Below are 230686 nucleotides of genomic sequence, written 5' to 3'. Positions count from 1 at the left end.
GAATTCTTGTTTGAAGACATTTTTTACTTCCAATATATCTATATCCCTGCCTGCTTCCAGAGAAAGCGAAGTAGGGTGCGCTCCTTTCAGACCGCAGAGGTTGATTGCGTTGAAAAGTGACATATCTCTTGAGATGTTGAATGACAAGCCGTGATAGGTCACCCATTTCCGCACACCTATTCCTATGGAACACAGCTTGCCTTTTTCTGTCCAGACTCCCGGACGTCCCTCGGATCTCCCGGCTTCAACCCCGAAAGTTTTTGCAGTTCTAATGGCTGTTTCTTCCATATCGGAAAAGAATTTTTTAATTCCGCCGCGTCTTTTTTCAATGTGCATGACCGGGTAGACAACAAGCTGCCCCGGATAATGGCAGGTAATGTTCCCGCCACGTCTGGTCTTAACAACTTTGATTCCCTGCTTTTCAAGCTGATCTTCAGAAAGAATCAGATTTTCCAGTCCGCCTTGCCTGCCAAGAGTTATTACCGGAGGATGCTCAAGAAGATACAAAGCCTCACTTCCTTTCCCTTCGAGAATGGCATTAAGGCGTTGCAGCTGGATTTCTTCAGCTTCGTGGTGGTCTATCAGACCGAGATCAATAATTTCCATTGCGGATTAACCTTTTTTCTTTCCGCCTCTGTTGCGGGAGTCGCGCCTACCGCCGCGTAAAGCTTCATTGCGTGAGGTTGACCAACCGCTGTTATCATTGTCGTTGTCTGTATTCTTTCTGCGGTTTTTATTGTCAGCTCTTCTGTTGTCTTTTTCCGGAGCACTGTCTTTTACGCGTCTTTCAGGTTTTGCAGATCTTTCAGCATGAGTTTTAGTGCTGGAAGGTTTCTTGTGATATGGCTTTTTATGTTCATTGAAGGATGACTTCACCGGAATATCAATAATTAAAGCCCCGGACTTTTCATCCCTTTCATTTGTTTCAGGCTCAGGCATTGAAAGAAGTCCTCCGGGGAAGAGGTTTCTGGCTTCACCTTTGGCCACCAGAAGTGTGAGTCCTTTTTCTGAACATGCGTATTGTCCGTAACCGCCGGTTTCAACTTTGAATGATTCCGAAACAGCACGGACAGCAAAAGCGTTTTCATCTTTGGCCGGAATTTCTTCATGCGGCTGGGCTGCATAAAGAAAAGTCAGGCTCACGTTGTCTTTTTCAAGTCCGCAACGGGCGGAAAGTTCTTGAAGCCACTGTGGTGCATGGGTGGTGTTGAAGTTGAAATGGCACCATGGAGTTCCGTGTTCTCCGGGCATGGGACACTCTCCGCTGTGGGGACAGGGTGCAAGAATAGACCATCCGTTCTGCAGAAATTCGTTACGCATAACAGAGATAGCTCTCCCGCAATGTCTTACTCCAGGTTCGATGAGAAGCAGACGTCCGTTCTTGGCCAGCATTTTTCCCAGCTGGTGACAGAATTTTTCTGCCCAGAGACCAAGAGGGGTGCGAAGTCCCATGATGATTTCATTCACCATGTTCGCACTGACCAGAAGGTCAGCTTTTTCCCTTAATTTCGTGGTGATTCCGCCTTTGACATTAACTATTTTCCAAGGTGATTTGCCAGCCAGCTCATTAAATATGGCCTGCCCCTGCTTCATAACTTTCGGGGTGCGGTCCACATTGATTATAGTCAGCTTTTTACCGCGCAGATCCGGGCGGGATATCCATAGGGCCTGTGCAAAAGTGAGTGGTCCTGCTCCAAGATCAACAATAATACTGTCATCATGCAGTTTTATTTCAAGTGAAGCCAGCAGGCGTGTCAGGCGGTAAAGATTCCACGGCAGAAAATAGCGCAGATACGCATTGAGGCTGCGGGGATCACCCATGTAGTCGTTGGTCAGGTCCGCTCTGTCTCCGGTAAGCATACGGGATAGATCACGGATGCTGTAATGGAGTTCGTCCAGATGTCTGGTGCGCATGGGAGCGGCTTTACCGAGAATTTTTTTATACGATTCAAGCATGTCGACAGTCTGCTGTGAAGCAAGCGGGAACAGTGCTGATACTTTAATAGACATATTTAAAAATCATCCTTTCAAGAAATTTTAGTCCGAATGTTTCTCCGCCGGCAAGATTGATGACGGAGGTCATAGTCGGTAGTGATTCCACGTAATCGCGGGCTTTTGGGCTCACGGCAAGAATTTTAGACCCTTCCAGCGATGTATTGCCTACAGCTTTGGTTAATCCTGCTGTTTCACTTGGAAGAAAGCCTGTGGTTATCAGATCGTTTACATTTACATATTGCCCCATAGCCCCAGCCAGAAAAATTGATTTCAGGGATGACGGAGCAAGTTCCGCACTATTTAAAAGGGTACTAGCTGCAAGATTGAAGGCTGCTTTAACTTTCAATATTTCTTCAATATCCGCGGCTGTCAGCATCATGTCTTTTCCCAGAACCAGAGTGGGAGAACCATTTAAGGACATGATATTTCTGGAAAGCTTAGAAGCCAGCGGTGTTTTTCCTTCTGCAAAACTTCCTTTAAAATCAAGTACCCCGGATTTCATCAGCACCGCACAAAGCGAGAGGTATCCTGTCCCTGTTATGCCGGCTTCTTTCTCTTCCTGCGGAGGTTCGGCAAAATGCGGCATCAGTCCGGAAGGGCTGATACTGAAAGAGGATATTGCACCGGGACCAGCGGTCATTCCGCAACTAAGGCCTAATCCTTCAAGAGCCGGTCCCATGGGGACCGAAGTTGCCAGAAATTTATTTTCATCCATACATAGAACGAATTCACCATTAGTTCCCAGATCAGCAAGAAGGTATGGAGGTTCAGGCTTTTCAGATCGGAATTCAAGGTAGGCCATTCCAGCGGTTATATCAGCCCCCACAAAAGGAGCAAGATGCGTGGGCATATAAGCCGGAGGGAGTTGCTCGTCAAGGACAACAGTGTTTCCACCTTTATCGGGCAGGGCATAAGGAGCTTTACTCAAACCTTCCAGATTTTCTTCAGTCAGTATGCAGGCCATGGTCGGGTTACCTGAAATGACCATTTCATCAACTGTTGAACCGGTGTCGGATATGATTTCCCTGATCCTGTCTTTTACCAGCTTTGCCAGAATAGCTTTGTTCTCAGCTTTGGCTGCAAAAGCAAGACGCGACATAACTTCACTGCCGAGTCCTGTCTGCGGGTTCAGTTCTTTGCCGCTGGAAAGGACTTCTCCATTTTCAAGAATTGCCCAGCAGAGGCTTGTTGTTCCAAGGTCTATTGCCAGTTTTACAGCTGAATCAGATTTTTTCCGAATGGTTATTTGCTGCGGTGGAACAGTTTTTTTGGGCTTCGGAATAAAAATTTCTGCTGCCGAGGCTTCATGCAGGCAGGAGAATCTCCAGCCCTGTTCCTGCTCTTCAGGTGAAAGCTTCAGTCGTTCTTCTTTTTGGGTGTGCGGTGCGTTTGTGTCAAACCTGACTTTGCATAATCCGCATCTGCCCATTCCAGAACACAAAGGAACATTTTTGAATGCTCCATTTAAAAAGAGCAGTCTGGCAAGGTTGGTTGAACTATCCGGCTTAAGTTCCAACCGGGTGCCGTCATGGGCTTTGACTATGATTTTATCTGTCATATTCGTTTGAGAACGGTTTAAAGCGGTTGGTTATAAAATTAGTATTGCAGCCGGTTTACTCTATCAGATTTCTTCAAGCTCTTTGAATGCCCGTCTCAGGTTGCTCATCCAACGGTCAGCAAATATATTGAATTCGCCTATGCCTTTAACAACAGGCATGACTTTAATACCATAGGAGCTGACAATATTCTTCCATGATTCTTCATCTTCACCAGCCATATCACTTTGAACATGGTTTCCTGCTCCGAAAAGGAACGGCAGCAGAAAAGCTTCTTTAACTCCGGAATTTTGAATTTTCAGACAGATATCATGTATATCCTGCGGAGTATTGATTTTTCCCATGTAGGTATTGTGCCCTCTGCTTTCCAGGATTTCCTGAAACTGTCCGTAAATTTCTCCGGAATGCTTGGAACCATGTGCAACAAGTATGAGAGCCTCTTTGCGTTCGTCACGTTCAGGAGGCATACCGGTAATCATGTCCGCAACTTCCCGCATGGCCTGTTCATCATAAAGGAGTGGTTTGCCATATACAGCCTTAATGGGTGAATCCTGGTCTTTCTCCATTTTTTTGAGCATACGGGTAATGGTATTGAATTCGACTCCGGGAATGACATGCAGAGACTGAATTACCACATGGGTGACACCCTGTTCCATAAATGCGTCAAGTTTCTGCTGGATGGAAAGGTCGCAGTCGCCGTCTATTTCACACAATTTTTTGCGTACATAGTGTGACGTATAGGCAGTATCAATAATAACATCCGGGAATTCCCGCTCTGCCTTTTTTAAAATATTATCTATTGCGTTTTTGGAAGCACTGCGTCTGGAACCGTGGGCTGCAAATAAAATGGCTTTTTTCATGTATAATTTCCGTTATCGTTAATTTGAACTGCGCACCTTAACAGAGTCGGTTAATCTAGCAAAGCCTTTTAACTCTGCGTTATCCGGTAGATTCTTATCAGCATGGTTACTCCTGCGACTCTTCCATTGAATTGATGAGTGTTTCAATATCAATTACAAGTGCGTCTTTTTCTCCCATCATGCCGTAGCCTAAAATAGGCAGATGATAGATACTGTTTACAGGCAGGGTAAATCCTGTAACTACAGCTTTCTGCTGACGTAAAACATCATCCACCAGAATTGCGGCTCCTGAATTTCCTGTTTTTACCAGAATTGCCTTGGTGATGCTCCCTGCCGGCGGAGCAGGAAAGTCGAAGACTTTATGCATTCTTATGAGCGGATAAATTTTCCCGCGTATGGACACTGTTTCGCGCCCGTCCGGAAGATCTGTAAATTCTTTTAAGCAGGGTTCATAAACTTCCATAACGTCACGGCTGGGAATTATGAATGTTTCAGTGCCTACCGTGGTTATGAGGGAGTCAACAATTCCTTCATTTACTGACTTGCTGAGTGGAATGCAGATTGTGAAAGATGATCCCTGTCCGAGTTTGCTGTCAATTTTGATTTCACCGTCAAGGGTATTGTGAACGGCTGTCAGCACTGCGTCCATGCCGACCCCGCGACCGGAAATATCGGTTACTGACGAAGCGGTTGAAAATCCTGATTTGAGGATAAAACCGTATATTTCATTTTGGGTATATTCTTTTTCAGGGTCGGCTATGCCCCGTTCCAGAGCCTTCTGCATAAGCTTGTCAGCATCAAGCCCTTTACCGTCATCCTTAACTTCTATGTAAGCGTAGTCGCCTTTGCGCCATGCTGAGAGGGTTACGTTTCCTGTTTCATCCTTACCGCTCATAGCACGGTCTTCCGGGGATTCAACTCCGTGGTCCAGCGCATTTCTCAAAAGATGGACCAACGGTTCGTTAAGACATTCAACTATGGTTTTATCCAGAGCAAGGTCGTCACCAATTACTGTGAATTTTATTTTTTTCTTAACTTTCTGGGAAGTGCTCTGCACCAGACGGTGCATGGGCATGAAAATTTGTTTTAGGGGCACAAGCCTTATCTGATCAACTTCCGATTGTAATTTACGGATTATTTTGTCCAGTTCACTAAGCGTCGTTGTTGTTTTGCTTGTTGTTTCTGTTTCTGCCTGAGCTATTACCGCATAGGTGACCATCAGTTTTCCCACAAGCTCAATAAGGGAATCAAGCTGCTGGGTGGAAACCCGGATTGAGGATATAGCCTGAGAATTTTTCTTTTGCGGTTCAGGTGCTTTCACCTGTGTTTCAGGAGTGGAAATAGTTTTTTCAGCCTGTTCGGGCCGGCTTTCTTCAGCATCTTCAATTTTATCTTCAACTTCAATTTCGGAGGGTATTTCTTCTTCCGGTACAATTTCACGTTCTGCCGCTGTGTCCACTGTTGCGCTGCCTTTATCAAGGATGCCCGCAAGGCTGAACAGAAATTTTTTATGGGCCTCAGAAATGGCTATAAGTGATGAGACCAGTTCCTCGGTGATAGGGGTTATCCCGTCACTGAGCATGTCCATCAGTGCCACTATCTGTGCAGAATTAACTCTTACTTTATGAAGTCCCAGAGATTGCAATACTGAATCAACATTGCCGCCTCCGCTTTCAAGGGAGAGTATTTCTTCCTGAATCTGATCAATTCCTGCTGAAATACTTTCTTTCATTCCTGGTTGTCCTTTTTGCTGCATACCGAAAGAAATTCAGAATCATCCCTGAGTGGTAAAATAAATTTATTGAACCCCCACGAATATAGAACTTCTTTGCAGATGTTACCCATTGAAGACGCGTAAATATTTCTACCGGCGGAAAAACCGGCAATATCTTCAAACGCGGCTGAACCGATGCTGGCTGTTTTTGAAAAATCCAGTAAAATCGGTTGCCCCTCGGTTGTTTCATTTAAGGCCGCGCAAAGAGCATCCCTTTGCGTCTGAAGATGAAGCCTGTGCATACCTACTCTTATTATGGAAGCATTTCCAAGATTTTCCACACTGATATCTGTTTCACCTGAAAAGCCTGTGGAATCTTTGGAAGCAAGGGAGTTTTCCAGCCTGCCGACAATATCTTCAGCCTGAGCTTTATCATAAGAGCCACTGTTACGCAGGCTCTCGATTATATAAAATATTCCGTTAACCGCTTCGATGGCCAGAGCAATATTCTCGATTTCAGGACCGACTTCACCTGACTGCATTTTCTTTAGAAAACTTTCCACATGGTGGGTGAAATCAGATGCCGGCTCAAAGCCGCTCATAAATCCGGTAACACCTTTTATGGTATGCAGAGGGCGTGAAAGAATTTCGAATCCTTCGGAAATTTTCTGTTCGTCAAGAAGGTCAAGCCCTTCAAGCACCTGAGGGTAGTATTTATCATTAACTTCGGAAAAAAATTCTTCCACAAGGGAATCATCATCACTCATAATTGTTGCTCCGCTATTTCACAGTATTACTTTGAAAGCAGACCTACTTTTTCAAGCTCTTCATATAATTTACTCTTTTCAACAGGCTTGACTATATAAGCAGAGGCCTCCGCATCATGAAAAGATCTGATAACTGTTTTAGGATCACTTAAAGCTGTAGTCATGATGACGACTGACTTTTTTTCTATTTTTTTGTCTGCTTCGAGTTCACGGATTTTTTCAAGCGCTGTTAATCCGTCCATTTCAGGCATCATGATGTCCATCAGGACAAGGTCGTAAGGTCTTTGTTCTTCAATGGAAAGCTCATAAGCTTCAAGAGCTTCCCTACCGTTAACGACTATATCCGTATCAAATAGCGGGTCCAGAAAATTGGATAACAGCTTTCTACCCAGAAATTCGTCTTCTGCTATTAAAGCGCGCATCCACCCCTCCGAAAAAAAGATATTAGTTCTAACATAGCTGCATTGTCATAATTATTGAAGTTATTGTCAACATAAGATGACCTTTTGTCTAACTTGCATTACTGCGTTTAGTCATATACCAGATTCGCATGAAAAGAGAGAGAACCACCAGAAGAGAAGAGAGAATAAGGCATGTTCTGGCGCGGCGTCAAAATGATCTGTCGCTTATTATAGATAATGTGTGGGACCCACACAATGTCGCAGCTATTTTAAGGAGCTGCGATGCCTTCGGTGTATCTGATATCCACCTGTATTACACCGAGAACGTATGGCCGGAACTTACTTCGAGAAGTGCCGCATCGGCCCAGAAATGGGTTGACCGTACCGTGCACGAAGACCCTGCTGAAATGATCAGTTCACTTAAATCCAAGGGTTATCAGATTGTGCGGACTGGTTTTTCCGAAAAAGCACTTCCGCTCATGGATTACGATTTCAGCAAACCTTCGGCAATAGTTTTGAGTAATGAGCACAACGGAACTTCACCGGAGCTTCTTCCACTTGTTGAAAATGAATTATACATCCCGATGCAGGGCATGATTCAGAGTTTCAACGTCTCCGTTGCCGCCGCAATTATTTTATATCATGCTTTTACGCAACGGTATTCAGCCGGTAAATATGACCGCCCATCATGGCCGCCGGATGAAATGGAAGCCAAGGTTGAAGACTGGCTTTGCCGCTAGACTTTGCTGATGGATTGTTGTTGCAGCAGGCTTTTACTTACTCAATTTCTTCAAGCTTGCGATGCATATCCTGCCAGAGTTCGCTGACATCACGGTTTGCCATAAAATTTAATTCATCACGGCCGAAGAGTCCTTCCAGTTTGATTTTATTGCCGAAAATTTGAGCCATACTTTTTGTGGTTGCTGCTTTAGCGAGACTGGAATGCTGGATGTGCCTCACGGCCAGCTGGCCTGCGTAGATATGTTTTTTACCTGCCAGATAAGCTCTCATGTCACGTTCAAGATCATCAAACTGTGTCGGATTGAAACGTACGTCAAAATTACCGCAGCTATTGATGGCATCAAGGGCAAGCATGTGGCAGCATCCTGAGATATGCATGGCCGGTCTGCAATAAGTGAACTGGCCGTAATCAAAAGCCGAGCGGCAGTTGTCGTGTACCATTATATACTCTGAAAGACCGTTTATCTGCGAAGCCCCGTCTCCCGGAGCAAACAGGTGATAGTCTGCTGACTGCATGGTTATCGGATCGGTTGCGGATGTAATTCTGCTTCCCACAGCTCCGGCCTGCGGATATTTCTGTGCTGTTGCAAGCAGCTGCTCAAGCCAGTTTTCAGGAAGAATTACATCATCATCAAGAAAAACAGCCCATTTATTCCGGCGGACCTCCGGGATGGAAAGCAGCCAGTTTCTAGCCGCCGGTGCGCCGACGTTAACCGGAAGATGGGTAACATTAAAGCTGTTGTCCGGGAATAACGCGGAAGCTTTTTCCATTATTTTTCCGGTACCGTCACTGGAGCCGTTATTAAGCGTGAATATTTTGGCTGCTCCGATTCTTGTGCCGCTTAGATTTTTAAGGGTCTGCTCAATTAGTTTTTCATTATTCCAGGAGTAGAGCAGTATGCTGACCTCAGCTGAATTTTCAAGCGCATTCACGGTGCTGACCGGATGCATAAGCGTATGCAGCTTTAAAGCCCAGTTTATCTGGTAAGGCATGATTTTCCACAGTTCGGTCAGAATTTCTGAAGCTCTTCCGGTTTCTCCTATCCGTGAGAGCAGTTCAGCTTTTATATAATTTTTCCATAGCGGCCATATTTCGTCTGAAAGTTTATTTGTTTCAGCCATGGCCAAGTCCGGTTCATCGTATAAAAAGGAATATTCGGCTCCAAGTCTCTGCCTAAGCTCAGATGTTCCTTCAGGCCAGTTAGTCATATCAAGAGCCGAATTTATCAAATCTCTGTTGCCGATTCTTAAAAGGCCGTCCCACACTTCTCCCAGCCAGAATAATGACTGCGGACCTCTGAGCAGCGGCATAAGATGCTTTATGACCAGAGCAGCGTCACCACTTTCAAGAAGGCTTTTAATCTCCTCAACGGGTAGTTCCGCTGTTTGCTGATTGCTGAACTGTTTTAGAATGCTCAGGAGGTTTTTTATTCCGGCAGATAGTTGCCATGCGTTGTTTTCGAAAAAGTTTACAGTGGAAATATTTAGAGGAAACTGCTGCCAGTCCCAGAAAGCAAGGCCCGCCGCGGCATTATTTAATGAAGGTATTTCTTTTGACAGAGAGTATGCGACATTCCAGAAACCTTTGCGAAGATTCTGTTCTTCTGTCCCGAAAATCCACAATGGGATTTTATCCTGCAAAATTTTATAAATGGAAGAATCTGTCTTATATGGAAAGTCTTTATTTATCCGTTCGGAATATATCATTTAATCTCCATGAAAATCTAAATGGAATATGCAGGGTAACTTACGTCATTTTCAAAGAATGTAAAAGGTTCTGGACAATATGTTGAAAACTGGTATTTGTTGTCACTCATATGTTCTGAGCAGATTTTAGAGGTGGTCAAATGAATTTTGAAGAGGCTTTGCCTATTATCAGTACGGGAGGGGTAATAATTTATCCCACAGAGACACTTTATGCCCTTGGCGCAGAAGCTATGGACGAAGGTGCCGCAAAAAGAATCATGATCATTAAAGGTCGCCCCATATCCAAACCTCTTCCATTAATTATTGGTAAAATGGATCAACTTGATCAGGTTACTGATAACGTTACCCCGGAAATTTTAAGACTTGCCAGACAGTTCTGGCCCGGACCGCTTTCAATAATCGTTAAAGCCAAATCAGAGCTTCCGCTTCAAGTTAAAGATGCTGAGGGATTTACCTCAGTGCGCTGGACAAGCCATCCGAGTGCTGAAGAACTCTGCCTTAAAAGCCGTTCCCCGTTGATAGCCACAAGCGCGAATAAAAGTGGAGAATCTCCTGCTGCGGTTCCAGCTGAAGTTACTGCTGAGCTGGCTGCGCTGGTTGACGGAGTAGTAGATTGCGAACCTTATCCTCATGGCGGTGATCCTTCTACCGTTGTTAAGGCTTTACCCGGTGGAAAGGTTGTAATTCTGCGCTATGGCGTTGTCACCAAGGCTGATCTGGTACAGGCCGGATTCACTGTTGTGAATTAAGATTTCAGTTAAAAAATTTTAACTGAGAATAAAGCAATTAAGGCGTTAAGCTGATCCGGGTATAAATTTTTTTACTATTTATTTTTCATTTCTATCTGAGAATATCAAGGTATTAACTAGTTTTATCAAGTGGTTATCTCTATATACCGTCCGTGCTGAAATGTTGGCACAGCAGTTGCTATATTAAAATTACCTTCATTCTTTTGCTAGAACCAAAAATTTTACAGCCCCTTTCCGAAGTTCGGAAAGGGGTTTTGGTTTTTTGTAGAGCTTAAAATGGTAAGTACGCTTTGTCAGGCCATGATTTGCTGACTTTAATTGTGATTGACGGAGCTGGGGATTAAAGGGGTCTATGTTTAATTAGTTGTCATTCTAAGCAGGTTCACAGACTGGTACAATAAATTAAACCTGATATGGCCGTATGTGGGGAAGCATAATTGTTTCGTACAAAAAATTATACGGTTCAAAAATTTGTATGGAATTGAATTTAAATAAATAATATAAATAAAACAAATGTTTATAAGTTAATAGAGGCCACCCCTAAACTTGGCACAGCAGTTGCTATATCAGAATTACCTTCATTCTTTTGCTAGAACCAAAAATTTTACAGCCCCTTTCCGAAGTTCGGAAAGGGGTTTTGGTTTTTTAAAGGGCTTAAAATGGTAAATACGCTTTGTCAGGCCATGATTTGCTGACCTTAATTGTGATTGACGGAGCTGGGGATTAAAGGGGGCTATGTTTAATTAGTTGTCATTCTAAGCAGGTTCACAGACTGGTACAATAAATTAAACCTGATATGGCCTTATCTGGGGGAGCATGATTGTTTCGTACAAAAAATTATACGGTTCAAAAATTTGTTTGGAATTGGATTTTAGATAATAATATAAATAAAACAAATAGTTATAAGTTAATAGAAGCCCTTTCTAAACTTGGCACAGCAGTTGCTATATTAAAATTACCTTCATTCTTTTGCTAAAGCTCAAATTTCTTAAAGCCCTCGTCACCTGACGGGGGCTTTTCCTTTACTCAGGCTTTTGGCCAAAAAAATCATGGCCTGATCTTATAGTCTCAGCTCTGAATAAATCCGGATTAAGATGGTATAAAAATTTATACTCTCAGAATTTGTCTACTGCTTCATTTTAAAATTAAGAATGCCGTTTATGTCAAAAGTAGCCTCTGTGATCATTTTATCAAATTTAAGTTTTATTTTTAAATTTAATTTTTTTTAGATAACTGTTTGAATAATTGGATGGTTCTCTGGTACAAAATATTTGAATAGAAAATATTCAAACAATTTATAAAAATTTTGTTGTAATTAATTAAAGCTGTTATTTGTTAATACAGTTCAGGTGTTTAAATTTCATAATTTCTTGTCAGTAATTTTGTTATAGGCTAATAATATATACATGTTACCTGTAATTACTATTCATGTTAAATATGCATTAATATTCAGAAGGTGTTTATACTATGGTTAAAACAAAACCATGCCCTAATTGCGGGGCAGACGTGACTGTTTACCGTAATCCTGTTCCCACTGTTGATATAATAATTTTTGATCCTGTGCTTGGCGTTGTTCTTATTGCACGTAAAAATCCTCCATTCGGATGGGCTTTGCCGGGAGGGTTTGTTGATTATGGTGAAACTGTTGAACATGCTGCCGTGCGCGAAGCTGAAGAAGAAACAGGGCTCGAAGTTGTTCTGACTGGGTTGCTTGGTGTTTATTCAAACCCAGAAAGGGATCCGCGTCAGCACACAATGAGTGTTGTTTTTTCCGCGATGGCAAAGGATCTGACAATCATTGCCGCCGGTGACGATGCCGGAGAAGCAAAGTTTTTCACTTTGGATTCATTGCCGGAGCTGGCCTTTGATCATGGTGAAATATTAGCAGACTTTGCATCCGGGATGAACAGGATGAATACCTTATCTAAAATCTCCGCATATTGAATGAACCATCCACGGAGGAGACTCTAGCTGTGCATGAAGTACTGTTTGTTACATCAGAGATATATCCTTTCTCCAAAACGGGCGGTCTTGGCGATGTTATGGGAGCACTGCCGCTAAGCCTGTTTAATAAAGGTATTAAAACCGCTGTAATAACTCCTTTTTACGGTAGAATGAATCTTGACGGCAATAAGGTCAGACTTGTGTACTCAGACCTGCATGTCGGATATCCGTGGCAGCCGATAACAGCTGAAATTTATCAGGTGGATTATCATGGTATGCCGGTTTATTTCGTTGGAAGAGGGGAGTATTTTGACAGGCGGTACTATTACAATACCCACAATGGCGACTATTTTGATAATTGCGAAAGATTTATATTTTTCTGCCGTGCCGTAATGAAATGGGCAAGGCTCCTCCCGGGGGCTCCGCAGGTTATTCATGCTCACGACTGGCAATCCTCACTTGTTCCGGCATACCTACATTTTGAGCGACAGCAGGATTCTTTCTGGAAAAACACTAAATCCGTTTCAACAATTCATAATTTAGCTTTTCAGGGACGTTTTTCAGGACGTTTTTTTAAAGATTCAGGCCTGCCCGCTGCTGCGTGGAATATGGATGGAGCAGAATATTATGGTGATTTCAATATGTTGAAAACGGGGATCGCTTATAGTGATGCTGTTACAACCGTCAGTCCCACGTATGCTGAAGAAATACTTGGGCCTGAGTTCGGATGCGGTCTTGAAGGTATTTTATCCAAGCACAGTGAAAAGCTGGTGGGTATACTTAACGGAGCGGATTATAAAGTATGGGACCCGGGTGATGATAAATTTCTTCCATGCTGCTATTCCAGTGAAAAATTAAACGGTAAAAAGGAATGCAAAGAGACTGTATTAAGCGAGTTCCACCTTTCTCCTGAACTTCAGGATAAGCCCCTGCTGGGCTTTATAGGACGTATCCGTGATCAGAAGGGCGTGGATATGCTGATTGATATCATCCCGGAGCTTATGAAAAAAGATGTAGGACTCATAGTACTCGGGGAGGGCAATTTAAGTTATGAGGCCAGACTTCTGGAAATGATGGAATCCTACCCCGGCAGGCTGAGTGTCCAGATAGGGTATACTGAGGAAATGGCGCATATTATTCAGGCCGGATGTGATATTTTTCTAATGCCCTCACGCTATGAACCCTGCGGACTTACACAGATTTATGCTTTGCGCTATGGAACTCCTCCAGTTGCTACCGCAGTCGGCGGACTTTGTGATACTATAACGCCTTATCCTTCCCCTGAAGCTACCGGGTTTACTTTCCAGAAAGCTGACAGCAGATTGTTTTTTAAAGCTATAGAAAGAGCTTTGAGTGTATGGCAGGATAAGGATAGCTGGCGTAAACTGGTTCAGAGGGCCATGCGGAAAGAATTCTCATGGGATCGTTCTGCTGACGAGTACATCACAATGTATCGAAATATAGGTGCGAGATTATGAAAAAAAAGTATGAAGTCTGCCTTGAGCTTGTTGGAGACCTTGCGGACAAGCTGAATATTGATATAAGCGGACTCAGTCTTGCCGAGGCTGTAAAAGTCATACAAAATCATGAATCTGAAAGTTCCTCGAACATGGGTAGTGTTTTCTGTGATCATAATGAATGTTTGTTCTACGAAGACTGTCTGAAAATTTCCATCAATGAACAGGATAAATAAAATGCCGGAAACAATACCTGTATATATAGCACCTTTTGATCTTTATCTTTTTGGAAGCGGTAAGCATTGGGATTTATATAAAATACTGGGAGCACATCCTGATGTAGAGGATGGAGTTGAAGGATACCGTTTTGCCGTGTGGGCTCCTAATGCAAAAGATATCAGCGTGGTAGGAGATTTTAACGGGTGGGATAGTTCAGCTAATCCCCTCTATTGCGTGGGCAGTTCAGGCATAAGAGCCGGATTTATACCCGGTGTTACTCAGGGTCAGCACTATAAATATGATGTTACCCAGTATGACGGCACCAGAGTTGTAAAAACAGATCCTTATGCGATTAAAACTGAAATGAGGCCCGGCACGGCTTCTGTCACATGGTCGCTGGATAATTATGAATGGAACGATACGGACTGGATGGAGGAGCGCAAAGCAAAAGGTCTTCCTATGAAAGAAGCCCTTTCCTGCTATGAGGTTCATCTTGGCTCATGGAGCAGGTCCGGCTGGGATTATCTTAATTATCGTGATCTTGCGGAAAAGCTTGTTCCGTATGTGAAAGATCTTGGTTTCACCCATATTGAAATGTTGCCGATAGCCGAGCATCCGCTTGATGAATCATGGGGATACCAGACAACACACTATTTTGCTCCAACATCAAGACATGGAACTCCTGACGATTTCAGATATTTTATAGACTACTGCCATAAAGAGGGCATCGGGGTGATTCTTGACTGGGTTCCCGGACATTTTCCGAAAGATTCATGGGGATTAGGTCGTTTTGATGGTACAGCTCTGTATGAACATGCAGACCCCCGCAAAGGTGAGCATCCTGACTGGGGAACATATATTTTTAATTTCGGCAGGCATGAAGTTCGAAATTTTCTGCTTTCAAATGCTTTATACTGGCTCAAAGAGTTTCACATTGATGGAATTCGTATCGATGCTGTGGCCTCCATGCTTTACCTTGATTATTCACGCCGCGAAGGACAGTGGATTCCAAATGAGCACGGCGGCAATGAAAACCTTGAAGCAATTGAACTGATCAAAGAACTCAATACTGTTGTCCATGAACATTTTCCCGGAGCTATAATGGTTGCTGAAGAATCAACCTCATGGCCCGGAGTTTCACGCCCTGTTTACACAGGAGGCCTTGGTTTTACTTTCAAATGGAATATGGGCTGGATGAATGATACCCTTGATTATATGGAGAAAGAACCTGTTCATAGAAAGTATCACCAGAATAGCCTTACTTTTTCTATGATTTACGCCTTCAGTGAAAATTTTTTCCTGCCGCTGTCCCATGATGAAGTTGTGCATGGAAAAGGAGCTCTGCTGTCAAAAATGCCCGGTGATATGTGGCAGCAGATGGCTAACCTCAGATTGCTTTATTCTTATCAGTGGGCTCATCCGGGGAAAAAACTTCTTTTCATGGGGGGCGAGTTCGGTCAGTGGAATGAGTGGGACTGCCGCCGTGAACTGGACTGGATGTTGAAAAGGTTTCCTTCTCATAACGGCATCAGCAACACAGTTAGAGATTTAAATAAGATATTAAAAGAAAACCCGGCAATGCATGAAGAGGATGTTGACTGGTCCGGTTTTGAATGGGTCAACTTTAATGACTATTCTTCTTCTGTGATAAGCTTTTTGCGCAAGGCGGAAGGAAGCAGTCCTGTTTTATGGGTTTTCAATTTTACTCCTGTTGTGCGCGAAGGATATTGTCTGGGCTGTCCATTGCCCGGAGAATGGGAGGAAATATTTAATTCTGACGCCAGTGTATACGGCGGCTCTAATGTTGGTAACAATGGTGGAGTTGTAGCTGAAAAAGCAGGTGATATCGGTGCTTTTCCCTATTATCTGACCATGACCCTCCCACCGCTCGGGGCAATAGCTTTTAGACCTGCGGAGTAGCTTTCAGACCTGCGGAGTAGATCCGCAGGTCGTTATTTCTGCCCGCAGCTTTGCCTGTTGCCACCAATAAGGTCGGCCAGAATTTTTGATTTCTCAATTTCGTCTTCGACTTCCAATAGATATATGCTGTTCCAGCAGTTCTCCTTGAGGCATTCAATGTCTTGCGGGACTGCTACAGCCGTACGCAGATTTTTACTGCTGCCGATGGATAGAACCGTTACAGAAAATCCGGCGGCATGTCCGCGCGGCTGTGTGTATGACAGTATATAAATTCCGCCTGATTCAGGCAGTTCACTGTTTTTAGAAAAAATTTGGAATGTGTATTGTTCCCCTGACTCGCCTTCAAATATCCAGTCTTTTTTATTAAACATGCTAAGTTAAAAAATTTTATAGTTTCAGGCTAAATAAAATCTGCCAGATTATGGTGTATCATTATTATCTCGGAGTCTTCAAGCACGGTCATTTTGTGGTCCTGCAAGGCCTTGAAGCGCAGAGCCTCACCTGAAGTCAGTTCATATTCCTCACTGCCTACAGTAATTTTCAGTTTTCCCCTGATTAAATAAAATATTTCACGGGTGTGTTCATGGAATTTTGGATCGGACTTAATTTCTAGATTACTGCCTGCGTTAAAATGAAATATTTCCAGATCGCTAAACGAAAGGTGCCGTCCGGTAACCGGACCTCTCTCCATTTGTTGGGGGCTTATTTTCTGGCACTGTGATTTTTCGGCCATTTTTATCAATTCACTTGCTGACAGATTAAAGTATTGGGCAAGGGCTTCAATCGTGCTCATTGTCGGATTTCCGCTTATGCTCTCCACCTTCAGAACTGTTGCTCTGGTAAGTCCGGTGGCTTTTGCCACATCTTCAGAAGATACTCCCTTTTTGACCCGCATGGTTTTTAGAATGGAAAAATCAAGGTTGCTCATACGTTCTCTTTTTGATTATTTTAGTTTACAGTTGTAAAATAAAAAATACAATAATTCCTAAAAAGGTAATTCAAATTTTCTTAAAAACAATCTGTGAGGATTGAGTTCATGCAAAGATCAGATTTCACGGCACTCATAATTATATGTTTATTGACCATGTCGGCTGTAGCCACTGTTTTCATGAATCAGGCCATATTCCTTGAACTGGCTTCTTTTTTTCATACAAGTACAGCTTCTGCCAGATTTTCGTTCAGTATGGTCTCCCTGAGCTATTCTGTAACATTTCTGTTTGCAGGGCCGTGTATGGACAATTGCAATTTGCCTAAAGTCTCTGTCTGGAGTTCTTTTTGTCTAGCTGCTGTCCTGCTGGCAGCTTCATTTACCGGAAGCTATCAGGGCTTTGTCTCATGCATGATACCCATCGGCGTTTTTGCAGCTCTGGTTCCTGCTTCGATGTTTCCTTATATCGCAACTATAGCTCCAGATCGTAAGAAAGGTCTATATGTTGGAGCCATAGTAGCCTCAAGCACTATGGGCGTTATTTTCGGAAGAGTGCTTTCAGGCATAGTTACCGCTATTGCCGGCTGGAGTATGGCATACATTACAACTTCACTGCTTGTGCTGACTCTGTCTTTATGTATGGCATTTCTCGTTCCGTCGTTTAGGGGGTCGATAATTAAAAATAAGATACCTGTATTAAAAATGTATAAGAATTTATTTCTATTGCTGTCAGGAAAAAGGACTATTGCCCTGTTACTGCTTGGAGCTTCATTGTTTTTTGGCTTTATAGGGATTGTAACTTTTTTGAGCTACAGATTGAACAATGCTCCATTTAACTTCAGCTCCGGCCAGATAGGATGGATCAGTTTTACAGGGATCACCTCCCTTATTGCTCCGGTTTCAGGTCAATTAGCCGCAAAATTTAATATTGATAAAATTATTTTTTATGGATTGGCAGCAGCTTTGGCCGCTTGCTTTATTGTCTGGAAGGCCATTAGCATTCCTTTAATTTCAATCGGATTATTACTGCTGTTTCTTTCAGTTTATACCTGCCAGCCACTGATTTTTATGAAAGTCGGTGACAATGTACCTGCAGAATCTTTAGGGAGTGCTTCATCACTTTATATTTTTTTCTGCATAGGTGGAGGAAGCCTCGCCTCTATATTCCTTGGTCCTGTCTGGATCGCATTCGGATGGACCGGCATAATAATAGCCTGCTCATCGTCTATAGCCGTAGGGCTCGCTTTATTGATCGGCAGCAGAATTGATTTTAGATAAAAAAATAAATGTGTTCTTACTTATATGAGTATGTTCAACCAGTCAGGATTAAAAATAAAAAGAAGATCTTTCGGTCTATGTCGAAATTATAGCTATAAACGGGGTAGACTCCGTAATGATCGGGTATTAATCTTTTCTTACAGATCAATCTATACAGTTTGCACAAATGGAATTTTATATGAAAAAAATATGTATTACTCTAGGCGACCCTAATGGTCTGGGCCCTGAACTTTGCAATAGAATTTTTTCCGAAAGGAAGGCTGAGAGACCTTTCCTTTTTTTAGGCCCTGAACAGGCTTTGGAATATCACCTTGATAAATTTGCCAATGGTAAAAAATATTGGACCAGAATTAATGAGCTGGAAGATTTTCGTGATGCGGCTCCGGGGTATTATTTATATTGCCCGCCTGTAATTGATAATCCTGTTTTAAAGATAGGTGAACCTGATATTGAAGGCGGCCGCTGTGCCGGGGAATCTCTTAAAACCGCTGTGGAGGTTTTAAAGTCGGGACTTGCTGATGCTCTGGTAACCTGCCCGCTTAACAAAGCCATGCTGCAACTGGCAGGGTTTGATTTTCCGGGTCACACTGAATTTCTGGCCCAAAATCTTGGTGTGGGACGTGAAAATGTCTGCATGCATCTTGGTGGGCCAAAGCTCAAAGTAAGCCTTGTAACAACCCATCCTTCTATTGCAGAGCTTCCCTCCCTGATAACAGAAGAAAGAATTCTGCTCTGCCTGAAACTGACAGCTGAACTTGTTAAAAGTTTCGGACTAAGCAAACCGATAGCCGTGTGCGGTCTTAATCCGCATGCCGGTGAATCAGGCCGAATTGGGCAAGAGGAAATAGAGATTATAGAACCCGCGCTTGAAAAAGCCAGATCAATGGGTCTTGATGTAGAAGGGCCGTTTCCGGCAGATACTCTTTTCTATTTTGCTGCTCAGGGCAAATATTCCGCTGTTCTGGCCATGTACCATGATCAGGGACTCGGGCCGTTGAAACTTTTCCATTTCAATGAGGCGATAAACATTACCCTTGGTCTGCCTTATCCACGAACTTCTCCCGACCATGGGACAGGTTATGATATCACCGGTCAGGGATCGGCTTCGCTTGAGAGTATGGTCAATGCTCTGGAGAGCGCCATCATTATGGCTGAAAACAAAAAATAGTTTTCCTTATTTATTACGGCTCCATTTTTAATTCAAATGGGGCCGTAATTTGTTCTGGAAGAATATCCGGTTAGCATGTACTAGCCTCTATTTTGTGTTGACGGTAATTTTTGTTATTTTTATATGGTTGGCTGCATTTTTTTGAGCATTTTTTAGCAAGAGGTTGTTCTCCATTGAAAATCATTGAAGCTGATGTCCTGATTATAGGGTCCGGAATTTCAGGGCTTCGGGCCGCATGCGCAGCTCTTGAGACTGATGCGAATCTTAAAGTTGCTGTTGCCGCTATCGGTTCAGGGCCTGGAGGTGCGTCATTTACGAATGTAAATGATTCATTAGGGATTCAGGTTCCTTTGTCTGATGAGGACAAAGCCGGGTATCTGGCTGATGCCTTCGCACTGGCTCAAAATTCTGATTTCAATCTTGATCTGGCCAGAATCATGGCTGATGAAGCTGTTGACAGTTACGAGTTCTTGAAGAATCTCGGAGTGAAATTTAGAGAAGACAGCAATGGTCCTTTGAGGTTCAAAGGATGTTTCAGCAAAGAGAAACGAGCTTTTGTTTTTGATGACCTGAAATTTTTTTATAAATTATTTGCAGATAAATTTATTTCGCTAGGCGGCAAATTTTTAGAAGGTCTAACAGCTCTTTCGTTTGTTGTTGATGAGGGCCGGACTCATGGAGCTGTCTTTGAAAACGATTTCGGCGATAGAGTAGCGGTTAAATCCGCTTCCGTTATTGCTGCCATGGGAGGTCCTGCGGGACTGTGGAAATATAATCTCAGCGGGTCTAATCAAAGTGCGTTTTCGTATGGCATGCTGCATAGGGCCGGGGTGGAAATTAAAAATGCCGCATTTGTCCAGTTTCTATGGTGTGATTTTGAAAGCGGTAAATTTGTTCCACCGGCTGATTTTTTTCAGCCTGATACGGATTTGGTTTATCTTGCTGAAAAATATTATTTCAAGGATCTTGTCGGCCGCTTTAAAGGTTCTGAAAATTTCTACATGCAGCGCAATACCCATTGTCCGGCTTCATGGCTTCAGGACGACCGGGTGCTTGATCAGGCTCTGGCTGCTTCTGCTGAGGAAAACGGTTCAACTCTGATCAGGCCGGCAGGAAAGGACTGGATGAATATCATCCCTATGGCCCAGTCTGGAAATGGCGGGGCCATGATAGATGAACACGGCAGGACAGATATTCAGGGACTCTATTGCTGTGGAGAATGTGCTACAGGCATGCACGGAGCCAACCGGATAGGCGGAGGTATGATTCTGTCTTCGCTTGTCTTTGGGAGAAGAGCCGGGGAACATGCTGCGGAAAATGTTGGCAATAAAATTTCAAAAGATGATTTCAGAGAATTATGTGCAGATGAACTATTCAGCAGCGGACACAGTTCTTTAGATATTTCTGCTGAAATTCAGAGCAAGGCAACCATATTGCTCGGTGAATCCGGTTACACTCTTCTTGAAAGTCTGAAAAAAAGGCTGGATGAAGGTTTTGCCGGGAATCTGGATATAACAGCTTACCTGATAATTCGTCACATGGCTGATTTGGAAGAGCAGATGAAAAAATCCGCTGCTTCCGATATTGTGTCCGCTATGTAATCGGCCTTACCGGTGCATTTGCTTTCTTCTTTTGCACCTTTCCCGGTGCGCACAAGTATGGAAGCTGCACCTGATTTAATGCCGCATTCAATGTCACAGATTTTATCGCCTATAATCAGGCTGTCTTTGATGTTAAATCCGAAATCTCTGATTGCGGCCTCCACCATACCTGTTTCAGGTTTGCGACAGTTGCAGTTCTGTTCAGGAGCATGGGGGCAGAAATAAATTTTAGCAATAGATATACCGTGTTCTGCAAGGAGTTCTGTCATCCTGTTGTTAACAGCATGCATATCCTTTTCCTGATAGTAGCCTCTGCCTATTCCTGACTGATTTGTCAGAATAATCAAACCGTATCCTGATTTTTGAAATTTTTTCAGTCCATCAACAACGCCGGGCAGCAGTTCAACTCCTGCGGGGTCACACAGGTAATGCTTGTCGATAATTATGGTTCCGTCGCGGTCTAGCAGAACATATTTTTTCATGTGGAATCCGTGCATAAAAAAAGGCCGGGCTTTGAGTTTATTCAAAGCTCGGCCTTATTTGAAAGCAATTTTATAATCCGGCTTTTTTGTTGGCGAAGTTGAGCATTTTTTCAGCTTCGGCAAAATTAGGATTGATTTGCAAAGCTTTGGTCGCTGCGTCAGCCATTTTATCCCATTTTTTCCAGTCATAATAAAGACGACCGCAGTTAAAATACAGGTATTCGTCTTTATTACTCAGTTCAAGAGCTTTGAGATAATATTTTTCAGCAGTTTCAAAGTCTTTCATTTTGCGCAGAACGATTCCAATACGATTATAAAGGTAAATTGCATTGGGATCATTTGCCAGAGCTTCCTCAAGGTAGGACAAAGCCTCCTGATGAAGATTCGCTTTAATAAACTTATCAGCTATTTCAGCCCGAAGTTCAGTATCGTTTTTGAACTCTCTGATCAGTTTATTAAAAAGCTTTTTGGCATCATCAATCTTATTAGCGTCAATGAGCTGCTGACCTTTTTCAAGACCGTCAATTTTTCTTTGAGCCATCTGCTCAGCCATTAAGTGGGCTTCTTCGGATACATTCTTCTGTAATTCCTGAAGCAGTTCTCTTAGCGTTCCAACAAGATCCTTCTCACTTCCATGAGAATAATTAATAATAAGGGGATATACCTGCCTTAATTCTTTATCACTATTTAGGCAGTGTACAGCGCTGTCTATAAGATCCTGAAACTCTTCACGTTCAGCTTTCATCAGTGAAGAACGAAGCATTGCCATTACAGCATCATAAACCGCCTGAACTGCTGGCATTGGTTTTTTCTGCTTCAGAAGTGTGTTGACTGTTGCCAGCTTTTTGCGGGCATTCATCAGTTCGCTGGACATTTATATCTCCTGTTCAGTGTAGAATGAACGGTGATTATTTTCCTATTTGATCTTTTACCATATCGCGGAATCTGGAGAAGAAGTAGCAACTGTCGTGCGGACCGGGAGCTGCTTCCGGATGAAACTGTATTGCTATGATAGGCTTGCTTTTGTGTGCAAACCCTTCAAGGGTTTCATCGTTAAGATTCTTATGAGTCATAACGAGGTCAGAGCAACCTGATATATCTACACAAAAACCGTGGTTTTGAGAAGATATTTCGATCTTTTCGGTTTCCATGTCCATAACCGGATGGTTGCAGCCGTGATGTCCGAATTTTAATTTAAATGCTTTTCCGCCGAGAGCCTGACCGAGTATCTGATGGCCGAGGCATATTCCGGCAGTGGGATAATCCTGACACAGTGCTTTTGCTGTTTCAACAGCATGGGTAAGCACGGCTGGGTCTCCCGGACCGTTGGACAGGAAAAGGGCATCCGGTTCAAGATCACGAATCTGTTTTTCTGAAAAAGATGAGGGCACGCCGACTATTTCAAATCCCTGCTCATCGAGAAGACGCAGAATATTCCATTTGGTGCCGTAATCAATGACAACAAGATGGGGACGGTCGCTAGTCCATTTGAAGCCGCCTGTGACATCAATAGGACATGGCTTGGAGTCTTTCCATGTATAAGCTGTATCCGGGCTGACCTGATCAGCAAGGTTGCAGCCTTCCATTGTCGGCAGGGCAGCAGCTTTTGCAGCAAGTTTAACCGGATCAAGTTCCTCTGTAGAAATAATACCGCGCATGGCTCCGTTAACACGGAGATGTCGGGTCAGGGCACGGGTATCGATACCTTCGATTCCCATGACGCCTGCTTTCTGCAGGTATTCGTGCAGAGGCATTACAGAACGCCAGTTTGATGGTTTTTTGCAGCATTCCTTAACAATAAAACCTGATACATGGATTTTATCGGACTCAATGTCTTCTTCGGTAATGCCGTAGTTTCCGATAAGCGGATAGGTCATACAGACCATCTGTCCGGTGTAGGAAGGGTCTGTCAGAATTTCCTGATAGCCGGTCATGCCGGTATTGAAGATGGCTTCGCCTCCGGTTTCTCCGGGGCCGGTGAAGGATTCACCTTCGAACCAGGTTCCGTCTTCAAGTGCCAGAATGGCTTTCATTATTGCTGCCTCTCAAGAATCTTTATAACTGTGTGAAGGTCTTCGGGGCGGTCTACTCCATGACAAGAATGCCGAGTTACCGCTACATGAATGGGAATTCCGTTTTCCAGAAGTCTTAACTGCTCAAGCTTTTCACGCTGCTCAAGATATCCCTGTTCAAGGGATGCAAACAGTTCAAGGGCTTCCATCCGGAATCCGTATAAACCAATATGCAACAGGAATTGTTCGTTTCCTGTATGCGAAAACGGTATGGGTGCGCGGGAAAAGTATAGTGCTCTGCCGTCTTTTGCAAGAGCAACTTTTACCCTGTCACGACTTTGCGCTTCGTCAAAGTTTATCGGCGAGGCCAGTGTCGTTACGCGTGTTTCTGCTTTATTAAATGGTCTGATCAACTCTGTGAGCATTTCAGGTTCAAGGCAGGGTTCATCTCCTTGAATATTTACCACGATAGAATTACCAAGTATACCAGTTTTTCTTGCCGCTTCCAGAATCCTGTCGGTCCCGCTTGTGTGGGAAGAATCGGTCATCACTACCGGTACATCAAGTTTTTCCGCTGCTTCAAAAATTATTTCGCTGTCTGTGGCGAGGATAACTTTTTTAAGTTCCGGACATTTCATGGCACGGTTCCATACATGCCAGAACATTGGTTTTCCGCAGATTTCGGCTAATGGTTTTCCGGGAAACCGGCTGGAATCATATCTTGCGGGAATAAACCCGAAACAATCTGTCATTTGATCTCCATAAAACAAAAGTCTGTCTGGATCAGCTCAGGTTTCTAACTATAGCTTCACAGGCTTTTTCAATTCCGCCGCTTCTTGTTTCAATATATTTACTGAAAGCATTTTTTATTCTGGCGGGTTTGGATGCTTTTCTGGTTATGTCCAGAATCTCATTCAAAACTCCTTCCCAGTTGTCAGCCTGTCTGACTAGTTTGCTGTCGATAATTTCCTGACCGACCCATGCGAAATTGGACCAGTAAGGTCCGATTACCGGAGTAACTCCGTAGCTGAGCGGTTCAAGAAAATTCTGTCCGCCGACCGGAGCAAGTGAACCGCCGATAAAAGCTGCTCTGGCCATGGAGAAGGCTGGAACCATTTCTCCGAAAACATCCCAGAGAACAATGTGTCCGAACGGAGCGTGCCCTTCTATTTCAGACCGCATTACAAATGGCAGTCCGTCTTCGGTAAGCATTTTTTTCCATGCTTCAATTCTGTGCATGTGTCTTGGAAAAAGGCCGATAACCGTTTTGGGTCTTTCTTTGTTCAGGGAGGAAATAAGCATTCTAACCTGTGGTTCTTCCTCTTTGCGGATAGAACCCAGAATGATGAACGGTGTCTTGGGCTTGAGAGCACTTGAAATCGGATTTGAGGTATAAGGCAGGTTTTCTTCAGTGCCTGTGCGATCGAATTTAATATTCGGCATGACGCTGATGTTGTCGCTCTCAAACAAAGTTTTGAAACGGCTGGCATCATCTTCTGATATCGCCAGAATTTCTTTCGGTGCCATGCTTCTGAAAAGATCAGGCCAGCTCATATATCCGGCAAGACTTTTGGTGGTCATGCGTCCGTTTATGATGAGCACAGGTATCTCAAGATCCCGGCAGGCACTTAAAAATCCGGGCCAGATTTCGGTTTCCAGAAGTACTGCAAGCTTTGGTTTAACCGCTTTTAAGGCCTTCAGCATGATTGAAGGCTTGTCAAAAGGAAAATAAGTTGCGGTTGCGGTCACTTTTCTCAGATTGTGGGAGATGTGGTAAGCTGTTTTTTCAAGCTCCTGCAAGCCCTGATCTGTATTGGTTGTAACCAGTATTTTTGTGGGGTTTCCGGGGTCGATTGTTTTCAGGATCTCGCTTGCAAGACAGGCCTCACCCGCCGATGCCGCCTGAATCCAGATATCTGCTTCTGGGGGAAGACTTTGTTTTAATGTTCTGCGATCGAAGCCTTTTTTGAGGCGTTCGTTTCTACGCAAGATCGGCAAGGCGGCTTTCCAGCCGAGGTCGTAAAGAAAAGACGCGGTCTTCAGTTTTAGGGATTTTGACATGCTGCGGTCCTGACGTTTTCATTCCTTGAGACCGCCCGTCAGGACGGTCGGTTGATAAAAAAAATTATTTCCTTTTTTCCTTAAGTCCCAGTTCCATGAGTGTGGCAATAAGCTCGTTGAACGAATACCCGGCAGCTTTTGCTGCTCTGGGGACAAGACTTGTAGGAGTCATTCCGGGAAGAGTGTTTACTTCCAGAATGTACGGATCTCCTTCCGATACTATAAAATCAGCCCTGCTGTAGCCGCTTAAGCCAAGCAGACGGTGAACTTTCAGAGTTATTTCCTGAATGCGAAGAGTCAGATCCTTGTCTATTGGTGCAGGACAGATTTCCTCGGCTCCGTCAAGGGCGTATTTACTGTTGTAATCAAAGAATTCCGCATTTTCAGGCGGAGTGATAAGTATTAACGGCAGCGGGGTTTCTCCCAGTATGCCGCAGGTAACCTCATATCCCTTAGTGAATGATTCAACCAGAGCACTGTCACCGGCAGTAAAAATAGTCTCAAGGCCTTCAGCTATCTGGTCATCATTTTTTGCATAGGTCATTCCTATGCTGGAACCGCCTGAATTTGGTTTGATAAACACAGGGGCTTTTAAAATTTTAAGTCCGGCACAGTCCTTGTCAGGACAGACCAGTTCCCATTCGGGAGTAAGGATATTGTTTTTATCGAAGACTGTTTTGGTCGCCCCTTTATTAAGGGCAAGAAAGGAAGCTTCCGGTCCGGCTCCCTGATATGGGCATCCGGCCTGATTCAGCATTGCCTGAATGAGACCGTCTTCACCCGGAGAACCGTGGAGATTGATAAATGCGAAATCGGCTTTTTGCGCTCTGTCCTGAAGAAATTTGAATTCTTTGGCAGGATCAAAAAAATCAACTGTATGTCCAAGCTCTAAAAGAGCCTTTTTTAAACCTTTTGCCCCTACAAGAGAGACTTCGCGCTCGTTAGACCAGCCGCCCGCAATCAAAAGAACATTCATTAAGTTCTTCTCCCACTATATTATTAAGTTCAGCTTCAATTAATTCAGCCTGTTTTAACGTCTGCCGTATTCTCTGGCGTATTAATTCCGTTTTGCCGTATCTGTCTTCGAGGTCGCTGAAACGGCCCTGAAGAGTCGTCAACTGGTCATGCTTGACCCGTTTATCACTGTAGCTGACTACAATTGGAAGAAAATATTTTTTAGCATCAAGCTCAAACGGCCAGTAGACATGGTGCAGAACTCCCATGGCTACAACAGGATTTTCAGTAAGCCTGAAGGCCCATGAAGCTCCTACCTGACTGTGGTTTCCACCGTTGGTGATGCAGTAGGCTTTTGCTATGTCATGCATAAGAGCTGAAGCTCTGACAGTGGGGATGTCTGTTTCAAGACCGTTTTTGACAGCCATTTCAGCAATACAGGTCGCGATGTGGGCCACCAGACGGCTGTGGGCTTTGATATTGTCGAACATGCCGAACATATCCCACCATGCTTCGCACTCGGAATCAGCAGGGACTTTAAGTCCGGGATCAAAGGAGACAGGAATAGGCGATGGAAGGTCAGGCTCCAATGGAGGAAGCCTTAGTTTGCCGGATTTTGATTCTGTAGTATTCGTATTTGTATTCATTTGCTTTTAAATATCCGTTAAACGCCTGTAAACAAGAATCAGTTAGCATTTTATATATGAAAAGGCAAAGCCCGCCTTTGCACATAAGCATAAGCGGGCGATAGTTTTTTTATTTCGCCGGACCCGTGACTCCGCATGGAGACGGGGACAGCGATTAAAATATTTCAGCGAAAATTTTTATTAGTCCTCTCCGGGGATATCTTCCTGCAGAAGGGGGTCTGAAAGAAGCTCCAGCACTCTTGCAAGATTGAAATCATGAGCCGAATCAATGGTGTCCGGATTTTCAGTTCCGGCAGCTACTACTGTCTGCATTATTTCATCAGGATTTTCATTTTTTACAACTGCTGAACGTCCCATTTCTTCGGAGGCGTTGTGGATGACTTTATCGCGAAGGAGTACAGGTGAGTCTGCACTTCTAACTTCAGTTTTTGAAATACCGGTTATATTTTCAGGGCTTTTAATTCTATTAACTGCTGGGATCATTTTTTTCCTCCTGAATTTGCTTGTCTCAAAACAAGCAATGAACATTCCATCTTTAATAAAGCATTATAAAACAGCGTGTTATCTATATAGCAGGGGTAAAAAGTGCCGCTTTTGGCTATTTATGGGACTTTTTTTCACCTGTCTTTGACCATACTCCATATTTTCCTTGAAATTTTTTCTTGTAGGTTTTAATTCCCCAAGGAGGTAAACGAGAGAATTTTATCCGGTTGAGTTTTCAGACGGCTAAAGATTTTCGAATCCTGACATAAAGCGTTTGTACGCTTTTTTGTATTAACTTTTTTAGGAGGTTTTACATGGCACAGGTAGAATACGAAGGCAAAACCTTTGAAGTTGATGAAGACGGCTTCCTTCTCAAGTTCGAAGACTGGGCCCCTGAGTGGGTTGACTACGTAAAGGAAAGCGAAGGAATTAAAGAAATCAGTGAAGAACATCAGAAGGTTCTGGATTTCCTTCAGGATTACTACAAAAAGAACGGTATCGCTCCTATGGTTCGTATCCTTTCCAAGATCACCGGATACAAACTGAAGCACATCTATGAGCTGTTCCCCTCCGGACCCGGTAAGGGAGCCTGTAAGATGGCTGGTCTGCCTAAACCTACAGGCTGCGTATAGTCAGCTGGTAATATAGTTTGTGATAACGGAATCGCCGTTGTGGCGATTCCCGTTTCAGTCCAAAGTCAGAAAGCCTCCTGAGCATCGGGTTCAGGAGGCTTTTATTTTTTGATAGTTGTGAGAAAAATCTATTCTGATATTTTAAGGTCCTGCATGATAATTTTTGCAGCTCTTGATGCTGCACCGGGGGAACCTACTTTTTCGCGCATTATTTTGAGATCCGTACGTGTCTTTTTAGTTTTTTCCGGTTGTGCAACCCATTCTTCCGCCTGAGCATGTATTTTTTTCACGGTGCAGTTGTCCTGCAGAAGTTCCGGCAGAACCTCTCTGTTTAAAATGAGATTGCAGAGGCTTACATATTTTACCTTGAGAAATTTTTTGGCAAGGCTGCCGGTAATTGCGGACATTTTATAGGCAATTACGGTCGGAGTGCCTATCAATGCGCTTTCAAGCGTGGCCGTGCCTGATGCGGCCAGCAGAAAAGAAGAGCTGCGCATCATCTCATACCTGTTTTCAGGTTCTACTATTTCAAGATCAAGATTATCCGGCCAGCTGGAAGTAATTTTTTTTACATCCACCCCCGGAGCACGGGCTATAACAAACTTAAGTTCCGGGTGATCATCTTTCAATTTTCGCGCAACTTCTGAAAAAATGGGCATCAGGCTGGAAATTTCTTTACTGCGGCTTCCCGGAAGTATTCCTAGCTGATTTTTATGTGGTGATATTTTATCAAGTTCTTCTACCGGGATAAGGTCAAGCAGGGGGTGGCCCACATAGTCGGCATCAACACCACGCTCATTATAAAACTGTTTTTCAAAGGGCAGGATGCACAGTATTTTACGAACTGTTTTGTGCAGAAATTTAGTCCGTCCCTGCCGCCATGCCCAGACTTGAGGGCTTATATAGTAATATACCGGTATCCCGAGGCGTTTAGCTTTTTTAGCCAGCCGAAAATTAAAGTCCGGGCAGTCGATAAGGACCACAGCTGCTGGTTTTTCTTTTTTCCAAATTTTTTCAATTTCACCGAAAAGGCGCAACAGGCGCGGCAGCTTGGGCAGAACTTCTGTAACCCCCATAAGTGAAATCATACTCATGGGATAACGAATGTCGCACCCGGCTTTTTCCATAGCCGGTCCGCCCATTCCCATAACTTCTATATCCGGGTCATTTTTTACCAGATTTTCAGCAAGGAGTGCTCCGTGCATATCGCCTGAAGCTTCTCCGGCATTTATCCATATCTTTTTCTTAATTTTATTGTTCATTTAGTATCTTAGTAGTTTGTCTGGTTTAGTATTTTTCAAAACAGCCTGCAAACGGCAGTCAATATCCCATTGAATGCAGTAAGGCACAAGTGTTTCATTCAGAATCAAGTTTGTGTTGAAATCGTAATAGCTTGCATTTGTTGATACAATAGTGCTAATAAAATATACGCGGATAAGGTTTGTTAAAAATTACATAAGGAGTGCTATATGCCTAAAGAGAACGTAAAAAAAATGATAGGAGTTCTTGCCGGTGTTTTTGCTGAGACCGGAAACCTCAGCAAAGAAGAGGCCATGGAACTTTCTGGAATGACACCGGAAGAATTTGACAGTGTTTACGGTAAAGCTGCAAATATTGTTAAAAAGCTTGAGAGTTATGATACCCCGGCTGAAAAATATGAACAATTTTCTAAGCATCTGTACGAAGAATTGTCCGAATTTGTTGAAAAATTTGGTCCATTCGGAGTTTAAACATCCCGGTATAGATATTCTAACATAAAGAAAAAGTTGACAGATTTTTAAGGAAGGGCGATTGAATCATTTCACGGATTCAGGCTCAGCCTCGAAAAAGGCGGAATCATAATGGTTCCGTCTTTTTCATTTTTATGCTGCAAACCAAACTTAGCTATCTTAAATAAAATAACCAGAAAGCTTCGGAGTAGAGCGTAGCAAGCATTGACCCGAGTACAAGGAAAGGTCCGAAGGGAACCATGTTGCGGCTGTTTTCATCATCCGGGAAAAATTTTAGCTGGATAAGTCCGCCGATAATTCCTGATCCCGCTGCTACGGTAATAACCAGCGGAAGATTCTGAGGTCCGCTCATTGCTCCGATCATAAACATTAATTTTACATCACCCAATCCCAGCCCGTCTTCGCCTTTAAGTCCACGGTATAGCAGTCTCAGGGTCATGAAGAGTCCACTGCCAATGGCTGCTCCCCATAGAACTTCCCGCCAGTTTCCACCCGGCATGAAAATCATTGTTGCAACGGCAATTACCGCGCCCGGAATTGTCAGCATATCTGGCAGGATAAAGGTTTTCATATCAATTGCCGCAGCAGTAATCATTATTCCACCTAAAACCATGTAAACAATGAATTGGTAACCCGGACCGAATTTGTGCATGAGCGCCAGCGCCCACAAAATGGAAATAAGTTCCACCGCCGGATAGAACATGCTTATTTTTTCATGGCAGTTGCGGCATTTTCCTTTCAGAAGGATATAGCTGACAACAGGGATATTATCATACCATTTCAGCTGGTAGCCGCACTCCGGGCAGAAGGATCGTTTCGGATTAAGAAGTGATAGTCCGTTGATATACCTGTATGCAGCACAAGCGTAAAAGCTTCCTGTGATAGCTCCGATAAGTGTGGCAATGATCATGACTTGGATATTTGCTGATAATATATTCATTAAGTGATTCTACGGGCTTGAAGATTGTTGAATTTCCTGCGAATATGCACTGTTTTCAGGTCGTGGACCGGCCTTCCCGAATTAGTAAAGGAGAACGTCATGGGCGGCAACTATAGATTTATTCCTGATTTGACATCTGATGATATCGCGGAGATTCAGCTTGAGGGGCTTAAATGGACTGTTGATCACACTGCAAATAACAGTCTTTTTTATTCTGAAAGATTCAAAGAAGCAGGTGTATCTCCCGGAGATATAAAATCACTTGATGACATTCGCAGACTTCCTTTTACAACCGCAGGCGACCTGAAGGACGGGTATCCTTTTCCGCTGCTTTCGGTGAAGGAAGAGGATGTTGTGCGCATACACGGTTCAAGCGGGACAACCGGAAAACGAAAAATACTCTGTTATACAAGAAAAGATATTGAAGTCTGGAAAGATATGTTTGCCCGCTGCTATGAGCTTGCCGGACTGACTACAAAAGACCGCGTTCAGGTGTGTGTGGGCTATGGCCTGTGGACTGCCGGATCAGGATTTCAGCTGGGATCTGAACATTTTGGAGCCATGACTGTTCCTGTCGGACCGGGAATGCTTGAAATCCAGTTGCAGCTTTTGAAGGATATGAAAGTTACCTGCCTGTGTTCAACCGCCTCAATGGCCTTGCTGCTTGGTGAAGAAGCCCACAAAGCCGGAATACTGAAAGACCTCAACCTTAAACGCTGTATCTTCGGCGGTGAGGCTTATACTCCTAAAATGCGCCGTCAGTTTGAGGAGAGCCTTGGACTTGAATCAAGTTATGACATCAGCGGTATGACAGAATTTTATGGTCCCGGTGCCGGAATAGAATGTAAAGCTCAAAATGGCATACATTACTGGGCTGACAGATATATAGTTGAAATTATTGATCCTGATACTCTTGAGCCGGTAAAACCCGGTGAGATTGGTGAGCTTGTGGTTACCACTTTGTGTAAAGAAGCTACACCACTTATAAGATACAGAACCAGAGATTTGACTCGTATTATTCCTGAACCATGCAGCTGTGGCTGCAATATGCCGCGGCATGATAGAATCAGTGGCCGAAGCGATGATATGTTCATTTTCAGGGGAGTAAATATTTATCCCGGACAGATTGCTGATGTCCTTGAACATATTCCGGAAGTCAGCTCAGAATATCAGATTTATCTTGAGCGCAGAGAAGGATTGGATTTTATGACTGTTAAGGTCGAGCGCAAGCTTGGTGTTTCGGCTGACAATGATGCCAATCTGGCTAAAGCGGTAGCTGACCTCATCCGTAAGCTTATTCTGGTCAGATCAACTGTTGAAATAATGAAATCCGGCTCCCTGCCGCGTAGCTTCGGCAAAACAAAGCGTGTAATTGACGAAAGAGATTAGTCTTTTAAATTTTTACAGCTTTTTTGTAAGCATACATTAAAATAATCCCGCCTGAATATTGATTTTCTCAGGCGGGATTATTTTATGTTGTTTCAGATTGCAGGGTCAGGATTTTTTTCTGTCTAAAACACATATATTAGTATCTCTGCCCCAACACTTATTGCAGGATATGCAGCGTGGTTTGCCGCGAAATCCCTGCTTCCATTTGTTTGGAAGGTCCGGTTCAGCGTGCAGAGTTCTCGACAGTGAAAAATATTTTATGGGCGTATTTTCAAGAATATCTTCCATAACCTCCACACTGCGGTTACCACCCACAAGAATTATAGGAACATCAACTGCTGAGGCTATCATGGCTGCGGGCTTGCGATAGTATGACTCTTTTTCTTTTTTAAGCAGTTTTGGCTTTATGGGAGCGGTATCGGGATCACTGGAAAGATGTCCGCCTGAAAGTTCTATGCCGCTAATTCCCCTTTCCTGAAGACCTTTAACGACAATCAGGCTCTCTTCAGGTGTCAGTCCGTTTTCACCCCATTCGTCAGTACTGTGCATTTTAATAAATACGGGGTAATCCGGGCCGACTTTTTCTCTTACAGCTTCCAGTACCTCATATATTATTCTGGCTCGATTTTCGATTGATCCACCGTATTCATCTTTTCTGCGGTTGAAGAATGGTGTCAAAAACTGGCTGAGCAGGTAGCCGTGCGCTCCATGCAGTTCCACTCCGTCAAATCCTGCTTCTTTAACCCGTCCTGCGGCTTCGGCAAAACTTTTGATAATGTAATCTATGTCATTTTTGGTCATCTCAACCGGAGTCACTTTGAAGATGGGATTTTCAACAGCTGACGGGCCGAAAATTTTTCTGGACCCGGAATTGAAATCAGTCTGAGAACCGCCATACACAATCTGCATGACAATATTGGCGCCTAGTTCATGAATATTTTTAGTGAAATTCTTGTACTCTTCGATAAAAGTATCATCATAAATTCCCATCATTCTGGCATTGGGCTGCTCTTCTTCACAGATGAAAGCGTAACCGGTGATGATGGTTCCAACGCCGCCTTTAGCCAGATTTTCATACACTTTGACAAGTTCAGGGGTCAGGTGTCCTTTGGAATCGGCCTTATTCTCCCATGTTGAGGAACGCCAGAGTCTGTTTTTTAGAGTCATAGGACCTAAAGAGGTCTGATCAAATAGAGTAGACATAATTTTACTCCTGTTTTTTATTTAATATGCATTCATTGGTCTCTTTACCGCGACACTTTCCGCAGGCAATACATCTTGGTTTGCCCCGGTAGCCGCTCTGCCACTTTTCAGGAAGGTCGGGTTCTGAAAAAAGAGTCCGTGAAAGTGAAAAATATTTAATATCGGTAGTGTTTAGGATTTCTTCCATTACTTCCATTTCCCGGTTTCCACCGACTAAAATTACCGGGACATTCAGTTCACTGGCTATCCATGAAACAGGTTCTCTAAAATAAGATTGTTTTTCTTTTTTGATGAGTCCTTTTTTATCTGGAAGAGTCGCATCGTTTTCAGAAAAAAATCCTCCTGAAAATTCTATGCCGGAGATTCCTCTTTCTTCCAGCATTTTTGCAACTGCAAGGCTGTCTTCTTTATTAAGTCCCTGTTCACCCATTTCATCAGTGCAGTGCATTTTGATAAACACTGGATAGTCCGGGCCTACTTTGGTGCGTACAGCATCAAGGGTTTCACATATTATTCTGGCCCGGTTTTCAATTGATCCGCCGTATTCGTCTTTACGTCTGTTGTAGTAGGGTGTCAGGAACTGGCTCAGCAGATAGCCGTGAGCAGCATGCAGCTGAACTCCATCAAATCCTGATTCTTTAACTCTGCGGGCGGAGTCGGCAAAAGATTTTATAATATAGCTGATCTGTTCCTTGTTCATGGCGACAGGCGTTACTTTAAATCTGGTGTGCTCAACCGCCGATGGACCAAGAATCAACCTGTCTTCTGTTTTATAGTTACTCTGAGAACCGCCGTAGGCAATCTGCATTATGATGTTTGCACCGAGAGAATGAATTTTATCGGTAAAAATTTTATATTCCGGAATGAAACTGTCGTCATAAATGCCCATCATTTTCGGGTTGGCTTTTTCTTCTTCACAGATACCGGCATAGCCGGTGATAATTGTTCCCACGCCTCCTTTTGCCAGATCTTCATATACCGCGACTAGTTCAGGAGTAGGATGGCCCTGCTCATCAGCTTTTTTCTCGAATGTAGCTGATCTCCATAATCTGTTCTTGAGCGAAAGTGTTCCGATAGATGTGGGTTCGAAAATATCAGCCATTTAATGTCTCCTGAAGATTTTATTTTCTGATTTGAAACAGGTTATCCATATTAACTAATGTTCACCTGAAATTAGGCAAGTACTTACCATTTAGAGACTTAGGTACTGTTTAGATACCGGTTGTAAAATTAAAACATATAAAAGCGGACCTGACTCGGCTGATTCAGGTCCGCTTTTGTCGATATCAGGGCATTGTTTCAGGAGCTTAACAGCCTAGTAATTTAAACAATGGAGAAATTTATGCCTACAGTGCCTGTAGTTGATGAGAGGGAACAGTTCGCCAAAAAAATTGTCAGCGGACTGGATAGTACCGGGAATGGAATTGATGAAAAAATAAAAACTCGAGCCGCCGAGCGTGATGATGAAATTCGTGATTTGCATGTTTTGGAAGCTTTTGCTGTGCTTGAGCAAGGGCTTCGAGAATTGCTGCACAGTCCTGATACAGGAGTTTTAAGTACAAGGGATAGAGATGCTCAGGGATGCACTCGGAGGGTTTCTGAATTTTTTGATACCGAAGGTGGAAAAATTTTAAATGATCTTCCTGATGAAGAAAGCATGGCACGATTTACTGATGTTATGTCCTCCAGACGCAGAATTGCGATGATTACTGCTGCAAAGCATGAAAGCCGCGAATTTGCGAGCTGGAAGGATAAGACTGTGATGAAAACAGTGGAGGAGGTGATTGCCTCTGCTGCGGCTGATCCTGATCCGGAACTTCTGGAGTATGGCACAGGGGTGATTGAAGGAACCATCAGACGTCTTTACAGAGGGGAAAGTGAGGATGTTTTGCAGAGTCGTTATATTGCTGCTGTTAAAGAAATGTATCGCGGGGCTTTGGAATCTGTATCGGGCTCAGAACCTTTGAGAGCAGTTGAGCTGCTGGATAAATGGAAAAACATATTTGGTGAAGAGCTTTACGAAGAATTGAAGAATAGCATAACCCCGGCAGCATTGCGTGAAAAAGTACGTGACGAGTATGCTGATCTTCGCTTTATGCAGCCGGACAAGGCTCAGAAAATTATCGATACTCTTAAAGATAGCGATTTACATGCTGAGCTGTCAGCAATGGTCGGGACAGCTATCACTTTTGAGCATGCGAAAGCAAAACAGGATGAAAATTCCAAGCTTGAACTGATTTATGCAGAATTGTTTCAGAAGTTGAGCCAATCTCAATTAACACCGGATCAGATTTTATATTCCGAGCTTTCAAAAAGTGAGCGGCTGCTGTGGCTTAAGATTTTAAAAAGATCTTTAGGTGAAGCTGATGATTCTGTTTTCGTGAAACAGGTCGAACTGCTATCGACGGATAACATTAATAGCCCTGTAGAAATATATTCTGCCTGCTCCGAAGGGTTGTCGCCCCGGAATGCACAAATATGCTGCTGGTTATTCAGTATAAGGGACAGAGCTGACTGGATGCCTGCTGCTTTGAGTCTTCAGACTCTGCAAAGAGAATGCTTAAGCCATAATTGTGATACCAAGGCCACAGGTGAAATATACAGAGATTTTCTTTTCAGACTCAAGCAGCTCATTAAAGCTGGAAAGACACCGGATTTTATCGTGCTTGTGCATAAAGTTTTAGAGGAGCATCTGGTGCTTTCTGCGGAAGAGACTTCGGGGAAATAGCTTTTTTAGCTGTACCGATTTTTAAAATATCAGCAGTTGAGATTTAATTTACTCAAGGCAGACTAATTAGCGTTGGAACCTTATTGAGAATTGTGCTGACGCCAAATGAAAAGGGCCGCCGGAAATCCGGCGGCCCTGATAGTTCTATATCTAGCTGGACTAGTTACGTCCGCGGTTATCGCGACCACGGTTGTCACGACCGCGATTATCTCTACCACGGTTGTCACGACCACGGTTACCGCCGCCCATCTTGAATTTTTCAAGATCAATTTCCTGTCCTGCCTGCTCCATGAGCCAAGCTTTACGGGAAAGTCTGATACGTCCATTGGGCTGAATTTCAATTACTTTTACGGTAACTTCCTGACCGAGTTGAATAACATCAGTTACATTTTCGATGCGTTCAAAATCAATCTGGGAAATGTGCAGCAGTCCTTCAAGACCGGGAAGAATTTCAATGATGGCACCGATTTCAAGAATCTTTTTAACAGTACCGATGTAGTTCTTGCCGAGTTCAGCAGACTGGTCATAGTACTGTACCATTTCTTTGGTTTTTTCGAGAGATTCAAGGGTCGGAGCAAAAATGGAAACTTTACCGGAATCTTCAATATCAATATCTGCCTGAGTCTCAGCTGTAATAGCTTTGATGTTTTTACCACCGGGGCCGATGAGGTCACGGATTTTTTCAGGATTGATGTTGAGTACTGCCATCTGCGGAGCAAATTTGGAAAGCTCGGCTCTTGGTTCAGGAAGAACTTCAACCATGTGGTTGAGGATATGCATACGGGCATCATTAGCCTGTTTAAGAGCTTTGCGCAGAACTTCAGCAGGAATACCGCTGATTTTAATATCCATCTGGATGGCGGTTACACCGTCTTTTGTTCCGGCGACCTTAAAGTCCATATCACCGAGAGCATCTTCGTCACCGAGAATGTCGGTAAGAACAAAGTAGTCATCGCCTTCTTTGCACAGACCCATTGCGATACCTGCTACGGGGTCTTTGATGGGTACACCGGCATCCATCAGTGCGAGAGTTGTTCCGCAGACGGTAGCCATGGAAGATGAACCGTTGGAGTCCATGATCTCAGAAACTACACGCATGGTGAAGGGGAAGTCCTCAGGTGAAGGGAGTACAGGTGTTAAAGCACGTTCTGCAAGTGTTCCATGACCGATTTCACGGCGTGAAGGTGCGCGCAGGAATTTAGCTTCACCAACGCAGTACGGAGGGAAGTTGTAATGCAGCATAAAGCGTTTTGATTCTTCACCGGTGAGAGTTTCATAACGCTGTTCGTCACGGCTGCTGCCAAGTGTTGCAACTGCAAGAGCGCAGGTCTCACCTCTGCGGAAGATGGCAGAACCATGAGTCATGGGCAGAACGCCTGCTTTAATGGAAAGATTACGGACAGTGGTAAGGTCACGGCCGTCAATACGAACGCCCTTATCAACGATACGTTTACGGACAATCTGTTTTTCCAGCTTGCCGAGAATATCGCCGACAGCAGCTTTCTTGGCACTGTCTTCAGGGAATTTCTCTTCGATTGCAGCTACTGCTTTTTCTTTAACTTCGCTTTTAGCTGCCTTGCGGTCCATTTTACCGGGGATAGTCAGAGCCTTATCCAGTTCGTTACTGAAAAGTTCGGTAACGATTTCAGATACGGTTTCGTCCTTCTCCGGTTCAAGGATTTCTCTTTTGGGATGTCCGACTTTTTCACGGAGTTCATCCTGAAGGTCAAACATCGGGGTGAGCTGTTCGTGTCCCCATTCGAGAGCTTCGGCAATAACATTTTCAGGTACGAACTGGGCACTACCTTCAACCATGATAACAGCGTCACGAGTTGCGGCAAAAACAATGTTCAGATCGCTGTCATTGTCTGCAACAGAATATGAAGGATAAAGAACAAACTGATTGTTCACATATCCCACACGGGCTGCGGCAACAGGGCCGTTGAAAGGCATGTCTGAAATATGCAGTGCGGCAGATGCGCCGGTCATGGCAAGAACATCAGGATTTGTCTGGTCATCGGCTGAAAGAACAGTTGCGATGATCTGAACTTCGTCACTGTAGTACTTGGGGAACATGGGGCGGATAGGGCGGTCTATCAGGCGTGAAACGAGAGTTTCGCGGTCTGAAGGGCGGCCTACTTCACGGCGGAAGTAACCACCGGGGATGCGTCCTGCTGCGTATGTTTTTTCGAGATAGTTGCAGGTAAGGGGGAAAAAGTCGCGCGGTTCGTTGCTTGGTGCGCATACGGCGGTTACGAGTACAACGGTTCCACCGGATTTGATAAGAACTGTTCCGTCTGTCTGGTTTGCCATCAGTCCTGTTTCAAGGCTGATATCCAGATCTCCGATTTTGGTTGAAACTGTTGTAGATTCAAAAGGTACAATCATCAAAACTCCTGACTCTTGGTCGGGTTTGACGGCCTTTTCGATTCAGCCCGTTTTTTTTAGCCGGCTTAGGCAGGATTACAACGCGGGTTTGAACCCCTGCCTCAGCCAACTAAAAACCTCTTGTCGGGAAGTCGAAAAGCCGTATTTACCGGTCAGCCTGACTAAAATTTACAATACTAAAGGTAAGGATAAATAAAGTGCGGCCTGTCCGGTAGGTTTATTTAAAATTCGATTTTGAAAAATCGAAAGGCATGCTGACTATATATACTATAAAGTATCTAATCAAATTTTAATTTAAAATTACTTAAAAAAACAAAACAGGGGGAGAAAAATCTCCCCCTTGTCTCTGAACAATTTATTTACGAAGACCAAGCTTGGCGATAAGATCGCGGTAACGCTGTACGTCTGTCTTGTGCAGATATTTGAGGATGTTCCTGCGCTTACCAACGAGCTTGAGCAGGCCGGTGCGGGAGTGGAAATCCTTTTTGTGAACTTTAAAATGTTCGGTCAGGTAAGTGATTCTTTCAGTAAGAAGAGCTACCTGTACTTCAGGAGAACCAGTGTCTCCTTCCTTGGTCTGATACTCAGCAATAACTTTTGCCTTGGTTTCTGCGTCCATTACCACAGCGCTATCCTCCTTGGTGCCTTTTCAGGCACGTCATGGTTTATGCTGTCCGTGAATTCCCCGCGATAGGAATCAGTTCCAAAGACCACGAAGTATTGCCCACATAAGCTCACTGTTAAAGCGTTTAGCTTCAACCAGTGCGATGGCTTCACCCTTCTGGTCTACAAACATGGCCCGGTCGCCTTCCGTGCCGTAGAGTGCTCCGCCTGAGGCGGGATCTACCGGAATGCGCGCTCCGTTCATAACATCGGCCGCCATGTCTTCACTTAATGTGAATTTAGGCCAGTGGGGCAGAGTATCCGCAATCGGGATAACTTTTTCCCCGAATTTTTCGGGGTCGCCCAGCACATCTTCAAGCTCATAGGCATCACAAAGCCTGTATGGCTCGCTTTCTTCGCGTGTCAAAGAGTCCATTACCGCGCCGCATCCGAGCCGCATCCCCAAGCTGTGGACCAGGGAGCGTATATAGGTGCCGGCAGAGCACCTAACCCGGAAACAGGCCCTTGGCAGGCTCACTTCCAGCGGTTCAGAAAAATTTATTTCAATGTCCTTAATTTTGACCGGGACATCTTCGCCTTTTCTGGCGAGTTCGTAAAGGGGTTTTCCTTTATGTTTTGCTGCCGAATATGCGGGAACTTCCTGTTTAGTCAAGTCTTTCCATGCAAAAATTTCATTTTTTACCATTTCTTCGGTAATGTCGGAAATATCTGCACTGGAAGTCTCTGCTCCCTGTATATCGTAAGTATCTGTTGTTCTGCCTAAAATAAGTGATCCGGAGTAAACTTTATCTCTTCCTGTCAGATATGGGCCAAGTTTTGTAGCTTTGCCAAGCATGACCAGAAGAACACCCTGTGCAAGAGGATCAAGTGTTCCGGCATGGCCTATTTTAAACTGCTTCAACTGATGTTTGATATCATTAAGACAATCGGTGGAAGTCGGTCCGGACGGTTTGTTAAGGACAAGAACTCCATGCTTCTGAAAGGGGCTTGTTTTAGGTTTCCTTCCCACTATTAATCCTTTTTACTAATCTTTTTCGAAGGTCTCGCCGATGGCATCAACCAGTTTACGGCGCACGGTGTCCGGATTATCTTCAATAAGTCCGCCGCTGGCATTTTTATGGCCTCCGCCTCCGAATAAAGAAGCAATGGCCTGAACATTGTCATCCCCCTGCGAACGGAGGCTGAACTTATATCTCAGGGGACCGTCTTCACGGATTATGGCAGAAATTCTGACTGTTTTGATTCTGCGGATAAAGTTGACCAGCTCTTCACAATCACTCTTGTTTGTACCTGTTTTTTCGAGCATTTCCTGAGTGATAAAAATCAGAATTGTCTGTTCGTCATGGAATAACTCAACTTTATCAAGAGCAAGGTTCCATAGTCTGACTCTTTTCAGAGTCCAGTTATTGCGAATTTTAGGAACAAATTCATCCAGCTTCAGACCATGACGTAAAATTTCAGCTATGATCTCCAGCGTTTCAGGACGGGTGTTACCGTATGTAAAAAATCCTGTGTCCGTGGCAATTGCCAGATAAAGGCATTCACCTATTTTGCCTGAAAGTGGAATTCCAAGGTTGTTGGCGATTATGGAGATCATTTCGCCTACAGCCGGGCTCTTAGGATCTACCCAGTTTATTCCGGCAAAATTCGAATTTCCAATGTGATGGTCTATGTTTATTGAGCGGTCGCGGTCTATAAAGTTCATCAGCGGTTCGCCCATGCGTGCGGCATCACCGCAGTCGAGGGCTACAACCCAGCCGTCGTATCCTTTAGGAATTTCCGTCAACATGGGCACCGGCAGTTCAAACCAGTCCATATTAGCCGGCACGCCTGTATGATTATACAGTCTGACTCTTTTACCGAGTGATTTTAAAATAAAAGCAAGTGCGGCACTGGAGCCCAGAGCATCGCCGTCCGGATTATAGTGCGCTGCAATAAGGAAATTGTCTTCCTCTTTAAAAATCTGGCAGATTCGTTTCAGACTGCTGTCCATAGACCATCTCCTCAAGAAATTCATCGTAAATAAAACGCAACTCCGGAACAAATTTCAGCTTAAGTCTTTTTCCAAGACCGGAGCGTAAAAAGCCTGTTGCTTTTTCAAAAGCCTTCTGAGCATTAGCCACGCGTTCTTTGTCACCGGAAAGAGTATAAAATACTTTGGCTATTTTGAGATCTTTGTTTAATTTGACCCCGCTTATACTTACCAGTTCGAGTCTGGGGTCCATACTTTCTTCGAGGAGCATCGTTGCCAGCTCTCTCATTATCTGATCGCCCATTCTTATGGAGCGGCGTGATGTTGTACTTTTCATTTTTTTAATATCCGTAAATGTGGCGGACTTGCGGTCCGGTTTAGGAACTGAATACTTCGGTTTCGCAGTTTACCAGTTCCGCAGGCGAAATGGCTTCAATCATTGAAAGGCATTTAGACATCCTGCTTTCCACTTCTGATGTCTGGTTTGCTACAGTGACAACTGCCATAACCAGACGATCATGAGAATCCTGTGCCTCGGTTTCTGCAACGGAGACATTAAACTTGTTGCGCAGCTTTTGCTTCAGGCTCAGAGCAATTTTTCTTTTGCCTTTGAGTGAATCGTTTCCGTGCAGCCTGAATTCAAGAGATAATACACCTATGATCATAACTACAGTGCTGTGTCCAAAGTTTTTTGCAAGCTAATAATAAAAAAAGAGCAGCTTTTACCGCTCTTGTTGTAACTGCTTTACAATATGCAGTTATAACTGGAAATTTTTAAAACGGGACCGGAATATTTCCGGTCCCGTATAATTTTATTCTAAGGTTCTTGCTATTTCTACTTCTTCAAAGGCTTCGATTATATCACCGACTTTAAGGTCGTTGTATTTTTCGAGACCGCAACCGCATTCGTAACCCTTGGCAACTTCTTTGACATCATCTTTGAAGCGTTTGAGGGAACTGAGCAGTCCTGTGTAGATAACAACACCTTCGCGAAGCAGGCGAACCTGTGAGTTTCTGGTGAGCTTTCCATCCACAACCATACAACCTGCGACAGTTCCGACCTTGGGTACGGAGAATGTCTGGCGTACTTCAGCCTGACCAAGATAGTTCTCCTTGATGTCAGGAGAGAGCATACCGGACATAGCGTCCTTAATCTCTTTGGTCAGTTTGTAGATGATGTCGTAGAAACGGATTTCAACCTCTTCACGTTCTGCAACTTCTTTAACCTTCATTGTCGGTCTTACGTTGAAGCCGATGATGATGGCGTCACTTGCTGATGCAAGCAGTACATCTGATTCAGTGATTGCTCCGGCTCCGCCGTGAACGATATCAACCTTGATCTCTTCAGTTGCCATTTTACCGAGAGCTTCGCTGATGGCTTCAAGAGATCCCTGAACGTCTGCTTTAACAATGACGTTGAGGTTAAGGGTTTCCTGATCAGGTTTGGATGCAAGGAAGGACTCAAGGGTAACCTTGGATTTTCCTGCAAGTTCTTTTTCACGGTGTCTGAGCTGACGTTCCTGAGCAATACGTCTTGCCACTTTGTCATCAGCTACGCAGATAAATTCATCACCTGCATCAGGGATACCGTCAAAGCCCTGAATCTCAACCGGAATTGCAGGACCGGCTGATTTAATTTTTTTGCCTCTGTCATTGAACATGGCTCTGACTCTTCCGTGGAAGAGACCACATACAAAAGGATCACCCTGATGGATTGTTCCTTCCTGAATGAGGACAGTACCTACAGGTCCGCGACCCTTATCAAGTTTTGCCTCGACAATGTTACCGCGTGCAGGTTTGTCAGGGTTGGCTTCAAGTTCAAGAACTTCAGCCTGAAGCAGAACCATTTCCAGAAGTTCGGTCAGGCCGGTTTTCTGTTTAGCTGAAACAGGCACGAATATGGTGTCACCGCCCCAGTCTTCTGGAACGAGGTCAAATTCAGCAAGTTCACGTTTAACTCTATCCGGATTAGCGTCTTCTTTATCAATTTTGTTGACGGCAACAACTATCGGTACACCGGCAGCTTTGGAGTGACTGATGGCTTCACGGGTCTGATCCATAACGCCGTCATCCGCAGCAACAACCAGAATAACAATATCTGTTACCTGAGCACCCCTCATACGCATGGTGGTAAACGCTTCGTGACCGGGGGTATCAAGAAATACAACTTCGCCCCTTTCAGTTGAAACGTGGTAAGCACCGATATGCTGAGTGATACCGCCGGCTTCTCCGTCTGTTATGTCACTATGGCGGATAGCATCGAGCAGGGATGTTTTACCGTGGTCAACGTGTCCCATAATTGTGACGATCGGAGGTCTGGGCTTCTTATCTTCAGGTTTGTCCACGCTGGCCTGAGGAACAAGAAGATCTTCTTCAGAGTAGGATACGTTTTCGATTTCATATTCGAATTCCGCAGCCAGAAGCAGGGCGGTATCATAGTCGAGAGACTGGTTGATAGTCGCCATTACTCCGAGTCCGAAGAGAACCTTGATAAGCTCCTGTGCCTTTAGTCCCATCTGATGGGCCATGTCGGACAGTCTGATAGCTTCGTCAAATTTAATTTTACGCTTTGCGGCTTTAATAGGCTTGGAAGCAGGCTGAACAACAGGTTTATTCTGGTTCTTGCCTTTTTTGCCTCTTTTACCCTTGCGATTGTCGGGGAAATCCATTTCCCTTTCTTTATTGCGCTTGCCGTAATCGTTGTTGAAATCAACAACTCTGCGATCTTTTTTACCCTTTTTCTTCTTGGACATACCGTCTTTAGGCGGTTCTCCGGGGGTATTGGTCGCAGTTTTAGGTGCAGCAGATTTATCCGGGAAAGGACGTCCGCCACCACGTGGCTTGTTATCCTGACGCGGAGGTCTGCCACCAGGAGCACGTCTGGTTCCCTGTGGCCTGCCGCCACCCTTGCCGCCTGCTGTTTCCTTTGCAGCTTCTTTCGCAGCTACAGCTTCCGGGTCCGGGCGAGATATAATTTTTACTTTTGGAGCTTCAACTTCTTTCTTTTTCTTACGTTTTTTCTTTTTAGTATCAGCTTCATTTTTATTGGAAGATTTTTCAGCTGTCTTCTGGGGAGCAGACTGTTTCTTGTCTTCCTTTGCTGTTTTGCTTTCTTTTTCTGCTTCTTTATCTATCGCTTTTTCTGCAGGGGGGGTGTTTTCTTTTTCACTCTTCTCGGGGGCTGCTTTTTCTTTATTTGTTTCGGGGTCTTTTTTAGATTCCTCAGGTGCGGACGGGGCTGCTTCCGCTTCTTTTTTAGCCTGCTCAGCTTTCAAGGCTGCTTCTTCTGCAGCTTTTTTTGCGGCTTTTTCAGCTGCAAGTTCAGCAGGATCAATAACTTTGACCAGAGGTTTTTCAACCTTTTTAGCTGATTTTGTTTTTTTGGCAGGTTTATCTTTAGCAGCCTGTTCCTTTTTAGCTGGAGCCGGCTTTTCCTTTTTATCCTGAGCAGGTTTTTTATCCTGCACGGTTTCGGAAGGAGTTTCTTCTTTTATCTCTTCCTTAGGTTCAGCAGCTTCCTCATCTGAAGGTTTGGAGCCTTTGCGCCCTTTACGGCGGCGAACAATAACGCCGGGCTGAACTTCTCTGCGAACAACTTCGCGTGAAGCACCGGCAAGTGCAGCCCTGATCTTGTCAGCGTCTGCACTATCAACACCGTTACCGCGAGTCTCTATTTCGAGATCGCTTACGGCCTGTTGAATTTCTTTTTTACTAACCCCGAGTTCCGAGGCCAGATCATTTACCCTGATTTTTGCAGCCATGTATTACCCCCTGGATTTCTTCCTCCGGGGCCGGAAATTCTTAAATCTTTCCGTGCACCGGGTGTTGCCGCAGACGTAGTAGCCTCGGCCCTGCATTGTAAAATTGTCATCCGGAACAAGTTCGTTCCCGCAAGCCCCCTCGGCAAGAACAAACCTGGACAGGTCGTGTTTTTTGAATTTTTCCCGGCAGATGACGCACATCCTTTCCGGTTCGTGCTTAATTCGACTGTCCAATCCGGTCAAAAGTCATTCCTTTAATTTATTCTTTATCTTCTGTTTCAGGTTCTTCAGTTTCAGAAGCTTCGGGACTTTCTTCTACGAGCTGAGTTTCCTCTTCAGTCTCTACTGTGGCTTCTTCTACTTCACCCTGTCCGCTTTCAGATTCTTCAGTCTTTTCCTCAAAGGATTCTACGCCGAGCAGATTGGCTGCGGCCTTGATATCCATGATTTTGGATGAAGTCATTCCTGAAACAGCCAGCAGTTCTTCTTCGCTAGCTCCGGCAAGTTGAGATGCGGACTCAAATCCTGCGGATATGAAATTTTCAAGCGGAATTTCGGCAACACTTGCCAGCTGGTCCATACCTTTGCCGATGGAGTTTATTTCTCCGTAGCGGCTCTGGGTAAAGACATCTATTTTCCAGCCAAGCAGACGTGATGCCAGTTTGACGTTCTGTCCTTTACGTCCGATAGCCACTGTCAGCTGGTCGTCAGGTACAATTACTTCCAGAATTTTTTCTTCTTCATCAACCATAATACGGGATATTACAGCAGGTGAGAGAGCGTTCTGGGCATAAACAGCTATATCCTGACTCCAGACAACTATATCAATCCTTTCTCCGCGCATTTCCTGAACAATGTTCTGGATGCGTGAGCCTCTGATTCCGACACAGGCTCCAACCGGATCGACATCACGGTCGATGGAGTTGACAGCAACTTTGGCGCGCAGACCCGGATCACGGGAAACACCCATAATTTTGACTGTTCCATCATCAACTTCAGGAACTTCTCTTTTAAAGAGACTGGCCATATAATCAGGATGTGAGCGGGAAACGGTGATCTGCGGTCCTCTTGCTTCCTTCTGGACATCAATTACCAGAGCCTGAACCCTGTCACCGCGTTTGTAGCGTTCACGGGGAATCTGTTCACCCTTGGGCAGCACTGCTTCAGTACGGCCGAGGTTGATAATCCATCCGGAACGGTCTCTTCTTTGAATAATACCGCTGACGATTTCGCCTTTACGGTCTTTATATTCATTAAATATAATCTGCTGTTCAGCGTCACGCATGCGCTGGATGATGACCTGTTTTGCAGACTGTGCTGCTATGCGTCCAAGATCTTCAACCTTGAGCTTGAATCCCATTTCGTCATCGATGCGGATATTGGGATCATGTGCCTGAGCTTCTTCCAGCGTAATTTCGCTTATTTCATCTTCAACTTCATCAACTACAACTTTGAACTGGTATACTTCGATTTCTCCGGCATCTTCATTGAAGGTGACTTCGATATCCATGGCATCGCTGTATTTACGGGCTACTGAAGAGCGTACAGCTTCCTCAAGGGTGTCGATGAGAACTCCTCTGTCGATACCTCTGTCCTTGCTGATTTGGTCGATAGCTTTTTTTAATTCAGAACCCATTTGATCCTCCATTCCGGCACCTGCTACAGTTTGCAGAGTGGCGAAAAAGCAAAATAAGTGCTTGTGTTATTATTTTTTAAACTCGTGAACGAGTTTGGCTTTTTTGATGTCTTCATATTCAAGCTCGACAGTTTCATCCTGATCGGCAAGCCTGAGTGTGAGTGTGCTGTCTCCGGTTTTTTCGAGTGTACCTTTGAAACGTTTCCGGCCATCGCGGGAAATGCCCATTGTAATCTCTACTTTTCTGCCGGTGTACGGCTCCATCTGCTGTGGAGTGAAAAAGCGGCGTTCAAGTCCTGGTGAAGACACTTCAAGGATATAGGCAAAATCCATAATATCCTCGACTTCGAACATCAGACTCAGGTGGCGGCTGACTTCAGCACATTTGTCAATGTCTACGCCCTGATCGGAGTCAAGAAAGATACGGACTACCGGGCGGTTGGCAGATGTGATTTCCACACCCCATAAATTGAGACCCATAGCCTCGATTTCCGGTTTGATCATATCAGTAATTGTTTTTTCAAGTCCGCCTTGATCCAAAATCGTCTCCGCCAAATAAAAAGTTGAATAAAATAAAAAAAAGTGGACCGAAAAGGCCCACCTCAGCATCAGACAACCCCACATAAGGTCACAATTTGAGGCCTGATGCGGATGACGGGGCAGGCCCGTAATAAAAGGGTTTCTGAACTTCACTGAAGCTGAGTTGCACCCGCACCGAGGACAGCAACGTAGGCACATCACCGCCCAATGTCAAGCCAATTAACAAAAACTGGTTTGACTCTCTCTAACACCATAGCGCCTTAAAATTGATGTTAATCTTATATTTAAGAGGCTTGCTGCATAAAATACAGGTGGAGTGAGTCCTTAGTTTCAAGTTCTCTTGACTTGCACTGAACCTGTGTTAACTTATTATTAATGAAAATGGTTATAGCATCACATTTTTAAAAAGGAAACAGTTATGCCCATAATGACTGATAACATCGTTGCCGGACCGGCCGGACATATAACAGCTCATGATCCCGGTTATTTCAGTGCCGGAGATTCGGGGCATACTGAGACCGGTGCTCCCGGTGAAGTTTACATTCTTCCTGCTACGCAGGGCTTTTTCAGTGATCCCGCTACCGGACCGTTTGAAGTGCTGGATGCGACAAAGGCTACTTTTGATACTGATGCCACTCAGGGAATTATCCCGGAGTCAGTAACAGGTGTTATTGTTCATCTTGTGGGATAACATTAATATATAGGGATTCTGTAAAAAAACTTAGACTCATTTGAGGTTGGCTTATTAATTTAAGCACCTCGTTTTTATAAAATAATTAAGCACTATTTAAGGTCTCCGAATTTTTCGGAGGCCTTTTTTTGTGCCTAAAAGAGATCCCCAAGGCAACCGGGATATCTTGAATATTTGGGGAAATGTTCAAGACGGAGGGGGCGGTAAACCTCGGGGAAATGTTGGGTACGAATACGCAATACCCTAATTAAGGGCTAAGTCAAGAATTAATGATTTTAAAAATAGCTTCACCTGTGAATGTTATCCCTCAAAATTTTTTTGGCCCGCAGCTTGCAAAGAACTGTACGAGATTAAAGCTGGCAAATAGCCATTTCAGGAGGAAAGCCATGCGTGACAGTATGTTCAGCGCACTTTTCGGTGCAATGTCAAATGAACACAGAGTAGATATCACCGCCAATAATTTGGCGAACATTAATACAACCGGTTACAAACGCGACTCATGTGCGTTTCAGGATACTTTTTTACGTTTTGCCCATGATTATGTTGTCGATTCCAAGCCTTTCATCAGGGATAAAGACCTTTTTCCAGAACCTAAAATTATGGCTCGTCCGAGGCTGTCTGAAGAAGTCGTGGATCTCAGTCAGGGAGCCTTGCAGAGTACAGGAAATCCACTGGATCTGGCCATAAACGGTGATGGATTCTTTAAAATTCAGAAGGGAGCAGATGTTTTTTACACCCGTGACGGCAGTTTTGAAATGAGTCCCGATGGCCAACTGGTAACATCTGAAGGCTATCCGGTTCTTGCTGGCGGAGGAGCTGTAAACATTCCTCCGGGCGGAGAGGTCAGCATTGATGAATCCGGTGTTATCCGGGTTGACGGGCAGAATGTGGCCCAGCTCGATATTGTTGAGATTGATGATCCCAAGGGACTCAAAAAAGAAGGAGAAAATCTTTTTTCCTTTGATGGCAATGAAGTCCCTTCGGACTCAACTGTAAAGCAGGGATTTATCGAAAAATCCAATGTTGAAATTGTGACTGAGATGGTTTCGATGATTGAAAGTCAGCGCACTTTTGAAATGTATCAGAAGATGCTCACCGGAACCGATACTCTGGATAAAACCGTAATTGATAAAGTCGGCTCTGTAAGGGCTTAGAATAAATATTAATTAATAAGACAGGGGGATAGAGTTATGATGCGTTCACTTTGGACTGCCGCTACCGGAATGGTCGCCCAGCAGACGCACATTGATGTTCTTTCCAACAACCTCGCCAACGTTAATACTCAGGGGTTTAAAAAGAGCAGGGCTGAATTTGAAGACCTTATGTACCAGACCATGCAGATTGCCGGTGCAACCAATCAGGCTGGAAACAGACTGCCTACAGGTATGCAGGTCGGCCTTGGAGTCAAACCGGTGACTGTGCATAAGTTCTTTTCTCAGGGAACTTTTCAGAATACCGGCAACACCCTTGATGTCGCCATTGAGGGCAGGGGCTTTTTCCGGGTGGATTACAACGGGGAAGATGCCTACACCCGCGCCGGAGCTTTTGAGCTGGACAGTGACGGTCGTCTTGTTACCGCCCAAGGGTACCCGCTTCAGCCTGAATTTGTTGTTCCGCCGGAAACTTCAAGCGTTGTTATTACTGAGCAGGGACGTTTTTCGGCCCTTGATAAAAATGGTGTTGAGCTGGCTGGTGTTGATGTACCTATCTACGATTTCATCAACCCCCCGGGACTCAATGCAATCGGTAAAAACCTTTATCTCGAAACCGAAGGTTCAGGTGCAGCAGTAGAAGGCGTTCCCGGTGATGATCAGTTCGGAACACTTTCACAGGGCTACCTTGAAGGTTCAAACGTTGAGCTTGTTGACGAAATGGTTGGACTCATTGTCGGCCAGCGCGCTTATGAAACAAACTCCAAGGCCATGACAACTTCCGATTCGATGCTTCAGACGGCTATTAATGTAAAGAGGTAGCCTGAGTATTGAGAAGGCGGCATGACGACATTGTCAGGTCTGAACAATACGGGATTTTAATGATGAATATGCAGGAAATAATTACAAGGACGGTAAAGCCATTATTACTTACTGTTGCGGCAGTTGTAACTCTGGCTCTGGTTTTCGGCTCGGCCCATGCTGATAATAAAAAAGATGACTGGAGAATAAAAATCAAATCCGCTGCCGTTACATCCGGTCCCAGAGTCACTCTTGGGGAAATTGCGGAATTCTACGGAAACCTTCCTCCTAAAACAGTGCGGGACCTTTCAGCAGTGGAGCTTTGGAACGCAGCTCCTAAAGGACGCCGTGCCCTTACCGTCAGCCGGGATAAGCTCAAAAAAGTTCTTTATCATTATCTTGGCGAGCTTGTTTCGAAATGCATTATTCCAAGTCAGATACGTATTCAGACCGGTGGCCGCATTTTGTCGGAGGTGGAAATCAGAAGTAAAGTGGTCAACTTTTTGACTCCGAATCTGGCTGCTTTCGACGGTCAGACTGAACTCGATAAGTTTATGCTGCCTGATTATATCTTTTTCTCTGATCCCACAGACAGGCTCTCCGTTGAACTTAACGGAAAGCTGGAACCCGGTCGTAATAATATAAGGCTTAATGTTGTCAGCATAGACGGCAGGGTTGTCAGGCGAATTTCATCAAGTTTCTTTCTTAATCTATGGCGGGCCGTGCCATGCCCCGTCCGTCCCATAAACCGGCTGGAGGAGATTACCCCCGATCTCCTTACCTGGAAGCGTAAAAATATCGCTTATCTCGGGTCAGAGGTCTGGGATGGAAAGGGTGGACCATGGCGTGTCAAGAGTCCGATAGGCACAGGCCAGCCCATCAAGAAAAGCTCTATTGAACTTTCCCCGGTTGTCGCCAGAGGGGATAATGTTTCTCTTGAATATCGAGGTGTTAACATCCGTTTAAGTGTTCCTGCCGAAGTTCTGGAAGATGGCGGGATCGGTGAAACGGTTACGGTACGCAATTTGCAAAGTAAGGTTAAAATTCTTGCTAAGGTTATCAACGCTTCAACGGTAAGAGTCAGGTAATCAACCGGAGGATCGAAATGAAAAAAATATTTTTAATAATTATTGCGGCAGTTTCTTTGACCGCAGGGTGTACTCCGCCTAGGCAGAATCCTACTCCCATGCCGGTGCTGACTACTCCAGAACCTTATGAAGCAGAACCTGTCAATAATCCGGGTTCCCTTTTTGCGGCCTCTAATTCTGATTTTCTGTTTGATGACAACCGTGCCCGGCGCATAGGCGATATTGTGGTTGTAACCGTAACCGAGACATCCAAGGGCAAGCATACTTCAAATTCAAAGGCTGAAAAACAGAATGATACCAGTATGACTGTAAGCAGTTTTGCCACCAGCCCTCTTTCAGCTCTTGATGTTTTCGGAACCAAGGACAATTCCGGTGACGATCCCCAGATCGGTTCTTCCATGAGCAATAAATTTAAAAGTACCGGTGAGACCAAGAACGAATCTTCACTCACTGCTTCGGTCGCCTGTAGAATTGTCAGGATTCTTCCCGGAGGCGTAATGCAGGTTGAGGGAGCAAGGCAGGTCCGCATCAACGATGAAACACAGGTTCTGGTTGTTAAAGGTCTGCTGCGTCAGAGAGATATCGGGGCCGGCAATACTGTAGAGTCAAGTTATCTTGCCGATGCCCAGATTGAAGTTTACGGACGCGGAATTCTTGCCGACAAGCAGCGTCCTGGATGGCTGTCCAGAATTCTGGATAACGTATGGCCGTTTTAAGAGTCAGATTACGGCCTATTCAAGATTAAGTGTTTAAATGGAATTAATTCGGAGGAAATGATGACAACCGGCACAAAAACGAAAAAAGGAACCGCAGGGCTTACGGCAGCAATGCTGTTTCTATTCGTTATGGTTCTGTGCTCGACTTCGGCCGAGGCTGTAAGACTGAAGGATATAGCCGCATTCAGCGGTGTTCGTACTAACGAACTGGTAGGATACGGTCTGGTCGTAGGTCTTTCCGGAACCGGTGACGGAAGCAATTCAGCTTTTACCACCACTTCAATGGTCAATATGCTTGAGAAGATGGGGGTTCGGGTCGACAGGTCGGCTATAAAACCGTCTAACGTCGCAGCTGTAATGGTTACCGCAAAAATGCCTGTTTCATCAAAGCCGGGGTCAACACTTGATGTCACTGTTTCTTCCATAGGTGATGCTGACAGCCTTGTCGGTGGAGTGCTGCTTATGACTCCTCTTAAAGGTATAGATGGTCAGATTTATGCTCTTGCACAGGGTTCGCTTACCTTAGGCGGTTATTCCGCCGGTGGCGATGCCGCTACAGCCAGTAAAAACTTTGTAACTGTAGGCCGTATTCCTAACGGAGCATCTGTTGAACGGGCTGTGAAATTTAAATTTAATGATCAGAATAAGATTACAATTAATCTGGAGATGTCTGATTTCGGCACCGCTATGCAGGTTGTTAACAGAGTAAACGGTGCCATCGGCGGCGGCTATGCACATGCTGTGGATGCTTCAACTGTTGAACTCAAGGTTCCACGCCAGTTCAGGGGAAATATTGTTCCGCTCATGGCTTCACTGGAAAATCTTGAAGTTTCACCTGATGACAAGGCCAAAGTTGTTGTTGATGAAAAAACCGGAACTATTGTTCTTGGTCGAAGTGTAAGACTCAGCAAAGTGGCTGTTGCTCATGGCAACCTTCAGGTTGTTGTCTCTGAAAGTACTGATGTCAGCCAGCCCGGACCATTTGCACCTCAAGGAGCCGAAACAGTTGAAACTCCCCAGACTGATGTGGATATTCAGGAAGATAACAACAGGCTGATGCTGGTTGAAGGTGCAACTCTTCAGGAACTTGTTGACGGTCTCAATGCCATTGGTGCCACCCCGAGAGACCTTATCTCCATATTAAGAACCATGAAAGCTGCCGGCGCACTTCATGCCGAGCTGGAGGTTATCTAAATGACTATCAGCGGATTTGACCCGAAAGCTGCAACGTCCACAGCAGAAGCAAAGGATCTGGTTCAGTTTAAAAGAGAGATGGATTCTCTCAAGGGACGTCTTTCTGACGATTCGACCAAAGAAGAAAAACTTAAAGGGGCCTGCAAGAAGTTTGAAGCTATCTTCATGGGCAAAATCTGGAAGGAAATGCGTAAGACCGTTTCCAAATCAGGATACCTGAAAAGTAATTACGAAGATCAGTATCTTTCAATGTTCGATAAGGATTTTTCTGAAAAGCTGGCTTCAGGCGGCGGAATAGGTCTTGGGGATATGCTTTATCAGCAGCTGCGTACAAAGCTGGAAGATGCCAGTAGAGAAACTCTTCCGGGAACCGGCAATGCCACCGCGCCAAAAACACTTGATGATATCCACGCTAAAGAGACTGCCAAAGGAATGCCTTTGCACAAGGAAGCAGCGGAAGCCGGTCCGGGAATACCTTTGCCCAAACCGGGCATAGAACTTGATTCCTCTGAATTCGGTGTCGGCGGTCCTGTTCTTAGGAATATGGTTAAAGCCAGAGCACAGGCTGCTGCCGAAGATTCCGGTTCGGAAGTAACAGCTAAAGAAAGCAGTGAAAGCTCCGGTCACAAATTCCTTTCACGGCATGAAGCCATGGCAAAAGTGGATGAGCTGGCAAGGAAGATAGAAAAGGAACATGACCAGACTGTATATGGTATAGGCATCACTGCCGACCAGATTGGCAAAAAACTTGCAAGCTCTATTTAAAAGCGGAAAAAAATACGTTTTTTTGTATCGGAACAATATTTAAAAAGCTGTTCTAAAACAAAGTTATATTAAGCGGGAGAAGGGTATGCTGAAGCTCATAAAAGAAAATCTTAATCGCCAGTCAAAGGCTGTAGCCTTGCTTGGTACCCTTCTTGAGGAAGAATTTTCCCGCCTGATGAACAGAAAACCTCAGAGCGTGACCCAGATAGAATTCATCATACAGGAGCTTATGAGGCAGATTGCTTCCGAACGCATGTCCTTAAGAGGGATTATCAAAAGGGTGGACAGTTCTGCTGCCCGCCTTGGTCAGATTCTTCCTCAGCTTGATGATGCGGACCGTGAATACATGGAAGGTAAGGTCGCTGAGATTGATAAGCTTGAACAGCTCTGTGCGGTGCAGGCTACAAAAAACCAGCAGCTTGCCGAAGCTCTTCTCAAGCAGAGCCAGTCTTTGCTGAGTTTTCTCCATAAGGAGATTCAGCCTAAAAATCAGAATGTTTATTCCGCTCGCGGAAGATATGAAGTTTCAACTCCTAATCCTTCATTAATTAACGGAAGGCTCTGATATGGGTGTTAACTCTCTCCTCAATATGGGCACGGGAGCTCTTTTTGCCTCCCAGTCTGCCATTCAGGTCACCGGTGACAATATATCCAATGTCAATACCGAGGGCTACTCCCGCCGTAAGGTTAGGCTTGAGGAAAATATCTCACTTGACTGGAGGCCGGGACAGCTCGGCACCGGAGTCAGGGCCGCTGAAGTATACAGAAATTTCGATCAGTTTGTGGAAAACAGCTATAATGACAAGTCTTCCATGACCAGTAGATGGGATGCACTTTATCAGAATTTAAGCAGTGTTGAGAGCATCTTTAACGAATCAAGCGGTTATGGGTTAAACTCCACCCTGAGTGCTTTTTTTAATTCATGGCAGGACTTGAGCCAGCGTGCTGATGATTCATCTACACGTGAACAGCTTCTTGATAACACCAGAAATCTGATCAACAGTCTGCATTCAATGGAAGATGACGTTGAACGTTATCAGCAGCAGGTTGAAGATTATATCAAGCAGGATATTTCCAGTGCTAATGATATAATGAAACGTATTGCTGATATTAACAAACGTATCAACGTGGATCAGGTTGACGGTCAGAACAATCCTAATTCACTTTATGATGAACGTGCCAGACTGGTTCGTGACCTTTCCAAAATCATGGATACAACCATGGTTGATAATGGAAAGGGCAATATCACTCTGCTTACCAAAGCCGGACAGACTCTGGTAGACGGTGACAAGGCTTTTTCTCTTTCCTACGACGGTCCTCAGTCCCAGAACAACCTCACTCCGGGATCAAATTTTGACGGTGAGGTCTATTTCGATGGCTCAAGTGACTTTGAATACACTCTTGAAGTTACGGATTCAGGAAAGGGTGTCAGTTCCGGTTCCGGTGCAGCCCAGTTCAGGGTCTCTCTTGATGGAGGCAAGACCTGGCTGAAGGATGAGGATGGTAATGAGAGACTTTTCTACGCCCGTGGTGAAGATCAGGCAATAGATGTTGACGGCGTCAAAGTCTGGTTTGGAACCGCTGACGATTCTGCCGGAAACCCGACTCAGAATTTTACCAAGGGTGACAAATTTAACATTGTGCCTAAAAGCGGAGTTTACTGGGTTAGAAATACTTCCACCAAGGAAAACATCACCCCGCAGATAAGTTTCAGCGGTCAGGATGATTCCAAAAGGCTGGTTGGCGGATCTCTTGCCGGTTATCTCACTTTTAGAGACTACAATGTCGGACGTTATAAAGAACGCATGGATGCCATGACAAAGGAAATTGTCTGGCAGATAAACCGCATTCATTCTCAGGGAGCCGGGCTTGAAGCCTATAACTCTATGGAAGGAACCTACTCGGTCACAACTGATGACCGTGCTCTGGGAAGCGGTGCTTCAGGACTGCCTTATGCCGATAAACTGACTTCAGGCAGTTCGGAAATGTATTTTTATAACAAGACTACCGGTGAACTTGCTTCTGCAGCATCATTCGGACCCATTGATTTTTCAAGCATAGTTCCTCCGGGCAGTGAGACTTTTGATCCTTCGCAGCATTCTATTAATGATGTTGCCACGGCTATTAATAATACCTTCGGTACGTATGTCGATGCGTCTGTTGTTAACCATAAATTACAGTTGAAAGCTAAAGACGGTTACGAGTTTCAGATGGGTACGGATACTTCCGGATTATATGCCGCATTGGGACTTAACACCTATCTGAGCGGCAGCACGACCAGAGATGTCGGTCTGAACCCGGAAGCCAACAATAACTTGAATCATATCAACGCAGGGCATGTTAACGGAGCTGGTGAAGCAAACGCCGGTGACAACTCTTCCGCATTGGCAATAATGGAAATGAGTAAAAGTGATATCGCCATCACCACCGCCTTTGACGGAACCTCAAGACAGACTCTGATTGAATATTACGATTCCACAGTAGCCGCAGTTGGTTCTGATACTGCAAATGCTAAATTTAATTACAATTATCAGAACACGCTTGCAACAGACCTTGATGACAAACAGCAGGAGGTTGCCGGAGTCAATCTTGATGAGGAAATGAGCAATCTTATAAAATTTCAGCATTCATACACTGCCGCGGCAAAGCTTATTACAACCGCGGATCAGATGCTTCAGACTGTGCTGGGGCTTAAAAATTAGGTTCTCTTTTTGAGAATACGGTAACGGAGAAGGCTTATGAGAGTTTCACAACGCATGCTTTTCAATACATACGTGTCCAACATGAACAGGTCACTTACTGATCTTGTTGAGACTAATATCAAGAGCCAGACCCAGAAGGACGTGAACAAACCCTCTGATAATCCAGTGGGTATGGCCCGTATTCTGGATCACCGTGAAGCCCTCGCATCTGTAAGTCAGTATCGTGACAATATCGATACCGCTAAAGGATGGCTCAACCTCTCAGATACCACTTTAAGTCAGGTTTCAACCATAATCACAAGAGCCAAGGAAATCGCTGAGCAGGCCTCTACAGGCAGTATGACTGCTGATAACCGTGAACAGGTCAGCTATGAAGTAAGACAGCTTTTTCAGCAGCTTGTGAGTCTTGGAAATACTGAGTTCGATGGTAAAAGCATTTATGCCGGTCATAAAGTTGACCAGAATGCTTTTGAAGAAACTTTATGGATGACTACAAATGATGCCAATGTCAGCTCAAAGCAGTTTTCCATTCAGGGTGCTTCAAGCAAAAGTATTGTCATTCAGTTTACGAATTCCGGAAACGTGGGACATGATCCTCTGAATTACCGTTTTTCTAAAGATGGTGGAGATACCTTTGTCGAGAAGCAGCTCACACCCCCTGATACAACCCTTGATCTTGATGGGGTCACCCTTGATCTGGAAGATAATACTCCGGTAAGGGCCAATGATCCTGACAATACCAATGATACGGAAGGTACGTGGCTCTGGGTCCGTCCCACCGCAAGGTATATGGGTGATGATGAAGACGGTGCCACTGTAAACGGTATCAAGACAACTCTTGCCGGTGGTAATACTGAAGCTGAAGGAGCGTTTTCAAAGAATGTCGTGGTGCGTATTGATGAAGCGACAGATCTTGCCAGCGAGATAAAGTATTCTTTCAGTATGGACGGCGGAACCACATGGACAGAGGGTAACTCCAAAAGTGCTGACGGAACAGCTTCCAACGCTGTTCTCATAGTACCCGGTGGAACTTTGACTATTGCATCCAACGCTGGAGTCAACTCCCTTGCGTCAGGTGCGCAGTTCATAATCAAGCCGGACATGGCCGCAATAGATTTTCAGATTCAGGAAAATGAGACAGTAAGAGTCAATGATGTTGGCAAGGATATTTTTGGCGGTATATATAAAGCCAACGGAGCCAGCTCCGAGTCCACTGTTTTTTCTGATAACAGTATGCTTTTGAGTAATGCTTCACCAAGCGAGAATCTTTTTGAAACAATGGGGAATCTGGTTGCTTTTCTTGAAACAAACAATCAGAGCGGGGTGCAGAAGTGCCTTGCGGACCTGAATGCGTCGCAGCAGCATGTTTTAACCAGAACCGCTGATGTCGGTGGTAGAGAAAAAAGATTACAGGTTGCTGATAACGTTCTTTCAAATCTTGAAATAAACGAGAAGGAAAGAATTTCAAACATAGAGGATGCTGATATCGGAGAGCTGATGACCCAGTTGTCTCAGCAGCAGATAGCTTATCAGGCTGTTTTGAAATCTTCTTCTGTTATCATGAAGATGAACCTTATGGATTATGTTTAGCAGCTGATAAAAATGTCCGGTATATCAGTATAATCTGTTTAACCACAGCAAGGCTTGCGGGAGCTGTTTTCTTTTTTTGCAAAAGTAAAAAAGTATGAAAAGGCTTGCGGTTAGAGTCTTTAGTGGGCTAAGAGATAGAAATGCGGGTGAAAAGTGGTTTCAGATCGCATTACTGAAAACAAACCATCTATTGGGATTACTACAGATACAGAAATATGCTGATTCTGACCCGTAGACCGGGGGAAGCTTTATACCTCGATGACAATATCAAAATAACGGTTCTCAGTGTGCAGGGCAGACAGATTAAGCTCGGCCTTGAGATACCGGAAGAAACTACTGTCTATAGAGAAGAAGTTTACCTCAAGATCAAAGAACAAAACCGTCTTGCTCTTGAAACCAGCCAGCAGGACCTTTTTGCTGCGACCGAGTTATGGCAAAAGAAAGAAAAAAAGTAATCCGTACACGTCTTGGTGAAAGAGAGATTATGGATGATTCCATTATCTATTTTTCCCGCGGGCTGATCGGCTTTGATGACAAAAGGGATTTCACACTCATTCGTGTGCGTGAAGATTCTCCTTTTATGCTGTTGCAAAGTCTTGAAGATCCTAACCTCGGACTTCTTGTCGCCGATCCGTATTCTTTTCTTGAAGAGTATGAGATTCGTCTGAGTGAAGCTGAAAAAAGGATTCTCAGGGTGGATAACATCCGCCAGATTGCTGTGCTTGTCACTGTTACCATTCCAAAAGGCAAGCCGGAACAGACCACTTTAAATCTCAGTGGTCCGATTGTTATCAACTATGTCGCTAAAAAAGGGTTGCAGATTCCTCAGGTTGATTCAAAATATCCAACACATTACTGCCCGGCTGCTGAAGATTTAAAATAGATTAAACTGCTTTTAGCCGGGAGTTTGTCCCTGATTTTAAATTATAAAATCAGGATAGAAAATCTATCTCGTCCCTGACAAGATTCATGGCAGTCTTTTTGATATCAGGGCGATAGGTTCCGTTGCGGACCTTTTCTCTAAGTTCGTTCACCTTAGATTCCCTTGTGTCGGGGGCTTCCGCTGCTGAAAGACGTGCTTCACCAAGAAGTCTGGCCTGCGATGAAACATTTATGGTGTCTGTTGTTGCGGCTGTAGACTTTTGTGCATTGCTCTGCTTTCCGGATTCAGTCTTGGCTTCACGAATCTTCTGGTCGTAAGCCCTGATCTGCTGACCGGTGTACTTGTTTATCTTCATAATCCCCTCCAATGCTCATTCTTTTCTGCCGGATGACTTTAGCTGCATTAACATCGGGCTTTATCAGAGCATGGTTGCGTCAACCTTGTCCAGTGTGATCTCCCAGAGGCGGTTCATTACCTGTGCCTTTTCGGCTGAAGGAAGATCAATTACTCCATCCGGAGTTTCCTTTAAAATCTGGACGTCTCCGCCGTCCAGCGGATACTCGAAATAGTATCTTTCTCCGAAATCCAGTTCCAACTGGTCTACTATATCGGTCACTACCGGATTTTCTGAACCCGCAACGATGAGATTTTCGATAATTTCCCGAGAAATTTTTTCGACCATCTCTCTGCGCTTGGCTTGACGCGAGATGGAAACAGCATCCTGAGAGTCCGAGATCTTCAGGGCACGCCTGAATCTCGCGAGTCTCTTCGCGCTGCTTAGCTGCTTACCGTAAGTGCGCAGCATGTTTCGAATTTCTGCGGGACTGTTAGCCATAAATTGTAATTCTCCTTATTCATGTTATCGGCCACATCCTGTAATGACTTTATAGTCTGATCCCAAAAAATTAATAAATTTTTTAAAAGCTGTGGACGGACAAAGTGTTGTTGAATATTGACCGTCTTTAAACTACTGTTTGGGCGCGTAATCCGGTCTTAATGGATTTCGCAGATATTATGTAAAAATTAAATGATTTTTGAGCGGTCGCTTTTTCCGGCACCGTTTGAGATTACTTTTATAGTATAAAGAATGGTGCACCAGTGTATTTCGGGAGAAGACCCCATGTCGTCAGAAAATAAATCAGTACTTATCGTAACCAAAGCCGGAGGGGGCGAAGCCAATGCTCTTGCTGAAACCATAGCATGTTGGCTTGAAGAAAGAAATGTGCCGTCGGTTATCGTTCAGCATCCCGAGCCTCCTGCACGGGTTGATGTGGTCCGTTACCGCAAAGGGTGCGACCTTGTTGTCGTCCTTGGTGGAGACGGTACATATATAAGTACTGCCGGACAGGTTTTGGATTGGGGAGTGCCTGTGCTCGGGGTAAATCACGGTAGAGTCGGCTTTCTGGCCGAAGCTCCTAGAGAAGATTGGGAAACTGCTATGGAGCAGTATCTTGCCGGACAGCTTGATATCTCCAGAAGAATTGCTTTTTCTTATGAGATTCAGCACGGCAATAATATTGTCGCCAAAGGAATCGCCGTTAATGATCTGGTTATTTCCAGAGGAGCTGTAGCAAGAATTATTTCTTTTGATGTCGGCTGGCAGGGCCAGTGGATCAGGAATCTTCGCGCTGATGGTCTGATTGTCTCAACTCCGAACGGTTCAACTGCTTACAATGTCTCGGCCGGTGGTCCTCTGGTCCATCCCGAGGTAGGTGTTTTCTGCCTTACTCCCGTCTGTCCTTTCCTTAATGGTATGCGTCCCATGGTTCTCCCGGTGACCGACCCGCTGACTATTGATATTTCAGAAACCAGTGGAGATGTTTATCTGACTGAGGACGGAAGAGTGCCGTATCCCTTAAGCAGCGGATACAGAATTATAGTTAATCGCAGCAAAAAAGACCTGCTGCTGGCAAGGATAAAGAAAGATACTTTTTTCGCAAAACTCAGAAGTAAAGGTTTTATCTCGGAGTAGACAAAGTGGCCAAACTGCCTGAATTTTCTTCTATTAAAGATATCAAATATGGAACCGACCCGCATGTTGATGCATGGCTTTTATATTTTATGACCTCAAATAATCTGGAGCATTTTCTGGACCCGCTTAAAAATGCTTCCCCGGAGCAGCTGCGTTTTATGGTTGCTCTTGAAGATGGTCAGGTTTTCGCTCCATGTTCAGACTGGCAGTTCAGACGGCTTATTACTCCCGGAAAAATAGAAGAACTTAATGTGGAGTATGCGCAGATATGGAAACTGTTCACCCGTCTTGTGTGTACCCATGTGACTGAGAGATACCGGCGTAGACTTATCTTAGGGCTTTGCCGTCTTAAATTCCGTCAGGCTCTTGATTCGACAATTCTCATCCCGTGGCGGCTGCTGAAAGGGATGATAACAATTTTTCTTGCACACAGCGGACTCGATGATCCGTACACCGAACGCAAAAGCCACCTTTTCAATCATGGCGTAAAGTACGTGGAAAGCGATTTCTTCACTAGTGTGATGAAAGCCTGTCCGTATCCTCCCCTGAAGTGTGAATGCCTTGCTGACATGCGCTTTGAACTGGATATGATTGAACTTGGCCGCCTTTTAAGGCTTTCCACTTTGCCGGATGCCTGGAGGGATGATCTTTTTCATGATGACTGGCATCGCTATTCATCGGCTTATTCAGCAGATAAACCTGATTATTCGGCCATGCGTGAGATTTTTAAAAATAAGCGTTCGGGAATGAAGATTCTTTACCTGCCCGGTGACTGCGGAAGTCTCATGGTCGATCTGTTAATTATCCGGTCACTTATCCGGCAGGGCCATAACGTTGTTCTGTCATTGAAAGAAGGTTTCTGCTTTGACAAGACCACATTCTGGGACAGGGAAAACAACCCTGCTCTGGCTGAGGCGCTCAAGGACGCTTATTTCCTTACCGAAGACCGTATCAGTAAAAACGGCCTCCTTGCGACACTTAGAGAGAACCCCTTTGTTGTTATCTCTGACGGCACCCGTGAACGCCTGAATCTTATCAGATGCAGTGTTACCTTTGCCCGGGCATGGAAAGAGTCTGATCTTATTCTTGCCAGAGGATACGGCAACAGCCGCAGGCTGGTAAGAAATTCTCATGGGTTCACCCGTGATGTCATATCATTTTTCCGCAAGGATGACGGCAGATTCAGGATTGAATTTAAACCGAAATCCGAGTCAGTCCGGCAGATAAGCGAGTCTGAAATCAGAGCCAAAGCTGATGAAATTATAGCTGAAATGCAGAAAGCCCGTGGCGATGGCAAAACAGTTATGTTTTACAGTGCCATAGTCGGCAGTATTCCCGGACAGGTTGATACGGCTATAAACATCCTGAATACTTTTGTTAAATATCTGCGCAGCAGACTGGACGGTACATATATTATAAATCCTGCCGAACATTTTGAGGAAGGTATGGATGCCGATGACCTTATGTATATGTGGGAACGTGTGCAGCGCAGCGGATATATCTCAGTATGGAGATTTCAAAGCTATGGTGATATTGAAAAAAGTTTTGAGTTGATGCAGAAAAAAGTTCCGCCTGTCTGGGCAGGTAAAGATGCTACTTATTCTACCGGCTGCACAAAAGAAATGCGTATTGCTCTTGATGTGCAGTCACGTCAGCCCGAATTGCAGATAATCGGACCAAGTCCTGAAAGATTTTCCAGAAGACGCGAGTACGGTGTCGGAAGATTCAGTGATGTTGTTATCGGGTCTTAGAACTGGGAAAATATATGGTTGGAAAATTTATATCACGTAGTGTTTTTTTTATAAGTCTGCTTTGCGTTCTGATGTTTTTTTCCGGCTGTGCTCCGCGTCAGGTAATGACTGGCAGGAGAACTGTTGCTCCCGGAGCTAAAACAAAAGTATGGGTCAATCGCGGGGCAAATAAAAAGTTACAGGTTGAAAATGGTCCGGTTCGTTTTACCGCTTTAAATTCCAATAGTGCGGAGGTTGCGGCTACAAAACTGGACTACCGTGGTCAGGAGATGGATACATGGCGTTCTCTTGGTCCTTCAATCAGGAAGACTATTGAATATGTGAGGCGTAATCCTTCTTCAGGGTTAGCCCTTAACAGACCGGAACTCAGGCTTACGTGGGGACAGCTCCGCAAATCGCTTGAGGATTTTGAAAGAATTCTGACAAGGCTTGATCACGATCCCTCAATTCTGGGACGTTATTTTGTCTGGTACAGATTGCGTTCGGGGGCCACTATGACCGGATATTTTACTCCGGTTATTCAGGCCAGCCTGAAAAAACAGGGTGCTTACAAATATCCTGTTTATCGCAAACCACCGGATCTTAGAAAAGCCAATCCGGGCCAGACCCACCCGTGGACGGAACAGATGCGTAAAGCTTACCGTGTTGAGAACGGTAAAATTCTTCCGTACCATTCACGCGGTGATATTGATATTAAAAGGGTGCTCGACGGAAAAGGACTTGAGGTTGCATGGCTTAAAGATCCTGTTGATCTTTTTTATATGCATGTGCAGGGCGGTGGAGTTCTTCAACTTCCTGACGGCAGATTGCGTACTGCTGTTTTCAGTGGCAGCAACGGGCGTAATTTTAAAGGGCTGGGAAGAATTATGCTGGAAAAGGGATTCCTCAAGCGTAGTGAGCTTTCCGTTGCCAATATAAAAAAATATCTTTTCAGCCATCCTGATAAAATGTGGAATATTATGGCTGAGAATGAGAGTTATATCTTCTTTGATGTAACCAGAATGCGGCCCATGGGGGCAACCGGTAAACCTTTGACTCCGATGGTCAGTCTTGCAGTTGATCCCGGAGTTATCCCTCTGGGAGCAATTGTTTCCTACAGGGTTGATGTTTATCCGGAACCGGGAAGGCCGGCCAGACGTATTAACGGTCTGGGACTTGCTCAGGATACGGGCAAGGCCATAAAAGGTCCCAGACTTGATTATTATACAGGTGTAGGTAAGAAAAAGCAGTTCATGGCCAACCACCTTAAGAACAGGGTTCCGGTCTATCTTTTGATAAGCCGGGCCGCACTTAGAAGATAGTTAATAAAATTCGAATATTATATATGGTAATATTAGATCAGCAAGGAGCGATATATGGTTCAGTTTGAAACTGTCATCGGGCTTGAAGTTCATGCCCAGCTAAAGACAAAGTCCAAAATATTTTGTGGATGTTCTACCGAATTCGGTAAAGATCCTAATGAAAACGTGTGCGAAATCTGTTCCGGTATGCCCGGAGTACTCCCCGTGCTCAATGAAAAAGTTGTGGAGTATGCCGCAAAAATGGGGCTTGCTACTAACTGCACCGTAAATAAAAAGTCTGTATTCGCCCGTAAAAATTATTTTTATCCCGATCTTCCGAAAGGTTATCAGATTTCACAATTTGAGCTTCCCATTTGTGAGCATGGGCATGTTGATATTGTGCTTGGTGCTGATACTGATAATCCAGTAACCAAGAGGGTTGGACTGACTAGAATCCATATAGAAGAAGATGCCGGAAAAAACATACATTCTGCTGCTGAAAATGCCAGTTATGTTGACCTTAACCGTACCGGTGTACCTCTCATAGAAATAGTAAGTGAACCGGATATGCGCAGCGCCGAGGAGGCTGTTGCCTATCTCAAAACTTTACGCAGCATCCTTCTTTATCTCGGAATATGTGATGGAAACATGGAAGAAGGTTCGTTCCGTTGTGATGCGAACGTGTCTGTCCGTCCAATGGGGCAGGAAGAATTCGGTACAAGGGCTGAACTTAAAAACCTCAACTCATTCCGTCATGTTCAGAAAGCTATTCAGTATGAAGTCGGCCGCCAGATTGATCTGGTTGAAGACGGTGAAAAAGTTATTCAGGAAACCCGCCTTTATGACGCCGCAAAAAATATAACCCAGTCCATGCGCGGAAAAGAAGAAGCGCATGATTACCGCTACTTCCCTGATCCTGACCTTGTGCCGATAGTTCTTGATGATGAATGGCTAGGGGACTGGCAGATGCAGCTTCCTGAACTTCCGGCAGAGCGCAAACAGCGTTTTGAGGATGATTACGGACTTAGCCTTCAGGATGCGGAATTTCTCACTTCAGAAAAAGAACTCGCTGATTATTATGAAGCCGCAGTTGAAAATTACAATGAGCCGAAGAAGGTTGCCAACTGGATAATGGGCGACTTTGTTCATGAGGTTCATCAAAGCGATGTTTCTATTGCTGAAACCAGTTTTAAACCGGAACTTCTGGCTAAACTTGTACGCATGGTTGATGAAGACCAGATCAGTAATAAAATAGGTAAAGATATTTTTCCTGATATTTTTGCTGAAGGTCTCGATCCTGAAAAATATGTCAAAGAAAAGGGCTTGGTTCAGATTTCAGATTCTTCAGCTCTTGAAGCTGTTGTTGATCAGGTTCTGGCTGAAAACCCGGATGAAGTGGAAGCCTATAAGGGCGGCAAGAAAAAACTTGTCAGCTTTTTTATGGGACAGATTATGAGAAAAACAAAAGGACAGGCCAATCCCGGAATTGTCAGCAAGATGATTCAGCAGAAATTGGGCTGATAGATGTTTTAAATATTCCAGAGAGGGGTGCTGCAATCCCTCTCTGGAATTTGTTTTTGAATAACATTCCGCTTATATAAAAGTATGGCTTGTTGGATTTTTCTTGGAACTGATTTTTTTTAATATTTGTATCAAGACTTCTTTCAGTACCAGCTATGGAGCTTTAAATGACTGAGCATATTCAATTTTCACCAGAAAAGGACTGCCTTGTCCTGCTTGACCAGCGTTACCTGCCAACCCGTGAAGACTGGTTCGACTGCAAAACAACTGATGATATAGTCGAGGCCCTTGTTGTGATGGTTGTGCGCGGTGCTCCGGCTATCGGGGTTACCGCTGCATACGGATGTTATCTCGCCGCCAGAGAAGTTGCCGGCAGTGAAGACTGGAAAAAGGCTCTTGAGATAAATCTGGATAAGATTGAAAATGCCCGTCCTACTGCGGTGAACCTTGCCTGGGCTGTTCGTGAAATGCGTAGAGTCTGGGAAGAAGCCGGAGATATTTCTCTTGATGAGCTTTGCCTGATCTGGCTTGAGAGGGCAAAGGAAATCCATGCTGATGATATAAAAATGTGTGAAGCTATCGGTAAGTTCGGCGGAGAACTTATGGATGACGGCGATACCATTATGACTCACTGCAATGCCGGGGCCTTGGCTACTGCCGGATATGGAACCGCTCTTGGAGTTATTCGCGGGGCTGTTGATCAGGGTAAGAAAGTTCAGGTCATTGCCAACGAAACCCGCCCGTTTTTACAGGGAGCACGTCTCACTGCTTATGAGCTTCATCGTGACGGAATACCTGTAAAAGTAGCTTGCGATAACGCCTGCGCTCTTCTTATGAAAAAAGGGCTGGTGCAGAAAGTTGTGGTCGGTGCTGACCGGATTGCTGCCAACGGTGATGCCGTCAATAAAATTGGTACATACGGTGTAGCTCTTCTCGCACATGAGTTCGGCATTCCGTTCTATGTTGCCGCCCCTGTTTATACGATTGATCCTGAAACTCCCACAGGCGATGACGTTCCTATTGAAAACAGAACACCGAGAGAAGTAACCCATGTGGGTGATACCCGCATAACTCCTGAAGGAGTTGAAGTCTTTAATTTCGCATTTGACCCGACTCCTAATGAACTTATTGCCGGTATTATCACCGAGAAGGGCGTTCTTAAAGCTCCCTACACTGAGGCTATAAAAAAACTGTTTAGTTAGCTAATTAATTAAAGGAATTATGTAGTATTATTTATTTTTCAGCTTTTAAAGGGGGGTGTCAGTCTTTACAGACTCATTCCTTTGTGCCATAGGCCTCATTTGTATTTGCAATTATCTGGCGGGAAGGAATGTCTTCCCGCCTTTTTTGAGCTATAATGTCTGAAAAGACAATTGTAATAAATTTTTTCCCCGGAGGCTGATCATGCTGCCTACTTTAGCACTTCTTGGACGTCCGAATGTTGGTAAGTCCACCCTATTTAACAGGCTGCTGCGTAAAAACAGGGCTATTACCCATGATATGCCGGGGGTGACCCGTGACAGAATTTATGAAGAAGGTCGCTACAATGACGTTCGTTATGCTCTTGTCGATACCGGCGGTCTGGTTGTTGATTCCAATTCTGAAGACGGCGGGTTCGAAGAACATATCTTTGAGCAGGCTAGAGAAGCCGTAGCCGAATCTCAGGTTATAATGCTTGTTGTTGATGGCAGGGAAGGGCTGACCTCTCTGGATGAGCAGGTGGCTGCATTTGTTCGTCAGAGCAATAAAAAAGTTCTTGTTCTTGTTAATAAAGTAGATGGTGAAGAGCTTGAAGCTCAGGCCACTTCTGAATTTCATGCTCTCGGCTTTGAGATGCTTCCTGTTTCTGCCGAGCATGGATATAATCTTGGTAAATTGCGTGAGAAAGTAGCTGAACTTGCTCTTGAAACAGGAATCGTCCCTGAAAGTGAAGAAGAGCTTGCTGCAAAAGGTCTTATGATCGCTATGCTGGGTCGCCCGAATGCCGGTAAGTCTTCAATGGTTAATGCTCTTGTTCGCGAAGACCGCGTTATCGTGAGCGATGTGGCTGGGACCACAAGAGACAGTGTTGACGTTACCTTCGAAGAAAACGGTTCACGCTATACATTTGTTGATACTGCCGGAGTAAGGCGCAGAACAAACATTACTGATACTCTTGAAAGATTCAGTGTTCTGCGGGCTCTTAAAAGTAGTAAGAAAGCCGATGTTACTGTCATGGTAGTTGATTCCATCCACGGCATCACCCGTCAGGACAAAAGACTGCTTGATTTTTTGATAAAAGAAGCCACTCCTTTTATTGTTGCGGTTAACAAGATTGATCTGGTTCCCGCAGATGAAATGAAAGCAATGAAAGAAGGATTCGCTTACGCTTTAAGAATTGCTCCGCATATTCCTGTTATATATACTTCAACTATCACCAAGGCCGGCCTTGGCGGACTGTTGCCGCTGGCCAAAAAGCTTAAGAAAGAATGTTCTATCCGTACCACCACAGGTCAGCTCAACAGGGTTATGAAAACTGTTATTGAGCGTCAGCAGCCTCCGGTAGTAAAACGTAGACGCGCTAAATTTTATTATTTGACTCAGGCTGATGAAGAACCGCCAACCTTTGTCTTTTTTGTCAGTGATGCCACTTTGATTAGAGACAGCTATAAGCGTTTTCTTGAGAACAAGCTTCGCAAGATGTTTAAAATTAAAATGGCGCCTCTTGGAGTTGTCTTTAGATCGACTCACAAGAAAAAAGAAAAGAAAAAGTAGAAATTTATTGTAATTAAAGGTTGACAGCGTCAGGGATAAGACGTATTCCATCGCTTCCAACGCGGTTGAAGTTCAAGCCGCAAGGCTCTTTATATAAAAGGAGAGGTGGCCGAGCACGGCTGAAGGCGCTCGCCTGCTAAGCGAGTATAGGGCTTAAAACTCTATCGAGGGTTCAAATCCCTCCCTCTCCGCCATATTTCAAGGGGTTAGAAGAAATTCTAACCCCTTATTTTTTTATCAAATTTTTGAATTTATTTAGTGGCTTATTTTTATTATGAGTTGATACTGTTTCTGCTGCTCATAATTTGCATAACTTAAGTCAAAGCTTTGGAGAAGTTTTCTGATTTCATGATGGGTTAATCCAATTGATGTGTAAATATGGTATGCACGGAATAATAGTAGACGCGGGTCTTGTTTTTTTGTGAATCAGAACATTATCATGTTAATAGCAAATTTATATAGGCGACTATAATCGATTGTCGATGGTGTACTATTAATAATAGATTGTTTTTTAAAGGTCGTTTTTGTACATAAATAATTAAATCAGGAATTGCTGTTCAAGATTCTGCAGTTGCTGATAAGCCATAGAAGAATAATTCATCCAGCTGAAAAAATATCATTAAATTAATTGTAAAAGTAAATTTCTTAATTCAGTTCACATCGCATTGCTGTTTGGGTAAGGTGTTTACCAATAAATAAAAGCTCTGTTCGAATTTTTTATGGGCCAACTGCTAACCTTAAGTTGAATTGAGGATATCTATTTTTTCGTGTAGTTATTTATTTTTCACTAACATCTTTTTATTTCACGTTTTTTAGACAGGATAGTATGTATAATCAGGTTAAAGTTCTCATAGTTGATGATCATGCCCTCGTAAGGGAGGGGTTGAAGACTATTCTTGCCAATCAGTCCGGAATTCAGGTTGTCGGTACAGCCGGAGATGGAGACGAAGCCATATTGCTGTATGAACGGCTGGAGCCTGATGTTGTGCTTATGGATTTATCCATGCCCGTAAAGGACGGTGTTCAGGCTATGAGAGAGCTGTTGAAGCTGGGAAAAAATACAAGAGTTCTGGCGTTGACCGCTCATGTTGATCAGGATCACATTTTTTCCGCTCTCGATGCAGGAGCCTGTGGCTATCTGCTTAAGAATTCTACTAGAGACGAGCTTGTGATGGCCATACAGACGGTTATGGAAGGAAAGGTGTATCTTGCCCCCGGAATTTCCGGAGAAGTCGCTAAAGGCTTTTTAAGGGTTGCTCGTGACACCACCGGTGGCAAGCTTGGAAATTTAACTGATCGTGAAAAAGAAGTTTTCCGTCTTGTTGCAGAAGGCTATAAGAATCGCGAAATTGCTGATTTATTAATCATAAGTATCAAAACTGTTGAAAAACATCGTTCCAACCTGATGAAAAAACTTGGCCTCAAATCAGCCGCAGAGGTAAAATGTCTCTGGTCTGAGCTTCACAATTCCTGATCCTGATCTAAAATTTTTATCCTTTTCATCTTCTCTCCAGATCTTTATTCATTTCATTATGTTATATCCATCAGAAAGATATAGTTAATATTATTATACACATATATCGTAAAAATAATCTTATAATTAATTTTTATAATATAGTGTAGGCTAGCTGTAATCTGTTTAAGTATGTTTGAATTTTTAATTTATATATTGTGCTTTTTATAATCCATGAAGAGTTATATTATAAATCTATCTATTCACACAATATTTTAATTTTACTGTATTTGTTTGGTGTAATTAATTTCAGATTACAATAGTTGTATTATGTTTTTTAATTGATTTTTGCGTGTTTTATTATTCGTGATAATTTTTGTCTAATGGAGGGAGTATGGACAAAATATTGCAAGGAGCAATAGAAATCGCCAGGGCTCAGGCCGGTGTGAGAATCATGACCGATGATGAAATTCTGTCCATGATTTACAACCTTGATAATAGTGTACGAACTGCGCTCGCAGATGGAGTTAATGGCGGCGGAGCAGATGCCCCCGCACAGGACCCCCAGAAAGCCATTAAGGAAAAGAGTATTACCTGTCTGGAATGTGGCAGTTCTCTTAAAATAATAACCAAACGTCATCTGGCTAAACATGATTTAACCGCTGATGAATATCGTTCCAAATGGGGCTATGCCAAAAAACAGCCTCTGGTCTGCAAGTCTTTGCAGCGTGAACGCAGAAAAAAAATGAAAGATATCCAGCTGTGGAAGAGAAGAGGATAGCTTTTGAGGCTGTTGGGTAATTGAGATATAATTTGCCGGGTTACATATAAAGTTTATTTTCGTCTTTTTTTAAGGATATATTATTTTATTCAAAAAAAGGGTTGACTTTTTAGCGTAGTTCAGAGAAATTGCATCTCGCTTTTGGAGAGGTGGCAGAGTCCGGTTTAACGCGGCGGTCTTGAAAACCGTTGAAGGTTTGCGCCTTCCGGGGGTTCGAATCCCTCCCTCTCCGCCACAAGTAAATTCACAGTCTAAGTACTGTTTTTAAAGCCCTGCTTACGCAGGGCTTTTTTGTTTTATGGAGTCTCAATATTTTACGTCATAGGTTGGTAGGCCTTAATTGTCGACGTGTTTTAAAGGGTTCTATTCGACCCGTTTTTAACCTTAGCTATGAAAAGCTGATAAACAAAGACTTGGCTTTAGTATTACAGTGTAATATGTTGTAATACAAATGGAGGTTGTAAACATGATAAGTAAAGAACCAAAGAGCGAAGTCGTAACAATTCGTATAACTTCGGAAATGAAAGAGAGAATCGAAAAGCTTGCGCAGGCAACTAATAGATCAAAAGCTTTTTTGTTTGGCGAAGCTATTTCCAGTTATCTTGATGTGAATGAATGGCAGGTCAAAGCGATTCAGAAAGGGGTTGCTGAAGCTAGAAGCCCAGAAGCTAAGTGGACCTCTCAGGAAGATTTAGAGGCCAAGTATGCCGAGGATTAAATGGCTTGAACTGGCCGTTCAGGATTTGGATTCAATTTACGAATACATAAGTCAGGATGATCCGAGGTCAGCTAGAAAAGTAGTCTCAGCCATATTAAAAAATGTGAAGAGTTTGGAGCAGCATCCGCAAATAGGGCGAGCTGGCAGAGTTGCGGGAACTCGTGAGTTGATTGTGCTTAAGGGCGCGTATCTCGTGGCATATTGCTGCAATGAAGATGTCGAGATTTTGCGAGTGCTACGGCATAGTCAGGATTGGCGGGGTGTTTTGGAGTAGGCAAAGGATATTATGTCAATATTTCAAAGAAAAACCCCGCAATGCGGGGCTTTTCTTTACTGTTTGTCATGAAAGTTCACAAATAGGTAATGCTTGAATTCGCTTAATTGTGGAGATTCGTCTGCTTCGGGGAAATAAAGGTCTAAACCGTTTATGACGATTTTAACCAGGTCATCAGTTGCTTTGAGCTTGTAATACTCTTTTAGGTCATCTTTCATTTTGCTCCGTGCGCCATAAAACGATTGCAAAATTTTCAGACTACGCATACACTAAAAGTCTCACGTTTTGGTGCTTAATGGTGCCTTAAAAAGTCGTTCATGTTTTTGGGCGGCTTTTTTGTTTTGAAATGGATTTATTTACTTGTCACAGTGACAATCTACTGAAAGTTCCCTCCCCATTGAAGGCATAATACTTAGTCTGTTTTCTCTTGTCAAATAATTGACGGAAGGGAGATCTGTTGCTTTAAATCAATCTCTTGGAGGGTGTAATGCTGAATCAATTCGAGGATATTTTACAAGAGGTAAGGCGTCAAAATCCTCAATTTGATGAGGATATAGGTATGCAGTCAACAGTTCTTAATAGAGGTGCTGAGGCGATCGTTGAATCGCGTAAGAGTTATTTTGATGAAATTCTGAAGGGTAGAGAAGGTCATGCTAATTTTGTTGATCGAAATATCAAACGATGGGAAGCTCCATTTTTACTATTAGAATTGCTTATTGCATCATGTATTGAACTTGGAAGCGAATGTAGTAAAACATTTGTATTTGGGGATGATAATTCTGAAAATTTACATTTTGATGTTTTGCGTAGATTACATGGCAATGCATGTCTTGCAGCAAATGAGATAATGTGTCTTCTTAAAAATGGTTTTGCTGACGCAGCCTTTTCTAGGTGGAGGTCTTTGCACGAGATATCAGCCACTATGTTGTTTATTGATAAGCATGGCGCCGAGTGCTCTCGGCGTTATTACGATTATGACGTTGTTGAGTCTTGTCAGGCTGCGAATTGCCACGAGATTGTTAAAGGCCGAATTAATGAGGCTGGATTTAGTGCCGATGAAATTGAAGCACTCAAAAAATATCGGGCTGACCTTTTAGATACGCATGGTCAAGATTTTAGTAAACCATATGGGTGGGCAACTCCTTTTTTCCCTTTAGATAGAAATAAGAATCCACAAAAAGTAGTTTTTGGTATGATCGAGAAAGCTGTTAAACTCGATCATTTTCGTCCCTATTATAAATGGGCAAGTCAAAACGTTCACCCTATGTCAAAATCAATGCATAAAAATTGGGGGCGGCATGAAGTCAAAGGTGATGTTATTCAAGTTGGACCTAGTAACTCAGGCATGACTGTTCCAGGTCATTCTACAGCGTTAAGTCTGATACAAGCTACATCGGTGATATTGCAGCCAATAAAAAGTTTTACCCGAGCATGTCATGTTAAGGCGCTTATATTATTGGCAGATGAGATAGGTTCGGCTTTTCTCGATGTAGAGAATTCTTCGGAGAAATAGAATAAAGAAAAAGAAAATTTAAACTTTTTTTACAAAATATGAGTAACTCTCTGAGTAACCACAAAAATAAAGCCCTCTAAATTCCATTAAAACAAACCATTATCGTGTCTATTTTCCCTCTCTCCGTTACAATAAAAAATCAGCAAGCCCCACAGAGGATCAAAATCCTTGTGGGGCTAAAAAAGACTCACATTGATGTAAGCCTTATAATTTAATCATCTGTTTGTTTTTTAGTCTTACTTTGTCCATCCAAAGCTAACAATGCTTGATTATTAGATAAAATGTTTTACCATTCCGTCTAGCTTTAATTGAGCATTTATTTTGAAAATGTTTGCGTAATGAAATTTTTACTTCTTTATTCCATAGCAACATGTCGCCATTTTCTTCATCTGGTAAAAAATTCCATTGGTGCAGACCATGATAATTTTGCCTTTTACCTTCGTTGACAGCACCTTCAATAAATAGTGTTCCCGTCTTTTTAGTGGCAAGAAGCATATTTTCGATGGCTTTGATTGGATTATATGAATGGTCGATAGCATTACGGCTGTAGACCAAATCAAACTGACCCAGATTGTCTAAATCCAATTCTTCTGCAATCCCTTGCTGTGTCATGATTGCGGGGACGATGTTGAACGCACTTAATATTTCGTTATACACATCTGCGAGAGGATCAATTGCTACTATCTTTATTTTTTCCTTTAGACCTGCAAGACCTATGACTGTGTGCGGCCCAGCTCCAACATCAAGGATACTTGTTTCAGAATTTTTTATAAGGAATGGACGCAACACGGTCGGAAAAGGCAATTCCCCGGATGCTTTTTTTCTGAATGATTCTGCCTGTTTCTGCTTATTGGGAAAACCACTGATCACTCCGTACCAATAGTTAGCTTCTTCAGGTAGGTTTTTAAGCCATAACTCCGGATTATGTTTAATAACATTTTCCATTATGATCTCTCCTAAATCAGATTGTAATCATGCAGCTTATTGTTTGGATTCATAATGAGTATTCAAGACGGATCTTACTGATACATATTACGGTATAAATAATATTAAATTGTAATTTAAAATACATAGTTTGAAAAATATATGGAAAAACATCTAATAAGTACAGAATTATGCGGCAAAAGATTCTTGAGCATATAATACGACTGATTGTAATGCTTGGATTACCGTCTGTAAATTGGGTCATTTTGTCTATATATTTATAATTAAATTCTATAGTTATAATTATTCAAATCTTAAAAAAATAGCCTGATGTATAGAAAAATCAAATAGATATTGAAAATAGTGCTGATACAGATGTCAGAAGCTATGTGAATTAAGAATTACTAATTTTTTGGATGAGTAACTTGCGAGCAAAGCAGTGTAAAAATATTTTTTCCCTTGAATAAAGGCCTGCATGTTATTAACGGAGTTTAATATTTTAATACTTTTGTGAATATTATTCTAACTTTAAAACATGGGGGCTTAGGGTGGCTGATATTTTATGTCCTAACTGCAATAAACGGGTTTCTGAAAATGCATCAGCATGTCCAAAATGCGGTGAGCCGATAACGGAACAAACCGTTTTTGAAAGTAAAGAAAAAATAAAGAAGGTAAGGAAAAAAACTAGAGGATTCGTATTCGTAATATTCATTTGTCTGGTTGTAATAGTAGCAGTTAACAAATTCGGATCTTATCTGGAGGACAAAGAACCTACAAAACCGGTTAGCCAGAAGGTAGAGAAGCAAAAATTGATACTTGGCTTTGATGCTAAAGACTATATGAGTAGGTTCAGAGTTCAGGCTAGTGAAATGAATTTAGCTATAACAGATGAAAAACACTTATCTGGTGAAGTTAACGATTCAATAGAAGCTAATGTTGGCTGTTGTGCATATCTAGAAGTTACTACAACTAAAACCAGCCCAGCAAAGGTTGTGGAAGTAACAGTAAGCCTTGGTGGAGGCGATGGTTCTACTGCAGCAGCTGCACAGAAATTATTAGCCCTTGCTACTCTGATTATGACAACACAGCCGGGTAAAGATTCATCGTATAGAGGGCAGATCTTAAGAGACTTAGGATTCATGAATGGCAAGCTGCCTGTAGAGTCTAAGGCTATCAGAGGTGATTATAGATATCGGGTTCTAAATTACCCAGGGATGGGATTGATGATCGGAGTCGACAGGGCTCAATAAAATAGCTTGAAAACCTTTTTTAAAACTGAGTCGGGTGTCCGGCTCAGTTTTTTTATTTTATAAACTTAAAATGTTTTTAAAATATCCTATATGCTTAAATTTTAGAACAAATTAGCGTTGTTGTACGCTCTCCTGAAGTGTGTAATCGCAATTATTAATTTGTAGTATAAGTATAAAATAAGGCAAAGTGAATTAGTAGCATTGTATTATATTTCAAGTCGTTATCTATAAAATTTTAATTTATCTATTATTTTCTATTGAAAATAATTTTCTTTTTCATTAGCGTTTCTCCAAACAATAGTAGAGGCATGAAAAACAATTTAACGTTTACCTTTTCAATTGCTAAAAATTGCTTGGGTATCAGTCTGAGTATTTATATTTAAACTGTACGTTAATTGTTTTATCAGTATGCTGTCTCGAACTTACATCGGACAGTTAAATAGTGCTTCTTTCCGTTTCGATTTTTTTGTTTGCTTTGTCCCTTTGGATAAGAGTTGGGGGATTTTTGTACCTTTCTATTGATAATGATAATGAAGATCAAAATCATAAGAAGTGGGGCAGGCTGATTCAAATTTCGAATATGGGAAGATTTTACTTTGCTTCTATCTAGCTGTTTTTTGGGAATATAATTTTTTTATATTCAGACTGTTAGAGGCCTAAAGCTTGTTCATTTTATACTTATAACGGAGGCGAAGATGTTTTTAATCAAGGGGGTAAGGGGAGCAGCAGCTATAGCTCTATGCTGTTTTTTTTTATGTTCAAATGTAATGGCTGATGAGGTTGAAAAGACAAAGGAAGCTACATTTAATTCAACTGTCGACAGTCAGAACGCAAATACTAATGGAAGTTTATCTGTTGAAAAGAAGAAATCATCAACTTCAGAAAAAAAAACAGATTCTTTACCTATGTTATTAAAGCAATATGTAGTCACGGCAGATAAAATGAATACTGATGTTCAATCTTTGCCATCAAGTGTCACTGTTTTATCTGCTGACTCTATGGAAACAAGAAATATTACATCTACCAAAGATATTTTTACTACTGCACCTAACATGCATTATATAAAATCAGGAACTGATGCTTATGTAGGTGATTCCTTTGCTTCAATTAGAGGTATTACTTCTTTTATGTCTGGAGCTCCAGTTCTTGGAGTATATGTAGATGATGTTTACCTTCCTGGATATGAAATACCACTCTTTGATATTGAAAAAACAGAAGTTCTGCGTGGTCCACAGGCCACTCTTTACGGCCGTAACAGTCAGGGTGGTGTTATCAGTATATACACAAAAGAGCCGAGCAGAACCGAATGGGAAGGAAAGGTTGCTCAAACATTCGGTAACTACAATACCTCTACTTCAACCGGAATTATTTCCGGGCCTATAGATGATGACTGGTCTATGCGTGCCGGTGCTCAGTATGAATATACTGATGGTTTTTCCAGAAACTATGATGGAAACAGAGACATAAACAAGCATCGTAACTGGAGTGCTCAGGGAGCTGTTGACTGGCATCCGAATGATTCATTTAAATTTACACTTAATTTGGATGGTCAGGATTACGATGGTAATAACGCTGAACTTCAGGATTATTCGAGCATCCAATCCAGTGCGCATGAGGTTGATGTAGACTGGGCCGGTGTTGCCAGAAAACTTGCCGGCGGAGTTTCCGGCCGTGCAGAATATAAGTTTAATTCCATGAAATTCCTGTCGATCACTGCTGTTCGCCAGACTAATACTCAAAGTGATCAGGATATGGATTTCACCAGACAGGATATCACAAGGTACGACATTGATATCTCGAATAGCCTTATAACTCAGGAATTCAGGCTGCAGTCTGACGACAAAAAAGACAAGCTTCAGTGGCTGGTAGGGTCCTTCCTGTTTAGTGAAGATGAAGACCTGCGTTATGAGTATCTTGCTGGTAAAGATGACCCCACTGTTCCCGGTGAACACTATCGTCAGGATGGTGATACAGATACTAAAGGATTCGCCTTTTTCGGACAGGGAGTTTATGCGCTTGGAGATTTAGATATTACCCTTGGACTCCGGTACGATTATGAAAGCAAGAGTTTTGATTATGAGCACTGGGCTTCAGCCGGAATGATCACCAACTGGGGAATGACTAATGTTTCGGGGGATGCAAATAATTCATACGGAGTCTGGCTGCCCAAGGTGGCTCTGGGCTGGCATGCAACAGATAATATTATGCCTTATGCCAGTATTTCAAGAGGATATAGAAGTGGTGGATTTAACCTGACCCAGACACCTGGTAAAGCGTATGACCCTGAATTTACCTGGAACTACGAAGCTGGTCTTAAAACCACATGGCTGGATAAAACTCTTAAATTCAATCTGGCCATGTTTTACATAGACTGGACAGATATTCAGGTTATGCAGCCTCAGTTCCCTGACTTTACTATCACCAATGCCGGTAAAGCAGTTAGTGAAGGTTTTGAAGTTGAAACTTCATGGCTCCCGGTTCCAAGTCTGGAACTTTTTGCTAACGCCGGATATACCCATGCCTATTTTACCGACTACTCAGATGATGCCGGGGATTATTCCAATAAAAATGTAACCAATGTTCCTGAATACACTATATCAGCCGGAGCAACCTATAGGTTCCTTGAACATTTTATGATTAATGGAGATTATTCTGCTGTTGGACCTATGTACTATGATGCCGCAAATACTGTAAGACAGAATTTGTACCATCTTGTTAATGCCAAGGTCGGCTATGAGGGTGATCAGTTCGACTTTTATGTCTGGGGTAAAAACCTCTTGAACCAGAAATACGCAACAAGAGCTTTTGAAATGGACACAAAGTGGTACGGAAGAGCTGGTGATCCTCTTACTGTAGGATTTACTATGGATTACAGATTTTAGGTGCTGCTAATTAATTAATAATAAACTGCAAAGGTAATCTCTTTGCTGTGATTATTTAAAACAATCCGCAGCAAAGAGATTACCATAGTAAAATATACATAATTATGTTGGGTGCTGATATGCAGATGGATAAAGAGATGTATGCTGATGCAGGGGAATTTTATGACGTTGTTTCAGATGAACAATGGCGGTTGCGCAGGGACTCTTTTCAGAAGGTCCTTTCCGGTCTGAACAAGGTAGATGGTGCTGTTCTTGATATCGGTTCTGGCACAGGGCATGGAGTAGTTGCTGCGGCTGAGGTCTTACCTGAAGCTGAGATATTTGCTGTTGAGCCTTCACCAACCATGCGCACTGCTTTGCTGTCTAGAATTATGCAGAACGGGAATCTTAGAAGTCGGGTTACCGTTGTCCCTGCAACTTCTGAATCTATGGAAATTCCTGAAAGTTTAAGGGCTGTTCTCTTTCTGGGGTGCATAGGATTTATTGATGAGGAAGCCAGAAAGAAAATATGGTCCCGTCTGGCCTCCTGCATTTCTCCCGGCGGTCTTATCCTGTTTGATGTGATGATGATCAGCTCTCCTCAAGTTGTTCCCAAAATGCATCTTGCTGAAATACCAGTGGGCCGGAATACCTATCATGTCTGGATTGAAGGCTCCCCCGAAGATGATTTTTATGAAAAATGGATGCTTACGTATCAGATTGTTAGTGATGGAAAAGTTCTTTTAGAACGCAAAGCGGACTTTTTATGGAGAACTCTTAGCCTTGAAGATGTGGCCCGTGAATCTGAACCGTTCGGCTTTGCTTTTAAGCCTTTGACCGACACGCTTATCCCCTCAGGAATTTTGTATAAAAAAGATTAAAGTCAGGATATATGAAATCTTTTGTTTTTTATCCTGACCGGGAAGCTCCAATCAGCTGCTATTTTTTTGATTTGAAGAAGTTCTTGGATGATCAGAGCTTATCATCGTTTGGTTTAATGCTTGACGATTTGGAAAAGCAACAGGTGAACCTTAGGAAAGGAATATTTAGAAAACGTTATATTCTCGCACATGGGCTGCTCAGAAAGGTTTTGGGAAAAAGTTTGAATAAGGGTCCTGAAGATATTGTCTATACTCGTAATAGTTATGGAAAACCGGGATTGGAACATGGCGGGATTAACTTCAATATGTCTCATTCTGATGATTTGCTTTTAATATGCGTTTCAAAAAAATATAGACTTGGAGTAGACCTACAGCTTCATAAAAAAATTGAAAATCTCGATACTATTTCAGAAGAAATGTTTTCCAGCGCGGAAGCAGATTTTATGGAGCAGCAGCTAACTATAAATAAGTATAATGAATTTTTTAATATGTGGGCCAGAAAAGAGGCTTTGCTAAAATGTCTTGGTGTCGGGTTGATGCACAATCCGAAGACATTAGAGACTTTCCCGCAAGGGAGAAGATCTGCCGGAGCTTTTACTGAAGATAAGAGCAGGCTGCCCATTCAAATTTATTACGGTAACATTAAAAATATTCTTTCGTGGAGTATCGCCTTTATTTCATCACTGTAAATTTTAGGAATATTTTCAGGAGGTCGCAGTGCTAAAGTCCGATGATCTTTTGCAACTTATTTTAGATCTGTTAAAAAGCCGCACCAGTTCGGCAACGCTTACTGATGCCAATGCCACGTTTGATTCTATAGGTCTTTCTTCTTTTGAGTATGCGAATTTTTTGTCAGATTTAAAATCAGAATTACAGTTCAAATTTTCTGTAGCCGAAGCTCTTTCAATCCCGACACCGGCTGGACTGGCAGAATGGCTTTACCGTCTGTCTATTGATAATGAAAGTGAAAATATTTTTCAAAGTAAGAAACGCAGCTTTTCCCCAAAAACAGGAAAAAATATAGCCATAATAGGGGCCAGCTGCATTTTCCCCGGTATGCACAGGGGGGATGATCTGGAAGCCTTTTGGGATATTTTAAAAGAGGGCCGCGACCCGGTTTCCACCATCCCCAGTAATCGCTGGGATGCTGCTCAGGAAAAGGAGAAGGGGTATTCCATTTTCGGTGGTTTTATAGAAGATATCGATTGCTTTGACGCTCCTTTTTTTCATATTTCGCCTCGCGAGGCAGCATCAATGGACCCTCAACAACGCTTGGCTCTGGAGTTATGCCAGCATGCACTGGAACATGCCGGAATTACAGCAGATTCATTAAGTAAAGATGCTACCGGAGTTTTCTGGGGGGTGGGTGACTCCGAATACGGACGTTTGCTGCTTGGCACGGACGCACCACAGGATATCTACTCTTTTACAGGGGCTTCACCTTCATTAATTCCGGGAAGAATCGCTTATCATTATGATGTGCATGGTCCCTGCCTTGGTGTTGATACTGCTAGTTCTGGAGCGTTGCACGCCGTTCATCTCGCCGTACAAAGTTTAAGGCACGGTGAATGCTCTCAGGCTCTGGTCGGGAGTCTTAATTTATGCATATCACCAGAAAAACACCGCATGATGTCACGCGCAGGAGTCATGGCCGCTGATGGAAAATGCAAAACGTTTGATGTCTCTGCTGATGGCTATGTCAGGGCTGAAGGTGGCGGGGTTCTGATTTTAAAGAATCTGGATAAAGCTCTTGAAGCTGGGAACAACATTTTAGGTGTTATCCGGGGCACGGCTATAACTCATGACGGACACAGCAACGGATTAACCAGTCCCAGTGGAAAAGCTCAGGCAGAGCTGCTTAACACTGCTCTTGCTGATGCTGACTTGCTTCCTGCCGATGTGGATTATCTTGAATGCCACGGAACCGGAACCTACGTTGGTGATCCTATTGAAGTCGGAGCAATCAAAACTGTTTTTCAAGATCGCAATAATGATTCTCCGCTAAGGCTGGGATCAGTAAAAAGTAATATAGGACATTTGGAACAGGCCGCAGGAATAGCCGGAATTATAAAAATTTTATTGTCTTTTGCTCATAATACCATCCCTGCAAATCTTCATTTTAAAAACGAAAACCCATTGCTGGAACTATCATCAATTCCAGCGAGCGTTGTTTCAGAAAATGTGGTCTGGAAAGGAGATAAGCGTAAAAGGATTGCCGGAGTAAGCGGATTCAGCCTTGCCGGTGCCAACGCCCATGTTGTGCTCGAAGAACCGCCGCATTTATCCCGTAAAGATGATGTAACCGAGCCTTTAATGTCTCCTTCTTGGCAGTTGCTGCCGCTTTCAGCAGAATCCCCGGAATCTCTCGCTGTTGTGCAGCAAAAAATGTCCTGCTTTGTGAAAGAAGTCTCGGCTTCGCTGGATATGAATTTCGGATATAAAGATATCTGCCGTTCAGCACAGCTGGAAAAGGATCACTATGAATATCGCTCCTTTGTTGTCGGGGATAATCTGGACTCATTAGCCGCTCAGCTTGAAAGCGCACCATCAGTTAGTGACGACTCAGAATCAAAGCTACCGCGTGTGGCTTTTCTGTTTACCGGGCAGGGTGCTCAGCGCAGTGGCATGGGAAAAGGGCTGCTGAATAGCAGTGTGTTCAAAGAATCCCTTGAACAATGCTCGATGTATATGGATACACTGCTGGATATCCCCCTTAAAAAACTGCTTTTCGATGCTAATTTTTCTGAAAAACTTTTGCAGACTGCTTACGCCCAGCCTGCGCTTTTTGCATTCGAGTATTCGCTAGCTCAGTTGTGGCTGTCATGGGGAATCCGTCCGAAAGTTTTTATTGGACACAGCCTTGGAGAATACACTGCGGCCTGCCTTTCAGGAGTATTTTCGCTGGAAGCTGGATGCCGACTGGTAACAGCCAGAGGACGGCTTATGCAGCAGACCGCAGCAGGGGAGATGTATTCTGTTTTTGCAGAGGCTGGCAGGGTGCGTGAAATTATAACCGCAATGAAAGAAGACGCCTGCATTGCAGCTGTTAACGGACCTAAGCACACTGTTGTAAGTGGTAAAAAACTCGGCTGCCTTGTTCAAAAATTAGCGGAAAAAGGATTTTCCACGCGCCGTCTTGGTGTGACTCAGGGTTTCCATTCTTCATTAATGGATGGCATACTTGATGAATTTAGTTCCGTAGCTTCAAATATTGTTTACGGCTGCCCTGAAATACCGATCATTTCCAATCTTAGCGGAACATTGGCCGAAACAGGATTATTCGGTGCAGAATACTGGCGGGAACATATCCGTAATACGGTACAGTTTGAAAGCGGGATCAAAGCTCTTGATCAAATGCAATGCTCCCATCTTCTGGAAATAGGTCCTGACCCTGTGCTGTGCAATATGGGCCGCAGAATCCTTACTGATTCAAAAATACAATGGATTCCTTCAATCGTTAACAGCGAAGATGAATGGAAAACCATGCTCTGCGGACTTGGTCAGCTCTACACCGACGGTTTTGACCCTGTCTGGCGGAATGTCTCAACAGGTGGCAGGGAACATACGGTTCAGCTGCCTTTGTATCCATTTGAAGCAAGGCGTTACTGGGCAGTCCCGAAACCGGGAAATGCAGATAAACTAAAGATGAGTAGCTGCCCATCTTCTGCCGGAATGCAGGAGGAAGATAATAAAAAAGTTTCCACTGCTGAAATTTTGGAGCCGGCTATTGAAGGCGGAACCCATGGTCTACAGTTTGAAATGGAAAAATATATTGAGACAAAGGTCACTAAAATACTCTGCCTGCCCGAGGGGACCAGCTTCCATAAAAACCGTTCGCTTGCTTCATTAGGCACTGATTCCATCATGGCTATGGAATTATTGGCACAAATAAAGAAAGATAAAGGGGTTACCCTTAAACCCAAAGAAATTATGGGAGGCGAGGGTATCGCTGGAATAGCTTCAAGAATTATTGAAGAAATTTCCAAGATTTCAGAAGCCGCCATACTGGAAAATGAGCTTTTAGCTGATCAGGAAAAAGCAGTTTTTGAAATTCAGCATGATGATATTGGAAGCTCTGATCCTTTTCCTCTAACATCCGTACAACATGCTTACTGGGTCGGACGCAACGGCGGGTTGGAGCTTAGTGATGTCTCCTGCTTTCTATATGCAGAAATTGATATCCCTTATTTAGATATTCCACGCCTTGAGTCTTCCATTAATACTCTTATTAACAGACATGATTCTTTAAGAACTGTCATTAGTGCTGATGGAATGCAGCGGGTTTTGGCTGATGTTTCATCCTATGCTCTTTCAGTGCAGGATTTAAGGGAAGATAACCCCTCAATACAGGCTGAAAAGCTGGAATCAATTCGGCACAAATTTTCACATCAGAACCGGAATTCTGAGAAGTGGCCTCTCTTTGATATTCGAGTGACCATTAGCGATAAAGGGTACCGGGTTCATGCCGGTGTTGATTTGCTGATAGTTGATGCCTGGAGTTTCGGAATCCTGCTGCGTGATCTCATTGCAATATATGCTGACCGGGAATTAATGCCGCGACCGCGTATTTCATTTCGGGACTATGTAGTTTCCCAGCAGAATTTTTTGAATTCGGATACCTATAAAGCTGCCAGAAATTATTGGGAGTCTCAGCTGGATGAGCTTCCGGCAGGGCCGGAACTTCCATTGCTTCCTGCGCAGACTCAGACGGAGACCCGCTTTAAAAGATATACCGGAAAGCTTGATGCGGAACAGTGGCAGAAGTTGCAGCTTAAATCACGTGAATACGGGGTGACTCCATCTGTTGTTCTTCTTGCCGCTTTTTCTTCTATTCTGGCTCAGTGGAGCCAGCAGGACCGTTTCAGCCTGATGTTGACTCTGTTCAACCGGCTTCCGGTGCATGAAGATATAAACGGAGTTATCGGTGATTTTACTTCACTGTTACTTTTAAGAACTCAGGTGGATGGCAGTCCTTTTTCAGATTATGTCGCGAGTCTTCAGCAGCAGCTCTGGCAGGATATGGAGCATCGGCATGTCTGCGCTGTTGATGTTCTGCGCATGCTGAAACAAAAAAAAGGTACCGGGAATGAAATTTATGCCCCGGTTGTTTTTACCAGCATGCTTCCGCTCACCTCCGGTGGCAGTGATTTTTCCAACGCTCTTGAAAGTATTGAGAACATGTTTGGTGAGATGAGGGTTGCCCATTGCATAACCCAGACCCCGCAGGTTCGCTTTGATCATCAGGTCTACGAGCGTAAAGGCTGCCTTTGTTTCAACTGGGATATTGCTCAGGGAGTTTTTCCAGATGGCATGATAGAGGATATGCTGGATGCTTATTCTGCTCTGTTGCTAAGCCTCGTTGAAGAGGTCGGTACATGGAATAATGCGGTGGCAAATGTTCTGCCGGAACGTCAGCAGCTTATCCGGGAAAATATAAATTCAACCTCTAAAAAATTTAAAGATACGGCTCTTCATTCTGGATTCATTGAGAATGCAAACCATTCTCCTGAAAGACCGGCAATCATTTTACCCAAAAAAAAGCTCACATACGCTGAGCTTCTGGGCCTTGCAAACGGTATTGCCTGCTGGCTGAAAGATAATGACTTCAAAGCAGGCGGTATGGTTGGAGTTATTTCAGACGGATGGCGTAAGATACCTGCGGTGCTGGGAATTTTAATGGCGGGCGGCGTGTATCTGCCGCTAGCACCGGATGCCCCGGCAAGACGGTCTCTGGAAACACTTGAACGTGCTGAGGCAAAACATATTCTAGGTGACAAATCTGTTCTGGATGTACTCGATGATTTTGATCATGCCGCATTAGCTCTGGAAGAGATCAGGCCTGCCGCATCTTTCAGTGTCCATCCTGTTCAGCCGCATGATCCGGCCTACGTAATTTATACTTCTGGTTCAACAGGAAGGCCTAAAGGAGTGCTTATAACCCATGAAGCAGCCTGCAACACCATTCTGGATATAAACGAACGTAATAATGTTGTAAAAGATGACCATATATTAGGGATTTCGCGCCTTAATTTTGATCTTTCAGTATACGATATTTTCGGGGCTTTCCATTCCGGGGCTGCAATAGTTGTCCCTGACCCTGAAGATAGAACTGATCCGGCTCACTGGCTGAGTCTGATGAATGAAAGAGGAATAAGTGTCTGGAATTCTGTTCCGGCCCTTATGTCCATGCTGCTTGATTATACCGAATTAGCAGGAGTTGCACTGCCTGACGATTTAAGACTTGTTCTGCTAAGCGGTGACTGGATTCCTCTGGACCTGCCGAAACGTCTTCAGGATAAACTTTCCAATGTTAAGATAGTTGCCATGGGTGGGGCGACAGAGGCTTCCATCTGGTCGAATGCTTTTGATATTAAAGAAGTCTCACCCAAATGGAATAGCATTCCATATGGTTTTCCTCTGGCAAATCAGGGATTCCATGTCTTGAACAGCCGTCTGGAACATCGGCCGGAATGGGTTCAGGGTGATCTTTATATCACCGGAAAAGGGCTTGCTGTAGGCTATTTTAAAGAACCGGAACTTACGGAAGCAAGCTTTTTTGTCCATCCTGAAACCGGAGAACGAATGTATAAAACCGGTGACAGGGGACGCTATCTGCCGGATGGTTCTTTGGAGTTTCTTGGACGCCAAGATACTCAGGTCAAAATTCGCGGCCACAGAATTGAACTTGGAGAAATAGAACATTCATTATGTGCCATTCCTGCGGTGAAGCAGGCTGTGGCTAAAGTCTCCGAGGCTTCCCAGTCGATTGTTGCTTATTTAACCGTTGATAATGAAGCGCATGGTTCTGAATTGAACAGAACTTATATTGCTGAGGGTGAGTATCTACAGCGAATCTCTGCCATTTCAAAATTGAATTTTATCGATTCAGTTAATCAGGTCAGCCCAGCTGATTCGTGCTCAGATATATATTACAGTGTTATCAATTCGCTTTCCGTTAATTTTATCTACCGGGTTTTAAGCGAAATTGGTGCCATAAAATATTTTGAGAAAGGCACCGGGGGCGCTGCTCTTGCCGCTGATTGCGGTATTGCGGAGTCGTATATTCCTGTTCTTGATCGCTGGATAAATGTTCTGGGAAAAGAGCATGCGCTAACTTTTAAGAATGGCTTGTATAAACTCGAAGAAAGATGGACTCCACCTTCCTGCAAGGCTGATCAGCTTTCTGGAATATGGGCTGAATGCGCTGCTGAACTGGCTGGATATCTGGATCGGCTGTTTCCGTTCAGTGCCGATTTACTTACAGGAACAGTGGAACCGCTGGAGATTTTCTTTAACGAAGATAACAGGCTTTCTCCTGAAGTTCTGACTTCCTGCTTTCCCTGGTATCAGGCCAGAATAGATTTAGCTGCCGAAGCAATCAGCTCTTTGTATGACCAGTTTGAAAAGCCTCTTGAAATTCTTGAAGTCGGCGGCAGAACCGGTCTGGCTGCTGAAAAGCTGCTTTCAGCACTGAGTGGAAAAGCTGTAAATTACACACTGAGCGATAATTCCTCTTATTTTGTGGAAAAGCAAAAGGATAGGTTGCTAAGTGATTACAGCTATATAGATTTTACGGTGTTTGACCCGCTGCTCCCGCTTTATTCACAGTCTGTCGCGGCACATTCAAAAGATATCGTTATAGCCTCAAGTTATGTGCATAGAACTCCACGGGCAAAGGAAACAATTAAAAAGTTAAAGGAACTTCTGCGTCCGGGTGGTCTTCTCCTTTTATTGGAGGAAACTGAAAACTCACTGATACAGGAATGCACGGTAGCTTTTCTGGAGAAAGGGTTTACCGGTTTTGAAGACGAGCGGCAGGAAACCGGGCGTCCGCTCATGGATGCTGAAACATGGTCTGAATATTTAAAGCAGACAGGTTTTTCCGGTGCATGCGATCTGGCCGGTTCCAGAGGATTGCAGGGGCAGGCCTGCATGGCCGGTTTTACTGAAAGCGAAGTTTTAACTCTTGATACCGATTTTGCTTTTAAAGAACTTGGCCGAAGCCTTCCTGAATATATGCTTCCCCAGCATATCGTGCAGTTGGATGAGTTTCCTTTAACGGTTAATGGCAAGATTGATAAAAAAGCTCTTGTAGATCCTCTGGAAGCTGACTCCGGAAAACAGAAAAGCGTTTTGCCGCAGACAGAAGAAGAACGCTTTATTGCCGGATTGTGGCACGAATTGCTGCCGGATTTTAAAATCTCAACCGATGAGAATTTTTTTACAGCCGGAGGGGATTCCCTGCTCGGGGTAAAACTTGTCGCTGAGATGCATTCCCATTTTGGAATAGATATCCCCTTACGCTGGTTGTTTGAATATCCGACAATAGCTGATCTGGCTGCTGCTGTTGCTGAAGCTGTAGATGAGCGCAGAGACGATCTTTCAATTATTGAGGCTCCGAAATTTAGGCCTGACATGGAATCCCTGCATGAGCCATTCCCGCTTACGGACGTGCAGTATGCCTATTGGGTCGGTAAAATGGGGATTTTCTCATTGGGTGATGTTTCTACGCATTGCTATTTTGAAATAGAAAGTCATGGACTTGATGTCGAACGCCTTATTTCTTGCTGGCAGCGGCTGATTGAGCAGCACGCGATGATGCGTGCCGTTGTTGCAGCCGACGGCCAGAGCCAGAGAATTCTGGAAGAAGTTCCCGTGTTCGAACCTCAAGTAACCAGTATTCCTGAAAATGCCTCTCCAACTGAAGTTGAAAAAATTCTAACAGCAACACGGAACAGACTTTCCCATCTTGTTCTGCCTTCAGATGTCTGGCCGCTGTTTACCTTTGAGATCACAACTTACGGCAGCGATTTTGTCCGGCTGCATGTAGGTTTTGAGAACATAATGTTTGATGGCTGGAGTATGCTCCATCTTCTAAGTGAATGGACCCGCCTTTATCGTGAAGAATCTGCGGTGCTGGAACCTTTTGAGTTTTCATTCCGTGACTATGTGCTGATGCTTGAAGCCTCAAGATCGAGTCAGGAATATGCCGCAGCCAGAAAGTACTGGATTGAACGTCTGCCATCCTTACCGGATGCTCCTAAACTGCCAACCAGAAGAGAAAATAATGTTGATGTAAGCGGTGGATTTTGTCGCCGTCAGTTCAGCCTTGATGCTGAAACATGGTCAGCATTTCAGAATGTGGTCAGGATGGAAGGACTGACTCCTGCCGGAGTTCTACTCTCAGCTTATGCTGAAATTCTTTCTGTCTGGAGCCGTGATGACCGTTTTACCATCAACGTGACCCTGTTCGACAGGTTACAGGGACATCCTGATGTCAACCGGCTTGTCGGCGACTTTACAACGCTGACTCTGCTTGCCGTGGATACGGGTGGAATATCCACTTTTATGGACCGTGCCCGCAGACTCCAGAAAAGACTGTGGGAGGATCGTGATCATTCCGCGTTTAGCGGGGTGGAAGTGATACGCGAAATGAATGCCGGATCAGATGGCTCAGCCCATCGCATCATGCCTGTTGTTTTTACCAGTGCGCTGGGGGTTGAAAGTTCCGGCTCCGACAAGGGTCTGAATCTGCCGGGAGACTTTGTATACGGAATTTCACAGACTCCACAGGTCTGGCTTGATCATCAGGTCTACGAAATGAATGGTGAACTGCTTCTGGTCTGGGATGCTGTGGAAGGACTTTTCCCGGAAGGTCTGCTGGATAATATGTTTGAGGCCTATGAAAAGCTGTTGACCTCTATTGCCGGGAATTCAGCTCCTGACGATTCCTTTGTTCTTGTTTCTGAAAAAGCCATGTCCGGGTTCAATCTGAAGCCTGTAATCAGCTCTGATCTTGAATCAGCCCTGCGTTCTGCTGTGGACCTTCCTGCTACGGTTGAATCATGGCCACCTCTTAAGATTCTTAATTCCAAGGGCAATGTCTGCCCGGACTGGGTTGACGGAGAAATCCATATCGTAATGCCGGATCATACTTCCAGACCGACTGGAATTTTGGCCCGGCAGACACCGGAAGGTGTTTTTGAAGCCCCTCTTTACGAAGAAGTCGCCAAAGAATCCCTTACTGCCGAAGATACTGAGAGACCAGAAGATCATGTGGTTTCTGCAAGCCCTGTGGAGAACGAACTGCTTTCTCTATGGCAGCAGCAACTGGAAAATAATGATCTGATCAGTACGGATAACTTTTTCGCTTCCGGGGGAAACTCACTTGTAGCTGCAAGGCTGATGGGAGTTATACGGAAACATTTTCATTGTGAACTGCCATTGCGTCTTTTGTTTGATGCTCCGACTGTCCGCTCTTTTGCGCCACATCTGGAAGCATTTATCGGAGATAATACTGATGATTTAGATGGAGGTATAATATGACTGCTCTTGAACTGGTAACATCTCTTGGAGAGAAAGGTGTTGTTTTGTGGGCGGAGGAAGGCTCCTTGCGCTTTCGCGGCCCTAAATCAGTGATAACTTCAGAAATAAAAGCGGAACTGGCGGCAGTAAAACCGGAAATTATTGAGCTGCTTGATAAAAGAGAGAGCGGACTTCCGGTTCTTGAACATAATGCAGAGGAAGCCGGAAAACCTTTCCCTCTTACTGATTTGCAGGGAGCATATTTTGTAGGAAGGTCAGGAGTCTATAATCATGGTGGCACCTCCTGCCACGGATATTTTGAGCTTGAACTTGCACGCCTTGATACTGCTCGGCTCACAAAATGCTGGCAGAGCCTTGTTGAAAGGCACCCGATGTTAAGAGCTGTATTTCTGCCTGATGCCACCCAGCGGATTCTTGATACTGTTCCTGCTTATGAGATTCTGGAAACAGATTTATCAGGATTTTCTGAAAAGGAACATGAACAAGGATTGGATGCTATCCGCAACAGGATGTCACACCAGCATTTTGACGCAGAGCAGTGGCCCCTGTTTGATCTGCATGTTTCGCATAATTTAGAAAAATCCATCCTGCATGTGAGCATTGACTTACTTATTGCTGATTATCTGAGCATCAGCATCATTATGGAAGAACTCGGTATCCTTTATAATGATCCAGAAGTCCGGTTAAAGCCACTTGATGTAACTTTCAGAGATGTGCTTAGCGCTGAAAAAGAGCTTGCCGGCAGTGAAGCATGGGAACGGGATAGAGAATATTGGAAAAAACGCATTAGTTCCTTCCCCGGCGCCCCTGATTTACCCGTAATTTCCAAAGAAGCTGCACAACCTTATTTCGTGCGCCGCCGTACTGTTTTTGATTCCACTGACTACGAAGCTCTTTCAACATTGGCAGCGGAAAAAAACATGACACTTGGCGGAGTGCTGCTTGCTGTTTTTGCTGAAGTTGTAGGTCGTTTTAGTGCGACCAGTCATTTTGCATTGAACCTTACGGTGTTGAATCGTCTTCCATGGCATGAAGATATAATGAAACTGGTGGGTGATTTTACTTCTGTGAATCTGCTTGAAGTCAAGCGCAGGAGAGGGGAATCATTTCTCGAATTTGCAAAGGAACTCCAGGCACAGCTGTGGGAGGATCTGGACCACAGATTATTTGGCGGGGTCAGCGTACTTCGTGAATTAAGCCGTGAAAAAGGTTCTACAGTCCTTATGCCGGTGGTTTTCACCAATACTGTTGGTGTTGGTGCCGGACAGGATCCAAACGGGTTCTTTAAACAGGGCAGAATGGTTAACGGTATTAGCCAGACTCCGCAGCTATGGCTGGATTGTCAGGTTATGGAAGTAGGCGGCGAACTTCATATTCAGTGGGATTGCCTTGAAGAAGTCTTCCCTCAGGGAATGCTTAATAATATGTTTTCAGCATTTTGCGGGAAGATCAAAGAGCTGCTCGGTGATCAAAAAATATGGGATAACCCCTTAAATATTCCACTGCCGCAGCAACAGCTTGAAGTAAGGTCCGCAGTTAACGAAACCGTGGAGAATTACGCTGTCGATAATCTTTATGCATTATTTGCTCGTCAGGCCCGTTTAAATCCGCAGTCCGTGGCAGTTCTTTCAGCTGATAAGGAGCTAAGCTACAGCGAAGTGGAGCAGCTTGGCGGAGGTGTTGGAAAAAGCCTTCTGGATAAAGGTCTTTCAACCGGTGAAAATGTTGCGGTACTTTTAGAAAAAAATTGGATGCAGCCTGTAGCAGTTCTTGGAGTGCTCAGCGCCGGAGGTGTTTATATACCGCTCGATCCCAAATGGCCTGAAAAGCGTTTGCAGCATATTCTGGATGAGGCTGGAGTACGGTTTGTTCTTATATCGGAAAATCAGGCTGACCACTTTAAATCACTTCAGGGTGTCGATTTAATTTATGTTGATAAAGTGGATAAAATTTCAGGTGGTTGCAATACGGCTCCGGCTGATACTCCTGCCTATATTATCTATACTTCAGGCTCTACAGGGGAACCAAAGGGCGTTGTAATCAATCATGATGCGGCAGCCAACACCCTGCTGGATATCAACGAACGGTTTGGAATAACAGAGAAGGATAGAGTCCTTGCAGTTTCAAAATTAAGTTTTGACTTATCTGTTTATGATATTTTCGGAGCTTTTACCGCAGGCGGGGCCGTGGTTATTCCCAGTCAGCACGGTATTACAGATCCTGCCGCGTGGGTTGATGCCGCCCGTAGTTTTAAAGCAACAGTCTGGAATTCCGTCCCGGCATTGTATGAAATGATGCTGGAGTATGGTGAAAATACAGGTTTGTTTCCAGAACAACTGCGCATCGCAATGTTAAGTGGTGACAGGATACCGCTGTCACTTCCTGATAGATCGCGCAGAAATCTTAAAAATACTGAAATTCACAGCCTTGGCGGAGCCACGGAAGCTTCTATCTGGTCAATCCATTATCCCATAACAGAAGTCTCTGCTGACTGGGCCGGCATACCTTATGGCAAGCCTCTGGCAAACCAGACTTTTTATGTTCTGAATGATCTGCTTGAACCTTGCCCCGATTATGTTCCGGGTGAATTGTATATTGGTGGAAAAGGTGTTGCTTCAGGCTATTTCAATGATTCTGAGAGAACCGCTGAATCCTTCATAACTTTGCCGGAAACTGGTGAAAGAATTTATAAAACAGGCGATATCGGGTGCATGCATCCCGATGGCAATATTCTTTTTTTAGGCCGTAAAGATTCGCAGGTGAAAGTGCGTGGTCACCGTATTGAGCTTGGCGAAATAGAAACATGCATTCGAAATTCCCCGGGCATTGAAGAAGCAGTTGCGGTTGTCCACAGCGAGCAGTCCGGAAATCCGCATTTAATGGCTTTTGCCGTTCCTGAACGCAGTGAAAACAGTGCTGACCTGATCCGCTGGGAGGCCGTGAAACAATCTGCTTCAGCTGTTATTGAAAAATGGAATACTGAAACTGATCTAAGCAGAATGCGGGCCTTTTTTGATCAGATGGATACTGGCGCGCTTATGGCCATAAGAAAATTTTTGAGCAGCAGGCCCGTGTTTTCAGAAGAAAAGTGGTCCTCTTTTGATAAACTTATGGTCGAGTTTGAAATTCCGGAAAGATTCTCCCAACTATTCAGGCGTATTCTGGATACTCTCAATGCTTATGGATTTATTGAGAAAAAAGGCCAGATGTACGGAAATCTCTCTTTTGCGGATGAAGGTATGCTGACAGCCGCATGGGATGAGCTTGCGCAGATGCATAAGCATTTTCTGTATGGTCAGGAGTTAATGAACCTGTTGCGGACCGGAGCTATGCATTTTGAAGAGCTGCTGCTTGATAAAGCTGATCCCCTCCAGCTTTTGTACCCTGAGGGCCGGACAGATGTTGCTGTTGCCGTGCAGTTCAATTTCACCAGCAACCTGATGAACAATCTGATAATTTCCTCAGTCCTTTCTGTCTCGGAAAAACATTCCAGTGATAACCCCATGAGGATTTTTGAAGTCGGGGCCGGTGTCGGCGGAACCAGTAACAGCCTTATTCCGGAACTCCCGGCTGAAAAATGCCACTACACTTATTCCGATCTTTCCAATTTCTTTTTGAATGCGGCTCGCGAGCGCTATAAAGAATATCCTTTTATGGAATATGTCGCCTTCGACATAAACGGAAAGATTGAAGATCAGGGAATTGTCCGTGGCAGTTATAACGTGGTTATTGCCAGCAATGTTCTGCACAATGCCGTAGTTGCCGGTGATGTTCTGCGTAACCTGCGGGGACTGCTTGCTCCGGGCGGCTGGCTCATTTTCATTGAGTCAACCAGAGACAATCTGAGTGTTATGACTTCAATGGAGTTTTTAAACGATCTCTATCATTTTGAAGATGAACGTAAAAAAAGAAATTCTCCGTTTCTTCCTGCCGGTCGCTGGGCTGAACTGCTGGCAGAGGCCGGAGCCGATAGAGTTTCCTATTTCCCGCAGGAAGGTGACCCGCTTTCCAGAGTAGGGCAGACGGTTTTTATTGCCCGTTTCGGCGGCAGTGATTCCATGCCCGCTAAAGAAGATATTCTTAAATCTGTCAGGGATAATCTGCCTGATTACATGGTTCCCGCACAGCTTGAGCTGGTTTCTGCTTTACCGGTAACCTCCAATGGTAAAATAGATCGAAAGGCTTTGAAGTCCTCTGCTGCCGGAATTGAAGTTAAAACGGACAGCTCTGCGGAGTTGCTGGACCCCGTTGAAATTGAACTGATTGAGATGGTCAAAAAACTGCTCAGGGTTGATAACATCGGAGTAGAAGATGATTTTTATGCTGTCGGTGGAGATTCACTGCTTTTGACGCAGCTTGTGGCAAAAATGCGTGATGCTTTCGGCAACGATATACTCGGATGGGATGAAACTCTGCGTTTTGCAGTTCAAAACTCTAATATGAGATCTCTGGCCGCATTCATCCGGCAGAAGAAGGAAGAAGCCTCCGGCGGCAACAATGCTGATGAAGGTCTCAATGCTGAAAAGAAGTCTTCCGATGTTGTTGAGATTTCTTTGCAGAAAGGCGGAGATAACTCTCCTGAGTTATTTCTTATTCCTGATGGAACCGCTACTATTTCAGGGTTTAGCGATGTCCTTGAATTGATTGACCATGATTTAAATATCTCTGCTTTAACCCCTGCTTCCGTTGATTCATACCTTTCAATTCCGGCATCCGAGCTGATTACTTCTCTGGCAGAACAGAATGCCGTGCTTCTGGAAAAGAAAACAACGCCTCCTTTTATCTGCGGATATTGCATGGGAGGTCTTGTCGCACTTGAAACCGCCAGAATTCTGGAAGAGCAGGGACGCAGTGTTGCAGGGGTTGCGGTCATTAATTCCGTCAAGCCTCCATATACCATAAATGACAGTCTGCTCACCTATCTGACCTTTATCCAGCTTATAGGGATTTCTCCTGATTCAATGGGCATTGATGTTCATGAAATAGGCGGAGCCGTAAAAGCTGTTACTGCTGAAGGTTCCGATATTTTTGAAGGTTCCGTATTGAGTCATTTGAAGCAGGATTCTTCCACTTACGCGGCGTGTCGCTTGATAGCGGCAATGTCCGAGGAAGAGCGTTTAGCAAGATCTTTTGATCTTTATAATCATTCTCCTGCTTATGGCGGACCAATGCCACTCAACCGTCTGAGCGGAATTTTTAAAATCGTCAGTCACAGCATTCAGGGTGTTAATGCCCATATACCGAAACCGATGCAGAGCAGGGTGGCTCTGTTCAGACGCAAGGAAGAAGATACCTTTCTTATTCCACTTGGCAGGTTGATGGGTGAGTTCTGGAAGACAAATGCACTGGGTGGTGTTTCTGTTGAGGAATTACCCGGAAATCACTGGAGCAGCATGCACGGTCAGGGAGCTGTGCTGCTTGCCGATCAGTTGAGCCTTTTTACAGGCAGGCCAAAAAAATGAGTGCTAAAGTTTTAATTATTGGTGGTTCAGGATCAATCGGCAGAGAATTGATACATTTTTTGTCACAGAATAATCCTGAACTACAGATTATTGCCGCCGGTAGAAATATTGAATCTCTCCTGCAATTGCAGGAGAGATTCGGTAATGAAATTTTTATCAGGAATATGGATTGTAATAAAAATTATGATCTGCGCGAGGTTATTAAGAATTGTGACCTTGTCTGCAATTGCGCTGGACCCTCATCCGTTACAGGTCCTGCGGTAGCTCAAGAATGCCTGCGCGCCGGTATTCCTTATACTGACCCCTCAGACCATGCTGCAATGCGTACTGTTTTTGAGCGAGAAGAGGATAATAAAAAAATTAGCTCAGCCATTTTTGGTGCAGGCATTGTTCCCGGTTTTTCAGGAACCTTGTCTTTGTGGTTTCATGACCTGCTGCATGGGGCTGACCATAAACTCAAAAGACAGGACATTTATTATGCGGCCAAGGATGAATTCAGCTATGCCGCAGCCTATGATTATGCCGACAGCATACGCCTTGCCTCTTTATCCGAAACTGAACCAGCTAAACCGCACCTGATAGAACTGCCTGATTTTAAACAGACATTTTTTGCCTGCTCGTATTTATCGGAAGAAATTATCAGGATTCGGAAAATGGTCAGTATACCCCTCTATTATCATAATTGTTTCATAGGTGAAGATATGCTCAATGCACTTGCGACCGTAGGCGGTCTGCACGGAGGCTCTCTTTCTTTGATAGATTCTGCTGCAATCCTGATGAAAGCATCAAAGTCCTGCGTGAATGAATTCGGCAAAGGTCATTCATTCCTGTGCCGTGCTGAAATGGAGGACGGCACTGTGCATAGTGTGTCTGTATTTATTGAAGACGCCAATGCCCTAATGGGTGTGATGACCGGTATGGCTATTCAGGCCCAGCTAAAAAGAAAGATTGATGGCGTTCATTATTTTGCAGAAATAATGGAACCTGAGGAGGTCATATCGCAACTGCAACAATCTGGGTGCATCGCTATAGACAGTCAGAAAAATCACGTTGCAAAATGCTCAGCGTCCAAAGGAGTATTGCATTATGCCTGAAGCATTGCCTGCTGTGTGCTGCGGAACTCGTTTCGGACGTGCCTATATAGAAGGTTTGAGGCTTTCACCTGATTTTGTGCTGGCTGGAATACTTGCCAGAGGAAGCGAACGTTCCCGTAAAATGGCTGCTGAATATAATGTTCCACTTTATACTGAACCGGAACAGTTACCTGAAAACATAAAGGCTGCGTGCGTTGTTATTCGGTCCTCTATCGTTGGTGGAGCAGGAACGGATATAGCCCTCAGACTGTTGCGGCGCGGTGTTCATGTTATTCAGGAGCATCCCATGCACCAGCGTGAAGTGGAAATGTGCAGAGCTGCTGCACAGGAATCAGGATGCGTGCATTATCTTAATACACATCATGTTCATCTCGCTGAAACACGGCATTTTCTGGATATAGTTCATAAGATCAGCAAGGAACAACCCATATCTTTTATTAATGGTTTATGCGGTGTTCAGGTTTTATGTTCCCTGCTTGATATTATAGGGATGATCTCTGGAACTGTACGACCTTATGATTTTGATGACTACCACCCTGTAGGAAAAAAGATACTTGATGCCTGCTCTTTAAAAGCATTCCCATATGAAGTTATTCGCGGATATATAGCTGAGGCTCCAGTCACTCTTTCTATTCAAAATCATTACGATCCTGATGACCCTGATAATAATGCATCCATACTGCATAGAATTACAGTTGGTTTTCCATCTGGAAATTTAACTCTCATGAGTGCTTTCGGGCCGGTGATCTGGTCTGACAGACTCCATTTTCCCGGAGATATCTTTAATCTTGAGGGTTCTTCCAAGGCTGATGAGCCTGTTTTCAGATCTGCTGCCGGTGATAGTCAAATCTCGCTAAATGATCTTGTCCTTAAAAAATGGCCGCAGGCTGTGGCCCATGCCCTTGGTGAATTCTCCCTGAAAATAAATGGCAACGACCCTTTCCCGAATCGGGAGCGTTATGAACATGATTTATGCTCATTATGGACAGATTGCATGCAGAGGATGGGGGCTCCCGGGCTTGTAAAAATATCGCCGCCGCCAAGAGATTTGCCCGAAGCCGTAAGGTCTTTGTCAGCTAAAATGTTTTTTAAGGAGAAGGTATGAGTTCCTTTATCGCCGCTGATGTTGATTCCAATGCTGAAATTAGATTTTTCTGCGTTCCGTATGCCGGAGCAGGTGCCTCCATATACAGAAGCTGGGCTCCTCTTTTACCGTCTTCAGTTCAGCTTTGTCCTGTGCAGCTCCCGGGAAGGGAAGAGCGTCTTGGAGAGCCTGTTCTCACTGATCTCTCCAGTGTTGTTTCATCTCTAATGGAAAGTCTGCCGGATTATTTTGACAGACCGTATGTCCTTTTCGGTCACAGCATGGGAGCGAAAATTGTTTTTGAACTGTGCCGTGAAATTGAAAAGGCTGGTCTGCGCATGCCTGAAATTCTGCTTGTTTCAGCCTGCAAAGCTCCCCATATCCCGGAACCTTATCCTATTCATGCACTGCCGCAACCGCAGTTTTTAGAAGGGCTTAAAAGGTATTCTGCTGATACCGCTGTGCTGACTGATCATCCTGAATTAATGGAACTTCTGCTGCCTTCACTGCGGTCAGATTTTCTGCTTGATGAAACCTACGTGTTTGAGGGCGGACATAAAAAATTACCTGTTCCCATCGAAGCCTTTTACGGGACTGACGATGCTGAAGCCACCCTTGAGGAAGTGAGTGCGTGGAGTGCTTATACAAAGCAGTTTTCATTAACTGCTGTAGAGGGTGGGCATTTGTTTCTCAGAGAAAAGAAACAGGAGTTTGTGGAAATGCTCTGCTCGCGGATAGGAGGGATGTTTTGTGCCTTTTAATTTAGTCCGGCAAGAATCAGTAAATGATTAATATATTGTAATTGTTAACTATTAACTCTGTGTAAGGTGAGTGATGTCGCAAAATAATAAATATTTCCACAACAAACCTGTTCTGGTTTGTCATCTTGGATGTCTGCCTCCTGCTGCTGAAGGGATAGTGGAATCCATCAAGTGTAGAAGAGGAGTAACCTGTCGGCTGGCTTCACTGGGCGTTTTTCCCAGTCAGGCCGTTATTGTGGTCCGGGTTACAAGACGTGGAGCCGTTCTTTTAAAAGTCAATGGAATGCTCTTGGCCGTCAGTGCCGGTGTTGCTGAAAATATTTTTGTAAAGGAAATCCCAAGTGCAACATAGTTCTCAATTTTCATCTTTAAATATTGCCGTTGCCGGGCAGCCGAATACAGGTAAATCAACCGTGTTCAATGCTTTGACAGGGCTGCATCAGGATGTCGGCAACTGGGCTGGTAAAACTGTCGAAAAAAAGACCGGTAAAGCGGTAATAGGCGGTAAAAAATTTCAGTTTGTTGATCTGCCGGGAACATATTCTCTTCTGGCCCGTTCAGAAGAGGAAAGAATTGCTGTTGATTATATTATTGATGGAAAACCGGATGCTGTTCTTGTTGTGGTCAATGCAGCAAATCTTGGGCGCACCTTAAACTATTGCATTGATATAATGTTGATGGGTGTTCCTTGTGTGCTTGCTGTAAATATGGCGGATGTGGCCCGTCAGCACGGTATTTCAATTGATATAGAGAAGCTTGAAAAGTCTCTCGGCATTCCGTGCGTGGAGCTTGTTGCATCCAGAAAAATCGGAATAGATGAATTACAACATCTGCTTGTCCGGGATTTAAAACCATCTGACAGGGATTTGCTTGCAGAGCTTACCACTTTTGCTACTCCCGAGCTTAGTAAAGCCTATAATGCACTGGTTAACAGAGGGAGTGAATTTGTAGTCGGTGGTGACAGGCTGGAACTTGATGTCTGGAAAGCTCTGGAGGGTGACTCCATTGCCCTGCGGAAAATAAGAAAATGGCCTGAAGAACTCGGGACAGATTTTGTTGAAAGTTCATTTACTGATACGCAGGCAGCCCGTTTTGCATGGATACATGAAATTTTGACTGATTGCGTTTCAAGCGATGATTCGAAGATATCGTTTTCTGACAAGTGGGATAAATATTTTTTACATCCTTTCTGGGGCTATCTGATTATTGCAGGAGTTCTGCTTTCGGTTCTGACTCTGGGATTACTTGTAGGCTACCCCAGCGGAATATGGATTGGTATCGGTTTACAGAAGCTATCCGTTGCGACTGTCGGGATAATTCCCTCTGATATGCTTGTGATCAAAGCTCTGGTTCAGAGTATTTTCTTAAGTTCCATGTCGCTTTTATGTATGGTTCCGCTTATTGCTGTGTTTTATTTTATTTTTTCATTTCTGGAAGAGGTTGGATACATGCCCCGGGTCTCTTTTATGATGGACTCGCTAATGCAGCGTCTGGGATTAAACGGCATGTCTTTCACTCCTTTACTCTGCGCTCTTCCATGCAATGTTCCCGGAATAATAGGCGTCAGGACAATAGCTACAGCAAAGCAGAGAATGCATACTCTGCTGCTGATCCCGCTGGTTCCATGTTCTTCCAAAATTATTGTGCTGCTGACTCTCTGCACCTGGCTGTTTTCACCTCTGGGAGCAATTGCAGCCGCTGCGGGAATTATGCTTTTTTCCTTTGCCGTATTCGTGCTCGGGAGTCTTGTATTTAAAAATACTCTTTTTCGAAAGGGTGAGAGCTATGACATGCTCATGGAACTCCCGCAGTTTCATTCTCCTAATTATAAGATAATTTTGATGAACGTTTATCATCAGGTTCTGGCCTTCTTAAAAAAAGCTTCAACCATTGTGATGTTTTTTGGAGTGATCTTCTGGTTTCTCTCTTATTATCCTGACGGCAATATCTCCAGTTCTTTTCTGGCTATGCTCGGTAGGAAGATTGAACCGCTGGCATCACTGATGGGGCTGAATTGGAAACTGCTGACTTCACTTATGACGTCGGTTCTCAGCCGCGAAACAGTCCTTCCCACTATGGCTCTGCTATACAATGTTCCGGTAGATGATCTGAGTTTTACTCTGCGTTCGGGGATAACAACCGCAAGCGCCATATCTTTTCTGCTGGCACAGTTTCTTTCCATGCCGTGCCTGGCCTCTCTGGGAATGATTTTCAAAGAGTCTGATTCATGGCGGGCGACTCTACTGGTTATCGCATACAGTATTGTCCTACCAGTACTTATCTCAATTTTAACATATACTTTTCTCAGTTATTTAATCTGACTTGCATAATTTTATATCGGGTTAAAATAGCAAAATAAGTTGATCTGCTATGGAGGGCGGTCATGAAACATCATTCTGACTTTTCACGGCTTATGGAATATGCCGGGACGTATAAATATTTTACCTATACCTCCTGGTTTCTGTCGGCAGTAAGTGCGCTTATCGCACTGGTTCCTTTTATCTATATCTGGAAAATAATCAGGGAAGTGCTGAACGTGGCTCCTGAATTCAGTCATGCTCATAATCTGGTGCATAATGGCTGGATGGCCGTGGTTTTTGCTGCTCTTTCGCTTGTAATTTATATTACCGGATTATTGTGTTCACACTTGTCGGCTTTCAGAGTCGCTTCAAATATGCGCAAAAAAATAATCAGGCATATAATGCAGATTCCAATGGGCAAGGTTGAAGTGCTGGGTTCCGGCAGGTTGCGCAAAATTATCAATGAAACAAGCGCAGCGACTGAAACCTATCTGGCACATCAGCTGCTCGATAAGAGCGGGGCGATTGCAACACCTTTTGGTTTATTGTTTCTGCTTTTGTTTTTTGACTGGCGTCTGGGACTGCTGAGTCTGATTCCTGTTGCTCTGGGTTATGTCATTCTCATGTTTATGACCGGTAAGGACATGAGAAAGAAACTGGTAGAATATCAAAACGCTCTGGATGATATGTCCAATGAAGCTGTCGAATATATCCGGGGCATTCCGGTTGTAAAAACTTTCGGTCAGACTGTATTCAGCTTCAAAAGATTTAAAAATTCAATAGATGTATATAATAAATGGGTAACTGCATACACCAAAAAATGTTGCTGGCCGTGGCTTTCTTATACGGTGGCGATTAATAGTGTGTTTGTTTTTATTATATTTTCCGGGATTTATTTTACTAGAAATAATGTCAGTAATGAAATTATTCTAAACCTGATGTTTTATACAATTATAACTCCTGTAATTACACTTACGCTGAATAAAATCATGCATATGAAAGAAGAAAATATGATTGTTAATGATGCGTTGAGACGTGTAGATACAGTTATGAATATAAGTCCTCTTCAATTTTTATCACCGCCTGCTGCTCCAAGTGATGCTTCTGTGGAAATGCAACATGTCAGTTACAGTTATGGAGGAGATAACGAGGCTCTTAAAAATATCAGCATGAAAATCGAAAGTGGGCAGACTGTCGCTTTTGTCGGACCTTCCGGCGGCGGTAAAACCACTTTGGCAAGCATGGTGGCCAGATTTTTTGATCCTTGTGAGGGACAGGTACTTATCGGCGGAGTGGATGTCCGTAGTCTCAGTAAAAAAGATTTGATGAATACGGTTTCATTTGTTTTTCAGGATAGTAAATTAATAAAGGCTACAATTCTTGAGAACGTGCGCTTAGGAAATCCGGAAGCTTCGAGGGCAGAAGTTCTGGAAGCTTTGAAGAGTGCTCAATGCATGGATATTATAGATAAATTTGAAGACGGAATAGATACTCTCATCGGGTCGCAGGGGGTTTATTTATCTGGCGGAGAACAGCAGCGGATAGCTATAGCCAGAGCCGTGTTGATGGATTCTCCGGTTGTTATCCTTGATGAAGCAACCGCGTTTGCAGACCCTGATAATGAAAGTCAGGTGCAAAAGGCTTTTTCGGTTCTTTCCGAAGGCAAGACCGTAATAATGATTGCCCATCGACTGTCCACCATAGTTGATGCCGATCGAATTTTTGTGCTGAAGGAAGGCCGGATAGTTGAAGATGGAACTTTCCCTGAGCTTATAGCTAAAGGGGATTTGTTTGCCGGCATGTGGGCTGATTACCAGTCTTCAACTAAATGGAAAGTTGCAAAGGAGCTGTGAGAACAATGCTTGAAATATTACAAAAAAGATTTGCCCTTTCAGAACAGGGAGCAAGGGATCTTGTCAGCGGCAGTACCGCCTGTGTTTTTCAGAATATCGCTTTAATGTTCCCGGTTGGACTTTTATACTACTTTATTTGTGACATTATGGCTGGTGGTGTTCACGGAAATGATGTGTGGTTTTATGTCGGAGGTTGTTTTCTGTGCCTTGTTCTCATTTCAGCTGCGACACTCCTTCAATACAACCGGACTTATCTGGCAACCTATGCTGAGAGTCACGTGCGCAGAATTTCGCTGGCTGAAAAATTACGCAAGCTGCCATTATCATTTTTTGCCCAAAAGGATCTTGCCGATTTGACAAGTGTTATCATGGCTGATTGCAGTTTTCTGGAACGTGTGTTTTCCCATTTTATTCCCCAGCTAGCAGGATCAATGATTTCAACGGTTCTTATCGGGTTGAGTCTGTTTATTATCGACTGGCGGATGGCTATAGCCGCACTGTGGGGTGTTCCTGTAGCTTTTTTAATCATCATAATGTCTTCAAAATTACAGGATAAATTACAGCAGAAACAGATGGATGCCAAAATGGCGTGTGCTGATGGTATTCAGGAATGCATCGAAACCATGCGTGATCTGAAAGCCTGTAATGCCGAGGAAGAATATCTCGAAAAACTGGATAGTAAGATTGATGCCGTCGAAAAATGCGCCACAATGTCTGAATTCGGGATGGCGGCTTTTATCGTTTCTTCAGGACTTCTTTTGAAGTTGGGAATAGCTACTGTTGCTCTTGTCGGGTCGCTTCTTCTGGTCAGTGGAGAACTTAATGTTGTTACGTTCTTCATGTTTTTACTTGTAGCATCAAGACTCTATGATCCTCTTCAGGATTCATTGCAGAATCTTATGGGAATTATCCTTTCACGAACAAACATAGCGCGCACCAACGCCATACTTGAACACCCTAAACAGAATGGTGAAAACAGGCTCACTAATGATGGCTATGACATTACCTTGGACGGGGTTTCATTCTCGTATAACGGTACTGACTATGTGCTTAATGGGACGACTCTTTCCATAAAACAGGGCGAAGTAACAGCACTTGTAGGACCTTCAGGTGGTGGTAAAACCACTGTATCCAGACTGGTAGCCAGATTCTGGGATATTGATAAAGGAACGATAAGTGTCGGTGGCATGGATATTTCTAAAGTTGACCCGGAAACACTGATGTCCTTGTTTTCAATTGTTTTTCAGGATGTAACACTGTTTAACGACTCTATTCTTGAGAATATCCGTGTTGGTAGAAAAGACGCAACAGACGAGGAGGTTCTTGCTGCGGCCAGGGATGCCTATTGCGATGAAATTGCAGAAAAACTGCCTGAGGGCTGGAACACTATGATAGGTGAGAATGGCTGCACTCTCTCAGGAGGAGAACGTCAGAGAATCTCCATTGCAAGGGCGTTTCTTAAGAATGCTCCGATTCTTTTCTTAGATGAGGCCACAGCTTCACTTGATGTGGAAAATGAAACTCTGATTCAGAATGCGCTTTCCAAACTTATCCAGAATAAAACCGTGCTGGTAATTGCCCACCGTATGAGAACAGTGGCCGGTGCTGATAAAATTGCCGTGCTCAAAGCCGGGGCAGTTGTCGAGGAAGGTTCTCCTGAAACATTGATGCAAAAAAACAGTATTTACCGACATATGGTCGAATTGCAGGCTCAAAGTCAGGATTGGAGCCTGCATGGAGTATGATTTCTTTTTAGGGATAAAATGGCCGGCTGATTAAGAATACTTTCATATCTAAATGGGTGGTAATGGAGGCTTTAATGAAAAAAAATGAGAATCATGTAGAGGGTAGTTCAATGATAGTTTTGGAAAAGATGGGAAGTTTTATGTTTGGCGGAAGTGTTTCAACAGAAAGCAATGGCGATACTCTCCATGTTAATCATGGTTACGCTCAGTTTGGTATCCCTTACGGGCGCAGGCAATATCCTCTGGTTATGTGGCACGGATTTGATCAGTCCGGTAGATGCTGGGAGAATACGCCTGATGGGCGTGATGGTTTTATGCAGATTTTTTTGCGCCGTCACTGGCCTGTCTACCTTATTGATCAGCCCAAACGGGGCAGGGCTGGACGGGCAAAAAATTTAGCAGCAGCGTCAGCTTTAACTGATAGCTTTTACTGGAACTTCTTCAGATTTGGTGAATGGAATCCACCGGCAGAGAGATTTTTCTATCCCGGAGTTCTTTGCCCTCAGGATTCTGATTCTATCGATCAGGCTCTGCGTCAGGTTACCGTTAATACCGGGGTGGAACCATTTCCAGACAGAGCAGAGCGTGATTTTATGGCAGAAACTGTTGCCGACCTTTTTCATAAAATTGACGCTGGAATCCTGCTTACACATTCGCATAGCGGACAGTACGGCTGGGCAACTGCAATGAAGGAACCCGCGAGGGTAAAAGCAGTGGTAGCTTATGAGCCAGCCAGCTTTGCCTTTCCGGAAAATGAACCTCCAGCTGATATTCCTTCTGATCTGGATATTGTAAATCAACAGATGGCCCCGCAACTTTATTCGCTGAATGATTTTAACAAGTTGACTGAAATGCCTATTCTTATTGTGCTGGGTGACAATTTTCATACCGAGAAAACAAACAGTTATCCGAATGAGTTCTGGAGAGTTGCGCGTGCAAGAACTTTTCAGTTTGCAGCAGCAGTGAATTCTCACGGTGGAGACGCAACCATTATGGATCTTCCTGCTATGGGGATACACGGTAATAGTCATTTTATATTTGCGGATCTGAATAGTAATGAAATTGCGGACCTGCTTTCTGATTTCCTAATGGAAAAGGGGCTTGCAGGTTGTTCTCATCATCATTGGTGATAAATAATTTGGGTAATGTGAATGATAATGGTTTTAAATTTCATTAAATCGGCGGTGCCGATTATAATAAGGATTAAAAAATGACGCTGGAAAATGTCCTTAATTGTGTCGGAGGTACTCCATGCCTGAATCTGGCGTTGAGCAGCGGGCATGTTTTTGCAAAAGCGGAATTTATGAATCCCAGTGGTTCGATTAAAGACAGAGTGGCTGCAAGAATTATTGAGCTGGCTATCCAAAATGGATCGTTGAGGCCGGGAATGAGGATTGCAGAAGCTTCAAGCGGCAATATGGGGATTTCTCTTGCTATGGCCGGTGCCGCTTACGGGTACAGGGTGACTATATATATGTGCGAATCTGCCAGCATCGAACGCAGAAATATTCTCCGTCTGCTTGGAGCAGAGCTGGTTTTGACTCCACCTGAGCAAAGTGTCGGCGGAGCGCTTGAAGCTCTGATGGCTGATGCGGAGTCTGATCCTGATGTCTTTTTAGTCAATCAATTCGGCAATAAGGAAAATATAGCTGCCCATTACAATGGAACTGGAAAGGAACTCTGGGAAGATATGGATGGCGATATTGATTGTTTCATAAGCGGGATAGGCAGTGGTGGTACAATGATGGGTGTGGGAACTTATCTCAGAGAAAAAAATCCTGAAGTACGGCTGATTGCCGTTGAACCGCAAGGTGCTGCTGCATTACTGGGGCATAAGCCCAAACAACATGGGATAGAAGGGATTGGAGATGGTTTTTTGCCGGAGATTGTTGATCCAGATTTTATTGATTCCATAATAGAAGTTACAGATTCTCAGGCTGTGGAAAATGCTTTGGCATTGGCCCGTAGAAAAGGTCTGTTTGTAGGGATGTCCTCCGGAGCAAACCTTGCGGCTGCAGCACTTGTGCTTAAGGATTATCCTGAATGGAAGATCGCAACAACTCTGCCGGATAGAGCTGAAAGATATTTCAGTACACAATTGTTTTTGAATAAAGCTGTTTAGGAGTTAAGGCTGTTTACAGCCATTGGTTCCTGATTGTCTGCCGGATGTTTTACTGCTGAATTTGGTGCTATTGAAAGTTAAGCTGTATGGTCAGTTTATTAAAGCTGATCATGCAGCTTAATCTTTATGACCTGAAATTTATATCTTACAGGCAGATCTCTCAGATTGAGACAGAGTTGTTTTCATGTTGTTTTGTGAATTCTTCCTTGTAGCGTTTGGGTTGCAGCCCATAATATTCAACAAAAGTTCTCGATAAGTGACTTGGATTTGAGAATCCGCATTCGTAAGCAATTTCAGCAATACTTCTTCTGCCGTCCTCAAGCATTTTTCTTGAACATTCCAGCCTTTTTTGTCTGAGTAGACCGAAAACAGTTTTTCCGTAAATTGTTTTGAAGATTTTATTTAAGCGGGTATGGGTTATCCCGGATTTTTTGGCAAGCTCAAGAAGTGGAGGTGGTGAAGCGATATCCTGCATAAGTATTTCATAAGCCCTAAGAGCGGCCTGATGTTCATATTGAGAAATTTTGCGGGATTCAAGCAGTGCATGGTCTAAAAGGCTGAGTTGAGTGTATAACAATTCAAGGGTCTTATACTCCAGAAAAATTGTTTTCATTGATCCCGTGAGCATGCTCTCAAGTATTTGTCTAACAGTTATGCGAATGTGCAGTGGCAATGGTTCATCAATGGAGAACGGCACGCTGTCGCTGGTTGCTATTCTTTCATATAATTGTGGGCAAAGATGCTGCCCTTTGCCATCTGTTAGTTGAAGAAGAACATCAGTTTTAATTTGAAGCCCGACTGACTGAATCCGGGAGCCTGCCATTATGGTGGATAAGGACTTAATTTGCGGAAGATAGGCAATGGTATATTTAGCCGCAGCGGTTTCTATGAGATGCTTTTTTTGAAACGAATCGATAAGTGTTGTGCGTATATTTCCTGAAAGGCAGTACATAAATTCAACGTATGAATCCTGTGAATCTGCTGAAAATTGAATGTCTTTTTCAAGATAGGGAATATTTTGTACAACGAGTTTAATGCCATCTCTTATTTGATGCTCTTTCCAGATTTCTTCCTTCTCATAAACTGTCCCGGATTCTTCCGGAGATTCTTTGCTTTGATTTATGTCAGACCATTTAGAAGCGAACATTACATCCTCCAATTGGCTGATTTATAACATCGCTAATTTGATACTGCAAGTCATTATCATGTAAATATTAAAAGAGAAGGTGTGATCATATAAGCGTATTATATGAAAAAGGATTTTTACTTTAATATCTCTTAAGTAAAATATGACGAATTTTAGATGACTGGATTAACAGCAGAAATGAAAGACCGGGCTAGGGCTAAAGGGATTTAGTTACCATAACTATGGTCGATTAAAGGTAGCTGCATGGGGAATAAAAAGTACCCATAATCAACTTAGCAAAAATTTTACTAAGTTGATTAGCTTATCGAGATTACTATACTTACTTCAATGTTTCCAAAAGTGATTCCAGCCCATCGGCAACCATTGTGGGGATGAATTCCTGAATAGTGTAGTCAGCAAGATCTTCACGTTTGAATGGATCGTTTTTAAGAATATCGAGAAGTTCTTCCTGCGTTTCAACTCTGGCCAGTATTATTCCACCTGTTCTCGGGTTTTTGCGTCCTGAGGCGATGAAATGTTTTAGGCTGTACTGTTTATTTAAGTATTCAATATGTTCTGCAAGAAATTCATCTATTTTGCAGGTCTCACATTTGTAGTTTAATGATACTATGAACATATTTATCCCTTTATACTTGGTGAAAGTAATATTAATTTAATATAATGAAGATATTAATATAAGATAATTTTTAAAGTTGTATCTTTTCTATTTCACGCAAAATGTCAAGGTATCCTGAAGATCTTTTTTTAATTGTAATATCTGTGATTTTTAAAAGCTCTTTTCTGGCTCTGGACCATTCTTTCTGCTCCCACGCACAAAGCGCAAGATAGAATCTAGCTTCATTTGCTTCTTTAGAGCCAAGGCATTTTTTGAAAGTATTTTCAGCCTGCTTAAACTTTCTTGCCGTGAATAGGAGTTTTCCTTTTTTAAGCAGAGTCGTTCCATTTACAGTATATAGATCAAGATACTTGATAGCTTCTGTAATTCTTCCTGCAGAAGCATACAGAGCTGAAATTTTGAGAGCCTGTTTTGAATTTATATTCTTTCCGTATGCTCTTTGCAGCACCTTAGCCGCGAGTAGTGGAGCCTCTTCATATCTGTATATTGCCGCAAGGTTTAATAACTCACTTTGAGAAGGTTGTTTTAGTCTGTATGCTATTTCCAATGCCGCGGCAGCTTCTGACATTTGATCTTTTTCCATATTCAGCTTTGCCAGCAACTGCCAGTAGGCGGCATCTTCCGGTGTAGATGCAAGATATTTAAGCAGTATAGATTTAGTTTTTGCTATCTGTCTGTCAGCAAGCAGTGAATGGATAGTGAGCAGTATCCATTCTTTTTCAGGATTTTTTACACTGGATATTAGTTTCAGCATCACCCGTGCTGAATTTTTGAAGTCTTCCCCCTGATAGTACATTGAGCCGGATTGAAACAGAATTTTAGGATCAGGTTTTTTTTGCAGGGTGTAGGCTTTTTCTAAAAGTTTTCCTGATTCATCAAATTTTTCAAGCTCATAGGCTGCAACCGCAGTGTTTCTGCATAATATCTCGTCTTCAGGATATTTTTGAAAACCCTGCTTGAATACTGAATAAGCATTTTTTTCATCTCCGGCCTGATTCAGACAGCCACCCAGAGTCAGATAAACCTGTGCGTCAATCGTTTCAGAAGTTGAATTCATATATTTTTTAATAACATCTGCAGCTTCCTTAAAGCGTTCATTGTCCATAAGTAATTGCGCTTTATACAGAATCTGGCGTGCCTTGGGAGGTATTTTGGCGAAGCTTGAAACAGACTGCGTCAGCAAGAGCAGAAGCAGGATTATTGCTATGGATAAAGTTTTCATTTTGTCAGCTCAAATTTAAAAGGTAACAGAACCCAGGTATCCACATTTTTGCCATTGTAGCGGCCCGGTTTGAATTTCCACCTTTTGGCCGCGTTCAATGCAGCCTGTTCAAATATACCCGGCGGAGTGGATGAGTTTATTGAAAGATTTGTTGGAATGCCTTTACTGTTTACCAGCATGCGGACCACAACTTGTCCTTCCACATGTTTTCTTTTGGCGCCGAAGGGATATTTTGGGGGAAAATTTCTAATTACCTGTGGCATCTCATCAACTTCATCCAGCTCAAAACCCATACCGCCAAGGTTCATTCTTGGAATAGACATATCGCCACCCATTCCGGGATACATGTCGGCACTGAACTCTGGAGTGTTCAAAGAGATTCTGGGCTTTACACTCTTGTGGCGGCTTGTACGTGAAGAAAAAGTCTTTTTAATTTTTTCGGGTGGCTTTGTGTCTTCCAGCTTTTTATGCTCGAGCGGTTCCACCGGTTCATCGTCCTGAGCCTGTGCAATTCGGATTGCTCCTTCCACGACAGGTTTTAATTCCTGCCTTTCACCGGTGTTGAGCATGACAACCCCGACATAAACAAGTCCGGTTATCATGACAGCAAGAAGGCTTGCGATGATAAGATCTCCCGTTCCTCTTGACCTGTGGATCATTACTTTTTCCTTGCCGCAAGACTTATGTTTTTTACTCCGGCCAGACGACATTGATCCAAGACCTGCACCGCAGCACCGGTCATGCTGTCTTTGTCGGCTACGATAACAACAGATCCTTCGGGAGTTTCAGCAAGAAAACGCTCCATGTAAGCCCTTACCGAACGGATATCTAATGGTCTTCCTTCTATAAAAATCTGTCCTTCGGCAGTAAGGCCCAGTATCACATTGGCTTTCTCTTTGGTTTCCGCGCTTTGGGCTGAAGGCCTTTGAACATCTACTCCTGATTCTCTGACAAAGCTGGTTGTTACAATGAAAAAAATCAGTAAAATAAAGACCATATCTATAAGAGGAGTCATGTTTATTTCACTGCCGCCACACCGTCTGGCGCGTGAATACCGGATGCTTTTCATCACTGTTCTCCCTGTAGACTGGTCCTGTGGGTCTGTTCCTGAAGGTTTATGCAGAACATTTCCATCCTGTTCTTCAGCTTTTCACCTTTACGGAAAAGAATTCCTCCGAGGAGAAGCCCGGGCAACGCTGCAACAAGACCGCTTTGGGTGGTGATCAGGGCTTCCGATATTCCCGAGGCCAGAGCCCGCGCATTGCCTGTACCGAAATGGGCAATTACGTCAAAAGTGGAAATCATCCCTGAAACCGTTCCCAGCAGTCCGAGGAGAGGCGCAGCGGCAGCAAGAATGAGAATTGTACCTATGAAGCACATGGTTTTGAATTCATGCCTAACCCGGACTGAATCGAGTATTTTCCTGTTCAGCTGGGGATCGTTACAGCAGGTATTCATGTATTCCGTGACGATTTCATATTGCCAGAGTGGAAGTTGTTTTATGCTGTTTTCATGATCTTTATTATATATTTTCAAACATTGGGCAGGTTGCTTTTCCTTACTGTTTTCACGGATGAAGTGTATGCTTTTATAGATAGCCAGTGCCCACATGATCAGTGACAGAATAAGAATTGCGACCATTATATCGCCACCGGCCAGAAAGTTTTCTGCCAGTCGTTCCAGAATGCTATATTGCTGCATTTTTTTTATCCTGTGTTTTTAGTGCTCCTTTTTTCATCAGAGCAACGGCAAAGCCCGCTCCCTTTTCTTCCATATCGCCGATGATTTTATCGACACGCCTTTCAAGTATATGGTGGAGAATCATTATAGGAACAGCTACAGCCAGACCTAATTGTGTTGTTACCAGTGCTTCGGAGATACCACCGGACATCATCCGCGGATCACCTGTTCCATATAGTGTAATGACCTGAAATGTGCTGATCATACCGGTTACTGTTCCAAGCAGTCCGAGCAGGGGAGCAATTGCCGCCAGAACGTTGAGTGTTGGCAGTGAACGTTCGAGCATGGGGAGTTCTTTCAGTAATCCTTCCTGAAATGCATTTTCAATAATTTCTCTGGCCTCGCCCATATAATTCAAGGTGTGACCTATAATTCGGCAGGTTGGATATTTAGACTGTTTTTTGCAGAACTCCTTGCATTTGTTCCATTCTTCGCTGGAAACCATTTTGAGGATTATTCCCATATTGCGGTCGGAATTGCTTCTGATTCTGCTTAGTGAATAGAATCTTTCAATAACAAGGATTCCGGCAACTATTCCGACAATTATTATCGGCCAGACCAGTAATCCGCCGGCACTCAGCCATTCTCCAATACTTTTTTGTTCCTGAGCCAGTCTTGCAAACGAGGCTCCGTTGGAAATGTCTACAGGAAAGACAACATCTTCGTTGTCAAAAAAATTATTCATGGTTTTCGAGAGAGACCAGCCGGGATCGCCTTGGATTGCAAGCAGACTGCTGCCGTCAGGAGATGGACGCAGGAAACCGAGATTTCCATCTGGAAGACGATAGGCTGCGGTAAAAGATCCGATGCGTATCAACTCTCCCTGATTTTCTGTGCCGTCTGTAGCTGTAAATTTCCCCTCACGTCTTTTAATTTCACCAGATGCGGCCATTTCATCCATAAAGAGGGTCAGCAGATTGCGGATTCCTTCAAGGCCTGCAAATTTGTCAGGCTGAAGAACCTCTTTTATTATCGCGTTACGTTCAGGAAATTCAGGGGTGGTCAGACTTTCATGAAAGTAGTCTCTAGCCTGTTTAGCCGAAGTGCGGATAGTTCCATCTATAGTCTGTATTTCCTGATTTTGTTCTGCCAGTTCTTTTTTTAACTGCTTTTCCTGTTCAAGCAGTTTTTCGTAGTCAGCTTTGAGAGAATCAAATGTTTTTTGCTTGTTTTTTATACTCAGCGTCAGCTGTCCCTTTTCAGCTTTAACTTCTTTTCTCTCTTTTGCGATAATTTTTCGTGTTTCTTCAGCATTCTGATTAGATTTAGCCGCAATTGAATTTACATCGCTGACTGTATCCGTCCATCCTTTAGAGTATGCATTGCAAGGATGAAGCATGGTTAACAGCAGACAGCAGGATAAAATTATTTTCATTTTGTTGCTCCAAGGGGAAGTTCCAGCAGTTCTACAGCTCTTTTGCGGTCCGCCATGTCCTGTGCGCGGTGAAGTGTTTGCGAATATGAGTGGTCAAGGGTCTGCCATGATTTAGTGTTTTTATCCCAGATACCAACTTCGGAGCCATCTGTTGTCTGGTAGTAAAGCGCTGTACGTCCGAGCCGGAATATTGTGACCTGTGTCGGGGTTCCACCAATCTCAAGCTCCTGAACAGAGGTGGATACATTTTGTCCATATTCGGTTTCAACCAGCAACGCCTCAAAAACCCGGCGCAGTTTTTCACTGAGTTCAAGGTGATAGTCATTTAATGAATCATGGAGGAACTGGATGCGGCGGGTTCTTTCTTCCTTTAAAAAGGGCAGGTCCGTTTTTACAAATGCTTCAAGGTGATCGACTATTTTTTCCAGAAATGGCTCAAGCTGCATTTTAATCTTTTTTGCTTCTTCTTTTCTTCTTAGAAGTTCGGCAATTACAGCTTTCTGCTTTTTTAAATACCTGCCGTATTTTTCATTTTGAAATTTAAGCCATGCTTCTGTGGCTTTCATCTCCCTGATTTCGTCTGAATCTTCTTCTTTTTGTTCAGACCATTTTTGGTATTGCTTTTGGGCTGCTGATTCCACTGAAATTGCGTTTACAATTTTTTCGTGGGTAGCTTTAACCTGCGTATTGCCCTGGGCTTGTGCCGCAAAAAGTAAAAGCAGCAGCAATGGAAGAGTGACAAATTTATTCATAAAGTCTCCTGACAAGCGATCATTTGGAAAACATTGAAAAATCGGTCACGAATATAGGCAAAATAAGTTTTACAATTCTTTCATCTGATGAATATTTCGTTGTTGATTATGAATTTCATTTGCAAGTTAGAGCGTGCTAAGATTTGAAGCATGAACATTATTATGCGGGAAAAAAGATATGCTAGTTGTGGAAAGTTGTTGGGAAATTCAGATAATGGCGGGAAATTGAATTATGTATAAAGACCGCCGCCTGAAATGACAGCGGTCTTTAGATATGATTTCTACTGAGCTGGCTGGGTAGGGTTGTTTTCAGGTTTTTCCTGCGGCTTGGTAATTTCCTGTAGTTTTTTTAGTTCTTCTATACGATCAGAAAAATCAGATTTGGATATTTTTTGGCTCAAGTATTTTTCTTTGTTTACTGCCATTAATGCTAGTTCCTTTTTTATTAATGAAGAGCATTCTTCGAGAAGTTCTTTCTGCTTTTTTATGTATTCCTCGTCTGTGAGATTGCCATTTGCGCGCATAGTGCAGAGAGTGAAGCTTCCGTCACGAAACAGCTGTAATCCCTGCGTGCGCTGAATAAGGAATTGGGCTTCGGATATCATGGATCTGGCAGCGTTGGCGGCAATACTTCCGCTTTGTCCGGTTTCACTTTTTAGGCTGGCCTCAAGTGAAGCTGTAACATTACTAATGAGATTATCTGTTGCGTCAGGTGAAGGCTCTGCGCAGAAGAGTCCTTTATCATTAAAAACAATCACCCTGCGTTGAGCTGTTGTCGCTATTACTCCAATAAATTTGTAATCCAAGCCCGGACCGCTTTTTACAAAAACATGTTTTTCGATGACAGGTGTTTCTTTTGTTGCGCAGGCACATAAGTTCAACATAATTAAAGCCAACAACACATACTTCATCTTTTTCTCCTTTAAAATGAAAGGTTAATGTGTCTAGCAGTACCAATGGAGGCTTTCGGTGAATGTAGAATTCGATTATGATCTTATGAGGCAGAGTATGAAGATTGTTTTATTTTTTATATAAAATAATTATTATGATATTTATTATATCATAAAGAATAAGGAAAGCTTTTTTATCAATTTATAGGAATAAATTTTCCTATAAATTTTGCTTAAAATTATAAAAAATATGGATGGTTAGCTATTTTTTTAAACTAATAGAATAATATTAATATGTAGAATTCAAAAAATTTCATCAGGAAGTAAAAATTGATAAAAGAAATTTTGGCTTATCGCTCTTAAAATTATAGCTGTGTGCTAGCTCTTCTAAAAAGATTATTGATAGCCGGTCTGGCCAGCTCAAACAAATCGGAATCATGGTAACTAGCGGTTCATGTAGAGCTTATAACGAATTGTTATTTAGAGGTATTTTTAGCGGCAGTATTTAGCGTTGCTCATTAATTCAAGTCAGATATTTTTCTGCCCGTTAATATGAATTTTTAACCACGGTGTTCGGAGGAACATTTTTGGTTACAACGGAGCCTGCTCCGATGATTGATCCTGCTCCAACAGTGAGGCATGGCAGGATTGTTGAATTTGCCCCAATAAGGCAGTTCTCACCAATTGTAACACTGCCGCAAAGAGTAGAGCCGGGGGCAACATGAGTATGGCTGCCGATAATGCATTCATGCTCTATTATAGCGCCTGTATTTATGATGACATTTTCCTCTATGCATGCTTTTCGGTTTATAATTGCACCGGCAAAGACAACGCTTCCCTGCTTTATGCTACTATGCTTTGAAATTATTGCACTCGGATGAACCGGATTTAATGCTTTCATCTGCTGGCTGAATTTTAAAAATATATTTTTACGGATAGCATTATTCCCAATGGCAACAATAAAGCTGTCATTTATTTTGTCTGGAACACAGTCAGCTATGGCTCCGCCGAATTTATATTGCTCGAATTCAGGATCAGTTATTACTTTATCATCATAGAATACAATATCTGTTTTATTGAGGGCTTCTAAAGTATCCAGCACAACCAACGAATGGCCGCCGCATCCAAAAATATGAATCATAATTAATGCTACCTCGGTTCAGGAAATGAATAGAAAAAACTAAAGCATATAAAATTGTTTCTAACAAGTCGTTATGGTTTTGAAATTATCAATGATCACCCGAAGTAAAGTTTATTGATGGCGTTGGAAAGAAGCCACATAATGATGGCATAGTGATAATTACTTTTGAGAATTGCTGAGGGTGAAACATGGTATCTGCTGGTCAGTACAAGCCCGACACCTGAAAGCGGACTGCTTCCGGTGGATATTGCCCAGCTGGTCAGGAAAAGAAACCCCAGTTGAGAATGGTCCGGATGCAGTGGCAGCAGCAGGGGGCTTACAATTGAAATCCCTACAAGGGGATGCACACCTATAAGGCCCAGAACTATAAGCAGAGCTGATATAGCGGCGAACATTCCTGAATTAAAGGCGTTGCCTGTGAAATTAAATAGTTCAGGGTAGACGTTGATGACCGAGGTAATGCCTATTGAGAAAACCCCGGCCGTTAAAAATAGTACAAACTGGCTTATTGTAGACGTGATTTTGTTGCTGATAAAATCATGCAGGTGAAATAGTCTTGGTCTGTTTCGCATCAGCAGTATTGCTGCCGGAGGGGCCACTATGCAGATCAGCATAATCATTCCCGTTTCAGGGAAAAAATAATGTCCGACTATAACCGTCACCGCCAGAACCAGAGGAACGATCATACTTTCCATACGTACAGGATAGCCGGTAAATTCGCTTTTACGGACAAAACCGAATTCAATTACAGAATAGCAAATGGCAACCGCACTGAGAATTAGGCCCGGTATCATCGTTCGGTGATACTGCATGTCCGGAGCATAAGTGAGTGCAACACCGGCAGCGATGAAAAATGGTGACCACCACGCTGCGGCACAAAAAGAGCGTGCCAGCAGTATTGCCTGCGATTTTGTCAGAGTATTTTCACGTTGCAGCCTGTCTCCGAACACAAAAAGAATAGAAAGATTTATCACCGCTCCGAGTATATTGGTTCCGGCAGCGGTGGTTAACATAGTCTTTTTTCCTTTGGGCATATTGGCATCCGGAGTTACCGGATTCGTCAGCGATAGAAATGAGACGGCTATAAACATCGGCAGTAATTGCAGATTCTGGGTTAAAATTTTGTTCCAGCCAAGAAAAACTCCGTTTGCTGCCGCAAAAATCAGCCCGGCTATTCCTGCTATGAATAGTATCCCCGCCTGCTTGCGTGAACTTAGTGGAAGCTTGAACCATTCTATTATCACTACCAGCCAAGCAATTGCTGCTAATAAGATAACCAGCCCTGAATTGAATCTACTCAGTATGAAAATGATCAGGGTCGCCAGAATCAGCCACCCTGTGTAGCGTTGTAAATATGAAATCATTGTTGAAAAAGTAATTGTTACGGTGTGTTGGCTTAGTTGCTCAAAGTTTTAAAAAAATATTATCAGCCGCGGCTGCCAGCAAAGAATATAGTAACAGCACTTCAATCACGAGAATTATATTACCTTTAGCTCTGTGGTTGTTTCCAGTTGATAATTAATAAAAAATTGATGCTTTGGAGCGTTAGTCTTTCGTGAAGAATAAAAAATTGAAGCTGCCGCTAAGTGTAAATATTTTGCAAAGAAGTACAGCTGGATTTTAGAATAAAAAGGCTGGTAGAGAGCTTATAGGTAAAGATGTTCGAGTTGTTATTTATAAGGATTTACTTTTTACATCTTACATGCCGCTCTTTTTGAAAGGTAAAAACTAGATTTTTTAATCAGTCATCATTCTGCCATTAAGCTGGAGTGTGATTAAAATGAACATCCCTGCCGGTTTAGCGGCAGGGATGTTGCGGGTGTTTTGATATATGGGATCAGGCTTTTGTATCGGCAATGGCGCCGAGGCCTGAGTAGTGTGAGCCGAGTACGCTTTTTTGAAAGTCGTAATCGGAGTTTGTGCTTCCGGAGTTACCGGAGTCACTGTTCATGTAATCCAGAGTCTTTGTCACAACCTGTGCGCCAAAGGTCTGCTTGTCCGAGGCCGTAGTTGTTGAAACAGAGCTGTCGATTCCAGTGATTTCCATGGACTTTCCTCCAGTATGACAAAATTATACAAAACACCTTAATCCGGTTATCGGTATATTTTTGTATATCTTTATACCCGTAATGAATAAAAAACGCCGTATACCCTGCAAAAGGGCATACGGCGTAAATTTTATGCATTATTTTTTTAATTATTTTTGATTTTATCCCAGAGTCTGTTCAGTTCATCCAGATCAAGATCGGTTATGTCAGAGCCGTTCTCTCTGGCCAGATCTTCAAGTTTTGAAAAGCGATCAAGGAATTTGTTGTTGGCGATATCAAGCGCAGTGTTTGCTTTGATGCCTTTTCTGCGTCCAAGTTCAATTAGTGTAAAAAGGTAGTCGCCGAACTCTTCTTCGATTTCAGCCTCACTTCCCTTATTAAGTGCCTCCTGCCATTCATTCCATTCGGATTGTAACTGCTCTTCAGCAATTTTATCGCTTGGATAAGTGAAACCTGCACGGGCTGCTTTGGAATTTATGCGGTAGGCTTTAAGCATCGGCGGCAGACCCTTTGGAAGAGAATCGAAAATTTTATCAGATTCTTTTTTCTCTTTCCTTTTGATCTGTTCCCAGTTTTTAAGAAGTTCGTCCTGATCTTTAACTTTGCAGTCTCCGAAAACATGCGGATGCCTGCGTATCATTTTTGCCGAGCTGTTGTTCAGTGAGTCGCTAAGATTGAAATCTCCGCTCTTGTCAAAAAGTTCAGCAAGAAAAAGAGCAAGAAAAAGAACATCACCAAGCTCTTCCATAGCCTCATGCTTGTCGCCGGACCGGATGGCCTCGACAAGTTCAAAAGCTTCCTCGATAAAATTATCACAAAGACTTTCAGGAGTCTGTTTTTTATCCCAGGGACAACCATCAGGTCCTATCAAAGTGGAAATTACTCCACGAAGTTTTTCAAGAGATTCATTATGCATTTTATTTCAGCTGTTTTTTATGAAAAAGGTGAATTATTTGGTAGAATTGAATCAATATTAAGTGAGTCCAGCACATCATCGGGAGCGAAGCTGATGATGAATGTTGCCGCTGTTAAAACACGCGGAGCCAGTTTGGATTTTTTTAGAAAATCCGAATTGGGTGTGAAACTGCTTAGAGTTATCACAATTATTCCTCCGACAAGGATAGCTTCCGCAAATCCCAGAATACCGCCGAGAAGCTGGTCGGCCCAGCCGAGCATTGAAATAGTCAGCAGTTTCTGCAGCAGTTTGGTAATAATTACGGCAACAATGATTGTCGCTAGAATTATGGATACATAACTGACAGCTTTAACCGTTCCCGGTCCGTCAAAAAATCTGGCAAAATAAGGTTCCAGATCAGAGTGATAGGTTGCCGCCAGATAAAAGCCAAGGGCCAGTGAAACCATGGAAAAAGCTTCACGGATAATTCCCCGTAACAGACCTCTGAAAATAAGACCGCCGGCGATAACTATGAGGATGATATCAAGAGCGTTTAAAGCCATTCCCTCTGTTGTCATAATTAATTCCGATTTATTTTTTTTATGTTGCCTGCGTTTTACACGGTGAAGGCCGATCCTCGCACCTGTGTGTTGATGGTACGAATATCAGACCACAGCGAAAATGTGAACACTATGTATTGAGGCCATGATAATGAAAAAGTTGCTTATTTATAAAAAATGAGGTTGTAACCTTCGTTGATCTCGGGTAGTTCTCGTGTAATTTTGAGGGAAAGGATAAGTAGTTTATTTAGGAGGACTCTTCGCCTCCGGAGGAGTAAATATGAATTTTACTGAGACTGGTTTTCCCGGACTTTTGGTTATGGAACCGAAAGTTTTTCGCGATGACAGAGGATTTTTTCTTGAAACTTATAATAAAAAAAAGTTTCAGGAGAATGGCCCTGACGTGGAATTTATTCAGGATAACCATGCTTATTCCGGTGGCCGCGGAGTTCTGCGGGGACTTCATTTTCAACTTCCGCCGTACGCACAGGCAAAACTGGTGTGGGTCACCAGAGGGGCGGTTGTTGATGTGGTTGTAGATTTAAGAAAAGGTTCCCCAACCTATTTAAAGTACTACAGGATTGAATTGTCTGCTGAAAACTTCCGCAGATTGTTCGTTCCACGCGGATTTGCCCACGGTTATGAAACTCTGAGCGAAGAAACAGAGTTCATGTACAAGGTTGATGCGCCTTATGCGCCGGACCATGAGGGTGGAATTCGCTGGGATGATCCGGCTTTATCAATTCCCTGGAAGGCGGAAAACCCGATTTTGTCTGGAAAAGATTCCGTTCTGCCGTTTTTGTCTGAGTTCGACACTCCTTTCGAATTCACGGCGTAAATGCAGCGCGGAAAGTTTCGATACCATGGCCCCATGGTGATCGATATCAACACAAGAGATATGGAAACCCTTGTGAAAACTTTCATATTCTCTTGACACATAAAGTATGTGTAAATTAAAAAATCGGGATTCATTGGTTGTTATGTTTCACAAACTTAAGGAGTAGTGGGGCGAGGTTATGGAGGAGAAAAGAGCATCGAAGCAGTGTGGAGGCGTTCTTCCCTTCTTCATTGGCGTCCTTGCGAGTCTGATCATTGGTTGGTGGGTTTTCCCGCAGGTTCTTTACAGCCAGAAGGCCCAACCGTTCAATTTCAGCCACAAGGTTCATGTCGATGGTGAAGGTATGGACTGTGAATCCTGTCACACATACGCGGAGGACGGTTCATTTAACGGACTTCCTTCAAATGCTGTATGTGCTGACTGTCACAGTGAAGACGTTCTTGGTGATACCAAGGATGAAGAAATTTTTGTTACTGAATACTTGCAGAAGGACAAAGAAGTTCCCTGGCTTGTATACCAGTATCAGCCTGATAACGTTTACTTTTCCCATAAAGCACACGAAGGCTTCGAGTGTACCGATTGCCATCCCGACTTAGGCAATAGCGACACGCTGCCGGCTTATTACGAAAACAGGATCAGTGGCTACAGCAAGCAGACCATGAAGATGTGGCAGTGTGAACGCTGTCACGCTGAAGTTGGCACAAGCAACGCATGCTACATCTGCCATAAGTAAGTGAGGGACTGCAATGGGTATTAATCGAAGAACATTTATAGAAGTTGTAGCAGGCGGTGTTGTAGGATCTCTCTTCACACCTGTTATCTGGAAATCTTTGGATGACGTGTCCATCTGGACCCAGAACTGGTCCTGGATTCCAAAGCTTAAATATGGAGAACTTTCAACTAAACCTTCCATCGCAAAGTTCGGTGCTTCTCCCTGCCAGTTGCAGGTAAGAACAGCCGCAGGCAGACCATACGGTGTTATGGGAAGCCCTGAAAGCGAACTTAGCAAGGGCGGAATTGACGCACTTAGCGCCGGTGGAGCCCAGATGCTTTTCAGCCCTTCACGTGTGAAAAGCCCTATGAAAAAAGAGGGTGACAAGCTCGTTCCCGTATCCTGGGAAGACGCTGAAAAAATATTTTCAGACAAACTTGCTGCCGTGAAAGGAAAACCCGGAAAAATCGCTTCTGTAAGTGGTGATGAAACCGGAACAGCTGCCGAAGCTCTGAGCGCATTCGTTCAGGAAATGGGCAGCGAAAACGCTTACATGATGCCCGGTGATTTTCAGGCTGCATCACAGGCATGGGCTATGATGGGCGGTGAAGGACAGCCGGGATATGACCTTGATAACTCCGACTTCGTTTTGATGGTCGGTGCTGATATCATGGAATCATGGGGTCCTGCCGTACGCAACCAGCGTGTGTTTGCTGAAAAACGTCCCACAGGCGGAGACGTTGAAGCCGTTTATGTTTATGCCGGACCATTTGTAAATGGTACAGCATCTGTAAGTGACAAGTGGATTCCGGTTCAGGCTGGCTCAGGCGCCATCTTCTGTCTCGGACTCGCTTATCATCTGCTTAAAATGGGAGCCGTTGCTCCAGCTTCTGATTTCGAAGATTTCAAAACTCTGGTTGCTTCCAGATTTTCACCTGATAAAGTTGAAAAAGCCATTGGCGTAAAACCGGCTGTACTTGCCGGGCTTGCCAAGCAGCTCAGAACTTCTTCAGCTCCTCTGGTTATCTGCGGTTCCGAGTCCGGTCAGGGTGCAGGAACAGCAGACGTTGTAGCCGGTGCAGCTCTTAATATGCTGCTTGGAAGCGTGAACAGAAAGGGCGGCATGGTTGCTGTTTCTGAGTTTCCTAAAGCTGTTGAATCTGCTCCTACAAAAGCGGAGATGGCTACCAGAGATTTTGCAGGATATCTGATGCAGATTGCCTCCGGCAAGACTGCTGCTCCTGATGTTCTGTTAGTTCATGAAGCCAACCCTGTTTATGCAATGCCTCAGGCTGAAACCGCAGCCGCCGCAATTGAAAAGGTTCCCTTTCTTGTAAGTTTCAGCACCTGGATGGATGAAACCGCTGTTAAAGCTGATCTTATCCTTCCCAATCCGCACAGTTTCGAGCGTTTTGATGACGCTCAGTCTCCCTACGGATCAGGTGCTGCCATGCTTGCAGCCTGCGGACCTGTTGTCGAGAATTCTCCATTTGACTGCAAGCAGACAGTGGACGTGCTTCTTGATGTTTCAAGCGGTCTGGGTATTGATCTGGGTTATGACTCTTATGAAGAAATGCTTAAGGGCAAGGCTGAGAAAGCAGGAGCCGATTTTGACGAACTGCTCGAAGGTAAAACCTTTGTTGCTGATTCTGCTGATTTCAATGGTTCTCTGACATTTGCAGCTCCCGCTCTTTCCAAGGCTGTCATAATGCCTAAGGGCGGAGAAATCACACTGGCTCCCTATGTTCAGCTCAATATTGGTTCCGCAACTATGGCGATTCCGCCTCTCAACTGCGTAACCATTTCTGAAGAAGAGCTGAAGGGTAAGGACTTTTTTGTACAGCTCAACAGTGCAACTGCAGCAAAACTCGGTGTTGCCGAAGGCAGCAAAGTCAAGCTCGGTGGCGCAGCTGGAGAGTGTGTGGCAAGGGTCCATGTGAACGAAGGCGTGATGACTGGTGTCGTTGCCGCTCCCTTTGGTCTCGGGCATACCGCCTGGGATGTTTATTCCAAAGGAAAAGGCGACAATATTAATAAGGTACTTTCTGTCAGCACGGAGCCTGGTTCAGGCATGGCTGTCTGGAAAGGATCTAAAGTCAGCGTTGCCAAAATTTAAGTCAGGGGATTTTTGTCATGCATAATCATATTGATTTTGAGACCAGATATGTCATGTGCGTGGATATCGATAAATGTACCGGTTGCGGTGCATGCATGGTATCCTGCCAGGCAGAAAACAATATTGCTCCCATGGAGGATGGCTCCAACAAGCTTAAAACCCTCACATGGATGCTCGTTTATGAACTCAACAACGGTAAAAACTTTCCGGATCGTGAAGTAGCTTATCTTCCCCGTCCGTGTATGCAGTGCGAAAATCCTGCATGCGTTCCTGTTTGTCCTGTTGTTGCTACTGCAAAAGATGAAGAGGGTGGAATTGTCAGCCAGATTTATCCTCGTTGTATAGGTTGCAGATACTGCATGGCTGCCTGTCCTTACCATGCCCGTTATTTTGGATGGTTCGATCCTAAATGGCCTGAAGGAATGGACAAGACTCTTTCTCCGATGACTTCAACCCGCCCAAGGGGTGTTGTTGAGAAATGCAACTTCTGCCACACCAGACTTATGAATGCACGCCAGCGTGCACGTCAGGAAGGTGTTGATCCTTTGAAGATGCCTGAAGATTGGTATCAGCCTGCCTGTGTTGAATCCTGTCCTTCTGGAGCGATTACTTTCGGTGATATAAACAACCCGGAACACAAGGTACACGAACTTGCACACAGTAAGTATGCTTTCCGTCTCCTTGAGAAACTGGGTATGGATCCGCAGGTTTACTACATCAGCCGTCGCGAGTGGGTCCGCAAACAGGCCGACCATCATACGGCTGAAGAAAAGCATTAGGAGAGAGGAAAATGGACAGAAATCTCTTCCCGGAAGGCGTGACTCGTTGTGGTCTGCCCAAGTTTATGGCCTGGTGCGGATTCATACTCCTGTTCCTGCTTTGGGGTGTATACGCCTCTTTTCAGGTATTCTATCATGGAATCGGAGTCACCGGCCTTGATAACTATTTTGGGTTCGGACTTTGGATTACCTTCGACCTTGCAGTAATTGCTCTTGGAGCCGGTGCATTTTTCACCGGATTCCTGAAATACATACTCAAGATTGATCAACTTAAAAATATTATCAACCTGACAGTTATTGTCGGTTTTCTCTGCTACTCCGGAGCTATGCTCATTCTGACCATGGATATCGGTCAGCCCGGTAGAGCCTGGTTCGGTTACTGGCACCCTAATGTGCATTCCATGCTCACAGAAGTTATCTTCTGTATTACATGCTACTGCACTGTTCTGATTATTGAGTTTATTCCGCTGATTCTTGAACAGAAGCAGCTCAATAAGATTCCTTTCCTGCATCACCTTGCTCACAATCTTCATGTGAACATGGCTCTGTTTGCCGGAATCGGAACTTTCCTTTCAACATTCCATCAGGGTTCTCTCGGTGGTATGTACGGTGTAATGTTCGGACGCCCGTATGCATTCCGTGAAGGTTTCTTCATCTGGCCCTGGACTTTCTTCCTCTTTGTTCTCTCTGCTGTTGGTTCAGGACCTGTTTTCACTGTTCTGATCTGCGCTCTCATGGAGAAACTTACAGGTAGAAAACTTGTTGATTACAAAGTTAAAGCTTTGATGGGTAAAATTGCCGGAGCTATGCTCTGCCTGTACATGTTCTTCAAGATCATTGATACCTGGGCATGGGCTGTCGGCTATCTCCCTTCCGTTGGAATGACTTTCGATCAGATGTTCTACGGAACTATCTACGGAAAATGGCTCCTCTGGACAGAGCTTGGACTTTGCGGAGTTCTCCCGGCTATCATGCTGATAACTCCTTCTATCAGAAACAAACCTTTCTGGCTTTATACCGCAGCAATACTTGATTGCGCAGGTATAACCATCAACAGGTATGTATTCACTGTTCAGTCTATTGCTGTGCCTGTTATGCCGTTTGATAAATGGCAGACCTACGCACCTAACTGGGCAGAGTGGGCAACCTCAGGAATGATCGTTGCTTACGGCGCACTGGTTATCAGCCTCGCCTACAGATACCTCCCGGTATTCCCGCAGGAAGTTAAGCTGAATAAGTAGTCTCATAGGTTTAATTGAATTTAAAAGACCCGTTCCTTATGGAGCGGGTCTTTTTTGTTGAGCTAAAAATGAGTTCGATGACTATGTTAAAATAGGGCTAATCTAGGACTGGCAAAGCCTGAATAGGCTAAGCTCAGATGATCTAAGATAAATTCAGTAATTTTCAGGCTGCCTGAATTTATGGCGGATACGCTCTAATTAAAATCAGTTTGATGAAATTACAATATGAATTGGGAATAGTAAGAGAATTGTAGAATATAAGGTAGGTATACCCGTCATAGCTCTTTCATTTCAGCAGAGCTTGATATTGTTTAATCCGTAGCGAATTAGTTGAATTGGTATTGCTGAATTATTGCTTATGAAAATTTAAGCTCAGACTTTGTATACAAAAGAGTCCTCCGATATTCTCAGAGGACTCCTTTGTGAAAATCATTTTTTATATTAATATGGAAGGAACCAATCCAATCCTTTTATTTTAGCGGGGATTATATTGTCTGTTGGTTCCGGGTGGTCCTTTTCCCAGCAGAGCCTTTCTTCTTTAATAAATTCCGGCCGTGAGAGTTTAATACAATTGCCTTGTGTTGTGCTGTCGTCATCACCACTGAAATGATGCAGGATAAGGCTTATATTGCCTTTGGAATCTTTCAGTGACCACTTCCAAATTTTCAGAGTTCCAAAGGGGTTGCCCCGCCAGTCTACCGGGTTGCCATAACGCTTGCGAAGTTTGGTGTAGAGTGAGTTGAAAAATTCAACGCTGTCATCCTTATAATTAAGCTTAATTTTAAGAACCACATCTTTACGTTTACAATTACCGACAACTACGTATCCGCTTCGATAGCCCTGCATAGGCATAATTTCGATTCTTTTGAGATAGTCTTCATTCCACTGAGAGTCCATTGAATCCAAATCCAGTACAGACCTCAGTTCATGGTAACTTTTACCAAGGGAAACACCTGCGATTGTTTCAGGTGCGCTATAAGCCATAGCGGCCGAGCAGCTTAAAATAAAAATAGAAAAAGATATTATGATTATTTTTTTCATATTACCTCACAAGTCTCTGGCTATATTAAAGTAAGGCCCAGTGTCGACAGGCATCCTACGCATTCCGGAACCATGTGTTTCAGAAATCGTTTTTCCCATGTATTAACGTCTTCAACCGTCATAAGCATAAATTTATCCGAGAGTTCCGGAAATTGTTCTCTGACCTTGGTAAATTTATCTTTGGTCAGCCGGATGCAGTTTGTTTGTTCAGCAGCTTTTAGAGTGAATAATCGTGGTGATTCTCCTAAGAGAGTCAGAGCTCCGAAAAAGTCTCCCTGTTTAAAATGCCCTATGGGTTCATCTAATTCATCAATAAATATTTCCAGCCGTCCGTCAAGGAGGTGGTAGGCTGAAAGGTCAATGTCTCCAGTTTTAAAAACAGTCTCACCCTTTTGAAAAGTTTCCCTTACACATAAATATGCAAGAACCTTCTGTGCTTCAAGACTGACAGCTGAGAAGTACTTGATTTCCCTGATCAGTTCCAGATGCTGCTTATATTCACTGGTTTGATTGCTCATGACTAATCTGCTCCGTGTACGAGTTCGTAAAGGATTCCCTTTTTATTCATCAGATCAGTATAAGGGCCGATTTCAACAAGTTTACCGGCCTTCATTACTGCAATCTTGTCATAGTTCTTAATGGTGTCAAGTCTGTGGATTACTGATATCAAAGTTGACCGACCCTTCCATTTTGTTTCCAGAAGGTTCTGAATGCGGTTCTGTGAGGAGTTATCCAGAGCTGACGTTGCCTCATCCATAATCATTATGGGCGGGTTCTTGAGGAAGGTTCTGGCAATGGCCAGCTTCTGCCGCTGACCTCCTGAAAGCTTATCCCCCTTGGTGCCTACATCGAATTCCATGCCTATCTCTACTATCTTTTCAAGGAGATCTTCTTCAATGAGAAGCTGGATCATGCTTTGGTTGATAGCATCCTGAACTTTTGGATGATCTGATTTAGGTTTACCAAAAAGGATATTATCCAGAATAGTCTGTGAACTTATATAGTCCGTCATTCTGAAGAACGAGAAGGCATTGGGCATCATACGGTGAACTTTTTCGAAAAAGAGTTTGCGCCCGTCAAGCAGGAGGTTGCGCAGTAAATCAGGTAGAACCACCATTTTATGCTTGCCGGGAATGAAATCCATTGCCAGCCGCATAAGCATTTTTCGGTCTTCAGCTTCCAGTTCCTGTAGCGGACGCCTTTCAATATGATTTACAAGCTTCTTATATTCTTCAAATTTTTCTGTCGGTATCGGGCTTTGTTCAAAGAAAACTTCATCCATCGGCATATTGCCCAGAATATCAACCGTCTGTCTTGCTATCTCACGGCCAAGGCTCAAGAGTGGTGTTTCAAGCTGGGCTCCCCGCAGAAATTCCAGAAAAGCCGGGTTGGTGCTTATGTTTTGAGGAGAATATTTTTCATCATTCGGATTACCAAAAATAATGTTGGCCATTACTGATGAGTATTCCAGATATTCTCCTTCATGATAAAACTCCACACTGTCTGCGAGCTGTTGCCCGTAATCGGTGTGAAAATTTTTTCTGATGCGGACTATGCGTTCCGCCAGTTCAGGATTCTGATCGGTATCAAGAACTGTATTAAGTCCGAATCTTAGAACATCAACAAATATTCCAGCCTGTTGAATTGATTCGATCATAGCATCCCGAGTGGGCATTTTTTCTTCGGCCTGCGGGTCGCCTTCCAGCACAGCAGTACAGGAATAGAGCAGATTTTCTTTTAATGATCCTGAAAAAATGTACGGAGACTGGGAGACTATTCCGGTATTGTTTACAACATCAGCTTTGGTAAGATCAGCAACCTCATAGCCGTCAATTTTGACTGATCCTCCCGTATATTTGTAAAGCTGTGAAATACACTGTGCCAAAGTACTTTTACCGCTACCGGAAAAACCAACCAGTGCAAGCTGTTCTCCCTGATCAAGGTGCATATTGATCTGTTTGAGAAGCCTTACTCCTCCGGCTACTGCAAAGCCGAGGTTCTGGACATTAATTTCACCTTTAAGCTTAAGAGGCTCCCTGCCTTCAGGTTCAAGCTCGAATTCAGGTTCATCATCAAAGTATTCCATAACCCGTTCGTAACGAACCGAGGCATCGTTATGAACCTGATAAAAATCCATAAGCTCTTTCCATGGATCGTAAATTTTTTCGTAGGCCGAAAGAAAAGCCACGAGAGCACCAAGATCGAACTTACCTTGTATTGCCAGATATCCACCAACTAAAAACAGCAGGAAGGGGCCGAGATTCTGGAAGAAATTATTGAAAACTTTTATGCCCTGTTTATATAAAATCCAGACAATTCTTATCTTGAATAATTCGTCGACGAATTGACCGTATTTACGGTTTTCTATTTTGTAAGAACCATTGCCATGAATTTCATGAATTCCAGTAACTGTTTCATTTATACGGCTGCTCAAGTTTCTGGTGATATCAACTCTTTTTTTGTTTGCGCGGTTGCTGCGCTTTTGCAATCTAGGAATTAGAATTATTACAACAGGATAAAGAGCCATTGATATAGCGGCCATTGTCGGGTTAAGGTAAAACAGGTAGCCGGCAAAAGAGAGCAGTGTAAGTATGTTAGTGACCGGAACAGCAATAGACTGGCCAACAAATTCTCCTGCCGGTGCAAGCTCTGTTACAAGTGAAGAAACGACCATGCCCGGGTTTGCTTTACGAAAATAGCTCAAAGGCAGGGTCAGGATATGTGCGTAAAGTTCTTTACGCATTCTGGCGAGGGCTTTCTGTCCCAGATATGTCTGGAGCAGGGTTATTACTCCCTTGAGCAGGCTTGCGGAAACCACGGCGGCCAGATACATGCCTGAATACATCAGCAGCAGGTCCATTTTGCGCATGCTTATAGCCTGGTTGATGATCTTTTTCTGCATTTCAAGCGGGATAACTCTTGTGGCAACTGTAATCAGTATTATCCCTATGAGGAGTAACTGAATTTTCAGGTCACTTTTTTTGATCCAGTATGAAAGCGGCCGCTTTGTAATCATTAACCGACTCCTTGGCTGAAAAAATATATTTTATGTTCTATTTTTCTGTTTTAATTCGTTTTAAATGATTTCCTTAAGAATAAATGTTAATTACCGTTTTGTGGACACATGGACAAGGAGTTTCTAAGACTTTATAGTCCGTATACGGTGTCTGTTGAGGACTTTTCACAAGGATATGGTTTAAGGTGGAAGAACTATACAAGGATTTTGATAAAACCAGAATGTCATTATCGCTGAAGGCCGATATTTCAGAATTACACATTCTGGCCTGCAGACTTGAAGAGTTTGCTCAGGTTTCCGGCCTGCCGGAGAAAATTCTTTTTGAAATCAATCTTGTGCTCGATGAACTTTTTACAAATCTGGTCAGTTACGGTTGTAACGGTGTTGATGAACACTATTTCAATCTTAAAATTGAGTACGATGAGGTTGAGCTGCGGCTGATTATTGAGGACAACGGAAAGAAATTTAATCCGCTTGAAGTCCCCGCACCAGATATCCATTGTGATTGTCAGGATCGTAAAATAGGCGGTCTTGGAGTGCATTTCATGCGTAAACTTATGGATAGCGTGGAATATTTTTGGGAAAATGGCAGAAATTATCTTAAACTTAGAAAAAAAATACCAGTACAATAATTCATGGAGGATCCTATGGGACTTGAAGTGATTGAAAATAAAGATATTGATATTATCGTTTTTGAGCTGAAGGGAAGACTTGATTCCAATACTTCCGGTGAATTTGAGGAAAAGCTTCTTGGATCTATTCAGGGTGGCGAATCCAAGATTATTCTGGATTTTGAGAATCTGGAGTATATTTCAAGTGCCGGTCTGAGGGTTCTGCTGAAGGCTGCCAGAGAATTGAAGGGTGGAGATGGCCAGATGCTGCTGTGCTCCCTCAAAGATTATATCAAAGAAGTCTTTGATCTGTCTGGTTTTGTCTCATTTTTGCCTATCCACAACACCAAGGATGAGTGTCTTAAGGCCTTTTAGTCATCAGTCTTTGTGGAAAGTGCTGCTGATGCAGAGCTATGGTTATCTGTCTCCCGCAGGTTCCCTGATCTGGTTATGATACGCTCAATTTATGCGGATGGAACGGGATGTCTATGGTGAAAGCCACAGGCTGTTTTTAATTTCTGAAAATTTATTATGCAGCAGGGCATCCCGATAATTTTATATAATACACTTAACTTGACAACACTACCTGCTTTGCGTTTATTGGATAAATCCATTTCACGTCTCTTTTAAGTGATTCAGACTTAGAATCATTTTCCCTGAAACATATTTCATTATATCGTATTCTATTTCATACTATTTTATTTAGTATGATCTGGAGCCGTTCAGCTTTTTTATGCTAAAATGCTGAAAGGTTTCAATTGTGGCAAACAATTGCATGCGGATTAAAGCTTACAGCAAGTCCGCAATAAATTCGGGATTCCTTCAGTGGGTATATGCTAAATTCAAATATATATTTAATCGGGTACAGAGCCTGTGGTAAAACTACCGTAGGTAAACTTCTGGCTGCTGAGAGCGGACTTGAGTTTGCCGATACCGATGTGATGAGTGTTTCTTTCTGCGGTTGTGAAATAGCTACTCTGGTGGAAAATGAAGGCTGGGACCGCTTCCGCGATATTGAATCAAATATGCTGCGTGAAACATGCAGGCGTAAAGGGCTGGTTGTTTCATGCGGGGGTGGAATTGTTTTGCGCCCTGAAAATCGTAAAATACTTTCTGAATCCAGCACTGTTTATCTTGAAGCCCCGTCTTCAGTACTGGCTGAGAGACTTGAAGCAGACCCGATACATGGTCAACGTCCATCGCTGACAGGTAAAAGCATTGTTGAGGAAGTTCGCGATGTGCTGGAACAGCGTAGAAATTTATATGAAGAATCGGCTTTTATAAAAATAGATGCAACGCGGGATCCGCTGGATATCGTTTCGGAATTGATTGAAAGGTTTAATATTGGAATTAAGGGAGATATGGCATGAGCGGCAATACATTCGGTAAAATTTTCAGCCTGACAACTTATGGAGAGTCCCACGGTCCCGGACTTGGCGGTGTTATTGACGGATGTCCTGCCGGGATAGCTCTGACTGAAGATATTATCCAGCTTGAACTGGACAGGCGCAAACCGGGGCAGGGAATAGCTGCCACCGCCCGCAAGGAAGCCGATAAAGTAAAATTGCTTTCAGGTATTTTTGAAGGCCGCACAACCGGTACCCCTATTGGATTCCATATTGAAAATACAGATCACCGTTCAAAAGATTACAGCAAAATAATGGATGTTTATCGTCCCGGACACGCTGACCTTACTTATGATGCCAAATATGGCGTCCGGGATTATCGTGGTGGCGGGCGTTCCTCCGGGCGTGAGACTGTTTCACGCGTTGTCGGTGGAGCTGTTGCTCAGGAATTTTTGAAATCTTCAGGGATTTCGTGTCAGGCTTATACTGTTGCTATCGGTGGCATCAACGCAAAGGTTACTGATGCTGAAGGAGCTGTGAACAGGCCTTTCTTCAGTCCTGATGATTCTATTATCCCCGAATGGGAATCAAAGATTAAAAAGGTCCGCTCAGATGGCGATACTCTCGGTGGAGTCGTGGAAATATGTCTGAACGGAGTCCCGGCAGGTCTTGGTGAGCCTGTTTTTGATAAACTGGATGCCCGCCTTGCTTATGCTCTTATGGGTGTCGGTGCCGTAAAAGGTGTTGAAATAGGCTCAGGATTTGCCGCTTCAGCAGCGACTGGAAGTACTAATAATGATTTTATGCAACAGGGCGGATTCAAATCAAATAATGCCGGAGGCATTCTTGGTGGAATCTCCAGCGGGCAGCAGATTATAGTCAGAGCCCATGTAAAACCCATACCGTCCATAGCAAAAGAGCAGCAGACAGTTGATAAGAACGGCAGGGAAGTGGCTATAAGTATCGGAGGCCGTCACGATATCTGTGCCATTCCGAGAATTGTTCCTGTTCTGAAAGCTATGGCGATGCTGAGTCTTGCGGACTTTGTTTTACTTCAACGCAGGATGTAGTCCGCTTTACACAATTTATTTTTTCTTCATTCTTACAGCGGTGCCGTAGCAGGAATAATATTTATCGCCTTCAGGATGGAATGCAACGTTTTCACGGTAGCTTAAGATAGCATCCGCATTGGCATCCATTGCCTGTGCAATCAGCCCGTAGAAGGCATTATCAAAATTGTAGCTGCGGCATACGATCAGTCCGAAGGTTCCTGCAACCTGACGATTAGGAATTTCCTGTGTTGTAACGATATTTATTTTTCCGCCAAGGTAAAGATTGCGGGCCATTTCGAGGCGCTGATCTTTTTTTGCTTCTTCGATATTAGTGCGTCCCTTGCGCGATGGATTACCAAATATTAATGCCATGCATGAATCCCTTGTTCCTGATGACCTTACGGTCGGTGAATGTATTTATGCTCTCGAATTGATATTTGTTAGTTGCATCAAAGTACCGGAAATTTCAAGCATTCTGTTCAGGATTGGTCCTCTTTCAACTTCATGGCATCAATACTGTATTTTTCGAATCTTCTTACAGTCTCCTGAAAGGCTTCTTCAGCTTCAATCTTATTTCTTTCCTTGCAGGCTTTTTCAAGTCTTTTGGCTGCGGCACTAAGTTTAAATGCTGAAAGGTTCGCAGCTGATCCTTTTAAAGTGTGTGCAAAATCACCGGCTTCATCGAGCCTGCCCTGATCAAGCATTTCTTCCATTTTTGGGGCAAAATCTTTATTGTAGTCCAGAAAACTCATCATAATTGTTATCAGAGTACTCATATTTCCGCCGATACGGTTTAGAGCTTCATGGACTGCTATTTCCGTGTATTTTGAAAGTTCATCATCTGCCTTTTCCGCTGTGGCCATTTTGCGTGAGCGGGATGATTCTTTGCCCTTGAGATAGTAGCGGATAGAATTAAAAAGTGTTTCCCGGTCTATCGGTTTGGGGATGTAATCATTCATACCGGCTGAAAGGCACTTATCACGGTCGCCGCGCATGGCATGGGCTGTCATTGCAATTATGGGCAGATCTTTCAATCCGAGCTGGGTGCGGATCATCTTCGTAGCTTCATATCCGTCCATCTCAGGCATCTGGATATCCATAAGCACAATGTCAAAGTCTGATTCACGAATCCTTGATAGGGCCTGTAGTCCGTTTTCAGATGTTTCAATTTCAAGTCCCGAGCTTTCAAGAATCTGAATGGCGACCTGCCTGTTTACAGGATTATCCTCAACAAGAAGAGCTTTATAGCCGGAGAATTCTTCGGGAATCTCCACGGCCTTTTCTTTCTGGGGTTCTTTTTGTTCACCGTGGCCGAAAATATCCATGATTACGTCAAAAAGAATAGACTGACGTAAAGGTTTGGTCAGAATTTTATTGATGCCGCTGCGGCTTGCTTTGGAGATTGCTTCACCAAGCTCCGTTGCGGTGATCAGTATTATAGGCAGAGTTGCTGACGAATATGATTCTCTAATCATTTTTGAAGCGTCAGCCCCGCTCATGCCGGGCAGGCTCAGGTCCATAATAACAAATTTATAAGGTTCACTTTCTGACTTTTTATCTATTAATTCGATACCCTGTTCTGCCGAGGAAGTTGCTTCAGATTTTATTCCAAACTGTTCCAGATATCTTTTTACAACGTTTCGCGCCCCGATGTTGTCCTCAATAATAAGAGCCGTTGAATCTTTCAGGGAATCCGGGAGTTGATAATTGGAGACACTGGCTTCCGGTGCGCGCATGAATTCACCGGTGAAGAAGAAAGTACTTCCGACTCCCTGTGTACTTTTGACCCAAATCTGGCCATTCATGAGATTTACAATTTTTTTAGAAATTGTAAGTCCGAGACCTGTTCCGCCATATTTTCTGGTTGTCGACCCATCAGCCTGAGTAAATGCTTTGAAAAGATTTTCCTGTGCTTCTTTAGGGATACCTATACCGGTATCCTTGATGGAAAAGAGCAGCTCGACACTTCTGGGCTGACTGCGTTCAACGGAAATACCGATGGTTATTTCACCCTCGTTAGTGAATTTTACCGCATTGGCCGTGAGGTTCACTATCACCTGTCTTAAGCGCAGGGGGTCAGCGATAATTCTTTTGGGAACTTCGGGTGAAATATCAATAATCAGTTCTGTTTTTGAGGTATTCATCTGATCTACGAAAAGATCAGAGACATCATTTATCATCTGATAAAGATCGAAATTTACCTCTTCAAGCTCCATTTTTCCTGCTTCAATTTTTGAAAAATCGAGTATGTCGTTTATCAAATGGAGCAGTGTTCGCCCTGAATTCTGTACAACTTTAAGGTTGGCGCGTTGCCTGTGGGTCAGTTCTGTGGTCAAAACCTGATCAGTCATGCCGATAATGGCATTCATGGGAGTACGGATTTCGTGGCTGACGTTAGCCAGAAATTCACTTTTCGATCTTGATGCTGTTTCGGCCGTATCTCTGGCCTGTTTAAGTTTTTCGTTGGTTATTTTCAGCTCTTTATAGCTGTTTTCAAGGTGTTCATTACTTTGCTGTACTTTTTGCTGCAGTTGTTTCGAATATTCTTTAAGTTTACTGTCCTGATCTTGAATCTGCTCAAGCATGTTATTGAAATTGCGAATAAATTTACCCATTTCTCCTGAATGGTATTCCTTCATCCTGACACTGTAGTCTTTTTCCTTTGATATAATTTCCGCAGTCCTTGAGAGCTGCATCATAGGAACGAGCAGAATTTTACGCAGGGTGATGAATATGCTCACCATAAGCAGAACAACCATAATCATGGTGCGCAGAAGTGATTTAAACAGGGAGTTTAGCAATTCCTGCTGGATATATTTTTTGGTTAAAAAGACTTCTACAGAGCCAATAGGTTGCCTAAGCACTGTTATTACAGATTTTCTTGTTATAAGATCGCCGGAAGGCCAGCGTTTGAAATCTTCAATCTCGGCTTCGGAATTTCTGACTTTTCCGGCAAAGATGTTGTGATTGTTATCTTCCGTAACCAGAATAGCCTGAATTCTTTTATCCTCCATTTCGGAGATAATAATTCTGTTCAGTGCGGCCTGATCAACATTCCATAGAGGAGTAATCAAGGATTCCGAGAGTCTTTCAATCAGCGTATCTGCCTTGTTGTTCAGCTCATCAAGCATATTTCTGCTCATAATTGTATAGTCATAAGCAGCTGATACGATGAACGTTACAGCAGAAATTATCAGGATTATAAAAGTAATCCTGTTTTGTATTTTTCCTCTTTGGAGAAATTTCAAATTTTAATACCTGTATTCAAAAGGTCGGTTAGATAAATTTTCAACTTTAGCGATAATAACACTCTGTAATCACCTATGCAAGGAAACTGATTTTAAATCCTGCTTTTACGGGAGGTACGGGTTGGACAAAGATTTTTTCAAAGGTTAATAAACGACTTCCATAAATGAATAAGGACGGTATCGAAAAAGAATGAAGATAGCCCTTTTGCAGTTGAATTTTACTGTCGGAGATGTTGAAGGCAATTTTGATAGGCTGGTTTCCGCTATTAATAAGGCGGCAGCGGATGGAGCACAGTTGTGTGTGGCCTCGGAACTGGCAGTTACCGGATATCCGCCGCGTGATTTACTGCTGAACTCCTCTTTTGTTGAAAAATGCAGAGGTGCAGTGGATAAACTCTCCTCGGCTCTTCCTGATGGAGTGACCCTTATTGTAGGGGGGGTGGACCGTAACAATAACTGTGACGGCAACCCGCTGAAAAACACTGCATGGGTTGTTAAAAAAGGTGAAAAGGGCAGGGCATATTACAAATGGCTTTTGCCAACCTATGATGTTTTTGACGAGCAGAGATATTTTGAGCCATCCAAAGATGTAAATATTTTTGAAACCGATGGTACCAGTGTCGGAATAACTATATGTGAGGATGTCTGGAACGATCGTGATATTAAAGGAAATAAACGCTATTCCGGCAATCCTGTTTCCATTTTGGTTGAAGCCGGAGCGGAAATTATAGTTAACCTTTCCGCCTCTCCTTTTAATATCGGCAAACAGAAGGAGCGCGAAGCACTGCTGGGCGATATTGCGGGAAAATACAGTGTTCCTGTCTGCTATGCCAATCAGGTCGGTGGAAACGATGATCTGGTTTTTGACGGGAGGAGCTGCGTTTTTGGTAAGGACGGACAACTAGCTGCAAGGGCTTACGGTTTTAAAGAAGATATTCTTATAATTGATACCGATAAAATGTCCGAAGGGCGCATAGAAGAAGATGATTTTTCCAAAGAATCTGAAGCATGGCGGGCTATGGTCTGCGGTGTTCGCGATTATATGGCCAAAACAGGGTTCACTAATGCGGTCATTGGGCTTTCAGGCGGAATAGATTCTTCGCTTACTGCTGCTGTAGCGGTAGAAGCTCTGGGTGCTGAAAACGTACTTGGTATTCTGATGCCTTCCCCTTATTCAAGCAAAGGCAGTGTTGATGATTCTCTGGCACTGGCTGCAAATCTCGGCATCAAAACCCATACAATAGCTATAAACAGCCTTATGGACGGATTTGAACAGGCTCTTGAACCAGTCTTCAAGGGACTGCCGCCTAATGTAGCCGAGGAAAATATTCAGTCCAGAATCAGGGGAAATATCGTGATGGCAGTTTCCAATAAACTTGGAGCCTTGCTGCTGACAACCGGTAACAAAAGTGAGCTGGCTGTCGGATACTGTACTATCTATGGAGATATGGCAGGAGGGCTTGCTGTTATTTCCGATCTTTTTAAGTCCATTGTTTTTGATGTCTGCCGCTGGCTTAATACCCTTGGACGTGGAGAAATAATTCCACCGTCAGTAATTTCAAAGCCGCCATCTGCCGAACTTCGTCCTGATCAGAAAGATGAAGATTCGCTGCCGCCCTACGATATACTTGATAGAATACTGGAATTGAGAATTGAATATTACAGGTCTGAAGATGAGATCATCGCTGAAACAGGTTTTGATCCTGAAGTTGTTGCCAAGGTTTTGAGGCTTGTTAAATTTTCGGAATTCAAGCGTAAACAGGCTGCACCGGGATTGAAAATTACTTCCAGAGCATTCGGAACAGGCTGGAGAATGCCGATAGCCTGCCGCTTCAGGGGATAGAATTTAGTTCGCAATATTATAAATTATCTGCCCATCCTTTTTAAAAAAAGGATGGGCTCTTTTTTTTAGCTCTACTAAAATTAAAATTTGAACATTAATAAAATAAATCAACTTGTTAAAAGTTATCTATTCCGAGTCCTGATCAATTTTTGCGGCGCATTTTTCAAGCATACGCGGTAGTTTTATCGCATATTCTCCCTCTTCCAGCCATTGGGCGGCCAGTAGGTGGGGATTGTAATCTTGGTGCTTGGTTCTCAGTTCATGCTCAAAAGAGTTTGCAATATGCACAGCGACTCCGGGTGAGAATTCAAAGCTCATGAGCCGGGATGGATCATGGTGGCTGTACACAGCTTCAACAACCGGAACATCAAATCCCCATAATGCCAGAAGATAGGCTCCAACTTCAGCATGGCTGAAGCCCATAATCTGTGATTCAGCGTCACAGGTGGAAATCTGTTCGTGATTTAATAAGTTCAGAACTTTTTCATATTTTTCCGGGAATGCCGCAAACAGGATGAGTTTACCCAGATCATGCAGGAATCCGGCGAGAAAAGCCTGTTCAGCCATTTCTCGTCCGCCTTCTTCCATATTTACTATTTCCCGCGCCAGCAGAGCTGTGAACTGGCAGTGCTCACCAAGCAGTTGAATTGAAAAATCCTTGTGAACATCTTCAACCCTGCCGAAGAGATGAACCCCAAGAACCAGACCTTTGATGGTGTTCAGCCCAAGGAGAGTCACCGCTTTTACCGGAGACGAAACTTTACTGTATATACCGAAAAAAGATGAGTTAACTATTTTCATGATGCTTGCGGTCATTGCCGGGTCGCTGCCGATCAGCTCTCCGATTCTGTTTACCGAGGCATCTTCACACTTCAATTCTTTTTCAAGCTGAATGTATAGTTCCGGCAGAGTAGGAAGCTCGTCAAGCGAGGCTATTGCATGCGCAACATTTTCATTTAAAATAATTTTTTGTAATTTAAGACTTCGTTCAATTGATTCTGTGAGATGTTCCGGTGAGCATGGTTTGCTTAAAAACTGGTGAGCATCTTTAGCCGCTCTTAATATCTGGTTGGGGTCGGAGTATCCTGAGAGGACAAAACGAATAGCACCGGGCTGAATTTTTTTTATCTGGGACAGGACTTCATATCCGGTAACTTCAGGCATTCGCAGGTCGGTTACAACCATATCGAATTTTTCTTTGTTGAGAAGCTCTAAGGCTTCATTTCCATCTGAAATAAAATGAGTTTCCCATTCCTTTCTCTTCCTGTGCAGCAGAACACGCATTGATTTCAACTGGTCAACTTCATCATCAATAAAGAGAATCTTTTTTATGTCAGTCATCTGCTCTACCCGATTGAAATTAATAGGATAAACAATTTCATAAATCTTATCCCTACATCGCAACTGTTATAGAACTGCCGGATTGGATTTGTTTTATAATACCACGGGCATCTGCTTTTGGAAATGCTGAATTATCTGTGAATGTGAAATCGTAATAAAAAAGCCTGAAACTGAGATAACTTCAGTTTCAGGCTTAGGGTCTGGAATTTAATAACAGCTATTCTTTGACAATAAGAACGTATGGTCTGTCGGATATAAACTGTTCATGGATGACCTTTATTCCGGCAGGTTTGTCCTTCCATCTGTCATAATATTTTTTCTGCATAACCAGAATTACTTTTTCTTTATTGTTAAGGATATCGTCTATTTTCTGATAGTCACTTATTTCTTTGATATTTGTTCCGGCGTAATATGAAAAGATGCCGGAATACATTTTGTGAGCCAGTGGATAGTATCCTTTTTCGTGGTATTCCCTGATGATTTCTCCAGTCTGTTTGGGGCTCATCAGGTTATCCATTGATGGCAGAGTTATTTTGGCCAGTGGTTGAATCCAGACGGTCATTGTCAGGGCCATAATAAGAAGACCGGTTCTGACCCCTTTGTTTCTGCAGCGCAGCATTAAGACTCCGCCGACACCGAGAATAAGGGTTGTGAATCCGAGACCTTTGATATGGGTTTTGAAAGGCAGGAATATTTCTGCAAAGGGTGCTGCTACGGCGAGCAGTAAGTATATACAACCCACGCAGACCCAGATTCGTCTGCTGTTTATTCCTGTTTTACCGTTTTCATCTTCCATCAATCCCCGGGCAGTCAGTATTGAAAGAGGCGCGAAAAGAGGCATTATGTAGATAAGAACTTTGATGCTGAGGCAGCTGAGCAGGATGAAACCGCTGATCAGCATGATCCATGCCCAGTCACGTCCGTTTGTTGCGGAATTTTTACGTGATTTCAGTATATCATACCAGTGTCCTATGCTCAGAAGTCTGTGCAGCGGCACTGAGAATATTGCCATGGTCCAGGGCAGCCATGCCAGTGGCAGGGCGATAAAATAATACTGCCACGGTTCTTCATGGTGGAATGAGCTTACAGCACGTTCGTAAATCTGCTTATAGAAAATGTTATGAATGAAGGCTGTACCGTCAGTTATAACGGCCCCGATTATCCAGACAAGCAAAATTGCTATAAGAATCAGCAGGCCTTTTAGAAAAGCTTTGTTTTTTAAAGCGCTTATCCGGCCTTTCCAGATCAGGTACACAAAGGAAGTGAGGAGAGGAAATATCAGTCCCAGTGGTCCTTTGGTAAGCGTTGCCACACCCATGATGATGAAGGCGCTGATTATCCATTTACGGTTGTTCTCGGTTTCAAAGCTTTTAAAAAAGCAGATATTAGCCCAGATAATCATGCTGGAAAACATGAGATCCATTCTGGAATAATGGGCTATCCCGACAAAAAAGATATTTGTGACGAGAACCATCCCGCTTGCGAATGTTGTTTTCCGGTTAAATCCAAGTGTTTTGGCAAGAGCTACTGTGGAGAACAGGAAAATCAGAGCGGAGATAGCCGATCCCAGAAAAAAGAGTCCCGGCTCGCCTATCGGTACTATTGAATCAAGCAGATATAAGAACCAGAAATATACTGGTGGTTTATCAGGGTATGGAACTCCGTTGAGATGCAGGACAATCCAGTGCCCGGCATTTATCATCTGATGGTAGACATCGGCATGTCTTACTTCATCAGAAAACCACAAGGCGCGGTAATCCAGTGCGAACATGGATTGGACGGCCATAATTATAAATAGAGTTATCCACGGATGGCGTTCCAGAATATTCCATATCCCGGAAGCAGAATCATTGCGCATATTAATCCTCTTTAGTCAGTAGATGAATTGAAAATCCGGCAAAACTACCCATTATCCAGCCGCAGAAGACATCACTCGGGTAGTGCCTTGTCAGGTATATCCTGCTTAAAGCGACAAGAGCGGCAAAAATTCCAAGGGCTGCGGTCAGCAGGAATGCCCGGTAGCGGAAAACCAGAGGCATGCTGGCTCCGTATATTTCACTGGTATGCCCGGAAGGCATGGAATGGTAGGCACCCTTATGGGTCATAGGCTCGAACAACCCGCCTTCATAGGGGCGTGGTTTGCCTATGGCTATTTTGGTAATGCGAACCAGCAGCAGGCTTACAACAAGCTGTACTATCAGGAATACCAGCGCGAACTTAATGCGTGATTTCTTTTTCTGCCTGATTCCTGAAATTAAAAAGTACAGATAAACAGGGTAGAATACAGCATTACCCCAATTGGTTACCAGTCCTGCGAAATTTTTAAGGTCAGGATGAGCTGCGCTGTGCATCCTGCAAAAGGAAATAAGTTCATTTTCTGATCCGAATGAAAAAAAGCAGATTAGCAGAACAAGCAGAAGCGGAGCTGAAGCAAATATCCAATGGAGCGCTTCAGGATAACGTCTGAAAAAAGAATACATAAGTCTCAGGTTACTCCTCTTTCTTCTCTTCTTCCGGGTAGTGGTCAGTTGTATACTTTTTCCAGAGATCTTTATCCACATTAAGCTCGGTTAGTATCTCCGAGATTTTTCTTCCTTCCTTTTTCCAGTATTTGTAGCTGTGGTCAGGACAGGCAAACGGGATAACCAGAGTTCCGTCTTCCATCATATATGGTTTGTCGTCTTTATTATCGCTCATGGGCTGGGTTTACACGCCCGTTCGAAGGTATTCAAGTTTATTGTTGTAATGATTGCTGTCAGTTTTTTGTCAGAATTTCAAAAAAAATCCCCGGCAGACAAAATCTGCCGGGGATTATCTGTGCACTTAAATCAATTAGATTTTGCAGGCGGTTCTGAGATCGTCTACAGCATCTGTCTTTTCCCATGTAAAGTCCGGGTTGTTGCGTCCGAAATGGCCGTAACATGCGGAAGGCTTGTAGATGGGGCGTCTAAGATCAAGTCTTTCAGAAATGTACCAGGGACGCATATCGAATACTTCTTTAACAGCTTTGGTCAGGGTTTCATCATCAACCTGTCCAGTGCCGTGTGAAGTTGCCAGAACTGAAACAGGTTCAGCAACACCGATCGCGTATGCAACCTGAACTTCAGCGCGTTCAGCAAGACCGGCTGCAACAATATTTTTTGCAATGTAGCGGGTCATGTAGGCACCGGAGCGGTCAACTTTGGACGGGTCCTTACCGGAGAAAGCACCACCACCGTGGTTACCCATTCCACCGTATGTATCCTGAATGATTTTACGTCCGGTCAGTCCGCAGTCACCCATTGGGCCGCCGATAACAAAACGTCCGGTGGTATTGATGTATATTTTGGTCTTATCATCAATCATTTCTGCCGGCAGAGTTGCCAGAACAACTTCTTTCTTGATTGCATCATAAAGGTCCTGATGACCGATTTCTTCGTCATGCTGTGCAGCGATAACGACATCTGCAATACGAACCGGCTTGCCATCAAAGTATTCGAAAGAAACTTCTGTTTTTCCGTCGGGACGCAGGAAATTGAGAACTCCGTTTTTGCGGACTTCTGTCAATCTGCGGGAAAGTTTGTGGGACCAGTAAATAGGAGCAGGCATGAGAGTGTCGGTTTCATTGCATGCAAAACCGAACATCATTCCCTGGTCTCCGGCACCCTGACTCTCAGGGGACTCACGGTCTACACCCTGAGCAATGTCGACGGACTGTTTGTCGATGGAAGAGAGCACTGCGCATGTGTCAGCGTCAAAGCCCATATCAGAATTTACATATCCGATTTCGCGGATTGTATCACGAACGATAGCCGGAAGATCGGCATAACCGCTGGTGCTGATTTCACCGGCAATAAAAGCCATACCGGTGGTAACGAGTGTTTCGCATGCTACCCTTGAGTTAGGGTCCTGCTCAAGCAGGGTGTCGAGAATAGCATCTGAAATCTGGTCGGCCACTTTATCGGGGTGGCCTTCAGTTACTGATTCAGAGGTGAAAAAGTACTTGCCTTTGCTGCAGATCATTAAAGTTCCTCCTGAATTGGATAAAAAAGACCGGTATTGATTTTTTTTTACCGATCTGATGCCTTCAGTAATTATGCATACCGGAAAATCCCGGCAGTTTAGGGTCGGAACCCTACATTTAAACGAGAATATTGTCTATAAGTCTTGCTGAAATCAATTTAACAGCAACAGCACAGAGTGCCGGGCCATTAATTTTTTTAAGCGGAGTGATGTCGTCTGGATGAACAATCTCAATATAATCAATTGTTCCCAGCGGGATTTCCGAGTTGTAGAACTCTTTTAAATTTTCCTTGAGTACTTCACAATCGACAATGCCGTCATCCACCTGCTGTTTCAATCTCAGCAGACCCTTGCGTATATTGGGAGCCTGAGCCAGTTCATCTTCTTTCAAGTAAACATTTCGAGAGCTGAGAGCCAGACCGCTTTCTTCTCTTACAATAGGTTGAGAAACAATATCAATAGGAATATCAAGGTCACGGACCATTCTTTTTATCATTGCCAGCTGCTGCCAGTCTTTTTGGCCGAAAACTGCAACATTAGGCTGGGCCAGCATAAAGAGTTTGGTTACAACCGTTGCAACTCCTCTGAAATGTATGGGTCTTGATGCTCCGCAGAGATTCTGGGTCAGGTCTGGAACGGAAACCCAGGTGCTGTGATTTTCATGATACATTTTTGCCGGGTCCGGTGCGAAAAGGATGTCGACCCCGTTTTTTTCAGCCAGAGCAGCATCCCGGTCAAGGTCGTGAGGATAACTTTCCAGATCTTCATTCGGACCGAACTGTGTCGGATTAACAAAAAGGGAGCAGATCAGGACATCAGCTTTTGGCCTGGCTGTTTGCATCAGGCTTAAATGTCCATTGTGAAAGTAGCCCATGGTCGGAACCAGTGCTATGGTTTTACCCTGAGCGCGTATTTCCAGCGCTCTTTTTTGTAACTCTTCAGGATTTTTTATGATTTCCATGATAGCTCTATAATATGGAATACTGTTTAAGTTTTAGTGGACCGGATAACAGGCGAAGCCTAGTTACCTTTATCATTTCGGGCTGTCTATAGTAAATAGAAGCTTGTATTGAAAGCCGTTGCAGGGTAACAACATTTTCCATGAACAAGGATAGCCTTTTTGAAGATAATGTGACCCTGAGCAGGCAGGATCTCATATACTATGAGCATGCCCTTAAAGACGCTGTAAGCGAGTTTCTTCCCTATGAATCATACAGTCTGTATTTTCCGAAGCCAACCGGTGATACTTCCTCGTCTCTGAAGGCTAAATACCTTCGTGACAGCAGGGAGCTTATGCTTCCGCTGGTTTTAAGAGGCGCAGAGCTCGGGTATTTCATCGCCCGTGGTGTGGATATAGAATCACCGGAATCAACCGGTTTCTATCTTCAGGCTCTGGCTTCAGCCGCTCTGGAAAAACTGCTGCTATATAAATCTTCGATTACCGATTCACTGACAGGGCTGCTGACCCGGGAGCAGTTTCTTAAAAAGGTAGTTAAGGAACTGGACCTTATACAAAACTGCCTTATGCCCGCTCCAGGCGGATGTAAAGACCCCGGCATACCTACTTTCAGTGGTTCTCTTGGGGTTATTCTTGTCGATCTTGATAATTTTCAGCGGATTAACGATCGCTATGGGTTCCAGTTCGGAAATTCAATTATAAGCCGGGTGGCTGCAAAACTTCGTGAGCTTGCTCCGCACCCTGTTATCTGCTCCCGCTATCTTGATGATAAATTCGCTTTAATGCTTCCTGACGGCAGACCCCGCACATGTGCCGATCTTGCGGAGCGTCTCAGGGAAGCTGTTGAAAGTATTCCGGTCTCGGATGATGTTACCGGTGATATTATAAAAATTTCTGCCAGTGTCGGGTATGCCAATTATCCTCAGAGCCTATCTGGTGCTCATTTTAAAACCTCCGCTTATGAGCAGAGCCGGATCATAATGCGCAAGGCTGAAAAAGCTGTATCCACCGCTAAGGATATGGGGCGCAATCAGGTTTTTGCCTATTCAGATATCCTTAAAAAAGGCGGCAAGGTTCTCGAAGTTCTGCCGCTGCAACGGCTGGCTTTAAGCATTGGTCACAGTGTTGATGCCCGTGAAGGTTCACGGTTTCTTGTCTGGGCTCCTGAATTTCATTCCGGATATCAGGGACGTATTACCGAAGATGAAAGAATCTCCGGTTCCTACCCGACAATGTATAAAGCTGAAGTTGTACTCATTGAGGTTCAAAATGATGTGGCTTTTGCTGAAATTCTGCATTTGAGCGATCCTGCATGGCCTGTTGTTTCAGGAGACAGGCTTACTCTTCTCGAAGAAAAGAACAGCTTTTTTGATACTCAGGCCGGTCCTGAAAGCGGAAAATCTCCGCAGAAGGATATGGTTACCGGACTGTACAGCTATCGTGATTTTATCGGCCGTTACAGCAGACTCAGACAAAATGAAGATCTTTTTTCCATTGCCGTTTTCAGGCTTTCCGGCAGTCCCGGAGAGCAGGGCGGAAATTTTCAAAAGTTCAACGATGCGCTGGTTCAAAAAGTTGCATCCAGAGCAGAAACTTTCTTCCCCGAAAATGTTACGGGCGGTCGTTATAGTTTAAACAGCCTCATATATTACTTTCCCTCAACTGAAAGTGATAATGTGATGGGCTTGGCCTTAAGGCTTGTCCGGGAATGTGCGGAAGATTTTGCAATTGATCTATCTTCCGGTGTTGCCGGTTATCCTTTTCTTAATTTTTCACGCAGCGAGGTTCTGGATAACTGCCGTAAAGCTTTGGATCATGCCATGATGCTTGCAGAGCCTAAAGTTGCCCAGTTCGACTCTGTTTCTTTAAATATTTCCGCTGACCGCCTTTATGTGGATGGTGATATTTACGCTGCTGTAGAGGAGTTCAAAGCAGCCCTTCTTGCCGATCCTGATAACATTCTTGCCAGAAATTCTCTGGGAATATGTTATGCCCAGATCGGGCGGCCTGAACAAGCAGCCAGAATGTTTGAGGAGGTTCTTGATATCACTCCGAATAATATTATGGCTCTTTATAATCTCGGTTGGGCCTGCCACATGATTGGCGAAATGGACAAAGCCAGATGCTCATACGAAAAGTGTCTTGAGCTTGATCCTGACAATGTTTTCAGCCTTGTCAGGCTCGGACTTCTTGCTGAGCATGATTCTGATTTTGAAAAAGCAAAGGAATATTATTTGAGGGCTTCAGTTCTTAAGGGCGGTGATTCTCTTACAATGCGCCATCTGGCAAGGCTGGCCTATAATGCCGGTGAAGCCGACAAGACCAGAGAATATCTGCATCTAGCTCTTAATGCCAACCATAATGATGCCGCGTCCATGAATCTTCTGGCCAGACTTTATCTTGATAATGGTGAGGACCCTCAGGTTGCAGAGGTTCTTGCAAGACAGAGTTCCGCGCTTAAACCGGGCAACAACAGATATTGGAAAACTCTTTCTGACGCCCTTGAGGCTCAGGGAAAAATTGAGGAAGCTGCTGAAGTCCTGTCGAGACTGGCAGGGTAGTCCTTTGCGGCTGGCATTGAAAGGATGGGTAGATATCTTATACCAATATATCTGATTCTTTCAGGGCTTTTATTTTTTCATGCTTTCATTCCGCTGATTGTTTTTGAGAAAGAACCTGAGATTCCGGTCTTTCGGGAAAGCATTCAAAACAGGTTCAGACTTGGAAAAAGGGATCTGGTCCCTATTCCTTCTTTGTTCAGTCAGGTTGCTGATGAATTTGATTTACCCATGGAGCTTCTGCACGCTGTTGCCAGCCATGAGAGCCATTACAAACCGTGGGCCGTTAATATTTCCGGCAGGAGCTACTATCCCGCTACACGCAAAAGAGCCCTCGAAATAATTAAAAAATCAGGTGCAAGAAGTTACGATATTGGTTTGATGCAGGTAAATTCATTCTGGATTGAAAAGTTCGGTCTTGATGTTGCCGATGCCATAATTCCTGATGAAAATTTACGGCTTGGAGCATGGATACTCAGATATTGTTTCAAACGCTATGGAAACAACTGGAAAGCTGTCGGAGCCTACCATACCGGATCTCCGGCAAATCTTCCTGAGAAAGCGGAAGTATACGCACGGCAAATCTATAAAAAGTATCTGATAATGAAAAATAAAAGATGATTTATAGCTTAAAGCTTTGAATTATAATATCAGTAGAAGATTCAGTGAAGTATTGTCTGTCAAAGTACGAATTTTTTTAGATTTTGTCAGAGGAACATGATGAAGAATCAGGATTTTGTTTTGTTTAGGATTGGGGATTTCCATCTCGCCCTGCCTACTTCCGTGGTGCGTTCAGTTGAAAGATCCGTTCTGGTTGCCGCTTTGCCCGACGCTCCTGATCCGGTTATGGGAGTCGTCAACTATGCTGGTGAGACTGTACCTGTAATAAATCTGCGCCGTAAAATGGGGCTTCCTTCACACGAAGTGGATTTGAATGATCAATTTATTTTTACATCACGCGGAGAGCTTCCACTGGCTCTTGTTGTCGATGAAGTTTCAGAGGTCATAACCCTTTCCGAATTTGAAATTAAAGGTTCAAAGTCATTCTGGCCGGGGCTTACTCTTGTTGATTCCGTGTCGGGACACGATGGTAAAATAATATATATTCAGAGTGTTGATGGATTTTTAAGCGAAGATCAGGTCTTCAATCTGGTGGAAGCTATGGAAACAGCTGGTATCAAGGAAACCGGAGCCTGATGATTGCATGAAGTTATTAAATGAACAGCAGCTTTTAAAATTTGCAGATATTATTAAGGATAAGTTCGGTCTGGAATTTACCCCGGAACGCTGTGAGGACCTCAACCGGGTTATGAGCAGTTTTATCAGTGAAGCTTCACCCGAAGAACCTGTTTCAGGATTTATAGAAAGATGTCTTCGCGGCGGACTTACTGAGCGGGAACGTGAAATATTAATTGATCATCTGACTATCGGCGAGACTTATTTTTTCAGAGAACCGAGAGCGTTAAAAGTCATTGAACAGCATATCCTCAAACCTCTGTCTGGAAAAGGCAGCGGCAGGGATGGTGCTGTAAGAATCTGGAGTGCTGCCTGCACATCAGGTGAAGAGCCATATACTTTTGCAATGATGGGAGACAAGCTTGGTATCCCTATGGAGATTGTTGCTACAGATCTTGATTCCAGAGCTCTTATGCGAGCCAGAAAAGCGGTCTATAGAAAATGGTCTTTTCGTAATGAGCAGGCCCTTGCTCTGAAAGAGCGCTACTTTGAGACGATCGGTGAAAATTCTTTTAAATTGAGTTCTGAAATTGCTACACGGGTTAATTTCATGAAACTTAATCTGGTCAAAGGGATGATTCCTGCTTCCATGGATAGTTTTGACCTGATTCTCTGCCGTAATGTGCTGATGTATTTCTGCAACAGTGTTGTCGGCAGTGTACTTAATAAAATGCATAAGGCCTTAGCAGAGCAGGGTCATTTTGTTTCTACAGCAAGTGAATCATGTCTTATACTTGAACATGGTAATTTCCATTGCAAAAACATCGATGGACTCCTTTTGTTTTCAAAACATGCTGATAGTAACGACATTACATTTTCAGCATGCGAAGCAATAGATAAGTCCAGCATGTATGGAGCTGAAAGCAATTCTTTGAGCATAGACGAAAGTTTAGTTTATGAAGAATATGCTTCCGGATATACAATAGATGATAACAGCACTATCTCCGGGAATACTGTAGCTGTTGACAGTTATTCAGATTCAGGTTCAATAGATCATCAATATTCTGATTCTGTGTCAGATTTGGAATCTGATAGTACTGCTGTTGTCGAAAGCGACCATGCTGTAAGTGAGTTGCTTTTGAAGGGGCGTGAACTCCTCAATTCCGGAGATTGTGAAGCCGCAAGAGAAATATGCATGAAAATTTTGGAAGTGGACCATATCACTCCTGAAGCCTATTATCTGCTTGGAGAAATAAATTTTAAAGACCGGAATACTGATGAAGCTTTAAAGTTTTTTCGCAAGACACTTTATGCAGATTCAGGAATTGTGATGGCTGACGTAATGCTTGGTAATATCTACCTTGACCGTGGAGACCTGCGGTCAGCTTCAGTCCATTTCAGGTCTGCTCTCAGAAATTTATGCGGTTGTGAAAAAGATGATATCATAAAATATTCCGGCGATCTTACCGCAGGACGGCTTGCCGAAATGATAGAAAAGCTGGCCACGGTCTGTGAAGATCGTCAGCAGCGCAACAGGATTACACTGTGAATGAATCAGCTGGACACAAAAACGATCGGGAAATTCTGCGTGAACGTGCGAAAAACCTTGCCCACCGGGATGACCTCTTATTTGAGGAAGAGAGCAGGCATATAGGCGCGCGTGACTATCTCATTATTACTTTGTCAGGTGAAAAATTTGCTATTGAAACAGGTTTCATTAAGGAAATACGAAAAGTTGAAGGGCTGACCCGCATACCCTGCACTCCGGGCTGGATGGCTGGAATTGTCAGCTTAAGGGGATATATCCTTCAGGTTGTTGATCTGTCCTTATATCTCGGCCTCAGCCGTTCCGGTAAAAATTCCGCGGATGAGCTGGTTATAGTCGGCAATGAGGATATTGAATTTTGTCTGTTGGTTGAAGCAGTGCATGATGTCCGCCTGATTGAAGACTCAAAGATTTCCAGACAGACAGAAAAAGGGTTTGCCGGGGCCGCATATTGTGCCGGAATAACCGGGGATAGAGTTTTTGTTTTTCAGACGGAAAAACTCATAAATGATCCCGGACTGGAAATTGATGAGGATGTTGTTTCTGTTCCCGGAGCTGTTTCGGGCAACTGGTAGGTTAATAAATCTGCTGCCATTTTTTTGTAGGTGCTAAATGAATGATGACCTAAAAGCCAGACTGCTGAAAGCCTTTGAGGGAGAAGGCCGGGAAAGAATTCAGGTTTTGACCGCTGATATTCTTGCTCTTGCGAAAGGCCCTGACGAAACCGAAACACAGGTGCTTGTGGAAAGTGCTTTTCGGGAAACCCATAGTCTTAAGGGAGCAGCAAGAGCCGTTGGGCTAAGTGATGTCGAGCGGTTTTGTCAGGCGATGGAATCTGTTTTTTCCGTTCTTAAAAAAACGGGACGCGCTCCATCGTCGGAGGCCCGTGAATATCTGGTCAGCTGGGTTGATCTGCTCTCAGATTTATTATTGCAGCCCTCAGGTGATGGTAGCGGCAAAGATGGAAGAATTTCTCTGGCTCTGTCCAAAATGCGGGAGCTTTCAACCTCTGCAAGGCTTTTTGATGATGGACACGGTAATGATGATATCTCCCTGAGCAGCAAAAAAAATTCCAATGAAGAATCCGGAGAAAAATCTGCCAGTCCTGAAACAGAGCCTGACGGGAATATAAATTCAACTGAAAAAAATTTTGAACCGCTTAAGCCCGAAAATCCTGCTGAAGAAAAATTACATAAGAATACAGCTCCTGTTCCTTCACTGGGAGAAACAGTCAGGGTCGATGCTTCACTGCTTACGAATCTGCTTTTGCAGACTGAAGAATTGCTTTTTTCACGAAATGCCCTTGAATCGAGGTCTCAAGTTCTTTTTGATATCTCTGAACGCTTTGAGCAGTTATCCAGATCATTACGTGAATTTTCTCTGGAACGTGAGGTTGGGAAAAAACAGATAACTGACGAAAACTTCAAACGTTTCAAGATGAGCATGAAATCCCTTAGCGAAGAGTTGCAGAGAGTTTCATACAATTCGAGAAAAGGGCATTGGGAGCTATCTTCAAGAGTTGACGGATTGATCAGTGAATTCAAGACTTCAATGCTGCTTCCTTTTTCTTCTCTTCTGGATATTTTCCCTAAAATGGTCAGGGATATCTGCCGCGAAAGTGAGAAAAAAGTTGATTTTAAAATAACAGGGCAGAATGTCAGAATTGACCGTAGAATTCTTGAAAGACTTAAAGACCCTTTTATTCATCTTATACGAAACGCAATAGACCACGGAATTGAATCTTCGGATGAAAGGCTTGCCAGTAAAAAGCCTGAAACCGGTAAGGTTTCAATCGAAATTTCAAGGCTGGACCGTGATGTAATCCGTATAATTATCAGGGATGACGGCGGTGGTGTAAATCTTGATGTTTTGAAATCTTCTTCCATAGCCAAGGGTGTTATTTCAAAGGATGCCGCTGACCTGATGGATCGCAGGGAGCTTATCAATCTTATTTTTCTTTCCGGGATGTCCACCAAAAAGATTATTTCCGATATTTCCGGCCGCGGGCTGGGAATGGCAATTGTCAGGGACAGGATTGAGACCCTTGGCGGCAATGTTTTTGTCTCCAGCATTACCGGTAAGGGAATGCGGGTGGTTATCAATCTTCCTGTGACACTGACTTCTTTTAGAGGGCTTGTTGTTGAAAGTGCCGGGCAGTCTTTTGTCATACCCAAAAATGTCGTCAGAAGAGTTGTACTGGTCCGCAATGAGGATGTGGAACTTTCCGGCGGCAGGGAAACAATTATTTATGGTTCAAGGACCATTCCTATTGTTTCGCTGGCTGATATTCTTGAACTGAAGAATGACAGCGAGGAAAGGCGTTCATTCCCTGCGCTTATACTGGGAAAGGGGCGTATGCTCGTTGCGGTCACCGTTGATTCCCTTGCAGCCGAGCAGGATATTATGTCCAAGCCTTTCGGTTCCAAAATAAAAAGAGTCCGCAATGTTTCCGGGGTTTCAATGCTCGGCAGCGGAACTCTAGCTCCTATTCTGCATGTACCGGATATACTTAAAACAGCTATGGGCCTTCACTCCGGGGTGGGAACGATTTCAGTTTCGCATGTTAAGCAGGTTCAGGAAATGAGGACCGTACTCGTTGCCGAAGATTCCATAACTTCAAGAGTTCTTTTGAAAAATGTTCTTGAAGCTGCAGGTTATAATGTTGTTACCGCGGTAGACGGACAGGATGCCCTTGTAAAAGTGAAAAGCGCGGAACCTGATGTTCTGGTCTCAGACGTTGAAATGCCTAACCTTGATGGTTTCGGACTTACTGAAAAGGTCAGGAAAATTGATCGCTTTGCCAATCTTCCTGTGATTTTGGTAACCTCACTCGGCTCGAAAGAGGATCGGGAAAAAGGTGTTGATGCCGGGGCAAATGCTTACATTGTCAAATCAAATTTTGACCAGAGCAATCTTTTAGACGTTATTGCAAGGTTCTGTTAAAGAAATTTCAGTGTAACCGGCTGGTTGTTAATTACAGTGAGAGGTCCTTTTTTGATCAGAATTTTAATAGTTGATGATTCAATCTCTGTGCGTGAGCTTCTATACAGATATTTTTCCGATCAGGAAGATATGGAAGTTGCGGGCATGGCTGTGACAGGTGCTGAAGCTATTGAAAAAGTTCATAAGCTGAAACCTGATATTGTGACAATGGATATTCACCTTCCCGATATGGATGGGTTTCAGGTCACACGCCGGATTATGGAGGAATCGCCACTTCCCATTGTAATCATCAGCTCCGTTGCCAGCCCGGATGATTCTGACGACGGTTTTCGCGCTCTTGATTCCGGTGCTCTCACTCTTATTGATAAGCCGCGGCTATGCGATTCAGATTTTGAAGACAATATGAACGACATAATTCACACTGTCAGGCTTATGTCCGAAGTAAAAGTCGTTCGTAGAAGGATTAAAAAGAATTTAATAAATTCGGGTCCAGTCCTTTCAGGACGGTCCGGTATTAAAGACAGTACTCCAAAAGAAAATATTGAAGCCGTCTGCATAGGAACTTCAACCGGAGGACCACAGGCATTAAAAGCTGTTCTTGGTGCTCTGCCTGAAAATTATCCTTTGCCTATACTTGTCGTCCAGCACATGTCCAAAGGTTTTCTGGAAGGGATGGTCAGCTGGCTTGATAATGTTATCCCCCTGAAAGTTAAAGCGGCAGATGCCGGAGAAACAGTCAGAGGCGGTTTTGTTTATTTTGCCCCGGAAGAAAAACACATGCGTGTAAATTCTGATTTGACGGTATCATTTTCTTCAGGTTCAGCTTCCGATGGCATAATTCCAAGTGTAAGTGTATTGTTTGCCTCAGCCGCAAGAAACCTCGGGCATAGAGCCGCAGGCATTATTATGACCGGAATGGGCCGTGATGGAGCGGCGGAACTTCTTGAGATGCGCAAAGCGGGGGCGTATACCATTGCGCAGAATAAAGAGAGCTGTACTGTTTATGGAATGCCGGGGGAAGCTGTAAAGCTCGGCGCGGCAATTGATATTTTACCTCTTGAAGAGATAAGTGGAGAATTGTTGAATTTTGCAGGAATAAAGAGCTGACGCTCAATATTAACATGGATAAAATCATGACCTCTGAACGGATTTTAGTTGTTGAGGACAGTCTTACGCAGGCTGTAAAGCTGGAATATTTTTTAAGCAGTATAGGTTACTCTGTTCTTGTTGCCGATGATGGCGAGAGCGCCATATCTAAAATGGACAGTTTTAATCCCGATCTGGTCATAAGTGATGTTGTTATGCCCGGAATGGATGGGTATGAATTATGTTCACAGATAAGGCAAAACGATAAATTTCATTCAGTTCCGGTTATTCTCCTTACCAGTCTTTCTGATCCGGGCGATGTCCTGCGCGGGCTTAAGAGCGGGGCAATAAATTTTGTTACGAAACCTTATGATGAAGATTTTCTGCATTCCCGTATCCGCCATGTACTTGATCACAATCATTATGAAGCTGAAACAGGAAATACCCGTGAAATAGAATTTGAATTTCACGGTGAAAAGCATTCAATAAGTGCCGATTTCGGTCAAGTCTTCCATCTTCTGCTTGCAACTTATGAAAACGCTCTGCTGCAATCAAAGCAGCTGGATCAGGCCTACCGTCAGCTGGCTCATCAGGAGGAGCAGCTTCGTTCGGTTCTGGCTTCAATTTCATCAAGTATTGCTGTTCTTGATACGGGAGGCCGGCTGATTACAGCAAATCCTTCTTGGAATGATTATTTCGCTATAGATACCGGTGAAACTCTGGTCGGCTCTGATTTTCTTGAATCACTTTCGGCCATTGGCTGCCCGGAAGATATTCTGGTGGCCGTAGCCAATGGACTAAAGGAAGTTATAAACGGTCACGATGAACATTTTCTAATAGAGTTTTCCTATCCCTTTAAGGGCGAAAAAAAATGGTGTCAGCTCGACATTACCCCCATGGGCGGGGAAACCGGAGGAGCTGTTGCCGCGGTAATCGACATCACCGGACGTAAGAAGCTTGAGCGGGAACTTATTATGGCCCGTGACGGAGCCCAGAAGGCCAATAAATTCAAGTCGCGGTTTTTGGCTTCAATGAGCCATGAGATAAGGACTCCTTTGAATGCTGTTATCGGTCTGACTGATCTGACACTGCTGACTGATCTTAATGTGGAACAAAGAGATAACCTCGAAACCGTAGGGCTTTGCGCCAACCAGCTTTTAAGCGTAGTAAACGACATCCTCGATTTATCCAAGGTTGAAGCGCGGATGCTTAAACTGGAAAATGAAGATTTTAGTTTGAGCGATGTGCTATATTCTGTAGTACGCAGTCTGTCTCATCAGGCTGAATCCAAGGGACTGGTTATCGACCTTGATATCGATGAAGATGTTCCTGAAATAGTCTGCGGTGATCAGGGTCGGCTTAAACAGGTTCTGTTTAATCTGATCGGAAATGCCTTGAAATTTACTGGTAAGGGAGGAGTCTATGTTCAGGTTTCCCCTTCCATCGATCAAAATGTTTCAGGACGGCATGATGTTGTTTTCACTGTAAGAGATACCGGTATAGGTATTCCTGAAGATCAGCAGGATGTTATTTTTGAAAGCTTCCGTCAGGCTGACAGCTCAACTACAAGAAAATTTGGCGGAACCGGTCTTGGTCTGGCAATTTCTCGTGAAATTGTGGAGATGATGGGCGGGCAGATAGGTGTACGCAGTTCTGTCGGCCTTGGCAGTGTTTTTACTTTCAATGTTCTGCTTTCTCCGGGAGACCCGGACAAAGTTGAACTTTATGCCCTTGAGTCTGATACTCTGCCGGATGCTGATAAAAAGAGATTTCATATCCTTCTTGTAGAAGATAATTCCATAAATGTAAGAGTTGCGGGTCGTCTGCTTAAAAAAATGGGGCATACCTGCAGGGAAGCAGAAAACGGGGTGAAGGCTGTTGAAGCCTTATCCAAAGAACATTTTGATCTGGTGTTGATGGATATTGAAATGCCTGAGATGGACGGCTTTGATGCTGCAAAGGCTATTCGTCAGGGCGGTGCTGGATCGGCATGTGTTGAAATCCCGATCATTGCAATGTCCGCTCATGCCATGAGCGGGACAAGGGATAAAAGTATCAAATCCGGTATGAACGGTTATATTACAAAACCGGTACAGTATGCCGACCTTGAGGCTAAGATTCAAAAGGTTATGGAAGGACGGGCTGACTCCGGGGACCATGATTTCGACGAAAACGAGCATTTTGGAGTTCCGGTTCTGGACAGGCAGAAAGCTGAAGAAATGTATCATGGAGACAATGAGCTTTTTGAGGAATTATGTTCAATGTTTCTTGAGGAAACACCGGAAGACCTCAGACAGCTTCTGACAGCAGCCTCCAGAAGAGATTTTCGCAGTGCGGAAAGGATAGCCCATACTTTGAAAAGCACCTGTGCGGCCATCTGCGCTCCAAGGGCAAGAGACATAGCTTATGAAATGGAAAAGGCTTTTCGCTATCACGAAGGTAGCGGCTTTGAAAAACTGGTTGAATCTTTCAAGGCTGAAAACAAGCGCATAAGTGAAGCCATTGAATCTTACAAATAATCTCAGGCTCCTATTTGAGTTCTTGCTGATATAATTATGTAAAACCGCACCAATGATCTATCATGAAAAAGGGCCGGATAATTTAATTATCCGGCCCTTTATATTTTTGCTCTTATGGCTGGCTATACTGCTGTTGAAAAAGCTTCGTTGACTATTTTCTTGGCTTCTTCCTGAATAGAAACGAGGTGAGCCAGACCTTTGAATGATTCCGCATAAATTTTATAAATTGACTCGGTTCCTGAAGGTCTTGCCGCGAACCATCCGTTCTCGGTTATAACTTTCAATCCGCCTATGGATTGATTATTTCCGGGAGCTGTTGTCAGCTTGCTTTCAATCAGTTCTCCGGCAAGGGTTTTAGCCTTGATCATATCCGGGGTAAGACTGCTGAAAGCTTTTCTCTGTTCTTCAGTTGCTCCGGTATCAATCCTTTTATAAACAGGTGAACCGAATTTATTTTCAAGGGCGGTGTAAAGTTCGCCCGGATCTTTACCTGTTATGGCTGTTATTTCCGCAGCAAGAAGGTTCATGATGATACCGTCTTTGTCAGTGGTCCAGACAGAACCGTCTTTGCGCAGGAATGATGCTCCAGCACTTTCTTCACCGCCGAATCCGCAGGTTCCGCTGAGCAGTGGCTCCACGAACCATTTAAATCCAACCGGAACTTCCATCAGCTGGCGATCAATTGATGCTGCGACTCTGTCTATCATAGAACTGGAGACCAGAGTCTTACCCACCATCAGATCTTTTCTCCAATCCGGGCGGTTGGTGTAGAGATATTCAATTGCAACGGCAAGATAATGATTGGGGTTCATCAGCCCGCGGCTTTTGGTGACTATACCGTGCCTGTCAGTATCAGGGTCGTTTGCAAAAGAAATATCGTATTTATCTTTCAGTTCAATAAGCCCGGCCATGGCATAAGGAGAAGAGCAGTCCATACGGATTTTGCCGTCTTTATCCACATGCATGAAAGCATAAGCCGGATCTATGGTTTTGTTGACCACGTTGATATCAATTTTGTAGCGCTCGGCAATCGGTTCCCAGTAATCAATTGCTGCCCCTCCGAGAGGGTCCACACCTATTTTCAGTCCTGCACGGCTTATAGCTTCCATGTCAATAATATTGCAGAGATCATTGACATAAGGTGTTATGAAGTCGTGCTCAGTTGTGGTGCCGGCTTTCATTGCCTTTTCGAGAGTAATCCTTTTCACATCCTTGAGCCCGTTTTGCATTATTTCATTGGCTCTGTTCTGGATGGTACTTGTGACCGTGGTGCTTGCCGGGCCACCTTCCGGAGGATTGTATTTAAATCCGCCGTCACGTGGAGGGTTATGGGATGGAGTTATTACCACACCATCGGCTTTGCCGCAGCTTTTTCCTTTGTTAAAAGTTAAAATAGCATGCGAAATTGCCGGGGTGGGAGTGTACCCCTTGTCATTTATAAATACATCAACTCCGTTTGCTGCAAAAACTTCCAGAGCTGTTATCTGTGCCGGTTCAGACAGTGCATGCGGGTCCTTTCCTATAAAGAGCGGACCTGTATACCCCATTTTTTCACGATATTCACAAATGGCCTGACTGATAGCCAGAATGTGGCCTTCGTTAAAAGAGCCGTCCAGAGGGCATCCTCTGTGTCCTGACGTTCCGAAGGACACAAGGTTTGAAGGAATGGAAATATCAGGTTTAATCGTGTAGTATGCAGCTACGAGTCGTGGAATATTTTCCAGAATTTCAGGTGGGGCAAGTTTGCCCGCAAGATTGCTCAAAGACATAATATCCTCCACTTTTTCGTGTGAAATTCAAGATTATCAAACAGGCCCAAAAAGACAACTGTAAAGAGAAGGTGTCCTGAATTTTGATGATTACAAGTTCTGCCTGCCGGATCGAGTATTTAACTTTTCCTGATTTTATATGCATCAGGAATATTGCAGAATGGTTACTTTTATACGTTGCTAAAATTTCAGAGCGGCCCGCCTGTGATTGATTCCCAGTTGCCGAGTACCCCAGCAAGATAGCATATCCCTGCTGTAAATGAAATCAGCGAAAAAATAATTTCCCGTGTTCCCGATGCTGAAGACCCGCGATTTAAAAGCTGAAAAAAAACAGCTGATCCTCTGAGAAAATATAAAATACCGATGATTACAACAAGAGGACCTTTGAATGGAAGATCCCGGTATAAATCCGCTGCGGAAAAAGCGTAAAGTCCGAAAACGGCAAAGACAAGTGCGATGAAAATTGTCAGCAGGGGTGGTATCACGGACCCCCTGCGGGCCATGAGGACCAGATCCTCTCCGGCCCCGAAGTAATCGTATGCTTTAGGTCCGGCGGCTATTATTACTATGTGCAGCAGAGCTATTGCGAAACTTATAATGCCTGCCACGCATAAAAAGTAGCTGGGGTTTGTCATTCAGTTTTGCATCCGCAGTATTCTCAAACACAGTGAGAAGTTACTATTATCAGGATTGTTGAAAAGTATATAAACTCTTTTTCAAAAGATACCAAAAAAGTTTTATATTTTCCAGAGAAGGGCAGCCCCCGACCTCCTGCGCATATTAAAAAACAGGCTTCCGCAATAAATTCGGAAGCCTGTTTTAAATTTAATTATACCAAGCGGATTAAGAACGTGATTCTTCGAGATCCTTGATCATTTCTTCAGGAATATCATATCCGCTCTGTTTTGCTTTTTCAATACATTCAGCAGCCTTGTCGAAATCTTTCTTTTCTATGTAGCACAGTGCAAGGTTGTTCCATGCCGGACCAAAATGTTCCTGAATTTTTACTGCTTTTTCGCAAACTTCGATGCAGTCGTCCAGTTCTCCTTCCTGAAAGTAAGCACTTCCGAGAGTGGAGAGGGCCTGAACAAAATTCGGATCATATTTTACAGCACGTTTGAGAGCACCAATGGCTTTATCTACATCACCTTTCTGGAGGTATACGAAGCCTATGTTACCCCACGGAACAGCGAAGAAAGGACGCTGCTGTGAAGCCTGAATATTATAGCGCAGGCATCCGTCTATGTCGTTTCTCTGCAGGCAGATTCCGCCGAGCTGAACGTATGCTTCAGCCATTTTCGGGGATTCGTTGATTGCACTTATGAATTCACGTTCAGCTTCCATGAAATCACGTTTGGAGAGATATGCAACGCCAAGATTGTAGTGGGTGTTGCTACAGGTAGGGTTCTTGGCTGATTTGGCTTTGAGGTCTTCAATATAGTCATCAAGGTTATCGAATTGCTGCACTTTATTATCCTCTTAATATTGCTTGCAGTTTAGGAAGCTTTATACGGCATAATGCCGGAAGCCTACTTGTTTAAATCAATAGATTTACCTTCGCGTTTGAGTAGTTCGTTGTACCATACGCAAAAATCAAAAACAGGTCTGACGCGTTCGATATTCATAACAAGGAGCACGCCGAATTCAGAAGCAGCCTGAAGGTATTCAGGATCTTGGGCGGACCTTGTTTCTCTCATAAACTGTTCGCACAGCTGTTGGGAGGTTCTGCCTGTTATATCCTGCCTCAGATCAATCGGGTCAAAGGGCATGGCAAAAGGTTCCCATTCGTCATAGCCTATTTTGTCAACAAACTTGCGCCGTCTGGGCGAAAGCTTTTCGTACATTATCCTTTTCTGTTCTTCAATCTGTTCCGGCGTCATGGTACTCATACTAAGCTCCTGTTAGTCCTTTTCCGGAGCCTGTCCGAGTGAAACAGAGTAATTACAGTCGGCACATGCAGACTTGTCTTCCGAACAGGTTGAGCAGGCTTGCGGAGTTACTTCCAGCGGCTCCGGTTCCGGTTCGGGCTCGGCCTTTTTACTGGTCCGTGCACCAAGGTATTCCATAGTGAAATCTGTCAGCAGGGCCATTGATGCCGGGATAAGCATCTCGCTTAATTCTTTATAAGAAGAATTAATGCTGTCAGAAATTTCTTTACTCAATTCGTAAAGCTTGTTCTGCAGCACATCCATATTCATGGCCGGGTACTGTTTACCTTTATCAAAACCGGATTTTCCGCAGCAGTGGGCTTCTCCGCCGATGTTCATCGGAGTTCCGTATATTCTGCATGTGAGCGGTCTTGATTCATAAAGATCACAGGAATCTTCCGTACCAAGAAGAGGGCAGCGGACTCTTGCGAGTGAAATTTCTTTGATGATTTCAGAGGCTGATTTTCCAGCCTGCGAAGCTTTAAATGCGTTTCTTTTGATTTTATGAATCTGGCGGTCGGCTTCATCCGCACGTTCAAGAATCTGTGAACGCTCCATGCCACTGTATTTTTCATTGAACTTGTGGTTCAGATACAGAGCCTCAACCAGTGTCAGGTCGAAAAGGGCATGGCAACAGTCGCTGCAACCTTTATGGCATTTTATGCCGTCGTCAGCCTGTTCTGCAACTTTATTAAAAGCACTGTCCACTTCGGCGACAATTGCTTCATATTTCGTAAAAATATCTTTGAACTCCAAAATACAACCTCCATTCTCTTTCAGAGCATATTAACCGGGATTACCGGATAAACTTTTTAAAAGTAAGTCGTCAATCCTTACAGTCAATGCTCAGGCTGGAAAAAATACGATTTGGTCAGCCGGATTCGAATCCGCTGATGATTGATGACAGCCGCACCAAGGGGAATCAAAGGCTGTTGTGGAATAAAAAATAGGCGGAAATCCGGAAAGGATTCCCGCCTTAAAGTCCTGCCTTAGGCAAGGAAGAAATTAGCTTTCTTCAATAGTGATGGCATCCTGTTCGCAAACTTCAACACAGGATTCGCAGCCGAGGCATTCTTCGCCGTTTACAACAACAGCTTTGCTGTCCTGAAGTTCGTAAACTTCTACGGGACATACATCAACACACTCGCCGTCACCAACACACTTTTCAACATCAACAGTTACGTTGTAGGCCATGGTCTAACCCTCCAAAAGATTATTTTTTTCAGCCTCTGAACGTATTTTGATGAGGCTGGGTTGTTCAGCCTCGGCAAAAAGTTCATTTTCCCAATTGTCACGAATTCAAAGAAATTCGTGGCATAATGTGGTACCGGGCTTTTGAAATGGAGATAGCTATATGACTCTTCTGTGTCAAGAAGCGATATGTAAAATCAAGGCTTATAATTCATTTTTTTTAACTTAATAAGATTCCAAAATTATTTAACATCTTAAAATAATATGTTTTTTAAAGTGCAATGAATTTATTGCCTGTAAAATGATAATGTCAATATGACTCTTGGCCCTGTAACTGGTTGATTTCGGGGCTATTGAGATAAATTCCCGGCTGGTCTATCGTAGCTTTTCAAATCAATAATCAAGGAGAATATATTATGCTGACAGCTGAGCAGCTCGAAAAATATTGTGAAGTTTTATGGTGGGGAATCACTACAGCCAGAACAGGAGAGTTCAAGCCCGGAGATAATATTCTGCTGCGCTACGAAATTGAGGCTCTTCCTCTGGCAGAAGTTATGTTCAAACTGCTGGTGGAAAAGGGTATGAATCCTATTTTGAGGATGGGGCTGACCCCGGACATGGAGAAATCTTTTTATGGCAAGGGTAATGATAAACAGCTGACCTTTGTTACTCCCGGTGAAAAAGAGCTGATTAACAATTTAAACGGTCTGATAGCATTGCTTGCACCGTCATCACTCACTCATCTTGCAGAAGTGGACCCTTCGAGGATCGGTAAATCTGCTGTTGCCAGAAAATTTATCCGCGACATAATGGATGTCCGGGAACAGAAAGGGGAGTTTGGCTGGACCCTTTGTTCATACCCGACCAAAGCTATGGCTGATGCTGCCGGTTTGGGAATTGAGGAATTTGCTGAACAGATTATCAAGGCCTGCTATCTTGATGACGATAAGCCGACAGAGCGCTGGATGGAAGTTTTTGACAGTGCTCTCAAAGTTAAAAACTGGCTGAACGGCATGGATATAGAAAGCTACAGGGTTGTTACTGAAAATTGCGATCTTAAAGTAAGCCACGGGGAATCACGCCGCTGGATTGGAATTTCCGGGCATAATATTCCAAGTTTTGAACTCTTCATTTCTCCTGACTGGCGTGGGACTGAAGGTGTCTATTATGCTGATCAGGCTTCTTTCAGATCCGGTAATCTTGTTCAGGGTGTAAAGCTTGTTTTTGAAAATGGAGTTGCCAAAGAGATCACCGCTGAAAAGGGTGAGGAGTTTGTCAAAAAACAGCTGGCTATGGATGAAGGGGCAGCACGTCTTGGCGAATTTTCACTGACTGACAGGCGTTTTTCTCAGATAGATAAATTTATGGCTAATACTCTGTATGATGAAAATTATGGCGGAGAATTCGGGAACTGCCATGTGGCAGTAGGTGCTTCTTATGCTGATACTTACGGTGGAAATCAGGAAGACCTTACTTCTGATTTGAAGAAAGAACTTGGTTTTAACGATTCTGCTCTGCACTGGGATCTTGTTAATACGGAAGATAAAAAAGTGTACGCCATACTTAAAGATGGTTCTGAAGTTTTAATATACGAGAGCGGTGAATTTCAATGCGAGTAGCTGCGAACTTTATTGCACGCTGTTTTTAACAGTTTGAGATAATATAAAATTAACGGCTGAATCTTTTTTACGGATTCAGCCGTTAATTTTTAATCTTTTATTGTGGCTAATGATTAAGCGATTAGTTCGGATATGTCATATTCTTCTGCCGCACAGGAATTAAGGAACATGATCATATAATCTCTTTTACTTTTTCCTATCTCAAGCTGTTCCTCAAAGAACAAAGAAACCTGAGCAAGACCAAATATATTGGAATAGTAATAAACTGCCGCCGTATGGGCATTCAGGTCTGCCCGGAAAGAACCGTCTTTAATTCCTTTATCAAATATTTCTTCAATATCTTTGATGAACTTAAGCTCCATGGATCTATATTCCATTTTATACGGCATAAGTTCATCTGACCATTCCGTCATGAGAAAAACAATTTCAAAAGCTGCCCTGAAATGACTCTGGGTTGTAGCTCGTGACAGCCATGCATCCATGAATTTAATAAGAATTTCGATAGGTGATGTAGTACTCTCCAGAATACCTTCAAAAAAGACTTCAAAAGGTCTGAAGGCGTGATCCATCAGCTGGCCGAAGACATCCGGTTTATTTTTAAAGTGCCAGTAAACTGCGCCCCTGGTGACTCCTGCCTCTACAGCAATGTCGTGGAGAGTTGTTTTAGAATATCCTTTTGTTCTAAAAACTCTGAAAGCTGATTCAATTATGGCCTGACGGGTTTTTTCAGCTTCTTCTTTAGTCTTTCTTGCCATTGTATTTCCTGATCCTTTTGCTTTTTTTCCTTTTGGATTTTATTATCTTACATTCATTTTTGTCACTTGTCATTAATGTCATCATATAACATAAATTGTGTTAACTGCATAAAAAAAGCCCTCTGCTTTAGTTCGGCAGAGGGCTTTTATACCTATATTTAACAATAAGAATTAGAAGTGAATAGGCAGAGCCTTTTCAAGGGCTGTTAAAACCTTGGTGTGCTCTTTATCAACTTCTTTATCCTTGAGTGTCTTTTTAGGATGTCTATATGTCAGGCGGTATGAAAGGTTCCTTTCCTTGTCCTGATTTTCAGGCACAAAGACCGCGACAAGTTCAAGACTTTCAAGCAGGGGCAGCTTTTGATCAAGAATAGTTTTCTCAATGGTTGCCGCATGCAGGTCCATGGGACATATAATAGTTACATCTCTTCTTGATGGCGGAAATACCGGGAGATTCTCAAACTGAATCTTGTTGGCAATAACTTTGTCTCTAAGCATATCCGCATTGAGATCAGCTACCCAGATTTCTTTTTTAGCATGGTATTTATCCGCTATTTCCGGTTTAACCATGCCTATAATTCCAAGTTCTTCACCATCAAGCTTAACCTGAACACAAGGTTCGAGATAGGAGCAGCCTTCAAGGATTTCATACTCGGCGTCATTAAGCTTCAGGTCTGTGAGAAGATGTTCAACCAGTCCTTTTATATCAAGGTAATCAGCATCTTCATTGTCACCGGGCCATTCACGCTGACTGCGCGGTCCGGTAACAAGCAGACCAAGTCTGTTCTGTTCTCTTGTCTCAGTTACCGAAGATTCATCTTTAACGAATTTCTTGGCGACTTCAAAAAGACGGATATGATTATTGCCCTGTGCAAGGTTATGGCGAACGGTATTCAGCAGCCCCGGAGTAATAGCGGTCCGCATTACGTTCTGGTCCTCGCTCAGAGGATTGGCAATGTATACACGTCCTTCTTCCGGGAGTCCGAGAAGATCAAGATCTTCACTTCCAACAAAACTATAGTTGATTGCTTCATGCAGTCCTACGCCGCGGCCCCAGTTTTTGATTCTGCGGGAGAATCCGTAAGGGGTATCGCCAAGGACAGCTGAATCAAATGTTTTTGAGATATTGGGAAGCACTGCCGGGATACGGTCCATGCCGTAATAGCGGGCAACTTCTTCATAGAGATCATTTTCTCTTTCGAGATCAAGGCGGTATGAAGGAGTTGTGACTTTCCATGAATCACTGTCACTGTCATCAACTTCCAGCCCCATGAGGGTGAAAGCTTTTTTGCTGAACTCCGGCTCAAGATTGAGACCAAGATGAGCGTTGCAGCGCTTGTGACGGTAGGTGTGGGTTCTTGTCTGCCACGGGAGTGATTCGTTTTGAGCTACACCGCTCACAACTTCAGCACCGGAAAGCTCATTGATGAGCTGGGCGGCACGGTCAAGGGCGTAGGCACTCATCAACTGGTCCACACCACGTTCAAAACGGTATGAAGCTTCTGATGGCAGTGAAAGTCTGCGGGCAGTTTTGCGGATAAGCGCAGGTTTGAAAACAGCACTTTCAAGTACTACGTTGGTAGACTTGTCGTTGATTTCAGAATTCTGTCCGCCCATTACTCCGGCTAAAGCAACAGGTTTTTCAGCATCCCAGACGAGCAGGTCACTGTTCAGCAGTGAACGTTCCTGATCATCAAGAGTAGTAAATTTCATTCCCTCTGGAGCGCGGCCGACTCTGATTTTATCACCTTTCAGCAGATCACCGTCAAAGGAGTGCAGGGGCTGTCCCAGTTCAAAAAGTATATAGTTGGTTACATCAACTACATTGTTGATCGGGCGTACACCTACTGAAATAAGGCGGTAGCGCATCCAGTCGGGTGATTGTGCCAGCTTGGCTCCTTTAAGGATTCTGGCCATATACAGCGGACAGTCAGCACCTTCTTCAATCTCGATTTTGAGCATATCAGCGGCATTTCCGCCTGCTTCAACAAGATTGAGCTCGGGCATTGTCAGCGGCAGGTCGAACCCCAGAGCTGTTTCACGGGCAATACCGAGGATTGAAAGGCAGTCGGCACGGTTGGGGGTGATGCCAAGATCAAGAACAGTGTCGTTCATGTTCATTGCATCAATAAAAATCTGGCCGGGCTTAAGCTCCTCCGGGAGAACCATGATGCCGTCATGGGCATCTGAAAGTTCAAGTTCTCTTTCAGAGCAGATCATACCGCAGGACTTCTGTCCGCGGAGCTTGGCTTTTTTTATTTTCAGGCCACCGGGAAGTACGCATCCGATTTTTGCAACAGGAACGTTCTGTCCTTTAGCAACATTGGGGGCACCGCAGACGATATCAAGCAGCTCGGCTTCGCCGACATCTACTTTACAAACGGAAAGTTTGTCTGCTTCCGGGTGTTTTCCGCATTCGACAACATGGCCGACAACAACGGAAGAAATATTTTCAAAAGGATTTATTATTTCCTCAAGTTCAAGGCCGAGCATGGTCAGCCTGTCACCAAGCTCCTGTACCCCGCCTTCGTATGGTACGAATTCTCGCAGCCATTGCATGCTTAAAAGCATCGTGAGCCTCCGATTTTTATGTTTCCGGCGGCCTGTCTCCAGTTTGAAAAACAGGAGGCAGGCTATTGAAATTTATAAGGTGGGTGAACGCAAAATATATCGTTCAGAGAGATAAAAATGCCGTATAATTTCAGAAATTTTAAGAACCCGGTTTACAGGCTCTCAAGCTGCCGGAAACAGCCAATCCATCAAAAGCCCGCAAGGCCTGCGGGCTGTTATATTTATGTAAAATGCAGTCCGGTTTAAGCGAACTGTTCCAGAAAACGGATGTCGTTTTCGAAGAACATGCGCAGGTCACCTATGCCGTATTTAAGCATGGCGACTCTTTCAATGCCCAGTCCGAAAGCAAATCCTGAATATTTTTCGGCATCATAGTCAACTGATCCCAGAACATTGGGATCAACCATACCGCAACCGAGAATTTCAACCCAGCCTGTCTGCTTGCAGACTCGGCATGGTTTTCCGTCAACGGTACCTTTTCCGCCGCACATAACACAGGAAATATCAACTTCGGCACTTGGTTCGGTAAACGGGAAAAAGCTTGGACGGAATCTTACGTCTGTTTTGCTTCCAAAAAGCTGGCGTACAAAAGCTGTAAGGGTTCCGCGCAGATCGGCCATGCTGACATTTTTATCAACGAGGAGGCCTTCAATCTGGTGAAACATCGGGGTATGGGTGATGTCTGAGTCCCTGCGGTAAACTTTGCCCGGAGCAATTACTGCTACAGGAGGCTTCTTTTCCAGCATTGTGCGCACCTGTAAAGGTGAAGTGTGGGTGCGAAGCAGGATAGAATCAGAAACATAGAGGGTATCCTGCATATCACGCGCCGGATGTTCAGGCGGGATGTTCAGAGCTTCAAAGTTGTACCAGTCGTTTTCAACTTCAGGGCCGGTAACAACTTCAAAACCAAGACCGATGAAAACATCACAGATTTCATCCATAGCGAGGGTGACCGGATGAAGCGAACCTTCCTGGGGTTTGCGTCCGGGCATAGTGGGGTCGAAGCGGGAAAGGCTTTCAAGTACAGCTGCACGTTCAACGGCGGCTTGTCTGTCTTCTATCTTTTCAGTTAGGGCAGTCTTTACTTCGTTGGCTTTTTTTCCTGCGGCGGGCTTTTCTTCCTTACTAAGGGCCGGGAGTCCTGACATTATTTTGGCAAGACGGCCTTTACGGCCCAGAAATTCGACTCGTACCTCTTCCAAATCCGACAAAGAAGAAGCCTGGCCCAGACGTGCTTCGCAGTCCGGGACCAGGCTATCTAAATCTTGTAAAAGGGACCTTAAGTCCGACATTTAATTGGCCTCGGCTTTAGCCGTATCTACGAGCTTTGCAAATGCTGCTGCGTCGCTGACAGCCAGGTCTGCCAACACTTTACGGTTAAGTTCAATACCGGCCTTTGTCAGTCCGTTCATGAAACGGCTGTAGGACATTCCGTTAATGCGTGCGGCTGCATTGATGCGCTGAATCCAGAGACTGCGCATATCGCGTTTACGGAGTTTACGTCCTGTGTAGGACATACACAGAGCACGTTCAACACGTTCTCTGGCGGTACGGTAAAGACGACTTCCGGCAGAGCGGTAGCCCTTCGCCATTTTCAAATATTTTTTATGACGCTTCTTCGCGGCAAGACCACGTTTAACTCTCATTTCAATCCTCCGAAGTGAGAAACCACCCACGGTAAAAACACACGGGCAGAAAAAGTTATATTAAGACTACCCGGCTGTTAGGAGTAGGGGAGCATCCTTTTGACCTGGCCAAGATTGGCGCCGTCAACGGTTGTGCCTCTTCCAAGTCTGTTTTTACGCTTGGAATCCTTTTTAGTAAGGATGTGGCGAAGTCCCTGCCTGCGGCGTTTGAACTTACCACTGCCGGTCTTGGAGAAACGCTTTGCAGCGCCTCTTCTTGTTTTCATCTTAGGCATATTTTTTCTCCTTAGAACATAACCGGCACTAAGCCGGAATATTTATTTTTTAATAGGAGCCAGCATCATATTCATGGTGCGGCCTTCAGTCCGGGGACTCTGTTCCATCTTTGCGATATCCTGAGTCTCCTCCTGAACGCGCTCCAGAACGGCTAAGCCTCTGTCCTTATGGACAATTTCACGGCCCCTGAAGAAGATAGTAACCTTGCACTTGTCGCCATCGGAAAGAAAACGACGGATGTGCTTGAGCTTTGTCTGATAGTCGTGCTCATCGGTCTTGGGACGGAATTTTACTTCTTTGATCTGGATTACAGTCTGCTTTTTCTTCGCTTCCTGTTTACGTTTCTGCTGCTGATACATGAACTTACCATAGTCCATGATTTTGCAAACAGGAGGATCTGCCTTCTCGGCAACCTCAACCAGGTCAAGACCTTTTTCCCTTGCGATTTCAAGGGCCCTATTAGTTGGAAGAACTCCCAACTGATTACCCTCATCATCTACAACCCTGACCTGAGGAACTCGAATACGCTCGTTTCGGCGGGCACCGTCATCCCTGCGATACGGGCGCCTACCATCTCTATTAAAAGATATAGCTCATGCCTCCGCGTTTGAAAGGTTCTTTAATCTCAGTCAAAATAAGTTCCGCGGCTTCTTCCACAGTTTTTAGACCGGGGTCTTCAGCATCACGGGAACGAATATTGACTGATTCCGCTGCGACTTCCTTGTCACCAATGACAAGCATGTACGGGATTTTTTCAAGCTGAGCTTCCCGAACTTTGTAGCCCAGTTTTTCATTTCGTGTGTCGGCTTCGGCACGAATGCCTTTTTCTTGCAGTTTGTGCAATACTTTTTCGGCAAATTCATTTTGTGCGTCAGTGACAGTAAGTATTCTGGCTTGAACGGGGGAAAGCCAGGCTGGAAGCGCTCCACCACAGTGCTCAAGAAGAACACCTATGAAGCGTTCAATGGAGCCGAGTATAACCCGGTGAAGCATCACCGGCCTGTGTCGGGCACCATCATCGCCGACATATACCAAGTCAAAGCGATCTGGCAAGGTAAAATCACACTGGATTGTAGCACACTGCCAGCGGCGATCTAAAGCGTCTTTGATGGTTATATCGATTTTGGGACCGTAAAAAGCTCCGTCACCTTCGTTGATTGAATAATCAAGGCCCATGGTTTCAAGAGCATCTTTAAGCGCGTCTGTTGCGCGATCCCAGTCTTCATCGGATCCTATGGATTTTTCAGGACGAGTGCTGATTTCAGCTTCATACTCAAATCCGAAAAGTTTCATTACGTCACCGACGAATTCGGCCACCCCTATGATTTCATCTCTGAGTTGATCCGGACGGCACAGAATATGGGCATCATCCTGTGTGAATGAACGGACACGAAGAAGTCCGTGCAAAACTCCGGATTTTTCATGGCGGTGGACAACCCCGAGTTCGAAGTACCTTTGAGGGAGGTCACGGTAACTGCGAATACGGGATTTAAAAACAAGCATATGAGAGAGGCAGTTCATGGGTTTGATTCCATAAGCCTGCTCGTCAATTTCTGTGAAATACATGTTCTCGCGGTAGTTGTCGTAGTGTCCTGAGCGTTCCCAGAGCTCTCTCTTGAGAATGAGCGGACCCTGCACAAAACTATAACCGCGTTTCAGGTGTTCCTTGCGTTCAAAGTCTTCAAGGATGGTTCTGATCATGGCTCCTTTAGGATGCCAGATGATCATACCTGCACCGACTTCATCATCAATATGGAAGAGGTCAAGCTGATTTCCAAGCTTGCGATGGTCGCGCTTTTTAGCCTCTTCGATGTGATTAAGGTGTTTTTTCAAAGCCTTGGGATCAGCAAATGCTGTTCCGTAAATGCGCTGAAGCTGCTGGCGGTGTTCATCACCTCTCCAGTATGCGCCTGCGACAGAAAGAAGCTTAAAGGCTTTGATCATACCAGTGCGCGGTACATGAGGTCCGCGGCAAAGGTCTGAAAAATCTCCGTTGGTATAAATGGAAACCTGATCAGCACCAAGGTCGTTTATAAGCTCGATTTTATAATCTTCGCCCATTCCCTTAAACTTTTCGAGTGCTTCCGCAGCGCTAACGTCTTCACGGCAGAACTCTTCGTTGGCACCTACACGGCTGAGCATTTCTGCTTCAATAGCCTCAAGGTCTTCGGGAGTGAAAGGGCGTTCATAGTCGAAGTCATAGTAGAACCCATTTTTAATGGATGGGCCGATGGTAACTTTTGCTGTAGGGAAAAGTTTTTTTACCGCTTCAGCCATAAGGTGTGCGGTTGAGTGGCGGATTACATCCAGACCTTCTTCGGAATCTGCAAAAACAGGCTCAAGTTCAGTACAGTCGGTGGGTACGGTAGTGCTGAGATCGAGAAGGGTGTCGTTGCATTTTGCTACAACAACGTTCTTGAACTGTTTTTTGGATAGTGCCTCCTGGAGGACTTCGCCGCAAGCGGCTCCCTCTTTCACTTCTACCTGTTGTCCTGAAACTTGGATTTCCACGAACTGTTCTCCCTGCGGAAGTTGCAATTAAGAAATTTGTAATTTGTTAAATAAGAAAACATTAAAATCGATCTTTCCGGGCTGCAACGATCTGTATTATATGCGTTAAGTTATAACGACTGGGCAGCCAAGAGTCATCTTTGGTCGGCTTTCGTCTTCCGGATGTAGGTCGAAAGGCGGTTTTTTTAACTAATATTATATATGAAGTCAAGGCTCAGAAGTCTTGAAACAGTTATGAACATTCAATTTCCAGAGCAAATACCGGTATTTCATCATTGTCCCTTACGATTTGATACCTGTTTTGTTTTTCGTGATCAGTTTCGCAGCTGTAAATGCTGACTTTATCACCTTCAAAAAGCTCTGATAGAAAAGACATTCTAAGAGATTTTATTTTTTCCAGCTCAAATCCGGAAAATCTCATCTCATCAACGCACCAGCGCAGATAGTTGGTGTTGTTCACATGTCCGTTTGAATCAAGCACACTGTAGGGGACCCGCTTCGATGACAGAAGATCCACATTTGTCTGAGCACGCAGTCTTTTACAGGGAACATCAAATACTGCATCCGGTATTGGAAGCAGATCAAGCCCCATTTTATTGATATCCTGCGGTCTGCCGGTTTCTTTTTCGAGCACCATCCATTCTGAACTGGCCTTTATGATACCATGTTCATCTGGCGTGGAACACAAAAATTCACGGAAAGCACGCAGTCTTTTGACTCCTTTAGCCCATGTTTTAACAGTAAACAGTTCTTCCTGAACAGGCAACCTCTCGATTTCTACTTTTATTGATGTCAGGACCCAGAAACTGTTTTTGTCTTCAAGATGCGTGATCCCGAAGCCTTCACGTTCTGCATGAGCTGTTGCAACTTCCTGCAGACGCTGCATCAGGCAGTGAAAATGGATTGTTTTCTCCGGGCCTGTTTCAAAAGGGGCTACTGGATGAGATATTTCGCAGATGTTTTTCATGGCTGTGTCTGTTTTTGGATGCTAAAAACGGAGAAGGCATTTAATACCTCCTCCGCGTTTTTTTACAATACGATTTTTATTCAAGATAAGTTCTGTGTGGTCTTATCCTGTGTTAAATCTTTTTACGGATTTAATTATCTAATCTTTCGAAGCTGATAAACCTTATTGCCAGTCTTTGCCAATGTCAAAGGGTGACTGGCGGCGCAAAGAAAGTTGCAGGGTCAGTTCATCGTTAGAAAGGCGGTCGTAAACTCCAAGAGCCCACATGGGGAAGTACTGGCTGTATCCGTGATAGCGCAGATAGAAAACTCTCGGGAATCCGGTTCCAGTATAGAATTTTTCATCCCATGTTCCGTCTTCTTTCTGGTTTTCGAGCAGATAGCGTATTCCACGGCTGACTCGCTTATCTTTTACTTCTCCGGCGGCCATCAGTCCCAGCAGTGCCCATGATGTCTGCGAAGGGGTGCTTGGTCCCATTCCGGCAAGACCGGGTTCGTTGTAGGTCATACATGTTTCACCCCAGCCTCCGTCAGAGTTCTGATGTTCGTAAAACCATTCAACAGCTTTGCGTACATAGGATGAATTCATGTCCTCACCGATCTGCTTAAGTCCGCAGAGGACAGACCATGTTCCGTAAATATAATTTACTCCCCAGCGGCCGAACCAGCTGCCGTCATCTTCCTGTTCATTTTTCAGAAATTCGATGGCTCTCTTGGCCGGAGTGAAGTTTTTACGGAATCCCATTACTCCAAGAAGTTCTATGACCCTTGCGGTAAGGTCTGAAGTCGGCGGATCGAGAAGAGCTCCGTGGTCTGCAAAAGGAATATCATTAAGATACAGGGCACAGTTATCTATATCGAATGCTGCGAAACCGCCGTTGGAGCTTTGCATGCCTATGAGCCAGTTGACACCGAGTACGAATTTCTCATGAAATTCGGGCATATCCAGAACCCCTGCGCGCACCAGAGCCATGAGGACCATGGCGGTGTCGTCAAGATCAGGATAAAAGGTGTTCTCAAACTGGAAAGCCCAGCCTCCGCCTTCGAGTCCCGGAGCTTTGGAAGTCCAGTCTCCACGGAAGGTTATCTGCTTGCTGAAGAGCCATTTTACAGCTCTTTTTACGGTGTCGCTGTCCTGTGGCTCTCCTGCTTCAAGTATAGCTGAAAGAGTCAGGCAGGTGTCCCATATCGGCGAATTGCAGGGCTGGCAGAGTGATTGTTCCTGATTTGAAGCGGTTTCATTCTCAGGAGAAATATCAAGCTCAGGAGCTGCTGAAAGGTCTCTTCCACCTGATATAACGGTGAAAGGAGAAGCGCCATCAGCATCATGGTTGAAGCGGTCTATAACCAGATCGTCAACGGCTTTCAGTCCTCTGGCAAAATCAGGATCTGATTCATCATAGCCCAGCAGTTGAAGAGCCATCACCGCGTTGGCCATAGCAGGGTAGATAGCTCCTATTCCGCCTGATCCGGCCATGTGTTTGCGAGTCCAGTTTTCTGCAAAATCCAGTGCTTTTTTAGATATCTTTTTGGGGATCAGGTGCATTGTGCGCTTAACGATTCTATCCAGCAGGATGAACATGTTTTTGCGCAGACCTTTATCCCTGTATCTGTCGATGTGGATAATGTCTTCCGGGCGTTTCTGAAATAATTCAGGCACGGATTCTTCCGGGCGCAGACGGCAGACCGGTTTTTTAGCGTAAATAATTAGTAACGGATAAATAACTGAACGCGACCAGTATGAAACTTTGTTCAAATGGAAAAAGAACCATTCCGGCAGAAGAACGATTTCAACAGGCATTGCCGGGGTGGTATGCCAGGGCAGCTGCCCGAACATGGCCAGGCATATTCTTGTAAAAACATTGCATGTTTCAGCTCCGCCCATGGCCAGAATCATTTTCCTTGCCCTGATCATGTGCGTTTCGTTCCAGTCTTCGCCAAGAATTTTAAGAGCCATGTATGCTTTTACCGAGGCGCTGATATTGGCTATTCCATCTTCATCGTGCAGAGGCCAGCTTCCGTCAGGCATCTGCTTGGAGAGGATATAGTTTTTTAATCTGTCAGCAACTTCCTGATCCATTTCGCGGCCGAGGAAGCGGTTGAACATGATGTACTCTGATGGGATTGTGACATCTGCTTCCAGTGCAAAAACCCAGTAGCCATCTGGGCTCTGGATAGATTTGAAGCGTGAGATTACTCGTTTTAAAGCCTCCGCCGGCTGAATAAAAGGGAGAACCTGTCTATGTTCTGAATGTTTGTGATCCGTATTGGCTGATAAGCTTTTACGTGTTTCAGGCATTATTGAATTCCTTAAAATGATTTGATTCTTAGTCTGCGCAGATCGATGTAAAATGATTTCGCAGCGGCTATTCTATAGCATCAACGGCCGGGTCAATGACTTTCTGCTTCAGTTTGTCAATCGGCCCCCAATTAAAGTTGGGATAAGCTACGAAAAGAGCGGTAAGTCCGTGTGAAGCGGCAACTACAGCGTGAGCGGATAATGTTACCTGATCCTGATTCTCGGGATGTTTCATGCATTTGCAGACACAGTCGTTGATACGCTCATACATGGTACGTCCCAGTGGATTTCCGGAAAAATGTGCTTCATGATTTGGTCTTATATCTGTTTCCATCATGAACCCAATTCTATAGGCATTGGGGTTTCTTACCCCCATATCAACAAAAGTGTACAATATTTTCTTAAGAGCTACTCTTGGATTTTGTTCACGATCAATTATTTCATTTGTAACTTTCAGAAAATCCCTGTAGATTTCTTCTGTCAGGCACAGGAAAAGCTCTTTTTTATCTCTGAAATGGTGATAAATAGTTGTCGGGGAATAGCCTATTCTTTTTGCCAGAAAGCGCATGGATACTTTTGCGTATCCCTGCTCGGCAAATAATTTTCTGGCAGTGTCGAGAATAAGATTTCTCAACGGCTGCTTAGGTGTCCCTTCAAAGGGAGAAATAGTGCTTGCGTTCATAGTTTTTTACCTCGCTTAACAGTGTTAAGCTGGGTGGTATCTGGCATGAAAGTTTACGGCTGTCAACACTTCGTAACGATTTTGTTGAAAATTTACCTATACCTTCAGGGTATAGCTTTCGAATAATTTCAATGCCGGAAAATAAAAATTATCCCACCTGCCGTAATCTGCCCATTCTGCCCATCCTGCCTTATAGCCATAAAGCTTTTCAGCTTTGCATAAACATCCATAAAACTATTTAATCTATTTTGAATGCTTACTGAGCTATGCTAAAAAATAAGTTGCATTCAAAGTAACTGTCAGCTATATATCTCTGCCTCAGCCGCTAAAATAGGTTTATTCCATAGTAGGCGATTACATAAAGTGGCCCCGTAGCTCAGTAGGATAGAGCACAAGATTCCTAATCTTGGTGTCGCAGGTTCGATTCCTGCCGGGGTCACCACAAATAGCAAAATTAAAGGGTTAACTTGATATCAAGTTAACCCTTTTTTGCGTTTATTTGCTGTGTTTTTGGGGTGGTGGCAACCTTTGGTGCCAACCGGGGGGTAGTTGGGCTGTGATTGTCGTTATAATTAAAAGATTAGCAACTGAAAATGTAAACCTCCCCAAGTTAGTGCCATCCGAAAGTAGAGTTTTCTTGGGGTATCGTTTCCAGGCAGCACCCATAACATACACCACAGCAAAAAAACAAATCTACAATATTGCATTTAAATTCCCGATAGAAAGGCCAAGACTGTGACATCTTTCTGATTTAGTTGATGTTTAAAAATGTATCATAGACCAGCAACTATGTAAATGAGCCTATTAATATTTATGGTTAATTCCAAGACAAATCGGTTTAAACTATTAAGCATTTATTTTTTAGTTGTAAAAGTCTAATGAATTTTCTATGCTATTATCAGTTCTTAAAATATACTCATTGCAATACATTTGCACAGCACCGTGTATAATTATATATTTTTCTTTTTCTTCATCTGACTTTACTACTTTTTTACAAAAAGACATGACATCATCTTGAACAACTCTTTGTCCCTCATCATTGCATGTGTAATCGCGAACATTGTTATACTTATCACATACATTTAATGGATAGTACTCTGCTTTAACACATTGCCCTTTCTTATTCATCTTTGCACATCGAAATGCTTCTATAGTTTTCCATTTAGAACACACCTGTTTATACTTATTACATTCTGTATATGCGGTATTATCCTTTACGATAAGTATATGCTTTCCAGAGCTACACCCCATAATAAGAACAGGTAATATGCAAAAAAGAATAGTTCTCATTTATTCACCTTGATCAATTGCTATTCGGCCACCTAAGCCATCTAGTTTAAATGCCATCCAGTTAGAGTCACCCGTTAGAGCCAAGTCACGCTGGGCATTACGGAGTGCAACTGTGACATCTTGTTTCAAGATTAACATATTTACATAAAATTTTACCATCAGCTTATTGGTACTAACATCGTCTATAGTCCACAGTGTAGAAATCACCCTTTGCGCACCTGCAAGATATAAACTGCGAGTAAACCCATAATAGTCTCCTCCTAGCTGTTTCAAACGTCCGCTGCTACAGGAAGACATTACAAATATTTTCCAAATATGATTAGAAACTAGAGATTGGATTTCTGAGGGATGTAACCAACCATCTTCTTCAGAACTTGGACATAAACATATTTTGCTATTTTCAACTTTATCCTCGTCAAAAAAAGAATGACTAGCAATATGAACCAGCGAGCTTTTTTTCATCATTTTTTTAACATTTGATTCTGTTGCATTTTTTCCTAGCAATAAACAAACATTGTCCTTTGGGACATTTTCTAACAAATCACTTATCTGAAGAACCTCTACTGTAGCACCAGGCAGCGGCGCACATTTGTTATTTTCTGGATCACCTACTATCAAAAATGTATTCAAGCTTTGGTCTGAACTCGAACTGTGTGCGGCATCTCGTGCACGCAATGCTATCCATGAACTTAATGAATAAACATATTGGATGGCAAATAGTTCAAGAACTTTCTTTTCTCCTTTTAAACCAATAAATGGCAAATCAGATAACACTCCATAAGGAGATATTACTAAATAATCGATTGATTTTTTTTTTTTAAATATTTATGTGCTCACCTAACGTAATTTGAAACAATTTTTGAACAATACCATTATATACAGAGTCAGTATGAGAAAGATTAGCTTTAAGACCATGAATCAACGACACTATTGTGCTACGTTCAACTTTAATTTTTGCATGGCTTATTATTTTTTTATTATATACAAGAAATGAATATAGACAATCTTCTGTAAGGAAATACGTAATATATGCTCTATTTTTTTTATGTGGAGTTGATTTTACATTTGCATTCTCTTGCGCAACACTACTATGAAAATAATAGAAATTAATGTTATTATAGTTATTTTTTACAATTGTAATTCCGCGTTTTTTTAATTTATTAAGACCTTCTGTGGATAGTATATGACTTGACATGATTGCTTCTTGTTCTGCTTGTTCTATATTTTTTTCTCTTATAATTCTTTTAAACTTTTGAGTAGGATTAGATGTAAGAGCCTCAAACAAAACCATAGACTTATATTTTTCAATACATGCAAAACACTTATCATATTCTTTTAACCTATACAGAGAATCTATGAGAGCATCAATTGCTAAAGAATATCCTTCCAGGTATGATAACCGACGATCTTCTCTAGATACAGTTAATCTAAACGTGTTTAATATTCTCAAACTGAGATCTAAAAATTTTTCTGCATTTTTGAAATCACCCAGATGATAATATGACAACCCAACTAACTTAAAAAAAACAGATTGCTGTCTTTTTGTTAAAAACCGATCAATTTGAGTATAATATGGATTTTCAAAAATTTCAGCACCCATTTTAATTTTTTCTGCCATTTCAGCATCAATTAGAGCCCCTCAATCGTTACTGGCCACATAAACCATCCTGCTGGAAATAACGAGAGAAAAAAAATATCCGGTGAGAATAAAGCTCCACTTTGGTAAATCCCCTCTAGCTGAACGACATCAACTCCATCGACATCATTTAAAAATTTTGTTCCCTCACTAATCACGTTAACGTATTTGCCATCGTCGTAATAATGCCTTAACGAAGAGATTAGAGGTTTGTCAGCGTTAACAGTCCCAACATTGACACTGACTAAAAAAGAGAAAAGACATAAAATAAACTTAGAGACCTTCATATCTTTCCTCCCAAATAGCTGCTTCGTCTATGTCTCCTATCTGCCTGTTTAGATAAATAAGTCTTTTGGTTGATATTTTTTTTATTCTTTTGAGAGCAATATTAAAAAAAGTATTTATAAACTTGGAATTTATAAGATCTTTTTCAGTTTCAGATTTTTTACCACTTGTTAATTTATCAAAATACCCACCAATCCCTTTACGTTGCTCCGACGTACCGAATACGTATAATATTGGTGTCGCAATCATAACAATAGGAGTTGCAGCTACTCCTAGCGCATATTGTTCTCCAGAGAAATATTCCTCTTCTGTGTATATTTTCCTAAAACTTATTTGGTAGGTATAATCTGTAATATCAATTTCGTTATATATTTGTTCATTTAGTTCCAATGCTTTTTCATAATTAATATTATCAAAAGTTAGGATATGGGCAATCAGATTTAAAGAATAAACAATATCATTTTTATTTGTTGCACGGTTTTTTTCACAAAATAACAATAATTTTTTAAATGCCCTCTTTATATATAAATTTTCACACATTAAAATGAACTTTGTCATTTTATCGTTAGAAGTTTTTACTAAATATGTTCTTTCAGACATTTCCACTACTTCAGTGTCAGGATTAATATTAGTAACACAACCTGCTAAGTTTAGAAGAAACATAAAAACAAAAAAATATTTTTCATAGTTCTCTTAATTAAGTTGTTGTGAATTACATAATGTAAGTGCAGTATACATAGTTAAAATAACATACACTTAAATTGCTTTAATTTAGAATTTACTTCTGTTAAAAACAGTTTAGAATACTGCTCAATATTTCAAATTCTCGATCAATTATTTCTAATTTATAACCTGAACTTCAACATCAACTTCAGCAAACTCTGCCCCCCCCGCACTATTTACATCCGAATTGCCAGCCAAAACGGCTAACCCACGAGTCTCCATTCCTATTTTCCGGGGATTGTTTTTCACAACATACAGGTTTCCGGCACTCTGCCCTTGATATCCGTTTATCGGTTTGGTTGATGCATATAAAATTAATTTTTCCTTTCCAAAAGGGGGTGTAACCATCAGGGTAAAATTGTCCTTGTTTCCCGGAATTTCGTGGATGACACCACCTCTATAATATCTGTTGTTATTATGCTGAGTTACTTCAATTAGATTGTCATTAGAATCTTTATATATAGCTCTGGCGTAAAAAGGTTTATTTCCTTTGAAATAAAATTTAAGCGTGTCGCCAAGATTATAAGTATCCTTATTTGTCCATAATTGGATATTAAGTGGAGCTCTAGGATTATCTATTTGACCGATGCTTTTTTCTTGGAATTTATGTTCAGACGGAATAACTTCAGCTTTGATTTTTATTCGATAACAGCTATCTACATATTCACTTTGTTCTGATGACTTGACCCAACCTTTTTCAATCTCATCAAGGACTTTAATGGTCGCTTTTGAGAAAACGTCGACGACATCTTGATGCAGTTTACCTTTGACCACTTCCGTTTTTATTGAAACATATGTGCTAACTTTTTCAGAGGCTTTTCTTTTTGCAGTATCGAGAGCTAATTTTTGAGTTTGAGTTCTTGTCCTATCCTGCCCGAGGCATGCCATGCCTTCTGACTCAACAATTATTGAGTTTTTTGAAATTTGTTTTTTGCCATCAGCATATAAAGTCTGTGGAAGAGTAAAGATAAGACTTAATATGAGTAATACTAAGCAAAACAACGCAGAAATTGGTCTTGCAAATGTATACAGGACGGGGCTACTTAACATTATCAATCAGTCCTTCTACGAGATCTCCTAATCCACCAGAACGTAATTCTAGTTTCAGGCAAACTTCAGCTTCGCCAGACTTAGAATCATATTTTTCACCACAAACAGAAGCAAATTTTATCATTCCTTGGCTTCTAGCTAGAATAACATCTACATCAATTTTTCCGTTCTTAATTGCTGTCTTCCGTTCAATCTGTATACCGTTTATGATTCCAATTAGTTCAGCTTGAGCTATTGATCTAGCTGCAAGCAGAGCCATACTTTTTGACTCTCCTTCGCCATGCCCTACCACCTGAAAATAGCCTGCATAAAAAGCTTCTGTTTTGTCAGTGATCTCTTTGAACGATTGTTCATCAGCTGCACAAGATTGTTGGATAATTATAAAGTTGAAACAACATATTGCAATTGTTAAGAAATATTTTCTGAATGCTATTAGCATGGGTGATATCTTCTGACTCTTAATTTTCATAAGAATTATGTTTATAATATATGGTGAATAATTAAAAGTTTTTTTTGTTTTAAACAGAACACGTCACCGTCACCTTCGGTCAACCGAAGAAATCGAAACACCAGCAACGATCACAAACCATCTCCACCAGCCCACATCCCCACCTGATCCCCAGAATCACCCCAAAAAATCACCAGCCCCCAGTGACCAAATCAAACCAATCAGGATAATTTTCAATTTTAAGAATTATTTAACAATATGAAATTGAAGGAGATTTACTGGTACATGGGCTTGATGAGTCACTGTTCAACGTAATCTTTTCTTACACTCGGAAACAAGCAATCGAAGGCGGAAACCTAATCGATGTGACCGAACAGGCCAAGGAGACCGGATTCAAGGTTCCAGTAGCGGTGTCTTTGAATCTGCACGAAAGATACATCACTCCACCGAAAGGTCTTGAAGGCGAAGGGCAGAGCGTAGAAGGACGGCTCCATGATCTCTTCTCCATGTGCTTGCTAGCTATGCAGGATAAACTGGACCTGAGTAGGATCAGCTTTTAGGTTTCATTTTTAATGTAGTCATCGCCGAGGAACTTTAAGAAGTTGAAGTGGTGTGCCAGTGCGGTCCAGATGATGATATGAAGCCTTGTATTATCCTGATGCTGCCGGATGACGATTAGACCACAAGTTGAAAAGGGCCAACGGGATTCTGTGAGGAACCCCATCAGCTAGTTTTTTGAATTTTTCAGAGCTTATATACCTTGTTCGCGTAAGCTCCTATCTCACCAAATAGTTACTTTTCTTGAAGACTAGTGCCGACACCTTTAATGTTTAGCACTGCAAACTTTTTGTTTACGGTACATGCCGACATCACACATTTTGCAAAAACAATTACAATTGTTGTTGACGATTAATTTTAGTGAGCGAATTTTGTGCTTCATATTAAATACCCACCTTGAATTTTAAAAGCTACAATTTGCTAAAAAAGCGAGCATAAAGTGAAGCTGTTCTTATGTTATACAACATTATTTGCGGGTTGTTCGCAAGAAAATCAATTCCTGCTGCGATATATTCTTTGGGAGCATTGTGAAGTAAAAAAGCATATAAGGCCCAAGCTGGACCCCAGTTTGAAGATCCCAAACATACAGGGGTTAAATTAACTTTAATATCGTAGAACATCATATCAATCATTGAAGTAATGATGCTTGAAGTATCAACATCTTCTTTTAGTATATCTTTAGAAAGATAAAAACCTTCAGCGATCATGCCTAAATGAAGAAGATCTTCAGTTGCTCCTGTTGAGTAGGTCCAGTTACCATTACTTTTTAGTTTTATAAATTTTTCACCAAGGCGTTGAATGAGCCTATGATCATTTGTCGATTTACTTACTCTAGAATATTCAGACAAGAACCCCATAAAGAGAGGTGTGACGTTGGGGATAAAAATGGGTTCTGGAATGCGATAACTTTCATTGTCAGCATAGAGGCAACAATCATTTCCAGAGTGAAAACCTATGTTTTTGAAGAAAGATTCACGCCATTTAGTACATGCAGTGAGGTAGCGTTGCTCACCGGTGATCTCAAAAGCTTCAAGTAGAGCTAAACAAACCATTGAGGACGTGTATGTATAGCAGGTATTGCTAGGGTTGACTGGAGGATTCTTTTTATTAGAATTTAGTCTGTTCACATACGGTGCTCCCAAACCCCATCCAAAATTTCCTCTATAATTCTGATTGTTTAATCCTAGTAAGAGGTCTGCTATTTGTCTAATTTGACTTATAACTTCTTTGTTACCGCTAAGGTAAAGTTTATTGAAGGAACTAAGGTAAAATGCGTGGGTATCACATGATGTATGAGAGAAATTGCAATTCTCTTCTTTGTGTAGCCACACTCCGGATGTATAGTATTGGAGAAGCATTTGTAGAATACTATGGCATGAATCATTTGATTTTAGATTCAAAAAAGGAATAATTGGAAAATTAATATTCCTTTTGGGTTGAGTTTCGTAGGAAAATGTAAGCGCTTCTTGTTCTTTTTCGGTATCCTTTAAAACTGCTTGATATACAGCTATTAGTTTGTCTATCTGTACATTCATATCAATTATGCCCGTATCTTCAATAGGGCTGTACGGCTTTTTGTCTCTACATATCTCTACCAAATTTTCAATGTTTGAAGCTTGATATCCAAGCTTGTACTTAATTGCGAATTCGGCCGCAGTATTGTTGTTAATTACAACGGGGCATACACCTGCCAGCAAATAGTCAAAAAATTTATTGGGTAATGCACTGTGCAAAAAGTTAATTGTTTGTTTTGAAGTAATATAATCAAGGTTAAAGCCAGAAAAACCCCACTGAAATTGGCTTATCTCCTCAATCAATTTATTGTAGGGTAAAGGGGTATGGCAGTGGAAATAACTGTTATCAGCGAATGTATTTGTGTATTCTTTCAGAAGGTTCCATGGAGCATTTTTGGCGGGGAATACATGTAAATGAATGTTGGCGTCACAAATGGCTTTAAACATGGGCAAGTAGTATCTATATGAATACTTTGTGTCAGGATTATTTACAATCCCTCCTAAATAAACCATATGGTTGCCATCTACTTTGTTCTTGCGTTTGAATGTCATTTGGCTTGATGACGGAAAGCTAGGAAGAACAATAGAAAGGTTGCGTCCATATTTTTGAGAAGCATATTTTTTTATCCCCTCGCTAACGTGAATAACTGCTGCGCTTCTTTTAAAGCAGTATTCCTCTAATTCTTCTTCTACTTTTGTAACGTTGGTACGCATACTTGTCATATCATGACAATCGTATATCACAGGCCTATGCTTACAAACATTAATTGCAACTTCAATATGAGAATTAGGCTCATTATGACAATGTATTATATCCCAATTAGTATAGTTGTTTTCAAGGAATGATCGTAAATTATATAAGTTTGAATAGTAATACACATTGTCGACGTGCTCTTTTATAGATGGATTATTTTTAAGAGTTGTGCATAATAAATCTACAGATACTCCGCGTGTTTTAAGCGCTGAAACTTGTTTCAAAACCCGTATGCATGGATCAACATGTACCATGATAATTTTTATTTTGGTCATACTATCGGTGTGCGTCATTTGATATTCTATTAGCTTTGTTTGTGGTTGTTATAATATTTTAGCAAGTGCTAGGTTTTGGTTTTAAGGTAAAGACTTTTATTATATTATCTATATCTTTAGACTTTATTTAAAAAATTATTCCACTATTCGCAAAGAGTCAGGTTATTTTCATTATTTTCTTCGTATTTTGAATTACAGCGAAGACATTCTAGAGAGCTGGGCAGAATTTCTCCGCACTTACATACCCATCCTATTCTGTGAGCAGGATTGCCAACCATCAGTGCAAAATTGGGCACATTTTTTGTTACCACTGCACCGGCTCCGACGAGAGCATATTGACCTATTTCATTTCCACAGACAATGGTGCAGTTAGCTCCGAGAGTGGCTCCTTTTTTAACTACAGTTTCACGGATTTCATTCATACGGGCAACATGAGCACGAGGGTTAAACACATTGGTGAAAACCATAGAAGGGCCGCAGAAAACATCATCCTCAAGAGTTACACCCTTGTAGATCGATACATTGTTCTGAATTTTACATCCATTTCCAATTTTTACATGTGGTCCAGCAACAACATTTTGTCCTATATTACAGTTTTTACCTATAGTCGTTCCACCTAGAACATGAGAAAAGTGCCAGATTTTAGTTCCTTCTCCAATATTTACATCAGCGTCAACTACAGCCGTTCTATGTATATTTACAGGATTTTCCTTGGAACTTGGACTGATAAACACTTCTCTACTTTGTTCATTAAGCGACTTTTGACTAGCATTGAGAACCTTAAGAACGCGCAATCCCTCTTCTCCATCAGTTCTAGGGGGCTTGCCAGACTCCATGCAGTCTAGAAAATGTTTGCACTCCATAAATAAAGGTTCGTCTTGTAAAACTTCGACCTTTTCTGCTTCAGCCTTTGCCGGAATTGGAATGTTGTTTTCCCATTCTACTTTGTGCGGGTAAAGCAGAAGTTTTTCATCCCATGGCAGAGTGTCGTCAAAAACAGCCATTTTGTTGTCACCTACAACAACTAATTTTTGCTCCTTAAATGGATGAAGCCATGAAACAAAAATATGAGCTTTTGCTCCAGAAGGAAAAGACATGTGGGTAGTGGTTACATCGGCAATTTTTTTGTGCAGAAAATTGCCGCCAGTTGCGATGACCTTTTCAGGTTCTTCATTTAGAAGTGACAAAATCATAGAGATATCATGAGGAGCGAAAGACCATAGAATGTTTTCTTCGCGTCTGATTTTACCTAAATTTAATCGGTTGGAATAAATATAATTTATACGTCCAAGATCGCCTGAACATGCTAGTTCTCTTAGTTTAATAAAAATTGGATGGAATTGTAGAAGGTGGCCAACCATCAGGATAAGTTTTTTATCTTTCGCAAGGGCAATAAGTTCTTCTGCTTCACCTTCATTTAAAACGAGAGGTTTTTCCACATAGACGTGTTTACCTGCAAGTAAGGCTTCTTTAGCAAGCATGAAGTGTGTTTCTGCTGGAGTTGCAATTACAATTCCGTCAATGTCTTGATCGTTTAAGACTGTTGTATAGTCTGTAGTGGCTTCTACTTGAGGGTATTGTTCTTTAAAATTGGCAAGCTTTTCTAAGTTTGTGTCGCAGATAGTCTTGAGTGCTCTTATGCGATCGTAGTTGCGGATCAGGTTTTTACCCCAATAGCCAGAGCCTATAACTGCAATTTTTAGTTTACTCATAAACTTTATCCCTTAAAATTTTAAATATGATATCAGTCGTTTTTATGATTTATTTAGATGTTTACATCCAAATAACGAAGAAGCATTTTTTTAGACAGGTGATCGTAGATCTTTTAAGTAATAAATCCAGATACTCTTAAATCATCTTGTGTGAAAAATGATTTTCTATTTTCCTTTAATTGAACTGTAAACTAAATGCATTCTAAAAATCTAGAACTGAATTTAAATTTTATTATTTTTATTTAATATTTGGTTCTAATTAGTTTGCAAAATTATATAATTATTTTCTGGAGTTATCCCTATTTGGTAGAAATTGATAACTGTTTGGATAAGAAGAGTATGGAGCTGCCTCAAACTTATTAGAGATCATGTCATGAATGAAAATGATGTTGTTTAAGGCTACTGGTAGTTGGCAGGAATAATATAATGATCTAAATTTCATGAAAGATTCTTCGTATCGTATTTGTACATAAGAACACAAATCCACAAATAGCAAAATTAAAGGGTTAGCTTGATATCAAGTTAACCCTTTTTTGTGTGCTGTGATGGGAGTAGCATCTTAAAACTATAAATCTATCCTTAACTTAGGTCAGTGAGCTTGGGTTACCTTTGACAGGTGTCCCTCCAGCAGCTCCAAGTTGACCACCGCCGGTTGCTCCTTTCTTTTTATTAAGAATATCCATAAGCATTCCCTGATACTGTTGCAGTTCCTGCTCTTTCATCTTTATAGCCTTTTTATTCTGTTCTGGATTCTGTCTTAATTCTTTAAGCTCTTTTTCTATTTCTTTAATTTTTTCGCGCAGCATCTTTACAGTCTGGTCTTCCTGAGACGACTCTTCTGAAGTCGTCTTTTTAGCTGATTTCGCAAGACCTTCTGCGGAAATGCTTACAGAATCTTTGGTTTTTATTTTTAAATCTTTTGCTTCTTTTTCAGCAGAATCGGTCTCAGCTGTATGTATTTTGAAAGCAGAGCTGTCTATCTGATTAGCACTGGCAGCTCCAATTTTAAGATCAAGTCCCATAATTTTCTCCCGGTAATATTCGACTATGAATTATTTATCGGCAGAACTTGAGATATCTTTATATTTCTTAATAAAATTATAATGTCACCAGATTTTGCCAGTAAAAAATAATCTAAATTGTTTTTATCCTTTTGAATTATCGCGAAAGAGATTTTGTTTTAATTTTTTCTAAGGAAATGAGAAATATTATCCCCAGTTATAAGATTTATTTATATGGAAATTGTGAAAAAATTTTAAGTTAGAAAATCTTGCTGCATCAAGGGATATTGGTTAAATCTCCATTTTCTTGAACCGTATAATTTTTAAGTAAAATTTCATTCCTTTGATTATTCAGGTCTCAAGTTAATTTTTTATATTAGGTGGCAAAGATGAATATTGCATTTGTAAACTCAACCCATAAATGGGGTGGGGTAAAATCATGGGTCGTAAGTTTTGCGGAACAACTTAAACTCCGTGGAAATAATGTTTATATCTGGGGCAGACAGCCAGCATTTGTAGAAAAATGCAGAGAGAAAGCAGGACACGGGGAAGAGGCATGGTTTGGACCTGATTTTAATCCAGTTGCAATTGCTAAATTTATTTATGAATTTAAAATTAAAAAGATAGATGTAGTTATTATTAATGTTGGTAAGGACCTGACCACTGCTGGAATTGCTGCAAAGCTTCTTGGTATACCTTTGGTCCAAAGAATAGGTTTACCAGAGGATATTCCATATACCAAGAAGGTAGATTTTCTGCACAATTGGATTAAGCCCCTTTTTTTGTGTCCATGTGAATATATACGTGACGGATTTGTGAAGAGTCTTCCATATATAAAAAAGTCTGATACTAAGGTTGTATTAAATGGAAAGATATTTTCCGAACATAAACTTACAGTAAATAGGCCATTAACATTTATATGTACTTCACAGCTGAACAAAGGCAAAGGGCATGAGGATGTATTAAACGCACTTGCCAGATTTCAGTTTGATTTCAAATGTATTATTCTTGGTACCGGAAATATTGAAAAAGAACTTCATGAACTTTGCGACTCATTAGGATTAGCTGATAAAATTGAGTGGATAGGCTTCACTAAAGATGTTTCAAAATATTTGCGCATGGCGGATGTGTTTGTGCTTCCTTCATATTTTGAGGGATTGCCGAATACGTTGCTTGAAGCCATGGCAGAAGGATTACTACCCATATCAAGAGATGTTGGTGGGATTTGTGAAGTCTGGCCGGATGCTTTTAGTGATTTTCTGCTGCCATTTAAATCCGGAGCTGCAGAATTTGAAGCAGCTTTTGAAAAGGTTCTAAATATGTCTGATGAGCAGATTCTAGCGGTAAAAGAATTTTCCCGTAAGAACTGTAATGATAGGTTTTTCTTGCCAGAAAAAGTTGAAGAACTTGAGAATTGGCTTTTGCATGATGTAATTGGTACATAATAATAGCAGCTTAAATTTATTTATATAAATAGATTTAAGCTGCTATTATGATATTTTTTTTGATTATCTAATTATGCTTATATAGATTTTATAAACTACCCCAGTAGTAAATGAAATACCGGGACCATGTTTATGGTGTCTTTTTTTATGATTATAGATGTTGAAGAAGGATCGCCGCTGAATTTATCGTTTACTTTAATATAGAAAGGTTCAGTCGGTGAAGTTCCGTATGGGAGTGTGTATTCTATAGAATATTGACCGTTACCAAGGTCAGTGAAAGATGTTTCACATGGTTTTCCATCAACATATACAACAATTGACGTTACATCTTCGCCTACTTTTATTGTTGCAGTGATATCTAGCACAGCACCTTTAGGGAAGTCCTCAGCATTTGCCGGGTTTGTATCTTCTAAAAATTCATCATAGTTGCTCACACCATCGTTATCATAGTCTCCGTCAGCAGTCTGATCCAGATTTCCAAAATAGCCTTGTTCCCATGAATCTTTGAGGCCGTCTGAATCAGAGTCTTCAGGTATCTGGCATACAAAGGCCAAACCAACTCCACTTTGAGATTGTCCCTCATTTGGACTTGGTTCTCCTGCTACAACTATATTATCATATATCGAGACACTTGATCCTAAATTATGGTTAGCGGAGTTGATCGAGTTTTCAGGATATATTTTCTGGAATGGCCGCCAATTTATACCCCCATCAGCTTCAATTCTTTTGAAGAATATATAGGCTTTACCTGATGTATGTCTGTCTGCTAATTTACCAGGAGCTCCAACCACAAGTTTACTCCCGTGAACAGAAACACTCTGACCAAAATGGGTAACGTCAGATTCAACTTCCCCAGAGTCAGTCAAGGCAACCACTTTTTGAGTCAGCTGCCACTGTCCATTCTTGTCATTGTAGAGATATACAGATCCTTTTTCCTCAGAACTAGAAATGTTTACACGACCCGGTGCGGAAATTGCCAGCGTCCCGTTGTTCACACTTACTGCATATCCAAAGTATATATCTGATTCGTTTCCACTGATTTCAGCAGTGCGTCTCCATGTATCTCCCTGTCTGCTGAAAATGAAAACTTTACCTATACCGTATGCTCCTACTGCAAGTGTATCATGTGAAACGGAAATACTTGCTCCGAAAAATGAATTAGCTTCTGCCTGATAACTGTGATCATAATATTTTATGGTCTTTGGTTCTGAGTCTCCAGCCTTATAGATAAAAGCGATGCCGACTGAATAAGTGTGATCTTCTTTATAGGATGGAGCTCCTATAGCTATAGTTCCTTCACTGATTGAAACACTTGATCCAAAGCGCAGAGAACCATCCAAGGGTGGAGCTATTCTGCCGTTTGTTCCATATTCAGGGTCCAGCGCCCATTTACCGTTATTATCTTTACTATAGACATAAGCTGCGCCGATATAATTTTCTCTCAAAGCACCAATGACAGCAATATTATCCGAAATACTCAGACTATTTCCAAAAGAGCCGTATTCAAATGGTTGTTCTGGAGCCAGTTTCTGGGATAAACCCCAATTGTCCGTGCCACCCTCATCTTTTGAAAAAACATAGACTATTCCTGCGTAGTTAGTTCCGTTAACTGCATGATTTAAGGCTGAGACCATTATAGTGTCTTTAGAAACGGCAACTGCCCCGCCAAAATAGTCCTTCTGGACAAGACCTTCATTGGAAAGTTCTTTTATGGATGAAATAGTGGGGTCAATAGTTATGGGATATTCGGCAGAAGTGTCATCAATGGTCCAAACAAGTTTATCATCACTGATTTTCATAGCGCAGGAAATTTTTTTACCATTGGCATCCCATGCCTTCATGCCTGAATAGCTGATTGCATCTTTGCCGCTGAAAACTATATTTTGACCTTTCATCTGCGGCTCAAGGTTCCCGGATGTTGTGAAATAGAAATTCAGGTTTCCGTTTCCACATGGTTTTTTGTTCAGTACCAGCCCATGCTCTATATTTGTACCTTTGTTTTTATACCACTCGGTAATATTCTTATATGTTTTGTTTAAGGTCGTTCCGGATGAAGTTATGCGTGGGGCAATTGTTTGGGATATTTGGGTGTCACGGCCGTAACCACTGAGATTAAGGCCGAACCAGCTTTTACCGTTTTTTAATACAGCTGAAGCTGAATTTGATTCAAACACAAGGTCTCCATCAATAGTTGAAGAATAGATTTTGCCGTTAGCATTTTTCTTGAAATTACAGAGATTCTGCCTGAGATGATTGAAAATTTTTGTAGAAGTGGTTTTGTCCAGTCTGTTCTTTTCATTAGTTGCTTTGCTAATGGCTGCGAATGAATTTGTTGCAGCAAGTAAAATGATGAGTAGCAAAATTAGTAGTTGTGGTGATTTTAACTTATAGGGAGCAATAAAAAACATAGTAACCTCGATAACTGAGTGTTAATTAATTTTGATATAATTAAGCGTGGATTAAGAACACTAATTAAAGCGGAAACAATATATATAAATCAGTATTTATGTATGTCGTGCAAAGTAACTACAATGCTAAAAATTCTGTAAAAATATTTGAGCTGTTAATATCCGTATTGAAAACTGTCATAATATCAAATAAGTCAGTAGCTTTTAGTTTGAATGAAATTCTATTTTTTACTGAGAGAAGTCAGCTTGAGTAATAGTCTGTTTTTTAATTGCCCGGCTGATGCCTGAGGAGAAATTGTGCTGATAGTTGGAGTTGATACCGGTGGAACTTTTACGGATTTTATTTTTAAGGACGGTGATAAATGGGAAGTCCACAAAAGGCTTTCCACTCCTGATGATCCTTCCAGAGCGGTTCTTGCCGGGATTAAACATATTGCCGGAGATAGGGATATTCAGGTTGTTCATGGATCGACAGTTGCCACAAATGCCATTCTTGAACGTAAGGGAGCTAAAACCGCTCTGATTACAAACAAGGGCTTTGAAGATATTATTCAGATCGGCCGTCAGAACCGCTATGAACTATACAATCTTTCATTCTCTAAAAAAGAGTCTCTTATTCCGCATGAATTGAGGTTTGGAGTTCCGGGCAGGGTTGATTCAAACGGTGATATTATTGAGGATTTTTCTGAAGCTGATGTAAGAAAAGTTTTTGAACTGATTAAAGATGCGGAAGTTGAATCCATAGCAGTCTGTTTACTGTTTTCCTATTTGAATCCTGAGCATGAAAATATGATCCGCAAATTGCAGACGGAATGTGAGGCTCCTATATCTCTTTCCCATGAAATTCTGGCTGAGTTCAGGGAATTTGAGCGCACTTCCACAACTGTCATCAACTCTTATGTCTCTCCAAAAATGTCGGGCTATCTTAACAGGCTTCGTAAAAAATCAGCTAGCAATACTTTACGCATAATGCAGAGTAACGGTGGATCCATTTCTGTTGAAACTGCTATGAAAGAATCGGTGCGTACTATTTTATCCGGTCCGGCAGGGGGTGCTGTCGGAGCGGAAGCTATCGGCAGAATTGCTGGCTATAACAGGTTGATAACTTTTGATATGGGCGGAACTTCCTCTGATGTTGCCTTGATTGATGGCTCACTGCCACTGACTCTAGAAACTAAAATTGACGACTACCCCGTAAAAGTACCGATGATCGACATCCATACTGTTGGTGCTGGTGGCGGGTCCATAGCCCGTATTGATGAAGGCGGATCGCTTAATGTCGGGCCCGAAAGTGCCGGAGCTGATCCCGGACCGGTCTGTTATGGCAAAGGTCGGGAAATTACCGTTACCGATGCCAATCTTTATCTTGGAAGGCTGATCCCCGAATATTTTCTTGGTGGAGAGATGCAGCTTGATACAGCTGCGATGAATAATGCTCTTGAAGCCATGGCTCAAAAAGCTGGTCTTGATCCTGTTGAACTGGCCGAAGGGATACTTGATATTGCCAATGCCAATATGGAGAGAGCCATCAGGGTTATTTCAGTTGAGCGGGGTTATGATCCGCGGGAGTTCTGCATGTTTTCCTTTGGCGGGGCAGGCGGCATGCACTGTGCTTTTCTGGCTAAGCTTTTATCGATCCCGGAATTATTTATTCCAAAGAATCCGGGAATTCTTTCCGCCGTAGGAATGGTAATGGCTGACGTGATCAAGGATTATTCGCTGACCGTTATGTGTGAGCAGAAAAATACATCTGCTGAGGATATTGAAAATAAATTTGCACCGCTTGAGTCTCAAGGCCGGGCCGAACTTGAAGCGGAGGGGTTTTCTTCAGAAAGTATCATCATAGAGCGTTTTCTGGATATGCGGTATCAGGGTCAGTCTTTTGAAATCATTGTGCCATTTGAGGGTGACTGGCTTGAGGAATTCGCCAACCTGCATAAACAGAATTACGGCTATAAAAACGAAGATAAGACAGTTGAGATTGTTAATATAAGGCTGCGGGCCAAGGGTGTTCCGGCCAAACCTGAATTTTCTGAATCAACACATTTTACTGTTGAAATTCCTGAAGAAGCTGAACTTGGTCTTACTGAGACTGTTTTTGATTCACATAAGCTTAAAACCAGAATATTTGATCGTGAAAAACTGTTACCGGGTAACAGGGTTGAGGGTCCGGCAATAATAGTCGAGTACAGTTCCACTCTGGTTATTCCTCCATTCGCCCGCGGCAGGGTGGATGCTTACGGTAATCTTATTTTTGATATTTTATAGTTCGGGAGTGGGGAATGAAAGCTAATCCGATTCTTCTTGAAGTTTTTAAAAACAGGTTTGCAGCTATTTCTGAAGAAATGGGGGTGACCCTTACCCGCACGGCTTTTTCATCAAACATAAAGGAAAGGCGTGATCTTTCCTGCGCTGTCTTCAATAATAAAGGTGAAATGATCGCTCAGGCGGCCCATATACCTGTGCATCTCGGCTCCATGCCGCTTTCCGTCAAGAGTGCAATAGAGAGCTGCCGGATGAATAATGGTGATATGGTTATGCTTAATGATCCCTTCAAAGGCGGAACCCATTTGCCGGATATAACTATTGTCGCTCCTGTTTTTTGTGACGGTCTTGAAGCTCCGTCTTTTTATGTTGCCAACAGAGCTCACCATTCCGATGTCGGTGGGATGGCTTCAGGCTCCATGCCGCTTTCAACCTCTTTATTTCAGGAAGGCATCATCATACCCCCTGTTAAAATAATGGAGAACGGGGAAATTGTCAGAAGTCTGATGGAGCTTATTTTTAATAATGTGAGAACTCCGGTTGAACGCGAAGGTGATTTTAAGGCTCAGATAATGGCAAATATCACCGGGGTTAAGAGGCTTGGTGAACTTGTAACCAAATATGGATTTAAAGCAGTTGATTTTTATGCCGGCAGCCTTAAGAAATATGCTGAATCAATAACCCGCAAAATGATTGAACGCATTCCTGATGGTACTTACAAATTTACGGATTATATGGACGGTGACGGCGTTGATTGTGAGAATGTTGCTGTCTCCGTGGCCATTAATATTGACGGTGACCGTGCTGAACTTGATTTCAGTGAATCAGGGGATCAGGTCTCCGGCAGTGTTAATGCCGTAAGGTCCATAACATTATCAGCCGTTCTTTATGTTTTTCGATCTCTAATTGATGCGGATATCCCTACAAATGCAGGTATCCTTGAGCCTATCACTGTTATCACCAGAAAAGGTTCCATTCTTGATGCTGAATTCCCAGCAGCTGTGGCAGGCGGAAATGTTGAAACTTCCCAGCGTGTGGTCGACGTCGTTCTCGGAGCTTTGTCCAAAGCTCTTCCCCATAAGATTCCTGCAGCAAGTCAGGGAACTATGAATAATATGACCATTGGCGGAGTGGACGAGCGAACCGGTAAACCTTTTGCCTATTATGAAACCCTTGCCGGAGGTATGGGCGCAGGAGCTTCCGGTCCCGGTGAACATGCCACGCATTCACACATGACGAACACTTTGAATACTCCTGTTGAAGCTCTTGAATACAGTTATCCTTTTAGAGTTAAAAAATATTGTGTGCGTGAAAACACCGGTGGTGCCGGAAGGTTTCTAGGTGGTAATGGGCTGGTAAGAGAAATTGAATTGTTGTCTGACTGTGAAATTACAGTCCTTTCAGAACGTAGAGTGAATGCCCCTTATGGATTGCAGGGAGGTAAACCGGGAATCTGCGGTAGAAATATTCTTATCCGTGATGGAATAGAGCTAGAAAAACCGGGTAAGTTTCATTCCAGATTAAAAAAGGGCGATATTGTCAGCATCGAAACTCCCGGTGGTGGCGGATGGGGCAAACCGGATAGTTAGCCGGAGAGTTGAGCGGTTTTTTTCAGCGGCTGAGGCTGAATAAATAAAAAACTCCAGAAAGAAAATTCTCTCTGGAGTTTTTATCGTAAGAATCGTCAGTGGTATTATGAATCTATAACGGTGAGATAAACCAGTGTCTGGTTCAGCAGCTGGTATGCTATCTCACCGAAAGTTATCGGTCCCACAAAGGGGTCTGTCTTTTGTCCTTCCAGCCCTGAGAACAGATAGTTAAGTATGCAGTTGCATGAAAAAGCAATATTTACTCCTGATATATTATTTTCGAGCAACTGATTGTTGAATGCTGCGGCATAGTCGCCTGTCTGTTTTGCATGTTTATATTGAACATCTTTAAAAACCGGAGCGTAGAAATGGACTACGCCATCATCGTCAACCTGTTGGAAGCTGGTATTGATCATAGCTCCGCAATAGTCTGCAACAAGCGGGAATTTCGTATCAAAATTATTTTCTTCCATATAGGCTGCAAATTTTTCTTTAACACCGTTGACCATTACTTCATTGTTGGAGAATCCGTCAGTATCAAAGGTTAAAGTATCGCCGTCTCCCTGCTGGAAGCTGTTAATAATACCGACATCAACAGTTTTTCCTTCTTTCAGGGTAACATGCATTACTACTGCTTCATTTTCATAACTGCCACCAGTATTCCCGTCGAAAGTTTTGGGAGCTACTTTACCGAGTTCGTCAAGATGAACTCCGGAAATCCATCCAATGAGCGGTTGCGAACCAAAATCTTTATAATTAGGTGCGTTCAGGGCAAAAGAGATATGTGCTTCGCTGGAAGCTGGGATAATGATGAAACTGAATCCTCGGTCTCCGGCATCGGAGTAAACTTCACCAAGGCTGTCCTTGGTGTAAATTTTTATTTCCGTGGAAGCTGTTATCATTGAAATATTAGTTACGAAAATTTTATCTTTGGCAACCAGTCCGCCTTTATCCGATGAAATAAAGTAGGGTATTGTGCCGCCTATCCATTTTCCCTTGGGAAGCTTTTCAAGAAGGCTCTCTTCTCCGGCGAGAAGAAGTGTTTCGCCAGCTGAGATCAGGTCTTTAACTTTATCAATAGTCAGTAATTCCTGTTGCATATATCCTCCTATCCGAAGATTTTTTTGATGTCTTCCTGTGCAGATGGTTTGTCAGCGTTCTTGGTATAGAGACTGTGAAGTTCATCAACGGCGCTGTCTATGACACCGGGGTCGCCCTGAACACGCTTTATAAGCTTGCTTAGTGCTATTTTCCCGGCAAGAAATTTCGGAGTGAAGCTCGTTTTCCCGGATACGATACTCTTCCATTTGGGGTTGCTTTTAGGCGGTATGCTCATGCTGGCCTCTTTGAAGTTTGATTGTTCATAAAATGGTTGTTAACCAACAATTGTTATATTCTACAATTAAACAACACAAATAATGCCGATAACTTCAGTCAGGACAAGTCTTTTTGGCGTTTAGTTAACCTCCCTGTATTAAAAGATTACTTTTATTACCTGTTTAATATCATATTATATCTGGCCCGTCTAAAAAAAAGGTAAAATTTTTCAGGAAAATTGAGTCGCGTATTCTTTTGAGAATTCAGGAATATGGCCATGAATTTGAATATTCATGTGATCACAGCAGTTAGTTGCATGCTATTTTTTTATACTGTTTTGCCTTCAGATATTTAAATTTTATTCTCGATTTAGTTATAGATGCAGTGTATTATGATATAGCTGTATCATATTGGTTTTTAATGTATGATTTGATCAGTATTATGACTTTTCCATGTCACCGCAGGATGTAAATAATTATAGTTCCAAGTAACAGTAGATATTTATCAGAATTAACTGAGAGCAGGTTGTTATGAATGTATTATGTAATATAGTCAGGACATTTTCTATTGCCATATTGATCTATGCTTTGCTGGTTTCAAATTCTGATAGTTATGCTTCTGATAATTTAAGAGAACAGACTAATATACTTATTCTTGATTCCTACAATCCTTTTATGCCTTGGTCTCACGATTTTTATGAAGGGCTTAATGAAATTTCTAAAAAATCAGATTATAATATCCATTTATTTATGGAATATCTTGATGCTCAAGGCATGGAAAGTGAGGTCAATTACGAATTTTTATTCAGGTATCTAAAAGAAAAGTATAAAAATATTCATTTTTCAGGAGTCATTGCCAACTCAGACGTTGCTGCTGAATTTACCTTGAACTATGGACAGTTACTCGCCGTCCACGCACCCAAAGTTATCTATACAACTAAGCGAAAATCTTTGAACGATGATGATACAGTTTTACATTTATGGGGGGATGTTAACCTTTCTGTTGATAAAACGGTTGAAATAGCGTTGCAGCAGAATCCTGGAGTCCGGTCTGCACTTATAATTGAAGGGGATAATGATTCCAGCAGGCACAGGTGTGAAAGAGTCAGGCAACAGCTCAAAACTTATAAATCAATTACCGTAAAGACGGTATCTGATTTTTCTTTAGCAGAATTGAAAAGGATAGTTGCCGGGCTTGACCGTGATACAATTATTTTTTGTTCATTAATCTGGTCGGATAAGACTGGTTCTCATCTGGTGCCGCGTGAAGTGGCAGAAGAAATAGCGACAATTTCAAATGCTCCGGTTTACAGCTTCTGGGGATCATTTATGGGTACCGGTATTGTCGGCGGACATCTTCTTGATGCCGGGAGTATCGGTAAGCAGATGGTTTATTCTCTTTTAGATTATATGGAGTCAGGACATTTCAGTAAATCTAATACAACCTTGCGGACTTTTATAGATTTGAAAGCTGTCAGACGTTTTAGCCTTGATATGGAAAGTATCCCTGAAAAAGCTGTTCTAATAAATCATCCGGTCAGCCTGTGGCAAAGGTTTCGCCGTGAATTTATTGTAGCTGGTATAAGCCTGTTGATTTTTTCAGTAAGTGCCGTGATCTGGCTTAGCAAGCTCTCGGTTTTAAATTCCATGCTCCGCAAAAGTCGTGATGAACTGGAAAAAAGGGTAGATGAAAGAACAAGTGAACTGACTCTTGCTAATGTCGCTTTGAAAGACAGTGAAGCGCGGTATCATGCTTTTTCAAATGCCATTTTTGAAGGTGTTAGCATAATTAAGAAAGGTAAAATTATTGATGGGAATAATATTTTATCAGAAATGCTCGGGTATCCTCTGGAAGAAATTATAGGGTCCGAAGTGACCAGATTTGTAGCCCCGGATGAAGTCGAACGGGTTAAAAGCAATATTTTAACAGGGCATAACAGTTTGTATGAATCCTTATCTGTAAAAAAAGACGGAACTGTTTTTCCTGTTGAAATTCGAGGAAGAATTTTTAGATACAAGGGGGAGATGGTCAGGGTTACAGCCATAAGAGATATTTCAGAGCGCAAGCAGGCTGAGAAAGCCTTGCAGGAAACAAATAAGAAACTTATGGATATGGCTATGCAGGACGGTCTGACCGGTATCGCCAACCGCCGTAATTTTGATATCAAACTGGAAGAAGAATGGCGCAGAATGATGCGGGATAGAAAAATGCTCTCGCTTATTATCTTTGATGTTGATTACTTCAAACTTTATAATGATACATACGGACATCAGGCTGGAGATATCTGCCTTCAGACAATTGCAGGGCATACAAAAAGTATTTTTAAGCGTTCTGGTGATATGCTGGCAAGATATGGTGGTGAGGAATTTGTAGGAATACTTCCGGGTACCGATGGGCATGGAGCCGCGGTTCTTGCGGAGCAGATTCGTGTCAGAGTGGAAAATTTGAAGATGCCTCACGAATCATCAGAAATAGGTGATTATGTTACGGTAAGCTGCGGATGTTCCTCGGTTGTTCCCAATAAATCGACCACACTTCAGGCTCTGCTGGAAGTTGCTGACAAAGCCCTGTATGAAGCCAAGGAAACCGGAAGAAACAGGGTTGTTTCCAGAAAACTTAATTAGCATGTTATGTTTTTTCTAAAAAAGTGTATTGGGAAAAGAAGTATATGTCGGAAGCTGTTAGTATAAGACCTCTTTTAACCGTTGAAAACTCGGTTATAAATCTTGTTCTGGATGTTTTTCATAAATGTGTGGCCTCTGAATTTTCAGATGAAGGAGTTTCAGAGTTTAAACAGTTTGTCAGCTCAGAAGCCTTGAGTCGCAGATTAAATGAAATTTCATTTGCCTTTATTGCGGAAATTGAAAATCATCCGGTCGGGATTATTGAAATAAAAGATAATAATCATGTGGCTATGCTGTTTGTAGATTACCGCTATCATAAACGCGGAATAGCCGGTCGGCTTTTCAGCATAGCCAGAGAAAAATGCATTGCAGATAACAGCAGCTTTAAAGGTATGACAGTTAATTCTTCACTGGGAGCTGTTCAGGCTTATGAAAGGCTGGGATTTTTACAAATAGGCAGTGAACAGAATTTTCATGGCATCAGGTTTATACCAATGGAGATGGCTCTTTAATTTGTTTCGTGAACTATTATAATTTTATAGATGACCACGATTATTATCCTTTTTTTTATTGATTAAAATTTAAATATTTATACCAGTTACTTAATACGTTTCATAAAAAAAAGATAAAATCGTTGACGTGAAAAGATGTTCTGTTAAGGTCTCTTTCATCAGTTTGTGGTCTTCAGGAATTTGCCTTCCGGGCTGTCTGAATTGGAGAACCCGGTTAAAATCCGGGGCGGTGCTGCCTCTGTAATTTCTATCATTAATGATAGTATAAGCCAGAACTCCAACCTGAAGAATGTCTGTCTTTTCAGACGATGTATAAAAGTGATACTTTAACCGTAAAGTATCAATCATAAAACCGTCCAGCAGGTGCAACCTTCCGGGTTACCTGCACTCATTAAAGATCTCCATAGATATTTCCGGCTTTACTTTGCGACAGCCCGCGCTGCCGTTTGGGGGTATTGTTGTGTTTTTATCAGGTGGGGAATTCTTTTTGTGGACTAAATCCCAGATCAGGCAAAGGCCTTTAAACGAGTTTGAATTAATGACCGAACAATCAGTTATCACCCGTGAATCAGCTAAGATGGCTCTTGAAGAGCATACCCGTTTTCAGGAAACCGTAAGTTCCAAAAAATATCAGATCCGCGATCCAGAAGGACGTCTCCTTGAGCATTCGTTTACCGATGTAAAAAACAGGCTTTGCCGTGAGTTTTTAAAAAATTCCAGTTTTAATAAGCAGGAAAATGAACAGGTTTGTGAAATGCTCCAGTCCGGGCGTTTTATCCCTGCTGGTTCTATCCTTTGCGGTCTTGGAAATGACCACGCAAAATGTTCTTTAAGCAACTGCTATCTGGCAAAAATTGAATCAGATTCACTGGAAGGTATTTTTGAAGCCCAGAAAAAACTGGCAAGAACATATTCTTATCGTGGCGGCAGCGGTATAGATATTACCATACTCCGTCCGGCTGGTGATCCTGTCAACAATGCTGCGGTAACATCATCTGGTGCTGTAAGTTTTATGCCGTTATTCAGTGAGCTTACCAATACCATTGGCCAGAACGGCAGGCGCGGGGCGCTCATGATATCTCTTGATATCCGCCACCCTGACACTAAAAGGTTTATCTGGTGCAAAAGCAGACCCGGAGATATTTTCGGGGTGGATTCACTGACCGGTAAAATGCAGGATGTGTTCGGCGCTAATATCAGCCTGAAAGTTACTGATGAGTTTATGAAGGCTGTTGAAGAAGATGGTGACTGGACTTTTGTTTTTCCTCACCGGTCAAAAATATCAGCTAAAATTTATGATGAATCAACCTTGCAGCTTGTACCTGAGGTTTATGCAGCCCTTGATCCGCGCATCGGTGATAGAGTTGAAGCTGAAATAGTATATAAAATTGTTGAACTGGATGCCGAAAATTGTCTGATTAAAGTTCAGCCGGATCTTTCAACAGATGATGCCAAAGCCCCGTTGGGAGCTGAATCTTTTATTTTTTCCGTATCAAGACGGCGCAGTGAAAATTCGGATATCTTTGATCTTGTCCGTACCGTGTATAATACGCTCTGGGATGGCGACTACAGCAGATGGCAGGAGCTTGGACTTCCGCTTAAGGAGTATGAAAAGGTTAAAGCCCGTGAACTGCTTGAGGAGATAAGTGCTTCGGCATGGCAGTCTGGAGATCCCGGAATACTCTATCAGGATACGACACAGCGCAACACACCGGGTACTTATATCGATCCGCTCAGATTGAAACCAATGTCCACAAATCCCTGCGGGGAGCAGGCTCTTGGTTATTGGAGTAACTGCCTGCTGGGAGCCATGGTTCTTTTCCGCTATGTGGTAAACCCGTATACTAAAGAAGCAAGATTTGATTCTGAATTATTTCAGGAAGATCTTATCAGAACTCTGGCATTCATGGATACTATGTCCGATCTTAATCAGGATAAGCACCCATTGCAGGAGCATCGTGATGCGGATCGTTATGGCAAAAGAATCGGAATTGAATTTACCGGTCTTGGCGACATGCTGGCAATGCTCGGTATGCGTTATGGTAGTGCTGAGTCAGTCAATTTTGTTAAGGATATTCTCCGCGAAAAAGCCATTGTTGAGATTTCAACCAGTGCCGACCTTGCTGAACGTTTCGGCGTGGTTGAAGCTTTAAAAGATGTTGATGCCAGAAAACGTTTTCTTGAAAGCCCATATATAAAAAATCTGAATCTGCCGGAAAAATTGCGCAAGAAGATAATGAAAAGCGGATTGCGGCATACTGCATTTAATACTGTTGGGCCTTCCGGTTCAATTTCCATTATGTCAGATAACTGCTCTTCAGGAATAGAACCTGTATTTATGTTCAGTTATACCCGTGAAACACGCCTTGAAGCCGGAAAAGTTTTTGAGTTTATCCACATGCCACCGCTTAAATGGATGCTTGAAACCAATCAGGAAGACCTTTTCGGTAAATATACGGCCATGGAGCTTAAAGAAAAGCTTAACTATGTTCAGGCAGATGAACTTGATTTTATGGACCGTATCAGGATGCAGTCTGCTATTCAGGAGTTTACTGACAGTTCCATTTCATCAACAATCAATCTTTCGGAAGAAACACCTAAAGATACTATCTATCAGATCTATCTTGAAGCATGGAAGCACGGCTTAAAGGGTGTGACTATTTTTAGGAATGGTTGCAAAAAAGGTGTGCTCAGCAAAAAAGAGGATAAAAAGAAAAGTGACTCAACCCTGATTCGGAAAGATGCCGCTATTCAGGAAAGAGAACTGCATGACATTGAACGGGCCGAAAGACATCGGGTTATGTGGAAGGGCTCCAAAATGTATATAATAGTATCTCTTGATGAGTCCGGTAATCCGATTGAAATATTTGTTAAGCTCCCTAAAGAAGCCGGAGTAAATGGTGATGGCTTCTATAGCGAACAGGTCTTTCAGGAAAAATATTCGTTGTGGGAAACTATCACCAGACTGGCAAGTTTGCTGTTGCGTGTAGGAATGCCAATTGAAAGAATTCTTACCCAGCTTGACCGCTCAAGTTACAATATAATTGATGCAGCTGCTATTATTGCAAGAATTCTGCGCCAGTATGTATCACTTGATATGGATGATCAAACAATAGTTGCCAAAGAATTAGGGGCTGTGTGTCCTGAATGCGGCAAAAAAGCTTATGTTCCTGAAGGTGGATGCAAGATTTGTAAAGCCTGCGGATACACAACCTGCGGTTAGTATCTAAAATTATATCACAGTAAATAAGCGGGAATGCGATTAATCGCATTCCCGCTTATTTGTTTTTGTGCCATATTCACTTTCTACAGAACAATTCCGCTCCAAAATTGTCGCTTGCAAATTTGAACTATAGTACAAATCTGCTACATTTTTAGCCCTTACCTCGGAATTCATCTTATCTGAATGAATCACTATCGCTGTCGTTTAGATTCTGAAAAATTATCTATAATGTATTTCTATTTAATTTCTCCTGTTTCTTTTTAAAACAGAAGAATTATTGCTGATTATATACTCAACAGATATTCAAATGGTAATTAGAAGGATCATTTTATATTTAGGATCAGCGTGGGCTTTTGTTTGTTAAGTTTTTACAAAATAGTAATTTTAATTTTAAACTGGTTTAAACTTAAATGGAAAATTTACATTTTTGTTTTAAATGGGGTGAAAAAAGTAACGCCAATGTTAAATAAATAAGAGCATTTCACTCCCAAAAACGTTATTTAAGCGGATTTTATCTATAACATTCTTTGTTATTAATCAGGAATTGACGGTGGTTAGCTGTCCTTCAGGTGCTGTTGGCATGGAACTTGTTAAGCAAGGTTGTTCCAAACGTCCTCTTTGTAAAAAGTTTTTTGATTCAAGCATGTTTAAGTAGATGAGTGAGTCAGATTTATAATTCAGGGGTTGAGGTTGGAGACTTGTTCTTAACTAAGAAATGGTAACAGAAAGGAGGATTTCTGCCATGAAAAAAAGTTTAATCGCTATTACCATCACGCTGGCGATGTTTCTAAGCACACTGGCTGGTGGAGCTCATGCTGCTGACACAATCAAAGTCGGTATCCTGCATTCACTTTCAGGAACAATGGCTATTAGTGAAACTTCTTTGAAAGATGTTGCACTGATGACAATTGATGAAATCAACAAGAATGGTGGACTGCTGGGTAAAAAAATTGAGCCTGTTGTTGTTGACCCTGCTTCTAACTGGCCCCTTTTTGCTGAAAAAGCCCGTGAGCTGCTCAGCAAGGATAAAGTATCCGTTGTTTTCGGCTGCTGGACTTCTGTTTCCAGAAAATCAGTTCTCCCTGTATTTGAAGAACTGAACGGACTTCTCTTCTACCCTGTCCAGTATGAAGGTGAAGAATGCTCATACAACGTATTTTACACCGGTGCTGCTCCGAACCAGCAGGCTATTCCCGCCCTTAAGTATCTGATGAGTGAAGACGGTGGCGCCGCAAAACGTTTTGTTCTTCTCGGAACTGACTATGTTTATCCGCGTACTACCAACAAAATTCTTCGTGCCTACCTCCATTCAAAAGGTGTTAAAGACGAAGATATCATGGAGAAATACACTCCCTTCGGATACAGCGACTACCAGACCATCGTATCTGATGTTAAAAAATTCGCTGCTGCCAAGCCCACATGCATTATCAACACCATCAACGGTGACTCCAATGTTCCTTTCTACAAAGAGCTGGCTAACCAGGGTGTAAAAGCTGAAGACGTTCCCTGCGTAGCTTTCTCCGTAGGTGAAGAAGAACTTCGCGGTATTGATACCAAACCTCTGGTAGGACATCTTGCTGCATGGAACTACTTCATGTCTCTCAAGAATCCTGAAAATGACGCTTTCGTTAAAAAATGGATGGCATGGGTCAAGAAAAACAATCTTCCCGGTGGTGACAAACGTGTAACCAACGACCCCATGGAAGCTACCTACATTGGAATCAACATGTGGGCACAGGCTGTGCGTCAGGCTGGAACCACCAATGTTGATGCTGTTCGTCAGGCCCTTGCCGGACAGACTTTCAAAGCTCCTTCCGGTTACACTGTAACCATGGACCCTAAAAACCATCACCTCCACAAACCAGTTCTTATCGGTGAAGTAAACGAAAACGGCCAGTTTGATATCGTCTGGAAAACAGACGGACCTATCCGTGCTCAACCCTGGAGTCAGTATCTTCCTGATTCAGCTAAGAAGCATGCTGACTGGACCTACCCTTATGTTTGCGGCAACTGCGTAAAGCCTAAGTACTAAAATAATACGGCAGAATGATTAATTGTGCATCCGGGCCGCAAGGCCCGGGTGCTGCACGCATACCGAGTTATCTAATGAAAAATGTCCTTACAGTTTTTATAGTTCTGCTTACGCTCCTTTTCAGCATTTCCGCACAGGCTGCGGAAAACAGCGGATTGGAGGATGCGGTGGCATCTCTTGCCACCCACAATCGCAGGCACATGGTGTCGGTTATCAAAAACATAGGAGAGCTTGGTGATGTTAAGGCTTTGCCTGTTTTACAGGCTCTTATGCATCGTGATCTGAGGTTTGACGGTAATAAAGCGGTAATTGTCTATGATGATAAAGATCCCGTCTATGCCATGACCGGTGAACCTTTTACCGGCGATAAAAGTTCTCTTAAAAATTATCGCATAAATAATATGGTTCGCAGAGCCATCAAACCCGTTATAGCCGAACTGCAGCTTTATTCATCAAACCGGGAAGAAAGGCTTGCCGCAGCAAATGAACTTGCTGAAAAAGCCAATCTGCAGGCTGTTAACACAATTGAAAAAGTCCTTTCCACAGAGAAGGATAAAGAAGTGGCAGAAGCCCTTAAACTTGCTTTGGCCTTGACCTCGCTCAAAAGTAACGAAAAGGGACGTGAACTTAAAGCTATCCAGATTATCGGTGACTCCGGAAATCCGCTGCTGATCAACAGGCTGAACAAATTTATAGAAAAAGATGATCAGGGAAAATACGTTGTACAGGATGCTGAGATAGTTAAGGCCGCCCATCAGGCTATTTCCACTCTTAAGCGCAAGCAGATATTTGTTCGTGCCGCGCGTGACCTGTTCTACGGCATAAGTCTCGGAAGTGTTTTGCTGCTTGCTGCTCTGGGGCTGGCAATTACCTTCGGTCTTATGGGCGTTATCAATATGGCTCATGGTGAAATGCTCATGCTGGGAGCCTATTCCACCTATGCTGTACAGGAATTATTTGTAAAATTTATGCCGTCCATGACAGAGTGGTATCTAATTTTAGCTATTCCGCTGTCTTTCGCCATACCATGCGCAGTGGGAATGCTGCTTGAAAGAGGGATTATCCGTTATCTTTACGGACGTCCTCTTGAGACTCTTCTTGCTACATGGGGTATCAGTCTTGCCCTTATTCAGACTGTCCGTCTTATCTTCGGAGCCCAGAATGTGGAGGTCCGCAATCCTGACTGGCTTACCGGTGGGTTTCAGCTGACTGATGGACTTATGATTACTTATAACCATGTGGCCATAATTGTTTTTGTTATTTTTGTCGTAGCTCTGGTCTGGTTCCTGCTCAACAAAACCCCGCTCGGGTTGCAGGTTCGCGCAGTTACTCAGCGCAGATCAACAGCTTCAGCAATGGGAATTTATTCTTCCCGCATTGATATGTGGACTTTCGGACTCGGTTCCGGGATTGCCGGACTCGGCGGACTTGCTCTGACTCTGGTTGGAAATGTCGGTCCTGAACTTGGTCAGTCCTATATAGTTGATTCATTCATGGTCGTTGTTCTTGGAGGAGTAGGAAAGATTGCCGGTACTGTAGTCGGTTCCATGAGTCTCGGAGTAATCAATAAAATACTTGAGCCTTTCACCGGTGCCGTGCTTGGAAAAATCATCGTTCTCGCACTTGTTATTATCTTTATTCAAAAGCGTCCGCAGGGAATATTTGCTCTGAAGGGCCGCATGGCGGAGGACTGATATGAATCCTTACTCACATTTTCAATCAAGAAAGTCATGGTTTGTCATTCTTGTCATTTCGCTGATATTCATGGTGGTAATCCCTGTTCTCAATACCGCGGCTCCGGAGCAGTCATTCCTTCATGTCCCGGATTACATGATTCAGCTTTTAGGAAAGTTTCTCTGTTACGGTCTCTGTGCGCTGGCCATTGATCTGATCTGGGGTTTTACAGGTATACTAAGTCTCGGACACGGAGTCTTTTTCGCTTTCGGCGGTTACGCCATGGGCATGCACCTTATGCGGGCCATGTCGGGACTTGGAGTCTATAAATCGGATCTGCCTGATTTTATGGTCTTTCTGAACTGGAAAGAACTGCCATGGTTCTGGCTTGGATTCGATCACTTCTGGTTCGCTATGCTTATGATAATTCTCGTACCCGGAATCACTGCTCTCATATTCGGCTTTTTTGCATTCCGTTCAAGAATCAAAGGTGTTTATTTCTCTATCATAACGCAGGCTCTCACCTATGCTTTGATGTTGCTCTTTTTCCGGAACAATACCGGATTCGGAGGCAATAACGGATTGACGGACTTCAAGAGTCTGCTTGGATTTTCCCTGCTCGAACATTCTACCAAGCTCGGGCTTTACATCGCTTCCTGTCTTGCGGTTCTCTTGGGATATATGGTGTGCCGTTACATCACATCTTCAAAACTGGGCAGAGTGCTTACAGCTATCCGTGATGCCGAAGACCGGGTTATGTTTTCCGGGTATTCTCCATTGCAGTATAAACTGTTTGTCTGGACTCTCTCAGCCATAATGTGCGGCATAGCCGGTGCCTTGTATGTACCGCAGGTCGGAATAATCAATCCAAGTGAAATGGCTCCGGCAAACTCGATCGAGATGGCAATATGGGTTGCTGTGGGCGGTCGCGGTTCACTTATAGGAGCTCTGATCGGAACAGGAATCGTAAATGGAGCCAAAAGCTGGTTTACAGCTGTAGCACCCGAATACTGGCTTTATTTTCTGGGAGTCCTTTTTATCGGCACAACACTCTTTCTCCCGAATGGAGTTATCGGCATAGGCGGTCAGCTGAAAGCATGGATAGCAAGCCGTAAGGAAGAGGATGCTGATAACCAGCAGTCTGAAAGAGAGCTGAATGAATCTTCAGTCGGAACTCCGGTAAATAAGGAGTTGGAATGATATGGTAATTGAAAATACATGTTCGGACACGGCTGTGTCCACTGATATAGATGTAACCCACGGTGTTATTCTTTATGTTAACGGGGTTACCGTAAGTTTTGACGGATTCAAGGCTCTTAACGATCTGTCATTATCCATCAATGACGGCTCCCTTCATTGTATTATCGGTCCAAACGGAGCCGGCAAAACAACTATGCTGGACATTATCACCGGTAAAACAAGACCGGATGAAGGCTCGGTTTTTTTCGGAGCGGACCTGGAACTTACCAAACTTAATGAATATGAAGTAGCCCGGGCCGGTATAGGCCGAAAGTTTCAGACTCCCACTGTTTTTGAGCAGTTGACCTTGTTTGAAAATCTGGAACTTGCGCTGAAAGCTGACAAAAGATTGTTTCCCAGCCTTTTCTGGAAACTTAGCGCGGAGCAGAAAGACCGTATTGAAGAAGTCCTTAATATTATCGGTGCAAAAGATAATGGAAATATGCAGGCCGGACTGCTTTCACACGGACAGAAGCAGTGGCTTGAGATTGGCATGCTGCTGATGCAGTCTCCAAGGCTGCTTCTTCTTGACGAGCCCGCTGCTGGTATGACCCCGCAGGAACTGGAAAATTCCATTGAGCTTCTTAATTCCCTCAAAGGTAAACATACTGTTGTTGTCATTGAGCATGATATGGAGTTTGTACGCGCCATAGCCGAGCGGGTGACCGTTCTGCATGAAGGGCATGTGCTGGCAGAGGGCAGTATGGATTTTGTCCAGAACGATCCTAAAGTTGTGGAAGTTTATCTGGGAGTTTAAAATGTTCGAAATAAGTGGATTGGATCAGTACTACAGAAGCAGTCATACCCTTTGGGATGTTGGTTTTAAAATAGAACCCGGTTCCAGTGTCTGCCTCATGGGTCGCAATGGTGTTGGCAAGACCACACTGCTTAAAGCCGCTATGGGCCTTTTGCCGATTAAGAATGGAAAAATTATTTTCGAAGGAGAAAATCTGGCTCCGCTTCCCGCTGCGATAAGAGCCCGCCGTGGTATAGGTTATGTCCCTCAGGGACGTGAAATTTTTCCGGGGCTTACTGTGGAAGAAAATTTAACAGTGGGGCTGACCGGGAGAAGGGACGGGCTTAAAACTATTCCTGAAGAAATTTATGATTTCTTCCCGGTTCTTAAAGAAATGCTGCACCGCAAGGGCGGGGATTTGTCCGGTGGGCAGCAACAGCAGCTTGCCATAGGCCGTGCTCTCGCATGCGATCCTAAAATGCTCATCCTTGATGAACCAACTGAAGGTATTCAGCCGAATATTGTGCAGATGATTGGTGATATCCTGATCAGACTTAATGAAGAGCTTGGCTTAACCATACTGCTTGTTGAGCAGAAACTTAAATTTGCGAGAATGGTCGGGCGGAGTTTTCTGCTGATGGACAGAGGTCATATTGTTGCCGATGGAGCTATGGATGAGCTTGATGATTCTCTGGTTAGCGAATATCTGACAGTATGATTAAATTGGAAAGTACATCTTCTCTATCAGGCGATAACGGTTGGAAGGGGGAGCTTGAGCTGGAGTTTTCTCCGGCAGGCAGTAAAACCATTATATCTGCACGGCGGCATTTCGGTCCTCTGGCTATCCAGCGTCCGTTTTATCCTGAAGGTGAAGAAGTCTGTCATGTTTATGCCCTGCACCCTCCGGGCGGTATCGTCGGGGGGGATAGTCTGCATTATGATGTGACCGTAAGAAGCGGAGCCCATGCTCTGATAACGACTCCATCCGCCGGGAAATTTTATCGAACTGCGGCAACAGCTGCGAGTCAGATACAGGAGTTGTCTGTTGAGTCGGGTGGTGCTCTGGACTGGCTGCCCCTTGAAACAATAGTTTATCCGGGATCAGAGGCACGTCTTGCCACCAGAGTAAATCTGGAAGGGGATGCCGCTTTTTTCGGGTGGGAGATTATCTGCCTTGGTCTGCCTGCTTCCGGTTCTTTGTTTACTGAAGGAAAATTTATCCAGACCATGGAAGTTTTCCGGGATGGTGAACCTGTCTTCATGGAGAGGGGAACATATTCTGGTGGATCAGCAATGCTTGATCAGCAATGGGGGCTATCAGGTAATACTGTTTTTGGAACTCTTGTCGGAACATTTGAAGATAAGGATGAACTGGATAAGCTTCGCACGTTTTTTAAAAGCGAAGCCGGAAACGGGGAAGTTGCTCTGACAGCTATGGACGGGCTGACAATATGTCGCGCCATAGGGCATTCTGCTTTTAGAGTAAGAGACCTTCTGACCGAAGCGTGGAACGTGATGCGCCATAAACAATCAGGGCGGGCCGGTTGTCCTCCCAGAATCTGGAATACATAGCCACTAAGGAGTGTCTGTATGAAACTTTCATCTAAAGAAAAAGACAAGCTGCTTATTTTCTGCGCCGGTATGCTGGCTACCCAGCGTAAGGAAAAGGGGCTTAAACTCAATTATCCGGAATCCATTGCCTACATAGCTTCCGCTCTGCTCGAAGGAGCGAGGGAAGGTCGGACTGTGGCTGAGCTGATGGACTATGGAACAACTCTGCTCACTCGTGATGATGTGATGGAAGGAATTCCTGAAATGGTTCATGAAGTTCAGGTTGAAGCAACTTTTCCGGACGGCACCAAGCTGGTAACCGTTCACAATCCCATTCAGTGAGGCGAGTTATGATACCGGGAGAAATTTTTTACGAAGACGGTGAAATAGAACTCAATGCAGGACGTGAGACCGTCAAGGTTGAAGTCAGCAATACCGGAGACCGTCCGGTGCAGGTCGGCTCTCATTATCATTTCTATGAAGTCAATTCTAAGCTTGATTTTGACCGTGCTGCCGCAAGAGGTTTCAGGCTCAATATTCCTGCCGGAACTGCTGTCCGCTTTGAGCCGGGGCAGGTGCGCGAAGTTGAGCTTGTCGCTTTGAGCGGTAAACGTATTGTGCATGGCTTTAACGCCAAAATTTCAGGCAAATTGGATTAAGGGGGACGGCATGGCTAAAATTTCCAGAAAAGCATACGGCGATATGTTCGGTCCCACAAAGGGCGACCGGGTTCGTCTTGGCGATACTGATCTTATTATTGAAGTAGAAGAAGACAAAGCCATCTATGGTGAAGAAGTCAAGTTCGGCGGAGGCAAAGTCCTTCGTGACGGAATGGGGCAGTCGCAGGCTGCAAATGATGTTGCTGTTGACTGTGTCATAACAAATGCTCTGATCCTTGATTACTGGGGAATTGTTAAAGCTGATATAGGTATCAAAAACGGGCGTATTCATGCTATCGGTAAAGCGGGTAATCCAGAAACCCAGCCCGGAGTAGACATTGTGGTCGGACCCGGAACTGAAGCCATAGCCGGTGAAGGTCTTATTGCCACGGCTGGCGGAATTGACGCCCATATCCATTTCATTTGTCCGCAGCAGGTCGAAACAGCCCTTATGTCCGGTATCACCACTATGATTGGTGGAGGCACAGGCCCGGCTGCCGGAACCAATGCCACAACCTGTACTCCCGGTCCGTGGAATATCAGGCGGATGCTTGAAGCTTCCGAGAGTATGCCTATGAATTTCGGCTGGCTCGGCAAGGGTAATGCCTCGCTTCCCGCCTCGCTTGAAGAACAGCTTGAAGCAGGAGCAATGGGGCTTAAGCTCCATGAAGACTGGGGTACAACTCCTTCAGCTATCGATAACTGCCTGAATGTTGCTGAAAAGTATGATGTTCAGGTCGCCATACATACTGACACCCTTAATGAATCAGGCTTTGTTGAAAGCACCATTGCGGCTTTTAAAGATCGCACTATTCATGCCTACCATACTGAGGGGGCCGGTGGCGGACACGCGCCTGATATTATAAAGGCCGCAGGAGCCCAGAATGTGCTGCCGTCATCAACTAACCCAACCCGTCCGTATACTGTAAATACAGTTGATGAGCACCTCGATATGCTGATGGTCTGCCACCACCTTGATCCTTCCATTCCGGAAGACGTGGCTTTTGCTGAATCGCGTATTCGCAGAGAGACAATAGCTGCTGAAGATATTATGCACGATCTTGGCGCTTTTTCCATGATTGCATCAGATTCTCAGGCTATGGGCCGCGTGGGTGAAGTTATAATCAGGACATGGCAGACAGCGCACAAGATGAAAGTTCAAAGGGGAGCTTTGCCGGAAGATTCATCACGTAACGATAACTTTAGAGCCAAACGCTATATTGCCAAATATACAATAAATCCGGCAATTGCCCACGGTATGTCTACTGAAGTCGGTTCCCTTGAAAAAGGTAAAATGGCAGACATCGTGCTCTGGAATCCTGCATTCTTCGGGGTCAAGCCGGATATGATTATCAAAGGCGGAGTTATTGCTGCGGCCCCTATGGGCGACCCCAATGCCTCCATACCGACTCCGGAACCGGTACATTACCGTCCCATGTTCGGAGCTTTCGGTTCAGCTGTGAACCGTACTTCGGTAACTTTTGTTTCCGATGCGGCTTTTAAAGCCGGTATTGGAGAAAAGTATGCTCTTAAAAGGGATGTTCTTCCTGTTTCAGGAACCAGAACTGTCCGTAAAAAGGATATGGTGCTCAATAGTCTTGCACCCAGAATAGAGGTTGATCCTCAGACTTATGAAGTGCGTGTAGATGGTGAACTGCTGGTCTGCGAACCTGCTGAAGTTCTGCCACTGGCTCAGAAGTACTTCCTGTTCTAAATTATGCTGAAGTTTACCAGAGTTCTTGCAACTCCGGTTGATAGACCGGACTTTCTGCTGACATTGCCTTATGCCTACCGCAACAGGTCCAGACAGAAAGTCCGGTTTGATTCCGGTGAAGAGGCCGGATTGTTTCTGCCGCGCGGAACAGTTCTGAAAGATAATGACTTTCTTGGTTGTGAAGAAGGGCTGACGGTTAGAATTATTGCTAAAAAAGAGCAGCTCTCTCAGGTGAAATTTTCAGATCATCTGCAAATGGCGAAAATATGCTTTCATCTGGGTAACAGACATGTTCCGCTCCAGATAGATAATAACAGGGTCTGCTATAAGTTTGATCCTGTTGTGGATGAAATGCTGCGGGGCATGGGCTATACAATCGAATTGACCGAAGAGGCTTTTCATCCTGAATCCGGTGCTTATCATCTGCCGGAAATTAAGGTTGCATGGTAAAAAGAATTAAAGAGAATATATTATGAGTTCCTCTCCGCAGTTATTGAGGCTTATGCAGCTTGCCAGCCCGGCTCTGCCCGTTGGCGGTTTTGCTTATTCACAGGGTATGGAGTGGGCGGTTGAGAATGGACTTGATAATGAAAGCCTGATCGCCGACTGGGTTTCCGGGCTAATGGAAACGACACTTGCCGGTCTTGATGTTCCGATTTTGAAAAGGCTGCATGAAGCATGGAATGAAGGGAATCACGAAGCTGTAGAAAAGTGGTCGGCATTTCTCTATGCTTCAAGGGAAACCTGCGAGCTGAGACTGGAAGAGTTACAGACTGCCGGAGCTTTGGCGAAGCTTTTAAATGATCTTGAAATTACAGATGCTGTAAAGTGGATAAGGCATCCTCGCAGAACATATTGCAATATGCTAGCCCTTGCAGGTAGCCGTTGGAATATCGATATTGCTGAATTATGTTCCGCCTATCTCTGGAGCTGGATGGAAAATCGAGTAGCTGCGGCAATTAAATCTGTTCCGTTGGGACAGACCGCAGGGCAGCGGATACTATCATCCGCTGTTGAAACAATTCCGGTATGTGTCCGCTCTGGTCTTGAGCTTGAAGACTCTGAAATCGGCGGAACCTCATTCGGGCAGGTCATGGCTTCGGCATTGCATGAAAGTCAGCGAACCAGACTTTTTCGGTCCTGATCAATTTTTCAAAGGAGAATTTTATGCCACAGGCATTACGCGTTGGAATTGGTGGTCCTGTCGGTTCCGGCAAAACGGCTCTTATCGAACAGTTGTGCCACGCCCTGCGCAATGATTATGAAATAGCAGTAGTTACAAATGATATATACACCCGTGAAGATGCTGAATTTTTAACAAGACGTGCGGCTCTTCCTCCTGAAAGGATCAAAGGTGTTGAAACCGGGGGATGTCCCCATACTGCCATACGTGAGGATGCCTCAGCCAACCTGATTGCGGTGGATGAATTGTGCGCCGCTTTTCCTGATCTTGATCTGGTGATGGTTGAGTCTGGAGGTGATAACCTCAGTGCTTCTTTCAGCCCGGAACTGGCTGATTTAGCCATTTATGTTATTGATGTTTCCGCCGGGGATAAAATTCCCAGAAAAGGTGGCCCCGGTATAACCAAAAGCGATCTGCTGGTAATAAATAAAACTGATCTGGCCCCTATGGTCGGAGCTTCGCTTGAGGTTATGGATAAGGATGCCCGGGCTCAGCGCGGGGACAAACCTTATGTCTTTGCAAATATGAAAAAGAAAGAAGGGCTTTCCGAAATTATCGCCTTTATTAAAGATGAGGGCATGCTTGGAAGTTAGCGCTTTAGTCTATATAAAATTTATAAACGGCCTGAATATTTATTATTCAGGCCGTTTTACGTATTCTTGGAGTCATCAGTCCTCTATATCCACATAGACAAGGGTCTGGTTTAAAAGCTGATAGGCAATTTCTCCGAAAGTGAGCGGGCCTACAAAAGGTTCGGTCTGTTTTCCAGCAAGATCAGAGTACAAATAATTTAATATGCAGTTGCATGAAAACAGAATTGTTTTTCCATCAACTTCATTTTCTTTGATCTGCCGGACAAATTCTGCTGCATAATCATCAACAGGTTTTGCATGTTTGTACTCAATTCCTGAAAATACAGGGGCATAAAAAGCAACTCCGTCATTACTTGAGGCATGTTGAAAGCTTATGTTGACGCGCGCTCCGTAATAATCAGCCACAAGGGGAAGTTTGATATCAAGATTCTTTTTGCTGATATAATTTGCGTAGTTAACCCTTTTGCCGTTTACAAAAACATCCTGAGTTGAAAAAGATTTTTCCTCAAAGGTCAGGGTGTCCTCTGAACCTTGCTCAAAGAGGTTGATTATTCCAACGTCAACACTTTTACCTTTCACCATATCAACGTGCATAACCAGAGCTTCGTCTTCGAATTCTTCACCAGTTTCCCCGTTGAAAACCTTGGGTTTAATTTTGTCGATATCTTCCAGTAAAACACCTGAAATCCAGCCTACGAGCGGTTGTGATCCGAAATTATTGAAATTCGGGGCGTTTAAGGCAAAGGATATATGCGTTGAGCTGGACGCCGGGATAATTATGAAGCTGATTCCACCTGTACCGGCATCGGTATAGACATCATCAATTGATTTTGAATCATAGCTCCTGATGTTAATCTCTTCCGCTATTTCAGAAATATCAGTTACAAAAAGTTTATCCTTGGATGAAATTCCACCTTCTTCTCTGGAGATGAAATAAGGTATTGACCCGCCGATCCATTTTCCCTGCGGGAGTTGTTTGAAGAGGCTTTCATCACCGGCAAGAAGCAGAGTCTTTCCTGCTGAAATTTGCTCAGCGGCTTCATTGATGTTCATCAGTTGCTGCTGCATTATTCCTCCTAGCTGAAAATAGTTTTAATATCTGCTCTTGCCGAAGCATTGTCAGCATTTCTTAGATAAAGTGTATATAGTTCTTCTACTGCGTCTGATATTTTTTGCGGTGAGTTGTCTTCTTTTATACTGCGGATTAAACGCCCCAACATAATTTTGGCTGCTAAAAATTTAAGGGAGTATGTTTTTTCCCCTGTCACTATTTGCTGCCATTTCAGATCTTCTACTGAAGGAATTCCCATAGGCTGTACCCCCGACCATGCTTGAAAAGGTGCTGCTGTTGAAGTCTTATAAGTACTACTTAAAGTGATTTAACTTACTGTGTAAAAAGAACTAAAAAATAAAAAATTATCTTGAAAAGTTATTTGGAAGCTAACATTTTTCAGCTTGTATGTCCTCTCCTTTTTAAAAAAGCTTACTAAAAAGGTGTCGGATATGATGCTGCATGTTCTGGATATGTAATTAAAATTATAAAAAAGACCTGCTGCGGATTTTACCCGTAGCAGGTCTTTTTATATTTGAGTGCATATTTGCCTGTTGAATCAAGTAGTTCGCTTCAACTGACAGATGGTGTGACTTTTTACTTTAGTATTGAATATAAGCAACATGAGTCTGCAAATATTCATAAAGACCATGCTTGCCGTCTGCTCCGCCGATACCGGATTTTCTCCAGCCTGCATGGAATCCCTGCATGGCTTCAAAATGTTCGCGGTTGACATAAGTTTCACCGAATTTGAGTTCATTGATGGCGCGCATCATTTTCTCAATCGATGTTGTGAAAACTGAGGATGTGAGTCCGTATTCACAATCGTTAGACAGGGCCAGAGCTTCGTCAAAGTCGGAGACTGTTACCACAGGGAGTACCGGTCCGAATATTTCTTTACGGATTATTTCCATATCCTGACTGCAATTACCAAGCAGTGTCGGTTTGTAGAAGTATCCGGTTTTCATTTCAGCAGGGCGTTCACCGCCGACCAGAACTTCGGCTCCTTCAGTTTTTGCTTTTGCCACCATGGCTTCAATTTTTTCAAGCTGTCCTTTATTGACCTGAGTACTCATATCCGGGTTCGGGTCTTTAAAAGGATCACCATAAGTAACTTCGGACATGGCTTTAGTCAGTTTTGCCATAAATTCATCTGCTACAGCGGATTCAACATAAACTCTTTCCGCGCAGTTGCAGACCTGGCCGCTGAAGATAACTCTGGAAGCCACAATAGCCTTTACTGCAAGATCAAGATCAGCGTCTTTGCAGACAATGCAGGGAGCCTTGCCACCAAGTTCAAGGGATGTTTTTGTTATGTTGGGAGCTGAATCAGCGATAATTCTTTGTCCGGCTTCAACACTTCCTGTCAGTGTGACCATGCCGGTTTTAGGACTTTTTACCAGAGCGGAGCCGAGGGTTGAGCCTCTGCCTGATACAAAGTTTGCCACACCACCGGGAAGTCCCAGCTGGTCGACAAGTTTTGCAAACTCGAAAGTGGTGTTAGGGGTATCACTGCTTGGTTTTAAAACAATTGAGCTTCCGGTCAAAAGGGAAGGAGCAACTTTTCTAGCCATAACAAAGAACGGGAAGTTCCACGGGCAGATTCCAACGATTACTCCGATGGGCTGCCTGTAGAGCAGAATATTTTCTTTGGGGCGGTCGCTCTGAATTACTTCACCTTCATATTTTCTGGCCCAGCCGGCATAATAATCAAAATATTCAGCGGTAACATCAATTTCAACCTGAGCCAGACCTGAAACTTTAGCCTGCTCTTCAGTCAGCGTGTCAGCCAGCATTTTCCGGTTGTCTCTGATGGCCTGGGCCATTTTCTTAAGATATCCTGCGCGTTCGGCAACAGGAAGGGCTGCCCATGAAGGCTGGGCTTTTTCTGCTGCTTCAAGAGCCTTTTCCGCATCTTCCACATCACCGTTAGGAGCGTGGGCTATGATTTCTCCGGTATAAGGATTTTCAACTTCGATAATATCCTTGGAATGTGATTCACAAAATTTACCATCTATATATTGCTGGTATGTTTTCATGGAAAAGATCTCCTCTGTTAAATGGTTGATGTATTGCCTGATTTTTTTACATCTGTTCTGTTTTATATTCCTGTAGAATTTTAAAATCAAGAAACAGTGTAAAAATGATAGTAAGATCAGTAAAAAAGATATTCAAAAGGTCTCTAAATTGAAAATAAGTATAGATTTATTCAGCATACAAAAATTGAATTCTCTCATTACATTAATATGTTATTTAATTAGTTATGTAATAACATAAAGTAAACACTATTAAAAAGTTTATATTAAATCTGTTTTACAAATTAGTCGGCATTTATGGCTGATAAATGGATTTTTTCTGCTTTATTTTTTCCGGCTGTCGGCAAAATTATAAAAAGCTTTGTTCTGATTTAAAGAATAAAAAAATATGATTATTGTGGAATATCGTTGAAAAGCAGGGGGGGATGATATAGGGAAGAATATTCTATTTACATGGTTGTAAATATCTTTGCATCTATTGAAATTGAAACTGTGTTCATCGCACAAATCGGGATAACCTTGTGTGTCCTTATATTGTTGCACCATAGTTTTGGTTGCTCATTCACCTCTGTCTCTTGTTTGCCGTTGGAAGTCCTTCCAGAATAAACTTCCTGCTATTTTAAAAGTTTTATTGATCAGCATTTTTTTGATTTTATGAAAAAAATGACCGGCGGTCATTATCGGGTGAACAAAGCTTCTCCGCAGATTGGCCTCAGATTTATCAATCTTTAACCAAACTAAAAAAATGAAGAAAATTATTCCGGCTCATCTTGCGGTAGCTTTTGTATGGTTCAGTTCCCATTTCGGAGGTGGGTTTGCTTCGGGCAGGCAGATTGTTGCTTTTTACCTGAAACATCAGTGGACATCCATTTTCATGCCAGCAGTATCCATGCTGCTTATGGCAATGACCTTGTATTTTTCGATGGTCATTGCTGCCAGATTCAAAGTCTATGATTACAGCAGCTGGTCTAAAAAAGTTTTCGGACCTACTTCCGCGGTAATGTCTCCGCTTTTCGAAATTCTTTTCAATATACTTATGGTTCTTGTGACGGCTGTTGCTTTTGCAACCGGAGGATCAACCATCGCCAAAGCCTTTGGAACGTCTTACATGCTGAATACTGTAGGCGTTGCACTGGTTATCTTTTTTCTCACAATTTATGGTGCAGCTTTGGTCAGAAAGTCGGCAACGATTGTTTCACTCATTCTGATAGCCTGCATGTTTATTATATACATCCCCAATATTATAGCCTTTTTTCCCAATATTATTAAAAATTTTGCGGCCATTAAAAGTGGGGCGATCGTCACCGGAAGTCCTGACACATTACTTGATTCCCTGTGGTGGGCTGTAAAGTACGGTGCGCTGCAATGCTGCGCTATCGGTGCATATATTGTTCACACTCAGGCCTGTCCCGATAAAGCAAGCCTCAAAAAAGCCGCGATTGTTGGTTTTATTATCAATACCGGAATGATGTATCTGACCTATTTCGGGATTCTCGCTTTTGCTGATCAGGGTGTTTTAAAAGAAGCTGTTCCGTCACTCTATGTTGTTATGAACGGTGTTGGTGGAACATGGATGACCATGCTCATTTCGGTCTGCATTATTCTTGGTGCTGTCTCTACAGGCGTTGCCCTTGTTTACGGCACTACCAACAGAATTGTTAATTACCTCGGGCGCGATTTAGACAGTGACGAGAAGAAAAGAAAACGTGGAATTCATGCTGTTGCTTCATCGTCTGTTATTGTTGTTGCCTGCTGGTGTGTTGCTCAGTTCGGCCTTATTCCGCTTATTGGTAAGGGCTACAGCAATATAGGCTGGGTAACCCTGCTTGTTCTTACTTTGCCTGTTCTGCTCAGAGGATTCGGAATCTGGCGTTTTTCTAAAAAAGAAATCGGCGAAGCCTAGGGAATTATATTATGAAAAAAGTTGTTCCCGGATATCTCGCCATTGCTCTGGTCTGGTTCAGTTCCCATTTTGGCGGAGGATTTGCCTCCGGTCGTCAGATTGTTGCTTTTTATCTGAACCATAACTGGACATCTATTTTCATGCCTGCTGTATCAATGCTGGTCATGGGGATTTCCATGTACTATGCAATGGTCATTGCCAATAAGTTTAAAACTTATGACTACAGCAACTGGTCTAAAAAAGTTTACGGCGGGATAGGTTTTTTTGCGGTTCCGATCTATGAGGTTCTGGTTAATGCAATTTTACTGCTTGCAACCTCTGTTGCTTTTGCAACCGGAGGGACAATCTTATCCAAAATTTTCGGCACATCATACATGTTGAATACTTTTGGGATTGCCGCAGTTATTTTCGTGTTTACTATCTATGGTTCGGAATTGGTCAGAAAATCGGCTGCGGTTGTCTCCGTAATGCTTATTATAAGTATGTTTCTGATTTACCTTCCTAATATAATACACTATTTCCCTAATATTGTTAAAAATATGACAGCAATAAAAAGTGGTGAAATAGCGTTTAAAGGACCTGATTCCTTTTGGGATGCCTTATGGTGGGGCGTAAAGTACGGTACCCTGCACTGCGCGGCAATAGGGGCTTATATTGTTCACGCTCAGGTTTGTCCGGAAAAAAAATGTCTCAAAAAAGCCATCGGAACAGGAATTTTCATCAATTGCGTAATTATGTATCTGACCTATTTCGGCATTCTTGCTTTTGTTGATCAGGGCATCCTTAAGGAAGCTGTTCCCGCATTGTTTGTAGTTATGCACGGAGTCGGTTCAAGCTGGATGACTACCCTTATTTCCGTATGCATTGTGGTCGGAGCTGTGTCTACAGGAGTGGCACTTGTTTTCGGCACCACAAATAGACTCGTAACTTTTATGGGTCGCAATTTAGATGAAAAAGAAAAGGCACGCAGACAGCGTTTTCATGCAATGATATCTTCCACAATTCTGGTTGTCGCCTGCTGGTGTGTAGCTCAGTTCGGACTTATTCCGCTTATCGGAAAGGGCTACGGCAGCATGGGTTGGGTAACCATGGTCCTGATTACAATTCCCCTGATACTGCGCGGGATCGGCTTGTGGAAATATAAAGAAGACGCTGAGAAAAAGGAGGCTGGCGTTGCATAAACTGGTTAATGATATGCGGCAGTATATACCTGCCGAACGAATTTACGACCACCCCGCGCTTGTTAAGACTTATGCCGTTGATGCGAGCTATTTTGAGCCGCAGGCGAAGCTGGTTGTTGATGTTAGAAATCCTGCTGAGATAGTCAGGGTTCTTGAGGTTTGTTCACGTAATAACATCGGGGTCACTTTCCGCGGCGCAGGAACCGCGGTGAGTGGTCAGGCCTGTGGCAATGGTGTGCTTGTTCGTCTTAAAGGTCCCTTTTGGAACCGGATAGAGGTTCTGGACAACGGCCAGTTGTTCTGGTCGGGAAGTTCTCCCACTGGTGTTGACGTTAATCAGGCTCTTGCTCCATTCGGACGTAAGATGGGAGCTGATCCGGCTTCAATGGCATCCGCTTCTATGGGTGGAATCATTGCCGACAACTCTGCCGGAATGTGCTGCATGATTGAGGATAACTGCTACAACTCTGTGCTGGGCATGAAAATTATTCTTGCCGATGGTACATATCTGGATACCACAGCTGAAGAGAGTGTTGCTGATTTCCGCAAATCTCATGGAGAGCTGCTGGCCGAGCTGTTAAAGTTGCGGACAGAAATAATATCACAGCAGGATGTGGTTGAAAGAATACGTAAAAAATATTCAATCAAGAATACCATCGGTTATATGGTCAACTCGTTTGTTGATTATGATGATCCCATAGATATTCTCATGCATCTTATGATCGGTTCGGAAGGAACTCTTGGTTTTATCCATGAAGTTCTGATGAGAACCGTGCCTACTCTTCCGGTGAGAGCTGTAGGACTGATGTTCTTTCCTTCTCTTGCTGTGGCTACAGATGCAGTTATTGCCATGAAGGGGAATTGCAAAATCGATGCAGCCGAGGTTCTGGATTATAACTGCCTGACAGCTATGCAGAACCTTAAAGGCATCCCGGATGTCATGAAGTCCCTTGAAGATGGGGCCTGTGCAATGCTCATCGAGACAAAGGCTGAGAACGATGAAGCCCTTAAGCAGAATATGTCGGATATTCTGGAGATTCTTGGTAGGTTCCCTTCGTTATCCGAACAGGAATTCACTACTGATGATAAAACCTGTGAACATCTGTGGAATATCCGCCGGGCCTTGTTCCCGGCTATCGCCAATTTCAGAGAACCTGATGAGTTTGTCTTTACCGAAGATATCAATATCCCGGTTTCAGACCTTGCCGAAGGGTGTGAGTCTTTCCAGAATCTGTTTAACAAGTACAATTATGCCGCAGGAATAATGGGCCATGCTTTCCATGGCAACCTGCATTTTTCAATTCCTGTTAAAATTGCTGACCCTGAAGAAGTAGACAAACTTCACCATTTCATGGTCGATCTTGTTGACCTCATTACAAAGCGTTTTGACGGATCTTTGAAGGCCGAGCATGGAACCGGACGGGCTATGGCTCCTTTTGTCTGCAACGAATGGGGAGAATTCCTGTATTCGGTGATGCTGAAAGTGAAAGATCTTTTTGATCCGCAGGGAATTTTAAATCCGGGCATTTTGATCAGCGATGATAAAAAAGCCCATGTCCACGGATTGAAAAGTCCGGTTGCCGCTGATCCCAATATTGATCTCTGTATTGATTGCGGTTTTTGTGAGCAGGTCTGTCCTTCAAGAAATATCGGGCTTACTCCTCGGCAGCGCATAAGTCTTATCAGGGCTGTCACCAAGCTGAGGAGCGAAGGAAAAGACGATATTGCCGATGATTGGGAAGAAGTGTTCAACCGTTATGGTGAACAGCTTTGCGCAACTGACGGACTTTGCGGCATGAAATGCCCGCTGGGAGTTCATATTCCGGAGTTTATCAGAGAGCGCAGGGGCAAAAAACATTCGCAGCGGGCCTTGAAGACTGCTGATTATGTTGCCGGACACATGGCCGGAGTTCTTAAAGGCGTATCCCTCGGTTTAAATGGAATGTCACTTGCCCAGAAAATTATTGGCGACTCAGCAATCGGGGCAATGGCTTCATCCGCAAGATTTCTTTCCGGCGGCAGAATTCCTCTCTGGAATAAAGCAATGCCTAGTGGAGGAAGCAGCATTCCTGAACTTAATCTTCAGTCCGGATCTGAAAAGATTGTTTACTTCCCCTCGTGTGCCGTGCGCAGCATGGGACCCGCAAAAGGGGATGATTCGGAACCGTTGATGGATGTAACCGTCAGACTGCTTGAAAGGGCCGGCTATGAAGTAGTTTTTCCTGATTCCATGGATAAGCTGTGCTGCGGCAAGGCTTTTGAAACCAAGGGGCTTAAGGAGCATGCTGATGAACTTGCTGCCGGTCTTGGACAGGCTTTGCTGAAGGCTACCGAAAACGGAAAATATCTGGTCCTTTGTGACACCAGTCCATGTCTTGACAGAATGAAAAAGACGCTTGATAAACGTCTTACTTTGATGGACCCTATTGAGTTCATTGTAAAAAAAGTTGTTGATCGTCTTGATTTTAAAAAGCTTAAAAAAACTGTTGCCCTGCACCCGACCTGTTCAACAAGGGCAATGGGGCTTGATGGATTTCTCACGGAGCTGGCCTCGAAATGCGCAGAATCCGTAGTTGTTCCCAAGGGTATAAATTGTTGTGGCTTTTCAGGAGACAAAGGCTTTCATAAGCCCGAATTAAACGCCTCCGCTCTTGAAGGTTTGAGAGAGCAGATCGCTGATTGTGATGAGGGTTACAGTGTGTCAAGAACCTGTGAAATAGGCCTCACACTTCACGGTGGAAAGACTTACCGCAATATATTGTATCTGGTGGAAGAAGCTACGCGTTAAAAGATTATGCGTTCAGTTCTGGTTAAATAAAAAACGTCCCGTATTAATATGCGGGACGTTTTTATTTTTTTAGAAGAAGTTGATTTTGAAAGGCTTGCGTTTGTTGGGGTTCTGTTTGCCTTCCCTGTCAGCATCCGGATAGCCGATGATGATCGGAGCTACCAGAGTGTAGTTTTCAGGAATTCCAAGCTCCTGCTTAACAGAAGGAATAGCAAGAATGTTATGTGCTTCCCCAATCCAGCAGCAGCCCATTTTGCGTTCTTCTGCCAGAATATGGATATTCAGGGCGACCATACTGCAATCGTAGTTAAACCAGAATGATTCGCTGTCACCATAAACCACTATAAGTGATGGTGCATTGTAGAAGATATTGGCTTCCGGGTTTGTAAAAGTGCTTTCGTATGCTTTCATGTACGGGCACTCGTCCAGATTTTCCAGCCACATTTTTTTAGCTTTGTCAGAATATGATTTAAGCTTTTCCTTGTTGCTGATAACAGCGAATCTCCACGGCTGCATATTTGAACCGGACGGGACCCACACAGCGTCATTAATCAGTTCGTTAAGGGTTTCTTTAGATGGAACCTGATCTTTAAATTTTCTGCAGGATTTACGTTGCTTCAGAATCTCTGAAATAGAATTCAAGGTGATAACCTCCTTTGCAAATTTCAGCAGGTCAGTATACAACCTCTGAAAAATATTAAATACTCATTTGTTGATGTCTTAAATCAGACATCATATGAAAACTATATTTAATTTGTTTTTTTGAAAATTACGACATCTGATAATATTAAAATATGTTTTGTTACAGACATATTTTATATTTAAAACAGTATGTTATCTAAAAATAATTCATCGCCGGACTTTTGCTGTTCTTTTTTTTCAGGTTGTCAGGCGTGTCTATTTGTCACAAAGTCAGTCTCAGTTACCAACTATTTTTTTCTGGACTTATTGCTGTAAAGAACACGATAGTTCCTTTTTTTTAGCGATAAATTCACCTAAAACTGATATTTTTACCGAAAAAAACTCTACTCCGGCTGTGAAAATAAGTCCGGCGGCACTGTTTAATTGCGGTGATTAGTTTTATGCTTTTGGTCGGCAGCAGGAAGTTGAAGGCCTTCCACTTATTATATATGGATATTTTTTTAATCCCGCCTTCAGCACTCCTCTGTCCCTTGATTTCTATATTCATCATTCCTGCCGTGCAGCTTATATATCCGGCAAAGACGGGCAGGAATATTTTTATAATGATTTTATAAGGAGTCTTTGTATGAGTATTCAGAGTCTTAATCCGGCTACTGAAGAAGTTGTCGCAACTTTTGAAGCTTATTCCGATGAAAAAGTTCAATCTATTTTAGACTTAACAGCCGCTGCATGGGCTGATTGGAAAGAAAAAAGTTATTCAGAACGTAAAGTGCTGCTCAAAAAAGCTGCTGAGATTCTTCGGGAACGCAGTGTCGAACTGGCCCGTATTGCGGCGGTTGAAATGGGTAAGCCTGTAAAACTTGGAAAAGCCGAAGCTGAAAAATGCGCCCTTGTCTGCGACTATTATGCGGAAGAAGGAGAGGCAATGCTTGCTCCTGAACCTGTATCTGATGCCGCCAAAAAGGTTTATGTCCGGTTTGATCCTTTGGGTACGGTTTTAACTGTTATGCCCTGGAATTTCCCTTTCTGGCAGGTTTTCCGTATTGCAGCTCCTTCACTTATGGCCGGTAACTGCGTTGTTTTAAAGCATGCATCTAATGTTCCCCAGTGCGCTTTGACCATAGAAAAAATTTTTAAGGATGCCGGTTTCCCGGATAATGTTTTCAGAACTCTTCTGATAGGCTCTGATCAAGTAGAAGCTGTTTTGGATCATGATTCTGTTTTTGCTGTCAGTCTCACTGGTAGTGAGGGAGCCGGTAAAAGTGTTGCCTCAGCCGCCGGAGCGCGACTTAAAAAGTCTGTTATGGAACTCGGTGGCAGTGATCCCCTTATTGTTCTTGCTGATGCCGATGTAAAGAAAGCTGCTGAAACCGCAGCCGTTTCGAGATGTGGAAACGCTGGTCAGGCTTGTATTGCCGCAAAGCGTTTTATTGTAATGGCTGAAGTATATGATGAATTTATTGAGCAGTTGAAGCTGAGCATGTCTGCATACAAGCCGGGCGATCCGCTTGATCCTGCAACAGAGATGGGCCCTATGTCTTCAAAAGGGTTGAGGGAGACTCTAGAGGATCAGGTTAAGCGCTGTGTTGAAGCAGGAGGTAAAGTTCTGAGTTTAGGCTCCATGCCTGAAGGGAAGGGCTTTTATTATCTGCCGACAATTATTGAAAATGTTCCGGTTGATTCAGATGTATGTCAGGAGGAATTTTTTGGTCCGGCAGCTCTTGTGTTCAAGGTATCATCAATAGATGAAGCCATAAGGCTGGCTAATGATACTCCATTTGGACTCGGTGGCTCTATCTGGTCTGCAAATATACCGCTGGCTGAGAAACTGGCTGCTAAAATAAGAACCGGCAATGTTTATATTAATGCCCTCGTAAGAAGTGATGTTCATGTTCCTTTCGGTGGTGTCGGTATTTCCGGTTTCGGACGTGAACTCGGGTCGTATGGAATACGCGAGTTTGTGAATGTAAAATCGGTCTGTGTCGGATCTTAACTCTTTAGTATAAAATATGATAATTTGCTGCCCGGCGGAAATATTTCCGCCGGGTTTTTTTATTTCGAAAAAATGAGGATAAAGTTTTACGTTTATCAAAATGTGTTATAAATAAAATATAAATATATTTTAACCGTCTTAAAAACGTCAGGCGTTATGTGGCCTTAGTGCTGCAACGCTTTGTCTGCGGAGGTTTTATGAATAGATCTCATTTTAAAAAAGTATTGCTACTTTTTTTTGCATGCACGTTATTGATAAGTATTCCTTTAACATCCAGATCAGATAATTCTGAACAGGTAATCCCTTATAAGGTTGGTAAATGGCTGCCTTCGGATCAGACTCTTGAGAGTCAGTGGCGGGCCGATCTGATACGAAAAGTAGCGGCGGAGCCGGCTGATACTCCCTTGTTGCCTGTAATACAGGAATTCAAAGATCTCATTGAGAATGATCCGGAAATCTACATGCTTTTTAATGAAATGTTTAAACAGATTCCGGATGAAGCTAAATATAAGAAAGATCCTGTGGGAAATCCCCAGATCAAAGATTATAAGCAGATGCTGCGGGTGTTGAATTATACGATGACCCGTGCTCCGGAGTTTAATGAAACAGGTCTGGTTGGTTTTCCTATTAACGCTATTTTGGACTGGCCTATGGGAACTCCGGCAGGTTGTTCGGTCTTTTTGAATAAAAAGGTCAACCGTCAGCTGAAAAAAATACTCAACCAGTGGGCAGTATATCTTGGTTCTTCTGACTCATGCTATGTGTTGAGTGATGACGAGAAGCATGGCTGGTTCGGCAGTGATGCCCAAAAGGCTATGCCCGGATTTGCCAAAGATTTTATTTGTGATCCTAAAAAGCCTCATTATGGTTTTACTTCATGGGATAATTTTTTTACCCGCCGTTTTCGTGAAGGACGCAGGCCGGTTGCCTCGCCCGATGATGACTATGTGATCGCCAACTCCTGCGAATCAGCTCCGTATAAAATAGCAAGAGATGTTAAATTACGTGATGAGTTCTGGATAAAGGCCCAGCCTTATTCACTCATTCACATGCTGGACAGCGAAGAGCTGGCAAAGACCTTTGAAGGTGGAACCCTTTATCAGGCCTTTTTGAGTGCGCTCAGCTACCATCGCTGGCACAGCCCGGTAAGTGGAACAATTGTCGGAGTTAAAATTATAGACGGTTCCTACTATGCCGAAGCACAAAGTATGGGATTTGATCCTGCCGGACCTAATGAATCCCAGAGCTATATCACTAATGTGGCTTCAAGAGCTCTTGTCCTTATTGACGCTGATAATCCTGACATCGGACTTATGGGTGTGCTGTTTGTAGGCATGGCTGAAGTTTCTTCCAATGAAGTTACGGTGTATCCCGGACAGCATGTGAACAAGGGCGAACAGCTTGGAATGTTCCATTTCGGCGGTTCAACCCATGTTCTCTTATTCCGTCCCGGCGTAAAAATTAAATTTAATCTGCATGGTCAGAAGCCCGGACTACATTCACATAATATTAATGTAAGAGCGGAAATTGCCACTGTTAAAAAAGGTAAGGACCTGTAGTGGAGGAACGCCGGTTCTTATGGGTGTAATTTTTTCTTATCTGATTGAAAGCAACTCTCAATGTTTGCACTGACTGATGAGTCTGTTAATGTAAGAAAAAATTAAACCGGAATTATAGGAGGCAACAATATGTCATTACCAATTCGTCTTTTGACTCTTTCAGCCGGAGCAGCAATTGCCGGGCTGGCTGTTTATGCGGTAATCAGGCCTGAAAAAATCCGTCCGGCTGTTGTCGAGACAATCAAGGGCGGTATCAAGGCTAAAGACTGGGCGTGTGATAAATTCACTTCTGCCAAAAAGGAAGTATCAAGCATGGTTGACGAGGCTAAAAGCGGAGACGTTCCGGCAGCTTCTGTTGAGTAATGCTGAATTCTGAAGTCTGTATGAAGCCTTCTGAAAGAGCTGGTTTGCAGATATACAATAATGAGATGAACTAAAAATAAACCGGGCCGATACGGCCCGGTTTATTTTTATATCTGTGGAGAACGCTTTGAAATAAGTGCGGATATACCGAGTATTGAGAACGTCGTCATATTATGAATAAGAGCAGCGGAGACCGGCTTGAGTAGTCCGGCTGTTGCTGCCAGCATCAGACCGCTGTTTATACCAACCCCGGCTTTAAAACAGCCTTTAAGTGTTTTTTCAGTTTGTTTGCCTGTCTTACGGGCAACAAGCAATCCTTCAAGATTCTGTCCCGTCAGAATTATAGCTGAGGCATCCTTTGCAAGGGTAGTGCTGCCGGGTACGCTAACGCCGACATCAGCTTCAACAAGTGATGGCGCATCGTTTATTCCGTCTCCGACAAAGATTATTTTATGGCCCTTATTTTTAAGCCGTTTAACCATGATGGCCTTTTCATCCGGTTTCAGATCCCAGTATATTGAATCAGCTGCCGGAAGTTTTTCCATGAAAGCTGTCGCGGTTTCACGGTGGTCACCGGTGAGAATTATTATCTTATTGATGCCATCGTTTTTCAATTTTTCCAGTATATTCTGCGCTTCAGGACGGATTTCATCCTGCATGGTGATTATCCCGGCGAGTGATTGATCAACAGCAACATAAACCAGAATGTAACCCTGTTTTCTCAGGTCCGTGGCCACGTTTGAAATGCAGGAGCAGTCAATTCCACAGTCGTCATGAATATAATGGCGGCTTCCTACCCGTACAGTTTTTCCTTCTATACTGGTGCAAACCCCGTGCGCTATTCTGCTTTCATCCGGCAGACTGTCAGGAATAGTCAGCCCCAGACGCTCAGATTCAGCGATGATTGCTTTACCCACAGGATGGAATGATCTGTTTTCAGCCGCGGCCGCATATCTTAGTATTTCATGCTTGGTTATTTCTGCACATGGAATGACTTCTGCAACATTAATTTCGCCTTTAGTTAAGGTCCCTGTTTTATCGAAAACAACAGTGTCGGCCTTTGCTATTTTCATAAGTGCTGAGCCGCTTTTGATAATAACATTGCTCTTGGCCGCAGTGTACATCGATGTTTTAATTACTACCGGAGTAGGAAATTTGACCGCACAGGCATAATCGACAGTAAGAGCGGAAAGAGCTTTATCCGCATCTCCGGTCAGTGCAAAGAGCGCCGCACCTGTTCCGAAAGAAATAGGCGCCAGCTTATCAGCCAACCGGTCACTTTCAAGCTCGACATCAGATTTTTCCATCAGTGAATTTTCCATTATTCCGGTTATTCTTTTGATGGACGTTTCTGACCCGACTTTTACAGCTTTTATTTTTACGCTTCCTTCAATCACAGAATATCCGGAAATGAGCTGATCTCCGGTCTTGCAATGCAATGGTCTGGCTTCTCCGGTAATTGAAGTTTGATTTATGAGCACTTCACCTTCGGTAATAACTCCATCGACCGGAATAATTTCACCAGCTGTGCAGACCACTGTGTCACCTTTTTCAACTTCTTCAAAAGGGACATCCAGCAGTTGCTCATTCTTGCAGACGGTAACTTTTTCAACCGGATCACTCATAAGACTGCGCAGCAGATTATTGGTGCGGTCTTCGGTTATCTGTTTCAGATAATCGCCGATTACAATCATTGCGGCAATTGAAGTTGCCGTGTTGTAGTCCTTTCTCAGAAGCGAGAGTCCGATTGTACTCATATCAAGTACCTGAACTTTCAGCCCCCGGTTGATTAGCGTATCCAGTCCCCTTAGTATCGGAGAAATCCCGGTTGCATAGGCCAAAGCTGTTTTTGCCTGAATCGGCAGAAAAGGGGAGACCGTTGCAATTGTTCCAGCTGCGGCTGCGTCTACAAATTTTCTTTTTGCAGGTGCGGGAAATTTTCTGGAAAAAGATTCTTCAGGAGAGCACACAAGCCTTTGTCTGATTTTCTCAGTCATTTCGGCTGATCCGCTGTAGCTCACAGTCACACTGCATGCCTGAGGATTGATCCGGGCTTCATTAATGCCGGGCATGGCTTCAAGCCACGCTTCGAGATAATCAGGATTTAAATGCGGATGATAGAGCTTTTTCCATCTGAACCTGACCCGCCCCCGGCATTTATGTATGATTTGAGGATTGGATTTACTATTATTCGTCATCTTCCCCAAGCTCTGCCTCTGCTTTGGCCTGACATTCCGGGCAGATTCCGTAAAGCAGTAAGCGATGGTGGGTTATGGTGAAACCTTCGCGGGTTGCGACCTCTTCCTGCTTTTTTTCAATTTCTTCATCAACTATTTCAATTTTTTTACGGCAGCGTACACATATAAGATGATCATGGTGTTCCTGACCATGGCTGACTTCAAAAATTGAAACTCCGTCACCGATATCAAAGCAATCGGCAATTCCTGAATCAAGCAGTATCTTTAGAGTTCTGTAAACAGTTGCCTGCCCTATGGCAGGGTCATGTTGTTTTACTTTTTTATAAAGTTCATCAGATGTGAAGTGACCGTCCATATCCAGAAAAGCCTGTAGTATTACAAGCCTTTGCGGTGTCATATTAAGACCGTTTTCATTGAGGTAATCGAAGAAAACCTCATGGGCCGGTTTCATAAGCATATTTCCTCACTTTTTCAGGTGTGACTGACAGTTATGTTTTCAGCCTGATCGATGCGCAGAAAAATCCTCAATCCTTCTGAACTATGGGCTACTATTCTATTGAGTCCATAGGAATTACCAATATTTTTAGCCTGTTCCACGGCTTCAAGACGTAAGGTCTTTCCGGGGGCAATATTAAGTGATTCGATGGCGTGCTGGGCTCTTTTGCCGCCGAGTATTCTGGTCACTTTGAAAGGAGTATCAACCTGCACGGATGCGAACTGATATTCATTTCCAAGCATTTCACCGAGGATTTTAGCGGCCATTCCTTCAGGCAGTCTTACCCGGCCCCGGCCTTCTATTATGGTTATGTATTCCATGGGAGGCATCAGCCTGATCATTTCTATGCAGTCATTCTCTTGAAGCCCCAGAGCTGACAGAGCCTCACCCAGACCTTTACCTCCGGTTATGCCTTCAATATGACCATGCTCACCGGGTTTCAGCTCCGGCAGGGGAACTTTGCGGCCGTCATCAAGGTGGGCGACTATTTTACCACCCATTCCGCCGCTAAGCAGAATTTCACCTTTTGGACCTCTTATTCTAACCGTCTGTAGACTTATTTCTTCGTCCATAACCGTCACGACACTTCCGGGGAAAAGTCCCATGGAAGCAAGATTCTTTTCCAGATGTTCCTGCGTAATTTTTTTTATTGTAAGCTGTTGCCCTTTGGGGGCTTTTGCCAATGTTGTATACATTCATCCTCCTCTCGGGAGTTCTCTTAAGCGGACTTCCTTTTACAGGCTGTATGATTGTGGAGCTTCCCGCCTTGCAGCGGAAGCAGCGTATCCCAGTATGCCAAGCGTGCTTGAATTATGCAGGAATGCCGAGGCTACCGGGGAAAGTTTTCCTGTTGTAGCAGCAAGAAGAATTGCAGAGTTTATTCCTACAGCCGCGTTGAAGCTGTTTTTTATTACTTTCTGGGTCTGTTCAGCTATATGCCTTCCGGCAACAAGAGCCATCAGACTGTCTTCCAGCAGTACAACCTGTGCGGCTTCACGGGCCAGCTCAGCTCCCTGGGGCATGCAGATTCCAACATCTGCTGAAATAAGTGCCGGAGCATCGTTAACACCATCACCGGCGAAAGCCAGAAAATGGCCTTCTTCCTGTAATTCGTTTACGATTCTGGCTTTGTCTTCCGGTTTAAGTTCCCAGTGAACTTTATCGATAACACCGAGTTCTGCGCAGATTGCTTTTGCCGTATCCCGGTGGTCACCGGTCAGCATTATCAGGTTTTTGATTCCTTTTTCTTTCAGTTGGGAAAGTGCTTCTGCAGCTTCCGGGCGCAACTCATCCCTGAGACCTATAACTCCTTCAAGTTCGCCATCTCTGGATACATAAAGAAGTGATTTTCCGCTTTGCCTAAGCTCTGTGGTCAGATTGTCCGCGGCAGAGCAGTCAACTCCTTCATCTTCTTCAAGAAAATGTCTGCTGCCCACAAGAACCTGCCGACCTTCAACAAAGGCGGAAACTCCGTGGGCGACAATGAAGTCGACCTGTGAAATGGGCGGGAACTGTAGTTTTTGGCTTTTTGCTTCAGCAACCACGGCCCGTGCTACAGGGTGAGAGTAGTGCTCCTCGGCCCCGGCTGCCAGAGCCAGCAGTTCTTTTTCATTTAAACCTTTCAGGGGGATGTAATCAGTGACTGATAAATCTCCTCTGGTAAGGGTTCCGGTTTTGTCAAAAACTACCGTGTCGATTTTAGAAAGGTTTTCCAGAGCCTGAGCTCCTTTAAGGAGAACTCCGCTGTGGCTGGCCGCAAACATCCCTGATTTTACCGCAACAGGTGAGGCTACTTTGATAGCGCAGGAGTAATCTACGGTCAGAACAGACGCTGCTCTGGTGACATCACGGGTCAGGGCATAGAGTCCCAGACCCAAAGCAAATGTTATGGGGACAAGTTTGTCCGCAAGCTCGTCACTTTTTTTCTGTGATGATGATTTTGACCTGAGCGAGTTTTCAAGAAAACGCCCAATTCTGGCCATGGAACTGTCACTGCCAACATGGCTTGCGGTGATACGCAGATGTCCTTCTTCAATAACTGATCCTGAAAGGACTTCGTCACCTTCTTCCACATGAACCGGGATAGATTCCCCGGTTATGGAGCTGGTGTTGAGGGCTGCTTCTCCGCCTATCACTGTTCCGTCAACCGGGAGCAGTTCTCCCGGTCCGCATAGAACAATGTCGCCGATAAGGACTTTATCCAGTGGAATCTTTTGCTCTTTAGCGTCACGCTCCACCCAGACATTTTCCACTTGAGGCCGCAGCAGATTTTTCAGCAGATCGTTTGATCTTTGTTCCGTCCAGTCTTCAAGATATTCACCAAGTCCAAGCATGGCGACAATGGCATTGGCTGTAAAATAGTCCTGTCGCAGTAATGAAAAAGCCACCGCCGAAGCGTCCAGAACTTCAACTTTGACTCCTTCCGTAACCAGACTTTTGATACCTTCTGCCATGGTCGGTGTTCCGATCATCCAGCTGCTCAAAGCCTTTAAAGGAGACGGGAGCCACGGAGTTACAGCTGTTGTTGCCGCCTGATAAGCTACCGTAGACAGCCGCGCCGGTTCGTTATGGCTCACTTCCGGCAGATATGCTTCGTCAGGAATACTTTCCAGTGTTTCCAGAATCTTATTCCTGATTTCAGCTGAGCCGTTATAATTAACAGTGATAGAAAAGGCCCGTTTGTTAGTACGAACCTTTTCAACTCCTGAGATTGCTCCGATCACGGCTTCAAGATAGCTTAAATCCAGTGCCGGATCGTATAAACGGTTACTGCGCAGACGAAGCCTGTTGCTCAACTCGTGAACCACTTTAAAACTGCTGTTTATATTTTCATCCATGCTTGCGGTCCGTTTTGATGGGCATGAAGTCATTATTTTTTCCTGTTATAGAGCGAGTAGTGCCAGTATGAGAAGCCTACAAGAGCAAAGCCGGACCAGAGATGCATCTTTTTAAGATTCTCACTTTTTGATGTTTCAAGGAGTCCGGTTGCGACCAGTGTGCCAAGAGATACAGCCATCCCTGCTTTTGCAAGGGTCCTTTTTGTCTGGGTATCCAGATTGGCAACAGGATTGATACTTTTTGTTTTTTCATCAGCCATGATTAACCTGCCTTTTTTAGGCCTGCCTATTCAAGGAGGCTTGTTTTTAGTGCAAGAACTTTATTCCGGCTGACTCAATTCAGCTTTAGCATCCTGAATCTGCTCTTTTATTTCTTCAAATCCGCCCTGAACAGCGGCCCATGCTTTTACTGCTCCTGAGATAACGGCTTTTTGTACTGTCGGGTTTGAAGCCACGAGAGCTATACCGGCGCCGAGAGCAAAACCTTTGAGATAAGTGGAATCGCGGAAATTAAACCAGTCGCCGAGAGTGCTTTCCGAGGTGCTTGTTTCCTGCTGGATAGGCTGAGTGGTCTGGTACTGCTGAATCTGCTGGGGGTTTTCGTAATAAACAGGTTGAGTGTAGTAAGAGCCGTCAGGGGCCTGAAAAGTTGCGTACTGCATTCCTGAAGCATTGTTCTGATCGTAATAGTTATTGTCGCTCATTTTGATATCCTTGTTTGTCAGCTGATTAAATCAGATTAGTTGTTATTCTTCGGTTTTTTCAGTTGCTTTGGATTTAGGGGATGATTTGGCGGCTTTTTTCTTTGTTGTCTTCTTGGCTGCCGGTTTTATTTTATCCTCAACTTTTTCCTCTTCCGCTTTCTTTTCTTCAGTAATTTCTTCAACTACCGGAATTTCAGGTTGCGGTGCAGGGAAGGCTTTGTTGAGCATATATTTTGTTCCGGAAGCTACAGCAACAAAACCGAGAGCGGACCCAATTGGGCCGAGTGGAAGGGGATTTACCACTGCGGATGCAGTGCCGGTTGAAACACCCATAGTTCCAGCTTCTTTAATGCAGTCTTTTATTGCTTCATCTTTGGTCATATCGCCTTTTTTGACCTTTCCCGCATTCTGGAAAGCACTTACAGCTCCACCGATAACAGCTCCCAGAAGAGCGTTTTTCAACACATAACTCCCGGATGCCGTTGAACTGTTTATTTTTTTTATTTTATTCATTTTTTACTCCTGACCTGCTTCCTGCTCCTTGATCATATCTGCAACTTGAGGCTCAGCTTCATTCTCGCCGAAAAGCGATCCAAAGGAACTTCCGAAGACTCCTGCAATAGCTCCTTTCACAGCTTCGTTATTAAGTAGAAATGTCAAAGCTCCACCGACCAGCATACCTTTAATAAAATCACCATCACTGCTTTGTATGAAATTGAGCATGCTCGGGAGGTCTGTTTTACCTTCCATTAAATCATTCATCATTCCGTATATCTGTCCGAACTTATTTTCTTCCAGTTTGGGATTGGTTTCTTTTGCTGTCTGGGTTGCGTACTGCCCATTTATAGGTGCTGAAACCTGCTGTCCCTGCATAGGCTGCTGCGTGTAAACCTGCTGTCCCTGCAT

Annotated in this window: 198 protein-coding genes, 3 tRNA genes and 1 riboswitch (2 of these 202 only partly in view); of the genes, 98 read left to right on the top strand and 103 right to left on the bottom strand. The window is 43.3% G+C overall.

Going from position 1 to position 230686, the window contains the following annotated elements:
* Positions 1-20, bottom strand: the 5' portion of a protein-coding gene (lipA, locus tag G496_RS0116085; RefSeq protein ID WP_027180170.1) for a lipoyl synthase. It extends 859 nt beyond the left edge of the window; the window shows 20 of its 879 coding nt (coding positions 1-20); its start codon is at positions 18-20; its stop codon lies beyond the left edge, outside the window.
* Positions 1-606, bottom strand: the 5' portion of a protein-coding gene (gene lipB / locus G496_RS0116080; RefSeq protein WP_027180183.1) for a lipoyl(octanoyl) transferase LipB. It extends 39 nt beyond the left edge of the window; 606 of the gene's 645 nt are visible here — the first part of the coding sequence; it begins with the start codon at positions 604-606; its stop codon lies beyond the left edge, outside the window. Before lipB ends, lipA begins: the two co-directional genes overlap by 59 nt.
* A 6-nt stretch (positions 607-612) precedes the next feature.
* The gene (locus G496_RS20125; protein ID WP_051295102.1) at positions 613-2010 is read right to left on the bottom strand and encodes a small ribosomal subunit Rsm22 family protein; all 1398 of its coding nucleotides are present in this window, start codon (positions 2008-2010) and stop codon (positions 613-615) included.
* Entirely contained in the window at positions 2000-3553 is a 1554-nt protein-coding gene (locus G496_RS0116070; RefSeq protein WP_027180169.1) for an ASKHA domain-containing protein, read from the bottom strand. Before G496_RS0116070 ends, G496_RS20125 begins: the two co-directional genes overlap by 11 nt.
* A 63-nt stretch (positions 3554-3616) precedes the next feature.
* Positions 3617-4411 (bottom strand): sirohydrochlorin cobaltochelatase, encoded by a 795-nt coding sequence (locus tag G496_RS0116065; RefSeq protein WP_027180168.1) that lies wholly within the window; start codon positions 4409-4411, stop codon positions 3617-3619.
* A 106-nt stretch (positions 4412-4517) separates the two neighbouring features.
* Positions 4518-6143 carry a chemotaxis protein CheA gene (locus G496_RS0116060; RefSeq protein ID WP_027180167.1) on the bottom strand — a complete coding sequence of 542 codons (1626 nt, stop codon included), beginning with the start codon at positions 6141-6143 and terminating at the stop codon, positions 4518-4520.
* On the bottom strand, positions 6140-6892 hold the full coding sequence (locus tag G496_RS20120; RefSeq protein WP_211233853.1) for a histidine kinase: 753 nt from the start codon (positions 6890-6892) through the stop codon (positions 6140-6142). The genes G496_RS0116060 and G496_RS20120 overlap by 4 nt, the downstream gene beginning before the upstream one ends.
* Positions 6893-6918: 26 nt before the next feature.
* Positions 6919-7314, bottom strand: coding sequence for a response regulator (locus G496_RS0116050; RefSeq protein WP_027180166.1), 396 nt, complete (start codon positions 7312-7314; stop codon positions 6919-6921).
* A gap of 128 nt (positions 7315-7442) precedes the next feature.
* Between G496_RS0116050 and G496_RS0116045 the strand changes: the two genes are divergently transcribed.
* A complete protein-coding gene (locus G496_RS0116045) occupies positions 7443-8033 on the top strand; it encodes a TrmH family RNA methyltransferase (protein ID WP_027180165.1) in 591 nt (196 codons plus the stop codon).
* 37 nt (positions 8034-8070) lie between these two features.
* Here the strand turns inward: G496_RS0116045 and G496_RS0116040 are convergent, their stop codons facing one another.
* Positions 8071-9741 (bottom strand): glycosyltransferase, encoded by a 1671-nt coding sequence (locus G496_RS0116040; protein WP_027180164.1) that lies wholly within the window; start codon positions 9739-9741, stop codon positions 8071-8073.
* Positions 9742-9881: 140 nt separating this feature from the next.
* Here G496_RS0116040 and G496_RS0116035 point away from each other — a divergent pair, with 140 nt between their 5' ends.
* The 5 genes from G496_RS0116035 to glgB all read left to right on the top strand — a co-directional run bounded on the left by G496_RS0116035 (position 9882) and on the right by glgB (position 16030).
* Entirely contained in the window at positions 9882-10490 is a 609-nt protein-coding gene (locus G496_RS0116035) for an L-threonylcarbamoyladenylate synthase (RefSeq protein WP_027180163.1), read from the top strand.
* Positions 10491-11957: 1467 nt separating this feature from the next.
* Complete coding sequence (locus G496_RS0116030) at positions 11958-12434, top strand: NUDIX domain-containing protein (protein WP_027180162.1); 477 nt, start codon at positions 11958-11960, stop codon at positions 12432-12434.
* Between the two features lie 29 nt (positions 12435-12463).
* Entirely contained in the window at positions 12464-13912 is a 1449-nt protein-coding gene (gene glgA / locus G496_RS0116025) for a glycogen synthase GlgA (RefSeq protein ID WP_027180161.1), read from the top strand.
* Positions 13909-14127 (top strand): hypothetical protein, encoded by a 219-nt coding sequence (locus G496_RS0116020; protein ID WP_027180160.1) that lies wholly within the window; start codon positions 13909-13911, stop codon positions 14125-14127. The genes glgA and G496_RS0116020 overlap by 4 nt, the downstream gene beginning before the upstream one ends.
* A 1-nt stretch (position 14128) precedes the next feature.
* A complete protein-coding gene (gene glgB, locus G496_RS0116015) occupies positions 14129-16030 on the top strand; it encodes a 1,4-alpha-glucan branching protein GlgB (protein ID WP_027180159.1) in 1902 nt (633 codons plus the stop codon).
* 32 nt (positions 16031-16062) lie between these two features.
* On the opposite strand, the gene G496_RS0116010 is transcribed toward glgB, so the two are convergent.
* Complete coding sequence (locus tag G496_RS0116010) at positions 16063-16401, bottom strand: hypothetical protein (RefSeq protein WP_027180158.1); 339 nt, start codon at positions 16399-16401, stop codon at positions 16063-16065.
* Between the two features lie 29 nt (positions 16402-16430).
* Entirely contained in the window at positions 16431-16958 is a 528-nt protein-coding gene (locus G496_RS0116005) for a helix-turn-helix domain-containing protein (RefSeq protein WP_027180157.1), read from the bottom strand.
* Between the two features lie 108 nt (positions 16959-17066).
* Between G496_RS0116005 and G496_RS0116000 the strand changes: the two genes are divergently transcribed.
* The 3 genes from G496_RS0116000 to G496_RS20115 all read left to right on the top strand — a co-directional run bounded on the left by G496_RS0116000 (position 17067) and on the right by G496_RS20115 (position 21005).
* Entirely contained in the window at positions 17067-18236 is a 1170-nt protein-coding gene (locus G496_RS0116000) for an MFS transporter (RefSeq protein ID WP_027180156.1), read from the top strand.
* Between the two features lie 178 nt (positions 18237-18414).
* Positions 18415-19404 (top strand): 4-hydroxythreonine-4-phosphate dehydrogenase PdxA, encoded by a 990-nt coding sequence (pdxA, locus tag G496_RS0115995; protein ID WP_027180155.1) that lies wholly within the window; start codon positions 18415-18417, stop codon positions 19402-19404.
* Positions 19405-19577: 173 nt separating this feature from the next.
* A complete protein-coding gene (locus tag G496_RS20115; RefSeq protein ID WP_027180154.1) occupies positions 19578-21005 on the top strand; it encodes an FAD-dependent oxidoreductase in 1428 nt (475 codons plus the stop codon).
* Here G496_RS20115 and gmhB read toward each other — a convergent pair.
* The 8 genes from gmhB to G496_RS20110 form a co-directional block, all read right to left on the bottom strand.
* Complete coding sequence (gene gmhB, locus G496_RS0115985; protein WP_027180153.1) at positions 20939-21487, bottom strand: D-glycero-beta-D-manno-heptose 1,7-bisphosphate 7-phosphatase; 549 nt, start codon at positions 21485-21487, stop codon at positions 20939-20941. The genes G496_RS20115 and gmhB overlap by 67 nt on opposite strands.
* A 70-nt stretch (positions 21488-21557) precedes the next feature.
* On the bottom strand, positions 21558-22361 hold the full coding sequence (locus tag G496_RS0115980; protein ID WP_027180152.1) for a tetratricopeptide repeat protein: 804 nt from the start codon (positions 22359-22361) through the stop codon (positions 21558-21560).
* A gap of 34 nt (positions 22362-22395) precedes the next feature.
* A complete protein-coding gene (gene carA, locus G496_RS0115975; protein ID WP_027180151.1) occupies positions 22396-23520 on the bottom strand; it encodes a glutamine-hydrolyzing carbamoyl-phosphate synthase small subunit in 1125 nt (374 codons plus the stop codon).
* The gene (gene kdsB / locus G496_RS0115970) at positions 23520-24251 is read right to left on the bottom strand and encodes a 3-deoxy-manno-octulosonate cytidylyltransferase (RefSeq protein WP_027180150.1); all 732 of its coding nucleotides are present in this window, start codon (positions 24249-24251) and stop codon (positions 23520-23522) included. The genes carA and kdsB overlap by 1 nt, the downstream gene beginning before the upstream one ends.
* 31 nt (positions 24252-24282) lie before the next feature.
* A complete protein-coding gene (locus tag G496_RS0115965; RefSeq protein WP_027180149.1) occupies positions 24283-25560 on the bottom strand; it encodes a 3-deoxy-D-manno-octulosonic acid transferase in 1278 nt (425 codons plus the stop codon).
* A gap of 64 nt (positions 25561-25624) precedes the next feature.
* Positions 25625-26536, bottom strand: a complete 912-nt coding sequence (locus G496_RS0115960) for a D-alanine--D-alanine ligase family protein (RefSeq protein WP_027180148.1) — start codon at positions 26534-26536, stop codon at positions 25625-25627.
* A complete protein-coding gene (locus G496_RS0115955) occupies positions 26502-27161 on the bottom strand; it encodes an HD domain-containing protein (RefSeq protein ID WP_027180147.1) in 660 nt (219 codons plus the stop codon). Before G496_RS0115955 ends, G496_RS0115960 begins: the two co-directional genes overlap by 35 nt.
* Positions 27162-27341: 180 nt before the next feature.
* Positions 27342-27644, bottom strand: coding sequence for a hypothetical protein (locus G496_RS20110; protein ID WP_034633550.1), 303 nt, complete (start codon positions 27642-27644; stop codon positions 27342-27344).
* Between the two features lie 314 nt (positions 27645-27958).
* Here G496_RS20110 and G496_RS0115945 point away from each other — a divergent pair, with 314 nt between their 5' ends.
* Positions 27959-28276: a TusE/DsrC/DsvC family sulfur relay protein gene (locus G496_RS0115945; protein WP_027180146.1), complete on the top strand. Its 318-nt coding sequence runs from the start codon at positions 27959-27961 to the stop codon at positions 28274-28276.
* Positions 28277-28404: 128 nt separating this feature from the next.
* On the opposite strand, the gene lpxB is transcribed toward G496_RS0115945, so the two are convergent.
* Positions 28405-29538 (bottom strand): lipid-A-disaccharide synthase, encoded by a 1134-nt coding sequence (gene lpxB / locus G496_RS0115940; RefSeq protein WP_027180145.1) that lies wholly within the window; start codon positions 29536-29538, stop codon positions 28405-28407.
* A gap of 207 nt (positions 29539-29745) precedes the next feature.
* Here lpxB and G496_RS0115935 point away from each other — a divergent pair, with 207 nt between their 5' ends.
* Positions 29746-30006, top strand: coding sequence for a hypothetical protein (locus G496_RS0115935; RefSeq protein ID WP_027180144.1), 261 nt, complete (start codon positions 29746-29748; stop codon positions 30004-30006).
* 154 nt (positions 30007-30160) lie between these two features.
* Here the strand turns inward: G496_RS0115935 and G496_RS0115930 are convergent, their stop codons facing one another.
* Positions 30161-30946 carry a prepilin peptidase gene (locus tag G496_RS0115930; protein WP_027180143.1) on the bottom strand — a complete coding sequence of 262 codons (786 nt, stop codon included), beginning with the start codon at positions 30944-30946 and terminating at the stop codon, positions 30161-30163.
* A gap of 99 nt (positions 30947-31045) precedes the next feature.
* On the opposite strand from G496_RS0115930, the gene G496_RS0115925 reads away from it, so the two are divergent.
* Positions 31046-32335, top strand: a complete 1290-nt coding sequence (locus G496_RS0115925) for a phenylacetate--CoA ligase family protein (RefSeq protein WP_027180142.1) — start codon at positions 31046-31048, stop codon at positions 32333-32335.
* A 105-nt stretch (positions 32336-32440) separates the two neighbouring features.
* Here G496_RS0115925 and G496_RS0115920 read toward each other — a convergent pair whose 3' ends face one another.
* Positions 32441-33538 (bottom strand): NADH:flavin oxidoreductase, encoded by a 1098-nt coding sequence (locus G496_RS0115920; protein ID WP_027180141.1) that lies wholly within the window; start codon positions 33536-33538, stop codon positions 32441-32443.
* Between the two features lie 4 nt (positions 33539-33542).
* Entirely contained in the window at positions 33543-34640 is a 1098-nt protein-coding gene (locus G496_RS0115915) for an NADH:flavin oxidoreductase (RefSeq protein ID WP_027180140.1), read from the bottom strand.
* A gap of 240 nt (positions 34641-34880) precedes the next feature.
* On the opposite strand from G496_RS0115915, the gene G496_RS0115910 reads away from it, so the two are divergent.
* On the top strand, positions 34881-36266 hold the full coding sequence (locus G496_RS0115910) for a hypothetical protein (RefSeq protein WP_156900681.1): 1386 nt from the start codon (positions 34881-34883) through the stop codon (positions 36264-36266).
* A 159-nt stretch (positions 36267-36425) separates the two neighbouring features.
* Here G496_RS0115910 and pnp read toward each other — a convergent pair whose 3' ends face one another.
* From pnp to G496_RS0115860, 10 genes are all read right to left on the bottom strand, one after another.
* Positions 36426-38654 (bottom strand): polyribonucleotide nucleotidyltransferase, encoded by a 2229-nt coding sequence (pnp, locus tag G496_RS0115905; RefSeq protein WP_027180138.1) that lies wholly within the window; start codon positions 38652-38654, stop codon positions 36426-36428.
* Between the two features lie 355 nt (positions 38655-39009).
* Positions 39010-39279, bottom strand: coding sequence for a 30S ribosomal protein S15 (rpsO, locus tag G496_RS0115900; protein WP_027180137.1), 270 nt, complete (start codon positions 39277-39279; stop codon positions 39010-39012).
* Between the two features lie 72 nt (positions 39280-39351).
* Entirely contained in the window at positions 39352-40287 is a 936-nt protein-coding gene (gene truB / locus G496_RS0115895; RefSeq protein ID WP_027180136.1) for a tRNA pseudouridine(55) synthase TruB, read from the bottom strand.
* 15 nt (positions 40288-40302) lie between these two features.
* The gene (locus tag G496_RS0115890; protein ID WP_027180135.1) at positions 40303-41271 is read right to left on the bottom strand and encodes a DHH family phosphoesterase; all 969 of its coding nucleotides are present in this window, start codon (positions 41269-41271) and stop codon (positions 40303-40305) included.
* The gene (rbfA, locus tag G496_RS0115885; protein WP_027180134.1) at positions 41234-41587 is read right to left on the bottom strand and encodes a 30S ribosome-binding factor RbfA; all 354 of its coding nucleotides are present in this window, start codon (positions 41585-41587) and stop codon (positions 41234-41236) included. Before rbfA ends, G496_RS0115890 begins: the two co-directional genes overlap by 38 nt.
* Positions 41588-41627: 40 nt before the next feature.
* Positions 41628-41915: a DUF503 domain-containing protein gene (locus G496_RS0115880; protein ID WP_027180133.1), complete on the bottom strand. Its 288-nt coding sequence runs from the start codon at positions 41913-41915 to the stop codon at positions 41628-41630.
* A gap of 147 nt (positions 41916-42062) precedes the next feature.
* Positions 42063-45011 carry a translation initiation factor IF-2 gene (gene infB, locus G496_RS0115875; protein ID WP_027180132.1) on the bottom strand — a complete coding sequence of 983 codons (2949 nt, stop codon included), beginning with the start codon at positions 45009-45011 and terminating at the stop codon, positions 42063-42065.
* Positions 45012-45014: 3 nt separating this feature from the next.
* The gene (locus G496_RS0115870) at positions 45015-45212 is read right to left on the bottom strand and encodes a DUF448 domain-containing protein (protein ID WP_051295108.1); all 198 of its coding nucleotides are present in this window, start codon (positions 45210-45212) and stop codon (positions 45015-45017) included.
* A gap of 58 nt (positions 45213-45270) precedes the next feature.
* Positions 45271-46647: a transcription termination factor NusA gene (gene nusA, locus G496_RS0115865; protein ID WP_027180130.1), complete on the bottom strand. Its 1377-nt coding sequence runs from the start codon at positions 46645-46647 to the stop codon at positions 45271-45273.
* A gap of 69 nt (positions 46648-46716) precedes the next feature.
* Complete coding sequence (locus G496_RS0115860; RefSeq protein WP_027180129.1) at positions 46717-47187, bottom strand: ribosome maturation factor RimP; 471 nt, start codon at positions 47185-47187, stop codon at positions 46717-46719.
* A gap of 418 nt (positions 47188-47605) precedes the next feature.
* On the opposite strand from G496_RS0115860, the gene G496_RS0115855 reads away from it, so the two are divergent.
* From G496_RS0115855 to fliW, 12 genes are all read left to right on the top strand, one after another.
* Positions 47606-47878, top strand: coding sequence for a hypothetical protein (locus tag G496_RS0115855; RefSeq protein ID WP_027180128.1), 273 nt, complete (start codon positions 47606-47608; stop codon positions 47876-47878).
* 386 nt (positions 47879-48264) lie between these two features.
* Positions 48265-49032, top strand: a complete 768-nt coding sequence (gene flgF / locus G496_RS0115850) for a flagellar basal-body rod protein FlgF (RefSeq protein ID WP_027180127.1) — start codon at positions 48265-48267, stop codon at positions 49030-49032.
* A 36-nt stretch (positions 49033-49068) separates the two neighbouring features.
* Positions 49069-49851, top strand: a complete 783-nt coding sequence (gene flgG / locus G496_RS0115845) for a flagellar basal-body rod protein FlgG (RefSeq protein ID WP_027180126.1) — start codon at positions 49069-49071, stop codon at positions 49849-49851.
* A gap of 59 nt (positions 49852-49910) precedes the next feature.
* Positions 49911-50918, top strand: coding sequence for a flagellar basal body P-ring formation chaperone FlgA (flgA, locus tag G496_RS0115840; RefSeq protein WP_245577943.1), 1008 nt, complete (start codon positions 49911-49913; stop codon positions 50916-50918).
* 17 nt (positions 50919-50935) lie between these two features.
* Positions 50936-51634: a flagellar basal body L-ring protein FlgH gene (locus G496_RS0115835; RefSeq protein ID WP_027180124.1), complete on the top strand. Its 699-nt coding sequence runs from the start codon at positions 50936-50938 to the stop codon at positions 51632-51634.
* Between the two features lie 60 nt (positions 51635-51694).
* Entirely contained in the window at positions 51695-52828 is a 1134-nt protein-coding gene (locus tag G496_RS0115830) for a flagellar basal body P-ring protein FlgI (RefSeq protein WP_027180123.1), read from the top strand.
* Entirely contained in the window at positions 52829-53593 is a 765-nt protein-coding gene (locus G496_RS0115825) for a rod-binding protein (protein ID WP_027180122.1), read from the top strand. It abuts the gene before it with no gap.
* Between the two features lie 85 nt (positions 53594-53678).
* Entirely contained in the window at positions 53679-54158 is a 480-nt protein-coding gene (locus G496_RS0115820) for a flagellar protein FlgN (RefSeq protein WP_027180121.1), read from the top strand.
* 1 nt (position 54159) lies between these two features.
* Positions 54160-56295, top strand: a complete 2136-nt coding sequence (gene flgK / locus G496_RS0115815; RefSeq protein ID WP_027180120.1) for a flagellar hook-associated protein FlgK — start codon at positions 54160-54162, stop codon at positions 56293-56295.
* A gap of 36 nt (positions 56296-56331) precedes the next feature.
* Positions 56332-57885 carry a flagellar hook-associated protein FlgL gene (gene flgL / locus G496_RS0115810; protein WP_027180119.1) on the top strand — a complete coding sequence of 518 codons (1554 nt, stop codon included), beginning with the start codon at positions 56332-56334 and terminating at the stop codon, positions 57883-57885.
* A 215-nt stretch (positions 57886-58100) separates the two neighbouring features.
* Complete coding sequence (gene csrA, locus G496_RS0115805; protein ID WP_027180118.1) at positions 58101-58340, top strand: carbon storage regulator CsrA; 240 nt, start codon at positions 58101-58103, stop codon at positions 58338-58340.
* Positions 58316-58768: a flagellar assembly protein FliW gene (gene fliW, locus G496_RS0115800; RefSeq protein WP_027180117.1), complete on the top strand. Its 453-nt coding sequence runs from the start codon at positions 58316-58318 to the stop codon at positions 58766-58768. The genes csrA and fliW overlap by 25 nt, the downstream gene beginning before the upstream one ends.
* A 49-nt stretch (positions 58769-58817) precedes the next feature.
* On the opposite strand, the gene flgM is transcribed toward fliW, so the two are convergent.
* Positions 58818-59123 (bottom strand): flagellar biosynthesis anti-sigma factor FlgM, encoded by a 306-nt coding sequence (gene flgM, locus G496_RS0115795; protein WP_027180116.1) that lies wholly within the window; start codon positions 59121-59123, stop codon positions 58818-58820.
* A 63-nt stretch (positions 59124-59186) separates the two neighbouring features.
* Complete coding sequence (locus tag G496_RS0115790) at positions 59187-59603, bottom strand: DVU0524 family FlgM-associated protein (protein ID WP_027180115.1); 417 nt, start codon at positions 59601-59603, stop codon at positions 59187-59189.
* Between the two features lie 285 nt (positions 59604-59888).
* Here G496_RS0115790 and G496_RS0115785 point away from each other — a divergent pair, with 285 nt between their 5' ends.
* From G496_RS0115785 to G496_RS0115730, 12 genes are all read left to right on the top strand, one after another.
* Positions 59889-60740 carry an NAD(+)/NADH kinase gene (locus G496_RS0115785; RefSeq protein WP_027180114.1) on the top strand — a complete coding sequence of 284 codons (852 nt, stop codon included), beginning with the start codon at positions 59889-59891 and terminating at the stop codon, positions 60738-60740.
* Between the two features lie 5 nt (positions 60741-60745).
* Positions 60746-62491, top strand: coding sequence for an ARMT1-like domain-containing protein (locus G496_RS0115780; protein ID WP_027180113.1), 1746 nt, complete (start codon positions 60746-60748; stop codon positions 62489-62491).
* 14 nt (positions 62492-62505) lie between these two features.
* Positions 62506-63792, top strand: coding sequence for an MltA domain-containing protein (locus tag G496_RS0115775; RefSeq protein WP_034633546.1), 1287 nt, complete (start codon positions 62506-62508; stop codon positions 63790-63792).
* A gap of 54 nt (positions 63793-63846) precedes the next feature.
* Positions 63847-65292: an Asp-tRNA(Asn)/Glu-tRNA(Gln) amidotransferase subunit GatB gene (gene gatB / locus G496_RS0115770; RefSeq protein WP_027180111.1), complete on the top strand. Its 1446-nt coding sequence runs from the start codon at positions 63847-63849 to the stop codon at positions 65290-65292.
* Positions 65293-65459: 167 nt separating this feature from the next.
* The gene (gene mtnA / locus G496_RS0115765) at positions 65460-66494 is read left to right on the top strand and encodes an S-methyl-5-thioribose-1-phosphate isomerase (RefSeq protein ID WP_027180110.1); all 1035 of its coding nucleotides are present in this window, start codon (positions 65460-65462) and stop codon (positions 66492-66494) included.
* A 202-nt stretch (positions 66495-66696) separates the two neighbouring features.
* The gene (gene der / locus G496_RS0115760; RefSeq protein WP_027180109.1) at positions 66697-68046 is read left to right on the top strand and encodes a ribosome biogenesis GTPase Der; all 1350 of its coding nucleotides are present in this window, start codon (positions 66697-66699) and stop codon (positions 68044-68046) included.
* A 99-nt stretch (positions 68047-68145) separates the two neighbouring features.
* Positions 68146-68240, top strand: a tRNA-Ser gene (locus tag G496_RS0115755).
* A gap of 632 nt (positions 68241-68872) precedes the next feature.
* Positions 68873-69520, top strand: a complete 648-nt coding sequence (locus G496_RS0115750) for a response regulator (RefSeq protein ID WP_027180108.1) — start codon at positions 68873-68875, stop codon at positions 69518-69520.
* Positions 69521-69893: 373 nt separating this feature from the next.
* Positions 69894-70280 carry a Ros/MucR family transcriptional regulator gene (locus tag G496_RS0115745; protein WP_027180107.1) on the top strand — a complete coding sequence of 129 codons (387 nt, stop codon included), beginning with the start codon at positions 69894-69896 and terminating at the stop codon, positions 70278-70280.
* Positions 70281-70423: 143 nt separating this feature from the next.
* A tRNA-Ser gene (locus tag G496_RS0115740) sits at positions 70424-70515 on the top strand.
* Between the two features lie 231 nt (positions 70516-70746).
* Positions 70747-70998, top strand: a complete 252-nt coding sequence (locus tag G496_RS0115735; RefSeq protein WP_027180106.1) for a CopG family ribbon-helix-helix protein — start codon at positions 70747-70749, stop codon at positions 70996-70998.
* Positions 70985-71272 carry a type II toxin-antitoxin system RelE/ParE family toxin gene (locus tag G496_RS0115730; RefSeq protein ID WP_027180105.1) on the top strand — a complete coding sequence of 96 codons (288 nt, stop codon included), beginning with the start codon at positions 70985-70987 and terminating at the stop codon, positions 71270-71272. Before G496_RS0115735 ends, G496_RS0115730 begins: the two co-directional genes overlap by 14 nt.
* 56 nt (positions 71273-71328) lie before the next feature.
* Here the strand turns inward: G496_RS0115730 and G496_RS21210 are convergent, their stop codons facing one another.
* Positions 71329-71490, bottom strand: coding sequence for a hypothetical protein (locus tag G496_RS21210; protein ID WP_156900680.1), 162 nt, complete (start codon positions 71488-71490; stop codon positions 71329-71331).
* Between the two features lie 269 nt (positions 71491-71759).
* Between G496_RS21210 and G496_RS0115720 the strand changes: the two genes are divergently transcribed.
* Positions 71760-72785 (top strand): DUF5677 domain-containing protein, encoded by a 1026-nt coding sequence (locus tag G496_RS0115720; protein ID WP_027180104.1) that lies wholly within the window; start codon positions 71760-71762, stop codon positions 72783-72785.
* Between the two features lie 255 nt (positions 72786-73040).
* On the opposite strand, the gene G496_RS0115715 is transcribed toward G496_RS0115720, so the two are convergent.
* Positions 73041-73730, bottom strand: a complete 690-nt coding sequence (locus G496_RS0115715; RefSeq protein ID WP_027180103.1) for a class I SAM-dependent methyltransferase — start codon at positions 73728-73730, stop codon at positions 73041-73043.
* A gap of 527 nt (positions 73731-74257) precedes the next feature.
* Between G496_RS0115715 and G496_RS0115710 the strand changes: the two genes are divergently transcribed.
* From G496_RS0115710 to G496_RS0115640, 15 genes are all read left to right on the top strand, one after another.
* On the top strand, positions 74258-74959 hold the full coding sequence (locus G496_RS0115710) for a zinc ribbon domain-containing protein (protein WP_027180102.1): 702 nt from the start codon (positions 74258-74260) through the stop codon (positions 74957-74959).
* A gap of 695 nt (positions 74960-75654) precedes the next feature.
* Positions 75655-77841 carry a TonB-dependent receptor gene (locus G496_RS0115705; RefSeq protein ID WP_027180101.1) on the top strand — a complete coding sequence of 729 codons (2187 nt, stop codon included), beginning with the start codon at positions 75655-75657 and terminating at the stop codon, positions 77839-77841.
* 119 nt (positions 77842-77960) lie between these two features.
* On the top strand, positions 77961-78701 hold the full coding sequence (locus G496_RS0115700) for a class I SAM-dependent methyltransferase (RefSeq protein ID WP_169725773.1): 741 nt from the start codon (positions 77961-77963) through the stop codon (positions 78699-78701).
* 11 nt (positions 78702-78712) lie between these two features.
* Positions 78713-79390 (top strand): 4'-phosphopantetheinyl transferase family protein, encoded by a 678-nt coding sequence (locus G496_RS20735; protein WP_051295101.1) that lies wholly within the window; start codon positions 78713-78715, stop codon positions 79388-79390.
* Positions 79391-79418: 28 nt separating this feature from the next.
* Positions 79419-89027, top strand: a complete 9609-nt coding sequence (locus G496_RS0115690; RefSeq protein WP_027180099.1) for a hybrid non-ribosomal peptide synthetase/type I polyketide synthase — start codon at positions 79419-79421, stop codon at positions 89025-89027.
* A complete protein-coding gene (locus G496_RS20730; RefSeq protein ID WP_027180098.1) occupies positions 89024-94489 on the top strand; it encodes a non-ribosomal peptide synthetase in 5466 nt (1821 codons plus the stop codon). Before G496_RS0115690 ends, G496_RS20730 begins: the two co-directional genes overlap by 4 nt.
* Positions 94486-95583 (top strand): saccharopine dehydrogenase NADP-binding domain-containing protein, encoded by a 1098-nt coding sequence (locus G496_RS0115680; RefSeq protein WP_027180097.1) that lies wholly within the window; start codon positions 94486-94488, stop codon positions 95581-95583. The genes G496_RS20730 and G496_RS0115680 overlap by 4 nt, the downstream gene beginning before the upstream one ends.
* On the top strand, positions 95576-96688 hold the full coding sequence (locus G496_RS20095; RefSeq protein WP_051295100.1) for a Gfo/Idh/MocA family oxidoreductase: 1113 nt from the start codon (positions 95576-95578) through the stop codon (positions 96686-96688). The genes G496_RS0115680 and G496_RS20095 overlap by 8 nt, the downstream gene beginning before the upstream one ends.
* Positions 96685-97428, top strand: coding sequence for a thioesterase II family protein (locus G496_RS0115670; protein WP_034633541.1), 744 nt, complete (start codon positions 96685-96687; stop codon positions 97426-97428). Before G496_RS20095 ends, G496_RS0115670 begins: the two co-directional genes overlap by 4 nt.
* Positions 97429-97501: 73 nt before the next feature.
* Positions 97502-97780 (top strand): FeoA family protein, encoded by a 279-nt coding sequence (locus tag G496_RS20090; RefSeq protein WP_034633538.1) that lies wholly within the window; start codon positions 97502-97504, stop codon positions 97778-97780.
* A complete protein-coding gene (feoB, locus tag G496_RS0115660; RefSeq protein ID WP_027180095.1) occupies positions 97770-99749 on the top strand; it encodes a ferrous iron transport protein B in 1980 nt (659 codons plus the stop codon). Before G496_RS20090 ends, feoB begins: the two co-directional genes overlap by 11 nt.
* Before the next feature lie 62 nt (positions 99750-99811).
* Positions 99812-101581 carry an ABC transporter ATP-binding protein gene (locus G496_RS0115655; RefSeq protein WP_027180094.1) on the top strand — a complete coding sequence of 590 codons (1770 nt, stop codon included), beginning with the start codon at positions 99812-99814 and terminating at the stop codon, positions 101579-101581.
* Between the two features lie 5 nt (positions 101582-101586).
* Positions 101587-103326 (top strand): ABC transporter ATP-binding protein, encoded by a 1740-nt coding sequence (locus G496_RS0115650; protein WP_027180093.1) that lies wholly within the window; start codon positions 101587-101589, stop codon positions 103324-103326.
* Positions 103327-103400: 74 nt separating this feature from the next.
* Positions 103401-104456, top strand: a complete 1056-nt coding sequence (locus tag G496_RS20085) for an alpha/beta hydrolase (RefSeq protein ID WP_051295099.1) — start codon at positions 103401-103403, stop codon at positions 104454-104456.
* A gap of 80 nt (positions 104457-104536) precedes the next feature.
* The gene (locus G496_RS0115640) at positions 104537-105448 is read left to right on the top strand and encodes a PLP-dependent cysteine synthase family protein (RefSeq protein WP_027180092.1); all 912 of its coding nucleotides are present in this window, start codon (positions 104537-104539) and stop codon (positions 105446-105448) included.
* Positions 105449-105608: 160 nt separating this feature from the next.
* Here G496_RS0115640 and G496_RS0115635 read toward each other — a convergent pair whose 3' ends face one another.
* The 14 genes from G496_RS0115635 to G496_RS0115570 form a co-directional block, all read right to left on the bottom strand.
* Entirely contained in the window at positions 105609-106595 is a 987-nt protein-coding gene (locus G496_RS0115635; protein ID WP_027180091.1) for a helix-turn-helix domain-containing protein, read from the bottom strand.
* 319 nt (positions 106596-106914) lie between these two features.
* On the bottom strand, positions 106915-107211 hold the full coding sequence (locus G496_RS0115630) for a YciI family protein (RefSeq protein WP_027180090.1): 297 nt from the start codon (positions 107209-107211) through the stop codon (positions 106915-106917).
* A gap of 70 nt (positions 107212-107281) precedes the next feature.
* Positions 107282-108433 (bottom strand): tetratricopeptide repeat protein, encoded by a 1152-nt coding sequence (locus G496_RS0115625; RefSeq protein WP_027180089.1) that lies wholly within the window; start codon positions 108431-108433, stop codon positions 107282-107284.
* Positions 108430-109092 carry an energy transducer TonB gene (locus G496_RS0115620; protein WP_027180088.1) on the bottom strand — a complete coding sequence of 221 codons (663 nt, stop codon included), beginning with the start codon at positions 109090-109092 and terminating at the stop codon, positions 108430-108432. Before G496_RS0115620 ends, G496_RS0115625 begins: the two co-directional genes overlap by 4 nt.
* Entirely contained in the window at positions 109092-109502 is a 411-nt protein-coding gene (locus G496_RS0115615; RefSeq protein WP_027180087.1) for an ExbD/TolR family protein, read from the bottom strand. The genes G496_RS0115620 and G496_RS0115615 overlap by 1 nt, the downstream gene beginning before the upstream one ends.
* On the bottom strand, positions 109502-110134 hold the full coding sequence (locus G496_RS0115610; RefSeq protein ID WP_027180086.1) for a MotA/TolQ/ExbB proton channel family protein: 633 nt from the start codon (positions 110132-110134) through the stop codon (positions 109502-109504). Before G496_RS0115610 ends, G496_RS0115615 begins: the two co-directional genes overlap by 1 nt.
* Positions 110121-111548, bottom strand: coding sequence for a MotA/TolQ/ExbB proton channel family protein (locus tag G496_RS0115605; protein WP_027180085.1), 1428 nt, complete (start codon positions 111546-111548; stop codon positions 110121-110123). The genes G496_RS0115610 and G496_RS0115605 overlap by 14 nt, the downstream gene beginning before the upstream one ends.
* Positions 111545-112300, bottom strand: coding sequence for a DUF3450 domain-containing protein (locus G496_RS0115600; RefSeq protein WP_027180084.1), 756 nt, complete (start codon positions 112298-112300; stop codon positions 111545-111547). The genes G496_RS0115605 and G496_RS0115600 overlap by 4 nt, the downstream gene beginning before the upstream one ends.
* A gap of 281 nt (positions 112301-112581) precedes the next feature.
* A complete protein-coding gene (locus tag G496_RS0115595) occupies positions 112582-113211 on the bottom strand; it encodes a hypothetical protein (RefSeq protein WP_027180083.1) in 630 nt (209 codons plus the stop codon).
* 526 nt (positions 113212-113737) lie between these two features.
* Positions 113738-114331 carry an acetyltransferase gene (locus G496_RS0115590; protein WP_051295098.1) on the bottom strand — a complete coding sequence of 198 codons (594 nt, stop codon included), beginning with the start codon at positions 114329-114331 and terminating at the stop codon, positions 113738-113740.
* A 95-nt stretch (positions 114332-114426) separates the two neighbouring features.
* Positions 114427-115695 carry a hypothetical protein gene (locus G496_RS0115585; RefSeq protein ID WP_034633534.1) on the bottom strand — a complete coding sequence of 423 codons (1269 nt, stop codon included), beginning with the start codon at positions 115693-115695 and terminating at the stop codon, positions 114427-114429.
* Positions 115696-116168: 473 nt separating this feature from the next.
* Positions 116169-116378 (bottom strand): hypothetical protein, encoded by a 210-nt coding sequence (locus G496_RS0115580; protein WP_027180080.1) that lies wholly within the window; start codon positions 116376-116378, stop codon positions 116169-116171.
* Positions 116379-116524: 146 nt separating this feature from the next.
* Positions 116525-117295, bottom strand: coding sequence for a nucleoside triphosphate pyrophosphohydrolase (gene mazG / locus G496_RS0115575; RefSeq protein ID WP_027180079.1), 771 nt, complete (start codon positions 117293-117295; stop codon positions 116525-116527).
* A 17-nt stretch (positions 117296-117312) separates the two neighbouring features.
* Positions 117313-117852 (bottom strand): CvpA family protein, encoded by a 540-nt coding sequence (locus G496_RS0115570; protein WP_027180078.1) that lies wholly within the window; start codon positions 117850-117852, stop codon positions 117313-117315.
* A 262-nt stretch (positions 117853-118114) separates the two neighbouring features.
* On the opposite strand from G496_RS0115570, the gene rfbC reads away from it, so the two are divergent.
* The 5 genes from rfbC to qrcD all read left to right on the top strand — a co-directional run bounded on the left by rfbC (position 118115) and on the right by qrcD (position 123520).
* Positions 118115-118672, top strand: coding sequence for a dTDP-4-dehydrorhamnose 3,5-epimerase (gene rfbC, locus G496_RS0115565; protein ID WP_027180077.1), 558 nt, complete (start codon positions 118115-118117; stop codon positions 118670-118672).
* A gap of 178 nt (positions 118673-118850) precedes the next feature.
* Positions 118851-119405 carry a menaquinone reductase multiheme cytochrome c subunit QrcA gene (gene qrcA / locus G496_RS0115560; protein ID WP_027180076.1) on the top strand — a complete coding sequence of 185 codons (555 nt, stop codon included), beginning with the start codon at positions 118851-118853 and terminating at the stop codon, positions 119403-119405.
* 13 nt (positions 119406-119418) lie between these two features.
* A complete protein-coding gene (gene qrcB / locus G496_RS0115555; protein ID WP_027180075.1) occupies positions 119419-121500 on the top strand; it encodes a menaquinone reductase molybdopterin-binding-like subunit QrcB in 2082 nt (693 codons plus the stop codon).
* A gap of 17 nt (positions 121501-121517) precedes the next feature.
* Positions 121518-122279 carry a menaquinone reductase iron-sulfur cluster-binding subunit QrcC gene (qrcC, locus tag G496_RS0115550; RefSeq protein WP_027180074.1) on the top strand — a complete coding sequence of 254 codons (762 nt, stop codon included), beginning with the start codon at positions 121518-121520 and terminating at the stop codon, positions 122277-122279.
* Between the two features lie 11 nt (positions 122280-122290).
* Positions 122291-123520 carry a menaquinone reductase integral membrane subunit QrcD gene (gene qrcD, locus G496_RS0115545; RefSeq protein ID WP_027180073.1) on the top strand — a complete coding sequence of 410 codons (1230 nt, stop codon included), beginning with the start codon at positions 122291-122293 and terminating at the stop codon, positions 123518-123520.
* Between the two features lie 441 nt (positions 123521-123961).
* On the opposite strand, the gene G496_RS0115540 is transcribed toward qrcD, so the two are convergent.
* The 3 genes from G496_RS0115540 to G496_RS0115530 are packed head-to-tail and all read right to left on the bottom strand — an operon-like array spanning position 123962 to position 127577.
* Complete coding sequence (locus G496_RS0115540; RefSeq protein WP_027180072.1) at positions 123962-124561, bottom strand: hypothetical protein; 600 nt, start codon at positions 124559-124561, stop codon at positions 123962-123964.
* Positions 124562-124581: 20 nt separating this feature from the next.
* On the bottom strand, positions 124582-125079 hold the full coding sequence (locus G496_RS0115535) for a cyclic nucleotide-binding domain-containing protein (protein ID WP_027180071.1): 498 nt from the start codon (positions 125077-125079) through the stop codon (positions 124582-124584).
* Between the two features lie 2 nt (positions 125080-125081).
* Positions 125082-127577 carry an ABC transporter ATP-binding protein/permease gene (locus G496_RS0115530; protein ID WP_027180070.1) on the bottom strand — a complete coding sequence of 832 codons (2496 nt, stop codon included), beginning with the start codon at positions 127575-127577 and terminating at the stop codon, positions 125082-125084.
* Positions 127578-127762: 185 nt separating this feature from the next.
* Between G496_RS0115530 and G496_RS20080 the strand changes: the two genes are divergently transcribed.
* The 4 genes from G496_RS20080 to aroC all read left to right on the top strand — a co-directional run bounded on the left by G496_RS20080 (position 127763) and on the right by aroC (position 130604).
* Positions 127763-128209, top strand: coding sequence for an ATP-binding protein (locus G496_RS20080; RefSeq protein WP_245577942.1), 447 nt, complete (start codon positions 127763-127765; stop codon positions 128207-128209).
* A gap of 15 nt (positions 128210-128224) precedes the next feature.
* A complete protein-coding gene (locus G496_RS0115520) occupies positions 128225-128563 on the top strand; it encodes an STAS domain-containing protein (protein ID WP_027180069.1) in 339 nt (112 codons plus the stop codon).
* Positions 128564-129021: 458 nt separating this feature from the next.
* On the top strand, positions 129022-129558 hold the full coding sequence (gene aroL, locus G496_RS0115515; RefSeq protein ID WP_027180068.1) for a shikimate kinase AroL: 537 nt from the start codon (positions 129022-129024) through the stop codon (positions 129556-129558).
* Complete coding sequence (aroC, locus tag G496_RS0115510; protein ID WP_027180067.1) at positions 129555-130604, top strand: chorismate synthase; 1050 nt, start codon at positions 129555-129557, stop codon at positions 130602-130604. Before aroL ends, aroC begins: the two co-directional genes overlap by 4 nt.
* 15 nt (positions 130605-130619) lie before the next feature.
* Here the strand turns inward: aroC and G496_RS0115505 are convergent, their stop codons facing one another.
* Positions 130620-130958 carry a hypothetical protein gene (locus G496_RS0115505; protein WP_027180066.1) on the bottom strand — a complete coding sequence of 113 codons (339 nt, stop codon included), beginning with the start codon at positions 130956-130958 and terminating at the stop codon, positions 130620-130622.
* Positions 130959-131065: 107 nt separating this feature from the next.
* Positions 131066-133729, bottom strand: coding sequence for a response regulator (locus G496_RS20075; RefSeq protein WP_084407597.1), 2664 nt, complete (start codon positions 133727-133729; stop codon positions 131066-131068).
* Between the two features lie 295 nt (positions 133730-134024).
* Between G496_RS20075 and G496_RS0115495 the strand changes: the two genes are divergently transcribed.
* A complete protein-coding gene (locus tag G496_RS0115495; RefSeq protein ID WP_027180065.1) occupies positions 134025-135677 on the top strand; it encodes an NAD+ synthase in 1653 nt (550 codons plus the stop codon).
* Positions 135678-135803: 126 nt separating this feature from the next.
* Here G496_RS0115495 and G496_RS0115490 read toward each other — a convergent pair whose 3' ends face one another.
* From G496_RS0115490 to panC, 6 genes are all read right to left on the bottom strand, one after another.
* Positions 135804-137018: a response regulator gene (locus G496_RS0115490; protein ID WP_027180064.1), complete on the bottom strand. Its 1215-nt coding sequence runs from the start codon at positions 137016-137018 to the stop codon at positions 135804-135806.
* A 217-nt stretch (positions 137019-137235) separates the two neighbouring features.
* Positions 137236-138876: an ArnT family glycosyltransferase gene (locus G496_RS0115485; RefSeq protein WP_027180063.1), complete on the bottom strand. Its 1641-nt coding sequence runs from the start codon at positions 138874-138876 to the stop codon at positions 137236-137238.
* Position 138877: 1 nt separating this feature from the next.
* Entirely contained in the window at positions 138878-139498 is a 621-nt protein-coding gene (locus G496_RS0115480; RefSeq protein ID WP_027180062.1) for a phosphatase PAP2 family protein, read from the bottom strand.
* Between the two features lie 10 nt (positions 139499-139508).
* Complete coding sequence (locus G496_RS0115475; protein WP_027180061.1) at positions 139509-139715, bottom strand: hypothetical protein; 207 nt, start codon at positions 139713-139715, stop codon at positions 139509-139511.
* Between the two features lie 135 nt (positions 139716-139850).
* Entirely contained in the window at positions 139851-141020 is a 1170-nt protein-coding gene (metK, locus tag G496_RS0115470; RefSeq protein WP_027180060.1) for a methionine adenosyltransferase, read from the bottom strand.
* A gap of 118 nt (positions 141021-141138) precedes the next feature.
* On the bottom strand, positions 141139-141981 hold the full coding sequence (gene panC / locus G496_RS0115465) for a pantoate--beta-alanine ligase (RefSeq protein ID WP_027180059.1): 843 nt from the start codon (positions 141979-141981) through the stop codon (positions 141139-141141).
* Positions 141982-142121: 140 nt separating this feature from the next.
* Between panC and G496_RS0115460 the strand changes: the two genes are divergently transcribed.
* The 8 genes from G496_RS0115460 to G496_RS20070 all read left to right on the top strand — a co-directional run bounded on the left by G496_RS0115460 (position 142122) and on the right by G496_RS20070 (position 153806).
* Positions 142122-144539: a tetratricopeptide repeat-containing diguanylate cyclase gene (locus G496_RS0115460; RefSeq protein WP_027180058.1), complete on the top strand. Its 2418-nt coding sequence runs from the start codon at positions 142122-142124 to the stop codon at positions 144537-144539.
* Positions 144540-144563: 24 nt separating this feature from the next.
* Positions 144564-145157: a lytic transglycosylase domain-containing protein gene (locus tag G496_RS0115455; RefSeq protein WP_027180057.1), complete on the top strand. Its 594-nt coding sequence runs from the start codon at positions 144564-144566 to the stop codon at positions 145155-145157.
* Positions 145158-145256: 99 nt separating this feature from the next.
* Positions 145257-145733 carry a chemotaxis protein CheW gene (locus tag G496_RS0115450; RefSeq protein ID WP_027180056.1) on the top strand — a complete coding sequence of 159 codons (477 nt, stop codon included), beginning with the start codon at positions 145257-145259 and terminating at the stop codon, positions 145731-145733.
* A gap of 7 nt (positions 145734-145740) precedes the next feature.
* The gene (locus tag G496_RS0115445; protein ID WP_027180055.1) at positions 145741-147261 is read left to right on the top strand and encodes a CheR family methyltransferase; all 1521 of its coding nucleotides are present in this window, start codon (positions 145741-145743) and stop codon (positions 147259-147261) included.
* The gene (locus G496_RS0115440) at positions 147258-147833 is read left to right on the top strand and encodes a chemotaxis protein CheW (protein WP_027180054.1); all 576 of its coding nucleotides are present in this window, start codon (positions 147258-147260) and stop codon (positions 147831-147833) included. The genes G496_RS0115445 and G496_RS0115440 overlap by 4 nt, the downstream gene beginning before the upstream one ends.
* Before the next feature lie 37 nt (positions 147834-147870).
* Complete coding sequence (locus tag G496_RS0115435) at positions 147871-150201, top strand: hybrid sensor histidine kinase/response regulator (protein WP_027180053.1); 2331 nt, start codon at positions 147871-147873, stop codon at positions 150199-150201.
* A 51-nt stretch (positions 150202-150252) separates the two neighbouring features.
* A complete protein-coding gene (gene cheB / locus G496_RS0115430; protein WP_027180052.1) occupies positions 150253-151308 on the top strand; it encodes a chemotaxis-specific protein-glutamate methyltransferase CheB in 1056 nt (351 codons plus the stop codon).
* 26 nt (positions 151309-151334) lie between these two features.
* The gene (locus G496_RS20070; RefSeq protein ID WP_034633628.1) at positions 151335-153806 is read left to right on the top strand and encodes a response regulator; all 2472 of its coding nucleotides are present in this window, start codon (positions 151335-151337) and stop codon (positions 153804-153806) included.
* 122 nt (positions 153807-153928) lie between these two features.
* Here G496_RS20070 and pgm read toward each other — a convergent pair whose 3' ends face one another.
* From pgm to G496_RS0115395, 6 genes are all read right to left on the bottom strand, one after another.
* A complete protein-coding gene (pgm, locus tag G496_RS0115420; protein ID WP_027180051.1) occupies positions 153929-155575 on the bottom strand; it encodes a phosphoglucomutase (alpha-D-glucose-1,6-bisphosphate-dependent) in 1647 nt (548 codons plus the stop codon).
* Positions 155576-155763: 188 nt separating this feature from the next.
* Positions 155764-156210 carry a hypothetical protein gene (locus tag G496_RS0115415; protein WP_027180050.1) on the bottom strand — a complete coding sequence of 149 codons (447 nt, stop codon included), beginning with the start codon at positions 156208-156210 and terminating at the stop codon, positions 155764-155766.
* Between the two features lie 208 nt (positions 156211-156418).
* Positions 156419-157042, bottom strand: a complete 624-nt coding sequence (locus G496_RS0115410) for a tetratricopeptide repeat protein (protein ID WP_027180049.1) — start codon at positions 157040-157042, stop codon at positions 156419-156421.
* Between the two features lie 62 nt (positions 157043-157104).
* A complete protein-coding gene (locus G496_RS0115405; RefSeq protein WP_027180048.1) occupies positions 157105-157464 on the bottom strand; it encodes a hypothetical protein in 360 nt (119 codons plus the stop codon).
* Positions 157465-157476: 12 nt separating this feature from the next.
* Positions 157477-158259, bottom strand: a complete 783-nt coding sequence (locus G496_RS0115400) for a YkgJ family cysteine cluster protein (protein WP_027180047.1) — start codon at positions 158257-158259, stop codon at positions 157477-157479.
* Between the two features lie 249 nt (positions 158260-158508).
* The gene (locus G496_RS0115395; RefSeq protein ID WP_027180046.1) at positions 158509-158697 is read right to left on the bottom strand and encodes a ferredoxin; all 189 of its coding nucleotides are present in this window, start codon (positions 158695-158697) and stop codon (positions 158509-158511) included.
* Between the two features lie 413 nt (positions 158698-159110).
* Between G496_RS0115395 and G496_RS0115390 the strand changes: the two genes are divergently transcribed.
* Positions 159111-160313, top strand: coding sequence for an aminopeptidase (locus tag G496_RS0115390; protein ID WP_027180045.1), 1203 nt, complete (start codon positions 159111-159113; stop codon positions 160311-160313).
* A 113-nt stretch (positions 160314-160426) separates the two neighbouring features.
* Here the strand turns inward: G496_RS0115390 and G496_RS0115385 are convergent, their stop codons facing one another.
* The 10 genes from G496_RS0115385 to G496_RS0115340 form a co-directional block, all read right to left on the bottom strand.
* Positions 160427-161068 carry a TetR family transcriptional regulator gene (locus tag G496_RS0115385; RefSeq protein WP_027180044.1) on the bottom strand — a complete coding sequence of 214 codons (642 nt, stop codon included), beginning with the start codon at positions 161066-161068 and terminating at the stop codon, positions 160427-160429.
* A gap of 171 nt (positions 161069-161239) precedes the next feature.
* Positions 161240-163639, bottom strand: coding sequence for a phenylalanine--tRNA ligase subunit beta (gene pheT, locus G496_RS0115380; protein WP_027180043.1), 2400 nt, complete (start codon positions 163637-163639; stop codon positions 161240-161242).
* Positions 163640-163881: 242 nt separating this feature from the next.
* A complete protein-coding gene (pheS, locus tag G496_RS0115375; RefSeq protein WP_027180042.1) occupies positions 163882-164931 on the bottom strand; it encodes a phenylalanine--tRNA ligase subunit alpha in 1050 nt (349 codons plus the stop codon).
* Positions 164932-165285 carry a 50S ribosomal protein L20 gene (rplT, locus tag G496_RS0115370; protein WP_027180041.1) on the bottom strand — a complete coding sequence of 118 codons (354 nt, stop codon included), beginning with the start codon at positions 165283-165285 and terminating at the stop codon, positions 164932-164934.
* 77 nt (positions 165286-165362) lie between these two features.
* Positions 165363-165560 (bottom strand): 50S ribosomal protein L35, encoded by a 198-nt coding sequence (rpmI, locus tag G496_RS0115365; RefSeq protein ID WP_027180040.1) that lies wholly within the window; start codon positions 165558-165560, stop codon positions 165363-165365.
* A 42-nt stretch (positions 165561-165602) separates the two neighbouring features.
* Positions 165603-166151 carry a translation initiation factor IF-3 gene (gene infC, locus G496_RS0115360; protein WP_084407591.1) on the bottom strand — a complete coding sequence of 183 codons (549 nt, stop codon included), beginning with the start codon at positions 166149-166151 and terminating at the stop codon, positions 165603-165605.
* Complete coding sequence (gene thrS / locus G496_RS0115355) at positions 166141-168072, bottom strand: threonine--tRNA ligase (RefSeq protein ID WP_027180038.1); 1932 nt, start codon at positions 168070-168072, stop codon at positions 166141-166143. Before thrS ends, infC begins: the two co-directional genes overlap by 11 nt.
* Positions 168073-168304: 232 nt before the next feature.
* Positions 168305-169039, bottom strand: coding sequence for an acyl-[acyl-carrier-protein] thioesterase (locus G496_RS0115350; protein WP_027180037.1), 735 nt, complete (start codon positions 169037-169039; stop codon positions 168305-168307).
* Positions 169040-169201: 162 nt separating this feature from the next.
* On the bottom strand, positions 169202-171337 hold the full coding sequence (gene shc, locus G496_RS0115345; RefSeq protein WP_034633519.1) for a squalene--hopene cyclase: 2136 nt from the start codon (positions 171335-171337) through the stop codon (positions 169202-169204).
* A 67-nt stretch (positions 171338-171404) separates the two neighbouring features.
* Complete coding sequence (locus tag G496_RS0115340; RefSeq protein ID WP_027180035.1) at positions 171405-172019, bottom strand: TetR/AcrR family transcriptional regulator; 615 nt, start codon at positions 172017-172019, stop codon at positions 171405-171407.
* A 365-nt stretch (positions 172020-172384) separates the two neighbouring features.
* On the opposite strand from G496_RS0115340, the gene G496_RS0115335 reads away from it, so the two are divergent.
* Positions 172385-172461, top strand: a tRNA-Arg gene (locus tag G496_RS0115335).
* A gap of 419 nt (positions 172462-172880) precedes the next feature.
* Here the strand turns inward: G496_RS0115335 and G496_RS0115330 are convergent.
* From G496_RS0115330 to G496_RS0115300, 7 genes are all read right to left on the bottom strand, one after another.
* Entirely contained in the window at positions 172881-173309 is a 429-nt protein-coding gene (locus G496_RS0115330; protein ID WP_027180034.1) for a hypothetical protein, read from the bottom strand.
* Positions 173310-174113: a CHAT domain-containing protein gene (locus G496_RS0115325; protein ID WP_281171288.1), complete on the bottom strand. Its 804-nt coding sequence runs from the start codon at positions 174111-174113 to the stop codon at positions 173310-173312. It lies immediately after the preceding gene.
* Positions 174114-174126: 13 nt separating this feature from the next.
* Complete coding sequence (locus G496_RS0115320; RefSeq protein ID WP_027180032.1) at positions 174127-174927, bottom strand: hypothetical protein; 801 nt, start codon at positions 174925-174927, stop codon at positions 174127-174129.
* An 11-nt stretch (positions 174928-174938) separates the two neighbouring features.
* Entirely contained in the window at positions 174939-175232 is a 294-nt protein-coding gene (locus G496_RS0115315) for a hypothetical protein (RefSeq protein WP_027180031.1), read from the bottom strand.
* Positions 175219-175830, bottom strand: coding sequence for a hypothetical protein (locus tag G496_RS0115310; RefSeq protein ID WP_156900678.1), 612 nt, complete (start codon positions 175828-175830; stop codon positions 175219-175221). Before G496_RS0115310 ends, G496_RS0115315 begins: the two co-directional genes overlap by 14 nt.
* A gap of 240 nt (positions 175831-176070) precedes the next feature.
* A complete protein-coding gene (locus G496_RS20065; protein ID WP_051295097.1) occupies positions 176071-177003 on the bottom strand; it encodes a DUF4384 domain-containing protein in 933 nt (310 codons plus the stop codon).
* Positions 176993-177442: a hypothetical protein gene (locus tag G496_RS0115300; protein WP_156900677.1), complete on the bottom strand. Its 450-nt coding sequence runs from the start codon at positions 177440-177442 to the stop codon at positions 176993-176995. The genes G496_RS20065 and G496_RS0115300 overlap by 11 nt, the downstream gene beginning before the upstream one ends.
* Positions 177443-177816: 374 nt before the next feature.
* Here G496_RS0115300 and G496_RS21535 point away from each other — a divergent pair, with 374 nt between their 5' ends.
* Entirely contained in the window at positions 177817-178011 is a 195-nt protein-coding gene (locus G496_RS21535) for a hypothetical protein (protein WP_245577941.1), read from the top strand.
* Positions 178012-178419: 408 nt separating this feature from the next.
* Here G496_RS21535 and G496_RS0115290 read toward each other — a convergent pair whose 3' ends face one another.
* From G496_RS0115290 to G496_RS0115280, 3 genes are all read right to left on the bottom strand, one after another.
* Positions 178420-180552: a glycosyltransferase gene (locus G496_RS0115290; protein WP_169725771.1), complete on the bottom strand. Its 2133-nt coding sequence runs from the start codon at positions 180550-180552 to the stop codon at positions 178420-178422.
* 143 nt (positions 180553-180695) lie between these two features.
* Positions 180696-182264, bottom strand: coding sequence for a Gfo/Idh/MocA family oxidoreductase (locus G496_RS21590; RefSeq protein WP_027180027.1), 1569 nt, complete (start codon positions 182262-182264; stop codon positions 180696-180698).
* A 584-nt stretch (positions 182265-182848) separates the two neighbouring features.
* Positions 182849-183286, bottom strand: coding sequence for a hypothetical protein (locus tag G496_RS0115280; protein WP_027180026.1), 438 nt, complete (start codon positions 183284-183286; stop codon positions 182849-182851).
* Positions 183287-183654: 368 nt separating this feature from the next.
* Between G496_RS0115280 and G496_RS0115275 the strand changes: the two genes are divergently transcribed.
* The gene (locus tag G496_RS0115275) at positions 183655-184710 is read left to right on the top strand and encodes a glycosyltransferase (protein WP_027180025.1); all 1056 of its coding nucleotides are present in this window, start codon (positions 183655-183657) and stop codon (positions 184708-184710) included.
* A gap of 95 nt (positions 184711-184805) precedes the next feature.
* Here G496_RS0115275 and G496_RS0115270 read toward each other — a convergent pair whose 3' ends face one another.
* Positions 184806-187118, bottom strand: coding sequence for an FG-GAP repeat protein (locus G496_RS0115270; RefSeq protein ID WP_027180024.1), 2313 nt, complete (start codon positions 187116-187118; stop codon positions 184806-184808).
* Between the two features lie 297 nt (positions 187119-187415).
* Between G496_RS0115270 and G496_RS0115265 the strand changes: the two genes are divergently transcribed.
* Both G496_RS0115265 and G496_RS0115260 read left to right on the top strand, forming a co-directional pair.
* Positions 187416-189386 carry a hydantoinase/oxoprolinase family protein gene (locus tag G496_RS0115265; RefSeq protein WP_027180023.1) on the top strand — a complete coding sequence of 657 codons (1971 nt, stop codon included), beginning with the start codon at positions 187416-187418 and terminating at the stop codon, positions 189384-189386.
* Between the two features lie 14 nt (positions 189387-189400).
* Positions 189401-190972 (top strand): hydantoinase B/oxoprolinase family protein, encoded by a 1572-nt coding sequence (locus tag G496_RS0115260; RefSeq protein WP_027180022.1) that lies wholly within the window; start codon positions 189401-189403, stop codon positions 190970-190972.
* A 104-nt stretch (positions 190973-191076) separates the two neighbouring features.
* On the opposite strand, the gene G496_RS0115255 is transcribed toward G496_RS0115260, so the two are convergent.
* Both G496_RS0115255 and G496_RS0115250 read right to left on the bottom strand, forming a co-directional pair.
* A complete protein-coding gene (locus G496_RS0115255; protein WP_027180021.1) occupies positions 191077-192072 on the bottom strand; it encodes a DUF6976 family protein in 996 nt (331 codons plus the stop codon).
* Positions 192073-192080: 8 nt separating this feature from the next.
* A complete protein-coding gene (locus G496_RS0115250) occupies positions 192081-192308 on the bottom strand; it encodes a hypothetical protein (protein ID WP_027180020.1) in 228 nt (75 codons plus the stop codon).
* Positions 192309-192819: 511 nt separating this feature from the next.
* On the opposite strand from G496_RS0115250, the gene G496_RS20725 reads away from it, so the two are divergent.
* The 15 genes from G496_RS20725 (at position 192820) to ureG (ending at position 210029) form a co-directional block, all read left to right on the top strand.
* The gene (locus tag G496_RS20725) at positions 192820-194913 is read left to right on the top strand and encodes a sensor domain-containing diguanylate cyclase (protein WP_051295096.1); all 2094 of its coding nucleotides are present in this window, start codon (positions 192820-192822) and stop codon (positions 194911-194913) included.
* 44 nt (positions 194914-194957) lie between these two features.
* Complete coding sequence (locus G496_RS0115240; RefSeq protein WP_051295095.1) at positions 194958-195425, top strand: GNAT family N-acetyltransferase; 468 nt, start codon at positions 194958-194960, stop codon at positions 195423-195425.
* Between the two features lie 157 nt (positions 195426-195582).
* Positions 195583-195725, top strand: a riboswitch (cobalamin riboswitch).
* A gap of 238 nt (positions 195726-195963) precedes the next feature.
* On the top strand, positions 195964-198648 hold the full coding sequence (locus tag G496_RS0115230; protein WP_027180017.1) for a TSCPD domain-containing protein: 2685 nt from the start codon (positions 195964-195966) through the stop codon (positions 198646-198648).
* Between the two features lie 742 nt (positions 198649-199390).
* Entirely contained in the window at positions 199391-200680 is a 1290-nt protein-coding gene (urtA, locus tag G496_RS0115225; RefSeq protein WP_027180016.1) for an urea ABC transporter substrate-binding protein, read from the top strand.
* Positions 200681-200754: 74 nt separating this feature from the next.
* Positions 200755-202374, top strand: a complete 1620-nt coding sequence (gene urtB / locus G496_RS0115220) for an urea ABC transporter permease subunit UrtB (RefSeq protein WP_027180015.1) — start codon at positions 200755-200757, stop codon at positions 202372-202374.
* Position 202375: 1 nt separating this feature from the next.
* Complete coding sequence (urtC, locus tag G496_RS20050; protein ID WP_084407589.1) at positions 202376-203554, top strand: urea ABC transporter permease subunit UrtC; 1179 nt, start codon at positions 202376-202378, stop codon at positions 203552-203554.
* Position 203555: 1 nt separating this feature from the next.
* Positions 203556-204350 (top strand): urea ABC transporter ATP-binding protein UrtD, encoded by a 795-nt coding sequence (urtD, locus tag G496_RS0115210; RefSeq protein ID WP_051295094.1) that lies wholly within the window; start codon positions 203556-203558, stop codon positions 204348-204350.
* A gap of 1 nt (position 204351) precedes the next feature.
* Positions 204352-205047, top strand: a complete 696-nt coding sequence (urtE, locus tag G496_RS0115205; RefSeq protein ID WP_027180013.1) for an urea ABC transporter ATP-binding subunit UrtE — start codon at positions 204352-204354, stop codon at positions 205045-205047.
* Entirely contained in the window at positions 205044-205901 is an 858-nt protein-coding gene (locus tag G496_RS0115200) for an urease accessory protein UreD (RefSeq protein WP_051295093.1), read from the top strand. Before urtE ends, G496_RS0115200 begins: the two co-directional genes overlap by 4 nt.
* Before the next feature lie 18 nt (positions 205902-205919).
* Entirely contained in the window at positions 205920-206222 is a 303-nt protein-coding gene (gene ureA / locus G496_RS0115195) for an urease subunit gamma (protein ID WP_027180011.1), read from the top strand.
* An 8-nt stretch (positions 206223-206230) separates the two neighbouring features.
* The gene (locus tag G496_RS0115190; protein ID WP_027180010.1) at positions 206231-206539 is read left to right on the top strand and encodes an urease subunit beta; all 309 of its coding nucleotides are present in this window, start codon (positions 206231-206233) and stop codon (positions 206537-206539) included.
* 10 nt (positions 206540-206549) lie between these two features.
* Complete coding sequence (ureC, locus tag G496_RS0115185) at positions 206550-208253, top strand: urease subunit alpha (protein WP_027180009.1); 1704 nt, start codon at positions 206550-206552, stop codon at positions 208251-208253.
* A 3-nt stretch (positions 208254-208256) separates the two neighbouring features.
* The gene (gene ureE, locus G496_RS0115180) at positions 208257-208703 is read left to right on the top strand and encodes an urease accessory protein UreE (RefSeq protein WP_027180008.1); all 447 of its coding nucleotides are present in this window, start codon (positions 208257-208259) and stop codon (positions 208701-208703) included.
* Between the two features lie 22 nt (positions 208704-208725).
* Positions 208726-209397, top strand: coding sequence for an urease accessory protein UreF (locus tag G496_RS0115175; RefSeq protein WP_027180007.1), 672 nt, complete (start codon positions 208726-208728; stop codon positions 209395-209397).
* Positions 209398-209420: 23 nt separating this feature from the next.
* Complete coding sequence (gene ureG, locus G496_RS0115170; protein ID WP_027180006.1) at positions 209421-210029, top strand: urease accessory protein UreG; 609 nt, start codon at positions 209421-209423, stop codon at positions 210027-210029.
* A 75-nt stretch (positions 210030-210104) separates the two neighbouring features.
* Here ureG and G496_RS0115165 read toward each other — a convergent pair whose 3' ends face one another.
* The 3 genes from G496_RS0115165 to aldA form a co-directional block, all read right to left on the bottom strand.
* The gene (locus G496_RS0115165; protein ID WP_027180005.1) at positions 210105-211097 is read right to left on the bottom strand and encodes a DUF6976 family protein; all 993 of its coding nucleotides are present in this window, start codon (positions 211095-211097) and stop codon (positions 210105-210107) included.
* A gap of 8 nt (positions 211098-211105) precedes the next feature.
* Positions 211106-211339: a hypothetical protein gene (locus tag G496_RS0115160; protein ID WP_027180004.1), complete on the bottom strand. Its 234-nt coding sequence runs from the start codon at positions 211337-211339 to the stop codon at positions 211106-211108.
* 343 nt (positions 211340-211682) lie between these two features.
* Positions 211683-213119, bottom strand: coding sequence for an aldehyde dehydrogenase (aldA, locus tag G496_RS0115155; RefSeq protein ID WP_027180003.1), 1437 nt, complete (start codon positions 213117-213119; stop codon positions 211683-211685).
* A gap of 742 nt (positions 213120-213861) precedes the next feature.
* On the opposite strand from aldA, the gene G496_RS0115145 reads away from it, so the two are divergent.
* The 3 genes from G496_RS0115145 to G496_RS0115135 are packed head-to-tail and all read left to right on the top strand — an operon-like array spanning position 213862 to position 218988.
* Positions 213862-215019 carry a YkvI family membrane protein gene (locus tag G496_RS0115145; protein ID WP_034633615.1) on the top strand — a complete coding sequence of 386 codons (1158 nt, stop codon included), beginning with the start codon at positions 213862-213864 and terminating at the stop codon, positions 215017-215019.
* A gap of 11 nt (positions 215020-215030) precedes the next feature.
* Entirely contained in the window at positions 215031-216200 is a 1170-nt protein-coding gene (locus G496_RS0115140) for a YkvI family membrane protein (RefSeq protein WP_034633513.1), read from the top strand.
* Positions 216193-218988, top strand: a complete 2796-nt coding sequence (locus tag G496_RS0115135; protein WP_027180000.1) for an FAD-binding and (Fe-S)-binding domain-containing protein — start codon at positions 216193-216195, stop codon at positions 218986-218988. Before G496_RS0115140 ends, G496_RS0115135 begins: the two co-directional genes overlap by 8 nt.
* 69 nt (positions 218989-219057) lie before the next feature.
* On the opposite strand, the gene G496_RS0115130 is transcribed toward G496_RS0115135, so the two are convergent.
* Entirely contained in the window at positions 219058-219630 is a 573-nt protein-coding gene (locus G496_RS0115130) for a nitroreductase family protein (protein ID WP_027179999.1), read from the bottom strand.
* A 625-nt stretch (positions 219631-220255) separates the two neighbouring features.
* On the opposite strand from G496_RS0115130, the gene G496_RS0115120 reads away from it, so the two are divergent.
* The 3 genes from G496_RS0115120 to G496_RS0115110 all read left to right on the top strand — a co-directional run bounded on the left by G496_RS0115120 (position 220256) and on the right by G496_RS0115110 (position 223545).
* Entirely contained in the window at positions 220256-221623 is a 1368-nt protein-coding gene (locus G496_RS0115120) for an NAD-dependent succinate-semialdehyde dehydrogenase (protein ID WP_027179997.1), read from the top strand.
* Positions 221624-221820: 197 nt separating this feature from the next.
* Positions 221821-223182, top strand: coding sequence for a phosphatidylserine decarboxylase family protein (locus tag G496_RS0115115; RefSeq protein WP_084407588.1), 1362 nt, complete (start codon positions 221821-221823; stop codon positions 223180-223182).
* Positions 223183-223311: 129 nt separating this feature from the next.
* Positions 223312-223545 carry a hypothetical protein gene (locus G496_RS0115110; RefSeq protein ID WP_027179995.1) on the top strand — a complete coding sequence of 78 codons (234 nt, stop codon included), beginning with the start codon at positions 223312-223314 and terminating at the stop codon, positions 223543-223545.
* A gap of 107 nt (positions 223546-223652) precedes the next feature.
* On the opposite strand, the gene G496_RS0115105 is transcribed toward G496_RS0115110, so the two are convergent.
* From G496_RS0115105 to G496_RS0115070, 8 genes are all read right to left on the bottom strand, one after another.
* On the bottom strand, positions 223653-225743 hold the full coding sequence (locus tag G496_RS0115105; RefSeq protein ID WP_027179994.1) for a heavy metal translocating P-type ATPase: 2091 nt from the start codon (positions 225741-225743) through the stop codon (positions 223653-223655).
* The gene (locus tag G496_RS0115100; protein ID WP_342665384.1) at positions 225733-226200 is read right to left on the bottom strand and encodes a Fur family transcriptional regulator; all 468 of its coding nucleotides are present in this window, start codon (positions 226198-226200) and stop codon (positions 225733-225735) included. Before G496_RS0115100 ends, G496_RS0115105 begins: the two co-directional genes overlap by 11 nt.
* A gap of 14 nt (positions 226201-226214) precedes the next feature.
* A complete protein-coding gene (locus G496_RS0115095; RefSeq protein ID WP_027179992.1) occupies positions 226215-226934 on the bottom strand; it encodes a ferrous iron transport protein A in 720 nt (239 codons plus the stop codon).
* Positions 226935-226973: 39 nt separating this feature from the next.
* Positions 226974-229109 carry a heavy metal translocating P-type ATPase gene (locus G496_RS20045; RefSeq protein ID WP_245577940.1) on the bottom strand — a complete coding sequence of 712 codons (2136 nt, stop codon included), beginning with the start codon at positions 229107-229109 and terminating at the stop codon, positions 226974-226976.
* Positions 229109-229336, bottom strand: coding sequence for a hypothetical protein (locus G496_RS0115085; RefSeq protein ID WP_051295091.1), 228 nt, complete (start codon positions 229334-229336; stop codon positions 229109-229111). Before G496_RS0115085 ends, G496_RS20045 begins: the two co-directional genes overlap by 1 nt.
* A 60-nt stretch (positions 229337-229396) precedes the next feature.
* Positions 229397-229780, bottom strand: a complete 384-nt coding sequence (locus G496_RS21375) for a hypothetical protein (RefSeq protein ID WP_034633507.1) — start codon at positions 229778-229780, stop codon at positions 229397-229399.
* 42 nt (positions 229781-229822) lie between these two features.
* A complete protein-coding gene (locus G496_RS20715) occupies positions 229823-230293 on the bottom strand; it encodes a magnetosome protein MamC family protein (RefSeq protein ID WP_051295090.1) in 471 nt (156 codons plus the stop codon).
* Between the two features lie 3 nt (positions 230294-230296).
* Positions 230297-230686 (bottom strand): hypothetical protein (locus G496_RS0115070; RefSeq protein WP_027179990.1); only part of this gene is annotated, 390 nt, incomplete at its 5' end.

The organism is Maridesulfovibrio bastinii DSM 16055 (genome assembly GCF_000429985.1).
Taxonomy (GTDB): Bacteria; Desulfobacterota; Desulfovibrionia; order Desulfovibrionales; family Desulfovibrionaceae; genus Maridesulfovibrio; species Maridesulfovibrio bastinii.
Note: the sequence above shows the minus strand (reverse complement) of the source record. Positions and strands in the feature narration are given on the sequence as shown.

Coding starts and splice junctions, on each gene's coding strand:
- G496_RS20125 (WP_051295102.1), bottom strand. CDS start 2,010: ATGTCTATTAAAGTATCAGCACTGTTCCCGCTTGCTTCACAGCAGACT.
- G496_RS0116070 (WP_027180169.1), bottom strand. CDS start 3,553: ATGACAGATAAAATCATAGTCAAAGCCCATGACGGCACCCGGTTGGAA.
- G496_RS0116065 (WP_027180168.1), bottom strand. CDS start 4,411: ATGAAAAAAGCCATTTTATTTGCAGCCCACGGTTCCAGACGCAGTGCT.
- G496_RS0116060 (WP_027180167.1), bottom strand. CDS start 6,143: ATGAAAGAAAGTATTTCAGCAGGAATTGATCAGATTCAGGAAGAAATA.
- G496_RS20120 (WP_211233853.1), bottom strand. CDS start 6,892: ATGAGTGATGATGATTCCCTTGTGGAAGAATTTTTTTCCGAAGTTAAT.
- G496_RS0116050 (WP_027180166.1), bottom strand. CDS start 7,314: ATGCGCGCTTTAATAGCAGAAGACGAATTTCTGGGTAGAAAGCTGTTA.
- G496_RS0116045 (WP_027180165.1), top strand. CDS start 7,443: ATGAAAAGAGAGAGAACCACCAGAAGAGAAGAGAGAATAAGGCATGTT.
- G496_RS0116040 (WP_027180164.1), bottom strand. CDS start 9,741: ATGATATATTCCGAACGGATAAATAAAGACTTTCCATATAAGACAGAT.
- G496_RS0116035 (WP_027180163.1), top strand. CDS start 9,882: ATGAATTTTGAAGAGGCTTTGCCTATTATCAGTACGGGAGGGGTAATA.
- G496_RS0116030 (WP_027180162.1), top strand. CDS start 11,958: ATGGTTAAAACAAAACCATGCCCTAATTGCGGGGCAGACGTGACTGTT.
- G496_RS0116020 (WP_027180160.1), top strand. CDS start 13,909: ATGAAAAAAAAGTATGAAGTCTGCCTTGAGCTTGTTGGAGACCTTGCG.
- glgB (WP_027180159.1), top strand. CDS start 14,129: ATGCCGGAAACAATACCTGTATATATAGCACCTTTTGATCTTTATCTT.
- G496_RS0116010 (WP_027180158.1), bottom strand. CDS start 16,401: ATGTTTAATAAAAAAGACTGGATATTTGAAGGCGAGTCAGGGGAACAA.
- G496_RS0116005 (WP_027180157.1), bottom strand. CDS start 16,958: ATGAGCAACCTTGATTTTTCCATTCTAAAAACCATGCGGGTCAAAAAG.
- G496_RS0116000 (WP_027180156.1), top strand. CDS start 17,067: ATGCAAAGATCAGATTTCACGGCACTCATAATTATATGTTTATTGACC.
- pdxA (WP_027180155.1), top strand. CDS start 18,415: ATGAAAAAAATATGTATTACTCTAGGCGACCCTAATGGTCTGGGCCCT.
- gmhB (WP_027180153.1), bottom strand. CDS start 21,487: ATGAAAAAATATGTTCTGCTAGACCGCGACGGAACCATAATTATCGAC.
- G496_RS0115980 (WP_027180152.1), bottom strand. CDS start 22,361: ATGTCCAGCGAACTGATGAATGCCCGCAAAAAGCTGGCAACAGTCAAC.
- carA (WP_027180151.1), bottom strand. CDS start 23,520: ATGAAAGCCATTCTGGCACTTGAAGACGGAACCTGGTTCGAAGGTGAA.
- kdsB (WP_027180150.1), bottom strand. CDS start 24,251: ATGACAGATTGTTTCGGGTTTATTCCCGCAAGATATGATTCCAGCCGG.
- G496_RS0115965 (WP_027180149.1), bottom strand. CDS start 25,560: ATGTCAAAATCCCTAAAACTGAAGACCGCGTCTTTTCTTTACGACCTC.
- G496_RS0115960 (WP_027180148.1), bottom strand. CDS start 26,536: ATGAATGTTCTTTTGATTGCGGGCGGCTGGTCTAACGAGCGCGAAGTC.
- G496_RS0115955 (WP_027180147.1), bottom strand. CDS start 27,161: ATGAATACAAATACGAATACTACAGAATCAAAATCCGGCAAACTAAGG.
- G496_RS20110 (WP_034633550.1), bottom strand. CDS start 27,644: ATGATCCCAGCAGTTAATAGAATTAAAAGCCCTGAAAATATAACCGGT.
- G496_RS0115945 (WP_027180146.1), top strand. CDS start 27,959: ATGGCACAGGTAGAATACGAAGGCAAAACCTTTGAAGTTGATGAAGAC.
- lpxB (WP_027180145.1), bottom strand. CDS start 29,538: ATGAACAATAAAATTAAGAAAAAGATATGGATAAATGCCGGAGAAGCT.
- G496_RS0115935 (WP_027180144.1), top strand. CDS start 29,746: ATGCCTAAAGAGAACGTAAAAAAAATGATAGGAGTTCTTGCCGGTGTT.
- G496_RS0115930 (WP_027180143.1), bottom strand. CDS start 30,946: ATGAATATATTATCAGCAAATATCCAAGTCATGATCATTGCCACACTT.
- G496_RS0115925 (WP_027180142.1), top strand. CDS start 31,046: ATGGGCGGCAACTATAGATTTATTCCTGATTTGACATCTGATGATATC.
- G496_RS0115920 (WP_027180141.1), bottom strand. CDS start 33,538: ATGTCTACTCTATTTGATCAGACCTCTTTAGGTCCTATGACTCTAAAA.
- G496_RS0115915 (WP_027180140.1), bottom strand. CDS start 34,640: ATGGCTGATATTTTCGAACCCACATCTATCGGAACACTTTCGCTCAAG.
- G496_RS0115910 (WP_156900681.1), top strand. CDS start 34,881: ATGCCTACAGTGCCTGTAGTTGATGAGAGGGAACAGTTCGCCAAAAAA.
- pnp (WP_027180138.1), bottom strand. CDS start 38,654: ATGATTGTACCTTTTGAATCTACAACAGTTTCAACCAAAATCGGAGAT.
- G496_RS0115890 (WP_027180135.1), bottom strand. CDS start 41,271: ATGGACAGCAGTCTGAAACGAATCTGCCAGATTTTTAAAGAGGAAGAC.
- rbfA (WP_027180134.1), bottom strand. CDS start 41,587: ATGAAAAGTACAACATCACGCCGCTCCATAAGAATGGGCGATCAGATA.
- G496_RS0115880 (WP_027180133.1), bottom strand. CDS start 41,915: ATGATCATAGGTGTATTATCTCTTGAATTCAGGCTGCACGGAAACGAT.
- infB (WP_027180132.1), bottom strand. CDS start 45,011: ATGGCTGCAAAAATCAGGGTAAATGATCTGGCCTCGGAACTCGGGGTT.
- G496_RS0115870 (WP_051295108.1), bottom strand. CDS start 45,212: ATGTGCGTCATCTGCCGGGAAAAATTCAAAAAACACGACCTGTCCAGG.
- nusA (WP_027180130.1), bottom strand. CDS start 46,647: ATGGGTTCTGAATTAAAAAAAGCTATCGACCAAATCAGCAAGGACAGA.
- G496_RS0115855 (WP_027180128.1), top strand. CDS start 47,606: ATGCCCATAATGACTGATAACATCGTTGCCGGACCGGCCGGACATATA.
- flgF (WP_027180127.1), top strand. CDS start 48,265: ATGCGTGACAGTATGTTCAGCGCACTTTTCGGTGCAATGTCAAATGAA.
- flgG (WP_027180126.1), top strand. CDS start 49,069: ATGATGCGTTCACTTTGGACTGCCGCTACCGGAATGGTCGCCCAGCAG.
- flgA (WP_245577943.1), top strand. CDS start 49,911: ATGATGAATATGCAGGAAATAATTACAAGGACGGTAAAGCCATTATTA.
- G496_RS0115835 (WP_027180124.1), top strand. CDS start 50,936: ATGAAAAAAATATTTTTAATAATTATTGCGGCAGTTTCTTTGACCGCA.
- G496_RS0115830 (WP_027180123.1), top strand. CDS start 51,695: ATGACAACCGGCACAAAAACGAAAAAAGGAACCGCAGGGCTTACGGCA.
- G496_RS0115825 (WP_027180122.1), top strand. CDS start 52,829: ATGACTATCAGCGGATTTGACCCGAAAGCTGCAACGTCCACAGCAGAA.
- G496_RS0115820 (WP_027180121.1), top strand. CDS start 53,679: ATGCTGAAGCTCATAAAAGAAAATCTTAATCGCCAGTCAAAGGCTGTA.
- flgK (WP_027180120.1), top strand. CDS start 54,160: ATGGGTGTTAACTCTCTCCTCAATATGGGCACGGGAGCTCTTTTTGCC.
- flgL (WP_027180119.1), top strand. CDS start 56,332: ATGAGAGTTTCACAACGCATGCTTTTCAATACATACGTGTCCAACATG.
- csrA (WP_027180118.1), top strand. CDS start 58,101: ATGCTGATTCTGACCCGTAGACCGGGGGAAGCTTTATACCTCGATGAC.
- fliW (WP_027180117.1), top strand. CDS start 58,316: ATGGCAAAAGAAAGAAAAAAAGTAATCCGTACACGTCTTGGTGAAAGA.
- flgM (WP_027180116.1), bottom strand. CDS start 59,123: ATGAAGATAAACAAGTACACCGGTCAGCAGATCAGGGCTTACGACCAG.
- G496_RS0115790 (WP_027180115.1), bottom strand. CDS start 59,603: ATGGCTAACAGTCCCGCAGAAATTCGAAACATGCTGCGCACTTACGGT.
- G496_RS0115785 (WP_027180114.1), top strand. CDS start 59,889: ATGTCGTCAGAAAATAAATCAGTACTTATCGTAACCAAAGCCGGAGGG.
- G496_RS0115775 (WP_034633546.1), top strand. CDS start 62,506: ATGGTTGGAAAATTTATATCACGTAGTGTTTTTTTTATAAGTCTGCTT.
- gatB (WP_027180111.1), top strand. CDS start 63,847: ATGGTTCAGTTTGAAACTGTCATCGGGCTTGAAGTTCATGCCCAGCTA.
- mtnA (WP_027180110.1), top strand. CDS start 65,460: ATGACTGAGCATATTCAATTTTCACCAGAAAAGGACTGCCTTGTCCTG.
- der (WP_027180109.1), top strand. CDS start 66,697: ATGCTGCCTACTTTAGCACTTCTTGGACGTCCGAATGTTGGTAAGTCC.
- G496_RS0115750 (WP_027180108.1), top strand. CDS start 68,873: ATGTATAATCAGGTTAAAGTTCTCATAGTTGATGATCATGCCCTCGTA.
- G496_RS0115745 (WP_027180107.1), top strand. CDS start 69,894: ATGGACAAAATATTGCAAGGAGCAATAGAAATCGCCAGGGCTCAGGCC.
- G496_RS0115735 (WP_027180106.1), top strand. CDS start 70,747: ATGATAAGTAAAGAACCAAAGAGCGAAGTCGTAACAATTCGTATAACT.
- G496_RS0115730 (WP_027180105.1), top strand. CDS start 70,985: ATGCCGAGGATTAAATGGCTTGAACTGGCCGTTCAGGATTTGGATTCA.
- G496_RS21210 (WP_156900680.1), bottom strand. CDS start 71,490: ATGAAAGATGACCTAAAAGAGTATTACAAGCTCAAAGCAACTGATGAC.
- G496_RS0115720 (WP_027180104.1), top strand. CDS start 71,760: ATGCTGAATCAATTCGAGGATATTTTACAAGAGGTAAGGCGTCAAAAT.
- G496_RS0115715 (WP_027180103.1), bottom strand. CDS start 73,730: ATGGAAAATGTTATTAAACATAATCCGGAGTTATGGCTTAAAAACCTA.
- G496_RS0115705 (WP_027180101.1), top strand. CDS start 75,655: ATGTTTTTAATCAAGGGGGTAAGGGGAGCAGCAGCTATAGCTCTATGC.
- G496_RS0115700 (WP_169725773.1), top strand. CDS start 77,961: ATGCAGATGGATAAAGAGATGTATGCTGATGCAGGGGAATTTTATGAC.
- G496_RS20735 (WP_051295101.1), top strand. CDS start 78,713: ATGAAATCTTTTGTTTTTTATCCTGACCGGGAAGCTCCAATCAGCTGC.
- G496_RS20730 (WP_027180098.1), top strand. CDS start 89,024: ATGACTGCTCTTGAACTGGTAACATCTCTTGGAGAGAAAGGTGTTGTT.
- G496_RS0115680 (WP_027180097.1), top strand. CDS start 94,486: ATGAGTGCTAAAGTTTTAATTATTGGTGGTTCAGGATCAATCGGCAGA.
- G496_RS20095 (WP_051295100.1), top strand. CDS start 95,576: ATGCCTGAAGCATTGCCTGCTGTGTGCTGCGGAACTCGTTTCGGACGT.
- G496_RS0115670 (WP_034633541.1), top strand. CDS start 96,685: ATGAGTTCCTTTATCGCCGCTGATGTTGATTCCAATGCTGAAATTAGA.
- G496_RS20090 (WP_034633538.1), top strand. CDS start 97,502: ATGTCGCAAAATAATAAATATTTCCACAACAAACCTGTTCTGGTTTGT.
- G496_RS0115655 (WP_027180094.1), top strand. CDS start 99,812: ATGAAACATCATTCTGACTTTTCACGGCTTATGGAATATGCCGGGACG.
- G496_RS0115650 (WP_027180093.1), top strand. CDS start 101,587: ATGCTTGAAATATTACAAAAAAGATTTGCCCTTTCAGAACAGGGAGCA.
- G496_RS20085 (WP_051295099.1), top strand. CDS start 103,401: ATGAAAAAAAATGAGAATCATGTAGAGGGTAGTTCAATGATAGTTTTG.
- G496_RS0115640 (WP_027180092.1), top strand. CDS start 104,537: ATGACGCTGGAAAATGTCCTTAATTGTGTCGGAGGTACTCCATGCCTG.
- G496_RS0115635 (WP_027180091.1), bottom strand. CDS start 106,595: ATGTTCGCTTCTAAATGGTCTGACATAAATCAAAGCAAAGAATCTCCG.
- G496_RS0115630 (WP_027180090.1), bottom strand. CDS start 107,211: ATGTTCATAGTATCATTAAACTACAAATGTGAGACCTGCAAAATAGAT.
- G496_RS0115625 (WP_027180089.1), bottom strand. CDS start 108,433: ATGAAAACTTTATCCATAGCAATAATCCTGCTTCTGCTCTTGCTGACG.
- G496_RS0115620 (WP_027180088.1), bottom strand. CDS start 109,092: ATGATCCACAGGTCAAGAGGAACGGGAGATCTTATCATCGCAAGCCTT.
- G496_RS0115615 (WP_027180087.1), bottom strand. CDS start 109,502: ATGAAAAGCATCCGGTATTCACGCGCCAGACGGTGTGGCGGCAGTGAA.
- G496_RS0115610 (WP_027180086.1), bottom strand. CDS start 110,134: ATGCAGCAATATAGCATTCTGGAACGACTGGCAGAAAACTTTCTGGCC.
- G496_RS0115605 (WP_027180085.1), bottom strand. CDS start 111,548: ATGAAAATAATTTTATCCTGCTGTCTGCTGTTAACCATGCTTCATCCT.
- G496_RS0115600 (WP_027180084.1), bottom strand. CDS start 112,300: ATGAATAAATTTGTCACTCTTCCATTGCTGCTGCTTTTACTTTTTGCG.
- G496_RS0115595 (WP_027180083.1), bottom strand. CDS start 113,211: ATGAAGTATGTGTTGTTGGCTTTAATTATGTTGAACTTATGTGCCTGC.
- G496_RS0115590 (WP_051295098.1), bottom strand. CDS start 114,331: ATGATTCATATTTTTGGATGCGGCGGCCATTCGTTGGTTGTGCTGGAT.
- G496_RS0115585 (WP_034633534.1), bottom strand. CDS start 115,695: ATGATTTCATATTTACAACGCTACACAGGGTGGCTGATTCTGGCGACC.
- G496_RS0115580 (WP_027180080.1), bottom strand. CDS start 116,378: ATGGAAATCACTGGAATCGACAGCTCTGTTTCAACAACTACGGCCTCG.
- mazG (WP_027180079.1), bottom strand. CDS start 117,295: ATGCATAATGAATCTCTTGAAAAACTTCGTGGAGTAATTTCCACTTTG.
- G496_RS0115570 (WP_027180078.1), bottom strand. CDS start 117,852: ATGACAACAGAGGGAATGGCTTTAAACGCTCTTGATATCATCCTCATA.
- rfbC (WP_027180077.1), top strand. CDS start 118,115: ATGAATTTTACTGAGACTGGTTTTCCCGGACTTTTGGTTATGGAACCG.
- qrcA (WP_027180076.1), top strand. CDS start 118,851: ATGGAGGAGAAAAGAGCATCGAAGCAGTGTGGAGGCGTTCTTCCCTTC.
- qrcB (WP_027180075.1), top strand. CDS start 119,419: ATGGGTATTAATCGAAGAACATTTATAGAAGTTGTAGCAGGCGGTGTT.
- qrcC (WP_027180074.1), top strand. CDS start 121,518: ATGCATAATCATATTGATTTTGAGACCAGATATGTCATGTGCGTGGAT.
- qrcD (WP_027180073.1), top strand. CDS start 122,291: ATGGACAGAAATCTCTTCCCGGAAGGCGTGACTCGTTGTGGTCTGCCC.
- G496_RS0115540 (WP_027180072.1), bottom strand. CDS start 124,561: ATGAAAAAAATAATCATAATATCTTTTTCTATTTTTATTTTAAGCTGC.
- G496_RS0115535 (WP_027180071.1), bottom strand. CDS start 125,079: ATGAGCAATCAAACCAGTGAATATAAGCAGCATCTGGAACTGATCAGG.
- G496_RS0115530 (WP_027180070.1), bottom strand. CDS start 127,577: ATGATTACAAAGCGGCCGCTTTCATACTGGATCAAAAAAAGTGACCTG.
- G496_RS0115520 (WP_027180069.1), top strand. CDS start 128,225: ATGGGACTTGAAGTGATTGAAAATAAAGATATTGATATTATCGTTTTT.
- aroL (WP_027180068.1), top strand. CDS start 129,022: ATGCTAAATTCAAATATATATTTAATCGGGTACAGAGCCTGTGGTAAA.
- aroC (WP_027180067.1), top strand. CDS start 129,555: ATGAGCGGCAATACATTCGGTAAAATTTTCAGCCTGACAACTTATGGA.
- G496_RS0115505 (WP_027180066.1), bottom strand. CDS start 130,958: ATGGCATTAATATTTGGTAATCCATCGCGCAAGGGACGCACTAATATC.
- G496_RS20075 (WP_084407597.1), bottom strand. CDS start 133,729: ATGAGCAGAAATATGCTTGATGAGCTGAACAACAAGGCAGATACGCTG.
- G496_RS0115495 (WP_027180065.1), top strand. CDS start 134,025: ATGAAGATAGCCCTTTTGCAGTTGAATTTTACTGTCGGAGATGTTGAA.
- G496_RS0115490 (WP_027180064.1), bottom strand. CDS start 137,018: ATGACTGACATAAAAAAGATTCTCTTTATTGATGATGAAGTTGACCAG.
- G496_RS0115485 (WP_027180063.1), bottom strand. CDS start 138,876: ATGCGCAATGATTCTGCTTCCGGGATATGGAATATTCTGGAACGCCAT.
- G496_RS0115480 (WP_027180062.1), bottom strand. CDS start 139,498: ATGTATTCTTTTTTCAGACGTTATCCTGAAGCGCTCCATTGGATATTT.
- G496_RS0115475 (WP_027180061.1), bottom strand. CDS start 139,715: ATGAGCGATAATAAAGACGACAAACCATATATGATGGAAGACGGAACT.
- metK (WP_027180060.1), bottom strand. CDS start 141,020: ATGATCTGCAGCAAAGGCAAGTACTTTTTCACCTCTGAATCAGTAACT.
- panC (WP_027180059.1), bottom strand. CDS start 141,981: ATGGAAATCATAAAAAATCCTGAAGAGTTACAAAAAAGAGCGCTGGAA.
- G496_RS0115460 (WP_027180058.1), top strand. CDS start 142,122: ATGAACAAGGATAGCCTTTTTGAAGATAATGTGACCCTGAGCAGGCAG.
- G496_RS0115455 (WP_027180057.1), top strand. CDS start 144,564: ATGGGTAGATATCTTATACCAATATATCTGATTCTTTCAGGGCTTTTA.
- G496_RS0115450 (WP_027180056.1), top strand. CDS start 145,257: ATGAAGAATCAGGATTTTGTTTTGTTTAGGATTGGGGATTTCCATCTC.
- G496_RS0115445 (WP_027180055.1), top strand. CDS start 145,741: ATGAAGTTATTAAATGAACAGCAGCTTTTAAAATTTGCAGATATTATT.
- G496_RS0115435 (WP_027180053.1), top strand. CDS start 147,871: ATGAATGATGACCTAAAAGCCAGACTGCTGAAAGCCTTTGAGGGAGAA.
- G496_RS20070 (WP_034633628.1), top strand. CDS start 151,335: ATGACCTCTGAACGGATTTTAGTTGTTGAGGACAGTCTTACGCAGGCT.
- pgm (WP_027180051.1), bottom strand. CDS start 155,575: ATGTCTTTGAGCAATCTTGCGGGCAAACTTGCCCCACCTGAAATTCTG.
- G496_RS0115415 (WP_027180050.1), bottom strand. CDS start 156,210: ATGACAAACCCCAGCTACTTTTTATGCGTGGCAGGCATTATAAGTTTC.
- G496_RS0115405 (WP_027180048.1), bottom strand. CDS start 157,464: ATGAGTACCATGACGCCGGAACAGATTGAAGAACAGAAAAGGATAATG.
- G496_RS0115395 (WP_027180046.1), bottom strand. CDS start 158,697: ATGGCCTACAACGTAACTGTTGATGTTGAAAAGTGTGTTGGTGACGGC.
- G496_RS0115390 (WP_027180045.1), top strand. CDS start 159,111: ATGCTGACAGCTGAGCAGCTCGAAAAATATTGTGAAGTTTTATGGTGG.
- G496_RS0115385 (WP_027180044.1), bottom strand. CDS start 161,068: ATGGCAAGAAAGACTAAAGAAGAAGCTGAAAAAACCCGTCAGGCCATA.
- pheT (WP_027180043.1), bottom strand. CDS start 163,639: ATGCTTTTAAGCATGCAATGGCTGCGAGAATTCGTACCATACGAAGGC.
- pheS (WP_027180042.1), bottom strand. CDS start 164,931: ATGTCGGACTTAAGGTCCCTTTTACAAGATTTAGATAGCCTGGTCCCG.
- rplT (WP_027180041.1), bottom strand. CDS start 165,285: ATGAGAGTTAAACGTGGTCTTGCCGCGAAGAAGCGTCATAAAAAATAT.
- rpmI (WP_027180040.1), bottom strand. CDS start 165,560: ATGCCTAAGATGAAAACAAGAAGAGGCGCTGCAAAGCGTTTCTCCAAG.
- G496_RS0115350 (WP_027180037.1), bottom strand. CDS start 169,039: ATGAAAAACATCTGCGAAATATCTCATCCAGTAGCCCCTTTTGAAACA.
- shc (WP_034633519.1), bottom strand. CDS start 171,337: ATGCCTGAAACACGTAAAAGCTTATCAGCCAATACGGATCACAAACAT.
- G496_RS0115340 (WP_027180035.1), bottom strand. CDS start 172,019: ATGAACGCAAGCACTATTTCTCCCTTTGAAGGGACACCTAAGCAGCCG.
- G496_RS0115330 (WP_027180034.1), bottom strand. CDS start 173,309: ATGAGAACTATTCTTTTTTGCATATTACCTGTTCTTATTATGGGGTGT.
- G496_RS0115320 (WP_027180032.1), bottom strand. CDS start 174,927: ATGGCAGAAAAAATTAAAATGGGTGCTGAAATTTTTGAAAATCCATAT.
- G496_RS0115315 (WP_027180031.1), bottom strand. CDS start 175,232: ATGAAGGTCTCTAAGTTTATTTTATGTCTTTTCTCTTTTTTAGTCAGT.
- G496_RS0115310 (WP_156900678.1), bottom strand. CDS start 175,830: ATGTCTGAAAGAACATATTTAGTAAAAACTTCTAACGATAAAATGACA.
- G496_RS20065 (WP_051295097.1), bottom strand. CDS start 177,003: ATGTTAAGTAGCCCCGTCCTGTATACATTTGCAAGACCAATTTCTGCG.
- G496_RS0115300 (WP_156900677.1), bottom strand. CDS start 177,442: ATGCTAATAGCATTCAGAAAATATTTCTTAACAATTGCAATATGTTGT.
- G496_RS0115290 (WP_169725771.1), bottom strand. CDS start 180,552: ATGACCAAAATAAAAATTATCATGGTACATGTTGATCCATGCATACGG.
- G496_RS21590 (WP_027180027.1), bottom strand. CDS start 182,264: ATGAGTAAACTAAAAATTGCAGTTATAGGCTCTGGCTATTGGGGTAAA.
- G496_RS0115280 (WP_027180026.1), bottom strand. CDS start 183,286: ATGGGACTTGATCTTAAAATTGGAGCTGCCAGTGCTAATCAGATAGAC.
- G496_RS0115275 (WP_027180025.1), top strand. CDS start 183,655: ATGAATATTGCATTTGTAAACTCAACCCATAAATGGGGTGGGGTAAAA.
- G496_RS0115270 (WP_027180024.1), bottom strand. CDS start 187,118: ATGTTTTTTATTGCTCCCTATAAGTTAAAATCACCACAACTACTAATT.
- G496_RS0115260 (WP_027180022.1), top strand. CDS start 189,401: ATGAAAGCTAATCCGATTCTTCTTGAAGTTTTTAAAAACAGGTTTGCA.
- G496_RS0115255 (WP_027180021.1), bottom strand. CDS start 192,072: ATGCAACAGGAATTACTGACTATTGATAAAGTTAAAGACCTGATCTCA.
- G496_RS0115250 (WP_027180020.1), bottom strand. CDS start 192,308: ATGAGCATACCGCCTAAAAGCAACCCCAAATGGAAGAGTATCGTATCC.
- G496_RS20725 (WP_051295096.1), top strand. CDS start 192,820: ATGAATGTATTATGTAATATAGTCAGGACATTTTCTATTGCCATATTG.
- G496_RS0115240 (WP_051295095.1), top strand. CDS start 194,958: ATGTCGGAAGCTGTTAGTATAAGACCTCTTTTAACCGTTGAAAACTCG.
- G496_RS0115230 (WP_027180017.1), top strand. CDS start 195,964: ATGACCGAACAATCAGTTATCACCCGTGAATCAGCTAAGATGGCTCTT.
- urtA (WP_027180016.1), top strand. CDS start 199,391: ATGAAAAAAAGTTTAATCGCTATTACCATCACGCTGGCGATGTTTCTA.
- urtB (WP_027180015.1), top strand. CDS start 200,755: ATGAAAAATGTCCTTACAGTTTTTATAGTTCTGCTTACGCTCCTTTTC.
- urtC (WP_084407589.1), top strand. CDS start 202,376: ATGAATCCTTACTCACATTTTCAATCAAGAAAGTCATGGTTTGTCATT.
- urtD (WP_051295094.1), top strand. CDS start 203,556: ATGGTAATTGAAAATACATGTTCGGACACGGCTGTGTCCACTGATATA.
- urtE (WP_027180013.1), top strand. CDS start 204,352: ATGTTCGAAATAAGTGGATTGGATCAGTACTACAGAAGCAGTCATACC.
- G496_RS0115200 (WP_051295093.1), top strand. CDS start 205,044: ATGATTAAATTGGAAAGTACATCTTCTCTATCAGGCGATAACGGTTGG.
- ureA (WP_027180011.1), top strand. CDS start 205,920: ATGAAACTTTCATCTAAAGAAAAAGACAAGCTGCTTATTTTCTGCGCC.
- G496_RS0115190 (WP_027180010.1), top strand. CDS start 206,231: ATGATACCGGGAGAAATTTTTTACGAAGACGGTGAAATAGAACTCAAT.
- ureC (WP_027180009.1), top strand. CDS start 206,550: ATGGCTAAAATTTCCAGAAAAGCATACGGCGATATGTTCGGTCCCACA.
- ureE (WP_027180008.1), top strand. CDS start 208,257: ATGCTGAAGTTTACCAGAGTTCTTGCAACTCCGGTTGATAGACCGGAC.
- G496_RS0115175 (WP_027180007.1), top strand. CDS start 208,726: ATGAGTTCCTCTCCGCAGTTATTGAGGCTTATGCAGCTTGCCAGCCCG.
- ureG (WP_027180006.1), top strand. CDS start 209,421: ATGCCACAGGCATTACGCGTTGGAATTGGTGGTCCTGTCGGTTCCGGC.
- G496_RS0115165 (WP_027180005.1), bottom strand. CDS start 211,097: ATGCAGCAGCAACTGATGAACATCAATGAAGCCGCTGAGCAAATTTCA.
- G496_RS0115160 (WP_027180004.1), bottom strand. CDS start 211,339: ATGGGAATTCCTTCAGTAGAAGATCTGAAATGGCAGCAAATAGTGACA.
- aldA (WP_027180003.1), bottom strand. CDS start 213,119: ATGAAAACATACCAGCAATATATAGATGGTAAATTTTGTGAATCACAT.
- G496_RS0115145 (WP_034633615.1), top strand. CDS start 213,862: ATGAAGAAAATTATTCCGGCTCATCTTGCGGTAGCTTTTGTATGGTTC.
- G496_RS0115140 (WP_034633513.1), top strand. CDS start 215,031: ATGAAAAAAGTTGTTCCCGGATATCTCGCCATTGCTCTGGTCTGGTTC.
- G496_RS0115120 (WP_027179997.1), top strand. CDS start 220,256: ATGAGTATTCAGAGTCTTAATCCGGCTACTGAAGAAGTTGTCGCAACT.
- G496_RS0115115 (WP_084407588.1), top strand. CDS start 221,821: ATGAATAGATCTCATTTTAAAAAAGTATTGCTACTTTTTTTTGCATGC.
- G496_RS0115110 (WP_027179995.1), top strand. CDS start 223,312: ATGTCATTACCAATTCGTCTTTTGACTCTTTCAGCCGGAGCAGCAATT.
- G496_RS0115105 (WP_027179994.1), bottom strand. CDS start 225,743: ATGACGAATAATAGTAAATCCAATCCTCAAATCATACATAAATGCCGG.
- G496_RS0115100 (WP_342665384.1), bottom strand. CDS start 226,200: ATGCTTATGAAACCGGCCCATGAGGTTTTCTTCGATTACCTCAATGAA.
- G496_RS0115095 (WP_027179992.1), bottom strand. CDS start 226,934: ATGTATACAACATTGGCAAAAGCCCCCAAAGGGCAACAGCTTACAATA.
- G496_RS20045 (WP_245577940.1), bottom strand. CDS start 229,109: ATGACTTCATGCCCATCAAAACGGACCGCAAGCATGGATGAAAATATA.
- G496_RS0115085 (WP_051295091.1), bottom strand. CDS start 229,336: ATGGCTGATGAAAAAACAAAAAGTATCAATCCTGTTGCCAATCTGGAT.
- G496_RS21375 (WP_034633507.1), bottom strand. CDS start 229,780: ATGAGCGACAATAACTATTACGATCAGAACAATGCTTCAGGAATGCAG.
- G496_RS20715 (WP_051295090.1), bottom strand. CDS start 230,293: ATGAATAAAATAAAAAAAATAAACAGTTCAACGGCATCCGGGAGTTAT.